Origin of the sequence: Bacillus sp. FSL R5-0443 (genome assembly GCF_038608285.1) — a bacterium.
In the GTDB taxonomy this organism is placed as follows: domain Bacteria; phylum Bacillota; class Bacilli; order Bacillales; family Bacillaceae; genus Bacillus; species Bacillus velezensis.
Window position 1 is genome coordinate 403,186 of sequence record NZ_CP152013.1, and the last position, 196,815, is coordinate 600,000.

Consider the following 196,815-nt stretch of genomic DNA (forward strand, 5'->3'; position numbering starts at 1 on the left):
CAGCGATCGGCACAAAATCTTCAACAAAACAAGTGGTTGAAAATGATTATGTAAAATCGGTGAAAGCCGTGAAAAACAACCATGTTGTCTACCTTGATTCAGCTACATGGTATTTATCAGGAGGCGGCCTGGAATCCATGGCGCAAATGGTGAAAGAAGTAAAAGACGGAATCGAGAAGTAAAAAAAGAACCCGGTCACATACGTGATCGGGTTCTTTTTGGTTTACCGCGTAACGGCCTGCTGCTGCTCGGGCTGACGCGGTTTTTTCTTCAATATAAAAGATAGGAGGAAGCCGGCCAGCGCGATGCAGGCGGCTACGACAAATGCCGCATTCATGCCGTGCAGGGCGGCGTTTGCCGGAGTTGTCGCATTTGCGTGCGCGGCCTGGCTGCTCATCACGGAAACTAGCAGCGCCGTACCGATAGAACCGCCGACTTGGCGGACGGTATTGTTCATGGCTGTGCCGTGCGGAATTAAGTGGCGCGGCAGGGCGTTGATTCCCGCTGTCGTCACCGGCATCATAATCATGGCTGTTCCCAAAAGCCGCGCGGTATAAACGACGACAATCCAAATGAGAGACGTCGAGTCCGTCAGATTCATAAACGGCAGGGACGTGAGCAGGATGATGAAGAATCCGGTCATCGCAAGGCCCTTTCCGCCGATTTTGTCAAACACCCGGCCGATAAACGGAGACATCATCCCCATCACAATCGCGCCCGGCAAAAGCATTAATCCGGTATCAAACGCGGATACGCCCCGGACTTTTTGCGTGTAAAGCGGGAGAATGGTTTCCGTTCCGATCAGCAGCGCGAAAACAAGCGTTCCGAGCAGGGTGGTCAGGCTGAAAATCCCGAAAGAAAACACGCGGAATTCCAGCATCGGTTTTTTGAGCTTCATCTGTCTTGCGATAAAGAAAATCAGCGCGACCGCTCCGACAAGCAGCGAAGTCAGCACTTCAGCACTGGTCCACCCTGATGAACCGGCGCTTGAGAAGCCGTAAAGCAGACCGCCGAATCCGAGGGTCGATAAGACCACGGATAAAATATCAATCTGTGTTTCTCGTAATGTCGTGACGTTTTTCATCAGAATAATCGCTAAAAGCAAATCGATGACTGCGATCGGGAAGATGATATAAAACAAAGACCGCCAAGAGAATGCTTCGACCGCCCATCCGGAAAGCGTCGGGCCGATCGCCGGCGCGAACGAAATAACTAAGCCGACCATACCCATGGCGCGGCCGCGCTTTTCCATCGGGAAAATCGTGAGAAATACCGTCTGCATGAGCGGCAGCATAATTCCGGCACCGGCCGCCTGGATAATCCGGGCCGTCAAGAGCACCGGAAAGTTCGGTGCGAATGCGCCGACAATGGTGCCCGCCGTGAAAATACTCATGGCGGAAATCAAGAGGGTGCGGCTTGTGAATTTCTCTATTAAAAACGCGGTAATCGGAATCAAAATCCCGTTCGTCAGCATAAACGATGTTGTCAGCCATTGCGCTTTGTTGGCGTCTATATTGAAGTCATTCATAATGTGCGGCAGCGCCGTGATAAGCAGTGTCTGGTTCAAAATGGCGACGAACGCTCCCGCCAAAAGAATCCCGACAATGACAGAGCGGTTGTATGGTGCAGTTTTAATACTCTTATTCAAGCTGATTCCTTCTTTCTTTATAGTTTGAGCAATGTTTTAACGGCTGCAAGCGGCTGGTGCAGCGGTCCGGCCTGCTCCAAATAACCGATGAGCGCTTTGATGAGAAAATCCCGCGGCTGTTTGTCCGCTGATTCTTTCTCCAGCATAGCCGCCGCGGAAGCGAGTCCTGCGGCGTCATATTTTTCCTCCGGAAGGGCTGAGACGGCTTCTTTCAGTTCCTTCAGGCTTTCAGCCAGCAATACGGTTTTGTCTTTCGGCTCAAATGAGGAAGCGGAGACGATATAAAGGTCAATCATCTCCTGAGGCAAAGCGGTTTCGGTTGTCCTGTTTTCGACGATGAGATTGAGGTGGCGGATGATAAACTCCGTGAGCGGCTCCAGGGCGAGCGGTTCTTTTTCCAGCTTAATCAGCGTGATGCATTCTCTCAGGAGCCCTTGCAGGACGATCACCAGCTCCCATACATAAGGAATAATGTCTTCGCCGTACGTCTGAATCAGTGAATCGCGATGCCAGCAGATAAAGGTGGAGCGGGCCCTGTGAATATGCCGTTTTACCCGCTCATTAATGGAAGAGGGGCTTCCGTACATCAGCATATTAAAAAACTGCTGATTGCGCCTGAAGCCTTCAAGCTCAGCCATCAGTTTTTTGGCAAACCGTTCCTCAGGGGAGAGGCTTGTTTCTTCATTCAATAATGAAGCGGCGGCTACCATCTGTTTCTGGTTAAAGTCGAGCAGCTCCAACAGCAGGTCTTCCTTTGATTCAAACAGCTTATATAAAGATGCTTTGGAGACTTTGCACTCCTCTGCGATCGCCTGCATCGAAACCGACGAAAAGCTTTTCCCGGAAAAAAGCTTCCTTGCCGCCAGCAGAATATCCGTTTTCTTATCATTCATAAGCCCAGATTCCTTCTTTCGTCACAATAGAAAACCCATCGGTTCACAGAAAACCAATGAGTATATGATGAAAATATTAACAAAAATTTTTACATAGTGTCAACGCTTTTGTTTGAGGAACAGAAAAAACCTGCCGGAGTGTTCCGGCAGGCTGATCCGCTTATTTATCCGTCTTAAACCCTTGTTTTTCAAGCATTTCACGAATGTGAGGATAATAAAGCTGCTTATAGTAGGAGGTGATGCCTTGTGACCAGTTTCTCGTTTCCTGTCCGTCGGTGCGTTTTTTCATGTATTCGGACATCTGCTTGTCATAGGCCTCGATATGTGTTCTTAAATCTTCTTCTTGATACGTTTCATGATGCAGAACGGCTGCTTGCGGCAGACGCGGTTTTTTCGCGGAGCGGTCTGCCGGATGGCCGATGACGAGACCGGAAACCGGGAAAACGTATTTCGGAAGTTTCAGCAATTCAATGAGTTCGTCCGGCTTGCCGCGCACGGCGCCGATCGGCACAGTGCCGAGTCCCATTGATTCAGCTGCAGCCGTTGCCGTACCCAGCGCAATCCCGACATCTACGGCTCCGACTAAGACGGACTCTAAACCGTTCGTGATCTCAAGCGGTGTATCATTATACTCTTCAAGCGCAATTTTGGCGCGGTTAAAATCAGCGCAGAATAAAAGGAAAACCGGCGCTTGGTCAATCCACGGCTGGCCGCCAGCCAATTCGGATATTTTTTTCTTCCGCTCCTTATCTTTCACCGCAATAACGGTAAATTGCTGGCCGTTAATGGAAGTCGGCGCTGCCTGAGCGGCTTGGATGATAAGATCCAGCTGTTCATCCGATACAGGTTCATCTGTGTAGCTGCGGATGGAACGGTGGTCTGTTAATAATTGAAGGACTTCGTTCATGTCATTCATCCTTTCGTTACTCTGACAGTTCTGTGCGGACGACGTCAAGCGGCGCACTCAGCACTTCTTTTGCTTTTGCCACGAATCCTTGGAAATGGTCAGTTGCGTTGTGGAATTTCATCGCTTCTTCATCTTTCCATTGTTCAAGCATGACGAATGTATTTTCCTCACCGACTTTTTCGAAAAGGTCGTATTGCACATTTCCTTCTTCCGCGCGTGAATGCTGAACAAGTGATTGCGCTTCTCCTAAAAATTCCTCGCGTTTATCCGCTTTTACTTTCATGTAAGCCTGTAAGACGATCATGGTTATTCCTCCTGATTGGGTTAATTTGTTATAGTTCGAATATTATCGAACTAACTGTAACATGTTTCGCTGCGAATGGTAAAGGAAAAACCCTCACCGCCTAAATTGTCACCCGCCGATGATCTGTGTTACATTTGACTCATGAACATTCCAAACCATCCTGAAACCGAACGCTTACAGCTGACAAAGGTTCTTCATGCTCTGAGTGATCCGCTCCGCTTAGAGCTGGTCAAACAATTGGCGGAAACAACAGAAAAAACGTGCGGAACCTGCGCTGATGTCCGGGTCGCTAAATCAACGCTGTCCCATCACTTCAAAGTATTGCGGGAAGCGGGGGTCGCCCAAGTACGTATAGACGGGAAGCACCGTTATTATTCCCTGCGCAAAGATGATTTACAAGCGGCGTTTCCCGGCCTGCTGGAGGCGATTTTGCAGACAGAACCGGACCGCTGGTAAATAAGTCCCCGAATTCCGGGGGTTTTTTTATGCGCCGAAAACCGCCCGGTAAAGCCTGTGGACGCCTTCTTGAATATCGCTCTCCTTCAGGCGGGCGAACCCCAGAATGAGCTGCGGTTTGTTTGAATCGCCTCCCGCTTTCAGACGGAACCGGCTCATCGCAAACAGATCGAGCTGTTCTGCATCCGCCCGTGCCAATATCTCTTTTTCTGAACGGGCGCAGTCAAACTCAGTGACAAAATGAAGCCCCGCATTGGCGCCCTTTACACTGATTCTTTCTCCGAATGTTTCTTCCAAAGCCGAAATGAGGCGTTCCCGCATGTTCTTATAATGCTGCTTCATCTTTTTAATATGTTTCTGATATTCACCTGATTCGATAAATTCTTTCAGCGCGAGCTGGGCAAGCGTGCTGCACGTATGCAGGTCATACGTTCTCTCTTTGAACGTCCGCAAAAGCCCGGGCGGCAGAACCATATAGCTGATGCGCAGACCTGGGAAAAGGGATTTTGAAAAGGTCCCCATGTAGATGACATTTTGAAACCGGTCAAGGCTTTGAAGCGCCGGTATCGTATCGGCGTCATATTTAAATTCACTGTCATAATCATCTTCAATGATGAAGCGGCCGTTCTGTTCGGCGGCCCAGTTTAAAAGCTGAATCCGCCGGGAAGCCGGCATGATCACGCCTGAGGGGAATTGATGGGAAGGCGTGGTGATCAATACAGAGGGCCGGCGTTTTTCGATTTCGTTCATGGACATGCCTTTTTCGTCAAGGCTGATCGTCGCCGTCTTTTTCCCGAGGTTTTGCAGCAGCCGGTACATCCTCATATATCCCGGGTTCTCCATGGCGTAGAGCGCGTCTTTTGGCAGCAGTTCCGTCAGCAGCTGCACCAGCAATTGCGTGCCCGCTCCGAGCACGATTTGTTCCGGGCGGCATGTAACGCCCCTTGTCAGGGAAATAAGCCGCGAAATTGTTTCACGGACTTCATATAAACCTTGCGGATGGACGAGTTCTCCGAGTGTATGAAATGAACGGGCGGCTGCTTTCTGCTCACAGCGGAACCAGCTTTTCAGGGGGAAATGCGCCGTATCCACGCTCATATGAGAAAACGAAATCCAGCCGCTTTTATCCGTCTCCCGCTCTTTCAAATTATCAGGCAATGAGAGCGAAGGCGTTTCTTCATGATAAACCGTATCAATTTCCTCCACGAAAAAACCTTTTCTTTCAACCGCATATAAATAACCTTCTGAAAGCAGCTGCTGATAAGCTGAATTCACTGAATTCACGCTGACCTTCAGCGTCTCGGCAAGCTCCCGTTTAGACGGCACCTTTGTATGAGGCATCAGGCTGCGCTTTAAAACGGCCGCTTTTATGTGCTGATAGATCTGCTGATAGATATAATCCGCCGTTTCCGAATGATCAATGGAAATCGTCAGCATCCAGACCATGCCCCTTTCTGATACCATGGATAAATTGATTTTGGTACTTTTCATCATACCAAAAAGAAGTCAGAATGATAAGAAAACAATGCAGGGGGATGGAATCTATGAGTCGAACAGCATCATCGGAAGTGACAACTGCCCAGTGGCAGCAAAAACGGGATCAATTCGTTTCCAAGGGGGTCGGCAACGGAAACCGCAGCATGGCGGTAAAAGGGGAAGGGGCGCTTTTGTACGATTTGGACGGCAGACGATTTATTGATTTTGCCGGAGCGATCGGAACGCTGAATGTCGGCCATTCCCATCCGAAAGTGGTGGAGGCCGTGAAGAAACAGGCGGAGGATCTGATTCACCCGGGATTTAACGTCATGATGTATCCGTCTTATATTGAGCTGGCCGAAAAACTTTGCGCCCTTGCGCCGGGAGATCATGCGAAAAAAGCGATTTTTCTCAATTCGGGGGCGGAAGCGGTGGAAAACGCCGTGAAAATCGCCAGAAAATATACGAAGCGCCAGGCTGTCGTGTCATTTACAAGAGGGTTCCACGGCCGCACGAACATGACGATGAGCATGACGAGCAAGGTGAAGCCTTATAAATTCGGTTTCGGCCCGTTTGCCTCAGAGGTGTATCAGGCGCCGTTTCCTTACTATTATCAAAAGCCGGCCGGCATGAGCGACGAGCAGTATGACGACTTTATCATCAGCGCTTTTGAGGATTTCTTTATCGCCGCAGTTGCACCGGAAACCGTCGCCTGTGTCGTCATGGAGCCGGTTCAGGGAGAAGGCGGCTTCATCATTCCGTCAAAACGTTTCGTCCAGCACGTCGCCGCTTTTTGTCAAAAACACGGCATTGTTTTTGTAGCGGATGAGATTCAGACCGGTTTTGCCAGAACGGGAACGTATTTTGCGATTGAGCATTTCGGAGCCGTTCCGGATTTGATCACCGTATCCAAATCACTTGCGGCCGGATTGCCGCTGAGCGGCGTCATCGGCCGGGCGGAAATGCTTGATGCCGCCGCGCCGGGGGAACTCGGGGGCACATATGCGGGAAGCCCGCTCGGCTGTGCGGCTGCGCTTGCGGTCTTGGATATTATTGAAGAAGAAGGGCTGAATCAGCGTTCCGAGGAGATCGGCCGGATCATCGAGCATCAAGCGCTCGAGTGGAAAAAAGAGCATGCCTGTATCGGAGAAGTGCGCAGACTCGGCGCGATGGCGGCCATCGAAATTGTCAAAGATCCGGACACGCGGGAACCGGACAAAGCAAAAGCCGCGGCGATCGCCAAAACGGCGAACGAGAACGGACTGCTGCTGCTGACGGCCGGCATTAACGGCAACATTATCAGATTCCTGACGCCGCTTGTCGTGACGGATGAGCAGCTCAAAGAAGGCCTTTCCATTATCGAAGCAGCTCTGTGAGTTCAATTATTGGAATGCCGGCGGATGTGTCTGCTATCATGAAAGTGTAAGATACATCAACCAGCATTCAATGGCTTTACTATAGCAGAGAAAGGAATGTTCAATATGCCAGAACAATTAACAGTGTACAACCCGGCAACGGGAGAGGCGATCGAAAGCATCCCCCAGCAGACGGCCGAAGATGTTGAAAAAGCGATTGAACGTTCACATCAAGCGTTTCAATCATGGTCCAAAACATCAGCGGGAGAACGTGCCTCACTTTTGAGAAAATGGTATGAGCTGATTGTTGAAAATAAAGAAGAACTTGCGGAATTAATTACGAAAGAAAACGGCAAACCGTACGAAGAAGCGGTCGGAGAAGTTTTATACGGCGCCGGCTATATTGAATGGTTCGCCGAAGAAGCAAAACGGATTTACGGCAGAACAGTACCTGCGCCGACAACGGGCAAACGGATTGTCGTCACCCGTCAGGCGGTCGGCCCGGTAGCCGCGATCACGCCGTGGAATTTCCCGAATGCGATGATTACAAGAAAAGCCGCGCCCGCTTTGGCGGCAGGCTGTACGTTCATCATCAAACCGGCGGAGGATACGCCGCTTTCCGCTTACGCCCTTGCGCGTCTCGCATATGAAGCGGGAATTCCGAAGGACGTGCTGCAAGTGGTAATCGGTGACGGAGCCGAAATCGGAAACGTCTTCACCAGCAGCCCGAAAATCCGCAAAATTACCTTTACCGGCTCAACGCCTGTCGGCAAAATCCTGATGAAAAACAGCGCCGACACCGTAAAACATATGTCAATGGAGCTTGGCGGACATGCGCCGCTGATCGTGGATGAAGACGCTGATCTTGATCTGGCGGTAGCCCAAACAATGGCCTCTAAATTCAGAAATGCCGGCCAAACCTGCGTCTGTGCGAACCGGCTGATCGTACACGAATCCGTAAAAGACGAGTTTGCGAAAAAACTGAGTGAAGAAGCTGCGAAACTCAAAGTCGGAAACGGTCTTGAAAAAGGCGTAAACGTCGGCCCTGTCATCAACAAAAAAGGCTTCGATAAAATCGTCGGCCAAATTAATGACGCCGTGGAAAAAGGCGCAAAAGTGCTCACGGGCGGAACGTATGACCAAAACGATGAAAAAGGATGCTATTTCGTGACACCGACCGTGCTGTCAAATGTAGATACATCCATGAACATCATGCATGAAGAAACATTCGGCCCGGTTGCGCCGATCGTTACGTTCTCAGATATTGATGAAGCGATCAAGCTTGCGAACGATACGCCGTTCGGGCTTGCGGCTTATTTCTTCACAGAAAACTACCGCCGCGGCATCTATATTTCTGAACAGCTTGAATACGGCATCATCGGCTGGAATGACGGCGGTCCGTCCGCGGTTCAAGCGCCGTTCGGAGGAATGAAAGAAAGCGGCATCGGCCGTGAAGGCGGTACGGAAGGCATTGAACCGTACCTGGAAACCAAATACATGTCTATCGGACTTTAATGAGCCGAAAAGAAAGCCCCGCTTCTAAGCGGGGCTGTTTTTATTGAGCAGTCTGCCGGTGAATATCGCCGGCAGGCTTTTTTGATCTTGCGGGAATAATCGGTTCGATTCCAGACAAAATAACAGCAAATACGATTGAAAGAAGGTCGCCATCATGGATATATTACTGGCTCTTCTCCCGGCTTTATTTTGGGGGAGCATCGTGTTATTTAACGTCAAATTAGGCGGCGGGCCTTACAGCCAGACGCTGGGAACGACAATCGGGGCGCTCATCGTTTCGTTTGTGTTGTATCTGTTTGTCCACCCGGTGCTGTCTGGGCGCATTTTTATTGTCGGCATCATCTCGGGGCTGTTTTGGTCGCTCGGCCAAAGCAATCAGCTTAAAAGCATACAGCTGATGGGCGTTTCAAAAACGATGCCGATATCAACGGGAATGCAGCTCGTCTCGACTTCTTTGTTCGGTGTGATCGTATTCAAAGAATGGTCAACCCCGATCGCGATTACGCTGGGTATTCTCGCCCTTATTTTTATCATCATCGGGATTGTGCTCACATCTTTAGAAGATAAAAAGGGGCGGGCGGACGGAGAACCGGGAAACTTAAAAAAAGGCATTGTCATCCTGCTGATCTCCACGCTCGGTTATTTGGTCTATGTCGTTGTGGCCCGGCTGTTCGGCGTATCCGGATGGTCAGCGCTCCTGCCGCAGGCGATCGGGATGGTCATCGGCGGACTGCTCCTGACGTACAAGCATAAACCGTTTAATAAGTACGCCCTCAAGAACATTCTGCCGGGAATCATCTGGGCGCTCGGGAATATGTTTCTGTTCATCTCACAGCCGCGCGTCGGGGTTGCGACAAGTTTTTCCCTCTCTCAAATGGGGATCGTCATCAGCACGCTCGGCGGAATCTTCATTCTCCGTGAGAGCAAAACGAAGCGTCAGCTGGTCGCCATTGCCATCGGGATTATCCTGATCATTGTGGCCGCGGTATTCTTAGGCGTTGCGAAATCAAATTCATAACAAATGCAGGAGGTTTGAACATGTACACGGATTTAAAAGGAAAAGTCGTTGCCATTACGGGAGCTTCATCAGGATTAGGAAAAGCGATGGCGATCCGCTTCGGACAGGAGCAGGCGAAAGTCGTGGTTAACTACTATAGTAATGAAAAAGACGCCCAAATCGTTAAAGAAGAGATTCAAAAAGCGGGAGGCGAAGCGGTCATCGTTCAAGGAGACGTCACAAAAGAAGAAGATGTCAAAAACATCGTGCAGACCGCGGTGAAGGAATTCGGGACATTGGATGTCATGATCAATAACGCCGGCATGGAAAATCCGGTTCAGTCACATGAAATGCCGCTTAAAGACTGGAACAAAGTCATCAATACCAATCTGACCGGCGCTTTCTTAGGAAGCCGCGAAGCCATTAAATATTACGTAGAGAATGATATTCAAGGAAACGTCATTAACATGTCAAGCGTACATGAAATGATTCCATGGCCTCTGTTTGTTCACTACGCGGCGAGTAAAGGCGGCATCAAATTGATGACGGAAACGCTGGCGCTGGAGTACGCGCCGAAGCGCATCCGTGTCAACAACATCGGGCCGGGAGCCATCAATACGCCGATCAACGCGGAAAAATTTGCGGATCCCGTTCAGAAAAAAGATGTGGAAAGCATGATTCCGATGGGATATATCGGTGAGCCGGAAGAAATCGCGGCTGTCGCCGTCTGGCTTGCTTCAAAGGAATCAAGCTACGTAACCGGCATTACGCTGTTTGCTGACGGGGGAATGACCAAATATCCGTCATTCCAGGCAGGCCGCGGATAAGAAAAAAAGCGATCGCAGGCTCTTTAGAGCCGGATCGCTTTTTGCTTACGCGCGTTTTTTCTTTACAAGCGCCGTGATGGAAAGGATAATCGCCGCAGCTGACAGAACGATGGCTGCAATATCAAGCGCTGATACGCCGGATTTGCTTTCTTCGTTTGACTGTTCAGCTCCGTGCGCATCCGTCACGCTGGCCGATTTCGTGATTTTCGTAATCGAGTGAGGCGTGTCGGCTTTCTCATCACCCGTCCATTCTACAATGCTGCCGTCTTTGTAATATTGGTAAGCGTCCCAAGCGGCATCTCCGCTCTTTTCAGGATTTTTCGCAACGAACGTGAACTGCTGGAATTGGCCGGGCTGGATGCCGCCGTCCTTTGCTTCCCAAGTGACGGAGACCGCTTTGTCATCATGTTTGGATACGGATGTTTTCCAGCCCGGAATCGGCTGATATTGCTGAAATTCAACGCCGGCGGGCATTTTCAGCACGACTTTCGTTGTCGGCTCATTCTTTTCCACAGGCACTTTCATCGTGTACGTTTCCCAAGAACCGGCCGCGGATTCCGCGGGTTTGACTGAGACGTGGGCGCTTGCTGTCGCCGTAAAACCGACGAGTGACAGGGTCACGGCGGATATGAATAATAAAGCCTTTTTTTTCAACATGAGATACACTCCTTAGTTTGTCGTTGAGAATATTTGGTTGATTTCATTAAAATCGTTTGTCAGCCCGTGGACTTTGATCTTCCAGTTTCCCTTTTCGGTGATGGACAGGTTGGCGGCTTCAAATGTGCCTTCCTTCGTCTTCTTCAAATCAAAGGTGCTTTCATGCTGTTTGCCGCTGAAGCCCGTCTGGTAAACAGTGACCGTAAATTGTTGAATGTCTTTTACCAAGCTGCCGTTGTGATCGGTGACAATGACTTGAAATTCATTTTTACCCGGCTGGTTCGGCGTAATGTGCAAGGACAGGGTTTCCCCGTTTCCGATCGTTTCTGAGCCGTTAAAAGGCAATGGCGCAGGCGGCGGCGGGCTGGGCAGGCTTGTGAAGACGGCGGTTGTAAATAACACCGCAATGCCTAGTGCCCATTCGGCCTTTATCGTTGCGCTGATGCTCCTTTTTCTGCTGAACTTCGTTATCCATACGTGAACGGCGCCGAGCACAAGCATGATGACAAACAGTCCGATTTTCAAAAGGAGCGTCTTACCGTAAGCGGTGTGAAAGAGTGAATCAAACGTGCGGATAATGAAAAATCCGTTCAGCACACCTGAAAATAACAGCACACCGACAGAGGCGAACGCCCAAGGAGAAAACCGTCTGACCGTTTCCCAAGCGATGGTTTTATCGGGTTTTCTCCACTCTGATGAAAGAAGCAGCACAAGCGCGGCGATACCGCCCATCCATACAGACGCGGCCGATAAATGGAGAAAGTCCATCGCGATGCCGACCGCTTTTTCGTCGATAACCGCCGCATGCCCGGCGAATGCTTTTGCCAAAAGCGAAGCGAAGAAGAACAACAGCGGCGCCGTCCAGTACGCAAATGACCGGAATGCTTTCTTCTTCAACAGCGGGATCATGGACAGGGCGAGCAGGATAAATAAGCTGATCTGGATCGTCCAGACGTACCCGCCTGCCGTTTTCAGAAGCGTTTCTTTTACATAGTCCGGCTGGAACGCGGCGCTCCAAGCGCCGCCCGCGTTTTCTTTCGTCTGGATCGGGAGCTGGCAGATAAGCGCGAGCCCCGTTACACATAAAGAGATCACGAGCAGCTTTACAGTTCGTTTTGCTTTTGATGAATCTTTATTATTTCTGTACCAAAACAGATGGAAAAAAGCCGTGCCGATAAACAGGGAGAGAGCGGTGTACAAAATACCGCGGTCGATGGCCGCTTCGGGATGAAGCGCCGCTTGCGATGATGTCTGCTCCTGAAGTTCTCCGCCGGCTTTTCCGACACTGAAAGGGATGACGCCGGATACCGGATGTCCGTCGGCCGATACCGCGTTCCATTCCGCTCTGTAAATATCATGCGGCAGATTTTTTTTCAATGCCGCGGTCATGATGCGGGCATCATTTTTTTGAATCACCGTTTTGCCCGCGTCAACCCGTTCGCCGGATGAATTATAGACCTTAATGGAGTGGAAGCCTTCTTCAATCTGTTCATTAAACTCAATTTCAATCTGCTTCGGCGCTTGTTTTAATTCGCTGTTCTCACCCGGATTTGAGTTTGTGATGTAGGCGTGGGCGAAGCTTGTTTTCGGAATCAAAACAAGGAACAGCAAAAAGATGAGCCAGCGTTTGTTCTGTCTCATGGATGATGACACCGCCTTCCGGTTGGTTGTTGTTATGTCTTGCTGCAGGTGCATCCCTTCTGCCTGTCGTGTAAGATGATGTCCGCCGCCTCGTCAAAGGTGCAAATGACCCCGCCGAATCCTTTTTGAAACCGTTCTGCGTAATCAAGCGTTGAGAAGGGAATCGCCTGAGGCCGGCAGCAGTGAAGGTCAATATCGGCATGGACTAAAAAGTATGCGGAAGCGGCCGTCAGCGTCGTCTGGAGAAGAAAATCTTTACAAATGACGTGGGACACTTCTTCCTTTTTATCCTCATACCGCAAAATCGCGCAATGAATGCAGCACATCTGCTCAACGGCTTGTGAAACGGTAATAAGCTGAACAGAATACGAATGCTGAATCGGCCGCAGGCAATAGCCGCATTGATTGGCGCTTCGTTCTGAAGGGGGAGGGAGCGTAATGCCGCCGGGTGTCCGGATAATCCGGTTTGCATCCGCCAGCTGATTGACGTCTCTGTACACGGTCATCTCGGAGACGCCGAATCTCTCGCTTATGTCAGAGATTTTCAGCGCGCCCTCTTCTTTCAGCCATTCAAGCAAGGTTTGCTGTCTGTGAATCGGAAGCAATTCTTCATCCTCCTTTTTATGCGAATGAGTGATGAACCTCCCTCTAAGAGTAGATGTTTTCACAAATGCACACAAGAGCCTGATGATAAAATATGTGAAAAAATGTTGAACAATCACAAATGTAAAAGACGTAGTCAGACTCTGTTATAATAGAAGAGTTGAATGGAGGAATAAACATGAAAGAAACGACCTGCCCGAACTGCGGCAAGCCGATTACAGGCGACATGGTCAGATCATCCATGATCCCGTGCCAGTTTCAGTGCGGGCATTGCCATGTGAAATTGCGTGAATATAAAGTATCAGCTCCGATTATGGCTGCGGCCATTGCGATTACGGTGCTTTTGATTTATCTTGTGCAGATGGCCAGAACCGCCGTCATGCCGATGTTTCCGGCAGCGCGGTATGTGCCGGCCGCCATTTTCGCGCTCGTATGTGCGTATCCGGTGTTTATTGTCAGTGAGCGGCTCATTGCCAAACTCGTCGTCACAAAAGGACACATTATATACAGAAAGCGGTAAGACACCTTTGATGAGGTGTCTTTTTTTGTTAAGGAGTTGTCACAGTCTCTGTGCCAAACTCCTCTTTACTTTTCATTGAATGGGGATTGTAAGCGTTTTATGATGAAGACACAGGGGAGAGAGAAACCCCGTGTCTTATTTATTTTCATCTGAAGGCAAGCAAACAGGGAGGGAATGAACATGCAGCAAGAACAGCAAGCTGGCATGAAAGTGAAGATACAGCGGTTCGGCAGTTATTTAAGCGGTATGATCATGCCGAATATCGGTGCATTTATCGCATGGGGGATTATCACCGCGCTGTTTATACCTAAGGGGTGGTTTCCGAATCCGCAGCTGAATACATTGGTAAGCCCGATGATTACGTATCTTCTGCCGCTTTTAATCGCATATACGGGCGGAAAAATGATTTACGATCACCGCGGGGGAGTCGTCGGAGCGACGGCCGCCATCGGAGTCATTGTCGGAGCGGACATTCCGATGTTCTTAGGGGCAATGATTATGGGGCCTTTGGGCGGTTATCTCATTAAACAATTAGACCGTGTGTTTAAAGATAAAGTCAGACAGGGTTTTGAAATGCTGATCAACAACTTCACGGCGGGAATTATCGGAGCTGTGCTGACGATTATCGCGTTTTATGCGATCGGCCCGGTCGTCCTGTCTCTTAACAAATTGCTGGCGGCGGGTGTGGAAGTCATTGTCCACGCGAATTTGCTGCCGATTGCAAGCGTTTTCGTAGAACCGGCGAAAGTCCTGTTCCTGAATAACGCGATCAACCACGGCATTTTAAGTCCGATCGGAATCGAGCAGGCCGCCAAAGCGGGTAAATCCATTCTGTTCTTAGTGGAAGCGAACCCCGGGCCGGGACTCGGTATTTTACTGGCGTACATGTTCTTTGGGAAAGGCTCTTCAAGATCGACGGCTCCGGGAGCGGCGATCATTCATTTCTTCGGGGGGATTCATGAAATCTATTTCCCTTACATCTTAATGAAACCGATGCTGATCCTCGCGGCGATCGCCGGGGGAGCGAGCGGACTGCTTACATTCTCGATCTTTAACGCGGGTCTTGTCGCGGCATCATCTCCGGGAAGCATCATCGCCATTTTAGCGCTGACGCCGAAAGGAAGCTACCTCGGCGTGCTGGCGGGCGTCATCGTTGCCGCGGCCGTATCGTTTATTGTCTCGGCGCTTATTCTGAAATCGTCTAAAGCGGGCGAAGAAGATTTGACAGCCGCGGCGGAAAAAATGCAGGAAATGAAAGGCAGGAAAAGTGAAGCGGCGGCCGCGTTGGCAGACAAAGAGGAAGAGCCGGAAAACAGCGCCGCTGATATTTCCGCCGACCAAGTCAGCCGCATTATCTTCGCGTGTGACGCGGGTATGGGATCGAGCGCAATGGGCGCCTCCATTTTAAGAAACAAAGTGAAAAAAGCAGACCTGGATATTGATGTGACAAATACGTCGATCAATAATCTGCCGAATGACGCGGATATCGTCATTACGCATAAGGACCTGACTGACCGCGCGAAAGCGAAGCTGCCGCAGGCGGTGCACATTTCGGTTGATAATTTCTTGAACAGCCCGAAATACGATGAACTGATTGAAAAGCTTAAAAACTAATCAAACAGAAAGAGGGATTTTCATCATGGAAGTATTGGCTAAAGCGAACATCAAACTGAACCAGACAGTGAACTCAAAGGAGGATGCCATCCGCCTCGCGGGACAGACATTGATTGATAACGGCTACGTGAAGAACGGCTATGTGGAAAAAATGTTCGAACGTGAAGAAACATCATCCACGTTTATGGGGAATTTCATCGCGATCCCGCACGGCACGGAAGATGCAAAGGATGAGGTGCTTCATTCAGGCATTTCCGTCATCCAGATTCCGGACGGTGTGGAATACGGTGAAGGCAATACGGCAAAGGTCGTTTTCGGTATCGCCGGAAAAAACAATGAACACTTAGACATTCTGTCAAACATCGCCATCATCTGCTCAGAGGAAGAAAACATCGAACGGCTGATCAGTGCAAAGACGGAAGAAGAACTGGCCGCTATTTTCAGCGAGGTGAACTGACATGATTGCCCTTCATTTCGGAGCGGGAAACATCGGGCGGGGCTTTATCGGCGCCCTGCTCCATCATTCCGGCTATGAGGTAGTTTTCGCTGATGTGAATGAAACGATGGTCAGCCTTCTCAATGAAAAGAAGGAATATACCGTGGAGCTTGCCGACGGCGGCCGGCAGACAGAAATCATCGGCCCCGTTTCAGCCATCAACAGCGCGGTGCAAGAACAAGAGCTGTACAGGCTGATCAATGAGGCGGCGATCATTACGACGGCGGTGGGCCCGAACGTTCTCAGACTCATCGCCCCGTCCATCGCGGAAGGGCTGAAGCGCAGAACGTCCTCTGAGCCTCTCAATATCATTGCCTGTGAAAATATGATCGGCGGCAGCAGTTTTCTGAAAAAAGAAGTTTTCAGACATTTGACGGAAGCGGAACGGGAACTCGTGAACCGGACGGTCGGCTTCCCGGATTCTGCGGTGGATCGGATCGTGCCGATTCAGCACCATGAAGATCCGCTGAAAGTATCTGTAGAACCGTTTTTTGAATGGGTCATAGACAGAACCGGCTTTGCCGGCGGCCAGCCGGTACTGGAAGGCGCGTTGTTTACGGATGATCTTACACCTTTCATCGAGAGAAAGCTGTTTACCGTCAATACCGGTCATGCCGTTACGGCGTACGTCGGCTATCAGCGCGGATTAAAAACCGTCAAAGAGGCCATCGGCCATCCGGAAATCCGGCGTGTCGTGTACGATGCACTTTCAGAAACGGGCGAGTACTTGGTGAAAGCGTACGGCTTTAAGCAAGCCGAACACGAGCAGTACATGAAAAAAATCATCGGCCGCTTTGAAAATGAATACATCACGGATGATGTGACAAGAGTCGCCAGATCACCGCTCAGAAAACTCGGAGCGAATGATAGATTAGTAGGGCCGGCCAAAAAAATAAAAGAACCGAACGCGCTGGCAGAAGGCATCGCCGCCGCCTTGCGTTTTGACTATCAGGATGATCCGGAAGCGGTTGAGCTGCAAAAGCTTATCGCGGAAAAAGGCACGAGCCGCGTTCTTCAAGACATTTGCGGTATTCAGCCGCATGAACCGCTGCACGGCATCGTGCTCAAAAAGCTCAATCAATAAAAATGAACCCGCGTCGGGGGACGCGGGTTTTTTCTTGCGTTATAATAAGAGGGAAGGGAGGCTGCGTGATGAATCAGAAGCTATTGCCCCATCGTTTTCCGTTTCTTTTGATTGACGGCACGACGAACAGTGAAGCCGGAAAATGGGCGGCTGCTTACAAAAACATCAGTGAAAATGACTGGTTTATAACTGAATCCCAAAGAGAGGTGCCATTTTCGCTCGTCGTTGAAGCAATGGCCCAAACGGCGGCTTGCGCGGGAATTACCGGCGGTGACAGCCTCGGTCTTTTATCCGCGGTGAAGAAAGCGGAAAGGTTAGGTGCCGCTTTGCCGGGAGACCGTCTGGATCTTTTTTTTGAGGTCACGCGAATCAGACGCGGTTTTGTGTTCGGCCGGGCGAAAGCGTCCGTTGCCGGGAAGCCTGTGGCGGAAGCTGAGCTCAGCATATTTATCCAGCCAACGTAAAAAAAGCCGCCTCCAGCGGCGGCTTTCGGACAAGCCTGTTATTTTGTATCATAATCTCTTTCACTTTGTGAATTGTCCCTTTGGTCATGTTTGTGTTTTTCGTCATTGGCGTTTTCCTTCAGCTCTTCCAGCGGAATCGGATCGGTTAAATCATGATGTTCAGGATTTTCATTCGGTTTGTTCTTTTGTTTTCTTTCTTTCATCCTCCATCACCTCAATATTTCTTTTCCTCAACGTTCTCCCCGCCAAACGCAGGAAGCGGTTTTTTGTTCCTGTGGGTCATATGTATTAAAATAGAGACGACTACATTATAAAAAGTGAGGTACATATATGCCGATACAAAGAGAAGACGCAGATATTAAACTGATCGCGATTGATATGGACGGAACCCTGCTCAATGACGAGCAGCTCATCCCGGAGGAAAACCGGCGAGCGATCAAGGAAGCGGAGGCGAAAGGAATTCACGTCGTCATCAGCACAGGACGCACGCTGATGACCTGCCGCGAACTGGCTGAGTCTCTCGAGCTGTCATCCTTTTTAATCACGGCAAACGGCAGCGAAATCTGGGATTCCGACTTTGAGCTGGTTGAGCGCAAGCTTCTTCATACCGATCATATTCAAAAATTATGGGATCTGAGGAATAAGCACAACACGAATTTCTGGGCCTCTACCGTCGATAGAGTGTGGAGAGGAGAATTCCCGGAAACGATTACGGATCATCAGTGGCTCAAGTTCGGATTCGAAATCGAGGATGACGAAGTGCGGAATGAGGTGCTGAAAGAGCTCAAGGAATACAAGGAGCTCGAGATCACAAACTCCAGTCCGATCAACATCGAAGTCAATGCCCTCGGTATCAACAAAGCGGCTGCGCTGGCGAAGGTATCGGAAAAACTCGGCTTCACGATGGAAAATGTGATGGCCATGGGTGACAGTCTGAATGACATTGCCATGATTGAAAAAGCGGGTGTCGGCGTCGCCATGGGGAATGCGCAGGACATTGTGAAAGAAACAGCTGACTGGGTGACTGATGTCAACACGGAAAACGGGGTCGCCAAAGCGATCCGCCACTGGGTGTTATAATAGAAAAAAGAGAGAGTCTCAGTATGAGGCTCTCTTTTTTTGTTTTGTCAGATTTATGACTAGGTCCATGGTAGGTTTTCTGACAAAAGGATGTTCAAACCTGTCAGAAATAAATATAATGAAGAGAAATCCAACAATTCGGAATAGTCATTCCGAATAGCGGAATGATAATCATATAAAACGTTTACAATACAGGAGGGATCTTATGTTTCAGATTGACATCAATTGTGATTTAGGAGAGAGTTTCGGTGCTTATAAAATCGGGCTGGATGAAGAGATTTTGGATTATGTGACATCTGCAAACATCGCCTGCGGCTTTCATGCGGGTGATCCCAGCGTGATGCGCAAAACGGTTGCGCTTGCGGCGGAAAAAGGCGTGAAAATCGGCGCTCATCCCGGACTGTTCGATCTGCAGGGATTCGGGCGGCGGCAGATCGCGATTACACCCGAGGAAGCGTATGATCTGACGCTGTACCAAATCGGCGCGCTGTCAGGGTTTTTAAAAGCAGAAGGTGTCGAGATGCAGCATGTGAAGCCGCATGGCGCTTTATATAATATGGCCGCCGTCAATCCCGGCCTGTCAGAAGCCATCGCTCAGGCGGTCTGTCATTTTGATCCCGGGCTTATTCTTTTCGGGCTTTCCGGAAGCGAACTGATTAAAGCGGGAGATCGAATCGGACTGAGGACGGCAAGCGAAGTGTTTGCGGACCGCACCTATCAGGAAGACGGCACGCTGACGCCCCGTTCAGAGCCGGATGCGCTGATTCAGGATGACAAAAAAGCGGTCGGCCAAGTGATTCAAATGGTGAAAGACAGCACAGTGACAGCACGCAAGGGACAAGCTGTAAGCCTGAAAGCGGACACGGTCTGCATTCACGGAGACGGAGCCCACGCCCTCACATTCGCAAAAACAATCAAAAAAGAATTAAAAGCGGCAGACATTCAAATCAGCGCGCTTGCAAAAGACTGAGCAGCAGAGGGAGGAAGACAGCATGGAGCAAAAGAAAAAAACAGCCGGAAAGGCTTCCGGAAAATGGTCGCTTCTTTTAGGCGCGACATTTTTGATGGCGACATCATCAATCGGGCCCGGCTTTCTGACGCAAACGGCCACGTTTACCAATACATTGGCGGCAAGCTTCGGCTTTATCATTTTAATTTCTATTATTTTGGACATTTTCGCGCAAACCAATGTATGGCGGATTATCGCGGTTTCCGGAAAACGCGGCCAAGAGATTGCCAATATGGTGCTCCCGGGCGCCGGTTATGCCATTGCTTTTCTGGTCGTGCTCGGCGGACTTGCGTTTAATATCGGAAACATCGGCGGCGCGGGTCTCGGTCTTCAAGTATTATTCGGGATCAAACCGGAGATCGGCGCTTTAATCAGCGCAGCGGTCGCGGTGCTGATTTTTGTCATAAAGGAAGCCGGAAAAGTCATGGACCGTTTTATGCAGATCGCCGGAATCGTCATGATCGTATTGACAGTGTATGTTGCCGTAACGACGGCTCCGCCGGTCGGACACGCCGTTGTGAAAACTTTTATGCCTGATCATATCAGTGTGCTGGCGATCGTGACGCTTGTCGGCGGCACAGTCGGCGGGTACATTACATTTGCCGGCGGCCACCGTTTGCTTGATTCAGGCATCCAAGGGAAGGAAGTCCTCCCTCAGGTTACGAAAAGCTCCATCACAGGCGTTCTGATTACATCGATTATGCGGATTGCCCTGTTTCTCGCCGTGCTCGGCGTCGTCTCAAAGGGCCTGAGCATTGATCCTGATAATCCGGCGGCTTCTGTATTCCGGCTTGCGGCGGGAAATGTAGGCTATAAAATTTTCGGCGTCATCATGTGGTCTGCAGCTATCACGTCTGTCATCGGCGCCGCCTATACATCAGTATCATTTTTCAAATCATTTTCAACAAAAATCGAAAAGCACTCACATGGCGTCATTATCGGTTTTATCATCGTATCCACTCTTATTTTTGTTACGATCGGCCAGCCTGCCAAAATTCTGGTCGCGGTCGGTTCGCTTAACGGCTTAATTCTGCCGCTTGCATTAGCGATGATACTGTTGGGCGCTTATAAGAAAAAAATCGTCGGCGATTACAAGCATCCGATCTGGCTCACGATTGCAGGGGCGATCGTAGTGGTTGTCATGGCGGTTATGGGCATCTATACATTATTCACGCAGATGCCGCAGCTATGGAGCTGATGATATGAAAAACCATATGAGTGACATGAGTCCCGAAGAAGTCAGACAGCTGATCAGGAAGGGGCAGATGACCGGGCCGACGGCGGGGATGGCCGCTTCTTACGCACAAGCCAATCTCGTCGTTTTGCAAAAGGATCTGGCCTTTGATTTTCTCTTATTCTGCCAGCGCAATCAAAAGCCTTGTCCGGTGCTGGATGTGACGGATGCGGGTTCACCCGTTCCGGCAATAGCTGCGCCGGGAGCTGATATCCGGACGGACTTTCCGAAATACAGGATTTATCGGCATGGCGTGCTTACTGAAGAGGTAACGGATATTACGCCGTATTGGAAGGATGATTATGTCGGGTTTTTAATCGGCTGCAGTTTTTCATTCGAGCAAGCCCTTATTAATCAGCACATTCCAATCAGGCACATCGATGAGGGTGTGAATGTCCCCATGTATAAAACAGACATTGACTGTGTTCCCGCCGGCCCGTTTTCTGGAAAGATGGTCGTCAGCATGAGACCGATTCCGGAAAGGCTTGCAGTCCGCGCGGCGCAGGTCACGTCACGTTTTCCCGCCGTGCACGGCGCCCCCGTCCGCATCGGAAATCCGCAAAGCATCGGTATCAGCGATTTGCATCAGCCGGATTTCGGAGATGCCGTAACGGTGCGGGAAGGTGAAGTTCCCGTATTCTGGGCTTGCGGCGTTACGCCCCAGGCGGTGATCATGGAAGCAAAGCCTGACATCGTAATAACACATTCACCGGGGCACATGCTGATCACCGATATACGAAATGAATCGCTTGCTGTCCTGTAAGTGAGAAAGAATACAACGAGGTGATGACAATGATGCAGTATAGCGGAAATACAGCGCTTGATATACAGCCGTACGGTGATTCCGCCGTTATCATCCGCTTTGGCGGGGACATCAGCGAAGAGGTCAACAGCCGGGTGCATGCGGCGGCAGCCTGTATGGAAGAACGGCCGTTTCCGGGCTTCGTTGAATGTATTCCGGCATTCACAAGCTTAACGATCTTTTATGATGTGTATGCCGTCTCAAACATAAAAAAAGGCGTCTCTCCTTTTGCCCTGGTCAAGAAAGAAGTGACAGAACGTCTCAGCCATATAATGACCGGCCGCAAAGAAGAGCGCCGGGTGATGGAAATCCCCGTTTGCTACGGCGGTGATTTCGGTCCCGATTTAGAAGAGGTAGCTGAGATGAACGATCTGACCCCGGAAGACGTCATCCGCATTCATACTGAAGGCGAATATCTCGTTTATATGCTCGGATTTGCGCCGGGATTTCCGTTTTTAGGAGGAATGTCTGAGCGGATCAGAGCGCCGAGAAAGGCGTCGCCAAGGCCGTCCATCCCGGCCGGTTCAGTAGGAATCGCGGGAATGCAGACCGGTGTGTATCCGATATCCACTCCCGGCGGCTGGCAGCTGATCGGCAGCACCCCGCTCCGTCTTTTCAGGCCGGAAGAACATCCGCCGAGTCTTTTGAGAGCGGGCGATACGGTGAAATTCGTCCGGATCACGGCAGAGGAGTACAGCCGCATCAAGGAGGGAGCCGAATGAGTATGAAAGTGGTAAAGCCCGGTCTCTTGACGACGGTTCAGGACAAGGGGCGGACGGGATATCAGAAATACGGTGTGCTGGGAAGCGGCGCAATGGATACGATCTCACTGCGCATCGCCAATCTTCTTGCCGGAAATCAAGAAAAAGAGGCGGGACTGGAAATTACGCTCATGGGGCCCGGGCCTTCCTTTGAATTTTCAGAACCTGCGGTTATTGCCGTCACGGGAGCTGATTTCGCCCTTCATATTAATGGGGAGCCCGCCCCTCTATGGAAACCGGTTTTGATAAAGGAAAACAGCGTCGTCTCATTCGGGCCGTGCAAGATGGGGAGCCGCGCTTATCTCGCCGTCGCGGGGGGATTTGACGTGCCCGCCGTCATGGAAAGCAAAAGCACGTATGTCAGAGCGGGGATCGGCGGTTTTTGCGGAAGAGCGCTGCAAAAAGATGATGAGCTGCCGCTCGGCCGTATGACGCCATGTTCGGAATCAATCGCGTACCGTCTGAGCGATTCTTTCGGACAGCATGGTTTCTCAGCGCCTGATTGGTCTGTCAGCAGCAGAGGATTTCTGCCGCTGAAAAAAAATCCGGTCATACGAGTGCTTGAAGGCGCTCAATTTCACGCTTTTACAGAAGAAGCAAAATTGCGTTTTTATCAAGAGTCATATACGGTCACGCCTCAATCCGACCGAATGGGCTACCGGCTGAAGGGCGCTCCGCTTGAATTGCGGGAGCCGCTGGAGATGGTATCTGAGGCCGTGACGTTCGGAACGGTGCAGGTGCCGCCGGACGGCAATCCGATTATTCTGCTGGCTGACAGACAGACGACGGGGGGCTATCCGCGGATGGCGCATATCATATCCGCTGATCTTCCTCTCGTCGCCCAAACGATGCCGGGGGAACATATCACGTTCCGGGCCGTTTCGCTGGAGGAAGCGGAAATGCTGCTTTTAGAGAAGGAACAGCAGCTGAAGGAGCTGAAAGCAAGGCTCAAAATGGAATGACTGATCTGACAAAGGGGCTAAAGATCATGGAAAACAAAAACAAAACCGTCATCAAATCAATGGAACTGCTTCATTTATTTCTGACTGAACCGAGCCTGAGCTTAAATGAGCTGGTTTCTCTATCGGAAATGCCGAAGACCTCGGTTCACCGGATGGCAAGCTCGCTGGAGGAAACGGGATTTCTCACCCGGGCAGCGGACGGCCGTTATCAGCTTGGTCTGATCTTTTTACAATTCGGCCAGCTCGTCTCTGAACGTCTTGACATCAGGAAAATAGCCAAACCGATTATGGAAGAGCTGTGCGGCGAAGTGGATGAGGCCGTTCAGCTGATCATGAGGGACGGAGATGAAGCCATTTACGTCGAAAAAATTGAAGGCACTCAAACCGTCCGCCTGTATACGGCAATCGGCCGCCGGTCGCCGCTGTACGCGGGAGCGTGCGCCAGAAGCATTCTATCGTTTCTGCCAAAAGAGGAGATTGACACATACATTCAGAAGACAAAGCTTGCCGCAATCGCCTCAGGCACGATGACGGATCGGGCTGAACTGCTCCACTCCATTGAAAGATCCTTACAATCAGGTTATACGATCAGCTATTCGGAATTAGAAGATTACACGGCGGCGATCGGGGCGCCGATTTTCAATCACGAAGGTAAGGTGGCTGCCGGAATCAGCATCGCCGGCTTCGAAGCCCGTTTTTCAGAGGACAGGCTGCCGTATTTAACCGAAAAGGTCAAAACCGCCGCACAGCATATTTCTGAGAAATTGGGTTATTGACCGAGCCAATTTTTCTTCACTCGCGTACATTACAATATCGATAGTAACGAGTGGAGGAAAGTAAATGGGACTTGTTTATACGGCGCTGGGGGATTCTTTGACGACGGGGAGGGGATCCGGGCCGTTTTGCGCCGGTTTTGTCCAGCGGTTCGGGCGTATGATGGCAGAAGATTTACAGACAAGAACCGACGTATCCATCTTTGCCAAATCAGGCCTTGAGACGGGAGAAATTCTCGGGCTTATGTCCTTGCCGTACATTCAGAGGCGGATTCAGGCTGCTGATATGATTACGATTACAGGCTGCGGCAACGATTTGATCGATTCGGTTCAGGCATATCAGCAAACATCGGACGCTTCGGTGTTCACCAGCGTGTCCAGTCACTGCCATGAGAACTTTGAAAAGATGATTGCCAAGATCGCTGCCTTAAAAGGGCCGCACCCGTCTCCTTATGAGATCCGCGTCTTTAATTTATACAATCCTTTCCCGGGCATCTCCATTGCAGAAAAATGGATATCCTCTTATAATGCGCACCTCAGCACACTCGCATCGGCGCCGCACGTCAAAATTGCCGACGTCCACAGCGCTTTCAAAGGAAAAATGAATGAATATCTCTCTCATGACCGCGTACACCCCAACAGCAAGGGGTATGAAGTCATGGCATGCGTCCTGCGGGGGCTCGGATACGGAAGCCTCGCCCGCTCATAACCGCGCGCTCCTTTTCATCGGGAGCGCGCTTTTCGTGCTCCTTAAAACAAACTTAAAATTGTCCGACTTTCGTTCTATCCGCGCAAAAAATACGCTAGAATAATGGGGGATAAAGACAGAAATAGAATTGTGTTCAAAAAATGATAACAGAAAGGATGGATTGCTTTGCTGCGCGCCTTAAAACTGTCACTCGCGATGCTGATTATTATACTTGCGGCCGCCGCATTTACGTATGCGGAACATACCTCTGTCATACAGCCGGTTATGCTCGTGTTTCTCGGTGCGGTCATGTTCATTCAGGGGCTGGAGGAAAAACGGAAAGAAAACGACGGCTCCGGGAAATTCAATATCTATACCGCCGTTTTTGTATGGTCAATCTCCTTAATCGGTTTTACGCTTCACGCGATCTGAGTCTGATAGATCCTGAAAATGCTCCACAACGGGAAATGGTGAATAAAAACGGTGCAGTAAGGCTTTCCATTCCTGATATTCCGGCGATCCGCGAAAGCCTTTTGTATGATCTTCTAATGTCTCCCATTCCACAAGCAGCAAATATTTATGCGTCTTTTCCATACATTTGGACAAGGAATGGGACAGATAACCTTTCATGCCCGCGATAATCGGCTCCGCCCGGCGGAATGCCTCTTCGAATTCCCCCTCAAGACCTTCTTTTACATACAGCATGGCTGCTTCTCTGATCATCTGAAATTCCCCCTTTTTTTAATAGATACATTGTATAAGAATATGGCCCGTGACGGCAGGAAAAACAAAAAAATTTTAAACAATATGAGAAAAAAATCCTTGCCAGCCTGATTTGGTTTAGGAGAAAATAACAGTTGGAAGGCAGGGGAATAGACAGTGAAAAAAGGGTTATACCTATTACTTTTACTCGCAGGAATCATAGGTTTGATCGGCTGCTCGAAAACGGAATCGGCCGAAGACAGAATGAAAGATTTCGTAAAAGACTGGAACGGCGGTCATTACGATAAGATGTACCAAAGCCTCACCCAGGATGAAAAGAAAAAACGATCCAAAAAGGATTTTATAAAGCGATATGAAACCGTTTATGAACAAGCAGGGGTCAAAAATCTGAAAGTCACTGCCGAAAAACAGGACGAAGACGACAAGAAAAAAGATGACCTCCAGCACATCGATTATAAAGTCAGCATGGATACAAAAGCAGGGAAGGTCGCTTTTGAAAACACGGCCGTCCTGAAAAAAGAAAAAACAGACGATGGAGAATCATGGAACATCGACTGGAATCCTTCTTTTATTTTCAAACAGCTTTCCGATGACAAAACCGTGCAGATCGCAAATGAAGAACCGAAGCGCGGACAAATTTACGACAAAGACGGAAAAGGTCTCGCCGTGAATACCGAGGTGCCGGAAATCGGCATTATCCCTGGAAAACTCGGCAAGGATAAAGACAGCGTGATCAAAAAACTGTCTGAAAAACTGGACCTTTCTGAAGACGATATCAAAAGCAAACTGAACCAGGGCTGGGTAAAAGACGACTCCTATGTCCCGCTTCAAAAAATCAGACCGGATGATGAAAGCAAGGTCAAAAGCCTGCTCGCATTAGACGGCGTGACGAAAACGAAAGTCAGCTCCCGCTACTATCCGTACGGCGAAAAAGCGGCCCATCTGACCGGTTATATTAAAACCATCACAGCGGAGCAGCTGAAAAAAGCGAAAGACGGCCAATACAGCGATACTTCCAAAATCGGCATCGCCGGCCTTGAGAATGTATATGAAGACAAGCTGCGCGGCACGACCGGCTGGAAAATTTACGTCCCGCAAACAGGTGAGGTCATTGCTGAAAAGAAAGCCGAAAGCGGGCAGGATATTCATGTAACGATTGACATGAAAACGCAGACGAAGCTGTATGACTCTATGAAAGATGACAGCGGAGCGGCAGTCGCCCTCGAACCGCAAACGGGAGAGACACTCGCGCTCGTCAGCGCACCATCTTATGACCCGAACGGCTTTGTTTTCGGCTGGAGCGGCAAAGAATGGAAAAAGCTGAATGAAGATAAAAACAATCCGTTTTCAGCGAAATTCAACAAACTTTATGCGCCGGGATCAACGATTAAACCGATTGCCGCGGCAGTCGGCCTGACAAATGGCACATTGAAAGCGTCAGAAAAGAAAAAAATCACCGGAAAAGAGTGGCAGAAAGATTCGAGCTGGGGCGGTTACCATGTCACACGCGTATCAGAGCGCCTGAATGAAGTGGATCTCGAAAACGCGCTGATCACATCGGACAACATCTACTTTGCGCAAAATGCCATAGATGCCGGAGCGGACGCGTTTACAAAAGGATTAAAAACATTTGGCTTTGATGAAGAGATTCCGTACCAATTTCCGATTGAAAAGTCTTCAATCGCTAACGGCAAGCTTGATTCCGAGATCCTTCTCGGAGATACGGGCTACGGCCAGGGGCAGATGCTGATGTCTCCGCTGCACTTAGCTGCTGACTATACCGCATTTGTAACAGACGGAAATCTCGTCAAACCGACATTGATCAAAGACGGAGAAAAAACACCGCAAATCTGGCATAAGCAAGTGGTGTCGAAAGCCAATGCCGAAGAAATCACAAAAGGGCTGAGAGGCGTCGTTGAAGATCCGCGCGGCTCTGCATATCAGCCGGCCGTAAGCGGCATTACCGTAGCCGGAAAAACCGGTACAGCCGAGCTGAAAACGTCTAAAGAAGATAAAGACGGCAAAGAAAACGGCTGGTTTGTCGGTTACGATTATAAAAAGAAAGACCTCTTGATCGCGATGATGATTCAAGACGTCAAAAAACGCGGCGGAAGCCATTACGTCGTTGAAAAAGCGAAAAAGCAGTTTCAGAATCATTAAATGACGATTTTTGCGGGCTGAAAGGAAAATCGGCCGCCGAAGCAGAATGAAACAGCATGGGCAATTCCTGAAAACAGAGATACAAGAGGCTCTAAGAAAAAGGGGGATTTCACATGCAGCGCATTCAATTGGCTGAAGACCTGGAATTTTCAAGAGTGATACACGGGCTTTGGCGTCTGAACGAATGGAATGTTTCAGACGGAGAGCTGCTGAATCTGATTGAATGGTGTATCAGCCAAGGCATCACCACCTTCGACCATGCCGATATATATGGCGGTTATACGTGTGAAAAGCTCTTCGGCGGCGCTTTGTCCCTTTCGCCTTCAATAAGGGAGCGAATCGAAATCGTCACAAAATGCGGGATTGTCATTGAATCACCGGAACGGCCCGGAAACAAGTCGCATCATTATAATACGTCGAAGTCTCACATTTTAGCGTCGGCGGAGCAGTCGCTTTTGAATCTGAATACGGATTATCTGGATGTGCTGCTCATTCACAGACCGGACCCGCTTATGGACCCGGAGGCGGTGGCTGAAGCGTTTCATGCGCTGAAAAGCTCGGGAAAGGTCAGATATTTCGGGGTGTCGAACTTTAAAGCGCACCAGTACAGAATGCTCGAATCCTATTTGGATGATCCGCTCATCACAAACCAAATTGAAATCTCGGCGTACGAGCTGGAAAATATTCATGACGGCACGCTGGATTTCTGTCAGGAAAAACGCATTCCGCCGATGGCGTGGTCACCGCTTGCGGGCGGGAGCGTCTTTACCGGACAATCAGATAAGGACGTCCGTATCCGTGCCGCGCTTCGTTCCGTACAGGAAGAAATCGGCGCCGCTTCCATTGACGAAGTCATGTACGCATGGCTGTTCACCCACCCGGCAGACATCATGCCGATTGTCGGCAGCGGAAAAGAGAACCGCATTTCCGCCGCGGTGCGTGCATCCGCGTACAAACTCAGCCATGATCAGTGGTTCCGGATTTATACCGGTGTCCAAGGCTGCGATATTCCATAAACAGAACAAACGCCCGGAAGCTATCTTCCGGGCGTTTGTTTATGTGGTGTGCAATGTCTAAAAACAAGTAAGGTCACTTTGAAGTATAGCCGTGCGGATCAAGAGTAACAAGCGTCATGGCATATTATCTGACACATTTTTCTTTTTCAATACTGTCACACGGCCCAGTGCCAAATTGCCATTTGAAAATGGTTGAATAATCATTGAAAGCGTTTTATATTATAACTTACACCACTTTCCCCGGCAGCACTCCCCATATGCCATACTTCTCACAACTAGAAAATCTGGAGGCGCGTTTCATGTATATGACAGCGAGAGAACAAAAATTAATGAAACATCTATTACTGCAGAACCGGTACGAGACAGTGCATGAACTGGCGGAAGCTTTACAAGTCAGCACAAGAACCGTTCACCGCGAGTTAAAAACAATCAAACCGATGATGGAATCATTCGGTCTGGCACTTGATAAACAGCCCGGCAAAGGACTGAAAGCGGTAGGAAACCCGGAGGACAAACAAAAACTCCTGTCAGACCTGTCCTATGAACAGCATGAATACAGCGCTGAGGAGCGGAAACTTTTAATTCTATGTTCACTATTAGAGTCTCAAGAGCCGATCAAGCTCTACAGTCTGGCGAACGAACTGCAAGTGACAAACGCGACGATCAGCTATGACCTGGATGAGCTGGAGACTTGGATTGCGCCCTTCGGCTTGACGCTGATCCGAAAAAGGGGCTTCGGCATTCAGCTGACGGGGCCGGAAAATGCGAAACGGAAAATCGTCGGCAATCTCATCGTCAACCGCCTTGATATTCAAAGCTTTTTGGAAGCGGTTGAATTGAATATTAAAGGAAAACCGGACGATGCTGAAAAAATGTTCGGCGTCGTAAATAAAGCGGAACTTTTGAAAATGGACCGGCTCTTAATTCAGCTCAAGGAAAAAATCGCGATCGCCTTATCTGACAGCTCATACATGGCGCTTGCGGTTCATTTAACCTTTGCGATGGACCGGATCAGGCTCGGAGAAACCATCACGATGGAGGCTTCGGAACTAAAAGCGCTGCAGCAGACGAAGGAGTACGGCTCTGCGCTGGAAATGGCAAAAGAGCTTGAAAAAGCGTTCGGCGTTTCAATTCCGGAAGCTGAGATCGGATATATCACCATTCATTTGCGGAGCGCCAACCGCAAATACAAAACGGAATTCAAACCGGAAGACATAGAGGTTGAAACGGCCTTGCAAACGAAGCAGCTGATCGGCTTCATTTCTGAAAAAATTAAAATTGATCTGACGGAAAACGGTTCTTTATACGACGGTTTAATCGCCCATCTGGAGCCTGCGATCAACCGGGTAAAAGAAAATATCGACATGTACAACCCGATGACCGAGCAAATTAAACGCGACTACTTTCTGCTGTACATGGCCGTAGAAGAAGGAATGGAAAAATTCTTTCCGGGGCTTCTTTTCTCTGATAATGAGATCGCTTTCATCGTTCTTCACTTCGGCTCCGCTTTGGAAATCAAACGGGAAGAGGCGAAGATCAAAGCGCTGATCGTCTGTTCAAGCGGCATCGGGTCGTCCAAAATGCTCGCATCCAGGCTGAAAAAAGAGCTTTCGGAAATCCGTTCCTTTGATATGTCTTCCCTCATCGAACTGAAGGATCGAGACATCACCGCGTATGACATGATCGTATCCACCGTTCCGATCCCGTATGAAAATATTGATTACGTCATGGTCAGTCCGCTTTTAAACGAAGAAGACGCTGATCAGGTCAAGCAGTACATCAAAAGAAAAATTCCGCTGATTCTTGACAAAAAAAGAAACGGTAAAAGAGAAGAGAAGCAGCCGGAGACGCCTGATATGCTGGAAGCGGCCGGCCGTATGGCGCATTACGCGGCGGTTATCCAAAGCGTGCTGCGGAACTTTTCGATCAAATCCATTGATTCAAACACGGCGTATGAGCTGTTTTTGAACCGTATGTTTGACATGCTGGAGCAAGAAGGATTGGTTCATAATGCCCAAAAAACCGCACAGCGCCTTGCTGAGCGTGAACGACAGGGCGGACTCGGCATTCCGGGAACGGCGATGGCCCTGTACCATCTCAAAAATGAAGAAATTGTCACGCCTTTTTTCAAAATTTATGATTTGACGGCGCCATGCAGTGTCAAAGGCATGGACGGAAATTCCCTGACCGTCGACCGCGCTTTGGTGATGATGGCGCCGGCTGATATGCCCGCTGAAGGGGCGGAAATACTAAGTGCGGTCAGCTCGGCCATCATCGAGTCCGAAGACAGTATAAAAGCCTTCCAGACGGAGGATGAGGCCGATTTATACAAACGTTTAAACAAGCTGTTTTATCATTTCATTCAGGAGAAAGGACAGCGGTAAACAGGAAGCGCACACCTCATGTGGGGTGTGTTTTTTTGTGCATGTATGAGGGTAAGGGGAAGGGAAGAAACTAAAAACACGGGACTATTGTATCATTCACTGATGGAATAGTTCTAAAACAAAATAGTTTTACAAGTTATATTTTTTGGTTTAAAATGGGTTGCGTGAGAAAGAAAATCTGACAGAGTTTTTTTGTGATTTATCATTATGGGAGATGAAAATATGGAGACATTACAGCATCTGATTCTGCATGACATTTCAAATAGCGAAGAGATCGAAGCTGTAAAAAGCGGTGCGCATACCCTGACCTACGCGGAATATCGAAAACGAATCAACCAGCTTGCACAAGCGCTTCTTGATAAAGGAATAAAAAAAGGCGACAGAGTGGCGATGCTTTGCAAAAACGGCCACGCGGCATCCATTGTCATGTTTGCGGCACTCGAAATCGGCGCGGTGGTTGTGCCGGTCAGCTGGCAATTAACACCTTACGAAATGAAAGGCATTTTAGCAGCCTGTGAACCGAAAGCTGTTTTTTACGGCACTGAATTTAAAGAGATCATGGAAGAAGTGCTTCCTGCGCTGGTATCTTCTCTTAAACTGAAGGTCGAGACCGGAACAGCTGCGGAGACAACGCCTCAGTTTGACGCTTTATTGACAGGCTCCGGTGATACACCGGATGTCGAAACGGTGTCTGAAAACGATACGGCATTGCTGATGTTTACCTCAGGTACAACCGGCAATCCGAAACGCTGCATGATCACTCACGGCGGCATATACAACTACGTAAACGCGACATTGGCATACACGGGGAGAATGCAGCATGTCCGCTTCTTAGCATGCCATCCGAATTACCATACGAGCGCGATTATCTGCCAGATGGTCGGCACGATGAGCGGAACGACATTCATTATGACAGACAATCAGGACCCTGTGGAAAACCTGAAGCTCATCGAAAAAGAAAAAATTCAAACCATCATGGCGCTGCCAGTCTATTTCACATACCTGCTGAAAGCATGGGAAACGCACCAGACTGACATGTCTTCTATCGTTTATATGATGACGGGAGGCACAAAGGTGCCAAGCAGCCTGATCCAGCAGTATCTCGACATCGGCATTCCGCTCATGCACGGATACGGAAGCACGGAAGCGTGGGGCATCAGCTCTTGGAATCCGCAAATGGGAATGGATAAAGCCGCTTCCGCGGGTAAACCGATGGAAGAAGTGGATGTCCGCGTTGTAGATCCGGAAACAGGTGAAGTCCTTCCGCAAGGCTCAATCGGAGAAGTCGTTGTGACAAGTCCGTTTTTATTCAAAGGCTACGAAGGTAACGAAGAAGCGACACGAAAAGTGCTGAAAGACGGTTGGTTCCATACCGGCGATTCCGGATATGTGGATGAAGACGGATTTATCTTTATCACCGGACGTTATAAAGATGTCATCATCTACGGCGGCGACAATATTTATCCCGACCAGATTGAAGAGGTCATTCAGCAAGTGCCGGGCATTCTCGAAACGGCGGTTGTCGGTATCCCTGATCCGCTTTACGGTGAAAAGCCGAAAGCGTTCATCGTGACAAACGGCAGAGAAGACCTGACAGAAGAAGAAGTGACCCGATTCCTTCAAGAACGTCTTGCCGCCTTTAAAATTCCGGAAATTGAGTTCGTCAGCGAACTTCCGAAAAACAACCTTGGAAAAGTGAGAAAAGACGTGCTCCGCAAACAAGCGGTACGTTCATAATTGAAAACAAAAACCCGGCTGCCAGCCGGGTTTTTTTCTTGCGTTCCATGTGAAACATTTTTCTCCGAAAACGTTTTGAACTGTCTCAATCATGTTTATCCGGAGGACTGCCGAGGTAGACAAGAAATATGAGATCGAACAAGAAGGAGGAACTTGACATGGAAAACTATCCGAAGGAATTCCCGGCGGAATCACAAAATCGCCAGCCGGGCATTGAAAGCGAAATGAATCCGGCGCCTGTTTATGAATACAAAGAATATAAAGGCGCTGATAAATTAAAAGGGAAAACCGCACTTATCACAGGGGGCGACAGCGGTATCGGACGCGCCGTAGCGGTTGCTTACGCGAAGGAAGGCGCAAATGTCGCGATCGTCTATTTTGATGAACACGGTGATGCGGAAGATACAAAAAAACGAGTGGAAGAAGAAGGCGTAAAATGTCTGTTAATCCCCGGCGATGTCGGTGAGGAAGACTTTTGCAATGAAGCGGTTGAAAAAACGGTTGAAGAATTCGGGCGTCTTGATATTCTCGTGAATAACGCCGCGGAACAGCATCCGAAAGAAAGCATTAAAGACATCACAAGCGAGCAGCTCCACAGAACTTTTAAAACAAACTTTTACTCACAATTTTATTTGACTAAAAAAGCGATTGATTACATGAAGCCGGGCAGCGCGATCATCAATACGACATCCATTAATCCTTACACAGGCAATCCGCAGCTGATTGACTACACGGCTACGAAAGGCGCGATTAACGGTTTTACGAGATCCATGGCGCAAGCGCTCGTCAACGACGGTATCCGTGTCAACGCCGTGGCACCGGGGCCGATCTGGACACCGCTCATTCCGGCGACATTCTCAGAAGAAACAGTCGCTTCCTTCGGTCAGACTACGCCGATGGGCCGGGCAGGCCAGCCTGTTGAACATGTCGGCTGCTATGTGCTCTTGGCCTCAGACGAATCATCTTATATGACCGGGCAGACGCTGCATGTCAACGGCGGCAAATTTGTAACCACATAAGGGGGCTGAAGCATGACGATATCGAAACATGATGTGAATGCATACTATCAAAAAGCGGGAATCGTTCTGACTGATAATGAAGTCGAAGACATTCAAATCATGGATTACGGCTTAGGCAAGCTTGAGGAAACCGGGCTTCAGCTGTTTATTTACGTGAATACCGACCGCTACTGTTCGAAAGAATTGGTGCTCTTCCCGCGCCAGACGTGTCCGGAACACCGCCATCCGCCGGTCGGCGGCGAGAAGGGAAAACAAGAGACATTCCGCTGCCGCTGGGGGAAGGTGTATCTCTATGTGGAAGGCGAAAAGACAGAGAACCCAAGCGTCCTCCCGCCGGAAGATGACAAGGAATACTACACCGTCTGGCATGAGATTGTGCTTGAGCCGGGCGGACAATACACCATTCCGCCGGATACGAAGCATTGGTTTCAAGCGGGAGAAGAAGGGGCGGTCGTCACGGAAATGTCATCGACAAGCACGGATGATCACGACATTTTCACCGACCCGCGCATTTAAGGATGAGGCTGCACGCCTCATCTTTTTTGTATGGAAAAAAATGAATTTACCTGTATAATGGCTAATAAAGGAAAGAAGGTGTGATCGTGTTTTCCTGTCAAATCCGGGAACATCTGACGATCAGATTGCTTGCCAAAGAAGATACGGACGAATTGTATTCTGTTATGAAGCGAAATCAAAACCATCTCAGCGAATGGCTCAGCTGGGCGGAAGACCTGGCTGATATCGATACGTACCGCGATGTGATCATCCCCGAATGGCGCTATAAATACGCGGAAGAAAATGGGTTTGACGCCGGAATTTTTGTGAAGGGCCGGTTTTGCGGCATGATCAGCATCCATAATGTCGATACAGCCAATCAAAAAGCAGAGATCGGCTACTGGCTGGATCGAGAGCATGAAGGATTCGGCATTATCACCGCAAGCTGCCGGGCGGTCATCACCCATGCATTTCAGGATCTCGGCCTGAACCGCATTATGATCAGCGCGGCTGAAAAAAACACGAAAAGCAGGGCAGTGGCGGAACGGCTCGGATTTCAGAAAGAAGGACTGACGAGAGAAGGCATTTTCGTACAGGGCGCCTATCATGACACGGTGAACTACAGCATGCTGAAGCGGGAATGGAGCGAAGATCGGCAGAATAGCACATTTCTTGGTTTAAATGTCTCCCCAATGTGGAAAAGTAACAGTGGAGACGTTAAAAAGGAGTGATTCTTCATGAATCAAAATGAAATCAAAGAAAAAGTGCTTGAAGTACTGGATCATCATAAAGTCGGTTCGCTTGCGACGGTAGAGCAAGGCAAACCGCATTCACGCTACATGACATTTTTCCATGACGGCTTAACGATTTACACGCCGACGAGCAAAGACACTCATAAAGCGGAAGAAATTGAAAACAATCCGAATGTTCATATTCTGTTAGGGTATGACTGTGAAGGATTCGGAGACGCTTATGTGGAAGTGGCCGGAACCGCCAAACTGAACAACTCAGCCGATTTAAAAGAAAAGCTGTGGGATCCGAAACTGGAACGCTGGTTTGACGGAAAAGACGATCCGAACCTGGTGATTCTTGAAATTGAACCGAAGCAGATCAAGCTCATGAACGCGGGTGAAAAAACGCCGGCCGAGCTGGAACTTTAATAAATCATTTGATTATTCAGGGGCAATCTGTTATACTTAATTGCTAAGTGACAACATGCAAATAAAAAAGAAAGTAAACTTCTTTTTTCTGTTTTGATATAGAAGCTTCAGGCTTCAACGGACAGCTTGAAAAAAAGCTGAGCTTATTCTTTTCCTTCTGACATTCGCCCCTAACGAAGAGATGGAAAAAAGACTTTTTGTTTTACAATTCACACCGGCGCGGCTTCGGAGCCGCAGTGACGATTGAGAGGTAGGGCTTTCGTTGTCTTGTGTTCAAGAACTTCCATGGTGTTTACTTTCGAAGAATGATTCTGTCGGAACTGTTAATACGAATCACCCGCGGGCTAAGGCGGGCAACCATATATTATTTATTTGCGTAAGAAAAGAATAAGACAAAACCGCTCCGGACATCCGGGCGGTTTTTTTATGTAACCGGCCGAAACCTCGCCGCAGTCTGCAGAGTCTAATCAGTAGAAAAGATTTGGAGGAATCATACATTGCACGTTATTACTTCACAAGTACTGTTTATCTTCTGTTTTCTGCTGCTGATACATTCGATTGAAACGCTTGCCTATGCAACACGGCTTTCCGGCGCGAGAGTCGGTTTTATCGCGTCCGCGCTGTCATTATTTAATGTCATGGTCATCGTGTCTCGCATGTCAAACATGGTTCAGCAGCCGTTTACCGGACATCTGATTGATGCCGCCGGATCAAACGCCCTGTCTCTTGTGGGCGCCCAGTTTCGATTTTTAATATTCGGCTCCACGGTCGGAACGATGCTCGGCATCTGTCTTTTGCCGACATTCGTCGCGTTATTCTCCAGGGCGATTATACACTTGGCGGACGGAGGAGGCTCCGTCATGCAGGTATTTAAAAAAGGATTTTCACTGAACGGGCTGAAGCATGCGCGTTCTTATATCAGACTGCCGTCAGTCTCCTATTTAAAAGGGCTTCAATTCCGAATGATTCCGAAACGCTTGTTTGTCATTAATATGGTCATTACGTCTATTTACACGATCGGTGTTCTGTCCGCTCTGTACGCCGGCCTTCTGGCGCCTGAGCACAGCACGACCGCCGTGATGGCATCAGGCTTAATCAACGGAGTTGCGACTATGCTGTTGGCTGTGTTTGTTGACCCGAAAGTATCCGTACTGGCAGACGATGTGGCGAAGGGCAAGCGCAGCTACGTCTCCTTAAAATGGACATCATTGACGATGGTGACATCAAGGGTGGCGGGCACGCTTCTCGCCCAGCTCGTATTCATCCCCGGCGCTTATTATATCGCCTGGGTGACGAAATGGATGTAACGCATGAAAAAAGCTCCTCTGCAGAAGAGGAGCTTTTTTATTGATAATGTCTCAGGACGCGATCATAAATAAAATTACCGAACGGAATAAAGGCCGCGATAAAACCGGCGGCTGACCATTTCACATGCCATTTGACAGTAAACGCCGCATACGCCAGCACCGCCAGATAAATGATAAACAAACCGCCGTGAATGGAACCGGCAATGGTGACGGCGAGCGGATGATGAGCCCAATACTTCAGCGGCATCGCGATAAACAGCAGCACCAAAAGCGACATTCCTTCAATAAACCCCATCGTGCGAAGTCTGCCGATCGGCGTGTGTAACATACAGCTCCCTCCTGTCGGACATCTTTTTTCCTCTATACTATAAGCAAAGGGCAGTCCTAATATGACCATTTCGCGTCAGTTCCTAAAAAACCTTTATTAATTCAGCCTGTTGTTCTTGTCATTTTTCGGATTTCTCTTGATAATATAGCCAAAAGGGTAAGGAAGGACTACAGTCATGAAACTAGATAATGTGGATCTGAGCATCATTAAAGAGCTGCAGCGGGACAGCCGCCTGTCCATGCGGGAACTGGGCAGAAAAATCAAATTGTCAGCTCCGTCCGTCACAGAGCGTGTCAGACAGCTTGAATCCTTCGGCGTCATTAAGCGCTATACATTGGACATTGATCAAAAAAAGATCGGGCTTCCTGTTTCCTGCATTGTCGAAGCGACGGTGAAAAACGGAAAATACGATCAATTTAAAACCTACATTCAATCCATTCCCAACATTGAATTTTGTTTTCGGGTCGCCGGGGCGGCGTGTTATATGCTGAAGATGAACGCGGACAGCCTGGAAACGATCGAACACTTCATTAACCGCACCTCTCCGTATGCCCAAACCGTGACCCATGTCATTTTCTCAGAAATTGACACAAAAAACGTCCTCGATTAGAGAGAGCGTGAGGAAGTCTGTTATAATAACAGGATGATTGTGAAAGAAAGAGAAGTGAAAAGCATGTCAAAAACAGTTGTATTAGCTGAAAAACCTTCAGTCGGCCGGGACTTGGCCCGCGTGCTGAAGTGTCATAAAAAAGGAAACGGATATCTTGAAGGCGACCGCTACATCGTCACATGGGCGCTCGGACATCTGGTAACGCTCGCTGACCCTGAAGGATACGGCAAAGAATTTCAATCATGGCGGCTTGAGGATCTGCCGATTATTCCGGAGCCTTTGAAGCTCGTCGTCATTAAAAAAACAGGAAAACAGTTCAATGCGGTCAAAGCTCAGCTTGTCCGGAAAGACGTCACCCAGATCGTAATCGCTACAGACGCAGGACGGGAAGGGGAGCTTGTGGCCCGCTGGATTATCGAAAAGGCAAACGTCCGCAAACCGATTAAGCGGCTGTGGATTTCCTCTGTGACGGATAAGGCGATTAAAGAAGGATTTCAAAAGCTCCGCAGCGGCAAAGAGTACGAAAACCTGTATCATTCCGCCGTTGCCAGAGCGGAAGCGGATTGGATCGTCGGCATCAACGCGACCCGCGCGCTGACCACAAAATTTAACGCGCAGCTGTCATGCGGACGCGTCCAGACTCCGACATTGGCGATGATCGCCAAGCGTGAAGCGGATATTCAGGCGTTCAAACCCGTTCCTTATTACGGTCTCCGCGCGGCGGCTGATCAGATGACGCTGACATGGCAGGATAAAAAAACAAAGCAGACAAGAACATTCGATCAGACGGTGACCGGCCGTTTGGCAAAAGACCTGCAAGGAAAGCCGGCAGTCATTTCAGAATTGAAAAAAACGGCGAAGAAAAGCTTCGCTCCCGGTCTTTACGACTTGACGGAATTGCAGCGGGACGCTCATAAGCGCTTCGGTTTCTCCGCAAAAGAGACGCTGTCCGTGCTTCAAAAGCTGTATGAACAGCATAAGCTTGTCACTTACCCGCGGACGGATTCCAGATTCCTTTCCGCAGATATCGTGCCGACTTTAAAAGACCGTTTAAACGGCATGGAAGTTAAGCCGTACGCGCAGTACGTCAATCAAATACTGAAGCGGGGCGTCAAAGCGCATAAAGGATTCGTCAATGATGCGAAAGTATCGGATCACCATGCCATTATTCCGACAGAGGAGCCGCTGATCCTTTCAAGCCTCAGCGACAAAGAACGAAAGCTTTACGATCTGATCGCCAAACGTTTTCTCGCCGTGTTAATGCCGGCGTTCGAATACGAGGAAACAAAGGTCACAGCCAATATCGGCGGCGAAACATTTACCGCAAAAGGGAAAACGGTTCAATCGCCTGGCTGGAAAGCCGTGTATGATATGTACGAGGATGACGACGATCATGAGGAAGACAAAGACCAGACGCTCCCGGATCTTCAGCAGGGTCAGCGCCTCACTGTCTCATCATTGAAAGAAACGAGCGGACAGACGAAACCGCCGGCGCGCTTTAATGAAGGCACGCTGTTATCCGCGATGGAGAACCCAAGCGCCTTTATGCAGGGAGAAGAGAAGAACCTTGTGAAAACATTGGGTGAAACCGGCGGACTCGGAACAGTGGCCACCCGCGCTGATATCATTGAAAAACTGTTCAACAGTTTCTTGATCGAGAAAAAAGAAAAAGATATTTTCATCACGTCAAAAGGGAAGCAGCTCTTACAGCTCGTCCCGGAAGATTTAAAATCACCGGCCTTAACCGCTGAGTGGGAGCAAAAGCTCTCCGCCATCGCAGCGGGCAAACTGAAATCCGCCGTCTTCATTAAAGACATGAAAACATATGCGGGCAAAACGGTGAAGGAAATAAAAAACAGCAGCCAGACTTTCAGACATGACAACATTTCAGGCACCGCCTGCCCTGATTGCGGCAAAATGATGCTTAAAGTCAACGGCAAACGCGGCACGATGCTCGTATGTCAGGATCGTGAGTGCGGCAGCCGGAAAACGCTGGCAAGAAAAACAAACGCCCGCTGTCCGAACTGTCATAAGAAAATGGAGCTTCGCGGCCAGGGCGAAGGCCAAACCTTCGCATGTGTATGCGGCCACCGGGAGAAACTGTCCGTCTTTGAAAAGCGCAAGGCGAAAGATAAATCCGGACGCGCATCCAAGCGGGACATCAACTCTTATATGAAAAGCCAAAACAAAGAGGAGCCGATGAACAACGCGCTGGCAGAACAGCTGAAAAAACTCGGCCTGGATAAATAGATCAGAGAAAGGCAGCATTTGTAAAGAAATGCTGCCTTTTGTTGTGTTTTTAACTGTAATGGGAATACGATCCAGACGAAGAGGGAAAAGGTGAGCAGACGGCGCTCCCATTTAAAATTTCCCAATGTGAAAAAATGCTAGTATTCTTTTATCGTTTCCTATATAGTAAAAATACTTTGTGAAAAAATAAGATATGGGTCTAAAAAAGGATTTGTAAAATAGGAGGATGGACTGTGAAGCAATTCGTTTTTCGTCTGATGATCCTTTTGATTTCGATCGTTCTGACGGCGGGGTGCGCGGAGGCCGGCACTGAAAAACAGGCGGCGGCCGAACCGTCCGGACCGCTTCAGCCCGCAGAGCATTTTATTTATCATAAATTGATGAACGGGCGGGGGATGATCCGGACGAACATAGCCGGTGAGCCGGAATATTTATCTGAGTCTCTCGGACTATGGATGGCATTTTTGCTGAACAGGAAAGATGAACGGCAGTTTCAAGCGCAATATCAGCTTCTCACCGATTCGTTTCTGACGAAAAACGGGCTCGTGTCGTGGAAGATTGACGGGAATAAAGCGAGCGGCGCCAATGCCTTAATTGACGATTTCAGAATTATGAACTGTCTGAATGAGGCCGGAACCCTATGGGGAAACAGTGAATACGGGAAAACAGCGGTGCAGATCGGGAAGGCGCTGGAAAAATACAATACGAATGACGGGTATTTTACGGATTATTATGATGCCGCTTCAAATGCCGCGTCAAAGACCGTGACGTTGTCCTATGTCGACCCCGGCGCCTTACAGATGCTCAGAGAAAAGGGGATTATCGATGAGAAAACGGAAAACCGGAACCTCGATGTTCTCAATCTTGCGCCCCTGAAAAATGGTTTTCTGCCGAAATCGTTCAATACAGAAACTAAGGAATACAAATATGACAGCGAAGTGAATGTCATCGACCAGCTGTATGCCGCCGTGAATCTGAAGCGGGGAGATGGCAAAGCCGCTGTGCTGTCGAAATGGATGATAAAGGAATTTAAGACGCGCGGACAGCTGTACGGACGATACAGCGCAGACACGAAGGAGCCGGCGGTTCAATACGAATCACCGTCCGTTTACGCCCTGGCCGTTCTTTTTTTAGCAGAACAAAAAGCTGATCCGGCTGTCATCAAGCCGCTTTATGAAAGAATGACTTCATTTGAAACACTGGACACGCTGAAACCTGATTACGGCGGCTATATGAGCGGGGACGATACACATTCTTTCGATAACCTGCTGCCGCTTTTGGCTGAAAGGAAATTGTTTAATGAAAATATCATTCAATGAATCACAAAAACTGTGCAGCTACACAGCAGTTATGCTGGTGCTGCTGTCTTTTTTTATTTACTATGCGTCTCAGCAATCCGCAGGGCTTTTGATAACCTGCATCACATTGCTTGTCACGGGAGCCGGCATATGGTTCGGGGCAATCTACGCGCTCGTCATCACCTTACTCGTCTTATTTGTTCTCGGCAGCCTGCTCCTGTGGTTTCAGACCGGGAGCTTTATGGCGTCTGCCGTTGCCGAAAGTCTGCAGGTGCTGGTCATTTGGGGGATTGCGCTGCTGCTCTTTTCTTACATAGCGGGAAGGATTCACGAGTTGGCGAAGGGGCTTGAGCGCTCAGTGAAACAGCTGCGTGAAGAGATTACGAGCTTTGTCGCCGTCGACAGGGTGACCGGCTTTGACAACCATCTGCGGATGAAGCTGGAGCTTTCTGAGGAGATCAAGCGGGCGGAACGCTACGGCAATTCCTTCGTCTTTTTGCTGCTGCACATGCATTATTTCAAGGAATTCAAATCCCTCTACGGAGAAAAAGAGACCGACCGCCTGCTGGCGTTTATCAGCCGCCAAATCCGGTCAAGCGTTCGGGAAACAGACAAAAAATTCAGGCCGTCCGCCGAACGGTTCGGCATCGTGCTGACCCATACGCCTGAAGAACACATGCCGGCCGTTCTGGCGAAGCTGAAAAAGGAATTGAATACGTACCGGCTGCAAAACGGTAAATACGTCTCCATCACCTTCCGTGTATGTTACTTGGCGTACCGAAAGGATTTACAAACGGCCGAGCAATTTTTAAATGAACTGGAAAACGAGATGATGATGAATGAACTCTAAATGGATACGTCTCTTACTCTCGGCGCTCTTCATGATTTCGTCGGTTTATGTTCCCCATACGGCGGAAGCAAAAGACAAAAAGGACGGCATTCTCATTATTTATACAAGCACGGACGGCAAAGAAACCGCTGAGGTCAAAATGCTTGATCTGACCGCGGGCCATTTCTCATCCGCCGTCACCGTGAAAAGCGACGGAGACATCACAGCCGCGGACCTCAAAAAGAATCGGCGCGTCATCTATTACGGCGTCACGAAAAAAAAGCTCAGCACATCATTTGTGTCTCTGATCAGCAGTATGCCGCAGCAGCTTATCAGCATCGGCTATAACGCTGGGCAGTTCCCCCAATTTGCGGGTTTGTCCCTGACAGAGAAAGAAACGGTATACCGCATTTACGGCAAAGAAGAAAAAACAGACATGCCGCTTGAAAAAGGGATGTCCGTGCTCGGCGTATCGGGAGTAAAAGGAAAGTCCCTTTATACATACCGGTCCGGTGACGGCAGCACCCGCCCTTTTATGTGGAAAACGGCGCGCTCTGACTATTATTTCGGTGTGACGAGCCTGTTAAATGATTCGTTTCTGACGGCGAAAGCGCTGCGCAGCGCTTTCGGAGAATCAGCGGGCGGCACCCTCCTTTATTTACGGCTTGAAGACATCAGTCCGATGTCAGATGAAACATTGCTTTACGAAGCGGGCGCTTACCTGCATAAAAGACACATTCCGTTTATTCTGGCGGTCATTCCGGTCTATCTCAATCCGGAAAACGGAGAAAAAGTATACTTGGCGGACAAGCCGAAAATGGTCAGCGTCCTGAAAAAACTTCAGCAAATGGGCGGCAGCATCATTATTCACGGCTACACGCACGCATACCGATACAGCGAAACGGGAGAAGGCTTTGAATTTTGGGATGCCAAAGCGGATCAGCCGATTACGTCAGAAAATGCGGATGATACTCCGGTCAAGCTTGAAAAGGAACAGGATTTTCCGAATGAAAAAGCGTACCGGGCGTATGTGAAGCCTTTCCGTGAAAAAGAAAACATCTACACGAGAACGAAGCTGGAGCAGGCGATTGACGATTTGACAGAGCTCGGCCTTTACCCGCTGTCATTCGAAGCGCCGCACTATACGATGTCTGAAGAAGGCTACAAAATCGCATCTTCTTATTTCTCCAGCATTTTCGGACAAGTGCAGCTCAGCGGCACGACGTGGAAAACCTCGGGCGCCCCTCCGTTCGTCTCAAAGCCGGCTATGCTGGACGGGATGACGCTGTACCCTGAAACAATCGGTTATGCCGATAACTCAAAGGAAAATCCGCTCGGAGATATGGAGAATCATATTTCGCAGATGATTGATTTCGGCGGCGGAGTGGCGGGCGGTTTCTACCATCCGTATCTCGGCATGAAATACCTCCCCGAGCTCGTCAATCAGATGGAGCGGATTCCCGGCGGCGAGTGGCTCGATCTGAAGAAAACGAAGCAAACGGTAACGTCGGACAGCGTCAGGATCAAAACGGACGGAGACGGAACCATTCATGTGGAAAACAAGATTCATCCGATAACGGCCTTTTTCAATCACCATCAGCAGACGCCTCTGGAAAAAGCGCTTTGGATTCTCTCCGGCGTGGTGTTATTGTTTATCATCATGTTCGCCTGCTACGTTCTTTATTTGCGCGCCACATTAAAAAAACGAATCTTTAAGGAGAGAAGAAGCCTTGAGTAACATTCTGTTTTTTATCTCATTAAGTTTAATATGGGTGATGCTTCTCTATCACATGTTTCTGATGCAGGGCGGATTCAGGCATTATATGACCTACGAACGGAACATTCCGAAATGGCGCGCAAAGATGGGGGAGCTCCCGAAGGTCAGCGTGCTCATTCCCGCGCATAATGAGGAGGTCGTCATCAGGCAGACGCTGAAGGCGATGGTGAACCTGTATTATCCGAAAGACAGGCTTGAGATCATCGTCGTTAATGATAATTCCTCCGACCGGACGGGAGACATCGTCAATGAATTTTCCCGTCAGTATGACTTCATTAAAATGGTCATCACAAAGCCCCCGAACGCCGGAAAAGGAAAATCTTCGGCGCTGAACTCAGGGTTCGCGGAATCGAACGGAGACGTGATCTGCGTGTATGATGCGGACAACACGCCGGAAAAAATGGCGGTGTACTACCTGGTTCTCGGTCTGATGAATGATGAGAAAGCGGGAGCGGTTGTCGGGAAATTCCGTGTCATCAACGCGGCCAAAACGATCCTGACGAAGTTTATCAATATTGAAACCATCTGCTTTCAGTGGATGGCGCAGGGCGGCAGATGGAAATGGTTCAAAATCGCCACCATCCCGGGGACGAACTTCGCGATCAGGCGGAGCATTATCGAACAGCTCGGCGGCTGGGATGATAAGGCGCTGGCGGAGGATACCGAGCTGACCATCCGCGTCTATAATCTCGGCTATCATATCCGCTTTTTCCCGGCGGCTGTGACATGGGAGCAGGAGCCTGAGACATGGAAGGTGTGGTGGCGTCAGCGGACAAGATGGGCGCGCGGCAACCAATACGTTGTTCTCAAGTTTTTATCCCAATTTTTCAAGCTGAAACGCAAGCGGATCATCTTCGATCTGTTTTATTTCTTTTTTACGTATTTTTTGTTTTTCTTCGGTGTGATCATGTCAAACACGATTTTTATCATCAATCTTTTTTACGACCTGCATCTGGCTGTCGGGTTTTTGGCGATGATTTTGTGGATACTGGCCTTTTTCCTGTTTATGACTGAGGTCATGATTACTTTAAGCATTGAAAAAACAGAAATGAACAAACAAAACTTCTTTATCGTATTTCTGATGTACTTTACATACTCCCAGGCTTGGATCGTGCTCGTCATCTGGTCATTATTCACAGAGATCAAGCACCGCTTGTTCAAGCAGGAAGTCAAGTGGTACAAAACGGAGCGATACAATCAAAATAAAAGCGGGTGACCTTTTTGAAAAAAGCAATCATATTGATAACTGGCCTTTTGCTATTGATGTATAACGGGCAGGCGGCCGCGGCCCGGGAACTGAAAACGGACGGTTCCGCCCTCGGAACAAGCGCCGGCGCAAAAGAGCAGCAGGCGCTGACTGGCGATCTGATGACACTGTACGGGGCGAAAGACAGCGCAGAGCTGACCTATCAGATTCCTGCGGGAGCTTCGAATGCCGATCAGTCGCTTCTGATTGATTACGAGGCGTCAAACTTATTAATTGCCCCGTCTTCTTTAACCATCGCCATTGATGATGAACCCGTCAAATCCATAAAGCTTGACGGCAGTTCCAAGCGGAAAACGGTGAAGCTCAATCTCAGCAAAAGCCAATCCGCCCAAGGCTATCACAATGTATCATTACGATTTTACGGCGTATTAAAAGAGGGCGTCTGCGTCAGGCAGGATACGTCAGGCAACTGGATAAAAATTTACCCGGACAGCCGCCTTGTGCTTTCAGAAGCAAGCAAGTCAAAGGGAGCGGATCTCGGCCATTTCCCGTATCCGTTTGCTCAATCAGGCAATACGGGTGAAGAAACATATATTATCCTTCCTGACAAACCGACCTCGGCGGAAGCTGAAGCCGCAGTCAAAACAGAAGCATTTCTGAAAACGGCAGACAGCAGGCTGAAGGTATCCTATGTAAAAGAATCCGACGCCGGCAAAATCAGCAATCCGTCAATTGTCATCGGCGCTGATCAGCATTGGAACGGGAAAATAAAAGAGCTTTTCGAACGCGGGAACATCAAAGCGGAAGACAACAAACTTCTTCTGGCTGAACGGGTTCTGACATCAGGGGACAAACGGCAGCCCGTCCTGTTTGTCACGGCGCAATCAGACAAAACGCTGGCGGATAAAATCCGCGTCATTACAGACAGCGCTTATTCAAGCCAGCTGGGCGGAGATACTTTGACAATCGGCCGCCTTCAGCCTGCTGCGGAAAAGACAGGCAATAAACTGACACTAGAGGACTTCGGCGCGGGAAATGTAACGGTCGGATCAAACAAAACGGCGTCAGAGCACTTCTTTTACCCTGCGGCGGCCGCTGTTGATAAAGACGGTAAGGTCAAGCTTTCACTTACATTAAAAACGTCGGAATCGATCCGGACGAAGGCGGATTCAGCAAATGACGCCGAGAGAGCGGAGCTGAACGTCATGGTCAACGGACAGCCGAATGCGGTGCGTCTTGATGATCTCGGTAATAAAGATAAAGACGGCTTTTACCACGTCTCCATCCCGATTGATCCGAAGCTTTTGCGAAGCAGCAGGTACATTGATCTGCAATTTGTCACATCAGGTTTGAAACATAACAATCCGTGTATCGACCGTGACGAAAACAAATGGGTCTATATTGATAAAAGCAGCACGCTGACGTATCCGGTAAGCGATGCGGCGCAGAAAGCTGATTTCGGGCAATGGCCGCTCCCGTTTGCGGGCGGCGGGAAAGAGAAAACAGTGATCGTCATCCCGGATGGCGTAAACATACAGATATTGAAAGAACTTTCTCTGGTGGCGGATTCATTCGGAAACGGCTTTACCGTAAAGACGGCATCAGACATGAAGGAAGCGGATGCCAAAGGCCGGAATGTTGTGTTTATCGGAGGCCTGCCGCAAATCCCGCTTTTAAAGTCAAACGCCTCTAAGCTTCTCGTGCCGTCAGACCGCAGCGGAGCTTACGATGTTTCTTCGTTTCAGATGCTGAATGAGACAACGAAACAAGTCGCGTTTACCCAGGAATCACCTTGGGACGCCGGCCGGAGCATCGCTGTTTTTGCTCCGTTATCAGGAAGCGGTGCGTCTGTCACAAAAGAGCTGATCAGCTTTTTAGACAGCACAAGCGATGCCGCAACCGTCATTAACGAAACAGCCGGCAGGCAGCTGTTTTCAAATCATCAGCAAATCAAGTCCGATGACAGCAGTCCGGCGGCTGATACGAAGAGCCGGTCCGCAGCACTGAACGTTACGTATATTGCTGTTTTCGCGGCGCTTATGATCATTGCGGCCGGTCTGATCTGGCTGACGGCAAGAAGGAAAAAAAGAAAAACGGATCATGAAAAAAGCGAAGAGTAATGAAGGTAAAAGAGGCCGTTAACAGGCCTCTTTTTTTGTATTTTTATTTCCATTTTTGGCGGTGATTTTTTTATTTTTGAAACAGCATAAAAGCCCCTTTACAACTGAACGGGACGGGAGTATGATCTCTTTTATAATCTATATCGCTTAATCTGTAATCAGAGCGGGGGAACCAATTTGCGGCGCGTGATGCCGCTTGGGGTGAATCCTTTTTCAGGTAGGGCCAACTCTCATCAGCCCGAATCCGACAGCTAACCTCGTAAGCGTTCATGAGAGGAGATGAATGAAACCTGTGCACGATTATGGCGCAGGGGCATCCGTTTGCCTCTGTGTCTTTTTGCTGTGCTGAAATATGGCATGCAATCAGCATTCGGAGACATCATAGCAGTAAGGGTTTGTAAATCAAACGGAAAATGAAAAAAAGGGGAAGACAACAAATGTACCATTCAATCAAAAGATTTTTGATTGGGAAACCGCTGAAATCACAGGCGGCCGGAGAGCAAAAACTCACGAAACTCAAGGCGCTCGCCATGCTTTCTTCAGACGCGCTATCATCAGTTGCTTACGGAACGGAACAGATTCTGATCATTTTGGCTGCGGTAAGCGCGGCCGCGTTTTGGTATTCCATTCCGATCGCAGCGGGTGTTCTCATTTTGCTGCTTGCTTTGATTCTGTCCTACAGACAGATTATTTACGCTTATCCGCAAGGCGGAGGCGCTTATATGGTTTCTAAAGAAAATCTTGGTGAGAAGCCCGGCCTGATTGCGGGCGGCTCATTGCTTGTTGATTATATTCTGACGGTGGCGGTAAGCATTTCTGCCGGAACTGACGCCATTACATCGGCATTTCCGGCTTTGCACCCGCATCATTTGCTCATTGCTGTTTTGCTTGTGATTCTGATTATGATTTTAAATTTGAGAGGACTGTCAGAGTCGGCGTCCATTTTGGCGTATCCCGTCTATCTGTTTGTGGCGGCGCTTGTCCTTTTGATCGTCGTCGGGCTGTTTAAGCTCATGACGGGCCAGGTTCATCCGGCCGAGCATACACCAATCGGCACGCCCGTGGCGGGCATCACGCTGTTTTTGCTGCTGAAGGCCTTTTCTTCAGGGTGTTCGGCGCTGACCGGTGTTGAAGCCATTTCAAACGCGATCCCGGCCTTTAAAAATCCTCCGGCAAAAAACGCGGCCCGCACTTTGGCCATGATGGGGATTCTGCTGGCGATCTTATTTACGGGGATTACGGTGCTGGCGTACGGCTACGGCACGGGTCCGAAGCCTAACGAGACCGTTATTTCACAAATCGCCGCGGAAACCTTCGGACGGCATACGGTGTATTATTTCATTCAAGGCGTTACATCATTGATTCTCGTGCTTGCGGCGAATACGGGCTTTTCTGCATTTCCGCAGCTGGCGTTTAATTTAGCGCGCGATCAGTATATGCCGAGAATGTTTACGGTCCGAGGCGACCGATTAGGCTTTTCAAACGGAATCATCTTTCTCGGTATCGCGTCCATCTTGCTCATTCTTTTATTCGGCGGCCGCACGGAACATTTAATTCCGCTTTATGCCGTCGGCGTGTTCATCCCGTTTACGCTGTCGCAGACGGGAATGTGCATCAAGTGGATCAGGCAGAAGCCGAAGGGCTGGGCGGTAAAAATGCTGATTAACTCATGCGGCGCCGCCATTTCATTTATGGTGCTGTGTATTTTATTCGCGACGAAGTTCAATCTTGTCTGGCCGGTGCTGTTATTCATGCCTGCTGTCGTCATGCTGTTTTTCGTCATTAAAAATCACTACACCGCGGTCAGCGAACAGCTGCGGGTCGTTGATCAGCAGCCTGAGGAAATCAAGGGAACCGTCGTCATCGTGCCTGTCGCCGGTGTCACCACCGTCGTCCAAAAATCGATTCAGTATGCGAAATCATTATCAGATCAGGTCATTGCGGTTCATGTTTCCTTTGACAGAGAAAACGAAAAAAAGGTGGAAAAGCGCTGGGAAGAACTTCATAACGGCGTCCGCCTCGTCACCCTGCATTCCTCATACCGCAGTCTGGTTCATCCGTTTGATAAGTTTTTAGAAACGGTCGAACAGAAAGCGAAAAAAGAACAGTTCTCCGTGATGGTGCTGTTTCCGCAATTTATTACGAAAAAACGCTGGCAGACCATCCTTCACAACCAATCAGCCTTCTTGCTCCGCGTCCGGCTGTTTTGGAAGAAGGACATCATCGTCGCCACCCTGCCGTATCATTTTAAAAAGTAACGGAAAGACCGCAGGCTAAAATGCCGCGGTCTTTTTTGTAAAGGAGGACGACATGGCACAAGGCGCTTTTGTCATCATACAAAATGACGGGCGGGACATATTGCTCGTAAAACGAAAAGACATTCCACTATGGGATTTGCCCGGGGGCAGGATTGAAGAAGGTGAAACACCTGAAGCCGCAGCCGTCAGAGAGGCCTTCGAAGAAACCGGGTATAACGTGACCATCCTGCAAAAATCCGGTGAGTATGAAAGGCCGGCATTTGAAGATACACAGCACGTTTTCATCGGAGCCATTACCGGAGGAACACCGCTGATGAACGGATCGGAAACCGCCGCTTTACGCTGGTTTTCCCCAAACCGGCTGCCGCTGTTCATGGTGCCGAACAGAAAACGGCAAATAAAAGACGGACTCAATGGGGCGGCAAATCGTAAGGCAGTCCTTAAAGACCGAAATCTGTTATCCATCCTTGATCTGCTAAGAAAAAAGCTGAGAGTATAGCCCGTGTTTCAACCCGTATGAAAAAGGGGATGAATACAGGTAAAAGGAGGATGCAGTATGCCAAGTAAAACAGCAGGACACGTAATGACGGAGCTGCTTGAACAATGGGGAGTCGGTCATATATACGGCATTCCCGGAGACAGCATTAATGAATTTATCGAAGAACTGAGACATGAACGAAATAACCTGACATTTATCCAAACCCGGCACGAAGAAGTCGCAGCCCTGGCTGCCGCGGCTGAGGCAAAACTGACCGGGCAGATCGGTGTCTGCCTTTCAATCGCAGGACCGGGGGCCGTTCATCTGCTGAACGGTTTATACGACGCCAAAGCGGACGGCGTTCCGGTGCTGGCGATTGCGGGACAGGTGGCTTCCGATGAAATCGGCCGTGACAGCTTTCAGGAAATCAAATTAGAGCAAATGTTTGAGGACGTGGCGGTGTTCAACCAGCAGGTACATACGGCAGAAGCGCTGCCCGATCTTCTGAATCAGGCGATCCGCACGGCTTACAGCAAAAAAGGCGTTGCCGTTTTAACCGTTTCTGATGATTTATTCGCGCAAAAAATCAAACGGGAGCCGGTTTACACATCGCCGATATACCTCAAAGCTGATATAGAGCCGAAAAAAGAACATCTCGTGACATGCGCGCAATATATTAACAACGCAAAAAAACCGGTCATTCTCGCCGGCCAAGGGTTAAAATCAGCAAAGGAGGAGTTGCTCGCATTCGCCGATAAAGCGGCCGCTCCGATTGTCATTACCCTTCCGGCAAAAGGCGTCGTGCCTGACAGCCATCCCCACTTTCTCGGGAATCTCGGGCAAATCGGCACAAAGCCCGCCTACGAAGCAATGGAGGAATGCGATCTGCTGATCATGCTCGGCACATCGTTCCCATACAGGGATTATCTCCCGGATGATACGCCCGCCATTCAGCTTGATTCGGATCCGGCGAAAATCGGGAAGCGCTATCCCGTCAATGCGGGAATCGTCAGTGATGCGGCTCTGGGGCTGAAAGAGCTGACGGAATACATTGAATATAAAGAAGACAGAAGATTTTTGGACGCCTGCACCGAGCACATGAAGCATTGGTGGAAGGAAATCGAAAAGGATGAAACCGAAGCGACTCATCCGCTCAAGCCGCAGCAGGTCATTGCCCGGCTTCAGGATGCGGCCGCAGAGGACGCCGTCCTGTCAGTGGATGTCGGAACGGTTACGGTGTGGATGGCCCGCCATTTTAAAATGAAGAAGCAGGACTTTATCGTCTCAAGCTGGCTCGCCACGATGGGATGCGGGCTTCCGGGAGCGATTGCCGCAAGCCTTGCCGAACCTGAGCGGCAGTCCATCGCCATTTGCGGAGACGGCGGATTTTCAATGGTGATGCAGGATCTGCCGACAGCTGTTAAATATAAACTGCCGATTACGGTTGTCATATTAAACAACGAAAATTTAGGCATGATTGAATATGAACAGCGGGTCAAAGGCAACATTGACTACGTCACCCAGCTGCAAAATATGGATTACGCCGCCTTTGCAGAAAGCTGCGGGGCAAAAGGCATTAAAGTGACGAAACACGAGGAATTGGCTCCCGCTTTTCATGAAGCGCTCAACTCAAATGAGCCGGTCGTCATCGACGCCGTCATCGGCGACGAGCCGCCGCTTCCAGGAAAAATCACTTACGGCCAAGCGAAGGGCTTCAGCAAATACATGCTGAAAAACTTCTTTGAAAACCAAAAAATCGAAATGCCGTCACTCAAGAAAAGCTTAAAACGGCTGTTTTAAAAAGCCGGCGGTTATAAAAAAATAAACAGGCAGCATGCCTGTTTATTTTTTTATTTGTTGAGCGACTTGGCTTGCATATAGCCGTCCTAAACGAAAACGATGATTGTGAAAATCGGCAGCTGGCGAGCGATGGCTGATCAAAAAACTTATGAAGGACCAGTGCAATTCATCTCAAGAACAGCCAGAGAGCGGTCACAACAGCGATCATAAAATAAATCTCCCTCATTCAGTGTAGTTCCATTTTTGACAAACACACGTGCCGTCCGGTTTGTCTTTGTCCCTTTCGGGGTTTTAAGCGCAATGTTCTTCCCTATATTGTAATAAACAATTTTAAACAAATAATATGCCAGCGAACAGAGTAAAAAGAGCAACATGAACTTGCCAATAAACAATATCATGTTTCATTACTCCCTATTGCAGTTTTTTCGTATGAATATATGACGGAAAAGTCAGGATGTTATATAAAAGGAGAAGTATTTTACAGAGGCTGGTGTTATTCATTAATGAATGGCTCACCATAACATCTCCAGATCCGGAATCATTTCAAAACGAAAGAGAAGCCCGAGGATTATTAAAAAACAATCCCTAATTTGTCCGCTTTTTTTTGAACATTTGATCTAAGATGAACATAAAGAGGGTGAATAAGAAGGACACCGTAATCATATCTATCAGAAATATATTAGATGTTCTTTTTATTAATAGCAGCCATACCACCTGCAAAACTAAAGAAATAGAAAAATAGGATATATATGTCATGATTCTCATATTTGTTACCCCCTTAGCCTAATTTCTCTTTTGTGATCTTATCCAAATTAGTGAAAAGGATATCCAATCCCGAAAATAAGAAAGTGATGAACAATGAAAGAAGAATTTCTCCACCTTGAAATATAGATATGTTCTCAATGATATGATTGGAAACGTATTGGATTGAGAAGTAAACAGCAGCCCATGCAAAAATGAATTCAAGGATATAGGCTGACCAAGCAGGCAATGTCAAAACATGAGTCATTCCTTTTACAATTGCCGTAAGGATTAGCATATAAACTAAAGCTAAGATACTTACGACGACAGAAAATATGTATAAGTCTGAAAGTGAACCATAGATGATATATTCTCCGAAAAAATGATTTACAGTTATAGCTGCAAAATAAATAACTAGGCTGGGTACAGTTATAGCGAAGAACAGGGAGAATCCAATAAGTACGATGAATGCTGCATGAGCTAAGCGGTTTGGCGGTGTATCCACGATCTCTTTTTTTAATAGAATCATAAAAATAAGAGATGAAATCACAAGGCAGCATAAGAAAGTGAGCAGAACAGTAAAAAAGACAGTCATTTTTGACATCTCCAATGAAAAAGTGCTATTAGAGTGAATCTAACAGCACTTTGCATTACTTCATACGTATTTTCCTGATGATCATTTATGAATGATTTTAAAATGCTTTCATTGCTAAAGTTGTTAAATGAGCGAGGTTTTTAGCCTGGCTGTCAGAAAGTCCGGACTTTTTAAGTGAAAGATAAAGATTCTTTTCCACGTCAGTCCAGCTTAAGGCGACATACTCGTTCAGCATTTTCTTTAAAACCGGTTCGATGTGTTCATTGAAAACGGATTCGAGTTCATTTCTTATTTTCTTTCCTGCTAATTTTTCAACAAGATTGAATAATTTTGTTTTATTTTTCAGCACTTCTCTGATTACATCTTTGACTGGTTTTGACACAGATGCATCGCTTTGTGCTTTAAGTCCGTAGGAAAATTGCGTATCAGTCTGATAAAAAAATGATTTGGTCGTTCCAGTGGCATTGGCAGTATTATTATGATTTTCTTTAGCTAAGGATGCGGGGACAAAAGCAGTAGTTACAAGGGCTAAAGATGCGGCAAACAGAATGCCTTTAGCTGCGTGTCTAATGGGAAATCCTCCTTTAGAAATGTAGTGTAGAGAGAAATGAAAGACTATGTATTTAGGCGGGACCGATATGATCCGCTTTGAACATTTTCCCCTCTCAGATACCATTCTATCAATAGGTATTTTTGGGGTAAATAGGATTTTAATACAGTATTTTTCTTATAATTCAAAATCTTCTTTGGTAGGATTCATTTTGGCTGCAGTTTCGATGAGATGGGACATGGGCTGGAGCCTATATAACACATGTACAGGCTGATTGAGGCGGAATCACATTATCGGAGCGGTTTTATAATTTAGGGTTAATGAATAAAAATAAACAGGCGGCATGCCTGTTTATTTTCGTTTGCGTGAAAGAGCGAAGAAAAACGGGAAGGCGGAGCCGGCCAATAACGTACCGAATAAAAACATGCCCCCGATGAACACATGATAGTTCACCCCGCCGATCCAAAGCCCCGTGATTAAGGAAACGATGCTTAATGCGATCATCAAAAAGCCGGGAATCAGACGTCTCTTACCCGTTGTCCGATAAGCAAAAAGAGAACAGAAGATGCCGATGACAATCGGCACAATCCACAGATAAAAAAGGATAAATACTGACATAAGCAAAACTCCGATTTTTCTTCTATCATACCAAAAACGCCCGGAAAAAGATACGAACGGCACCCGGCGTCAAAAGAAAAACCGGCCGCAATGGCCGGTTTTTTCTAACGGAATGAATCGTAGATCACAAACAGATTAAGCGCGATCACCAAAACTGCAATCAGCCAGGCGAGAGCCGTCACCCATTTTCGGTTCGTCAGGGCGCCCATCAGGCGTTTGTTGCTTGTAAACATAATCAGCGGCACGAGCGCAAAGGAGATGCCGAATGAAAGAACGACCTGGCTCCATACGAGCGCTTCTGTGGCGTTGACCCCCGAGATAATGATGATCATCGGCGGAATGATGGTAATGAAACGCCGCAAATAAAGCGGGATACGGTAACGGATGAAGCCCTGCATGATAATATCGCCTGACAATGTGCCGACAGAAGAGCTTGAAAGCCCTGCGGCCAGCAGCCCGATCCCGAAGAGAATGGCTGAAGCCGGTCCGATATAGTGGCCGAATTGCTGATAAGCCACGTCTAAATCTTCTACATACAGCCCGTTCTTGAAGAAAAGCGCGGCAGCGACGATGAGCATGCTTGCGTTAATCGCCCCGGCGATCACCATCGCGATGAGAATGTCAATCGTCTCGAATCTAAAAATCTTTTTCCGCTCACTATCCGTTTTTCCGACGACACGGCGCTGTGTCAGTGCGGAATGTAAGTAAATGGCATGCGGCATCACGGTTGCGCCGAGTATCCCGGTTGCCAGAAGCACACTGTCCATTCCGTCAATTTTCGGGATAAACAGCCCTTCGAGAACGGAGGCGGCGTCAGGTTTGGCAAAGAAGGTTTGCAGAGCGAAGGCGATCACCACGACGAACAGAAGTCCGGCAATACCCGCTTCCAGCGCCCGGTAACCCCGGCGCTGCAGCTCTAAAATCGCGAATGATCCGATCGCCGCGATAATGGCCGCTTCAACCATCGGTATGCCGAACAGCAGGTTGAGTCCGAGCGCCGCCCCGATAAATTCTGCCAGATCAGTTGCCATAATCACCAGTTCACCCTGTATCCACAGCCCGGCTGATACCCATTTCGGATACCGGTCTCTGGCGATTTCCGGAAGGTTTTTACCCGTGGCAATGCCGAGCTTCGCGGAAAGAACTTGAATTAAAAAAGCCATCAAGTTTGAAAAGAGGATGACCCACAGCAGCATATACCCATACTTCGAACCAGCTGAGATATTCGTAGCGAAGTTTCCCGGATCAATGTAGGCAATCGCCGCGATAAAGGCGGGGCCTAAAAAAGGCAGAAGCCGCTTGAATCCCTTGCTTTTGCCGTCAAGTGCATCCTGCACGGCTTTTGCTTGCAATGATTGTGCTGAGATGTCTTTGCTCATTATGTCTCACCTAAATTCCAATAGATTTTTAGCTAAATAACAAAAAGTTTCCTAGATGCAAATTATTTTATCTACATCATAAATCCGCTATTATAAGATGTCAAGTTCTTTATGTTCAATAAACCGGCACATTGATGCCCTGTTTTATCTATGATATGTATCCCGCCGAAGAAAGGTCCGAAAATGAAAACGACATCGTTCCGGGAAAGAAGCGATGCCGTTCGCAAAGCGTGTTTCCGCGTCGGATCATGCGCGGATGCGTGGAGCGTTCTTTTAAAAAGGTGAAAAGAGGACACTTGCCTATATAACTTCACAACTTTCTGTCCGCCCAACTGATTTGAGAAAAAGACGCTGTATTTCCTCCGTTTTCCCGGGTAAATAGAATAATAATGTTTCTTTCCATTGGAAGGTAAAACCTTTCTGTACCATTCAAATGACCTCCGGAAAAACTCCGGCCGCTCTGAATAAACGTTTGAATCAACGATATATCAGTGATTCCAGTCCAATAAACCGCTGTTATCTATCAAAAATGAATCGGCATGGTCACTTGCGAAGAAAAGAAGTTGGAGCATTAGACTTATTTCAGTCTCCCGGGCGAAAAAGTATAATAACGTCAGGAAAGCTTTCCGGCCATATGATAAAAGAGGGGGAATTTTCTTGGTACGTCGTTTGTCGATCATTTCTTTAGCCATGATTTTTGCTGTTTCTTTATTCGCTTTTGGCGGCTCTGCATCAGCAGCAGCTTTCAAACCTAAAGCTGAACCGGACGTTTCCATTTTAGCCAGCGGGGGCACAGTCGGTATTTACGGTGCTAATATGCGCTCATGCTCTAAGGTCAGCTGTTCAACGATCACAACATTCTCAAGCGGTAAAAAAATTACAGGTTCTTGGGTAACCGGAGAATATGTTCAAGGCCACTACACCAATTCTAATAAATGGCTGAAAGTCACGTATGCAGGAGCGACAGGCTACGTTTCAGTCACCACGCTATCTTATTATTACGGTTTATAATCAGAAAAACCTCGTTCTCTTGAGAGCGGGGTTTTTCCTTTATTCCGATTCAATTTCCGCGTTTCGTTTCATCATCGTGTTTCATCAGCTGATCGATTTCTTCCTTAGAAGCGTTTTTTTTCCACTCTTTCGCCTGACTTGTTGCAATGGGAATGGCCCGTCCTTCTTCATAACCCTCATCTACCATCGCATTCGCGATTTCGATCGCTTTTTTCTTCACAGGTTCCTCGAGATTCTTCAATGATTGCGGATAATCCTTCATAGACCAAGGCATGTCTATCACTCCTTTATGAAAAGTGTTTCCCGCCTGAAGAAAAAGAAAACCGCCTCATCAAAAAGAATGACAGCTATTTTTACGAGAGACCAGCAATTTCTGAATAAAATATAAAGGATAAAGAAGCAAGTACAGATTGAATGCCCACCACATAAGATCAAAATCACCGATAAATACCCAAAAGGCTATCGCTTGCAGGCCTGAACAAAAGGTCAGCACAAGTGATATTAATGCGAAAGAGCGCCATAACGCATGTTTCCGTTTATAAAGAAACAAGCTGTACAGCCCGGTTATCGAAATGAAAATATCTAAGGGAAAGAATGACCAGTTCCAGGCCATGATCATGGCGTTATCATAATCTTTAAACACCATGTTTTTTGGAATCCACTCAAAAAAAGTAACAATCCAATAAACGATAAATCCAATATCTGTAATGAGGAAGAGAACCTTTAACCCTTTCATTATCTGTTTCTGTCCGTATGAACGCTGATGCCGTTTGATGACGTTTCACTTTCAGAAATAAAGTTTAAGGAAACGACACCGATGATGATCAGAAGAACAGAGACGGCTTTTATGACAGAGAACTGTTCATGAAAGAAAAAAATTCCGATCACGGAAATCAGCACGATCCCCATCCCCGACCAGACCGCATACGCGATGGAGACACTTATATATTTCAAAGTCAAAGTAAGAAAACAAAGGCTGCCGATATAAAACAATAACAATAAAATACTTGGGACAAGTTTTGTAAATCCATTTGATAATTTCATGCTGACCGTACCCAATACTTCAAAAATGATCGCTAAACTTAAATAAATCCATTGCATTCAACATTCTCCTTCAATCGTATTATTCAAAATTATACAATATACAGAATTTGAAGAAAATTAAACAATGGGATGTTTTCCGGATAAAAAATCCGTCGGTGTGTAAAAAGAAAACGCCATAAAGGTATACTATGAACAAAGAAATCAGAAAGGACGTGCAGGACGGGTGACAGAAGAGCGGACAGACCTGGAAAGACAATTGAGAGACATTCAAAAATGGGAAAAGGCGCAGCAGAGGGTGATGTTCTGGCAAACATTCACCCGCTTGCCGTTTCAGCTTTTGGACAAGCTGACACCGCAATTTATTCAGAGGAAAATCGGACTCATTCTCGATGAAACGGGAACGTTTATTCAGTCAGGCGGACAGTACCTGACATCAGAAAAGCGCATCATGAAAAAGTTTCAAAAACGGCTGCCGCACGGTACATGTCAAACGCTTCACGACATCCGCAATGCGCCGCTTGCCGTCATGGACGAAATCGCAGAAGCCATAGCGCGTACAAGCGTAAAGGCCGCGACGGTGCAGGGAGCCGCAACGGGAGTCGGCGGCGTATTCACGCTGGCGGCAGACATTCCGGCGATGCTCGGCCTGTCCTTAAAGACGCTGCAGGATATCGCGGTTGCTTACGGCTTTGATCCGAAAGACAAAAAAGAACGCGTGTTTATCGTCAAATTGCTCCAGCTTGCATCCAGTGACGTCATCGGAAAAAAAGCGATCCTGCAAGATTTACGGCAATATGATCAAAACGACCGCGCCTATCAGCGCGTCGCCTCGCAAATCCAAGGCTGGCGGGAAGTCGTTTACAGCTATCGCGATACGTTCGCAGCGAAAAAACTGCTGCAAATGGTTCCGGCCGCAGGTATCATCTTCGGCGCGTCCGCCAACCGTTCAGCTTTAGAAAGCATCGCGGAAACAGGCATCATGCTTTATAAAAAACGCCGGATTCTAAAACGCATGAAGGATACAGAATGATAAAAAACCGCCCGAAAACACATTCAATGTGTTTTCTTTGTTTAGCAGTTCTGAAATCGGGAAACCAACAACCAACACCAATTAAAGGAGGAATTCAAAAATGGCACAAGATAATAACAAAATGAGCAGAGAAGAAGCAGGTCAAAAAGGCGGAGAAGCGACAAGCAATAACCATGACAAAGAATTCTATCAGGAAATTGGTCAAAAAGGCGGAGAAGCCACAAGCAAAAATCACGACAAAGAATTCTATCAGGAAATCGGTGAAAAAGGCGGAGAAGCCACTAGCAAAAATCACGACAAAGAATTCTATCAGGAAATCGGTGAAAAAGGCGGAGAAGCCACTAGCAATAACCATGACAAGGAATTCTATCAAGAAATCGGCCAAAAAGGCGGAGAAGCCACAAGTAAAAATCATGACAAAGATTTTTATAAGGAAATCGGCCAAAAAGGCGGAAACAGACGAAGCAGCTAATAAAAGCATAAAAGGCAGACAACCTGCAGATCAAAAGCGATCCGGCGCATCAGCTGGATCGCTTTTTATTTTGGAAAAATCTTGATCTGATCCGCCGTTGCGATACAATAAATGAAAAAGGGGTTTTTCACTCGTGTCTGACATGCTGAATTTGCTCGCTATCGCCAATAAAGTCAAAGAAAAACACGACAATTTTTCAATCGCGGAGATCAATGACCACTGTGTGCGCCTCGCAGTGTTTACGGGAGAATATGACTGGCACCATCACCCTGACTCAGATGAATGGTTCATCGTTCTGGAAGGTGAGCTGCTGATCGATTTTAAGGACAAAGAAACCGCAGTGCTCAAAGCAAATGACAGCCTGCTCATCCCGAAAGGCACGATTCACCGCACCCGCTCTTACGTCAGAACCGTGAATCTCTGTGTTGAGCATACGCGTGCGAAAACAGTCATCACAGAGGAACGTCATGCTGATCAAAAAAATTGTATGTGAAACAGACGCTGCAAACGCTGAAGCATTTGCGCAAGCACAGTCAAGGTGGGGAGCATTATCATGTGTAAATGGCTTCGTCAAACAGGCCGGCGGCTGGCGGAAAAACGCAGACGGCCTGTTCATCGCAGAGATCATCAGCGTTTGGGAGAACAGACAGGCCTATGATGATTTTATGGAGAGCGAACATGACCGCCTATACGAAGAAAACGAGCAGAAGGCTGCGATTCTTTCAATAGAAGTGATGCTGTATGAAGAGGATGAACCTGTCATTCACGAGCTGTTACATCATCCGGACATCCGATATGAACCGGACTGGACGGTTCTGAAGGCATAATGAAAGCCCAAAACAGTTTGTTTTGGGCTTGTGTCTTTACTCGCGTCCGGGAAGCGTGTTGTGGACATACGGCGGGACGGGATCCAGCTTAGCTATTTCGCCGTGCGCTTTCGGTTCCTTTTCGTATTCAAATGGTTCTCCGTCCGGCGCTGTTTCCTTCAGCCAATTTTGTTCAGCGCTTTCTCCGCCATCTGAGAAATGAATAAGCTTATGGGAGAATGACTGTTTTTCCAGCGCCTTCGGGAATGTGGAAGGAACGATCGGGCCTTCCTGTGCTTCTAATTCTTTAATGGCCGCAAGCCATTGGTTTTGATGCATGGTATCGCGGGCCAATAAAAAGCTGAGCATATCTTTCACGCCTTTATCATCGGTCATTTCATACAGGCGTGCGACTTGAAGCCTTCCTTGTGATTCGGCGTTCAGATTGGCGCGGAAGTCTGCCAGAAGGTTTCCGCTTGCGACGATATAGCCTGCGCTCCACGGAACGCCCGTGCTGCTCTCCGGCATTGCGCCGAGTCCTGAGACGATCGCATGATGCGGATTCATCCCACCTAAAATGGACCCGATGACCGGGTCATCAGCCGCTTTTTCCTGCTCTGCCAGCGGGGCGTCTTCTAACAATCTCGCAATCATCGTCGCGATCATTTCGACATGGCCGATTTCTTCCGTCGCGGTATCCATCAGAAGATCCTTATATTTTTCATTGCCCCGTGTATTCCATCCTTGGAACAAATATTGCATGGCGACGGATATTTCCCCGTATTGTCCCCCTAAAATTTCCTGCATCTTTTTGGCGAACAGCGGGTCAGGACGATCCGGTTTAGCCGGATGCTGCAGTTTTTTCGTATGTGTAAACATGTCTCCATCTCCTTTTTTTGCTCTGTCCCTATTTACTTCCCCGGCGGGAAAAGGGATGAAACGGAGATGGGCGTATTGGTCCTGCTAAGGCTCGCGGCGCAAGGATAACAAATCCTGCACAAGCCCGCGGCCGATCACCTGTTCATATTGTCCGTAAATCGGGTCGAGGCGTTTCATCCATGTGTTCTTTTCCGCTTTGCTCAGCACATGAATATGAATGGATGAATTCTTCTTTATCTCTTCAAGCTGGTCTTTATTCATTTTCTCAGCGGAGGCTTCGTTCCATTCCGTCGTTTCTCTCATCGCCTCCGTTAAGATGGCTCTCGTTTTTTCTGTCTGCGAATTCCAGAAATGCTCGTCGGTCATCACGGCATAACCGAGGTACCCGTGATTGCTGATTGTCAAATAATATTGAACATTATAAAATTTTTTAGAATAGATATTTGAAATCGTATTTTCTTCTCCGTCTACGAGATTGCTTTCCAAGAGCTGAAACGTGGAATTAAAGGAATCCTGCCGCGGGTGCGCGCCGAGCAGGCGGTACTGGTCTTCGATCACGCTGCTCGGCATGATCCTGAGCGCCTGTCCTTTCAAATCGTCCGGTGTGAAGATCGGCCCTTTATTTGACGTAAGCTGCTTAAACCCGTTCGTCCAGTACGCCAGTCCTTTCAAATGATGCTTTTCTAATGAAGCGAACAGGCGTGTGCCGATTTTGCCGTTGAGGCCTTCTTGCACGGCTTTATAGTTTGTAAACGCGTACGGCAGATCCAAAACACCCCATTCGGGAGACAGTGATCCGAGCTTTGAGGTGGAGGGAGCGATGAATTGCACGTCCCCGTTTTGGAGGGCGTTTATTTCTTCATTATCTGAATAGAGGCTCCCGTTTGGAAACACCTCTACTTTAATGGTGCCGCCGGACTTTTGATAGACCAGGTCGGCAAACTTATTCGCCGCCCGCCCTTTTGGCGTGTTCTCAGCAACGACATGGCTGAATTTGAAAACGATTTGATCTTTCAGGCCTTCCTGTTCGTCATCATAATACGGTTCTTCCGTTGAGAAACGATCATGAAAGCCGATGAATAAAGCGGTTCCGATACCGAGTACCATCAGGCTGAGACAAGTCAGCAAGCTTTTCATCGAAAACCCCCTCCGCCATTTTCTATAACAAGCATAATCGGGCGGGCCGTTTTCGTAAAGAGACGGAAAGGAAGAGGCCAATGACGAAAAAAAAGCTCACCATCCGCTGGAAAATCACCATACTTTCGTATATCGTCGTGCTTTTTACCTTTTTGATCGTCGGCATCGTGCTGATCGGCAATATTCAGCATACAGAGGAGCGCGAGCTGAAAAAACGGCTGATGAATACCGCGCGGACGGTATCTGAGATGACCGATGTCAAACGCGCCCTCGAGCAGAAAAAACAAAGGGAAGACGTGCGCCATGCGGTCGAAGAAATAAGGATCATCAATGAAGCGGACTACATCGTCGTCATGGATATGGATCATATCCGCTATTCACATCCCGTCAGCACAATGATCGGAAAGCGTTCAAGGGGTGAGGACGAAGCCGCGGCGTTCGCCGAGCACATTTATTTTTCCGAAGCAAAGGGAGAGATCGGCACCGCCGTCCGCGCTTTTTATCCCATCAAAGACCGGGATTTGAATCAGATCGGCGTCGTTCTGGCCGGTAAAACGCTGCCCGGATTCGGTGAAATTCTTCTTCAGCTGAAACATGAAATACTGTTTATCGTTCTGCTGGCGCTCGGGTTCGGACTGGCCGGCTCCTTTTTGCTGGCCCGCCACATCAAAAAACAAATGTTTTGGCTGGAGCCCCATGAGATCGTGAGAATGTATGAGGAACGGACCGCTACGTTTCATTCAATGAATGAGGGCGTCATCGCGATTGATAATCAGCATCACATCACCATTTTTAATGAAAAAGCGAAGCAGATATTCAATGTCAGACAAGAGACCGATGGCAGGCTGATTTGGGACGTGTTAAAAGATTCGCGCCTCCCTGAGATCGTCGAGCGGAACCGAGCCGTATATAATGAAGAAATCCAAGTCAGCGGAAAGGTGATCATGAGCAGCAGAATTCCGATCGTCATGAAAAAGAAGGTCATCGGAGCCGTCGCCATTTTTCAGGACAGGACGGAAGCGGCGAAAATGGCGGAAGAACTGACAGGTGTGAAAAATTTTGTCGATGCGCTCAGAGTTCAAAATCATGAACATATGAACAAGCTTCACACCATCGCGGGACTGATTCAGCTCGGAAAATCAGAAAAAGCGCTCCAGCTTGCTTTTAAGGAATCATCAGAACAAGAAAGCGTTACCGATTTTCTTCATCAGGCCATTCAGAATGACGCTGCGGCGGGACTGCTGTTAAGCAAAATCAAAAGAGGAAAAGAGCTTGGCATTTCTGTGAAAATTGATGAAAACAGCAGTTTCTCGGCATTTCCGGAGCATGTCGACCAGCATGACATTGTCGTCCTGCTCGGCAATTTAATTGAAAATGCGTTCGGCGCATTCGAAACAGCGGACACGGAGGACAAACATATTGACATCAGTATCGAGCAAAATGATGAAGTGCTTGCTATATTAATAGAAGACAACGGAAGCGGGATTTCCGATCAGCACATCCCGCGCCTTTATGACAAAGGGTTTACCGTCAATAAAACGGGAGGAACGGGATATGGCTTGTACCTCGTCAAACAAATCGTCGACAAAGGGATGGGCGTTATTGAAGTCGACACACGGCAGGGACAGGGAACGGCATTTTCTATTTTATTTCCGATGAAGGGGGAGGAATCATTCGATGGACATCAAGGTGCTGCTTATTGAAGATGATCCGATGGTGCAGGAGGTGAATAAAGAATTTATCACCGGTGTTTCGGGGTTCAGCGTCATCGCCACAGCCGCTGACGGAGACGAGGGAATCAGGCTTATTAAAGATCTGCGGCCCGGGCTCGTGGTATTAGACGTATACATGCCGAAAAAAGACGGAATTAAAACGCTCCAGGAAATCAGAAAACAAAAGCTCGAAGTGGACGTCATCATCGTCTCGGCCGCAAAAGACAAAGAAACAATCCAGCTTATGCTGCAAAACGGTGCGGCCGACTATATTTTGAAGCCGTTTAAGCTGGAGCGGATGAGACAGGCGCTCGAAAACTATAAACAATATAAACGGAAAATTGAAGAGCATGACACCATGTCGCAAGAGCAGCTTGACATGCTGCTTAAAATTCCGCAAAATCCGTCCCGGGATCTGCCGAAGGGGTTAAATCATTTTACGATGAATGAAATTTTGACCTATATGAAACAGCAGACGGAGCCGCTTTCAGCTGAAGAAGCCGCCAAAGCGCTCGGAATCGCCAGGGTGACAGCGCGGCGTTATCTTGATTTTCTTGAAAAAGACGGCCAGATTAAGCTCGACATTCAATACGGGGGAGTGGGCCGGCCGGTTAACCGCTACAAATTCGTCCGCTAGCCGAGACCAAAAAGACCAAAATGTCCGTTATGATCATAAGCTTCCCCTCTTTGTTTGAAAACGCTATCATTTTTGTATAGACGCAGCGAGAGGCAAGGGGGAGTAGGGATGAAAATTTTCAAAAATCTTACGGTGCAGGTCATCACGGCGGTTATCATCGGCGTCATTGTCGGACTCGTATGGCCTGAGGCCGGGAAGCAGATGAAGCCGCTCGGCGATACATTTATCAATGCGGTAAAAATGATTATCGCACCGATCATATTCCTGACGATCGTGCTTGGCATCGCCAAGATGGGAGACATGAAAAAAGTCGGCAAAGTCGGGGGAAAAGCATTTATTTATTTTGAAGTCGTGACCACCATCGCCCTTATTATCGGACTTCTGGTCGTCAATATCATGAAACCCGGTGAGGGGCTTGATTACAGCAAGCTTGAAAAAGGGGATGTCTCTCAGTACACGCAAAACGGGGGACAGGGGATTGACTGGATTGAATTTATCACTCACATCGTTCCGTCAAATATGGTTGACGCTTTCGCAAAAGGCGACATTCTTCAGGTCTTATTCTTTTCTGTTTTATTCGGTGTCGGCCTGGCGGCGCTCGGTGAAAGAGGCAAAAGCATTATTGATTTCTTTGATAAACTGTCGCATGTTTTTTTCAAAATCATCGGCTACATCATGCGCGCGGCGCCGATCGGCGCATTCGGAGCCATGGCCTATACGATCGGGCACTTCGGCCTTGATTCCATCAAGCCGCTGGCGAGTCTGATGCTGTCTGTATACGTTACGATGTTCCTGTTTGTATTTGTCGCTTTGAATATCATTTGCAAACTATTCGGTTTCAGCTTGTGGAACTATCTCCGTTTTATTAAAGATGAACTGCTCATCGTTCTCGGCACAAGCTCTTCTGAGTCCGTCCTTCCGCGGATGATGGATAAAATGGAGCGCTACGGCTGTTCCAAATCGGTTGTCGGCCTTGTCATTCCGACGGGATATTCTTTTAACCTGGACGGCACCTCAATTTATCTGTCCATGGCGACGGTTTTTCTGGCGCAGGTGTTCGGCGTTGACCTTACCATCGGCCAGCAGGTTACGATCATTCTCGTGCTGATGCTGACATCAAAAGGCGCGGCGGGCGTAACCGGAAGCGGATTTATCGTGCTCGCCTCCACTTTATCGGCGCTCCAGGTTATTCCGCTGGAGGGGCTGGCGCTGCTCCTCGGCGTCGACCGCTTTATGAGTGAAGGAAGGGCGATCGTCAACCTGATCGGAAACGGAATCGCCACCATCATCGTAGCCAAGAGCGAAAATGAGTTTGACGAAGCGAAAAGCACACAGGCCGTTAAAGAAATGAAAACGGCGGTATAAAAGGAAAGGGACGGCATGCATCGGGCATGCCGTTCTTTTTTTCGGCCGCCATGAGTAAAAAAGATAAATTTGTTTAAATTTATTAGGAGGTGGACAAAGACCTTAGCGTCATTTTGTTATATAATTTACAATTAGAGAGTGAAAGATGAAATCTAAGGGCTTTTTGTCCTAGCAGGAGTGTATAAATGGCGGCTATTTTTAAATTTTTTCAGCATCCGGGTGTCAGACGTTTTTCCGTTTTTCTTGTTTTGACTGGGGTGTTAGTTGTATTCCGAAGTATGATTAATTTGATTTTGCTTACGTTTATTTTTACTTTTCTGATGGATCGGCTGGAGACTGTCATCCGGCACGTGTTGAACCATTTTTTCCGGATCAGCCAGAGGGTGGTCATCACCGTTTTATATATTGCGCTGGCTGTCGGGGCGACTGTCGGAGGCTTTGTCTTTTACCCGATTGTTGCCAAGCAGATTGAACAGCTGATTAAGCAGATCAAGCACATCGCGTATCATCCCGATGTCATTCCGTTTTATGATGAGATATCGAGCGTGTTCGGCGATATCAATATCGGTTCCTATGTAAAAGAAGGTTTTAATGTACTGTATACATACTTGGCCGATATCAGCACTTTCGGTTTGCAGGTCGTGATGTCACTGATTCTCAGCATGTTTTTCCTGTTCGAGAAAAAGCGGCTCACGGAGTTTATGAAAAAATTTCAGCACAGCAAGCTGTCTGTTTTTTACTACGAACTTGCTTATTTCGGCAGCAAGTTTGCGAGAACATTCGGCAAAGTGCTTGAAGCCCAATTTATTATCGCGCTGGTGAACTGTATCCTCACCTTGATCGCATTGGCGATTCTGCATTTTCCGCAGCTGTTCGGCCTGTCAATCATGGTCTTTTTCCTCGGGCTCATTCCCGTGGCGGGTGTGGTGATTTCGCTCATTCCGCTCAGCATCATCGCATATACGACGGGCGGCGCAGCGTATGTCATCTACATCGTGCTGGTCATTTTCGTCATCCATGCGATTGAGACGTACTTCCTTAATCCGAAACTGATGTCAGCGAAAACGGAACTGCCGATCTTTTTTACCTTTACAGTTCTGATTTTCTCGGAACATTTCTTCGGCATTTGGGGCTTGATTATCGGGATTCCGATTTTTGTGTTCCTGCTTGATATTCTGGATGTCGTCAATAATGAAGAGAAGGAAAAAAACGGACCGGTCCCGGATAAGACATAACGTCGGCTCCGGCTCTTCACGAATATATGACTAATGTTATAATGCAGACAGTGCCTTTGTACGGGCACTGTTTATTTTTTGTGAAAAAGGAGGAAGGCTGTATGACTGAGCCGATTTTACATATTGAAGGCCTTGACAAAACAATAGGCAAAAAGCACATTTTAAAAAACATCAGCATGGATGTCAGGCAGGGCGAGATCATCGGTTTGCTCGGTCCGAACGGGTCGGGAAAAACCACACTTATCCGAATCATCGTCGGTCTTTTAAAGAAAAACAGCGGCACGATTACAATTAACGGCTTTCAGCACGATGCTGATTTCGAAAAAGCGCTTGAATCCGTCGGAGCGATCGTGGAAAATCCTGAATTCTACCCGTACCTGACGGGGTGGGAAAATCTGAAGCACTTTGCCAACATGCACAAAAACATCAAAGAGGACAGGCTTCAGGAAGTCATCGAACGGGTCGGGCTCACCAATGCCGTTCATGACAAAGTTAAAACGTATTCCCTTGGTATGCGTCAGCGTCTCGGGATTGCGCAGGCCATTCTTCACCGTCCGAATCTGCTCATTTTAGATGAACCGACAAACGGGCTTGATCCCGGCGGAATGAAGGATTTCCGCGATCACTTAAAGGAACTCGCGGAGCTTGAAGGGACGAGCATCCTTTTTGCGACGCATTTATTGCGTGAAGTGGAGGACCTTTGCGACCGTGTTATCATCATTCAAAAAGGTGAGATCAAAACAGAGGTTGTTCTGCGCGGCGCTGAGGAAAAAGAAGAAAAAGCCGTCCTCGACATTCAGCCGGCTGACGAAGCATTCGAATGGCTGTCCCAACAGCAATTTGCTCCGGAGAAAAACGGCGGGGGCATTACCGTCACCGTAGCGAAGAAGGACATCCCGGCATTAAACCGTGCGCTCGTCGGACAAGACTTTCTCGTGTATTCCATCATGCCGTATGCGGAATCGCTGGAGGATGAATTCATGAAAGTGACGACGGCGCTTCAAGAGGAGGGGGAGACGAATGTTTAAATTGACAGCGAATGAGCATATGAAACTCTTTAACCGAAAAGTCTCATTAGTGGCGCTGATTCTGATGGCCGTTCTCCAATTTATTATGGCGCTTGTCATTAAACGGCTTGTCATCAGTTCCGGAACGGATGAGAATTTCATCGGCTATATGGCGTACGCGCCCGGGCTGAATATTCTGCTTGAGGCATTAACGATCGTGATCGCGGCAACGATCATTTCCGCTGAATTTGATAAGAAAACGATCAAATTTTTATTAATCCGCCCGGTAAAGCGGGAGCGGATTTTTGTATCTAAACTCATTACCGTATTTTTGGTCAGCTTGTACCTGTATGCGGCGTACTATATTCTGTCTCTGCTGTTCGGCATGGCTTTCTTCGGCGTGTCGGTGACATCTGAATCAGGGACGCTTCTTATGAACACCCTGAAAGTAATCGGCACGAACTGGGTCGAGGCGTTTGCGATGGCATGCTTTGGCTTGTTGTGTTCTTCTGTATTCCGAAACAGCGCAACGGCCGTCATTTTGTCATTTATCGTGCTGTATGGCGCAAAATCACTCGTGACGATTATGTCGCTCTTCCAAAACAAATGGGGAAGTTTTCTGCTGTTCGCAAATACTGACCTGACGCAATATATGAGCGGGGCGAAACCGCTGTTTGCGGGAATGACGCCGTTATTTTCCGCAGGCATTATCATTATCCATATCGTATTCTTCTTAGCCGTCGCTTGGTGGAGCTTTTGCAAACGCGATGTTCGGGTATAAAGTAAAGGAATGACATTTTTGTGAAAAAGATCACGATAAATCAATAATTTATGCTATTTTGATTTATAATAAAGGTAATGACGGAGGTGCTCACTTGAGAAATTTTATTACCGCATTACCGATTGTGTTATTGCTTGGTTTTTCCTTTGTGTCATTCATGTTCCAATTCGAACATCTTGTTTATTTCAGGCTTGCGCTGGGTTTGTTTTCTACAGTGGGGCTGTTTCTCTTATATAAAATGAAGTCGGGATTCAGTTATTTCATCATCTACCTGTATGCAAGCTGGATCGTGCTTGCGGCAGTTACCGCGTTTGAAGAGCCGATTTTTTCAAGCTTTTTCTTTGGCGGGCTTGTGATGACGATGGGTTATCTCACATATATGCTGATTTATCTCGGGCTTAAGCAGGACCGCGGCCCGGAAGCAGTCTGAACGCGCTATTCCATGGAATAGCGTGTTTTTTTTGTACAGCCTCACAGTTGCGAAACGAGACTTGAATCTCTATAATACTTATTAACTTTATCGGAATTATAATGGGGGGATTCCAGTGTCTTTATGGATACAGAATGAACGGCAGAGGGAATGGATGGAAAAAATCGGCCTGCTTGCAGACGAATTTCAAAAAACAGCCGCGCTTGATGATGAGGCGGGCCGTTTTCCTGCGGAGAAAATTCAAAGACTGCGCGACGCGGGATATACGGCGTTAACGGTACCTGAGGTATTCGGCGGTGCAGGCATTTCCGTTTATGATATGGTGCTGTTTCAGGAACGGCTGGCGCGGGGAGACGCGGCCGTTGCTCTCGGAATCGGCTGGCATTTATCCGTCATGGGTGAGCTCGGAGAAGGAAACAGCTGGGATGAAGATGTCTTTTCATTTATCACAGAAGAGGTGAAAAATGGAGCTGTCCTGAACAGGGCAGCGACGGAACGGCAGACCGGCAGTCCGACGAGGGGAGGAAGACCCGGCACCTCCGCTGTCAAAAAAGACGGAAAATGGGTGCTGAACGGCCGAAAAACCTTTACAACCCTTTCACTGACTTTGGATTATATGCTTGTGACGGCATGGATTGAAGAAAAACAAACGACCGGTGTTTTTCTCATTCATAAAGATCAGTCAGGCGTTTCAGTCGAAGAAACATGGGATATGATTGCCATGAAGGCGACCGGAAGCCATGATCTCCTTTTAGATCATGTCACGGTCAGTGACGAGCGGCTTGTGGAGCTTATCAGCGGGCCGAGAGCGGCGAAAGTGAATGGCTGGCTGCTTCACATTCCCGCTGCTTATCTGGGCATCGCTCAAGCGGCAAGGGACTATGCCGTCCGGTTTGCATCCGAATATTCGCCGAACAGCCTGAACGGACCGATTAAAGACGTGCCGGCCGTTCAGCAGCGTGTCGGGGAAATGGAGCTTGAATTGTTAAAAGCGAGACAGTTTCTCTTCACGGCGGCGCAAATGTATGATGACCCGAAACGCCGCCCTTTCATCAAAAGCGAGCTCGGCATCGCAAAACATATTGTGACAAATGCCGTCCTTTCTGTTGTTGATAAAGCAATGAGAATCACCGGCGCAAAAAGCCTGGAGCGAAATAATCCGCTTCAGCGGTATTATCGGGATGCCCGGGCCGGCCTTCACAATCCGCCGATGGACGATGCGGTCATCGGCAAATTAGCGGCGGAAGCCTTTGAGCAATAAAAAAAGAGCCTGAAAAAGGCTCTTTTTATGTATGGCTGTTGTGCCGGAGCAGTTTTTGATGCTTGCGGTCAATTCTGTCATAGATCACATTCATCAGCTTTTGATTATTCATAATGGCCGCCTTGTTTTCTTTTATCAGCTGTTCGTATGTTTTTATTTTACGTTTCGCCATGAGCCCGCACCTTCCTTACATATTTGTATTCGCTTTCTAATTCTCCGAGCGATAATTCATATAAATGCCGTTCCGACTTTTTGTATATTCCGTTATTGATCAGCAAATGGATCAGATGTTTTTTTCGTCCTTCAACTGATGATCTGAGCTGAGGAGAAGACCTCATGATTACCCTCCTAATCAAATGATATTGAGAATCATTATCAGTTAATGAAAGTATACAATGGGCATATTCATATGTAAAGGAAAAATACCGCCAATTTTTCGACAAAAAGTTTCCCGGGGAATCATGCTGTCGAATATTGCATTCGCTCAGATCAAAGCTGCTATTTTTCCGCTTTTCCATCCATACTATGAATGAGAATGGAGGACTCCTTACATGAATGATCAAACGGCAAACTTAAAACGGGGCGAGAAAGGCGCGATTCTTAATATCGGCGCGTACCTCATCCTTGCCGCCGTCAAACTGGTGATCGGTCTTATTTATCATTCCGAAGCGCTCAGAGCGGACGGGTTAAATAATGCCACGGATATTGTCGCATCACTGGCTGTGCTGATCGGGCTCCGGATTTCCCAGCGCCCCGCGGACAGTGATCATGCCTACGGACATTATCGGGCTGAAACAATTTCTTCATTAATTGCGTCTTTTATTATGATGGCGGTTGGTTTTGAAGTGCTGATCGGAGGGGCAAAGGCGATTGTCAGCGGAACGGAGGCCGAGCCGAGCTTCATTGCGGCATGGACGGCGCTCGGAAGCGCGATTGTAATGTACGGCATGTATGTATATAACAGCCGTCTTGCAGATCGGGTTAAAAGTGCTGCGCTTCATGCGGCGGCGAAAGACAGCCGTTCTGACGCCTATGTCAGTATTGGGGCGTTTATAGGCGTCTTAACGGCCCGGCTTCATCTGCCGTGGATTGATCCGGTCATTGCTTTTCTGATCGGAATCATCATCTGTAAGACGGCATGGGACATCTTCAAAGATGCTTCCCACTCATTGACGGACGGGTTTGATCTGAAAGATTTGGAGCCGTATAAACACACGGTGAAAGAAATAAAAGAGGTCAGCAGGCTGAAGGATGTGAAAGCAAGGTATTTAGGGAGCACGGTTCATGTGGAAATGGTCATTACGGTAGATCCGGGGCTGTCTGTGAAAGAAGGCCATGAAGTAGCCGATGAAGTCGAGTATACAATAAAACATGAACATGATGTGACTCATGTCCATGTTCATGTAGAGCCTGAAGTCATAAACAAAGATCGTGAAACGAATTAAATATGCTGTGATAAAAACTCTGTGACTTCTTCGGGCGTTTTCGCGTTTGCGCTGTGAAGATGCGCTTTCTTTTCACCGTTTTTAAAGATCAGAAGGCTCGGTATGCCCATTACCTGATATTTGTCGGCAAGCTCAGGGAGCTCGTCTCTGTTCAGTTCATACCAATCATTTTGATTATATTCTTCCAAAATATCGCCGATGAACATATTCATGCGCGTGCAGTCAGGGCACCAGTCAGCGAAAAATTTCACGATGATTTCCTTGTCGGATTGAATAAGTTCATTAAATTGTTCTGTTGTACTGATTTTTTTCATATGACACATCTCCTTTTCCATGCCATTTTAATATAAAATAAAAAGGAATTACATACAAATGCTTTCATATTCAGAATGCCCAAAAATAATTAGATCATTTTCTGAGGAAAGTGATAAGATAGTAAAGATGAATTGTTGTGGGGGGAATATCCATTGAAAACAAGTCTAGGATTGGTGTACGGCGGAAAGTCAGCCGAACACAATGTATCGCTGCAGACAGCATTAGCTGTAACAAAAGCGCTTAATACTGAGAAGTTTGATATACATCCGATTTACATCACTGAAAAAGGAGAATGGCAAAGAGGCCCGCTGCTGACTGAGCCGGTTTCCAACGTGAAAATGCTTCAGCTGGAACAAAACGGTGAAAGTTTCGCTCTATCAGCATTGAACCGGGAAATGTTTCCTGAAGCGTCGCCTGACGAAAAGGCGCCGATCGATGTCGTATTTCCGCTTCTCCACGGACCGAACGGTGAAGACGGCACCATTCAGGGTCTGCTGGAATTGCTGAACGTTCCTTATGTCGGCAACGGGGTGCTTGCATCATCAGCCGGCATGGATAAAGTCATCATGAAGCATTTGTTCGCTCAAGCGGGGCTTCCGCAGGCGAAGTACGCCGCTTTCTTAAAAAAGGACTGGAAACAGACGCCGGACAGCTGCTTACAGCAGGTTGAAGAGGAGCTGGGATATCCGTGCTTCGTCAAACCGGCGAACCTCGGATCAAGCGTCGGAATCAGCAAATGCCGAAACCGTGAAGAGCTTGAAAAAGCCTTCGAACTGGCTTTTGAGTATGACCGGAAAATTGTGGTGGAAGAAGGAATCGCCGGCAGAGAAATCGAAATCGGCGTACTCGGAAATGACGAACCGAAATGCTCCGCCGTCGGTGAAATCGCGCCGAAAACCGACTTTTACGATTACAAAGCGAAATATGAAGACGGCGACACGGATTTAATGATTCCCGCGCAAGTGACGGATGAACAATATGCGGAAATCAGCGAAATGGCGATTAAAGCCTTCAAAGCGATTGACGGATCAGGCCTTGTCCGCGCCGATTTCTTCCTGACCAATGACGGTCAAGTGCTCATTAACGAAGTGAACACAATGCCGGGCTTTACGCCATTCAGCATGTTCCCGCTGCTTTGGAAAGAAGCAGGTGTAGATTACAGTGATCTGATCGAACAGCTGGTTGAGCTGGCAAAAGAACGCCATGCCGAAAAACAGCTGATTAAACATACATTTTAATGAAGACGGACACTGCCTGAAGGGGCAGTGTCTTTTCCCGTAACAGACAACATTTTCAGAAAGCGAGGTGCCACCTTTGATAAAGCGAACTGTAAAACGAATCGCAGACATGGTCAAAGGCACACTGACAAATCCCGAATTTGAACAAACAATGATTGAGGGCGCCGCAACCGATACGCGGACTTTGGAAAAAAATCAGCTGTTCATTCCTTTAAAAGGCGAGCATTTTAACGGCCACACCTTTGTGCCGCAAGCATTCGAAAAAGGCGTTTCCGCGGTGTTGTGGGACCGCTCTGAACCGAATCCGCCGGAAGGGCGTGCTGTCATCCTGGTCGATGACACGCTGAAGGCGCTGCAAACATTGGCAAAAGCTTATTTGAAAGAGCTCGGCACAAGGGTTATCGGGGTGACCGGGAGCAACGGAAAAACGACAACGAAAGACATGCTTCACGCCGTTCTCGGCACGCAGTACCGCGTTCACAAAACCGCCGGCAATTTCAACAATCATATCGGCCTGCCGCTGACTGTGCTTGCCATGCCTGAAGATACAGAAATCGCCGTTTTAGAAATGGGAATGAGCGCGAGGGGCGAAATTGATTTTCTGAGCCGTCTTGCTGAACCGGAAGCGGCCGTCATTACCAATATCGGCGAATCCCATATGCAGGATTTAGGCTCAAGAGAAGGAATTGCGGAGGCGAAACTTGAAATTATAAACGGACTTCGGGAAGACGGCGTTCTGTTTTATTTCGGGGATGAGCCGCTGCTTCGCGAAAAGACGTACACTTGCCGGACAACGACATACGGCGCAGGCGCGGACAATGATCTCCGCCTGAAAGAAATAAAACACGCGGAAGAAGGCACGTACTTCAATATCGACGGGATCGACCGTTCTTTCTTTATTCCGGTTCTCGGCAGACATAATGTGATGAATGCCATGGCTGCATACGCCGCCGGCATCTATTTCGGCATTACGCCGGAAAATGCCGCTCTGGGACTGAGCCGCCTGAAGGTGACGGGGATGAGATTGGAACTGGTCAAAACGGACAACGGCATCTCGATCGTAAACGACGCATATAATGCGAGCCCGACGTCAATGAAAGCGGCGGTCGAATTAATCGAAACGATGAAAGGCTATCGGAAGAAAATGCTCGTGCTCGGTGATATGCTTGAACTTGGTGATGAAGAAAAAGCATTCCACGAAGAATGCGGAGCTGCGGTCAATCCGGCGGAAATCGACCATGTATTTACTTACGGCACACTCGGCGCATTCATCGCTGACGGAGCGCGCCGGCATTTTGAAGAAGGGCGCGTCAGCCATTATCTTGACAAAAAAGAACTGCTTCACGCCATACAGGAAATGGCCGCTTCCGGCGATCTCCTTCTGTTTAAAGCATCGAGAGGTATGAAGCTCGAAGAAATCGTTAAAGATTTATTAGAGAAGAACTGAAAAAATACTGATCAGCATTATAAAAATATACAAAAATGAAGAAACTAATTCAGGGTGAAATAATTCTGTCCGTATGAAAAAGAAAGACCGCCGGCTGGGAAATCCCGTCCGGCGCGGGGTCCGGCCTCGTTCGCGGGAAGAATCCGGTCAGGCCGCTTCCGGCCGCCTGACCATCTCGCCTTATTGAAAAACACATAGTGTAATGGTAAGATTAAACGTAAAGTAATTCGGGCTTTGTATACGTATGATCCTGTCCTTTGGATGAAAGGGCGGTTTTTAGTGGTAAATCACGACATTACTGAAACAGCAATCAGAAGGAGTTTGAATAATTTGACTATAACGTTTCAAGATTTCCAATTAAGTTCTGATCTCATGAAATCAATCAATCGTATGGGATTTGAAGAAGCAACACCGATCCAGGCACAAACGATTCCGCTCGGACTTTTAAATAAAGATGTCATCGGACAAGCGCAAACAGGTACAGGTAAAACAGCTGCGTTCGGTATACCCCTTGTTGAAAAAATGAACCCCGAGTCTCCTAATATTCAAGCAATCGTAATCGCGCCAACCCGTGAATTAGCCATTCAAGTATCTGAAGAGTTATATAAAATCGGACAAGATAAGCGTGCGAAAGTACTGCCTATTTACGGCGGCCAGGATATCGGACGTCAGATCCGCGCATTGAAGAAAAACCCGCATATCATCGTAGGTACGCCGGGGCGTCTTCTTGACCATATCAACCGCCGCACGATCCGTTTAAACAACGTGAATACGGTTGTCATGGATGAGGCTGATGAAATGCTGAATATGGGATTCATTGATGACATTGAATCCATTCTCTCAAACGTGCCGAGCGACCACCAAACGCTCTTATTCTCAGCAACAATGCCTGCGCCGATCAAACGGATCGCAGAGCGTTTCATGACTGAGCCGGAACACGTAAAAGTAAAAGCGAAAGAAATGACTGTGTCCAACATTCAGCAGTTCTACTTGGAAGTGCAGGAGCGCAAAAAATTCGATACGCTGACTCGTCTTCTTGACATTCAGTCTCCGGAACTTGCGATCGTATTCGGACGTACGAAACGCCGTGTCGATGAGCTTGCTGAAGCCCTGAACCTTCGCGGATATGCGGCTGAAGGAATTCACGGCGACTTAACGCAGGCGAAACGTATGGTTGCGCTTCGTAAATTTAAAGAAGGTGCGATCGAAGTGCTTGTAGCGACTGACGTTGCCGCCCGCGGACTTGATATCTCAGGCGTTACCCACGTTTACAACTTTGACGTGCCTCAAGATCCTGAAAGCTACGTTCACCGTATCGGAAGAACGGGCCGTGCAGGAAAAACGGGTATGGCGATGACGTTTATCACACCGCGTGAGAAAAGCATGCTTCGCGCGATTGAACAAACGACAAAACGCAAAATGGACCGTATGAAAGAGCCGACGCTTGACGAAGCATTAGAAGGACAGCAGCAGGTGACGGTTGACCGTCTGCGCACGGCGATCAGCGAAAACAACCTGAACTTCTACATGACGGCAGCTGCGGAATTGTTAGAAGATCATGATGCAGTGACAGTTGTGGCTGCAGCCATTAAAATGGCGACAAAAGAGCCGGACAGCACGCCTGTACGCCTCACTGATGAAGCGCCGATGGTCAGCAAACGCTATAAAAACCAGCGTACTTCTAAGCGCAGAGACGGCCAAGGCGGCGGCTACCGCGGCGGCAAAGGGAAAACCAACAACCGTTCTTCCTACGATAAAAAACGCTCAAGCGACCGCCGTTCTTCAGGTGACAGACGCCAGAAAAAATCATACTAAAACACAGGAAGCGGACCCTTTTACGGGGTCCGCTTTTTTTTTGATATGCCGGAAAGTGAATCTTTTTTGCAAATCAGCCGTATTTGTATGTATGATAAAAAATGGGAGGTAGGTATGTTGAGAGCACAGCCAAAAAATCGAATCAGTCCAAGCGGCTTAAAAGTCTGGCGTCTTCAGGAAATCATCCTGTCCGCCTTCTGTTTTCTGGCCGTTATAGCAGCAGCTGTTTTAAGCCATTTCTTCCATTGGCCGTATTGGATCACCGGAGTCCTCGGCATCATTTGGATATTCGGTTCAGTGATATCCGTCTATGCCATACCGAAAATCAGGCACAGGATCTGGCGCTATGAAGTCCATGAAAATGAAATTGATATTCAATCCGGCATTTTTATTGTCAAACGGGTCATTGTGCCGATGGTGAGGGTGCAGCACGTAGATACTTCACAAGGCCCGCTCCTCAGAAGGTACCGTCTGGCCTCAGTCAAAATCTCCACGGCGGCAACCGTTCATTCCATTCCAGCGCTTGATATGGAGGAAGCTGACCGGCTGAGGGATTCCATTTCCCGTCTGGCAAGGGTGACGGAAGATGATGTCTGAGCCGAAACGTCTGCACCCGGCGGCCGTGATTTTGAACTTATTCCATATTATTATCGAAACCATTAAAAACATTATTCTGCCATTTTTTCTCGTCTATATTGTAAACTCCAACCACTTCATCCGCTTTTACGGAGGCATTGCGCTCGCCGTCCTGCTTATCTGGCTGATTACGGCTAGTGTGATCGAGTGGAGAAAATTCACATACCGGATTGAGGACGGAGAATTCAGAATTGAAGAAGGCTTGTTTTTTACGAAAAAGAGATACATCTCCATTGACCGGATTCAATCAATGAATACGAGTGCCGGCATCATTCAGCAGCTTTTTAAGCTTGTTAAGCTTCAAATCGAAACGGCCGGCGACGGGAAAAGCGCCGAGGCCGTCTTATCCGCCATTACTGTGGAAGAGGCGGAACGGATCAGAGCGGCTGTTTTTCAGCAAAAAGCGGAGCAAGAAGAACGAGGGGAGACCGCAGCGGAGCAGGAGCCGATGCGCGGGGAAGATGTGCAATCCGTTTACCGATTGTCTGTAGGTGAGCTGCTTATGGCCGCCTCAACATCCGGGGGAATCGGTGTCATCATCTCAGCGGTATTCGCCCTCTTTTCTCAGATTGATGAAGTACTTCCGATGGACTGGCTCTATGACAGGTTTTCTTTTCTCAAGCATGCGAGCATCGGTATATACGCCGTGATCATTTTCATAGGATTGTTCATCGCCTGGCTGTTAAGCATCGCCGGTATGATGATCAAGCATGCCAACTTTAAAATAGAAAAAAAGGAACACGAATTGGTCATTACCAGAGGAATTATTGAAAAACATCAAGTGACAATCCCGCTCCGTAAAATCCAAGCCATTAAAATGAAAGAAAATGTGATCAGGCAATTATTCGGATACGCGACAGTGGCGATTGTCAGCGCCGGCAGTGCGGGGAATGAGAAAGAAGGAGCACAGACGATTCTGTTTCCGATCATCCGCAAATCAAAGCTCGGAGTGATGCTGAACGGTTTCACACCGGATTACGTGCTGGAAGAAAACCGAAATCATTTGCCGAAAAGGGCGCTGCGCCGGTATTTATTCCGATCCATAATCTTCTCGGTTTTCGTGATCATCCCGCTTTGTATTCTGTTTAAGCCGTGGGGATATGCATCGCTCCTTGTGCTTCCCGTCGAACTGGTGCTTGGATATGCCTCGTTTAGGACAGCGTCATGGTGCATAAACGGCGGCAGGCTTCAGATTACCACGAGGCTGGTCGGGAAGACGACCACGATTATGCTGAGAAGAAGAATGCAGATGTTTGAAGTCAGCCGCTCCTTTCTGCAAAAAAGAAGGCGGCTCGCATCTGTGGCTACCGCAGTGAAATCAGCTCACCACATGGAGCATGTCATGCTGAAGGATGTCAGCGAGGAAGATGCCGAACGCATCGGGCGCTGGTATTCATATGAAAAAGCGGACGGTTAATACCGCCGCTTTTTTTGCTGCACGCATAAAAAGGAAAGCAAAAATCCGCCTGCCAGTCCGAACAAATGCGCCATAATGTTAATATTAGAGTTGATAAACGTCGACAGCACCGCGATGATAAGCAGGGTCATAATCATTTTCGACTGATCCCGGCCGATCAGCTCCTTGCGGAAAACAGTCAGAAACACATACACGCCGAAAAGTCCGAAAATCGCGCCGGATGCACCGACATGCACATAATCAAGCGGTTCGGCAAGATATGTGCCAATATTGCCGATAATGCCCGATGCGATGTACACAATCAGAAAACGGACTTTTCCGAGCATCTGCTCCAGCGGGGGCGCGAATAAAAAGAGAGACATGGAGTTAAACAAAAGGTGAGTGAAATTCGCGTGTAAAAACATCGGTGTCACCAGCCGCCACCATTCTCCCGAGGAAACGCCGTAATTATAGCCGGTCACAGCATCTGACCACATCATGACGGAATGAAGCGGCATACTGAAAAACAGCCACAAGAACGCCTGCAGCGCCAAGATACAGCTGACGGCCGGATAACGTCTGATAAAAGTCTGGAAATTTTCCGTTCGTATAAACATCGCAAGCCCCTTTGCATCTGATTTGTTACATATATAGTAACACGTTTATGACATAAACCGTTTTTTAGTACGGACTTTTAGGAGGAATTCACATGATTTTCGGAATCGGAATCGACATCGTTGAACTGCACAGAATTGAAAACATGCTCAGCCGGCAGGCGAGGTTTCCGCAAAGAATATTGACGGAGGCTGAATACGCCCGTTTTACATTGCTGTCGGACAAAAGGAAAATTGAATTTCTCGCGGGAAGATTTGCGGCAAAAGAAGCCTTTTCGAAAGCATACGGCACAGGTATCGGCAAAGAGCTCAGCTTTCAGGATATTGAAACCGGAAACGACAAAGCGGGAAAGCCTGTGCTGGCCTGCGCCAAGCTTGACTGCGCGGCGGTTCACGTCTCCATTACCCATACAAAAGAATACGCCGCGGCACAGGTCGTGATTGAAAGGTTGTCACGCTAGTCTGCATATTAGCCGGAACCCCTTCATATATTTGATAGTGCATTAAGGGAGACAAGTTGTTTGAGGCTTTTATGGTACGCGTCCGTCCGTTCAGGGCGTACCGTTAAAGTCAAACAAGCGATTTCTTCCCTTTACATCAATTGAGAAGAAGGGGTTGAAAAAAGGTGAGAAAAAGCTTTGTTTTGCTTTTAACGGGACTGCTTGCCGTCCTTATTCTTTCGGCCTGCGGCCAAAAATCACAGGAAGATATCGTGAACGGTTTAGATAAGAAGGCGAAAGAATACACCTCGTACAAAGCGAAAGCCAAAATGACCATTGAAACGGGGAGTGATCCGCAAGTATACAATGTGGAAATCTGGCATAAAAAGCCTTCCCTGTACCGGGTCTTTTTGGAAAATCCGAAAAAAGACCAAAACCAAGTCATTTTACGGAACGCCAACGGAGTCTTTGTCCTCACGCCGTCGTTAAATAAGAGCTTCAGATTCCAAAGCGACTGGCCGAATAACAGCAGCCAAGTATATTTGTTTGAGTCACTTGTAAAGGACGTGCAGCATGACAAAGACGCCGTCTATTCCGCCAAAGATAAAAAGTACACGTTTGAAACAAAAACAAACTATCAGCACAACAAAATGCTGCCGACTCAGGAAATCACTTTCAACAAAAAGGACATGAGCCCGTCGCTCGTCAAAGTCATGGATACAGACCGGAAAGTGATGGTAAAAGTCGAATTCAAAAGCTTTGAATTCAACAAGCCGTTTGATAAAGACTCTTTTGACGAGAAGAAAAATATGACGCTTTCCCAGATGGACGTCGCCACAAGCGCCAAGCCGTCTGATTCATTTGCGGTCAAAACACCGCTTCAAGTGCCGGCCGGCGTCAAAAAGCTTGAAGAGAAAGATATTTCAACGGCGGACGGCAAACGGATCGTCATGACTTACGGCGGAGAAAAATCATTCACCCTTATTCAAGAAAAAGCCCATATCGCAAAAGCCGCCTCTGCCGTCACGCTGAAAGGCGAACCGGTTAATCTCGGCTTCACGGTTGCGGCATTATCTGATACGTCTTTAACGTGGACATATGACGGAGTGGATTATCTTCTGTCATCACAGGATCTGACAAAAGATGAAATGGTGGCCGCCGCCAAAAGCATGCAGGGACAGTCGTCAAAATAACGTCAAAAAAGAGGCCGCTGCTGTCGGTCTCTTTTTTGATTCCATTTCACTTTGCAGAATAATTTTAGTATGATAATAACAATATGAATTGAAAATAATGCTAGGAAGTGTATCGAATGAACACAGCATCCTTTTACAGAGAAACGTGGGCGGAAATCAACCTGTCCGCGATTAAAGAAAATGTCACGCATATGAAAAAACACATCGGGCAAAACGTCCATCTCATGGCGGTTGTAAAGGCGAACGCTTACGGCCACGGAGATTTGGAAGTTGGGAAAGCCGCGCTTGAAGCGGGTGCCTCTTGTCTTGCCGTAGCCATACTGGATGAAGCAATTTCATTGAGAAAACGGGGCATTACAGCGCCGATTCTCGTGCTTGGCGCCGTGCCGCCCGAATATGTACAAGCAGCTGCCGAGTATGACGTAACACTCACGGGGTATTCTGTTGAATGGCTTCAGGAAGCTGCGCGCCACCTCGGAAGTGCGACAGTGCCGTTTCATCTGAAAGTCGACACCGGCATGAACAGACTCGGAGTCAAAACGGAGGAAGAAATCCAAAGCGTGTTAAAAATCCTCAGCCAAAATCCCGGTTTAGTCTGTAAAGGCGTATTCACCCACTTTGCTACCGCGGATGAGAAAAACAGAGATTATTTCCTCTTCCAGTTTGACCGCTTTAAAACATTGATCGCTCCGCTTCCTTTAAAAGAATTGATGGTGCACTGCGCGAACAGCGCTGCCGGACTTCGTCTTAAAAAAGGCTTCTTTAACGCGGTTCGTTTCGGCATCAGTATGTACGGGCTTCGTCCTTCTGCTGACATCCAAAGCGAAATTCCGTTTCAATTAAAGCCGGCTTTTGCGCTGCACTCTGTTTTATCCCATGTGAAAAAGATCCGCAAAGGGGAAAGCGTCAGCTACGGCGCAACATATACGGCAGAGAAGGATCAATGGATCGGAACGGTTCCCATCGGCTATGCGGACGGGTGGCTCCGCAAGCTGAGCGGCACGTCTGTGCTGATCGGCGGCAAACGGATGAACATCGCGGGAAGAATCTGCATGGATCAATTGATGGTCGAATTAGATCAATCTTATCCGCCGGGCACCAAAGTCACCCTGATCGGCAGCCAGAAGGGAGAAACGATCACGATGGATGAAATCGCAGGGCGGCTTGAGACGATTAATTACGAGGTCCCTTGTACCATTAGTTCCCGCGTTCCCCGTATGTTTTTGGAAAATGAGAGTATAATGGAAGTAAGAAATCCTTTACTGCAAGATAATACAAACAAGTAGCCGTCATCCGGAAAAAGAGAATTTATAAAACAGCTTTGCTTGACGTTTGAATAATGGTATCATTATGTCTGGATGGATGTATTGGTCGTATCCGTAAGTTTGGTGGAGGTGTATGTTTTTTGTCTGAATCCAGCGCAAGAACCGAAATGAAAATCAGCTTGCCTGAAAACTTAGTAGCTGAATTGGATGGTGTAGCGATGCGGGAGAAACGAAGCAGAAACGAACTGATATCACAAGCAGTGAGAGCGTATGTCAGCGAACGGACAACTCGCCATAACCGTGATTTGATGAGACGCGGGTATATGGAAATGGCGAAAATCAACTTGAATATCTCTTCTGAGGCTCACTATGCTGAGTGCGAAGCAGAAACGACCGTTGAGCGCTTAGTCAGCGGAGGATAATCATTTTGATTGTAAAGCGCGGCGATGTTTATTTTGCTGATTTATCTCCTGTTGTTGGCTCAGAGCAAGGCGGCGTACGCCCGGTTTTAGTGATCCAAAATGATATCGGAAATCGCTTTAGCCCGACTGCTATTGTTGCAGCCATAACAGCCCAAATACAGAAAGCGAAATTACCAACCCACGTCGAAATTGATGCAAAACGCTACGGTTTTGAAAGAGATTCCGTTATTTTGCTGGAGCAAATTCGGACGATTGACAAGCAAAGATTAACGGATAAAATAACTCATCTGGATGATGAAATGATGGATAAGGTTGATGAAGCCCTGCAAATCAGTTTGGCACTCATTGATTTTTAGTCATATTTTGGTTGCTCATATAGAGCAACTTTTTTTGTTTTCGAAAAACATAAGCGCTATAATAAAGAGATAATCAAACAAAATTTGTTGTTTTGTGTCGGGAGGTCAGTGAAACCCATGTCGAATCAGAAAGTGTATCAGTTCATCATTGATCAGCATGATGAACTGCTTGATACTTGGACAGCCAAACTAAAAGAAGTAGGCAATCAGGAAGACTATCAGCTTACGAATCACATATGTGAAAATATTTGTAAAGACTATATAGACATTCTTTTATTATCGACTAAAAATGACGAGGCCACGGAAGAGCAGATCAGTGAACTCGCACTGCGCGCCGTTCAGCTCGGCCTGTCACTGAAACTTCTTTCAGCCACCCTGTCAGAGTTTTGGAAACTGCTTTACGAAACGATGGTCGACCTTAATATGGCCGATCAGGACAGAGCAGATTTGATTTTGGAAATAGACAGCTTTTTCAATCCGATCAACACGGAAATCTTAAATCAGTATTCTATCTCCTGGGAAAAAACGGTTACTTTGCAAAAAATCGCGCTTCAGGAATTGTCGGCTCCGCTGATCCCGGTATTTGAGCATGTAACGGTCATGCCGCTTGTCGGGACGATTGATACGGAGCGTGCAAAGCACATTATGGAAAATCTGTTAAACGGAGTCGTAAAGCACCGTTCACAGGTTGTATTAATTGATATCACGGGCGTGCCGGTCGTTGATACGATGGTGGCGCACCATATTATCCAGGCATCGGAAGCGGTGCGGCTTGTCGGCGCGAAATGCCTGCTCGTCGGAATCCGTCCGGAAATCGCGCAGACGATCGTTAATCTGGGAATTGATTTGTCGCAGGTTATTACGAAGAATACCCTTCAAAAAGGAATTCAAACAGCGCTTGAAATGACAAATCGAAAAATCGTTTCATTGGGGGAATAACATTGTGAGACATCCAAAAATCCCGATCCTGAAACTGTATAACTGCTTATTGGTATCCATCCAATGGGAGCTTGACGACCAGACAGCTTTGCATTTTCAAGAAGATCTGCTGAACAAAATCTATGAAACCGGCGCAAACGGGGTCGTCATTGACCTGACATCCGTTGACATGATCGATTCATTTATCGCGAAAGTGCTCGGCGATGTCATCACCATGTCTAAATTGATGGGCGCAAAGGTCGTATTGACGGGAATTCAGCCGGCTGTGGCGGTCACATTGATTGAACTCGGAATCTCACTTGAGGAAATTGAAACGGCGCTCGATTTAGAGCAAGGGCTTGAGACATTGAAGCGGGAATTGGGGGAATAGCGATGAACGACCAATCCTGTGTGAAAATCATGACAGAATGGGATATCGTAGCCGCAAGACAGCTTGGCCGCAACGTTGCGAAGGAATTAGGCTTCGGCACGGTGGACCAGGCCAGAATCACGACGGCTATCTCAGAATTGGCCAGAAACATTTACTTATATGCAGGCAAGGGCCAGGTCAGCATAGAACAAGTAAACGACAGAGGGAAAAAAGGCCTTAAAATTATAGCAGAAGACAAAGGACCCGGAATCCCCGACATCCGTAAAGTGATGGAAGACGGCTTTTCAACGTCAGGCGGACTGGGAGCGGGACTTCCGGGCGTCAAAAGGCTGATGGACGAATTCAGCCTGCAATCTGTTGCAGAGGAAGGAACAGAGATTCAAGCCGTGAAATGGCTTCGGTAGGAGGTTAGAACGTGGATTTCAGGGAGGTTATAGAGCAGCGGTATCATCAGCTGCTTAGCCGATATATAGCCGAATTAACAGAAACATCTTTATATCAAGCCCAAAAATTCAGCCGAAAAACGATTGAACATCAGGTTCCTCCGGAGGAGATTATCAGTATCCACCGAAAAGTAGTAAAGGAACTGTATCCGGATCTGCCGGAAGATGTTTTTCATTCGCTGGATTTTTTAATAGAAGTCATGATTGGCTACGGGATGGCTTATCAGGAACATCAAAGTCTGAGAGATATCCAGCAGGAGCTTCGTTCGGAAATTGAAATTGCCGCAAATGTTCAGCAGACGCTGCTTGGCACAAAAATTCCTGAAGAAGAAGATCTGGATATCGGGGCGATCAGCGTCCCCGCCAAACAGATGAGCGGGGACTATTATCACTTTGTCAAAGACAAGGAATCGATTAACATCGCGATAGCCGATGTCATCGGAAAAGGAATACCCGCCGCATTGTGCATGTCGATGATCAAGTATGCCATGGACTCTCTTCCGGAGATCGGCATTCACCCCTCCCAAGTGCTGAAAAATCTTAACCGCGTTGTAGAACAGAACGTGGACTCAAGCATGTTTATCACCATGTTTTACGCAAACTACAATACGAAAAATCACCAATTTACATATGCCTCTGCGGGGCATGAACCGGGCTTCTACTACTCTGAAAAAGAAAAAAAGTTTTATGATCTGGAGGCAAAAGGATTGGTGCTGGGAATTTCTCAGGATTTTGATTACAGCCAATATGAACAGCACATGGACGAAGGAGACATGATCGTTCTTTTTTCTGACGGCGTCACCGAATGCCGTACCGAAAACGGTTTCTTAGAACGCAGCGACATTCAGCGCATGCTGGAAGAACATATGGACTGCCCCGCGCAGGATATGGTCAAAAATATTTACGACAGCCTGCTGAGACTCCAGGACTTTCAGCTTCATGACGATTTTACGTTAATTGTTTTGAAAAGAAAGGTTTAAAAAAACAGCAGCACGGGTAAAAAGCCATTAGCACGAGTAAGGATAACTTTCAGAGGTGATACGATGAATTTAACGGTAGATATGAAGGAGAATCTTTCAGATATACAAATCAATATCGCTGGAGAAATCGATGTATACTCAGCTCCGGCGGTTCGTGAAAAGCTGATGCCCCTGGCAAACGAGGGGAAGGACATGAGAATCTGCTTAAAAGATGTAAATTATATGGACAGTACGGGTTTAGGCGTTTTTGTAGGCGTGTTTAAAACGGTGAGCAAGGAAGGCGGCTCTCTCAAGCTTGAGAATCTTTCCGACCGGCTCGTCCGTCTGTTTGAAATTACGGGGCTTAAGGACATCATCGACATTTCGGCAAAGTCAGAAGGTGGCGTGCAATGAGTACATCAGTTGATTATATAGAGATGAAAATTCCGGCTGAACCGGAATATGTAGGAATCGTCAGGCTTACGTTATCAGGGGTCGCAAGCAGAATGGGCTATACTTATGATGACATTGAAGATTTAAAAATCGCTGTCAGCGAAGCTTGTACAAACGCTGTCCAGCATGCATACAACGATGAAAATAAGGGAGAAGTATCCGTGCGGTTCGGTGTGTTTGAGGATCGGCTGGAGGTCATTGTCGCCGATCAGGGAGACAGCTTTGATTTTGATCAGAAGCAGCAGGATCTCGGGCCGTACACACCTTCGCACACAGTCGATCAATTGTCAGAAGGAGGGCTCGGTCTGTATTTAATGGAAACGCTCATGGATGAAGTCAAAGTTCAAAGCAACTCTGGCGTAACCGTGGCGATGACAAAGTATTTAAATGGGGAGCGAGTTGATCATGGCACAACCATCAAAAACTACGAAACTAACTAAAGATGAAGTTGATCGGCTCATACGCGACTTTCAAACACATGATAATAAAGAAGCCCAGGAAACACTCGTCGAGGTGTATACCAATCTCGTCGAAATGCTGGCAAAGAAATATTCAAAAGGAAAAAGCTTTCATGAAGACCTCCGCCAGGTCGGAATGATCGGACTTCTCGGAGCCATTAAACGGTATGATCCCGAGGTCGGCAAATCCTTTGAAGCATTTGCGATTCCGACCATCATCGGCGAGATCAAACGCTTCCTCAGAGATAAAACATGGAGCGTACACGTCCCGAGACGGATTAAAGAACTCGGGCCGCGCATTAAAATGGCGGTGGATCAGCTGACGACAGAGACGCAGCGGTCGCCGAAAGTCGAAGAAATCGCAGCCTTTCTCGATGTGTCAGAAGAGGAAGTGCTTGAAACGATGGAGATGGGAAAAAGCTATCAGGCGCTGTCTGTCGATCACAGCATCGAAGCGGATGCGGACGGAAGCACCGTCACGATTTTAGATATCGTCGGTTCGCAGGAGGAAGGATACGAACGCGTCAACCAGCAGATGATGATCAAAAGCGTGCTTCATGTGCTGTCCGACCGCGAAAAACAGATTATCGATCTAACATTTGTGCAAAATAAAAGCCAAAAAGAAACAGGGGACATTCTCGGAATATCTCAAATGCACGTCTCGCGCCTGCAGCGGAAAGCGGTGAAAAAACTGAGAGAGGCCTTGATTGGAGATCCCTCCATGGAGCTAATGTAATGATTCAGGTTGAAGAAAATGAACATGTTCAAACTCTTGTATACCAATTGAATAAAGAAGGCAAGTCCATATGCGGCGACAGCTTTTTTATGAAGGCGAATGAAGAAGAATTCGTTTGCGCGGTAGCGGACGGTCTCGGCAGCGGCTCTCTTGCCAACGAATCCTCGTCAGCCATTAAAGACATCGTGGAAACGTATGCGGATGAGGATGTGGAAAGCATCATTGAGCGCTGCAATCAAGCGATGAAAAACAAAAGAGGGGCGACTGCCTCCATCTTAAAAATCAATTTCATCAAAAGGGAATTGACATACTGCTCGATCGGCAATGTCCGTTTCTTCCTGCACTCCCCATCAGGCGAAGTCTTTTATCCGCTGCCGATTTCGGGTTACCTCTCAGGCAAACCGCAAAGATACAAAACGTATACGTCATCATACGAAAAAGGGGCGAGGTTCATCATCTACACGGATGGGCTTGAGGTCCCGCATATCCGCACCTGCTTAAAGCAGGGACACTCAATAGAAGATATATCAAAATCACTTCATCCGTACACAACATCCAGACGTGATGATTTGACCTATATTCTAGGGCAGCTTTTATCGTAAGGCTGCTTTTTTTATGTTCCGCCGTTTTTTGATACACTAGAGAAAGAATGAAGAGATGGAGGCTTTTGTGATATGGAAACGTTAGCCCTTTTGAAAAAACAAATTGCTGAAGAAACAGCGTTATCCCAAAAACATGTCGAAAGTGTCATCCGCCTGCTGGAAGACGGCAATACCGTCCCGTTTATTGCGCGGTACCGAAAAGAGCAGACCGGCTCAATGGACGAGGTGCAGATTCAGGCAATCTCCGAGCGGTGGCAATACATACAAAACCTGACGCAGCGGAAAGAAGAAGTCATCAGATTGATCGCCGAGCAGGACAAGCTGACGGAAGGGCTGAAGCAAAAAATCGAACAAGCGGTCAAGCTTCAGGAAGTCGAGGATTTATACCGTCCCTTCAAACAAAAACGGAAAACAAAAGCCACCGTCGCCAAAAGCAAAGGCCTTGAACCGCTTGCGGACTATATTCTTTCTCTCCCGAAAGAAAACCGCCTTCACGACATCGCTGATCAATATATCAGTGCAGAAAAAGAAGTCGCTTCAAGAGAGGAAGCCATTGAAGGTGCGAAGCACATCATAGCCGAACAAATCTCGGATGATCCTCATTTCAGAAAGTGGATTCGCCAGGAAACGTATAAAAAAGGAATTCTCACTTCCGCAACAGGCAAGTCAGCCGCAGATGACGAGAAAAACGTCTATGAAATGTACTACGAGTACGAAGAGCCGATCCAAAAGGTCGTTCCTCACAGAGTGCTTGCGATGAACCGCGGTGAAAAAGAAGGCATTTTAAAGATTGCGATCGAACCGCCCGCCGATCAGGTAAAAGCTTATTTAGAAAAGCAAATTATCAAACACCGTGAAACGCCTGTGATAGAAACGCTGAAAGAAGCCATTGAGGACAGTTACAAACGTCTGATCCAGCCGGCTATTGAGCGCGATATCCGCAAAGAGCTGTCAGAAAAAGCAGACGCGCAGGCGATTCATATTTTCGCTGAAAACCTGCGTAAGCTCCTGTTGCAGCCGCCGATGAAGGGGAAAGTTGTGCTCGGCGTCGATCCGGCCTTCCGTACGGGGTGCAAACTGGCAGTTGTTGATGAGACGGGAAAAGTGCTGAAAATCGACGTCATTTACCCGCACGCTCCCGTAAAAAAGACAGCGGAAGCCCGGAAAAAAATCAAAGAATTGCTGGATCGGTACGAAGTCGAGGTTGTGGGGATCGGAAACGGCACGGCATCACGGGAGACAGAGCAATTCGTCGTTGATGTGCTGAAAGAAACAGAGCGTGACATTTATTATGTCATCGTCAATGAGGCCGGAGCAAGCGTGTATTCCGCGTCAGAAATCGCCCGTGAAGAATTTCCGGATTTTCAGGTCGAAGAGCGCAGCGCCGTCTCCATCGCGCGGAGGTTGCAGGACCCGCTGGCCGAGCTTGTAAAAATTGATCCTAAATCCGTCGGCGTCGGGCAATACCAGCACGATGTCAGCCAAAAGCAATTAAACGAATCTCTCCGTTTTGTCGTAGAGACCGTCGTCAACCAAGTCGGGGTGAATGTCAATACAGCATCAGCCGCGCTGCTTCAATATGTAGCCGGGTTATCCAAAACCGTTGCCGGCAATATCGTTAAAAAAAGGGAAGAGCTCGGAAAATTTACAAATCGCAAAGAACTGAAAGAAATCCCGCGTCTCGGCGCAAAAACATATGAACAATGCATCGGCTTTTTGAGAGTACCCGGAGGACGAGAGCCGCTCGACCGCACCGGGATACACCCGGAAAGCTATAAAGAGACAAAGGCGCTGCTCAAAAAACTGCAGCTCACTGCGGATCAGATCGGAAGCGCGGACGTAAAAGAGAAAATAAGCGCATTGCCGCTGTCTGAAACGGCTGAAGAGCTCGGTATAGGGGAAATTACGCTTGCGGATATTTGCGGGCAGCTGACAAGGCCGGAGCGCGATCCTCGTGACGAAGTGCCGAAGCCTTTGCTGAAAAAAGACGTTCTGCAGCTTGAGGATTTAAAGGAAGGAATGGAATTGCAGGGCACTGTCCGCAACGTTGTAGACTTCGGCGCTTTCGTCGATATCGGCGTCAAGCAGGACGGGCTTGTGCACATTTCAAAACTGAGCAATCAATTCGTCAAACATCCTCTCGACGTCGTATCGGTCGGAGACATCGTCACCGTATGGGTCGAAGGGGTGGACGTGCAAAAAGGCAGAGTGTCGCTGTCTATGGTAAAATAAAAGCACTGCTTACGAGCAGTGTTTTTTTCTGTAGAAATACCAGCACTGATTCAGCAGTTTGATTTGGTAATTGTCCTTTTCTAAAAACGCTTTTTGCATTTGTTTCATCAGCCAATTCGGCATGGCTCATTCCTCCTCAGCTTTTAGTTAGAGGTCGGTTTTAACTCATTGTATGCGAACGGTGAATTGTCCCGTTCAATGTTTTTAAAGCGGGGTGCACTTATGGATAACGAACAACTTCAAAAGCTGACGGAAGACATCTCTGAACAAGATTTCGGAAAGCCGTTCCGTCACAGAGCCTTCTTCAATGACCGGCTGAAAACGACAGGCGGCCGGTACATGCTGTCTTCTCATAACATTGAATTAAACCGAAAATATCTGCTCGAACACGGACGGAGCGAGCTGGTAGGCATCATCAAACACGAGCTGTGCCATTACCATCTTCACCTTGAAGGAAAAGGGTACAAGCACAGAGACAAAGACTTCAGAGAACTGCTTCAGAAAGTCGGAGCGCCGAGATTCTGCAAGCCGCTCCAAACCAAAAAGACACAAAAGAAAACATATATGTATAGATGCGCGGCTTGCGGCCAACAGTATATAAAGAAGCGGGCAATGAATCCGGAAAGATATGCCTGCGGAAAGTGCAGAGGAAAAATCAAAAGAATTTTTTAAAAAGGCTTGACTCATTTTAATGTTCTATGTTAAATTATAAAAGTCGTTGAGAGACAACGACACTTTCTCAAAAAAATAAATGTTGCTTCTTGACACAATATGTCGCATCATTTATAATGAAGAAAGTCTGATTATTCCACAGTAGCTCAGTGGTAGAGCTATCGGCTGTTAACCGATCGGTCGCAGGTTCGAATCCTGCCTGTGGAGCCATATGGAGAAGTACTCAAGTGGCTGAAGAGGCGCCCCTGCTAAGGGTGTAGGTCGCGTAAGCGGCGCGAGGGTTCAAATCCCTCCTTCTCCGCCAGATAAGTTCTCAACCAGACGGCCCGTTGGTCAAGCGGTTAAGACACCGCCCTTTCACGGCGGTAACACGGGTTCGAATCCCGTACGGGTCACCATTTACCTTCGTTGGGCTATAGCCAAGCGGTAAGGCAACGGACTTTGACTCCGTCATGCGTTGGTTCGAATCCAGCTAGCCCAGCCATTTTATTTAAAATTTTTGAATCACTTTTAGAGCGAGCCATTAGCTCAGTTGGTAGAGCATCTGACTTTTAATCAGAGGGTCGAAGGTTCGAGTCCTTCATGGCTCACCACTTGTCACGCGGGTGTGGCGGAATTGGCAGACGCGCTAGACTTAGGATCTAGTGTCTTACGACGTGGGGGTTCGAGTCCCTTCACCCGCACTTTCTTTTCAAAGTGCTGATCATCATCACTAGCTTATATGCTTAGTGGAAAGACAGCTTCATAGCACGCGGTCGTGGCGGAATGGCAGACGCGCTAGGTTGAGGGCCTAGTGGGTGAATAACCCGTGGAGGTTCAAGTCCTCTCGGCCGCATCAATGATACCAAGGATAATAGAGATCCTTGGTATTTTTTTGTTTGTAGAAAATTTGTCTGTTACTTCCCACTTACTTATAGTAAGTCATCTAGTTTGATGCCCTTCGTTTTGTTTATTTTACTTATCTTGGTGAGTGGTCAAGGTTTCTTTAATCCCATTTACTGTCCAGAAAATATGAAAAAACATCAAAAAAGGTGTAAATAATGATAATGAGCGCTGTATAGCCCTTAAATATAGGACATGATAATATTTCATAAGATTGAGGGAAAAGAACAGGAAAAGCAGGAGCAGGGAGAAAAGTAATTACTAATGGGTTTGATTTGCATCATATAGGATTTAATACAAAAACCTTTTATTTCTAGAAAAAGAGAAGATGAAAAGCCTGGAGTGAATTTATCTCCAAAGTATAGAAAGTAAGGAATCTTTTAAAAAACTAAAAAATGATGAAATTACGGAAAGGTAATGAGTGATTACCTTTCCATAATTCGTTAATTATTTCTTTGAGCAATTTTATATTCCATCTTAACAGTACCACCTTGAGCCGTTGGTGAAGCTGTAAATGTGTAATTGTATGTCCAACCAAACCAACCATTTTTAACCTCGGCAGAAATGTTGCCTTGCTTGCCTGGTGCGATGGTTCTTGAAACTTTTCCATCAATTGATATTTTTATGTCATTACTTCCGTTGTTTGAAATCCAGAAGTTTACTTGTGCTCCGTCATTCTCATCTAATTCGAACTCCCGACTCCAGCTTGATTGATCAACAGAGCCCTCTGAAACCTCCCTGTCTAGAGCTTTGAATACTCCACTTGTAACTGCATAATTTTTCGACGATACACTTGTAGTCGACTCCGCAAAAGCAGGCATAGTATAAGTCCCAACAATTACACCAGCTATCAGAGTCGATGATACTCCTTTGAAAATGGACTTAAGATTCACGATCAAGCACTCCTTTTAATTTCATTTATTACACATACATATTCTGTATGCACAATACAAATAGTACCATGTAAAATAATTACAGTAAACGTTCTTTTGGATAATAATGTTTGTAACTCAACTTTTGTACCCCAAACACCCCAAATCAGACAAGTAAGCCTTGATATAGTTAGGTAAGCGGAAATTGGGTTCTTTTATTGAGGTACTGCTACTAGCAAAGATTTTCCGATACCCGCAAAACCAAAAAACACCATCCTTTCTCTAAAGTAACGAAAAGGGTAGTGTTTTTTGTGCTATTCAAGATTAATACGTATTCTTTTTTACTCAAAATCGGACAAGTCAAGATACTACCAAAAGAAAAAACTATCGCACCTATTGGGCGAGATCAGTGGTTTCTTAGATCTTAGCTGGAATTACAAATTTAAAGCTAATATTTTCAGTGATTTTTTTAAAAAAAGTAATGCCTAATTTTTGCCCAAAATTCATAAAAAAAGAAGAAAACAAGTGGAAATGTAGATAAAGAATGCTTTATTTATAAGGTTTATGTAATACCTGATACGTTTTCACTATGTTGATGGCCCAGCGGGTGAGTAACCCGTGGAGGTTCAAGTCCTCTCGTCTGTAAAATAAGAAGATTGTTATTCTTTTTTATAAGGAACCATATAAATCGACAATTGATGTAGTCTCGAATATGAGTATAACATTTGCGCTTTCTTATGCAAGAGAAGCACCAATAGGTACGGCATTGTTTTTACAAATTCAAACGTCGAGATGGAAAACGAAAAAACATAATATGACTTGTAATTTAAAGGCATCTTGAAGCACAAAAAAGCTCTGACTAATTAATGTAGTCAGAGCTTTTTTTTATGAAGTATTCCCGAGTATCTGTCCTTGTTTTTTTAGGCAATACTACGTCCAATTCTTTATTTAACCATGCGAGCGTTTTATTACGAAGATAATTACGCATCTGTTCTTCTGCTTCAAGCATTACCAAGTTAATTGTACAAGAAGAATTGCTGGATTCACAAGAGTTGCATTTGTCTCGATAAAGCAGACCATTGCTTACAATATTTTTACATTGAAAAATGGGTTTTGGTCCTTCAACAGCCTCTATTATATCCCAAAAGGAAATATCTTCTGGGGATTTTGCTAACCTATATCCTCCCTTTACACCAGGGACAGAATTTACAATACCAGCTTTAGATAATTTACCAAAAACTTTTGAAAGAAATGTTTCTGAAAGTCCTTGGAACTCTGCAAGGTCCCGAATCCCGACACTTTCCTTGGAGGGAACATCTATTAAATAAACCAGACAATGTAAAGCATATTCAACCCCAACACTGTACTGCATATAAACTCACCTGCTTTTGATTTTAAGGGTTATCACATTGTATCTTAGGAGTATTTTTGATGATAGTCAATCTTAAAACCCTTCTTTAGATATTATTTGTTCCGTTTGACAAAATAAAATACAAGGTTTATATTAGTGACTGATTTAATCGTCGATCAACCTAGTCTTTAATGTGAAGTGAAGTAAAAGGAGAGTTTCAAATGAGCAAAACACTTATCATTAACGCACATCCAAAAGTAGATGATACATCATCATACAGTTTACGGGTAATGAACCACTTTTTAGAGGCTTACAAAGAATTAATTCCAGAGAGTGAAGAGCTTGAGCAAATTAACTTATATAGTGATGAAGTGCCTATGATTGATAAAACAGTTTTAAGTGCATGGGATAAGGCAGGAAAAGGCGAAGAACTGACAAGTGATGAACAAAAAGTAACAGAACGCATGACAGAAGTATTGAAACAATTCAAAAGTGCAAAAACGTATGTCATCGTTTTGCCTTTGCATAATTTCAATATTCCATCAAAATTAAAAGACTATATGGACAATATTATGATCGCACGTGAAACATTTAAATATACTGACACTGGGTCAGTAGGTCTGCTTAAAGATGGACGAAGAATGCTTGTCATACAAGCCAGCGGATCAATTTATACAAATGATGACTGGTATGAAGAAGTTGAATACTCAAATAAATATTTGAAATCAATGTTCAATTTCCTCGGTATTGAGGATTATCAAATTATCCGAGTGCAAGGAACAGCTTTACTGAGTCCGGAGGATGTTTTACAAAAAGCAAATAAAGAAGTTGAAGAAGCTGCTTCAAGATTAGCAGGTAAATAAGAAATAGTATGAAGATCATTGTTGCTGGGGGGACTGGAGTAATTGGTCGAGCCCTCCTTCCTAAATTAATACAAAACGGCCATCAAGTATTTGCATTGACCCGAGGTAATCGGTCGAACACGTTCCTCAAAAGATTCAGTTTTAGTAAACAATGAAGTAATCTTTACACGTTAGAACATTTTCTAGCGTGTTTTGTTTTTCTTTATTTATGGATCACGTGTCAAGACACAAAAGCCTTACAATAACCGCAATAAAGACGAAAAGAATAATTTCTTCAATAGACTATTCGTACCTTTTTGCATTGGAGGAATTTGCTTGCACCGAATTATCTTGGATGAAAATAGGAAAATTCCGTACGACCTAATCACTCAAAAATTGAATGATTGGTATACTCTTATTAAAAATGATCGAGTTGAGCAGGCTGAGCATATAAGAAAAGAAGTAGAAAAAGAATTAGTGAATATGGAAGAAAATCAAGATGCTTTGTTATACTATCAATTGCTTGAATTCCGACACGAGATAATGTTGAGTTATATGGAATCAAAAAGGATTGATGATTTAGATAGTGCATATGAGACAATAAAAGAAATGGAAGAGCAGGGGCAATTAACGGGAATGCTTGAGTATTACTATTTCTTTTTTACAGGTATGTACGAATTCAGACGTAAAGAATTAACAACGGCAATAAGTGCTTATAGGATTGCTGAAACAAAACTTTCTGAAGTGGAAGATGAAATAGAAAAAGCTGAGTTTTTTTCAAAGTTTCGTACGTTTATTATTATATGAAACAGACTTATTTTTCGATGAATTATGCTAATCGTGCTTTAAAAATATTTCAGAAGTTCGATGAATACGCTGTTCAAACATTGCGCTGTCAGTTTATAGTAGCAGGGAATTTGATAGATTCTTTGGAATTTGAAAGAGCGTTGCAACAATTTTTGAATGCATTGGAAATTGCAGAGTACACTAAAATTCCTCATCTGATTGGTATGTCTCATATGAATATTGGGATTTGTTATGAAGAGTTAAAGGATTATAATAATGCTGCTATCCATTTAGGATGGTCGATAAATATTTTTGAAAAATCTGAACATAGTTTTTTGACAAAAGCTTTATTTGCTATGGCTCACGTTTATGCTAAAAAACATAATTTTGACATAGCTTATAATTATTTCATTAAAGGACGAAACGAAGCTGAGAATAAGAATGATAAAGAATACATCGAAAAATTTAAAATTTTAGAAGGACTTTATTTTTCAAATGGTGAATATGAATTAATTAATGAAGCATTTTCTTATCTTGCTGACAGAAAAATGTTTGCTGACATGGAGAATTTTGCAACTGAAATAGGCGATTATTTTTACGGAGAAGGGGAATTAGAGCTTTCAAACAGATTTTATCGTATGAGTATTGAAGCAAGACGTAAAATAAAAAGAGGGGAGATTATTAATGAAGATCAGCCGAATTCTATTGGGAGTAATGGTGTTGAGTAGCATTTTAACATTTGCTTACTTTGCAGATGGAGAGAGTGTTCCGAATAATGATTTTAAAATTGCCGCTGACCGAGTCGGTGCATAACAAATTTTTAGAAAACTTAATTAATTTTGAAAGAGTAGCTTCTTTTAAGCTACTCTATTGTTATTTTTTATTTCGCAATTTTGTTTTTAAATAATTAGTAATTGCTTGATTTGCTATAAAAGATATTAACCTGAAATTAGGGAGTAGTATACTCTCTGGTAACTCTATTTCAATCTCTCCTAGATTTTGCTTTTTATATACTTGCTCTTCTTGAAAAAATTTTTCAATTCCATCCGGGCCCCGATAAGGTGGGTTTTCTCCTCGATGAGTAAAATTCGATCTATATGTATATAAATCCTTCAATATTTTTTTGATTTCATCATGAGTTAAATCTTCAGGATACTTTTCAAACCAAAGCTTTGTCATTTCTCGTCTTTTATCCCCAAAACGTTCTTCTAAGAACTCTTCAAAGTCCTCATCGGGATGTTTTAAATTATTCCATTCTTTTGGGGGGCAATATTCTAGTATAAATTCAATAAAACGTTTGCCGATCAACTTGTCTTTCTTTTTCATTGCCATAAATTCATTAAATAGTTCAGCAAAATCACCTCCATTTTTTTCACTGATTTCTCTCCATTTTTCTTCATTAGGATGTGTATTAGAAATAACTTTGTTTTTTTTAATAGCTAAACTAGATACTGTCTCTATTGAGGAAACTAATAGATAATATGCTAAACCAAAATCATCTCTCTTGTTCATATGTGCCAGATGAACGAGTCTTATTGATTGCATAGCGAGGGTATATTGTTTGTATGAGAGGCCAAACAGAATATCAATCATTTCCCTTAAACGCCCATATATGTTACTTAACTCCGCGTTAGATATACGAACATTAGAGGAACCAGCCCCAGCGGTTTTTACTGGAAAATGAATAGCGATATCTTTCAGAGTGGATTTATCTATTTGTTCGGTAGTAGATGTTCTGGGCTTAAGCTCTCTAGGTGCTTTCACTGGTCTACCAGATACAAAAGAAAAAACAGCAGCTAGTGCTATTGGAAATAAATCGGGATGGTATCTCCCTTTAAACCACTTTGGTAACTTTACAGGTGAAACGAATGCAGACCGATTCCAAGAAACTGGAATCTTCATGGAAGGCTCAATACTGAAGTGACGAAAATTTAAAGTTTCATTTAGGTGAAAATCTAATAATAAATATCCGATATATTCTTGCTCTTCTTTTATATCAATTTCTTTGGGTCGAAATGTTGAAATGCATTCATTAAATAGAATTTGATCGCCAATCACTGCCCTTGGTTTCACATCCATATTAATACCTCCTTATCAATTTCGGATTTATATTGGTGTTAAATTTTTACTTGTAATTAATTATATATGAAAAGCATCTTTATAGTAACCTTAAATTTTCTTGGTTTTTTGGGAAATCCATTATATCTATATAATGGTGGCGAATAACTCATAATTTTTCAGTGAGTAGAATTTACACCTAAAAATAGTGCACCTTTTGTGTCCAGAGTTATAATAAATCTATGAAAATCGATGTACACCATTAACTCAATGCTATAAATAAAGGTTTTTTGAATAAAGATATGATTTTACAGGTTGAGAAGCCGACTTAGAAACTTTCGTCAGTCAGCATTTATATAAGAAGAAAGAAATTAAAGTTCTAATCAATGTACATCAAAAAGTTAGAGCGTTTGATGTTTTGCCTCACCATTTTTTAACCATAATTCATATAAACGTATATAAATGAAGGAAAATGAAAATAGGAAATGTAATGAAAACAAGCTTTCATAATCAGTGATAAGGATTTACTATGTTGAGGGCCCAGCGGGTGAATAACCCGTGAGGTTCAAGTCCTCTCGGCCGCATCAATGATACCAAGGGTAATAAAGAGATCCTTGGTATTTTTTGTGCTTATTTTTAAATGATCTACTGCCCACAATCTGCCCACTTACCTGGAGTAAGTCATTTACATTAGACGCCGCACAAATATTTTCATTATTTATACATAGTTACTAATGCCTCAAACTCCAATTTGCAAAAGCAGAGAAAGTATTGCTAAGCATGGAGGAAAACAAAGATGCCTTGTTATATGATCAGCTATTAGAATTTAGACACAAGATAATAGGATAGGGGCATAAGGGTACTGAAAAGGCTTAATCTTTTTTAAAAGGTTAAGCCTTTTTTTGGCTATAAATGTAATCGGTGTCCAATTAGTTGCCCTGAATTCATGAAAAAGGATAAAATAGGTGTAAATAAGTTGTTATTTTAAAATTAGAATCAATTCTTTATCACAAAAGCAAAGCAATAATAACTAATCGGCGAAGAAAGGATAACGGTCAAATGAAAACATTGGTTATCGTTATACACCCTAATTTGGAAACGTCTGTTGTCAACAAAACCTGGATGAACCGTTTAAAGCAAGAGAATGACATTACGGTTCATGACCTGTACGGTGAATACCCTAATTTTATCATTGATGTAGAAAAAGAGCAGCAGCTCCTGTTAGATCATGAGCGTATCGTTTTTCAGTTCCCAATGTATTGGTACAGCAGTCCCGCGTTACTCAAACAATGGGAAGATGATGTGTTAACACATGGCTGGGCTTATGGAACTGGGGGAACTAAATTGCATGGAAAAGAACTGCTCTTAGCGATCTCCTTAGGCGCACAGGAATCTGATTATCAAGCAGGCGGAGAATATAATATCACGATCAGCGAGCTTATCAGACCGTTTCAAGTCACTGCTAACTATATAGGAATGCGTTTTCTTCCTGCCTTTACACAATATGGGACACTTCACCTTTCAAAAGAAGATGTTAAGAACAGTGCGGAGAAATTGGTTGACTATCTTAAAGCTGGGCATTGATCCGGTATTCGCGAGGGAAGCTGAAACAAATGATGTGTTGTGAAAATAAGGGTTTGCGATAGATGTTAATCAAACTTTATTTCAAAGTTACATCGACTGAATGCAGGGGGGCATAGAGCGAGGCCTTAATTATAAAAAAAGAGACCAAGCTATTCACCTGGTCTCTCACTATTTCAACTTTTTACTGTTAATTAACGCCAAGCTGACGGAGAATATCATGCACATCCACATGAGATCTATGTTCAACAATTTTACCGTCAACAATACGCAACAACATCATAAGAGAGAATTTAACGCTTTTTCCTAAATTCAATTGTCGGTGATTGGCCTGTTTAAATGCATCCATTATTTCATACCCGGTGCTACTTATTTCTGTTGTAGTCTGTATCCTGATTAATAGGTAAAGAAAGTCGAAAAGGTATACGAAATTCTTCATACAAATTAAAGTTTTGAATGAAAGAGCAGGATTACTCCTGCTCTTTTTCTTTCTGATTGGGCTGGATTAAACGCAGACGGTTATTCCTTGGGAAAAACAAAAAAATTTCTTCTATCCATTGACTAGCTGGGCTTTAGCCGGGTTTCTATCACCCTGTTGAGCTTGTCAGATTTTAAAAAGATATGGTACGTTTATAGTGTTTTGTTTCACCTGATTGTGGGGTAATAAAGATAGAATCAGTAAATAAAGACGTAATGGAAGAACTAAAATAAAGGTTTAGGATACTTTGAAGAAATAAAAGTTTTTGTTCAATTGTGATAATATTCACAATAGAGCTTTATTAAGGGGAATCATTTCTCCAAATAGTCTGCAGAAAATACCAACCACAGCCCAAGGATATATCACTAACCGCTTTGGCTGGTATTATCTGTTGGATGTTTCTCTTTTTGTTGCTTTTTGTATTATTTTTAGTCCAATCGGCAAAAATAAGTTAAGGAAACCAGCGAAAAAACTGAATTTCATCCTTCTTTCCTGGTTTACAATGTTATTTGGCGCTGATATGGATATTAGTCTAGTCTTTTAAGGTACAGTTGAACCAATTATCCACTATGCCGTTAGCTCTCCATCAGGTGAAACAGAAACCCCCAGACTTTTAGAGAAGCATTACGCTATACATTCTGGGACTGCATGCTTGGACCGTTTATGCGCTTGTATAATGTGGATTTGATAATTAAGGAGTCGATATTATTAAATGAAGTTTAACAAGAAAAAAATTAACGTTGTAGACATTCAAAAAGCGAAGAAAAGCGTGTTTGCTACAGGAATAGGAAACGCGATGGAATGGTTTGATTTTGCTTTATATTCTTATTTGGCAGTTATTATTAGTAAAAACTTTTTCAGTCCGGTTCAAAACGATGAATTAAAGTTAATATTTACTTTTGCTACATTTGCAATTGCCTTCTTACTCAGACCGGTAGGCGGAATTATTTTTGGTAAAATGGGTGATAAATTTGGTCGGAAAATAGTATTAACAATTACTATTTTAATGATGGCTTTATCTACTTTAATAATTGGTGTGCTTCCTACCTATGAACAGATTGGTGTATGGGCCCCTATATTATTACTATTAGCTCGTATTCTGCAAGGTTTTTCTGTGGGTGGAGAGTACGCTGGTGCAATGGTATATATCGCAGAATCTTCTCCAGATAATAAGCGTATAAGGTTAGGCAGCGGTTTAGAAATCGGCACATTATCTGGTTATATAGTAGCTTCTGTTTTAGTTACAGTACTTTTCTGGACTTTATCTGATGTTCAAATGAATAGTTGGGGATGGAGAATTCCTTTCTTCTTAAGTATTCCAATAGGATTATTTGGTTTATATTTGAGAAGTCATTTAGATGAATCACCAATTTTTGAAAATGACATCTCTGAAAGCCAAGAACAACAACCAGGTTTATTAGAAGTCATTAAAACATATAAAAAAGATATCTTTTTATGTATCGTATTTGTGGCATTTTTCAATATAACCAATTACCTATTGTTAGGTTATATGCCTTCTTATTTAGATGAGAACCTTGGTATAAGTGATAATATAAGTACACCGGTTACAGCAATTGTATTGATTATTATGGTACCGTTTGCTTTAACTTTTGGTAAATTGGGAGATAAATTAGGAAATAAAAAAGTTATAACAATTGGATTAGTATTAGGAATTGTATTTTCGATTATCTCTTTTCAATTTCTTAATATGGGGAATATAACATTCTTATTTATAGGACTTTTAATGTTAGGTATTGTATTATCTGTATACGAAGGTACTATGCCAGGATCTTTACCTACGTTGTTCCATACTGACATTAGATATCGTACGTTATCCTGGACATTCAACTTATCAGTTTCTATTTTTGGTGGAACAACACCTTTAGTTGCTTCTTGGTTAACCCATGTGACAAGAAACAATTTGGCGCCGGGTTTCTATTTATTAGCAGTTAGTTTAATTGGCTTAATTGTTGTGTTAACCTTATTTAAAGATACTTCAGGTAAATCTTTAAAAGGTTCTTACCCAACAGTTGCTTCTAAAGCTGAGTTTCAAGAAGCTGTTGAAAATCCAAAAGATTCACTGTGGTGGAAAATGGAACAAACAGAAAAGGAATGAAAAAAACATCCATTTAATTGACCGGCTACTCGACATACAGACTCAGAATAAGCTGGGATTATCCGAGCAGCAATGACTGCAGCTCTTTTATATTCTGGAGGGCTTACTGCTTTGCAAAAGCAGCGTTGCTATTCTCGATCGTCATTATTTTATTGGTTGTGTCCTAATAATAAAACGTTGACGCAAGAACGAAGAGAAATTAAAAGGTCCGAGCAATACAGCAAAATAAGAAGCAAGAAGCTTTGTTATGCCAGTTCTTCTCCCGAAGGAGAGCTGGCTTTTTATTTTCTATATGGGGTCCAAAGCAGAAAACGAGAACTTGTACGCTAATCACAGTATTTGGTTCTTCTTGTTTTATGGGAGAAGGAAAAAATATCTGTTAAAGGTTTAGGCGAAGAATTATATCTAGACTCCGGAACATTAACTCCAGTTTTAAAACGACTTGAGGAGCGAGGTCTTATTATAAGAGAGCGTTCAAAAGAGGATGAACGAAGTGTAATTATTACGTTAACAACTGAAGGGAATGAGTTTAAAGAAAAAGTCACATTGATTCCTAATGCAGTATTTGATAAAACCGGTTGTAATGAAGAAGAAATTAAAAGTTATAACAAGGAAATTCGTAATTTACTTAACATGCTGACAACTGAGCAATAGTTTTATGAATATAGATGGTGGGCCCAGCGGGTGAATAACCCGTGGAGGTTCAAGTCCTCTCGGCCGCATCAATGATACCAAGGGTTTTGACACCCTTGGTATTTTTTGTTTATAAAAATTCATCTGTTACTGTCCACTTACTTATAGTAGGTCGTATGATTTGTCAGTCACCTTCATCCTTCTGCTGACTGCGTGCGGCGGCAGTAAATATGATAATGATTAATGAAGTGATGAAGCAGGAGAAGAAAGTCAGAAAAGAAATGCGAGCAGATTCAGATGAGCACAAAAGAGATAACGCCATAATTCGTGTATATGATGACGGGAAATATATTCAACTTGCGTTTTATCAGCCAGAAGAAAGTTCTCGTAGGCTGACTGCTTATTCTTATTATGAGAAGCTTGGAGATTCTTATGAGGAAATGGCACATATGCCGGGTGATGGTGATGGCGACCGCCTTGGTCTTTATAAGAAAACACCTGATTATAAAGAGGTTAAAGGCAAGGAAACAAAAACAATGTGCTTGTTCATTCCTGATAGGGGAACAATTGTTTTACCGTTAAGTTGTTGTGTGAGAGCCAGTATGTTAAAATGCTACGTAGATTTAATAATAAAGTTTAGATTCAAGGAGATTTATTTATGAAGTTAGATGAATTTACCATCGGGCAGGTTTTTCAAACTAAATCTTTTGAATTAACAAAAGAGAATATAATGAATTTTGCAGAAGTGTATGACCCACAGTACATGCATTTAAATGAAGAAAAAGCAAAAATGGGCAGGTTTAATGGAATTATTGCTTCTGGAATACAAACGTTATCTATTACTTTTAAGCTTTGGATTGAAGAAGGGTGTCATGAAGACGATATTATTGCTGGGACAGGAATGAATAATATAAAATTCCTAGCACCCGTTTACCCTAATGATAAACTGAAAACTATTGTTAAGGTTATTGATAAAAAACCAAATAAAAGCCAGACGGGGATACTTACTGTATTGTTATCTACCTATAATCAGAAAGAGGAAAAAGTGTTTGAAGGTGAGTTATCAGTATTAATTAAACGCTAAATGACCTTTGCGGCATATCATCGTCACCTTTCATTTTTTATAGGTGTCTGGATGAAATGAGCAATCATCTTAATTAATTGAGTGGACTTTGAGTCTGCTCTTTTTTTATTTGTTCAACCTATGATCGAGAAACAAAGGACTCACAATAACGAAAAAATCATCTCGTAAATACGAATTTAAAAATTGCTGCCTTGAGGTTTTTTGCATATTCCTCTGTATCATTGCGCCGGGTGAATATCTATAATGAGCGTTCTATCCTTCGATGTTATGTTTCCTTTTTACTTTTTGGTTTTGTCAGTTCAAAGCTGTACTTTACCATGTCATGGATTTGATGCTCTGGGAGTCCCTCATCTAAGGTAAGCGTATTCCAATGCTCCTTGTTCATATGGTATCCGGGCTTGATTTCTTCAAAAAGACCACGTAGAAAATCAGCCCTTTCAGGTTCGCATTTAAGGTTGACACATAAGTGTTCGTCGCGAGTGAAGATAAGTGCAAATATTTTCTTATTCCCTTTGTGCCGAATTGCAGTCCAACCATCTCCAAAAGGATGGTCTTCATAAGAGTTTGGAAAGGTTAGGCAGTAATCTTTTATTTCATCATAATTCATTATCAATTCACTCCATACCCCATTATTTTTATATACAGAACATATTCGTTCAAACTAAGATTTGCGGTTTCTTTTATACCAATCCGAGATTTCCTCAAGTCTTTGTTTGAACTTAGCTTCTGAACCTTGAGTTGTTGGATAGTAATATTCACGCCCTATTAAAGAATCTGGCATCGTGTGCATTGTCGTTAATTTTTTCTCTTTATCATGAGCATATTTATATCCCTTACCGTAATCTAAATCTAAAATCAATATCAATTCGGGGCTGGATTCAATATGACCCAGTCCATTTTTGTTTTATTGATTTTTCTTATCCCCAGTCTGATAAAATATTTTCTGTGAAATCATTTAACAATTATTGGTCAATTTTTCTTTTTCAATAATATCCTTTACCACATCCTCAATTGTGATATGCCCAAGAGCTTTTTCCAAGGCAGATTGGGCGATTTCAAATATTGGACCAATTGTACTTTGAATGTTCCGGCCTACAGGACATTGAGGATTGGGATTTTCATGTATACTAAACAATTCTTTATCTTGAACAACATTAACTGCTCTATAAACATCAAGTAAGGTGATTTCAGTTAAATCCTTCGCTAATTCAGCTCCTGCAATACCTGGCCGAACATTTACTAAACCTGCTTTTTTCAGCATCCCCATAATTTTTCTTATGAAGGCGGGATTTGTATTTACACTTCCAGCTAAAAATTCAGAAGTGCTAATTCCGTCTTCATTTATTTCAATAAGAGCCAATATATGAATTCCTACAGCAAAACGGCTGCTAATAGACATGATTTCTTCACCATCCTCATTACTTTACACTCTTTATAGTACACTTGTAACTGAATGTATTACAAGTTCTTTTACTCTAATATGCTCAATTAACAAGATGATAAAAGTATTGACAAATAGAAAAGGTGTAACTAAAATTATTACATGTAATCAATATGGTTACATTTAAAATATTGAATGATTAGGAGGACTTTAAATTGAAAATTGGAATCATTGGTGCAACCGGAAAAGCTGGAAGTCTTATCTTGAAAGAAGCGGTAAGCAGGGGACATGAAGTAACTGCAATTGTAAGAGATGCTGCAAAACTTAAAGAGGAAAAGATTGCAGTCATTGAAAAAAATATAATTGATCTTACATCGGATGATCTAAAAAAGTTAGATGTAATAGTTAATGCCTTCGGTGCTCCATTAGGAGAAGAACAGGCACATGTAGATGCTGGCCGGGCATTAATTAGGGCATTAAAAGGAACGGGTACAAGAGCTGTAATTGTAGGTGGAGCAGGGAGTCTTTATGTAGACGAAAATAAAACTGTCAGTGTAATGGATACACCTGATTTCCCGGAGATTTTTATTCCGACAGCTAAAGGGCAAGGTCGTAACTTGCAAGAACTAAAGGAAACTTCTGATATTAACTGGACATTTATCAGTCCTTCAGCGGTATTTGACCCAGACGGGAAAAGAACTGGGTTTTATCAGTCAGGAAAAGATCATCTTCTTGTGAATTCGAAAGGCGAAAGTTATATCAGCTATGCAGACTATGCAATTGCAGTATTGGATGAAATCGAAAATCCAAAACATATAAATGAACGCTTTACAGTTGTTGGAGAAGCTGAATAAGTGATTGAGTAGAAACAAAGGGGTACCATTAGTGTCATCGCTAATGGTATTTTCCTTCTAAGAATGTACGGAGACATTGAAAACTTTGCAAACAGAGCAGCTGATTATTTTTATGAAAAAGGGGATTTATCACGTTCCAATGAGTATTATCGACTGAGTATTAAAGCGGGACGGAAAATAAAAAAGGGGAGATAATTAATGAAGATTAGCCGGACTTTGTTTGCAGTGATATTATTGGGTAGTATCGTAGGAGTGATTTTAACAAATGATGTTCCTGTTATCAAAGCTCCTTTCCATGTTGCTGATGATAGAGTAGGTGCGTAACAGGTGATTATAATAGAGCGATATTTTCATTTTATGGGGACACGGAAATTTTAGTGTATATCGAGCTAATGATGAGGCTGTGCAACACTCATATTAATTAGCACCGAACATGTGCTTATATGCTGAATTTAGGAGTAAATTAGAGGTACTTAAATAGCAAACCTTCATTGGTAGTGGTGGTATTGAGGAGGCCTTCACTCATTTACATGAGCATAAGCAAATCAATTGAGATAAATATCGCATAAGATAAAGTTGTTGTTAAGCGAACATAGAAAAAGAGCATATATTAAAAATTTGCTCTTTTTCATGTCTAACTTAATTTTTAAGATTCCAATCATTATAAGCGTGACTTAATGTACTAGAAAGTATGTTTTCAATTCTACCGAACCATATAATTAAATCATCAATTGAAAAAGATTTATCATATTCATCAAGGACTTCTTTGACAAAATGAAATAAGGGGTTTTTTTCGCCTAAGAACTTAAGACATTCAATGTAGGTGCTTTGCCTTATTGTTAACGCATTTGAATGTAGTTCATTTAAGTCGGTTTCATTTTTTAGTTGTTTATTATTTACGCACTCTAAAATATCTCTAAGTTTACCATTCTTATAACAAAAATGGTAATCAGAAGGAACTTTAGGTAAAAGGATAGGTTCTTGTGGACCATAATAATAAACGGGATAATCACATTGTTGTTCTTTTTGAATAACTTTAGCTATATCAATAATTGTAGTTGCATCTCTTAGATCCCTAACTAAGTTTAAAGGCGCTTGACACCATAGCCAATCAGCTTTTGGGATTGAAAGTTTTCTAAACTGAACTTCCATATTTCTATCCCAGTCTCTATAGTATGAATCGTGATAATGTGTACCGTGCTGCCACTCTCCATTGTAATTGAAATAATGTACAGTTATTGCCCAAGAGTCATGTGTTTGATATGTTATGTCTTTCAATAATAAAAATCCCCTTGGGAGTAACCAAATTATTCTCTCGCTATTACTTTTATCAAAGACAATATCATAATCATCATTTCTCTCGTTACTACTTTTGAAGTCTGGCTTACTTCCTCTTTTTGGGGGAGTTAGCCTTGGCTCATCCCAAATAAGATGTATTAAATCTTCATACTGTTTTTCAAAATCTCCTTTTTCTAAAATCGGTAAAACCAATCTTGACTTTATAAAATCAGGTAAGAGCAACTGGTTATCGACTGATGATTCCATTGCAATAGGAATGAATTTATCTTGTTTAGTGTCTTCGTAAATCTCGGGTGTAAGTATAATGGTTTCTGACCCTACTCCTCCAACTCTATTATTTGCTTTTTCACAGTAAGTTTTATCGCAAATTACTATTACCTTGTCAGCTTGTCTTATACTCTCTTCCATAAATTTATATCTATCATGTCCAATTTTTAAGTGCCACCTGTCTAAAATGACTTCAACTCCAGATTTAGCCTCTAATCTATTAGCTAAATCAAGTACCCATTGTTTATGAGCCTCAGAAGACCAACTGTAAGATATAAAAACCTTTGGTACCTTGACATCTTTCTCCATATAAACCTCCTAATAGGAACTTTTTATCTAAATATACCATATTTATTCTTTTCACGGTGCTAAGGATCTGATTTCTTTAAGGGCATTATGTTTAGAAGGATGTTTTTGAACTTTAAATAAGCTTCAGGTTGCTTTTCAATAGCATCTTTTTTTATGTATGTCACTCTCATGGCATGCCTAGGCAGTATAACCCTTTTTAGAAGTAAAGAAGTTAAGGTATTTTTTGCTCACCAATTATTAACCGCAATCTTACAACCTGTTATCCCTTTTCAATATCGGTAATGTACCGAAACGATATATCATTTATGGAAAGCGAATTTGAGAAAATGCAGAATATTAAAGATTAGGCTGACGAAATTTTCGTCAGCCTTTTTAATAAGAAGAAAGAAATTAAAACTCTAATCAATACACATGAAAAAGTTATAGTGATTGTTATTTTGGCTCACCATTTTTTAACCATAATTCATATAAACGTATATAATGATGACAAATGAAAATAGGAAATGTAATGAAAATAAGCTTTCATAATCAGTGATACGGATTTACAATGTTGAGGGCCTAGTGGGTGAATAACCCGTGGAGGTTCAAGTCCTCTCGGCCGCATACCAATAATACCAAGGGTTTGACCACCTTTGGTATTATTTTTTTGTGCGGAAAATACAGCTATGGGAGAAGACTTGCTTACCAAAACTTTCTAGGTTGAGGGCTTAGTGAGGTTAAACCCGTGGAGGTTCGACTCCTCTCAACCGCATATATGAAGTAATCCAAAAGACCAAACTCACAAGAGTATTGGTCTTTTTTATTAATTGAAATTACAGATTTTCCACTATACCTTTTTTCGGTTATTCATACTATTCTTGGTACTGGTGAAAAGACGATCTATATTATAGCGGCTAAAGTACTGAATGCATCAGCAAATTGAGTTGATCTCAATCCATCTAAAGCCCCGCCTAATAACGCCGCAAATGGAGCAACGCCTTTTACAAGAAATGAGCGTCCATTTTATCCTGAAATGATGGTTTATTTTTTATCAAGTAAATTTATGATACGTTTTCCTCGTCCACCTCCAGCTTCTAAGGAATGATGAGCTTTGGCAACATCAGATAAAAAATAAATGCTATCAATAACTGGTCTGACCTTGTTGGAATCTACATAAGATGCTAATTCTTTTAGAAGTTCATTTTTGGGATTTGCGCTGAATGTGCGAACTCTACGAGAACCGAAAGTAGTTGAAGCTAATATATATATGAAGGACGAAAAACTAGGAAATCCAATAGTAACCATTCTACCGTTCTTTGCAAGCAAGCGCCTATAATGTTTGAGGTCAGTTCCCACTGTGTCCATGACTACATCAAACTTTTTAAGATCAGTAGGAGATGTTTTTTTATAATCAAATACTTCGTCTGCACCTAGCTCTTGAAGAAAAGTAAGATGTTTTTCGTTTGCAAGAGCAGTTACATGAGCACCCAACATTTTGCCAATTTGAATCGCAATGCTTCCGACTCCTCCACTTGCACCACGTACAAGTAACTTTTCGCCTTTTCTAAGTTTCGTTTTATATTTTAAGGCAATAATTGCAGTAACACCTACACCAGGCAATGCCGCGGCTTGTAAGAGATCAACCTTTGTAGGAATTTTAGATATTTTCTCAGGTGATATAGCTACATATTCAGCGGCACTACCAATTTGGCTCCTTAAATTCATTGGAAGAACTCCCCACACTCTATCACCTAATTGATAATTTTTTACGTTCGATCCTACCTCAACAACCTCACCAGAAAAGTCTGCCCCTGTTCCTTTTGGGAATTGATTACCCGTTAATAGTTTCAGCTTGCCTGATCGAAATAGCGTATCCATAGAGTTTACACTCGACCCATGTACACGAATGAGTACTTCTCCAGTTTCTATAACAGGTTTTGATATAGAATCTTCAAAAAGAACATTCGGTGATCCATATTTAGTATATTGTGCAGCACGCATCTTTTCACTTTTCATTTACTCACTCCATCTCCTTGAAAAAGTATAAACTTGAAGGGTTTTATGATCAATTTAGCTCTCTAATACATGGGTGACAGGGTTTACATATTTGATTATAATAAATGGAAAAGATTTAACAAGTACTCAATATAAACTGACTAAGTAAGGAAAAACTGACTAAGGAGTGGATAAAATATGACTGAAAGTGAGCTAAATAAAGCGATAGCTCCAGCAAGTTATGCATTAAATATATTAGCGGGAAAATGGAATTTAAAAATCTTAGCTGTACTATGTAGTTACAATGATATTCGATATAATGAGTTAAAGCGTAAAGTGTATGGAATTACAGGAACAATGCTCAATCAATCATTAAAGGACCTGATTGAATACGGAATTGTTCAACGAGTTCAGTATAATGAAGTTCCATCAAGAGTAGAATATTCATTGACTAGGGCAGGACTAGAGCTGAACCCTATATTTGAACAACTTCTTTTATGGGGCGAAAACCAATTAGAAAAATCAAAGTCATAATAAAATGAATATACAAAGAAAACGATGATCACGAGTAGAATAACAAAATAAAAATTAATTGTAAATAAATGTTTTTTTATTTGTAGAAGAGATTGGCGAATTCATTTCAATTATAAACTGATAGAAGTATGAACAAGGTGATTCAAAAACGAACGTTTTGACAATATTAATATGATTGTTCGATATTATAATAATGATTATTCTTTGGAGGGTTTCCGAGTGGTGAAGTATTAGGGAATTTTAAGTCTTCAAGATGGCTGATAAAGTAATAAAAACGAGTAAATGTGTGCAATGGATATAAGTAAATGAAGGATATAACATGGATGCACCCAATTGAGGGCCCAGCGGGTGAATAACCCGTGGGTTCAAGTCCTCTCGGCCGCATCTCAATGATACAAAGGGTTTTGACACCTTTGGTATTTTTTTGTTGTAAGTGCATGTGGCATTAAAAAAGTGCTGACCTCTGCACAAAATCTTTGCGCGAGTCTGCACTTTTATTATGCAAAATACACTGCCCATTATCATCGATTATGGGAGTTTATTTAATCCGTTCTTAGCCGAGCTGATACCTGACTTTTAGAAGTTTTTTTTAAGTGGGTAAAACCAACAAATTTTTTGCCTTCTTCATCCCATAGGCGGAACTTTAACGACTTAATACTTGTTGCCAGTGTGATGGTCGGAACGTTTTGCAATGGTTCAGTGTTGTTATGCACGATTTCAAGCTTATAGTTTGGGACTCTTGGGCTTAAATGATGAACATGATGGAAACCGATATTGCCTGTTAACCATTGCATGACTTTTGGAAGCTTATAAAAAGAGCTTCCTTCAACGGCTGCTTTTACATATTCCCAATGCTCATCTTCTTCGAAATATGAATCCTCAAACGTATGCTGAATATAAAACATCCAAATTCCGAGGGATCCCGATATCATAAAAATTGGCGTCTGGACCAGCAGAAAGGTTTGCCAGCCGATAGCCCAACATAAAAGTGCTGCCAAAGCGACGATCCCCAGGTTCGTTACATATGTATTCATCCGTTCTTTGCGTTTTGCCCCTTTACGATTAAAACGATTGGTAATCCCGAAGACGTAAATCGGTCCGATAATAAACATAACAAACGGATTTCTGTACAAACGGTACATTGTTTTTGTCTTAGTTGAGGCTTCTTTATATTCCTCAACAGTCAGTACCCAAATATCGCCCGTACCGCGTTTGTCCAGGTTGCTGCTTGTCGCATGATGGACAGAATGATCGTGTGCCCAATGATCAAACGGATGCAGAGTCAGAATTCCTGTAATTGTTCCAAGGATTCGATTCGCCTTTCGGTTCTTAAAAAAGGAATAGTGGCAGCAATCATGAAAGATGATGAAGGTTCTTACTAAAAAACCTGCTGCAACGACAGAAATGGCTAATGTAAGGAAATAAGAAATGGACAAGCTCTTATATGCCAAATACCATAGCAGGAACAATGGCACCAATGTGTTAATGATTTGACATATACTTTTTTGTAAATCGGACTTTTCATAGGGTGTAACCAGTTTTCTCAAAGTCCTTAGGTTTTGTTCATTCATTTTTTAAAAATTTCCCCTTCCCTGATGTTCTTCTATGTATCGAAAACGTTTGTCTTTGAAGTCACACCGTCATACACCATAGATGATAAGTATCTTTCCCATTCGTTTGTGAAATTATTGGAAATGAGATACTTTTTTCCAGGTCGATTAAATCTTTATTAGCAGAACCAGCCGGAATTCAAAAGGTGTATGAAGATTATACCCAGCTCTTTATCGGGCCAAACTCTCTCCATGCTCCCCAATGTGAATCGGTTTATTTAGACCGTAAACTTTGATTGTTTGAGGAACAAACATGACAAGTTAATACCGTTAAAATAGAGGTATACCTGAGTGATCGTTTGGAAACATCTGCAGAAACAAAGCTGTACCAGTGAACAGCCAAGAATATCTTGTACTTGAACAAGAAACAGCTGAGCCTTTTAAAGAAATCTTTAACAATCAATATGAAGTACTGGGTTTGAAGACACTCGTGATTCATTTTCACGGTGTTTTCAAACCATAGCTATTAATAGGCATCTTATTTTGCACTGGTATCGACAGGTTTAACAAATAAAACATGAATGAACACATTATTAATTTGCAGTTATTTCCGTTTCGTGCTATGATAAAGGAGAATTATTTTTGTTCGTGTAAAGGATAGTATGAATATCGACTTTTCGTCTTGATGATACTTTGGGCAAGGATAGTAATACAATGTGTAACACACTAGGAGGCAACAAAAATGGAACAAGGTACAGTTAAATGGTTTAATGCAGAAAAAGGTTTTGGATTTATCGAACGTGAAAATGGAGACGATGTATTCGTACACTTTTCTGCAATCCAAAGTGACGGATTCAAATCTTTAGACGAAGGTCAAAAAGTAACGTTTGACGTTGAGCAAGGTGCTCGTGGAGCTCAAGCTGCTAACGTTCAAAAAACTGCTTAATCTTCAATCGTTTATACAAACAGGCTCTTTATATAGGGCCTGTTTTTTTATGTTCTCTGTATCATACTGAATAAAAAAACCCTACTCAACGTTCGAGTAGGGACAGTTGCTACAAGGTAAGAAAAAGGTTTAAAACCTCAAAGGATTGTTTACAGTATAACATACCGGATTGACGATATGTGGAATATATATAAATGATTTGTTTTTATGTTCTCAAGATAACTGTATGTTATTCTTTGTTACAATTCGCATATCTCTTTTACGAAAAGAAGATAACCAACTGCTATTCACTGTGGAAGCAGATGTAAGAAATTCTTAAAGATAAAGAGGGGAGTGGTTGTTTTTTCTTCTGGAAATAATCACTTAGACCTAAAACAATGAAAGCCCTGCCTCTCTTCCATCCTTACGGCTCCTTGTCCGTGCCAGTGTGAATCAGGATTACAAAAATCAAGTGACTATTTCATCGAGTTTTTTGATAAAACATCAAATGTTCGTTGAAGAAATTTTTAATAATAAAAACAGATTAGATTGTAGGAATAATAAAAGAGGTTAATGTTCTAAAAGTAAGTTGAAGAAGTTAAGCGTCTTCGAAATATTTTAATCGTAATATTCCGAAAACTCGTGGGTGCTTTTTGGAATGCAAAACATTATTTAAAATTAACCTTAGCAGAAACTTTTCATTTGTTTTTCAGTGATTCCTTTAATGACTTCCAGTTCACTAATCAAAAATTCATATGCATGATCCAACATTTTTTTTTCGCTTGAATTAAGTGCTTTTTCTTTCTTCATTCGCATTAAATCACGTACAACTTCAGCGCCTTCTTGTATTTCACCCGTTTTTATTTTGTTCGTGTTTACTATATACCTTTGCTTCCACGGCAGTAACTTATCTGATTCTCCATGCTGAAAAATGTGTATAATGTGTTTTAATGCACGTATATCAGTAACTGGCCGTATATTTGAACTCAATATTTTACGCGTTGGAATCATAACTGTCATATTACTGATTGACATTCTTATGACATAATACTGTTGTTTTTCCTCTAAGAATTGTTTTTCTTCTATGGCTTCAATTGTACCTGCTCCGTGCATTGGATAAACAATGTTATCGCCAATTTGAAACATATAATCCACCTCCATATATGGGAACTTAACTTAAGGTTATCATATATGGAGTGAGATATCAAATTTTTAATGATAACATGGTCATTTATTTGTGTCAATAATTTTTTTTTAAAAAAACAACATCAAAACAAGAGGGAACCTGTGGGATTCCCAAAAAAGGAAAGATCAATTGGTCCGTGTATATCTTGGAATCTCGACTAATTAACAGAGATCAGTTTTTCGTTGAAAATGAGTTATTAAATCTCCTTTAGGAGTTCATGACTTGACATCAATGACAGCAATTGAATCCTAGGTTTGTTTACTTTTTTACTTTTTCGATGTCTTCTTCTCCTCAAGGATACCAATCATACAATTAAGAGCATGTTAAGTAAATATGGAGACTTCTTGTGATTAATCTTTTGGGTTTAACGTAAAACAGGTGGGTACTAATATTAACTCTTTATAATCATTCTCATGCCGTCTTGAAAATTGACAGTATACCTGTAAGGGTATAATATTGATTCACAAACATTATCTAGTTAATAATGTAGTGTGATAAAGCATAGTATGAAGTGATAGTTGATAACATGCAAATATATAAATTTCAAAGAAGGAGTTCAACGCATGGAATATGATCAAAAGATTAAAAATCGCTTACGCCGGATAGAAGGACAGATAAAAGGTGTATTGACCATGATGGAACAAGGAAAAGATTGCAGAGAGGTTGTGACCCAACTAGCTGCTTCACGTAATGCGATCGATCGAGCAATGGGTTTGATTGTGAGCACAAACCTTGAACATTGTGTTCGTGAAAGTTTAGAAAAGGGAGAAGACACACAACACTTAGTAAAAGAAGCGGTCGACTTATTGGTAAAGAGCCGATAAAAAAATTCATCAACCTATCATCTTTAAGGTTGACGGATTTTTATATTTATTATAATATACCCCTACCGGTATTTTGGATTGAATAATAGGAGATCTTTCGAAAAAAATTTTAATTCTAATATACCCCCAGGGGTAATAGTGGTTAGTCAGGAGAATAAACATGACAAAACAAACAAAACGCACAACAATTGTTTTATTTAGCGGCGAATATGACAAAGCAATGGCAGCCTATATTATTGCAAATGGTGCAGCTGCCTACGATCATGAAGTGACGATCTTCCATACGTTTTGGGGATTAAACGCTTTACGTAAAGAAGAGCTGATTCCAGTGAAAAAAGAATTTCTTGAAAAAATGTTTGGAAAGATGATGCCTCGCGGTGCTGATAAGATGGGTTTATCTAAAATGAACTTTGCAGGTATGGGCCCTAAAATGATTAAAAATGTGATGAAAAAGCATAATGCACTTACGTTGCCTCAGTTGATTGAGATGGCTCAAGAACAAGGTGTAAAGCTCGTAGCTTGTACGATGACAATGGATCTTCTTGGTTTACAGGAAAAAGAACTATTAGATGATATCGACTATGCTGGTGTAGCTGCTTATTTGGCAGATGCTGAAGAAGGCAATGTCAACTTATTTATCTAATGTTATCCATTGCAAATTGAATAAGTGAAGGGGGTTATAACACTATGAATAGCGGAGTAATGTTCAATACTTTACTCATTTTATTTTTACTTTGGATCGTATTTCGACGTTTTTTCCCATTGCATGGTGTTAAACAAATAACAACTGCTGATTTAAAGTCAGAGCTGAAAAATAAAGACAAACAGTTTATAGATGTACGAACACCTTATGAGTTCCGCACAAGGCATATTAAAGGGTTCAAAAATATTCCTTTGTCTATCTTGCCTCGTCAAACTCATCAGCTTTCGAAAGACAAAGACGTCTTTGTGATCTGCCAAAGCGGAATGAGAAGTGTAAAGGCAAGTAAAATATTGAAGAAACAAGGGTTTAAAAATATCACAAATATAAAAGGTGGTATGAATACATGGTATTAACATCCAGAGAGTAACTTTTTGCATATTTATATACCCCCACCCCTATATAAGAAAAGGAGGAAAAAATCGTGAAAGCAAATATTGTATTAGACGCTAAAGGCTTGTCATGCCCAATGCCTATCGTAAAAACAAAGAAGAAAATAAAAGAATTAAAAGCTGGTGACATATTAGAAATTCAAGCAACAGATAAAGGATCGGCGGCAGATCTGCAAGCATGGGCAAAAAGCTCAGGCCATGAATATCTAGGTACTGAAACAGAGGGAGAAGTCCTTTGTCACTTTCTTCGAAAAGGAGGAGAGCATTCATCAGAAAATGCATCTTCAATTCCTGAGATTTCATTAGAAGCTTTCACACAGAAAGTGGATCGTGATGAGTCTCTTCACATTTTAGATGTACGAGAGATAGAGGAGTATGAAGAAGCCCATATCCCCGGAGCGGTGCATATCCCTCTTGGCGAAGTGGAAAAGCGCTCTAACGAATTAAACAAAAATGATGAAATTTATATTATTTGCCATTCAGGAAGAAGAAGTGAAATGGCAGCTCACACCATGAAAAAACAAGGTTTTAAAAAGGTTATTAATGTTATTCCCGGTATGCGGGATTGGACAGGTAAAACAGAAAAAGGAGGTATGTAAACATGACCGTGCAAGCACTTACCGCAAAAGAAGTCACACAAAAAATCTTTCACAAAGAATCTTTATTTATTTTGGATGTACGTAATGAAAATGATTTTAGCGATTGGAAGATTGAAGGACATTATTTTGACCATTTAAATGTACCGTATTTCGATCTTTTAGATGGCGTAGAAGATATCTTGGAGAAAATTCCTTCTGATAAAGAAGTGCTGGTCGTTTGTGCAAAAGAAGGTTCATCTGTCATGGTATCCGAAATGCTTTCTGAAGCAGGTCATTCTGTATCCTATCTTAAGGGCGGAATGAAAGCATGGAGCGAACATTTAGAGCCGGTAAAAGTCGGGGATTTAAAAGATGGCGGTGAGATGTATCAGTTTGTTCGTATCGGTAAAGGCTGCCTGTCATACATGGTCATCTCCAATGGTGAAGCAGCGATTATTGATGCGACACGTATGGCAGATATTTTTATAGACTTTGCGAAAGAGAAGGGCGCGGAGATTACTCACGTATTTGATACACATCTTCACGCAGACCATATTTCAGGCGGCAGAGTCATAGCTGAAAAAACAAAAGCAACCTACTGGTTACCACCGAAGGATGCAGAAGAAGCGGTATTTGATTATCAGCCGCTGGAAGAAGGCAACGATATTGTCATTGGAAACACAAAGATTGGCATTCAACCGATTTATTCACCGGGGCACACGATTGGTTCCACTTCTTTCATTGTCGATGATCAGTATCTTCTTTCAGGTGATATCTTGTTTATTGATTCAATTGGCAGGCCAGACTTAGCCGGTATGGCAGAAGATTGGGCAGGAGATTTAAGAACAACGCTTTATAGCCGTTACAACGCGTTATCACAGGATTTAATTGTATTACCGGCACACTTTATGATCATTGACGAGCTAAATGAGAATGGAAGTGTTGGTAAAAAACTACGCACATTATTTAGCGAGAACCATGGTTTGAACATTGCGGATGAAACACAATTTAGACACTTAGTAACAGATCATTTGCCTCCGCAGCCAAATGCATACCAAGAGATTCGAGAAACAAACATGGGGAAAATCAGCCCGGATGAAGAAAAACAGCGTGAAATGGAGATTGGTCCAAACCGCTGTGCAATACGGTAACACAAGTTTCTATTAAAAAGAGGAGAGACGAACATGAAATCAGATAAAGTATTAGACGCAAAAGGCCTGGCATGCCCAATGCCAATCGTCAGAACAAAGAAAGCGATGAATGAACTGGAATCAGGTCAAATATTAGAAGTGCATGCAACAGATAAGGGAGCTAAAAGTGATCTTGCAGCTTGGTCTAAATCAGGCGGGCATGACCTTTTAGAGCAAACTGATGAAGGCGATGTATTGAAATTCTGGATTAAAAAAGGCTAATGAATGTGAAAGGGTATCGAATACAAAGATGCCCTTTTTCTTTGAAAGGAGGAACCAAAATGGATATTGCCTTTATCACAACTCTTTTCATTATAGGGTTTATTGGTGCCTTTATTTCCGGAATGATAGGTATTGGCGGAACAGTTATTAATTATCCAATGTTATTATACATTCCTTCTTTAGTGGGAGTGATGTCATTAACTGCCCATGAAGTTTCAGGGATAGGGGCTATTCAAGTTTTCTTTGCGACACTTGGCGGTGTTTGGGCTTATCGTAAAAGTGGTTTTTTAAATAAAGCATTAATTATGTACATGGGAAGCAGCATCCTTTTAGGGAGTGTATTGGGGAGTTACTTTTCTCATTATATATCTGAAAAAGGAATTAACTTTATATACGGAATTCTGGCTATACTAGCAGTTATTTTAATGTTTAAACCTAAAAAAGGACAAGAACATAGCGAAGACGAAGAAGTGATATTTAATAAATGGTTGGCTTCGTCCCTAGCGTTTATCATTGGTGGCGTATCAGGTATTTTAGGAGCTGGCGGCGCCTTTATCCTAGTCCCCATTATGTTATCGATTTTAAATATCCCTGTTAGAATCACAGTCGCTTCATCTCTTGCGATTACATTTCTTTCATCTATTGGCGCAACAGTTGGAAAAGTAATCACGGGCCAGGTTCTTTTTGCACCGGCTCTGGTTCTTATGATTGCTAGTTTAATTGCTTCTCCTATTGGCGCATCTGTTGGGCAAAAAGTAAATACAAAATTCCTGCAATGGATTTTAGCGTTATTAATAAGTGCGACAGCTATTAAAATTTGGTTAGAGCTCCTTTGATATGAGTCAGCGGGTAAAATGAAAGATTAAAAGATTCATCACTCCTTGGTTTCTTATTCATGTTATAACACTTGCTCACGTTCAATAAATGTTTCAAGTGCTTGATGAAATTCTTTTTGATAATGGCGACTTGGGCAAGTCTTGACTATGGTACCGTGAAAAACATTTGACTTTGTTGCGTCCAGTGTTTTATATAGGACAGCGTTATGGGACATAAACCTGTACGTTTTAAAACGAAGATGGTGATTTTAACAAACATGGCACCCAAGACATGTCATGTAACTTTCTGGTGATGAAAAAAACGACTCCATTTTTAATCCACAATATGAATAAATCTTTGTAAAATAACATGATCAATATAAACAAACACTAATATATAAAGGTTTTGTAATAGAAAGCACAGTTTCACTTTATTGAGGGCCCAGCGGGTGAATAACCCATGGAGGTTCAAGTCCTCTCGGCCGCATCACAATGATACCAAGGGTTCTGACACTTTTGGTATTTTTTGTTTTCAGCTGCCCCGTTACTTAAAGCAAGTCGTCTGGTTTGCCAGCTATCTTTTAAAGTCCTTTTTTCGATTAATGAAATGATAAAATAGGAGAAGACAGCCAAAAAGAAATGAGAGCAGATTCAGATGCGTAACACAAGAATAACTCATCGTGATCGTATTCGTACACATTTTTACAGAGGAGGACAATTATGATTGGAATACTGGCAGGAATGGGGCCAAAATCTACTGGGCCATTTGTAGATAAGGTAGTAGACGAGTGCCAAAAAATATATGGAGCAATACATGACATGGATTTCCCTCATATGATGATTTATTCTTGTCCGACTCCTTTCTATATGAATAAACCTCTCAATCATACGGACATGGAAAAGGCAATTATTGAGGGGGCTGTAAAGCTTGAAAAAACGGGTGTTGATTTTATTGCAATCCCATGTAATACCGCACATATCTATTTTAATCAAATAAAAAAATCGCTTTCAGTCCCTTTACTAAACATGATTGATGAAACCATAAAAAAAATACCTAAAGGCTCCAAAAAAGCAGCTCTTTTAGCCACTGTTCCTACGGTTCAATCTGGAATATTTCAAGAAGCGTTAAACAGAGAAGGTTATGATTTTTTACATCAAGATAGTTGGCAAATCTATGTCGATCACATAATAGAAAAGATTAAACAAGGTAAAATCAATGAGGCTCGTACATTATATGATGAATTACACCGTGAATTAGCAGAAAAGGTTGATACGGTTATCATTGCATGTACGGATTTAAATATGGTCACGGATCAAAAAAGCAGCGAACTTACCTTTGTTGATTCATCAGCCTGTCTTGCTCAAGCCATTGTAAATAAGTATGTATTATTAACAAAATAAGCCGTCTGATTTATCAGCAAATTCAGGGCGCTTTTTTTCCGTTAAAGCGCCCGGCTTCGGCAAATACATGATCCTCGATTACTTCTTTGAATGTAACTTCCCCGCGTTATTGTTCTTTTAACATTGAATACTTTCGATACGCTTTATAGAAACTGCAGCCAAATAGAACAGCCATAAGGGCGGGAAGCGACCTCAAAAGGGCAAATGGAGTTTCAAATAAAAATGCTTTCCAAAACATTGCGCTTTCCATACTCCACAGACCTTCAGTTAAATACAAACCTGAATCCTTGTAAATCAAATAAGAATAAAACAAGCACAGTAAACCAAAACAAGATGAAAAACTCATTAGTCTTTTATAATAATTACTCTTTGATTGGCGATCCGAGAAGATTTCATTTTGATCATCATCTTCTTTTTGCCAATATCGAGTTCCGCTAAGCCATGGGCTGTTTATATAACTCCAGCCGAAGTCTTCATAGATCTCTTTGTAGTCTTTGAACTTTTTCTTTGATAAATAATCTTGATAATCCAGTCGCATCACATATTTTTTGTCGGTTTTTTCGAAAGTGTATATTCCTAATCCGCTGATATTTGTACAGCGATAGCCTTTTTGTAGGTGCTCGTTCAGCCATTGCTCCTCTTTTTCAATATCAAAAAACATCTTAAATGTCTTCATTCGATTCACTTCCTTCGTGCAGGGATAAAATATGAAGTAATCTGTTTTGTTCCATTTTCAAAATGGCGCTTCCTTCCGCAGTTATCATATAAACTTTTCTCCGGCCCGATTCTCCGACAGGTTCAATCCAGCCATGCTTATTCAAGTTTTCAATCGCGCCGTATAATGTGCCGGCTGCTAAAATAACAGTTCCGTTACTCATCTTTTCGATCTTCTGCATGGCGGCATAGCCATGAAGCGGCTCCCGCAGAGCTAATAAAATATAATGCATGGTTTCAGACAGCGGTAATAATTTATGTTTCATATCCTCATCCTCTATTCAGTCTGACTATATAGTTAAACTTAATACAGTTCAACTGAATAGTCAATGGTCTTTTCAAAATTTGTCAAAGGAACTTGAAAATCAAATCTAAAAAGTCGCTTTTCTTACGTAATGGGAAGCGACTACTGAGTAGTCCTATTCAATTAAATGGCCCGATTGTTGGATGTAATGCTTAACTTCAGTGCTTGAAATGCCGGGTGGTAATAAGCTAAGCTTTCACTTTATCGAATGCCCAGCGTATAAACACCCCGTAAAGGTCCAAACCCTCTCGGCTGCATTAAAAATACCAAGGGTGTTGAGTCCCTTGGTATTTTTTGTTCATTGAATTATTATAAACTTCTAACTTAGTTAATGGCTGTCGTTCCAATTTTTCTCTATAAATGTATTCACAGGCTGTAAGTTGGTTTTGTTCGCAATTTCAATGACAGCGGGAACCACGGAAGGGTCTGTTTTGGAGAAGTTAGGAATCCGCGGATCTAACCGGAAAAAGCGATCTCCCAGCAGATTCGCGCTGACCATAGATTCATAGTAGCCATTTCCGCCGGAGATCATCTGAAGAAATGGCAGTAATGGTTCATTAGGCGACCTGTCCAAAAGGACTCCCCAATTTGGAGGAAGGTTCTTCAGATTTTCGGGACGTATGTTATCCGCACTCACCATTCCCCATCCCCTCGTATCTCTTCTTAACCGAGTCGGGGCTTCACCTGTACCGATGGATAGTGCCGCAATTTGATCCAGTGGCACGTTGGCTTTACCAACCGCAAACGCGATACTGGCCGTACTGGGGTTCGTTGCCACTACATATCCGTCCACGTAGTTTTGATAGGCTCGCTGCGTCGCGGGAGCACCGCTGCTCCGCAGTATGACATCACTCACTTTCTCATTTAAATAGGGAGAGCCGGGAAAGTTGTGAAATAATACGGGCGTCCAACGATCCAGTGCTGGGGAGTATAATTTGAATGAAGGGACAACAATTCGTTTTCTTACATCTTTAAGACGAAGGCCTGGCGGGAAAAAGTTTCGTACCGCTTTAATAAAACCGGAATATGGTAATTGTTGATTGAAAACAGGTCCGCCCGGCCGCGAAGTGCTGAATGCGGGCAGGATTTCATCCTCAAAATACTGAAGTGTTTCCTTCGGAGATCTTCCGCTTGCTAATGCAAGGGCAGTAAATGAACCGATTGAATTTCCCGCAAATACATGGGTTCGGCTTATTAATGCTGGATTTTCTTCAGTCAGTCTGTTCAATAGCTGTAAACTTAAAGCACCTAAGGTACCGCCCCCGTCAAAGGTCATGATCCGATACTTTGCCAAAGCTGATTTCTCCTTTCTGATGAAAACTATCATTCAGTATATGTTCAACCAGAGTCTATTGTATGGATGAATGAATATCTCATACCATAAAAATTGCTCAATTTATCAATCTAACGGGGTGGGAAAGAAAATATTTTTAAGTTTAAGAGGCGGATCATGAAGGTATTCCATGGGAAGAAGGAGAATAGGTTATAAAAATAAAAGGGGGAAAAATATTTGAATACGATTGACCTTATCGTTTTACATTTTGAAGAGGTGAGACGGCGAAGCATCAAGTTATGGACAGCTATACCTGAGGAAAAAATGGACTGGCGCCCGGATTCCGAAGCCATGTCGTGTAAAGAAATGATAAGACACATATTAGAAGCGGAATTTCTTTATCATCAAATTTTAATGAAAAATATGAGTGAGTTTTCAGAGGAAACTATTAATCCTTATGAATCAAAAATGTTTACCACTGTAAGCGAAGAATTAGAATTTGCAAAACCGTATCGGGCCGAGTTTTTGACATTCATCAAATCGTTAAACGAAACAGATTTAACAAATATAAAGATTGACAGGTCTGATGTTGGATATATTCGCGAACTAGGAGACATGTTATTAAGAATCGCTTACCATGAGTCCGTACATACCGGTCAGCTTTTAGATTATCTCAGAACTGCTAAGGTTGACAGGCCTTTAATTTGGGACTAGTTAAATGATAGAGTTTTACAAGGAAAGCGGAAAGAATGGAATATAGACCGATTAATTTTCAAGAGAAATTAGCTGCGTTCCAAGATCAATGGTCTCCAAAAGTAATCGCTGAAATGAATGACTATCAATTTAAACTTGTTAAGGTACAAGGGGATTTTGTTTGGCATAAGCATGACGAAACAGATGAAGTCTTCATTGTCATTGAGGGTAATTTAATCATTGAATTTCGTGATGGAGAAGTAACATTAAATGAAGGTGAAATGTTTGTCATTCCGAAAAATGTTGAACATAAACCTTATGCAGAATCAGAGTGTAACATTTTGCTTGTAGAACCTAAAGGTGTTGTGAATACCGGGCAGAAAATAACTGATCAAACAGCTGAAAATGATGTCTGGGTCTAGCCTGTAACAAAAAAACGATCAAAAAATCCGAAAGATCGAATGACGATTAGAGAAAATGATCAGGAAAACCAATTAAGAATGATTTTTGGTTAATTGTTGAAAAATTTTGTTAATATTATAATACATTGTTTGGAAATGTAATCATTTTATAAGGAGTTTTCTAATTGCGTTGGAGTAAATGGTTCAATATTATTTGCATAGCAGCATTGGGATCAGTATATGGCTATAAATTGTTTACTAACCAAGAAGTCAGTACGACTCGTGTAATCATAGCTGCTGCAATTATCTTGTGGAACATTGTCGGACTTTTTAGCAAAGAACCAGTAAAACAAACACAGCAAGCAAACTAAAAGTCAAAAACACAAAAAGTTGGTACAGAAGGATGCTGCAGCGCGCAGCATCCTTTTTATCATTTTCACAAAAAAACCAAGGGTTTAACCCCTTGGTTTTTTCGCAGTCTCCCTTTTTACGCTGCTTATCATAAACATTTAAGTTTCATCAAGCATCCAGAATCTGTTGTATCGATAAATGAAAATTATCCTAAAATGTGCCGGTTCATCAAAATACCAGTCCAAGCTGCAGTTATTTCTTTACATAGTATGTAAAGATTAAAAAATGAGAGAAGGAGTGGCGTAATGTATTATAACGAAGGTGAAGATCAACAGTACGTTCAGAAGAAAAAGCCATACAACGAAGCCTGTGACCTAGGCCATGATTTTGATATGGCGGACGACGCAGCAAGAGCGGAAGCAGCAAGAGAAGCAGAAGCGAGAGCCAGAGCGGAAGAGGCAATAGCAAGAGCGGAAGAAGCAAGAGCCAGAGCAGCAGAAGCGGCAAAATTAGCAGCAGAAGCAAAGGTAAAAGCGGCAAAATTAGCAGCAAAAGCGAAATGTAAAAAACGTCATAAGAAAGAGAAAAAACAGGATTGCAAACGTAAGCACAAGAAGAAAAAATAAGAGCTTTTCATCATGTAAAAGATAAGATTCAATGTGTATTGATGTTAACCGTACAGGGGTGCAAAAACGATAAAGAATAAGATTCTTTGTCGGGGGATCAAGCAGAAAGATTGCTCAGCCGGTGTCTCAGCAGAACCACGCATGGCAGGGCAAACATAATTTTCTATGGACTTCCATAGTTTGGTCGGGATATCACGCCAATAAATGTAAGTGCCTATCATGATAAAAAAGGCAGGAGAGACAAGAGTTTCGGCAGCTTGCCGCTCTTGTCTTTTTTTTGTTTTTATATCATCTTCGCGTATATGTATCTATTTTTAAGTTTGCAGAACATCTGTCTAAGAATTTGTCCAATTCCTACATATACTGGTATCGGAATCAAATGCTTATTGGGAGTGAAATAGATGGGATCAGCACAGTTAACAGGACGCGTCATCTTCAAAGGGGACCCCGGCTATACACAGGCGGTTAAGAATTGGAACCCTTATGTTGATGTCTGTCCGCTTGTCTTTGTTTTTGCACAAAATTCATACGATGTAAGTAATGCTATTAAATGGGCTCGTGAGAAGAATGTGCCTATGCGTGTCAGAAGCGGCCGCCATGCTCTGGATAAAAATCTTTCCACGGTAAGTGATGGGATTGTTATTGATGTGAGTGACATGAATAAAGTTTTCTTAGATGAAAAAAACGCGGTAGCAACCGTTCAAACCGGCATTCACGTCGGCCCGCTTGTAAAAGGTTTAGCTCGGGAAGGTTTTATGGCCCCGTTCGGAGACAGTCCAACCGTCGGAATCGGAGGAATCACAATGGGAGGCGGATTTGGAGTGCTTTCCCGATCGATCGGCCTGATAAGCGATAACCTTCTCGCACTGAAAATGGTAGATGCCAAAGGCAGGATTATTCAAGCAAATCAATCCCGCAATGAAGATTTACTGTGGGCTTCCAGAGGCGGCGGGGGAGGCAATTTCGGATATAATACCCAATATACATTCAAAGTTCACCGTGCCCCTAAAACCGCAACCGTCTTTAATATCATTTGGCCGTGGGAACAGTTAGAAACGGTATTTAAAGCGTGGCAAAAATGGGCGCCGTTTACAGACGAACGATTAGGATGCTATCTTGAGATTTACAGCAAAGTAAATGGCTTGTGCCATGTGGAAGGATTGTTCCTCGGTTCAAAACCAGAGCTGGTTCAATTATTAAAACCTTTATTAAATGCCGGAACACCGGCACAAACAGTAATCAAAACACTATACTACCCGGATTGTATAGATTTCTTAGATCCTGACGAACCGATTCCCGGCCGATCGGATCAGAGTGTTAAATTCTCTTCGGCGTGGGCGCTCAATCTTTGGCCGGAAGAACCTATTGCAGTAATGAGACAATTTTTAGAAAAAGCGACCGGGACAGAAACCAATTTCTTTTTTATCAATTGGGGCGGCGCGATAAGCAGAGTTCCAAGCAGTGAAACAGCCTTCTATTGGCGCCGACCATTGTTTTATACGGAATGGACGGCCAGTTGGAAAAATAAATCACAAGAAGCTTCGAATCTTGCATCAGTTGAAAGAGTGCGTCAGCTGATGAAACCATATGTAACAGGTTCATATGTGAATGTTCCGGATCAAAATATCGAGAACTTCGGAAAAGCATATTATGGCTCAAACTTTGCAAGGCTTCAAAGAATAAAGGCGAAATACGATCCCGAAAATGTATTCCGTTTTCCGCAAAGCATCCCGCCATCGTATAAATAGTTTGATCGTTTTTGGAAACAAATAAAAAACACACCAGAACATTCAGGTGTGTTTTTATTGTTGCTAAATGTGGTTATTCACTTATATCCCAGTGCGGATTCCAAACGATTTCCCATAAGTGTCCATCGGGGTCTTGGAAGTGACCGGAGTATCCGCCCCAAAAAGTATCATGAGCGGGATCAGTTATCGTTGCTCCTGCCTGTTTTGCCTGTTCCATGACTTTATCGACTTCAGCTTTACTGGCCAACATTATGTCCTAATGTAAATTCTGCAGGGCTTGGCGCAGTTAACGTAACGTTTGTTTCATGTGCGATGTCTTTGCGGTTCCAAATGGCAAGTTTCAGTCCTGTTTGTAAGTCAAAAAAGGCAACTGCACCATGTTCAAATTCTGTACCGGCTATTCCCTCTGTAGGCAGACCCAAGCCATCTCGATAGAAGTGAAGCGATTTTTCTAAATTGTCTGCGCCTAAAGTAATTACTGTAATCCGCGGCTTCATAGCAATCATTGATCAAGAGCAATATAAAGTATTGGACATTTTCATTGAAAAGATTTTGACATTTCAGTAAAGAACCTATATATTCATATATGAGCACATAATCATATAATGTTATTTTTTTGTCCATGTTAGAATGCTTCATAACAGAAAAGAAATAATAAATGCAGTGTATGAGATAAGGAGGAGATTTTTATGGGTCACAATCACAATCACGCTGGCGGATCCAATAAGAAGGTTTTATTGATCTCTTTTATCATGATTACAGGTTATATGATAATAGAAGCGATAGGCGGATTTTTAACCAATAGTTTAGCGCTTTTGTCTGATGCAGGCCATATGCTGAGTGACTCGATCTCATTAATGGTTGCTCTGATTGCTTTTAAATTGGCCGAAAAAAAGGCAAGTCATCATAAGACATTCGGCTACAAACGATTTGAGATTCTCGCAGCTGTGATAAACGGTGTTGCATTAATATTGATTTCTCTTTACATCATTTATGAAGCAATCAAACGTTTCTCTCATCCGCCGGAGGTAGCAACAACCGGCATGCTGACGATTAGTATTATCGGGTTAGCGGTGAATATATTGGTCGCTTGGATTATGCTGAACGGCGGAGATACAAAGAATAACCTGAACATAAGAGGGGCTTACTTACATGTGATAAGTGACATGCTCGGATCTGTAGGTGCCATACTGGCTGCGATCCTTATCATCTTCTTCGGGTGGAGCTGGGCAGATCCAGTGGCCAGTGTCATTGTGGCTATTCTTGTTCTGAGAAGCGGTTACCATGTGACGAAAGACTCCATTCACGTATTAATGGAAGGAACTCCGGAAAATATCGATGTCACTGACATCATTCATACAATTGAAGAGACAGAAGGAATTCAAAGCATTCATGATTTGCACGTATGGTCTATCACAAGCGGATTGAATGCTCTTTCCTGCCACGCTGTTGTTAACGATCAACTGACCATTTCAGAAAGCGAAAGTATTTTACGCAAAATTGAACATGAACTTGGAGATAAAGGCATTACACATGTAACCATTCAAATGGAAACAGCAGCGCATAATCACGACAATACGATTCTTTGTCAGGCCCAAACTGAGATTCCGCGTGACCATCATCATCATTAAAGAAGGAAATAGGGGTTCACTTTGTCTTCTGACAATTAAGCTAAAACCGCGGGGGGATTCATATGTACGACACGATAGTAATCGGAGCCGGTCAGGCAGGAATCTCAGTAGGATATTATCTAAAGAAGTCGAAACAAAAGTTTATCATTTTGGATAAAAGTCATGAAGTAGGAGAAAGCTGGAAAAACCGGTATGACTCATTGGTTTTATTTACTTCTCGAATGTACAGCTCTTTGCCTGGAATGCAGCTTGAAGGAGACAAGCATGGACTCCCTTCAAAAAATGAAATTGCTGCTTATCTGAAAAAATATGTTGAAAGATTTGAAATCCCGATCCAATTACGGACAGAAGTAATAAGTGTCCAAAAATTAAAGAACTATTTCTTAATAAAAACAAACCGGGAAGAATATCAAACGAAGAATCTTGTGATGGCCGCAGGTCCTTTTCATACCCCTAACATTCCATCAATATCAAGGGATGTAGCCGATCATATTCATCAATTACATTCTTCACAATATAAACATTCAAAACAACTGGCGCCTGGGAATGTACTGGTAGTCGGCGGCGGGAATAGCGGGGCTCAGATAGCTGTTGAATTATCCAAAGAAAGAGTTACATATTTGGCTTGCAGTAATAAACCGGTTTATTTCCCTTTATGGATTGGAAAAAGAAGCATCTTTTGGTGGTTTGATAAATTAGGAGTTTTACATGCAAGTCATACATCAATATTAGGCAAGTTCATTCAGAAGAAAGGCGACCCCATATTTGGGTATGAATTAAAACATGCAATAAGACAGAAGAAGATCATCTTAAAACAAAGAGTCATAGCCGGAAAGCAAAATGAAATGATTTTTAAAGATTCATCTTCATTAGAAGTAAACAATATCATTTGGGCAACTGGTTTTAAGAATCCGCTTTGTTGGATGAAAATAGAAGGTGTTTTGGATAAGGAAGGCCGAATTATACATCACCGGGGTGTTTCAGCTGTGGAAGGATTGTATTTTATTGGTTTGCCTTGGCAGCATAGGCGAGGTTCAGCGCTGCTTCAAGGTGTAGGAAATGATGCTGAATACATTGTAAAACAAATGAACGGTGGATAGACAGAGGAGAGCAGTAACTTACGTGTTTACTGCTCTTTTTTGTGTTGAATAAGTACGGTTATGTGACTGTGTAAAGCCGAAAAAATCTTTTGGCTTAATTAATAAGAAGATCCCTGACTCATTGATTGTGCAACATTCTGACGTACTTCCCGAGCTAACTGCGCGGCACGTAAGGAAGCCTGCCAAATAGCCGGACTCACTGCAGATTGACTGATGGATAATGCCTGTTGTGTGGCTGGAACCATTGGTCTTAGGAGATTTTCCGCCTCGTCTACAGATGACGCGTATTGGTGACCGGCTGCTCTTCTCAGGTCTGCTATCGCTGCGGGGAAGTTTGACCATAGACGAAGTATTGAATTCATGCAGCCAACCATAAGAGGAAAATGAGGAGCCCGGCCTTGTCCGGAGGCGAGAAGCTCTGCTGCGCCTAAAGCGGAATAAACGTGATAGCTCAACGGAGTAAGATATTTCGCGTGTACAATATGAAGTTCTCGTAATCCCCAAGTGTCTGGAAGAAATCTGAATTCTGAACTCATACCGCATCCCAGAGCGAGTGCTCTGCTGACAGCCTGCAAGTGTTTCACTACCGCAGCCATTGATTGTTGAAAGGAGGATGAGTGTATTGGAATTTGTTGAATCGCAGATAAATGGCTTCGCATTTTAAGGTTTGCCTGACTTAAATCAGGCTGCTGTCTGTAATCATATACATAATACGGATAATAATAATACATATCTAAACTCCCTTTATGAATGACTTTTAGGAGCAGGATATGCACCCAGATTGTTTTTGATAAGGGCATGTGCCTAAATTATCCATCAGTGCAACGATTTTAGTCCGCGCATATTCAGTTGGTATTTTTTATGCAAACGGATTTAGTGGCCAAAACGTTTCTGCTAACTTAAGTCTTTTAGGCTGAACAAGGGAATTTCTTAGTGTGGCACACTCTCATTACCAAAAGCATAGGATAATATCACAAAAATTTAAAATTGCGGGGATGAAAAATGTATTATATACCTTTTTCGCATCAATGTTATTATTGTGTGAATGTACCGATGTATAGCGATGGAAGATCTGTTTATTGGACTGTTCCAAATAACTATGATCCTTCATACGAAGATAGAAACCTTCTCTTGAAAGATTATGGACCAAAACCATTCGTTGTGAATATCAATAAAGCCGCAAAACAAAACAATACATTCCGTACGGCTCTATGGACGGGAAAACATTTTCAAATTACTTTAATGAGTATCGGCATTGGAGAAGATATCGGTTTGGAAATCCACCCCCACGTAGATCAATTCTTACGGATTGAGCAAGGCCGGGGGATCGTTAAAATGGGTAAGAGCAAGGAACATTTAACTTTCCAAAGAAATGTCTATGATGACTTTGCCATTGTTGTCCCTGCCGGCACTTGGCACAATGTTGTGAATACGGGTAATACGCCGTTAAAACTGTATTCAATTTATGCTCCTCCTAACCATCCGTTTGGTACGGTTCATGTGACAAAGGCCGATGCAGCGGCTGCGGAAGATTAGTATAGGATTCCAGAGGACTTTACTGCTGCAAAGACTATAGGAAAAAATCGTATTTGGACAGCATCATTAAATAAAGCGATTGAATGGCTGAAACACAAAATATTAACGTTTCAGCTTGTCATAGTGCAGTTGATGCGATGCTTTATTCCACAACTTTTCAACAGCAAATGTGGTTTTTTGTCTGTACATTTTAATTGATTGGCAGTCAGTGAAAATAGGCAATCCGCAGGGAATTTGTAATAAATTTATCCTTGCTCCTCCTAATAAGCGGCTTTAACTGCCAAGTTTCTGTTTCTCTTCAAACCATTTGCGAAGCTGATGAATATGAGCTTGATGATATCTATTATGGTCTGCCATATGCCATATTCCCCATTGAATGGTTGCTTGTTTTTCTGCTTCATAATCTACTGTATGATTCAGCTGATCGTCAGTTAACTCATAACAAACAGACTTAAACATGCTGAATACTTCTTCATAATCAGTGAGAATTTGTTCTAATGAAACACCGGAAATGAAAGGGAGCTTATTGTTCTGATCTAACATTGGTCCATACTTCTCTTCAAGCTGCTTTGGTATCGGTTCACCCTTTATTCTGAATATCCAGTTGAGATCAACATATGCTAAGTGTCTTATTAGCTGAGCTGTACTATTGTATGTTTGATTTGGTCCTTTATAATCAATCTCCTGCTGTGACATGTCTGACACAATGGATATTAAGCGGCTGTAATTTTCATTAACGGCAGAATACAGCATCACCTCATTAGCACAATTTTTATATTCAGTTTGTCTTATTACTCATATTTGTCAAGCCATCCAGGGAATGAATCGCTAGAGGATGAAGCAATGAAGCAGGCTCTCTTTGCCTGCTTTTTTTGTGTGTCGGCCTATACATCTGACATGTTTGTTTATCCGAAACTGTACCTTTTTAAATGTCAGACAGTGTTATATGATACTCTGCAGATATTCAAGAATATGTACTTGGAGGACATTCTCATGCGAAATTTTAATGTTGCTATCCCTACGCCTTTTCATGAAGATGAAAGTTTATATTTAGAAGGATTTGATGCTATTGTCGAACATTTGAAAAACAGCGGTATCCATTCGTTACTCATATGCGGCACGACTGGTGAACAGCATTCACTCAGCATAGATGAGCGTCTTCAGATCATTGAGTATGTTCATCAGCGAAAATTTGAAGATGTTGAACTGATGTTCGGTGTTTCAGCCGTAAGAACCAGTGATGCCGTCAAACTGATGAAACACATCGAGAAAACCAATATTGATTCTGTACTGATTGGTTTTCCTCCTTATATAAGACCGACACAGCAGCAAGCCGTTTATTACGTTGACGAACTTCTCAGTCATACCTCTAAAGAGGCTGTGCTTTATAATAACCCCGGCCGGACCGGTTTTAATCTGAGTGAGAAAGCGCTTAAAGACTTAATAAGCCGGCATCCCGGGATAAGGGGGCTGAAAGAAGGAGGAGATGTTCTGCGTCATAAACAAACAGAGTTCCCTGATCACTTTATTTTGTTTGCGGCAGGAGACGTTGAATTTCCGAAGATGCTGAGTAACGGGTGTAACGGCCTGTCAAGCATGGCTGGAAATGTCTATCCTGAAGAAATCAGAGAAAGCTTCAGCAGCTTATCAGAAAATAAACCGATTAATCTGGACCGAATAAACGATCTGATTGCTGAAGTGACAAATCATCATACTGTCATGAATATAAAAAATCACTATAAGAAGATTGGGATTCAAGCAGGCAGCTGCCGGTCACCCATTATATAAGAAATGTTCCGTCGCGGATAAGTGAAAAATGTGATCAGCGCGCTTTCTGTACTTGGATTAGGCTTAATAAGCAAGTTATATAATACTGTCATTAGCGGGGGCGTAAGCATTTGTTTAGCTTTACATAAGGGAAACCTTATGATATGGTGATTATTGCTAATATTGACAAGAAAGAGGTGAAAGCAATGATAACGATTTATGGAATTTTGTATGGTAAAAATGCAAAAATTGGAAACATCTTGGCGGACAAAGGGAGCAGTCTGTCCTTTTTTAAGCCAAATCACCATACAAAAACAGTTATCGGTGCTTTTTCTCTATGTCAAATAAACGATAATCCAATGACATAATGTCCTTGTTTATTTGTGCATGATGTTATTTAAGCGTAGCACCGATAATTGTGTCGGTGTTTTTTTGTGCCTGATTTTAAAAAAAGGTTAGATGATCACTCCCTTCTATTTACTCAAACAAACAAGAGTATTATGGAAGGATGAGAAAACATGCAACAAAAAAACAAGTATATAAGAATCCAAGAGTTCCTGAAGCAAAATAAATTTCCTGATTTTAGAATGAATCAAATCAAAAATGCTGTATTCCAAGGGAGAATAAATCATTTCAATGAAATAACGGTTCTTCCTAAATCCTTGAGAAAATTGTTAATAGAGGAGTTCGGAGAGTCAATTTTAAATATTGCTCCTTTAAAAGTGCAGCATTCTGAGCAAGTTACAAAAGTCTTATTTGAAATTTCTGGAGACGAAAAAATAGAGACGGTTAATATGAAATATAAAGCCGGTTGGGAGTCATTTTGTATATCCTCGCAGTGCGGCTGTCATTTCGGCTGTACATTTTGTGCAACAGGAGATATTGGTTTAAAACGCAATTTAACGTCAGATGAAATGACTGACCAAATTTTGTACTTTCACTTAAAAGGACATTCAATTGACAGTATTTCTTTTATGGGAATGGGAGAAGCATTAGCGAATGTACAAGTTTTTGATGCTTTACATGTGCTTACAAATCCGGAGTTGTTTGCTTTAAGCCCTCGCAGGTTATCTATTTCGACCATAGGTATTATTCCGGGCATTAAAAAAATCACTCAGGATTATCCGCAGGTCAACCTGACGTTTTCATTACATTCTCCTTTTAATGAACAGCGAAGCAAGTTAATGCCGATTAATGAACGCTACCCGTTATTGGAGGTAATGGACACATTAGATGAGCATATACGTGTGACCTCAAGAAAAGTTTATATTGCTTATATTATGCTGCCGGGAGTTAATGATTCTATTGATCATGCGAATGAAGTAGTAAATCTTTTAAGAAGCAGATATAAGAGAGGGAACTTGTTCCATGTAAACATCATTAGATATAACCCGACTGTTAGTTCACCTATGAGATTTGAAGAAGTAAATGAGAAACAAGTTGTAAACTTCTATAAAAAATTAAAGTCAGCAGGAATTAACGTGACCGTCAGAAGTCAATTTGGCATTGATATAGATGCTGCTTGCGGACAATTATATGGAAATTATCAAAAAAATAAGAACCAATAAATCAGGTGCAGAACTCGGTTTGACTTCATATTATTTCATTTGATAACATAAAATGGTTATTGTGATTGAAAAAAAGATACCCGTTTTTATAAAAAAAGGAGTCATAACGTTGCTGAAAAGGTTTTTTCTTGTTTTTCTTACGCTGATAATGTCTATATTTGCTGTATTCGCGGCTGCTGAAGAGTCTCCCGGCGATCGTGTCATTTCTTTTGACGAGCCTATGATTTTATTGATCTCACTCGGAATCATCTTATGTTTGTTCATTCCTCCATTCGTCATGTCCTTTTTTGGCAGTTTGGTTGTGAGAATCATATCCGGAGTCTATCAATGTTTTATCGTTCTCACGTTTGCGGGGCTCATTCCGATTGGATTTCTGATCCCCAATGGCTTTTTAACAATTCTTGCTGCCGTACTGGGGACTTTGGTCAGTTCAGCGAGTGTTGCCGTGACCTTATTCGTTGGCAGGACAGAGAACACAAATAAGCTTTCGTAAGCGGTTTTGACAACAATAACACGCGTCCTGAAAACACCAAGTGTACAGACCCTTGGTGTTTTTTAATTCCGGCAGAAAAGAAGGTATAATGGGCGGAGAAGAGGTGTCAGCCAATGAAAATAACCAGAGAGACAATAGAAAAACAGCAAATTTGGATATATGGTGTGACTCTTGTAATCGGCGGAATAGCGGGGATCGCCGGGAAAGATTCAGGACTTCGCTGGGGATGGACGATATCACCGCTTATCGCTGTTCTCATGTATGCCATGTTTGCCCAAATCCCATTCTTGAAGCTGAAGGAAGCCATGTCAAACCTCAAGTTTATGGCGGCTTTATTGATCGGTAATTTCTTAGCTGTACCTGTCGTTGTATGGGTGTTAACCGCCATTTTTCCTCAATCTCCTCCTATATTATTAGGGGTTTGTTTGGTATTGCTTACACCTTGTATTGATTACGTCATCGTCTTTACTCAGCTCGGCAAAGGAAATGAGAGATTAATACTGGCTTCCACGCCGGTTTTGTTCGCCGTTCAGATGGTATTGCTTCCGTTATACTTGTGGCTGTTTATCGGGAAAGAAGTGATAGGGGCTGTTCATGCGGGGCCGTTTCTGGAAGCATTCTTATGTTTAATAGCGGGACCGCTGCTGGCGGCAGTGATGACACAATTGTGGGCTGATAAGAAGCCGGCTGGAGAAAAGATGTTAGAGTGGACGGCCTGGCTGCCTGTTCCTTTGATGGCTCTGGTCTTACTGGCGGTCGTCGCCACACAAATCGGCAAGGTCATCAGTGATGCTGGCATCATTATACGTGTGATTCCGATCTATCTGTTATTCCTGCTCATTATGCCGTTTGTCTCCCGGTTTATCGCATATGCGTTCCGTCTGGATACAGGTGAAGGAAGAGCATTGATCTTCAGCACGGGCACAAGAAATTCTCTCGCAGTCCTTCCGTTAGCGCTGGCTCTGCCGGATGCTTGGGCTTCATTAGCCGCCGCTGTTATCGTCACACAGACGATTGTTGAATTGATAGGCGAATTGGTTTATATAAAAGCGGTGCCCGGATGGCTGCTGAAATAAAAAATAATTTGAACTGAAAAAAACATACCAACAAATATTGGTATGTTTTTTTATGTCGATTATAAAGTTGAAATATCAATGACGAAACGGTAGCGGACATCGCTTTGGAGAACCCGTTCGTACGCTTCGTCAACTTGATTGGCCGGTATCACTTCAATTTTAGGAGCAATGCCGTGCTCGGCGGCGAAATCAAGCATCTCCTGAGTCTGCGGAATACCGCCGACGAGTGAACCCGCAATGCTGCGGCGGCCCGTGATTAAGGAGAACACACTGTATGAGTCCGGCTTAGCGGGCGCTCCCACATTTACCAATGTACCGTCAATGCGAAGCAGGGATAAGTAGGCATCTACGTCAAGGTTCGCGGATACTGTATTTAAAATAAGATCAAATCGTCCGGCCAGCTCAGTAAATGTATTTGGATCGCTTGTTGCAAAGTAATGATCGGCTCCAAATTCAAGCGCTTCGTCTTTTTTGTTCATTGAGCGGCTGAGGACGGTGACCTCTGCGCCTAAAGCGTGCGCGAATTGAACGGCTAAATGTCCGAGCCCGCCCATTCCGACAATCGCCACTTTTTTGCCGGGGCCGGCATTCCAGTGTTTCAGCGGAGAATAGGTGGTAATGCCCGCGCACAATAGCGGGCTGGCAGCATCCAAATCCAGCTGATCCGGAATCCGGACAACGAATCTGTCAGTGACAACTATTTTCTGGCTGTAGCCGCCGTACGTAGGGTTTCCGTCGTAGTCCAGGTTATTATAAGTCTGAACAACGCCTTTTGTGCAATATTGTTCGTCTCCGTTCAGACAGTATTCACATTCCCCGCAGGAGTCTACAAAACAGCCGACACCCACACGGTCGCCGACGGCAAATGTGGTGACTTCTTCACCCACGGCTTCCACAACTCCGGCAATTTCGTGTCCGGGAACCATCGGAAAGATTCCGCCGCCCCATTCATCGAATGCACTGTGGATGTCTGAGTGACAAATCCCGCTGTACTTAATATCAATCAGGATATCGTGCGGCCGTAATGCTCTTCTCTCAATCGTTGTCCGCTCAAATTTAGCTTTTGCATGCGGAGCGCTTAATACACGAGTCGGATGATTATTGCACATGGTTATCTTCCTTTCCAAGATAAAGTGATGAATCCTCTGTTCGGTTTTACTTTAAATGTTAAAGCGGACTTTAAGTCAAGGAGTTTGGTTTATTTTTTTATGAAATGATATTCTATAATGGCACGCTTATGAAAGGTATGAAGGACGGGTGGTAAAAATATGAAGATTGCGCAGGCTGCAAAGCAGGTTGAGTTATCAGCCGCAACGCTTAGGTATTATGAAAGTATAGGACTGATTCCTCCGGTAAAACGCGATGAAAGCGGCATCCGCGATTATGACGAAGATGATGTGAATTGGATTGAATTTATTAAATGCATGAGAAGTGCCGGGCTGTCGATTGAGGCGCTGATTGAATATACCGCTTTATTTATTGAAGGAGCCGATCATACGATCGAACCCCGAAAAAACATCCTTATAAATGAAAGGAAAAGGCTGACGGAGAAACAGAGGGAAATTGATGAAACCATAAAACGATTAAACAGGAAGATTGAGGATTATGAAGATATCCTTGAAAATGAAGCGAAACTTAAAAACAGATTGAAAGCTGAATGTATTTCTGAATGAAGAGAAGGTGTCCCGGACGCGGGGCCGCATGAAATGTACCAAGGGAAACGAGCCTTGGTTTTTTTATTTTCTAAAGAGTGGAAACAAAACAGCTTTTTCTATCTTATCAATCATTACTTATCCTTTTTTCAGCTTGACTTTTTTACTGCAGACTTTTAAAGTGTGAAATGTTGCTTAGACTGTGATTAGCGACTTTAATGCTGAAAAGAGGTGGTTTACCCAGATGAACAATAAAAAGAACCCTTGGGCGTTATTGCCTTTAGTCTTATTCGTAGGGCTTTTTGTCGGCTCTGGTCTGGTGACCGGAGATTTTTATAAATTGCCGATCTTGATTGCCGCGATCATTGCGTCAGCTTTTGCGCTGTTATTTAACCGGAAGAAATCGCTCAATCAAAAAATAGAATGGTTCGCTTCCGGTGCGGGACATCCTGATATTATCATTATGGTTATGATTTTTATATTGGCAGGTGCCTTTGCTTCGGCGGCTGAAGCGATGGGAGCGGTGCATTCAACTGTCAATCTTGCTTTGAGCGTTATTCCGCAGCAGTTTTTGCTGCCGGGACTGTTTATCATTGCTTGTTTTATTTCTATATCGATGGGAACATCAATGGGCACGATTGCGGCGGTTGCGCCGATCAGCGCGGGTCTGAGCGGAGAGCTTGGCATCTCCGGGGCGATTACGATGGCGGCTGTGGTCGGCGGAGCTATGTTCGGAGATAATCTTTCTTTTATTTCTGATACGACCATCGCGTCAGTCCGGACGCAAAAAACACAAATGATGGATAAATTCAAAACGAACTTTCTGATTGTTTTGCCTGCTGCCATTGTGACTGTTATTATCTTATTTTTTATTCCGGCAGGCCACGCCGGCCATACGGGTGCTGAATCTTACAGCTGGATTAAGGTGCTTCCTTATGTCGCCGTGTTGGTTTTTGCGTTAATCGGTATTAATGTGATGGCTGTCATATTCGGCGGATTGGTTTTGACGGGGATCATCGGATTAGCGGGCGGCAGCCTGACGCTTGACTCTTATTTTAAGGCGATTACGGATGGAATTGCCGGAATGAGCGATCTGATCATCCTGTCCATGCTGATCGGCGGGATGGTCGGCGTGATGAAACAAAACGGCGGGATCGACTTTTTACTGGAGTTCATCACGAAACGAATCCGTTCGAAAAAAGGCGCCGAAGCCGGCATTGCCGGACTGGTCAGCGTGACGAATCTGGCTGCGGCCAATAATACGATCTCGATTATCGCAGCCGGGCCGATTGCAAAGAATATCGCTGATAAATTCAACATCGACAACAGAAAATCGGCAAGTATTCTGGATATCTTTTCGTGCATGATTCAAGGATTGATTCCTTACGGCGCGCAGCTGTTATCAGCCGGGAAATTCGGGAATATTTCACCAGTCAGCATCCTGCCATACTCTTTCTATCCCGTTTTAATCGGAATCTGCGGCATCGCCGCCATCATATTTGGACTGCCGAAATTCACAAGAAATACGAAATAAAAAAAGGCGCCGTTCGGCGCCTTTTTTCTTTCATGACAGCCAAGCATTTCTCAAAAGCTGTACGCCATGTGTGATCTGATCCGTATCGAGATGGGCGAAACCCAGCTTTATGATCGGCGGTTCGGGTTTTTCGGCAACGAAATAAACGGTGGTAGGATATACCTTCACTCCGTACTGAAAAGCGCGTTCGATTAATGTTTCTTCTGTATAGTTCAGGTGAACTCTCACCAATATATACAATCCCGACTGCTCGCCGATGATCGTCACATGATCGCCGAACTGCTGCTTTACATGTGAAATCAAGTGCTGCATTTTTCGCCTGTAAACAATGCGCATGCGCTTAATATGGCGGGTCCATTCACCGGCCTTCATCAATTCAGCCATGGTCAGCTGGTTAAGCGAAGAAGCGGTGCTTTCGAAATGAATAAACCGTTCTTTATACCGGTGCAAAAGGCGCTGCGGCAAAACCATATAGCTTATGCGGATGCCCGGAAGAAAGGATTTTGAGAAATTCCCTAAATAAATCACCCGGTCTGATTGAATGGAAGCAAGAGCGGGAAACGGCTGCTGTGTATAACGGAATTCACTGTCATAATCATCCTCAAGAATATAACCCTCTCTATGATTCACCCAATTGATCAGAGTTTGGCGCTGCTGAATGGACATGCTTACGCCGTAAGGGCTGTGATGGGATGGGGTCACATAGATTAATTTTTCTTTCATTGCATGTAATTGAGAAAAATCAGCTCCGTTTTCATAGACAGGCATCGTTTCCAGAGATAGCCCGTGAAATTGAAAAGCCGCTCTGGCACCGTCAAATCCCGGGTCTTCAACGATCATTCCCGAAAAATCCTCTTTCAGAATCCGGCTGAGATATATCAGCATCTGCTGCGTGCTGCTGCCGATGATAATGGAATCCGCATCTGTTTTCACTCCGCGGGATTCTAAGAGATAAGCGGCAATTTGTTCACGCAGGTCTCTCTCGCCGAACGGTTCACCGTACAGGAAGCTTTTCTCTGATGTCAAAACTTGATTGTATAATTTTCTCCATGTTTTCAGAGGAAAATGCTTTTGATCGACGGCTCCGGCGCGAAAATCAATCAGGACCGGCTGAGTTGATTCGGTTTTTTCAGCGTAAACAACATCGTTTTCTTTTTGAAATATAGAAGGTTCTACTTCATTTGCAAAATAACCTTTGCGTGTTTCTCCGCGAATGTATCCCTCCGCTAAAAGAAGATCATAAGCCATCAGCGTTGTATTACGGCTTACCCGCAGGGAATCTGCCAGCTCCCGAATCGAAGGCAGCCGCTCATCTGCCTGAATATTTCCCTGCTCAATCAATGTTTTAAATTGCTCGTAAATTTGTTTGTATTTCGGGGTGTCGCTTTCGAAAGCGAAAATCATATTTTTCATCAGATGTTCTCCTCTGACATGTGTATTTATTCCTAACTGTACCTTTTTAAATGTCAGGTGATATCTTATTATAGCGGAAAGCGCTTTATCAATCCATGTTCGAGAGGAGAGTTTTGTATGTATATTCCGGCTCCATTTCAGCTGAGTGAAGCTGAAGCGTGCGATGTCATCAAAGAGTATGGTTTCGCAGCATTGTTTTCAACGGCGGGAGGCATGCCGTATGCAACCCACCTGCCATTGATGATGAGTAAGAATAACGAATGCTTATACGGTCATTTTGCATTGCCGAACCCCCAATGGAAAGAGATTGATGGCCAAAACGTGTTAGCCGTTTTTCAAGGGCCGCATTGTTATATCTCGCCTAAATGGTATGAGACGAATCAGGCTGTTCCCACATGGAATTATGTGGCGGTTCATGTTTACGGAGAGGCGGAGCTTTTGGATGAGGAAGAAACCGTGCAGTCGATGAGTGATCTCGTATTGAAATACGAAAGCCCCGACAGCCCGTACAAATTAGAGGATGTCGATGCGAAATTGCTGGCAGGCATGAACAAAGGGGTAAAAGGCTTTAAAATCAATATCAGCAAAATAGAGGGGAAAGCAAAGCTGAGTCAAAATCATTCAGCTGCAAGACAAGGGCTGGTCGTACAACAGCTCAAACAGATTCCTCATACAAACGAACAGCTCATTTCCGGCTTGATGGAAGAAAACATCAAACAGATCACTGCGAACAACTGACAAGCATGTTAAAAACATACCGGCAGCATGCGGTATGTTTTTTCAGGTTATGAAGCTTTTCTCAGGATGAATAACGACTCAAACAGCACATAAACTAACGGCGCCATTAAAATGGAGAAAGAATGAAAAATAGCATACGGTATGAGTAAGTAAACGATAAGTTTCAATAGAATGGTAGACGGTTTATTGAATGTCCAGCGGTTCTTCAAGATATCAGTCATACAAGCTAAAACAAGGCCGACCGTCAAATATCCGGCTGCTATGTAAAGATAAATAAAAAGGTAAAACGGGTAAGAAGACAACGGCGGTGTGTCTTCCTGTGTCATTTTTAAATTCATGTAAAAGACCAATAAAAAGCAAACGGACGAAACGAGAGTTAACAAAAGGTGTTTATATAAATACTTCTTCATGTGTTTCACCTGCCTATGGCGCAATTATTTCTTAACATATTATGACATGGTTTTACCGCTGCTGAAAGAATCGGCAGCTGAAAAAGACGGCAAATCCCGCCGTCTTTTTTTATATCTTAAGATTTCTTAAGAACTTTCACCGCTTTTTCTTCAGGTTTTGAATGTAGAGTGTGTTTTATAAATTCAAAACAAATGGAGAGATTAAAGATGAAACGTCTGTTATTTTTATTTCAATATATTATGAATCCCAGATCTGTCGGCGCCGTTCTGCCCAGCTCGCGTTTTCTTGCTGAGAAGATGATGGGAAAAATTGATTTTCATAAAGCTGAATACATTGTTGAATACGGGCCGGGTACGGGAGTATTTACAAAAAAGCTGCTTGAAAAACGGCAGCCTGGGACGATGATCTTATTGATAGAACAAAATGAGGAATTTTATGCTTTGCTGCAAGAAAAATATAAAGAGGAACAGAACCTATTTATTGTACATGGATCGGCTGAACATATTGAGAGTCATATGAAGGAGCATGGAATCCCTTATGCCGACTATGTCGTCTCAGGACTTCCTTTTGCAAGCCTTCCGAAAAAAGTGTCTGCTGATATTTTGACGAATACGGCTAAAATCTTAAAAGATAACGGAGAATTCATTACATTCCAATATACTCAATATAAAAAGGCATTGATTGAGCAATTCTTTCCGAAAACAGAAGTAAGGAGAGAATTCAGGAATATTCCGCCAACTTATGTTTTCAGCTGTTCATTGCCGCAAAAAACGAGGGAGGATTCATATGGGGACAAGCATTCTTATCGTGGATGATGACAAAGATATCCGAAACCTGATCTCTGTCTATTTAGAAAATGAAGGAATAGACACACAGAAGGCGGAAGATGCTGCTGAAGCATTGAAATTATTGGAGCAAAAGGAGTTTGACCTGATTATTTTGGATATTATGATGCCCAATATGGATGGGATTGAGGCATGCATGAAGATCAGAGAAGAACGCAATCTGCCCATCATCATGCTTTCCGCCAAATCGGAGGATATGGATAAAATTCAAGGACTGGCCTCCGGCGCAGATGATTATTTAACGAAACCGTTTAACCCATTGGAATTGATCGCCAGAGTGAAATCGCAGCTGAGAAGGTATAAAAAATACAATACAGATACAATTAGCACGAAGAACGTCATTGAAATCGGTGATTTGACCGTGAATACAGATACAAGGCAAGTGTGGGTGCGGGGGAAAGAAGTCAGGCTGACTCCGAAAGAGTTTGATATTCTGGAGCTGCTTTCGAGAAACAAAGGAATTGTCATGAGTGTTGAAAAAATATATGAGGCGGTATGGAAGGAAGACTTTTTTAAGTCGGACAATACGGTGATGGTCCACATCACAAAGATCAGAGACAAGATAGAAGAGGATTCTAAACATCCGATTTATATCAAAACGGTATGGGGAACAGGATACAAAATATGAAGAAGTTTGGAAATAAGCTGATTGTCAGGCTTCTGATCGCGATCGCAATTAGTTATCTTGTTGCATTTGGTGTGTTGATTCTTGTTATTTTATCTATCTCATATCTGTACAAAATAAATTATTTAACAGATGTGAGCCAGGGAAACGCTAATTTTAGGATACTGATTCAATTTACTGCAGCTATTTTGACCTTTATTGCGGTTTTTTTGTTATTGGTGCGGAAAAAAATATTATATTTGAAACACATTACGGAGAGTGTTCACCATATTGCCAATGGAAATTTAGGCTTGACCATCAGGACTGAAAGCAGGGATGAATTGACACAGCTTGCACAACATATCAATTATATGTCCGAAGAATTAGAGAGTAAATTTGAACATGAAAGACAATTAGAACGAGCGAAAAGTGAGCTGATCTCAAGTGTATCCCACGATTTAAGGACCCCGTTAACATCAATTATCGGATATTTGGATCTGCTTAAAAAAGAACAATACAACAGTAAAGCCCAATTTCAGGAGTACCTTGAAACGATTTATTCAAAATCGCAAAGGCTGAAATATTTAATAGATGAACTGTTTGAATATACACATTTATCGAGTCCGGACGTTACTTTGAACCGCAGCAAAACAGACTTGTCTGCCCTATTGGAACAAATCACCGGAGAGTACATTCCCATTTTTGAAAAGGAACAATTAACTGTCCGAAAATCAATTACGGAAGAACATGTTCCCGTCTGTATTGATATAGAAAAGATGGTTCGCGTTTATGATAATCTTTTTATGAATGCGCTGAAGTACAGCATCAAACCATCTGAATTGTTCATAAACCTAGAAATAAAAGATGAAAAAGCAATTTTGCAAGTGTCAAACAAGGCCGAAAATCTCCCTGCTGACGATATCAATCAATTGTTTGAACGGTTTTTCAGAGGGGATAAGGCTAGGACGGGTCATCAAGGTACCGGGCTCGGACTTGCCATTTCAAAGAGAATTGTTGAGCTTCACAGCGGCCGTATTCATGCGGATTACAGCGGCGGATGGCTTCGTTTTTCTGTTGAACACCCGATTGACTAGAGCTTGCGGGACAAACGTTCCGTAAGCTTTTTTCTTAGAATAACTTAAGAATACTTAAGAATTTTACCGGCTGTTTCTTCATTTTTTTTTCTTATGATGTGATAGAAAGCGAGGAGAGCGGAGAAATTGAAAAATAAAATGATTTTATTATGTATATGGTTTTTAGGCGTTTATTGTTTGAAGGAACTGGACGTGCTGTCATTTGATATGAATGATGTAACGGACTTTATATCAGGGCATGTGCAATACGCGATGCTGCTGTTTTTGGCTTTGTGGGTCGTCAGGCTTCTCTTTTTTATTCCCGGCATGACGCTGATGTTTTTGGGCGGAATCTGCTTTGATCCGATGGTCAGCATTTTATTATCAATGGCCGGCCTGTTTATAAGCGAAACGTTGGTTTATCTTTTTTCAAAGAAATTCGCCAGCGAAAAAACGACTCAATTGCTGGAAGATAAATATCCTGACTTGAAAGTGTTATTGGAGGCGTACAATTATAAGTTTTTGGCATTGGGGATGATTTGTCCGGCAGCTCCTACGGATGTGATTTGTTTTTTATCCGCTGCAGTCGGGTTAAAGTATTCTGCCTACATGTTAACTGTATTGATTTCAAATATTCCTATGGTGCTATTGTCCAGCTTTGTCGTTATCAATTTCAGTGAGTCAATGACAGGTATTGTGTTAGTAATCGTTTCGTTTCTATTGATTACGATCTTAACGGTGAGAATGTGGAACCGCATGAAGCAAAATTACTCATGAAACAGGGGTTTTTTGTTCCGAAGGATGTAAAGAAGAATACATCAAAAAAAGCTGTCAGCTTGGTCCTGACGGCTTATTTTTGGTGAATGGCTTATTTCTCCGTGGTGAAATAAAGCAATGCGATGACCGGAAAAGCAATTCCAATCCATAATGTGATACTCCACCCGCCTGAGGCGTATGCCCATCCTCCGATTGATGATCCTATAGCACCGCCCAGAAAGAAGATGGCCATAAATAATCCGTTTAATCGGCTGCGAAATTCAGGTGCCAACGAAAAAATGGCACGCTGACTGAGTACGAGATTGGCAGATACACCCATATCCAACAGGATAGCTGCGGCCACCAGAACTGCTATGCCGACGTGAGAGCTGCTTTGAATCATGAGCGGGAGTAATAAAGAAACGATGACAACACCGAGAGCGATTCCGGTGGCAAGCCGGGTCAAGCCGCGATCAGCCAGACGGCCGCCTATCGGTGCAGCCGCTGCACCTGCAATGCCTGCTAATGCATACAGCGCGATTGCCTTTTGAGAAAAATGAAAAGCAGGACCGGACAATAATAAAGGTACAGTCGTCCAGAACAAGCTGAAAGCTCCAAATACAAACGCATGATAAATGGCACGGCGGCGTAAGACCGGAGTCGTGCGCAGCAGCTTCCACATTGAACCGAGTAAGACGGTGTAGCTTGTGTTTGCTGTTGGTTTTCTGGCAGGAAGCACTTTTGATAAGACGATTGCCAGGACAACACTTAACGCGGCGGATAAAGCAAATATGGCATTCCACCCCCATATATCAGCGACCAGACTGGATATCGGACGGGAAAGCATAATACCGAGCAGCAGGCCGCTCATCACATTGCCGACAACCCGGCCGCGTGCGGCGTCCGGTGCAAGGTATGATGCGAACGGAACTAGCACTTGGGCTGCAATTGATCCCAGTCCGATGAAAAACGCAGCGGCTAAAAACAGTGTTCCATGCTTCGCAAATGCTGTCAGTGTCAAAGCGGCTGCGCTTAGAAGGAGCGATACAACGACAAGTTTTTTGTTTTCGATAATGTCTCCCAAAGGGACGAGAAACAGTAAGCCGGCAACGTATCCGATTTGAGTCAGTGTGACAATCAATCCTGCGCTGCTTGGAGAAAGCCCGATTGCCGCACTAATGAATCCTGCCAAGGGCTGTGCATAATAAAGATTAGCGACAATGATACCGCATGCCGTTGCGAGAAGAAGGGTTAAACCAGGTGAAATTCCTTGATCTGCTGTTTGTTTGTTTTCTTTAGCCATATGAATGAACTCCTTTTTAAGTGGTTTTTATGATGCTTTGATAAATGATTTGCTGATTCATCTCCTTACGCAGAGGCTTTGAGAGTCTATGTTTCATCAAGACTTCCCTTAAGTTATTTTATAAACTAAACGTTTAGTTTTATTATAAGCAAATAATATACTAAACGTTCAGTTTTGTAAATGGGTTTCTGTTTTCTTTTTTTATACAGGTTAAGTATACTGAACGTATCGTTTATAATTCGGGAAGGAATGATTCATGTGCAGAGTAAACGAGGACGGCCGCGCGATGAAGGAACACATAAGGCGATTCTTTCTGCAGCGTATGACCTATTGTTGGAAAATGGCTTTGACGCGGTGACAGTCGATAAAATTGCTGAGCGTGCCAAAGTAAGTAAGGCAACGATTTATAAATGGTGGTCAAACAAGGCTGCCGTTATCATGGACAGCTTTCTTTCGACCGCTACGGACAGGCTGCCTGTGCCCGATACAGGATCAACAGTGCAAGATATATTGACCCACGCCACGAATTTAGCAAGATTTTTGACGAGCCGGGAAGGAACCGTTATTAAGGAATTAATCGGTGCGGGGCAGCTGGATGCAAAATTGGCGGAAGAATATCGCACTCGATTTTTCCAGCCCCGCCGCCTCCAAGCGAAAGGCCTTCTGGAAAAGGGAATTCAAAAAGGTGAATTAAGAGAGAATCTTGATATTGACGTAAGCATCGATCTCATTTACGGACCGATTTTCTATCGTCTGCTTATTACAGGTGATGAGGTGAATGATTCCTATGTGCATGATCTGGTGATGAGTGCGTTTAAGGGAGTTCAGCCTGCCTGAAAAATAGCCGGATCATGTGAAAGAGATACAGACTTCTGCTGCCTACGGGCGGAATATAATGAAAAGGCCGAACAAGTTCATTGTTCGGCCTTTTCTGATTGATTTGCGAACTGCCGGGCGGCCGCCACGCAAGCGATAACGCCGGCATTCACCGCCGCAAGTTCCCATCCTGCTTTTTCATGGAGAATCATGGCGGCCAGTAACAGTCCGAAGAAAGGCTGCAGAAGCTGCAGCTGTCCGACCGCGGCGATGCCTCCCTGGGCGAGTCCGCGATACCAGAATACGAAGCCGATCAGCATGCTGAATATTGAGACATATGCAAGACTGAGCAGTGCGGGCGCGCCGATGTTTGACCATGAGTCCGGCATGAAGCAGAAAGACAGGATGAACATAAGGGGAAGCGATAAAACGAGTGCCCAAGAGATCACCTGCCAGTTGCCAAGCCGCCGGGAGAGGCGGGCGCCTTCGGCATAACCGAGACCGCACACGATAATCGAAGCGATCATGTACGTATCACCGAGCGGAGAGGATTCTCCTCCTTGCAGCAGAGCATATCCGGCTACGAGGATGCTGCCGGCAGCCGACAAAATCCAAAAGACCGGCCTGGGCCGTTCGCCTCCTCGCAGTACGCCGAAGATCGCCGTCGCAAGCGGGAGAAGCCCGATGTAGACAATGGCATGAGCGGATGTGACATGCTGAAGCGCTAAGGCTGTAAGCAGCGGGAAACCGATCACGACGCCGAGCGCTACTGTTATTAGTGAAATGATGTCGCTTTTGGCAGGGCGTTTCTCCTGAAAAATGAGGAGCAGAGCGCCTGCCAATATACCGGCTATCGCGGCGCGGCATACGGTGAGAAATACCGGGTCAAAGTCCGCTACAGCCAAGCGGGTCGCGGGAAGCGAGCCGCTGAAAATGAGCACGCCGATAAATCCGTTAATCCAGCCGTTTGCGGCTTTCTTCATTCCAATCACTCCAATATATATTTCTAAACCCATTTTCAAAGTTTATAATGACTATAAACTGAAATTGGCCTTATACAAATGGCCAGTTTTTATAAAAAGAAGAATGCCAGTTTGGAGGGAGTAAAAATGGATATCACGCCATTTTTAAATAGAGATCTGGATATTCCGCTTTATCAGCAGCTTTATCGGCATTTTAAGGAAAATATGCATCAGGGCCGTCTTCCTAAAGGACTGAAGCTTCCTTCAAAAAGGCTTTTGTCAAGTCAGCTTTCCGTCAGTCAGACGACTGTGGAGCGTGCCTATGAACAGCTTGCCGCCGAAGGCTATATTGTCAGCAAGCCGAGAAGCGGATGGTTTGCCGATTATGACTCGGACGCCGTCTATGTGAAAAAGCCGGGCGCTTCACCTGTTCAAACAAAGGCGAAGGAAGACCGCCAATGGATTGATTTTCACTACGGCACTGTGGATGCCGCTCATTTTCCTTTTTCGGCATGGCGCAAAAGCATGGTTGCAAGCTTAGATCAATACGGGCATGAGCTGTATCGGCCCGGGGATGATTTGGGCGAGCTTGAACTGAGAACGCTCATTTCGGAGTACTTATATCAGTCGCGCGGGGTGAATTGCCGTCCTGAACAAGTGATAGTCGGCGCCGGGAACCCTGCTCTTTTGCAAATGCTGTGCAAAATATTTGAAGCAAATCTATCCATCGGATATGAAGATCCGGGTTATCCGAGAGCGAGGGAGATTTTTAAAGCCAATCACATGAAGATCATTCCGATACCCGTCGATGATGAAGGAGTCTGTATCCGGAAGCTGAATGAAGAGCGGCCGCGTCTTGTATATGTCACGCCTTCTCATCAATTTACGTTAGGAACGATTATGCCGGTAAACAGAAGGATTCAGCTGCTGAAATGGGCGGAGGAACATCAATCGTTCATTATAGAAGATGATTATGACGGTGAATTCCGATACACCGGCCAGCCGATCCCATCATTGCAGGGGCTTGATCAGCATCACCGTGTCATTTATATGGGAACGTTTTCCCAATCTCTGCTTCCTTCGCTGCGCATCAGCTATATGATTCTTCCTTTGCCGCTTATTGAAAAAGGCAGGGAAATCGCTTCTTTATATAAACAGACCGTCTCCTGCCACAGTCAGCTGACGCTGGCTCAATTTATCAAAAGCGGAGAGTGGCAGAAACATATTAACAGAATGAGAAAGCTGTACCGGAAAAAAAGAGCGGTATTATTAGAGGCCGTGCGGCGCGAGCTGGGACAATACGTCAGGATTCGCGGAGAAAATTCCGGGCTGCGGATTTTACTTGACGTTCATCTGCCTTTCAGTGAAAAAGAGCTGATTGAAAAGGCGGAGGAACAAGGCGTCAAAATCTATCCCGTGTCTCTTACCTATCAAAAACAGGTCCCTGAAAAAACAGTTTCCCTCGGTTTCGCGGGGGTTTCTGAAACCGATATACAAGAAGGCATAAAAAAACTGAGAGCCGCCTGGGCGCTGTAAAAGGCAGCTCACAGTTTGAAATACTGAAGCTTGAGTCAGGGGTGATGTCTCAGCAGCAAAACGATTTATAGGACGGGCAGGCGGAGCGCCGTATCAATATTTTGTAAATTAAACCGGACTTGTTCATCTGTGTTCCACGGATGATACCAGCCTTTTTCCATCATATAGCGTGAGATTTGCTCATGCATGTCGATGGCTTCTTCTAAGTGACGGGTGAGGATCGCTTTCACTTCAGGCGTTCCGGCTTCCGTCGCCGCCATCGCATAGTTTCTGACACCGCTTTTTGCCGAATTCAATAAATCCATAGCGACAATTTGGTCTGTCAGTGCATTCATTCCCGTCAAGTATTCAATAATCGGATTCATTCGTCATTCATCTCCTCATTCATGCTGTGCATCAGATAAAATTGAGGCAAATTCCTGCAATTGCCTTGTTGATGTATCCGCATCCTGCTGCATGATTTCTTTCAGCTGCGGATCGGATACGAGCGCTTTCATGGTTTTAGATTTCGTCAGACAAAGTGACTTAAAAGAAGCCATCTCCTGAATTTCGAGTAATTCATGTAAGGCGCGGGCCATTTCTGTAGCCTCCGTTCTTTAAGGTTTGAGTACAACTTTTATGCAATCATCTGTTTTCGTGTCAAACATCTCATAGCCTTGCTTCGCTTCACTAAGCGGAATGACATGGCTTACAACATCGCCCGGATCAATTTTGCCGGTTGACACCAATTCAAACATATGCGGCATATAGTGGATGACGGGAGCTTGTCCTGATCGGATATTGACGTTTCGCTGCATGATATCGCCAAGGGGAAACCCGTTGTATCTGCCGCCGTACACGCCCGTAATCTGGATCGTTCCGCCTTTTCGCACCGCTTGGGATGCGATGACCAATGCGCTCATCGCCCCGCCCTGAAGTTTTAATCCGCTGGCGAGGAACTCAAGGTCTGTCATTTTCCCGTCCATGCCGACGGCGTCAATGACAACGTCGGCGCCGCCTTTGGTGATTTCCTTCAGGTAGCTGCCCGTATTTTCGTGGTCTTCGAAGTTCACGATTTCCACTTTATTCGTCCGTTTCGCATGCTGGAGACGGTAGTTGACATAGTCTACGGCTATTACGCGTTTCGCTCCCTTTAACCAGCAGAATTTTTGAGCGAAAAGGCCCACGGGCCCGCAGCCGAGAACGATAACTGTATCGCCTTCTTTTACGCCGGCATTGTCAACGCTCCAAAAGCCGGTTGTCATCGCATCGGAAATAACACTCAGTTTCTCATCCGGTTCTTCGCATGTTTCGGGAACTTTAAAATGAGTAAAGTTCGCAAATGGAACGCGCAAATACTCCGCCTGGCCTCCCGGATAGCCGCCGGCATTTCCTGAATAGCCGAAATAAGCGCCTATATCGCCGTTCTCATTTGATTGATCACATTGGCTTTCCAGGTGATTTTTACAATAAACGCATTCTCCGCAGGCGATATTAAAAGGAATAATGACGCGGTCGCCTTTTTTGACTTTCGTCACGCCGGGACCGGTTTCTTCCACGATGCCCATCGGTTCATGCCCGATGATGTAGTCTTCCTGCAAGTTCGGGATGAGTCCGTGGATTAAATGTAAATCTGATCCGCAAATTGCCGTACTTGTGACTTTTATAATCATGTCATCGTGGTTTTCAATCTTCGGATCAGGCACGTCTTTCACAACGACGTTTTTCACTCCTTGATACGTTACGGCCTTCATGCTGTAATACCTCCAGTGTTAGTGTTCATCAGGTGTGCGGTCAAACAACCCTTTTCTGTTCGTTTCAACGGGAAACAGATTCATATTTCCGACCATGAGGGTATTTTTCGCAGAGAGCTGATCCAATTTATACTGTTCGCTCAGATCATGCGGGTGAAACCACTTTTTGCTGACCATCAAGTCTGTTATCTCCTGATGCATCGTGATTCCCTGCATGAGCTGTTTGCGAAGCAAAGCTCTTACATCAGGTGAAGCGGTTTCTGTTAAAGCAACGGCGGTATTTCTGACGCCTTCTTTGGCGCGTATGAGAAAATCCATTGCGAATGTCATATCCGCAAGTTCAGGGACATGTAATGAATTGATCGGATCTAAATGGTCATGATTCAATGATGCTTACCTTCCTTTCAATTGATGATCGAAGTCGGCCGGTTTTGAGGAACGGGAGCCTGAAACGTTGCCCGTTCATAAACCGCCTGCAGATCAGCCAGGTCTTGAGAGGCTTGCTGAACGTCTTTTTCCATTAACGTTTTCAGATCCTGATCAAACACAAGCCCTTGCATGAGCTTGGATTTCGCTACACAAAGCGTCTTGAAGTTAATGATTTCATGTAAGTCAAGCGACTCGTGAGCCGCTAATTCACGCTTTTCCATAATCGTCTGAAACCTCCCTTTGTAGAAATACGTAGTTAATTTCCCCTGAGAAAAGCGGTCTAGTCTTACAAATTTTGTTTATCAGATAAAGCGGAGAGTCAAAAAAGAGGAAGCACAATCGCTTCCTCTTGTTCACATGGAATGGCTGTTGGTGTCATGAACATTTTTCTGATGCGCGGGCGGTTTTGCCGCGCGGGAGACGAGACCGCTGAGCAAAATGCCGATCAGTACGATGATCAGTGCTTTAACAAGGCCGAATTCTTCACCGAGCAGTCCGAGAACGGGAGGGCCGACTAAGAAGGCGCAGTAGCCGACGAAGGAGATTGCTCCGACCCGCTTAACTGCTCCTTTTGGGTCATCGCCGGCTGCGGAAAGGCTGACCGGGAAGCCGAGGGAGGCGCCGATTCCCCAAAGAAAGACGCCGATTACGGCTGCTGTGAGGTTTCCGCTGAAAATCACAAGGGAAAGTCCGATGACACTGATGGCGGTGCAGAGACGAAGAACGGGCACGCGTCCGTACCGGTCCAAAAATGCCCCGCCAAAGATGCGGGCGATCAGCATAGCGGTGAGGAAGACGCCGTAAACCGCCGTGCCTTGCGCGTGCGTCACGTGAAAACCATCCGTCATGGTGAGCGGAAGCCAGTCATTGGCCGACCCTTCTGCGAAAGCCATTCCGAGCACGATGAGCCCGATCAGCAGCGTGCGCGGCTCTGTCCAGACGTTTACCGGCTTTTCGCTTGAAACTTCCTGCCACCTTGAGACGGCATCTTCTTTCCCGGTGTCCTCGGGCAGAAACCGGAAGAAAGTAAAAATCAGGATAAACTCAATTCCGGCAATGAGCAGCAGGTGAACGAGAACGGGAACCTTGAATAAAATAGCGAGAGAGGCGAGTCCCGCGCCTAGCAATGTGCCGGCGCTGAATGATGCGTGCAATGCGGGCATCATGGTTTTCCCGGCGGCGCGTTCAAGGGCGGAACCATCTACATTAAGGGCCACTTCCGCAAGTCCGTAGCCGAGCCCGAAGATGATCAGTCCGGCAAATACGATGCTTTTGAAAGCGGCAAAAACACCTGCGCTGATGACGAATATCCCGATAATGACAATCAGAACGCTGATCAAAGCAACGAATCTGGTGCCTTTCCGCGAGATGATCCGGCTGGCGCTTAACAGGCCGATCAATGAGCCGCATGCAAGCCCGAAAATAATCAACCCCATCATTGACGTCGAGGCTTTCAGCGTTTCTCTGACTTCAGGCGTGCGGGAAATCCAGGATGAGAAAGCAAGTCCGGGCAGCGAAAAAATAATAAAAAGGGAAAGTTTCCATTTTTGAATGCCCTGTTTACTCATGAAATCAGTTCCCTCTCTGCCAAATGAAGCGGAAAACGCAGAGATTTTAAGGTGATGGCAATCAATCCTTTTTGATAATAGGGCTGGATGTCATCTATGAGAATCAGCTCGGGCATGTGTTCTTTCGGGACAAAAGCGGAGCATGCTTCATAAACCTGTTCCATATCCAATTCTTTTGATAATTCTCCGATAAACGCAATGGCCTGCGGATTGATGATTGAAATCATGGCGCTTGTCATCTTAACAGCCAGTTCCGGAAAAGAATCCGGTGAATAGAGCTTTTCAAGCTGCTGCTTGCGTGTCGATTCAAATGGAATATAAGAAATTTCTCCGGCGAATTGTGTATTGCCTTTGACTAAGCGCCCGTCTATAACAAAGCGCGCTCCCGGAGGATTGTCTTTGACAAATGCGGCCATGGCGATGGTTTTCGGGACGGTATATTGCTGATCGCGATAAAATCCGTACAAAGCGTAATGCATCTCGTTTTCTACATTGACTTTGACAGAATGTCTGGCTTCAAGTCTTTCCTGCATCGGGATATCACACAGCTCTTCAGTGTCACAAATGCCGATGACGCCGTGGCTGACCACACCCTGAACCCCTATGCCGATCGCCTTTATATTGGGAAACCGCCTTATCCATTCGTCAGTAAGCCGTTCGATGAGGTCATAATTGATGACATCATAAAAGCGGCTGTCTTTTTCAACATAGTCACCGTGCCAATCTGCCAGCGCGACGTCAATCGAATGGACGCCGCCTTCTGTTTTAACGGATATGCCGAGTACCAAATGACTGTCCGCATTTAACGTAAACTGCCTTGCTTTTCTTCCGCCTGTTGAGGCGCTCGGTTCCATTTCCATGACTTCGCCGCGTTCTTTTAATTCATGTAAAATGTTTCCGCACGTGGCGGCGCTGAGCCCTGTTTGTTGAGAGAGAAAGGAAATGGTGGCCGCATCCGTTTTCAGCAGCGCTTCAATGATGGTTTCTTCATTCGTTTTTTTTACAATGGATGTATTATTAATGGTATTCGCCATGATTCCGCACTCCTTTATTAATCACTTTTTAAAAGACTTATTAAAAGTAGTTTAAAATATACTTCCCGAATCAGTCAATACGGTTTAAAATTGTTTTCAAACGGAGAATAAATAGAATATCCTTGCTGAGAATGGAGGCTCGACACATGAGTTCTGATAACAAAATCTATTATGAACGCGGAACGGAAGAGCTGAGGAAGAAAAACATCCGGGCGCATAGGCTTGTCCGGGAATTAAACGACGCCGATTCGGAAGCGTTTGAAACAAAAGAAGCGATCATCAGAGAACTGTTCGGGACGGCGGGAGAGAAACCGAGCATTGAGCATAACTTTCATTGTGATATCGGAACCAATATTCATGTCGGCGATCATTTTTATGCCGGCTATAATTGCACCATTTTAGACATGGCTGACGTGCGGATAGGCGATAACTGTATGATAGGGCCGAATGTCGGGATCTATACAGCCGGGCATTCTCTGCAGCCGGAAGGAAGAAATAAAAGCGGTTACGGCATTCCGATTACGATCGGCAGCAATGTATGGATCGGAGGAAGCTGTGTCATTTTAGCAGGCGTCACCATCGGCGAAAACTCCGTCATTGCGGCCGGTACAGTCGTTACGAAAGACGTCCCGCCAAATTCCGTCATGGCCGGAAACCCGGGAAAGGTCATAAAAAAGATATGAACAAAAGCAGCTTGCGAACAAACCCGCAGGCTGTTTTTTCTTTCGCCCGTCATGCAGGAAAGAAGGGGAAGGTGAGAAGCAGGCACTTATGGTATGATGACAAATAGAATAAAACCTCGTGAGGCCGGTCAGCTAAAAGGAAGTGGACAGAGATTGTTTGGTACAAAACATCAAGAAGACTATGTCTCCCGTGACAGACGTTCATTGCATATGCTTGCGCTTCGGGTGCCCGGTCTGGCGTTTATTTTAATGGTATATGCCGCATCAGTCTCTTTGCAGTACATTTATGAAAGCTGGACGGTTTTTTTGCTGCTGTTATTCACAATATTGATCGTCATTTTTACCGTGCTGCACTGGCATTCCCATCGCTGGGTGAAGAAAAAAACGTTTCTTTATTTCATCATACAGGGATTTATCATATATACATCGGCTAACTTGATGACCGGCGGCTATATCGCGGCGGTCATCGGTCTCTATGCCTTTTTAATCGGGCAGATTATCGGAATGGCGGATAAGGGAAAAACGCTGCTCATACTCTATCTGTTCATTTTAATGTCCATAACAGCTTTGCACCAGGAGCATCCGCATCATCTGCTGCGTTTCATCGTTATCGCCGCTCCCATCATGATCGTGATTATCACGTATGCGGCCACATTTTTCGCGCAAGTTGATGAAAAAATAAAAACACAGCTGACGCTTGAAAAATTAGAGCTCGCTCACCGGCAAGTGAAACAGCTGACGCTCCAGAACGAAAGGCAGCGGATGGCGAGAGACTTGCACGATACGCTTGCTCAAGGATTGGTCAGCTTGCATATGCAGCTTGAAGCGGTGCATGTTCATCTTTCAAAGGGTAACACTGACAGAGCGAAAGACATCATCAGCCAGTCAATGGACAGAGTGAAAGGCACATTGGCTGATGCGCGCTCGGCCATTGACAACCTTCGCAGCACATCAGAAAAGATCGGGTTCTTAAAAGAAAGCATCACTGAACAAATCAACCATTTTACAGAAGCCTCCGGGCTGTCTTGTTTTTTAGATTACAGCGTGCATCATGTGCTTGACGTTCATATGGCGGAGAATTGCCATTACATGATCGGAGAAGGCCTGACAAACGCCGCCAAGCATGCAGAAGCAAAGAATGTCTGGGTATCCGTTCAGGAAGAAGAGGGACAGATCCGCATAACCGTCAAAGATGACGGGAAAGGCTTTGATGCCAGAACAGAAATGAGAAAAAGCGGACATTACGGGCTGCTTGGGATACAAGAACGCGTCAATATGATGAACGGCACTTTCCGTATAACAAGCGCCAAATCAGCGGGAACTCAGATCGAGATCATCATACCAATTCAAGGAGAGGCGGAACATGTATAAAGTGTTAATAGCAGATGACCATCTTGTCGTCAGAGAAGGTCTGAAGCTTTTGATAGAAACAAATGACCATTACACCATAACGGGAGAGGCGGAAAACGGGAAAACCGCCGTCCGCCTCGCAGAGGAACTAAAGCCCGATGTCATTCTCATGGATCTGTACATGCCGGAAATGAGCGGGCTGGAAGCCATTAAACAGATAAAAGAGCATTCTGATGTGCCGATCATTATTTTGACGACCTATAATGAAGATCATCTGATGATAGAAGGCATTGAATCAGGCGCGAACGGTTATCTGCTGAAAGACACAAGCTCAGAAACCTTATTTCATACGATGGATGCGGCGGTCAGGGGAGAAGTGCTTCTGCAGCCGGACATCTTGCGGCGTTTCCGGGAAATGAAAATGGAACGGGCAAATGCCAATGAAACACAGCTGACGGACAAGGAAATCATAGTTCTAGAAGCCGTTGCGCAAGGACATAAAAGCAAAGCGATCGCCTTCGATTTAGGAATCTCAGAGCGGACGGTAAAAGCGAGATTAACATCGATTTATAACAAATTAGGCGCTGATTCGCGGACGGAAGCCGTCACCATTGCCATGCAAAAAGGCATTCTGAAACTGAATATATAATGAAAAACTGCCCAAACGTACATGCCCCTATGTACGTTTTTTTTATGTGAATGTGAACTACAATTAGGCAGAAAGTAATGATTGGAGAGGAGTATTCGATGTCTGGTTTTTTATATAAATTAGGGGGATGGTCTGCCCGCAACCGATTTAAAATGATCAGTGCGTGGCTCGTGATACTGATCGCTTCGATTGTGATCGCCATCTCGTTAAAACCTGCTTTTTCTGAGGATATGTCAATTCCCGACACACCTTCTGAAAAGGCGATGGATATCATTCAAAAAGAATTTTCAAAGGGTCCCGATAAAGGAAGCATACGGGTTATTTTCGGAGCTGAAGACGGGAAGAAATTGACGTCAAAACCGGAAAAACAAGCGGTTGAAGAGACATTAAAGAAGATCAAAACCGATCATTCAGTCGCTTCAATTGCAAGTCCTTTTGAGACAGGAACCATTTCTAAAGACGGCTCAGTGGCATATGCCGATATTACGTACAAAAAAGCGGCGGATGACATTACGGATGCGTCTGTTTCACATATGAAACACAGTCTGTCCGCCGCCGGAGACAAGGGTCTGCAGACGGAGCTCAGCGGCGATGTGCCGGGGGCCGGTGTTGAAATCGGCGGTGTATCTGAAATTGTCGGCGTTGTGCTGGCATTCGTCGTACTGGCTATTACGTTTGGTTCATTAGTCATCGCGGGGCTGCCGATTGTCACCGCCCTGATCGGATTAGGTGTAAGCGTCGCGCTGACGTTAATCGGGACACAGTTCTTTACGATAGCCTCGGTCAGTCTCTCATTATCCGGAATGATCGGCCTGGCCGTCGGGATTGATTATGCGCTGTTTATCTTTACGAAGCATCGTCAGTTTTTGGGCGAAGGTGTACAAAAAAATGAATCGATCGCGAAAGCCGCGGGAACGGCAGGCAGCGCCGTCGTTTTTGCGGGACTGACCGTGATCGTCGCGCTTTGCGGATTGACTGTTGTCGGCATTCCGTTCATGTCTGCCATGGGATTGACTGCGGCACTCAGTGTGCTGATGGCTGTATTGGCATCAGTAACGCTGGTGCCTGCGGTGTTATCGGTCGCAGGAAAACGGATGATTCCGAAATCAAAAAGGAAAAAAGAAAAGAAAAGCGCCGAAACGAATGCCTGGGGGCGCTTCGTTACAAAGAAGCCTATTCTGTTAAGCATTTTCAGCATCATTCTTTTATCCGTCATCAGTCTGCCGGCCATGCATTTAGAGCTGGGGCTGCCTGATGCGGGAATGAAAGCGAAAGACAGCCCGGATCGCCGCGCCTATGATCTGTTGTCTAAAGGATTCGGAGAAGGCTTTAACGGCAAGCTGACAATTGTTGCCGATGCAAAAGGGGTCAAGGGGAACAAAAGTGAAGCATTTCAAGACGCCGTGAAAGAACTAAAGGACTTGCACAATGTGGCGAGCGTCACACCTGCCATGCCGAATCAAAAAGGGAACTATGCCATCATTACGGCAGTGCCTGAAACCGGGCCGAATGATAAGGCAACGAAAGAGTTAGTGCAGGATATACGGAAACGATCAGACAAAAACGGCATCCGCCTGCTCGTCACCGGGTCAACCGCGGTGAACATTGATATTTCAGACCGGTTAAATGATGCGATTCCGGAATTCGCCATTCTCATTGTCGGGTTTGCGTTTGTATTGCTGACCGTTGTTTTCCGCTCGCTTCTCGTGCCCCTTGCCGCCGTCGTCGGCTTTTTGCTGACGATGACCGCTACACTCGGCTTATCGGTATTCGTCCTGCAGGATGGGAATTTCACCGGCTTGCTCAGCATTCCGGAAAAAGGCCCGATTCTCGCCTTCCTGCCTATTTTGGCGATCGGTATTCTTTTCGGGCTGGCGATGGATTATCAAGTATTCCTTGTCAGCAGAATGAGAGAAGAATATGTCAAAACAAAAAATCCGGTACAAGCCATTCATGCCGGATTGAAACATAGCGGACCTGTCGTAACAGCGGCGGGACTGATCATGATTTTCGTCTTTGCGGGATTCATCTTTGCGGGAGAAGCTACGATCAAATCCATGGGCTTGGCAATGACTTTCGGTGTACTTTTTGATGCGTTCATTGTAAGAATGACCATTATTCCGAGTGTCATGAAGCTGATGGGACATGCGGCCTGGTACTTGCCGAAGTGGCTGGATAAAATCATTCCGAACGTGGATATCGAAGGCCATAAGCTGACACAAGGCAAAACACCGGAGAAACCGGAAGAATAAAATGAAAAAGCAGATCGTTATGATCTGCTTTTTTTATGTGCTGACCGCATCCATGAAATGAGAAAAAAGCTTTTTCATGTCTTCATGTTTTTTTGTCAGCATTTCGGGATGCCATTGCACGCCGACGACAAATAATTCACCCGTCCGTTCAATCGCTTCAATGGCCCCGTCTTTCGCATAAGCCGAGGCTTTAAACGAAGGCGCCGTCTCTTTTATGATCTGGTGATGGAATGAATTCACCCGCGCTGAATCGCCAAACAAGGAATGAAGACGTGTCCCTTTTTCAAAAGAAACATGATGGGTTTTTAACGGCGGATCTTTTTCTTGATCATGCTTAATGTCAGCAAACGAAGCGTGTGTCAGGTCTTGATATAAAGTTCCCCCGTAAGTGACGTTTAACATATGCATCCCCCGGCAGATTGCAAGAATCGGCTTTTCTAAAGCAACCGCCGTGAGAATCAGCTCCTTCTCGTAGGCGTCCCGATCAGGAAAGGTCTTTCTTAAAGCCTGTAAAGGTTCTTCGCCGTAAAACAGCGGGTCTATATCCTGGCCGCCGGACAGAATGATCCCGTCAACATGAGAGACCTGTTCCTTTAAAAGCGCCGTCTCTTGAATCACCGGCAATATAAACGGCACACCGCCGGCCTCAGAAACAGACTGAATATAATCATTATTGACATATGCCCGATTATAACCCGGGAAAGGGCCGGATTGATCAGCCATAATGTTTCCCGTAATTCCAATGCGTTTGGCCATTCTTCGCCCCCCTGAACCATGCTCATAATTAATCTGAACGTAGGTTGTACAAATCAGTTTGAAATTATTCTTCTTAATTACGGAATCATTGTTTTAGAAAAAAGATTGACCGTACTGATGTAAGGGTTTCAGTTAGGATGAGTCTTCATTTGATTTTTGTTTATAAAAAACACACCGGTCCCGTTGAAGGGACGAGTGTGTGATGTACCGTGGTTCCACCCAAGTTCCTGATAAACGCTATTTATCGGCTCGATGCTGTAACGCAGCATGACGGTATCGGATACTTGATTTCACCGATACGGCTCAATGGCGGTAAGCTGCTTTACCTCGTTAAAAAGGTCTCAGCTGTTCTTCCCTCTCTTGAAATGTCCTTATCAGCGACTGTTGATTTCGATATATTTCCACACGCCGCAATCAGTGATTTGCATTTTTTTCTGTCGCGGCATTGCCGTTATGGGCCGCCAGAAACAGCCATACAAGCAATGCGGCGAGGCTGTACGCCGCTCCCATCATCAAAAACGTAAAGCCGGCACCGGCGTACCAAGTGGCGGACAGATGAATGATCACACCGGAAACCGCTACGCCGACCAAGGCTCCAATTTGCCTGTTGGCATTTAAAGCCGCACCGGCGATATTCGCATGCTGTTGTCCGGCAGCCTGCATGATCACAGTTGTCATGGCAGGAACTGTAATGCCGGTGCCAAGGTTCATAACAGACATCAAAACCGCCAGCTGCCAATAAGGAAAATCAGGAGAAACAAGCACAAACAACAGCAATGCAATGATACAGCTGGCCGCCATTGACATAAACATAAGCTGTCCGGCTTCAAACCGATTCGCCAGACGGGCAAACAGAATATTGCCCATCACGAAGACCGCCATCATCGGCAGCAGCTCAACACCGGCCATAAAGGAGCTTGCGCCTCTTGCTTCCTGCAAAAAAAGGCTTAGCATAAACATGCCGCCGAAAAGAGCAAAATTCAGCAAAAACCCAACGAATTGAGCAGCTGAGAATCGGCCGTTTTGATATAAGGACGCCGGCAGAATCGACGTTTCCGCAGAGATTTCCCGCAGCAAAAACAGCACAAATGCCAAAAGCGCCGCCGCGAATGCACCAAGAATTATGGGTGAGCGCCAGCCCGCTGAAGGCCCCTGTATCAAGGCAAACGAAAGAAAGCCGAGAGCAGCCATTCCAAGCAGATTCCCTGTAATGTTCATGCGGCTGCTTTTTCGCGGCACGTGGCCGAGTACTCGGTAAGCAGAAATGAGCGCAGCAACCCCTAACGGCACATTGATCAGAAAAATACTCTGCCAGCCTGCCGCCTGTACCAGCACGCCACCAATAAAGGGCCCAAGGCCAGAAGCAGCGGAAACAAGAGCGGCCCACAGTCCAAACATTCGCGCCCGCACCCGCTCATCCGGGTAAGAGGCCGCCAAAAGACTGAGTGAGCTCGGCATAAACAAAGCCGCGCCAATCCCTTGCATGAGACGTCCGGCAATCAGCATCTGGCCATTAATAGATACGGCGCATAGGCAAGAGGCCATGACAAAAACGGCCAAGCCCAGTATGTATATCGCCTTCGAGCCAAAACGGTCTGCCAAGGCTCCGCCCGCCAGCAGAAGTGACGCAAACGTAAGGATGTACCCGTCCACAACCCACGTCACACCTGAAAGTGACATTGAAAGGGTGTTTTTCATATCAGCCATCGCCACATTCACGACGGTTACATCAAGAGTTGCCATGAGGAAACCAAGTGCGAGCACGATCAGCACGGATAGGCCTGTTGATGATTTTGATTTTTGTAAAGACCCGCTGTTTGTCATTACAAATGCCCTTTCACTTGCTTGTTTACCCAATCATCTATTTTTTCAAGATCATACAATTCCCCGACTCTGTTCATGACATGCTGCAAGGATTCTTCTCTCATGAGATTGGCCCATTTATCCTCGATTTCCCCCATGACTGTCTCCAGCACACAGTTGCTTTCATCCTCGAATACGGATTGCAGCAGGCCCTTCCCCTGATACATCGAACCTCTGCCTTCGACCGCCTGATAAACATCATAGAGCGTAATGTCCGTCAAAGGCTTCGTCAGGGTAAAACCGCCCTTGGTCCCCGGTATGGATTCTGCCAAATCGGCCTGTACCAATGTTCTCATCAGCTTCTTCAAATAAGACGGAGACACGCGTAAACGCTGGCTGATTGCTTCTGACGTTAAAGAAGACTGTACGGGCAGCCGTGACAATAACAGCAGCACAGAAACCGCCTGCTCCATCCCTGATTTCATTTTCATCCTATTCACTCCCGATTTATTATGGATAACTATTATCCACAATAGATCCCTTAGCAGCTTTTGTCAATAAAAAAAGCAAAAGAAACGGATCATTTCTTTTGCTTGGTACGGTTAACAAATCTGCTTGTGTTGAAGCGCTTCGTCACCATAAGTCATCTATTGAAACAATAAATCTTGGGAACAAAAACTCAAAAAACCCGTGACAATCACGGGTTTTTACATTTATTTCAATTTCTTGATTTCTTCCGTCAGCTCTTTGAATTTTTGATCAAGCTCACGATATTGTTTATCAGCCGGCGTCATGAAGCTGAGTTTTCCGAGGACTTCCTGCCGTTCGGTCTCAAGCTTCAATCGCAGTTCTTCAGCATCGTCCCTGACGGAGGGAGATTCTTTCCATTGTTTTCGGACGCTGCCGTTTGAGATATCAAGCCGGATGTCCGTCGTCTTTTCGACAAAGTAACGATCATGTGAAACGATGATGAGCGTTCCGTCGTATCGGGCCAAAGTGTCTTCAAGCTGCTCGCGTGACGGCAGATCAAGGTGGTTTGTCGGCTCATCCAGAATCAGCACATCTTTCTCCTCCAGAATAAACGCCATCAGTTTGCATTTGACCCGCTCTCCCATGCTCATCTTGCCGATGGGTTCCGTCCATTGCGCTGCGGTAAATCCTAAATGCTTCATGAGAGATTGAACATTTCCTCTTTCCTCGAACGTTTCTTTGTAAAAAAGCTGTTCGGGGGTTTTATCAAGCGGGAGGTCGAATACTTCCTGCGTTAAATATCCGAAGTTTGCAGACTGAGAAATCCATATGCTGCCCTGCGCTTTTTCCTGCCCGAGGATGACCTTCAATAATGTTGTTTTCCCGCTGCCGTTCGGGCCTGTAATCGCGATCTTTTCACCGTGCATCACAGTAAAATTCACGTTTTTAAAAAGCATTCGGCCGTCATATGACTTTGCGGCATCCCTTACTTCTAAAAAACGCTTTCCCGCTTTTTTGCGGTGTTCAATGGAAAAACGGACTTCATACTCCGCTTCAACCGGTTCTGCTTTCGCTTTTTCAAGCTCTTTTTCAAGGCGCTTCTGCTTTGATTTAATCTGGGCGTCCGTGCGTTTTGCTTTTACGCGATGGTATTCTTTAAATCCTTCTATTTTCGTTGATTGGGCGTGGGCTTTTTTTGACCAGGCGCTCAGCTCGTTCATTTGAGCTTCAATCCGTCTGATCATATGCTGCTGATTCTCATATTCCCGCTGCTGTGTCAGCCTTCTCTGTTTGCGGACCTCCATATAGCTTGAATAATTCCCTTTATGCTCAATGAGTTTCTTTCCTTCGATGGCCCAGATTTTTGTCGCCGCTGCATCTATAAAAGCACGATCATGCGAAACAAAAATAATGGTGCCTTTGTAATTCTTGATCTGATTTAGCAGTATTTCTAAACTGTGCTGATCGAGGTGGTTCGTCGGCTCATCTAATAACAAAAGGCTGCTTGAGGAGGAGAAACCTTTAGCAAGACGGGCTTTCAGTTTTTCTCCGCCGCTCAATTGTGAAAAGGCGCGTGCGGGCACGTTCCACTTTTCTAACAAGGCTGCCTCCGCAGGTTCCGGATGGCCGGAATCATAAGCTTCCGTTTCTTGTTCAACCATATATACGTTCACATCTTGCACCATCTGGATCTGTCCTTGTGACGGCGCTTTTTGATTGCAGATCAATTGCAGCAATAAAGATTTGCCGGCGCCGTTTTTACCGATAACGCCGATGATGTCACCTTGCTGAACGCTCGCGCTAATCTGTTCAAAAAGGGGAACGCTGTTGATTTCATAACTGATGCCGCTTAACTTTAACATTTCTTTCATATGTCAATCCCTCGCTTTTAAGGGAGGACCAAAAAAATCCTCCCAATTGATTTGGAAGGATTAGCCGTACCTGTGCATGATCAAATAAGCTATTTTTACATAGCTTTCGTATCGTATAGAAAATGGGCAGACTAATCCTATTTTTTCTGATTTGAAATATTTGATTTCAAACGGTCAAAATAAGATTAGTTAATCATTGTCCACCCATCATCCCTTCGTATTTGTTACGAACAGTGTAGCACACACTTATCTGTAAAAGCAAAGGGTATAAGCCTTTTTATTCCAGGTTGGAGGCTTCCCATTCTTCTTCTAAAACGGCATAATAATATTCGTCCCACCATTCATTATCATGGGGAATGCATTTTTTAAAAAAGCCTTCCCGTCTCATCCCGATCTTTTCCATCACCCGGTGCGAAGCCGTGTTTTCCGGCTGACATGTCGCAATGATCCGGTGTAATTTCATCTTGTTAAACCCGAATGCCAGCACGGCGCGCGCCGCCTCTGAAGCATATCCTTTGCCCTGGTATTCCGGGTGAAACACCCAGCCGATTTCATACGTATGATCGCCAAAATACTGAAAAAAAGCAATGTGGCCAATGACCGTTTTCTCATCCTTCAATAAAATGGGAAACTTACCGGCATGTTCACCGCTGTTTTCAGTAACGAATTTTCTGGCATCTTCTTCGGTAAAGACACCCTCTGGTATATATTTCATGACATTCGGATTTGAGGTGTACGCATAGACATCCTGCCAATCTTCCGGTTCAAATGTCCGAATTATGAGCCTGTCAGTTTTGATATTCATTTTTTATGTTCCTCCATCAAAAAGATTTCATCTACTACTTCGATTGAAAAATGTAAAAACCTTTGAGCGGGGAAGAGCCGAATAAAAAAAGCCTGCAGCTATACACTGCAGGCGGTTATTTTTCATTTGCGGCGGCGGGCAGGTTTGTAAACCCGAATTGCCCTCCGACAGCTTCTTTTACTTCATGAATAACGATAAATGATTTCGGATCAATTTTTTGAACATGTTTTTTGATTTTCAGCAATTCGTTCTTTTTAATGACAACATAGATAATGCGCTTGTCTTTGCTGCCGTAATACCCGTATCCGTAAAAAATCGTCGCCGCGTTGCCGTACTCGGAGGTGATGGCTTTGGCGATTTCTTCGTATTGGTCAGACATAATGGTGAGAGCTTTTTTATTATGGAAACCCTCAATGACAATATCGACGATTTTGGCGCACAGATATACGAATATAAACGTATACAGCATATGATTGATGCCGATCGCTAAAACGGATGCGAAAATGATGACACAATCCATATAAAACATGCTTTTGGAGATGTTATAGCCCTTTGTGTAATTTAATAAATACGCCAAAAGCGTGGTCCCGCCGGTAGATCCGTCAGCAATAAAGATCAATGCCAGCCCCGCTCCCATCAGCAGAGCGCCGAATACAATCCCGAGCACCATATCGTGCACGCCGAATGGAATAAAGCTGACGATACTGAGAAAAACAGAAGTCATTCCCGTACCGAGTATCGTGTATAAAATCGTTTTTTTCGTTAAAAATTTATAAGCCAGCCCGATAAAAATCAAATTTACAACCAGAGTCGTAATACTTGCAGGTATATGGAAAAGATAATATAACACGAGAGCGATTCCCACGGTGCTGCCGTCCCCTAAATGATTCGGGATGACGAAAAATTCCACGGACGCCGCAATAAGAAAGGCTCCGGCCATAATCATCAGTATATCCTTGCAAATGTTCTTCATGTGCAAACCTCCTCCGCAGTCAAAAATATATAAAAAACAAAAACGCCTCAAAAATTATCCAGCAGAACTAAATAATTTTTAAGACGAATCATTCACAATCTCGTTTGTTCATTCAGTAAAGAATGATCAGCTTCAATATCGAAGATTATATAGACACCTTCACATCTTGTCAATGCCGTGAAAATTGATTTTTCTGCAGTGTATATGAGGTTTAAATCAAGTTAAAACGAGGAATTATATCAGAAGAGTTTTCATTTCTGCTCTATCAATAAGAGAAATGTAATGAGAGACAACGAAGAAGGGATGATGACATTGGAACGAATTTTTATCAGTCCGGCCAAATACGTGCAGGGAAAAAACGCCATTGAAACGATCGGCGGACATCTGGAGGGCGTTGGTGAAAAAGCCGTCGTCATCGCGGACAAAACCGTATGGGATATCGCGGGCCACAAGGTGACGGCTGAATTAAAGAAAAGCAATATTTCTTCTGAAGAGGCGGTTTTCAACGGCGAAGCCTCCCAGGAAGAAATGAAAAGAATTGCCGGCATCGCAGAAAAAGCAGGCGCGACTATTGTCATCGGAGTCGGCGGCGGTAAAACGCTTGATACGGCCAAAGCCGTATCAGATGAAATAAACGGCTATACCGTTATCGTGCCGACGGCCGCTTCAACGGATGCTCCGACAAGCGGGCTGTCTGTCGTGTATTCTGAACAAGGCGCGTTCGAAAACTATCGTTTCTATCATAAGAATCCTGACCTGGTTCTGGTCGATACGAAAATCGTCGCGGAAGCTCCGCCGCGCTTTTTAGCATCAGGGATTGCCGATGCGATGGCGACGTGGATAGAGGCGCGCAGTGTCATCGCCAATGGCGGTAAAACGATGGCAGGCGGAATTCCGACAATCGCCGGAGAGGCTATCGCGGAAAAATGTGAAGCGGTATTATTCAAATACGGCCGTCTCGCTTATGAGTCTGTGAAAGCGAAAGCCGTTACGCCCGCATTGGAAGCGGTGGTTGAAGCCAATACACTTCTGAGCGGACTGGGATTTGAAAGCGGCGGCTTAGCTGCGGCGCATGCCATTCATAACGGATTTACCGCGCTTGAAGGTGAAATCCATCACTTGACCCACGGTGAAAAAGTGGCATTCGGCACGCTCGTTCAATTGGCGCTGGAAAAACGTTCGCTTGAGGAAATTGAGCGGTATATCGCGTTTTATATCAGCTTGGGGCTGCCTGTCACACTTGAAGACATCAAATTGAAAGACGCATCTAAAGAGGACATTATGAAAGTGGCAGAAGCCGCGACGATTGAAGAAGAAACAATTCATGCCGCTTTTGACGTGACGGCTGACGACGTGGCGGATGCCATTATAGCGGCTGATCAATACGCAAAAGCATTTAAAGAAAAACACGCGTAAAACCTTTTATCGCGTGACCCGGACCCAAGGGCTGTTACAGCCCTTGGTTTTTTTATGCCCTTTGAAAACTTTTAAAAATAAAGAAAAAATTATGATACAATATACAAATGTTTTGAGAGATTGACAAAGGAAAGGTGGGAACGATATGCTGCATAATCCGACCGGTAAGGAGCGGCTTGCGCTGGCTTTTCTTCTCGGAATGCTTGCGATACTGGGGCCGCTCAATATAGATATGTATCTGCCGAGTTTCCCTGAAATCGCTGAAGATTTAAGCGCCCGCGCATCGCTTGTCCAGCTCAGTTTAACCGCATGTCTGATCGGACTGACAATCGGACAGGTTGTTGTCGGCCCGTTAAGTGACGCGAAGGGAAGAAGAAAACCGTTATTACTATGTATTTTTTTATTTGCGTTGTTTTCTCTGTTTTGCGCGCTTGCACCGAACATTGTGACACTAGTGATTGCCCGTTTTCTTCAAGGATTCACCGCTTCGGCAGGACTCGTTTTATCCCGTGCAATCGTCAGAGATGTGTTTACGGGAAGAGAGCTTTCTAAATTTTTCTCGCTGCTGATGGTCATTACCGCCGTCGCGCCGATGGTGGCGCCGATGACGGGAGGCGCGATTTTACTGCTTCCGTTTGCATCATGGCATACGATTTTTCTCTTTTTAACCTTTATCGGGTTTTTGCTTGTTCTCATCATTGCGCTCAAGCTGACAGAAACCCTGCCGCCGGAAAAGCGGACTCCGAGCTCCATCGGAAATTCCGTGCGGACAATGGGAAGCCTGCTGAAGGATCGGTCATTTATCGGTTATGCGCTGACGGTCGGTTTTATTCACGGCGGGAGCTTTGCGTATGTCTCCGGAACGCCTTTCGTGTATCAGGACATTTACGGAGTATCGCCTCAGGTATTCAGTGTTTTATTCGGCATAAACGGTCTGGCGATCATTACCGGAAGCTTTATCATCGGGCGTTTCGGCGGGATCATTCACGAAAAAAGCCTGCTGAGAATCGGCGTGATTACAGCGATGACGGCGACTGCCGTTCTGCTCGTCATGACGATCATTCACGGGCCGCTGGCGGCGCTGGTGATTTCAATTTTTATTTATATGATTACGATCGGCATGACGCTGACAAGCACCTTTACATTGGCGATGGAAAAGCAGGGACACCGCGCGGGAAGCGCAAGCGCACTGCTCGGCATGCTTCCGCTTCTTCTCGGTTCCATCGTGTCGCCGCTTGTGGGGATGAATGAAGCGACGGCCGTGCCGATGGGGGCAATTATGTTCACGACATCCGTTATCGGTTCCATCGCTTTTTTCGCCTTAACAACAAAACCGGAGAAAGCAAAAAAGGAGTGAAATGATTCACTCCTTTTTTTGATGCCCGTTATTCATATTTCTTCAGCACGATCGCCGAATTATGCCCGCCAAAGCCGAATGAGTTGGAAAGGCCGATCGTTAACGATTGATGGCGGGGTCCTTCTGACACATAGTCCAAATCACATGCCGAATCAGGGTGCTGCAGATTGATCGTCGGCGGAATGATGCCGTGTCGCAGGCTCTCTGTCAAAGCGATGGCTTCAACGCCGCCTGCCGCGCCAAGCATGTGGCCGAGCATTGATTTGTTGGCCGTGACCGGAATGTCATAGGCAAGCTCCCCGAATAATGTCTTGATGGCCAACGTTTCAGAAAGATCTCCGGCTTTTGTGCTTGTCGCATGGGCGCTTACGACATCAATGTCTTCCGCTGAAACGTTCGCCTTTTTCAAAGCGTTTTTCATCGCCAGGTATGCGCCCGTTCCTTCCGGATGGGAGGCCACCATATGATAGGCGTCAGAGCTCGCACCGTAGCCGAGCACCTCACAAAGGATCGGGGCATTTCTGCCGATTGCGCTATCCAATGATTCCAATACTAAGATGCCCGCGCCTTCACTCATGACAAATCCATCGCGATCCGCGTCAAACGGCCGGCTTGCCGCGGCGGGGTCTTCGTTTCTCGCTGACAGCGCGTGGGCATTGCCGAAGCTGGCTAATGACAAATTCGTAATCGCCGCTTCCGCTCCCCCGGCAAACATGATATCTGCGTCATCATTCCGGATGGCGTTGAATGCTTCCCCGATCGACGTATTGCCGATGGAACACGCGGTGACGGGAGAAAGTGAGGGGCCGAGCGCGCCTAATCTGATACTGATTTGAGCGGCGGCCGCATTTGAGATCATCATGGGGACAAGGCTTGGGCTCACTTTTCGCGCTCCCCGTTCATTTAAAGTATGAACATTATCAATCAAAGTCGTGATGCCGCCGATTCCCGAGCCGACGTACACGCCGAGGCGTTCACGGTCAATCTGATCGAGCTGAATCCCGGAGCTTTCAAGCGCCTGTTCCGCTGCCGCTAAAGCAAACTGGCTGAAACGGTCAAGCCGTCTCGCTTCTTTTCTGCCCCATCTTTCTTCTGCGTCAAAATCACGGACGGTACCGGCTATTTTTGTCTTTGAGCCGGAGACATCAAACGAATCGATGAAAGAGATTCCCGATTTTCCTTCCGTCAGGTGTTTCCAAAATGTATGCACATCATTGCCGAGAGGTGAAATCACTCCCATTCCGGTGATCACAACTCTTTTCATGGTCATTCCTCCTTCGGTATGTATTTATTGTAACTCGCAATTATCCTATTACAAGTTGTTGATTATCCTAGTATAATAAATACCAGGGTAAGAGAGGAGAGATTCGGTATGATACCAGAAGGAAGATTGCAGGCGCTCTCAGAGTTTTTAAAAACGCAGCGGGCCAAAATTTCTCCGCAGATGGCCGGGCTGCCGATGGGCACACGGAGAAGAACGCCCGGACTCCGAAGAGAAGAGGTCGCGCAATTAGCCGGCGTAAGCACCACGTGGTATACGTGGCTGGAGCAGGGCAGAGACATTAAAGTGTCCGCAGCCGTATTGGACGCCGTTTCCGATGCGCTGCAGCTGAACAAAGATGAGAGAAATTATTTATACGCGCTTGCCATTGAGGAGGGCGTGAAGCAGCCGTTTGCTGCGGAGGAAGAAGCGGTTATCAGCCCGTCCCTTTCAAAAATCCTGCAGGAGCTCCGTTATTGTCCCACCATTATCTCGGACAGGCGGTGTCATATCGTAGGGTGGAACCAGGCTGCGGCGCACGTGTTTTTAGATTTTGAACAAATTCCTCCTGAAAAGCGGAATCTCATAGAGCTATTGTTTTCCAGAAAAGAATTAAGAAGTTTAGCCGTGAACTGGGAGCACTTTGTGAAAGGATTCATCGCCATTTTCAGAACGTATTACGGCCAGTATGTAGCTGATACGTGGTATTCTCAGTTTATAGAAGAAATGGAGAAAACGTATTCGGAATTTCATACGCTGTGGAATGAGAGCGAAGTCAGCTCGGCACCCGAAGTATTAATTGAGTTCCGCCACGCGAAGGCGGGAAAAATGGTCTTTAACCTGACTTCATTTCAGGTTCAGGGCAACAGTGATCTGCGTTGCAGTGTGTATACGCCGGTAGATCATACCGAAACGGAAGCAAAGCTGAAAAAGCTCTTCGAAAACAGATGAAGAACAGAACAAAACGGGAGGCGGCCGCCTCCCGTTTCAGTTTAAAATAAAAGCATGAGACCGGCGATGGCCGGTGTTAAAAAGATGGCTGATTTCAGAATGACTTTCGGCACGAGGTTGGTGAATTTCGCTCCGACATATGCGCCGCACATCGTTCCGATCAGCACTTTGACCAACAGCATATAATCGACAAATCCTTCCGTCACATAACCGAGTCCTCCGCCGACCGCAAGCGGGATAATGACAAGCATGGTGGTGCCGACCGACTGGCGGATGGATAAGCGCAAAAGAATCATTAAGCCGATTTGGATGAAAGGGGCAGAGCCGATCCCGAACGTTCCGGACAAGATTCCTGCGATGACACCGAGTACAACGGCTTTCACCCATATGTTCAGATTGCTTTGCTGTCCGGAATCTTCTTGTGTTTCTTTTACAATAAATAACCGGACTAAAATAAGCAGAGCAGATAAAAACAGCATGCCCGCCGTCAAGTAATGCAGCAAATCTGCGGGGATAAGGGAAGTAAGCCTTGCCCCGAAAAACGAACCGAATGCCGCAAAAACGCCGACGATGAGGCCGATTTTCATCTGAATATTGCCTTCACGGTAGTGGCTGAATGCCCCCGATAAACTTGTGAAAGCCATTCCGGCAAGGGAGGTGCCTAAAGCCGTATGAATCGGTACGTGAAACAGTATAGTTAAAAGTGCAATGACAAAACCGGCTCCCCCGGCGCCGATAAACCCGAGAATAATCCCGAGAAGAAACATAACGAGTATAATAAGCACAATCTTCTCCTCCATTTAGATGCCTGATCACCATGTTCCGCTCCGCTGTATCAGGTTTTAATAATCGACCGTAGTCCGTCGACCGTCGTCTAATATCTTTATGTTACCTCAAATTTAAGGTATTGGCAAGAAGCCGAATTGCTTTTATACAGAGGGTTTACAGCTCTTTCACCATCACTTTTTCACCATTGAAGTCCAGCTCTCCATTGAATAAGAAGCCGAATTTTTGATAAAGCCGCAATGCGTGGACGTTATCTTCAAACAGGCTTAAATAAATCCGTCTGCAATCATATATTTGAGTGAGATGACGGATTAGGGCATCAAGCAACAGCTTGCCCAATCCCCGTCCCTGATAGCGTTCATCAATAAAAAAACGGTCAAGCCACACTCTGCCGTTTTCATTTTCCTCATCATATTCCGGAAACCATCCGTACATGGCAAAGCCGACCAATTCCCCGTTAACATAAAGACCGGCCGGCTGATAATGCCGGCAATCCTCAGCATCTTGTAAGCACTCTTCCGCGGTTTCAATAAATGAAGTCTGGCTTTCACTTACATGAAGCGCCAGTATATCGGCACGGTTTTCTTCCGTGACTGTTCTGATTTCAATCGTCATACTTGATACTCCTCTTCCGCTTTTTTTGAGACGGTAAAGCTTTCATTGCGTAAGCCATTTGTGAATCAGCCTTCTCTCGGATACAATGATCATCATAAAGGATATGGTTACCGTATAGTCAAGGAGGCATTATGAGCGAAGACGTCAGAAAATACTTCACAACGGGTGAATTTGCAAAACTGTGCCACGTAAAAAAACAAACCCTGTTCCATTATGACGAGATCGGCCTGCTTTCTCCGGAAATCAAAAAAGCGAACGGATACAGATACTATTCCTATCATCAATTCGAACTGTTTCAGGTCATCGGTCTGTTTAAGGAAGTCGGCGTTCCCTTGAAGCAGATCAAACCGCTCTTAACAGACAAAACCCCTGAGGGTATCATCACGCTTTTAAAAGAGAAATCTTCAGAAATCGAAAGCAAAATCAAAAAGCTGGAGCACCTGCAAAGGATGATTCGGACAAAGGTGAAGCTGACCGAACAAGCCTTGGAGACAGACTTTTCCTCCGTCTCATTGCAGCGATTAGATGAAGAGACACTTATGATAGGACGGCCCGTACTCCATTTGCCAGAACGGCAATATACTGCCGCCATTTCAGAATTGATCCGCTATATGCGGGTACATGAGCTCGATCAGGGGCATCCGGTCGGCGGACTGTTTGCGCGGGAGCAGATTCTGAAAAAAGAATTCTACAACTACACCCATTTTTATATGAAGACAGAAGAAGGCATAGAGAATAGAGACCTCCATATCAAGCCGAAAGGGCTTTATGCCGTCGGGTACCAAATAGGGGATGAAGCGGAAGCGGCTTACCGCAGCATCATGCAGTTTATTGAAGAGTATGGGCTGGAAATGGGCGATTATGCATATGAAGAATATATGCTTGATGAGGTTGTGGCGGACGGGTTTGACAATCAGATCACAAGAATCCAGCTGCAAGTCCGCAATCCATAAAGCCGATGCCGCCGTTCATTTACGTCTTTTAACAAACCTTGTATAATGAGAAAAATCAGTTTGCAATTGAGGTGAAAAACGATATGTTTCTAGCGCCCTTATTTGAACATGATGTACCGGCAGCACTTCTCCGCCCTTAATGGAGGAAAGTGACTGCGCTTCTCTCCGTTAGGGCATATGACGTGACCTAATATGATAACGGAGGGTGCATCAAATTGAAAAATACATTGTTCGGTTCGATTTATTTGGCATTGGCCGCCAGTATCTGGGGCGGTATGTATGTCGTTGTAAAAGTTGTGGTAGCGGTCATTCCGCCGCTTGAACTGGTATGGCTGAGATATGCGGTGGCGCTTCTTTCGCTTTTGATTCTCAGTTTATTTACACGCCAATCCTGGAAAGTTCATAAACGTGATTTATTACTGATCGCTGCGATCGGATTGATCGGCAACACGGTTTCGATCGTCACGCAGGAAATCGGCACGAAATTATCAACCGCGCAGATGGGTGCGATTATTACGGCATCCACTCCCGCATTTATGGTTGTATTTGCCCGGCTGATGTTGAAAGAACGGTTAACGCTGAAAAAAGGAATATCGACAGGGCTGGCGACGATCGGAGTATTGCTCATTGTGGGGAACGGAGATCTCAATATGTCGAGCCAGCTCGGCGGTCTATCGCTTCTGGCTGCGGCGCTGACATGGGCTTTGATGTCCGTGCTGATGAAACGGGTTCCGGGCCATTACTCACCGCTTGTCGTCACAACGTATTCCATTTGCGTCGCATTTGTCATCCTGACCCCGTTTACAGCGGGCCCGCTTCGGGAGATTCCTTTGTCTCAGCTTGCCCGGCCTGAGATATGGGGCGGACTTTTATATCTGGGTGTGATCTCAACCGCCTGCGCGTTCATGCTTTGGAATCGCGGATTGCAATTACTGAATGCGGCAAGCGGCGGTCTGTTTTTCTTCTTTCAGCCGCTTTCCGGGACATTGCTCGGCTGGCTGCTGCTGGGAGAGACGATCGGAGGAACCTTCTGGATCGGAGCGGCTCTTATTGTTTCAGGCGTCGTTCTCGTCATGAAAGAAAAATAGAAAATGAAAAAAAGCCATTCAGCAAATGAATGGCTTTTTTCTGATTTTCCGGCAGGATTCGCTCCGTCATACACAGAAAACAAGGAGCAGAAACGGATCATGGGCACCGGTACTCTCAAGGTGCAATATCCTGACTCTTGGGGTTTCGTCAATTAACATAACGGGCGGTGAAAAAATGGAGCCAAAATGGCTAGATTGGGCAAAACAGCTTCAATCCGCGGCGCAAGCGGGGCTGGCTTATTCCAAAGACATATATGATATTGAGAGATTTGAAGAAATAAGAAAAATAAGCGTGGATATCATGGCGCATCATACCGGCACCGACAAAAGGGTCATCAAAGACGTATTCGCCGGTGACACGGGCTATCCCACTCCGAAAGTTGATATCAGAGCGGCAGTTTTTAAAGATCAGAGCATATTAATGGTAAGAGAGAAAAGCGACGGCAGATGGGCGCTGCCGGGCGGATGGGCTGATATCGGGATTTCTCCGGGCGAGACCGCTGTCAAAGAAGTAAAAGAGGAGTCAGGAATCGACGTAAAGCCCGTTAAACTGTTAGCTGTAATGGATAAGAAATGCCATTCCCATCCGCCGTCCGCCGCCCACGTTTACAAAGTGTTTATCAAATGCGAGATCATCGGCGGCCGGATCAGGGAGGGAACAGAAACAAGCGCCGCCGGCTTTTTTGCGGAAACGGAACTGCCGCCGCTATCTGAAGCCCGCAATACAAAAAGTCAGATTGAAAAGATGTTTGCATATCTCAAACATCCGGACGAACCCGTTTATTTTGATTAAGGCAGCAATCAGAAAGAAAAGGGGGCCCGAGTATAATGGAGGATTCAATTAAACAGCAGGCGCAGCGGCAATTTGCCAAAAACGCCGCGAAATATGTGACTAGTCCAGGACACGCCGCAGGAGAGGATTTGGCGTATCTCGTTTCAGCTTCCGGTGCCGAAAAGCATATGGACGTGCTGGATATCGCGACGGGAGGCGGACATACGGCTAACGCTCTCGCTCCTCTCGTACGCTCTGTTATCGCCTATGACCTCACGGAAGAAATGTTAGCAGCCGCTGAAGCATTTATAACCGGAAACGGATGGACGAACGTGTCATTCGAAAAAGGCGATGCTGAAAAGATGCCGTTTTCCGATGCTGCTTTCGATATCGTCACATGCAGAATCGCGGCGCATCATTTTCCCGATGTCAGAGCCTTTGTTCATGAAGCGTTTCGGGTTGTCAAACCGGGCGGCAGACTGCTTCTCATTGACAATACCGCACCTGAAAAGGATGAATATGACCATTTTTATAATGACATTGAGAAGAGACGGGATCAGAGCCACTTTCGGGCGTGGAAAAAAACAGAATGGCTCCGTTTTCTGGAGACAGCCGGCTTCCGGATTGAATCCGCTGTCTGCTTTTTGAAACCATTTCAATTTACCGTCTGGTGTGAACGGGCAGGCCTGACTGAAGAGAAAGCCGCATTACTGGAAAAGCAGATGCTGGATGCTCCTCGTGATATACAGCGGTTTTTTTCTGTAGAAAAGGATCAATCAGGCCGTATTGCGGGCTTCACAGGTGAATCGGCCTGTTTCTGCGCGATCCGTCCCGTCTGAGACGAAAAAAACCGCTGTGCAGTTTTCCTGCCCGCGGTTTTTTTCGTATTATCTGTTCTTGATTTGAGAAATAATAGCGGAAGTGACATCTTCCGTTGTATGTTTTCCGCCGACATCAGGAGTCAGAATGCCGCTGTTTGTGACCGTTTCAATAGATTGTAAGAGGAGATGGCCCAGTTCCTCTTCTCGGAATGAATCGAGCATTAATTTCGCCGTCCATATTTGGCCTATAGGATTGGCAATTCCTTTTCCGACAATATCCGGGGCGGAGCCGTGAACAGGCTCAAACATGGAAGGATATTTGCCGTTTACATTGATGTTGGCTGCGGGAGCGATTCCGATGCTTCCCATAATCGCCGCGCCGATATCTGTCAGCACATCTCCGAACAGATTTGAAGCGACAATGACATCGAAGCGTTCCGGCTGCGTGACAAAGAAGGCCGCCAGTGCATCGATGTGCTGGGAATCCGTCTCAATCCCGGCGTACTCACGGCTGACCTCTTTAAAGATGTCATCCCAGAACGGCATCGAGTGAACAATACCGTTTGATTTCGTCGCGCTTGTGACGTGTTTCCGCCGACTTGCCGCCAGTTCGAAAGCATACCGCATCACTCTTTCCGTACCCCGGCGGGAAAAGACCGCGTTTTGTATGGCGATTTCGTCCTCACCCTGATAGATTCTGCCGCCGACAGAGCTGTACTCGCCCTCACTGTTTTCGCGGACGACTATCAGATCAAAATCTTTCGGGTTAACGAGGGGGGAAGTGATTCCCGGCAGGAGCTTCGCCGGCCGCACATTAATCACCTGTTCAAATTCCCGGCGTATCTTGATGAGCAGCCCCCACAGCGAAACATGATCGGGGACGAGTTTTTGATTCCCCGCCGCTCCCAAAAACAAAGCATCAAAGTGCTGTAACCTTTCTAATCCATCATCCGGCATCATCGTCCCGTGCTCCAAATAATACTCGCAGCTCCACGGAAAAGAAGTGAAATCAAAGGCAATGCCTCCATGTAATTCGGCGATCGCGTTCAACACCCGCTCCGCTTGAGGGACTGTTTCTTTCCCCACACCGTCCCCCGGTATGCTGGCAATCTTGTATGTTTTCATGTTTCCGTCACCTCTGAATGAATTGTTTTCGGTTTACGGCAGACTGTCGACCGTCGTTCATCATAATTCCATATTACGCCACATCCGATATGCTGACAAGCTCGGGAATGTTGCTTCCATAGATAAACTGTTATATGATCTTGGTAACAATAAGGCCTAAATTGTATGAAGAGGTAGGAAAGATGGATAATTTTAAATTAGATAAGCCAATCCCGTATTATCTGCAATTTTATTCCCAATTGAAAAAAATGATATTTGACGGGATTTTTAAACCGGGTGAACGGCTGAATGAGACTCAGCTGGCCAAGGATTTCGGAGTCAGCCGGTCGCCGGTCAGAGAAGCCATGCGGCTCCTTGAAAAGGACGGGCTTCTGACGGCAGACGATCGAAACGGCTTTGTCATTTATTCTTTGTCCGTTAAGGATGTTGAAGAGATTTATAAAATCAGAATGTCACTTGAATCACTGGCGGTCGAACTGGTTATTGATGAAGCGGCTGAGAGTGAAATTGACCTCATTGAAAAACAGCTGCGGGAGACGGAAGAAGCCATCAATAAAGGCGTCAAAGAGACTGAGATTATTTCCTTAAACGAGTCGTTTCATCGGCTCCTTGTGGATTTCAGCCGCAACAGCCGGCTGGCCATGCTGCTTGAGCATGTCAATGTGCTGATTCATTTTTGCAGAGTTCTTAATTTTAAAGGCGATGAACGTGCGGAGGTTATTCTGCATGAGCACCGGAAAGTCTTTGAAGAAATAAAAAAGGGCGACAAAACAAAAGCCGTGCAATATATGACGGAGCATCTCAAGCATGATGAAGAACATCTGAAAGGCGTGCTGAGAGCGGAAGAAACAGACGAATCATCACGATAGACAAGGCGAAATGCCTTGTCTTTTTTTTGCCGATGTCATCGAACCGTCATAAAGACCTGACGGATGTTCCTTGCATGATTTTTTCCGCGTCATTTATGATGGATATGGAAGAGACGCAAAAAAGGCAAAGGAGATTGAAAAATGGCGAAACATATTCTGATGATCAATTTTCCCGCAGAAGGACACGTAAACCCGACATTGGGTATGACAAAGGCCTTCAGCGAACGGGGCGATCACGTTCATTATATCTCAACGGAAAAATACAAAAGCAGACTGGAAGGAGTAGGGGCGAAAGTTCATCTTCACAGCGATCTGCTCAGAATGACACCCATTGATCCCGGCAGTCCGTCCGGCATACTTGCATTTTTAAAGGTTCATATCAAAACGTCACTGGAGATTTTACATATTGTGCAGCGGCTGGCAGAGGACATTCAATTCGACGCCGTCTATTATGATAAATTCGGTGCGGGAGAGCTGGTGCGGGACTATCTCAACATTCCCGGCATCTCTTCTTCAGCATCCTTCCTGTTCAATGAAGACCGTCTGAAAATACTGCCGCTCCACCCGGAATCGGGCGTGCCGTTTCAGCCGGACAGGGAATGTGAAGAGCTGTTGGCCGAGATGAAAGACAAATACGGTGTCGCCCCTGACAGCATGGTTCAATTTATGAACAACACAGGTGAATTGAACGTCGTCTATACAAGCAGATATTTTCAGCCCGAAAGTGAGACATTCGGAGATGAGTATTTATTTATCGGTCCGAGTTTTCCGAAGAGAAAAGGGCGCGTCGACTTCCCGATTGACGCATTAAAGAATGAAAAAGTCATTTATATCTCAATGGGAACGGTGCTCGGGGACACGGAAGCGTTTTTCAATCTGTGCATAGAAGCGTTCTCAGATTTTGAAGGAAAAGTAGTCATTGCCGCCGGGGAAAAAGCCGATCTGTCGAAAATCAAACAGGCGCCGGAAAACTTTATCATCGCCCCGTACGTGCCGCAGCTTGAAGTGCTGGAGCAGGCCGACGCGTTTGTCACGCATGGCGGAATGAACAGTGTAAATGAAGGCATTCATTATCAAGTGCCGCTGGTCGTCATCCCGCACGATAAAGACCAGCCGATGGTTGCGCGCCGCCTGACTGAATTGGATGCAGGCTATACCGTGCAAAAAGATGAAGTGAGCGCTGAAAAGGTAAAGCTTGCCGCGGAAGAAGTGCTGCATAACGGAAAATACAAACAAGGCATTCAAGCCATTAATGAAAGCTTTAAAGAATGTACGGACATGAAGGATGTTCTCGCCCGGATCGACCGGTTTATTGAACAAAAACATGCTCAATAATACATGGAAAAAGCCTGTTTCCTCTGTCAAAGGGAAACAGGCTTTTTATAATGGCTTTTAGATGATGTGATGTTCTGCATTTGCAAGTTTCACAAGAGTCAGAAGAGATTCTGCCTCACGTGCGTCGAGTGTTTTTGCCAGACGGTCTTTTTCAAAGATCTGCTGGCCGAAGACATTCACTGACGCCTGGTCAACCGCTGTGTGCCAGTTCTTTTGTGAATGATTCTCAGAAAAAGAGAAAACGAACACGGTGAAGACCGCTATAAGCATCGCCATGACCCAAAATTTTTGCCGATTTCCTGCTGCTGACATAGGCCGCCTCCTAAACATTTTACTGGTATTAGATCATATATGAGCTGTTTTTAACAGAGTAAAGAAGTCATTATTTCATGTAGTCCAAATGAAACGGAGCACAGCCGAAAGCCCGCCGGTCAGGCCGATGAGCCAATTCATATTTTGTTCATATTTTATTAAAAGTTTATCCAAGTCTGTCCTTTACAGTAGATATAACCACAAAATGCTGCTGAAAGGAGCCTTTAAAAAATGCATATTCATATGATCAACAAAAACCAGTTTGAGAGTGACTTGGAGGCGGCCGGCTTCAGCCGTCAGGCAGATGATATTATCGGCAAAATGAAAGAGTACGTAACGGAATACGCGGCTTCATCTGAACGGTTCCTGATTGAAATTCAAACCGTCATGAACGAATACAAAGCCGTCGTCTGCGCGATGTTTTCGACCATGGAAATTGCCGGTGCAAATAAAGACGAGAAGCATGTTGAATTCGAAGCCTGCACAGTATTGTGTGAATAAAAGACATTCATCAAACCTCCGCGGCTGCCTGAACGGCAGTATACTGACTGGTGTTCCGGAAAGGGAAAATATTGAAACTTCTAAAGCGGCCGTTCGTATAAAAGGGTAAATCAGCTTGTATATGGAGGTTCGTGAAATGAACGAAAAGAAAAAACAAGCGTTTGAACAGCTTTTCAGCACTTTAGACGAAAGACATGAAATAAACGGCGCTGTATTGGCAGCGGAAAACGGCCGCATCTTATACCAGGGTTCATTCGGCGCTGCAGAACTGAAAACAAAGAGGATGCTGAATGACCAATCGGTCTTTGAATTGGCCTCAGTATCGAAGCCGTTTACAGCTTTGGGCGTTATCATTTTAGAGCAGCAAGGGAAGCTGCGTTATGACGATATGATAGAGCGGTGGCTTCCTGATTTTCCTTATCCGGGCATTACCATTCGGCATTTACTCCATCATACGTCAGGATTGCCGGACTATATGGAGTTGTTCTTAACACATTGGGACCGGGACAGAATTGCCGTTAATCAAGATGTGATCAATATGCTCAAGCAGCATAAGCCGGATGCTTATTTCCCGCCGGGCAAGGAGTGGCTTTACAGTAATACGGGGTATGTGGTGTTAGCGGTTATTATAGAAATTGTAACAGGCATGAGTTTTGCTGAATTTATGAAACAAGCCGTATTTCATCCGCTTCGTATGCACGATACGCGGATTTATAACAGAAGGCTGAGTAAAGAAAACATTCCGAACTATGCATATGGCTATGTGTATGATGTTCATTCCGGAGAATATGTGCTGCCGGATGAACTTGAGGAAACTGATTATGTCGTCTTTCTTGACGGAATTCAAGGTGACGGAACCGTTAACTCCGCTATTAGAGATTTATATCTGTTTGATCAAGCTCTTTATACGGAAGAAATCATCGGCAAAGAGTCTAAAGATCAAGCGTTTACACCGGGCTATTGGAATGAAGAAGAGCAATTCGGATACGGATTTGGCTGGATGATTCAAAACAGCCCCCAAAAAGGGAAGGTTATCAGTCACGACGGAGGCTGGCCGGGCTATTCAACTCTGATGATCCGATATATTGACCAGAATAAAACATTGATTTATCTCAGCAATATGGAACAATCGTATCAATTTGAACAAGCTGTAATTGCCGCGGCTGTAAACATCTTATTTGATCAGCCATACGTGATTCCGAAACGTCCGGCAGATCAGAAAAAAGCAGATATCGATCCTGCGATTTACAGCAGATTTACCGGCAATTACTCATTTCAGGATGACACACATGCATCGGTGGCGGTAAAAGAAAACCGATTGTATCTTACAATAGACGGGCAGACTCCATTCGAATTATTCCCAATGACGGAAACCCGTTATTTTGTCAGGGCGCTGCCGCTTGAAATTGAATTTGCAGGTGATAAAGCACAAACAGCCCCGCATTTCGTTTTATATCAGGACGGCACAGAAGAAACGGCTGTGCGGATAGACTGAGTGACATGCAAAACAAAACCGCCGTCCTGCGAAGACGGCGGTAATAGAAAAGTCAAACCCCTTTGATGACGCGAAATTTTCTTTTCGGCTCTGACATAAATATAGAAGAAAAAATCATAGCTCCGAGCATTGTGATGTATTCCATATAAAGCGAAACCTCTGCCAAAACCAACCCCGCAATCATTAAAACAGCGCCCAATACCACCGCAAAAACCTTCGTTTTCATGATGAGTTCCCCCTATTATCTGATAAATGAATTATACTGCATCTCCATTAATGTGTACATTTTGTGAACAATTTCACCTGATGAAAGGCAATAAAGAGAGATTTGAAGAATTAGGAGAAATGACAGGCCATCTTTTTGTTTTACTGAAGAAACGAAAGGGAAAGTGAAAAATCAAAAAGGCAAAGGAGTTCTTGAAATGAAAGCGAGACTATTTTTATTCAGCATGTTTCTCCTGATCCCCGTTCTGGCGCTTGCCGGATGCAACAGCCAATCTTCAGGAGGAAGCGAAAAAGCGAAAGACAAAGAAACGCACTCTCACGAAGACATGAATCACTCAGGTTCATCCGAGGTGCCGAAAGGTTTAAAGAAGGCAGAAAATCCGACTTATAAGGTCGGCAGTGACGTCATGATTTTAGCTTCTCATATGAAAGGCATGAAAAATGCACAAGGAACCGTAAAAGGTGCTTATGATACAACGGTTTACAGTGTGTCTTACACTCCGGAAACGGGAGGAAAGCGCGTCGAAGATCATAAATGGGTCATTCAGGAAGAGCTGAAGGGCGCCGGGGATAAAACGTTAAAACCGGGTGACAAGGCCGTGATCGAGGCATCCCATATGAAAGGCATGAAGGGCGCCGAAGCCGTTATTGATTCAGCCAAAAAGACAACCGTTTATATGGTCGACTATACACCGACTGACGGCGGCCAAAAAGTAACCAATCATAAATGGGTGACAGAAGACGAGCTTGCTGCCGCAAAATAAAAAGACCGCAAAAGCCGAAGGAACTCCTTTGGCTTTTTTGCGGTCTCACATTTATGCGGATTTTCTTTTCAAAGCGGGTCTCGTTAAAGAGAATACAGCTAACGCGACAGCGATAATGACAATCAAACCGCCGCACCAGGCTGTTGCTGTGACAGAACCGGTTTGTCCGATCACGCCGCCGCCGATGGCTGACCCGAGCGCGATGCCGATCTGCAAAGCGGACGTGTTGAAGCTTTGCTGAATATCGGAAGACTCAGGCGCAATTTTGATTAAATAGCTTTGCTGCGCCGGCGCAAGGCTCCAGCTGAGCAATCCCCAGATCACCATCGCAGGCAGGAAAATGATTAAAGAAACCGTTGTCAGCGGAAGAATAAACAGAATCAGAGCGAAAGAAACGGTCACAAGCATGATGCTTTTAAATGCTCCTAAACGGTCATACAGCCACCCTCCGAACGGGCCGCCGCATACCGCTGACAGACCGAACAAAAAGTAGCATACACTGACCCAAACGGAACTCAAATGAAGCGTTCTTTCCAAAAAAGGCGCAAAGTAGGCATAGAGTGTGTAATGCCCCGCCAATGTAAACAAGGTGACAAGATGTGCGCTGGCAATTTTGGCGGTCCCGATCGTCTTGATCTGCTCACGAAACGGAATCATTTTTTCAGCAGGTATTTTTTCAAAAAAGACGCTGATAATCAGCATGGAAACGAGAGATAATACGCCGATTCCCAAGAACAGAACGCGCCATCCGAAGGCATTGCTGATGATAATGCCGACAGGCACGCCTAAAGCGATTGCGGAGCTGAACCCCATGAAAATGATGCCGATCGCCCGCGCTCTGTATTCAGGCGCCACGATTTTAGGAGCAATCGTTAAAGAAAGGACGACAATCAGCCCTGTGCTCATGGAAGCGAGAACCCGTGACACCATAAGTACGGCGAAATTGGGACTGAAATAAGCCACCAGATTACTTAGGAAGAAAATAAACAGTGCGATTAAATAAAGCCGCTTTCGTTCAGCCTTTGCCGTCACCGCCAAAAGCAGCGGGCCGGATACCGCGTAACCGAGCGCAAACACGCTGATCAGCTGCCCCGCGCTGACGATAGATATATCTAAGTCGGAAGCGATTTGCGGAAGAATACCGCCCACAATTAATTCAACCAATCCGACTGCGATGGTAGATGCTGCAAGCAGAAATACTTTGAAATTCATGTACAGATACTCCTTTTTTTATTTTTTAGAAAATAAAAAATCCTGATTACAAAAAGTGTACGGGACAATTTTTGTAATCAGGATTTTACGGTTCCTGGTAGACACCCTCAAACCATATCATTGAGGTTATACAATGTATGCAATATTCGGTTGTGTCCGTTTCTGCAAAAATTCTACCATAATAGTGAGGGAGATTCCATAGAAAATTCGAGGAAATCCTTTCAATTTCAATATCGGCGGCTGTAACGTCATTGATGAAGCAGGGAAAAAAATTTATGATAACCGTAAGGAGTCTATACAGATCAAACATTATACAGCCGGAGGAAACCGATGAATAAGTACGAAAAAATCGCCAACGAAATGAGAAAGAGGATTAAAAGCAGTGTATATGACATAGATCAGCCGATCCCGGATGAAAAGACGCTCGCTGCGGAGTTCGGGTGCAGCCGGATGACGATGAAGCGGGCGCTTGATACACTTGCGGCTGAAGGAATGCTTTTCAGAAAAAGAGGGCACGGCACGTTTATCATTCAATCAGCCATGCAGGATGAGCACGTTCACGTAGTCAGCAACGAAATTCTCGGCCTGAGCAATTTGTTAAAAGGAAAAAATATCAAGAGCAAGGTCATCCGGTTTGAAGTGCAGTTTCCGTCTCAAGATGTCGCCGCACATTTGGCCATCGATGAAAAGACTCCCGTCTATTATGTAGTAAGGCTCAGAATTGTTGAAGGCGAACCGTACGTTCTTGAAAAAACGTACATGCCGGCGAGCCTTATACCCGGCATTAATGACGAGGTGCTCAACCATTCCATCTACGATCATATTACGCGGGAACTCCAGCTCAAAATCGCAGGCTCACACAGAAAAATCAGAGCGTGCAAGTCGGATGATATGGATCAGCAATATCTCGGCTGCCGGCCGGATGACCCGATACTTGAAGTCGAGCATGTAGGCTTTTTGGACAACGGCACTCCCTTTGAATATTCATTTTCCCGCCACCGTCATGACAAGTTTGTCGTGACCTCAGTCAATATAAAACGTTCATAAAAGCGCCGAAGAGTGAGAGAAAAACTCACTCTTTTTTTGTTGCCGCTGATTTACATCTTCGCTTTTTTTATGTTATATTACCCAATGATAGAATCATCCTACAAATTTCAGAGGTGTTTTGATGGAGATATCCAAAACAAGCAGACTGTCGCTCGTAGAACAAGTGGTGACGCAAATTGAATCGTTAATTCAATCGGATAAATGGCCGGTCGGGACGCGCATTCCCCCTGAGCTGGATTTAATGAAGCAATTTGATGTGAGCCGAAACACATTGCGTGAGGCCATTCGGGCGCTCGTACATGCCGGCCTGCTTCAGACAAGGCAGGGGAGCGGTACGTATGTCAGCTCATCCAGTGTTCTCGGCGCGGCATTTTACCGCCATATTAAAAAATCAAATTTGCTTGAAACATTAGAAGTCAGATACGCACTCGAAAGAGAAGCTGCGCGATTGGCGGCGGAAAGGCGTAATGACGAAGACCTGAAAGCACTGAAGGTGTGCTTGGATGAATGTGAAGCGGCCTTGCAAAATGAAGATCGAAAACGGTATGCCGAGGCTGACATTAAACTGCACAAAACCATTGTACAGGCGGCCCATAACAACATGCTCTCTGATCTTTACGAGCATATGACGGAGGCGCTTTGTGCGTCAGTCCATAACCTGTTGGAAATCACCCCTGCTATACGGATCCACACCCAGCTTGCCGCCGCGATTATCGGACAGAAACCGGATCAGGCCATGGAGGCCGTCAACCAATACATCACAGTATTTAAAGATACAATACACATGGAGGATGAACATGAAAATTAAAGACGAACATCAAATTCTGCAAGCAAGTCAGCGTAAAAAACTGATATTGCTGGTCATCGGAGTCATATTGATAGGGGCCAACCTCAGAGCGCCTCTGACATCGGTCGGGCCGCTCGTTTCCTCAATTCGGGACAGCCTCGGCATGACCAATGCGGCTGCCGGCACCATTACGACAGTGCCGCTTTTGGCCTTTGCATGTCTGTCGCCGTTTGTTCCTTTATTGTCCCGGCGCTTCGGGACCGAGATTGTGTTACTGTCATCATTAATTGTCCTGACAGCCGGAACTCTGCTGCGCTCCATCGCCGGAATCGGCACTCTCTTTTTCGGAACGATCCTGTTGGGATTGTCGATCGCCGTATGCAACGTCCTGCTGCCGAGTCTCATTAAACATAAGTTTCCCGGAAATTTAGGCATCATGACCGGCGTCTACTCGGTTTCTATGAATCTGTGCGGCGCGATTGCATCCGGCATCAGCGTGCCGATCGCCTCTTCAGCGGGGTTAGGCTGGAAAGGCGCGCTCGGCTGCTGGGCTATCCTTTCTTTCATTGCGTTTGTCATGTGGATTCCGCAAATGCGAGGACGCGAACTGCCCGTCCGCACGACTGGGACAAACGGAGAGAAGAAAAGCAGTCTGCTGCGGTCTCCGCTTGCTTGGAAGGTGACGATGTTCATGGGGCTGCAATCCCTTATTTTTTACACCGTCATCGCTTGGCTGCCGGAAATTCTTCAGCAGAATGGACTCAGCTCAAGTAAGGCGGGATGGATGCTTTCATTAATGCAATTCTCAGTCCTGCCGATTACTTTTATCGTGCCGATCGCTGCCGCTAAAATGAAAAATCAGCGCGCACTCGCCGGACTGACGGCTTTATTTTTCCTTATCGGCATTGCCGGCGTTCTTTTCGGAAGCCCGGCTCTCACTCCGCTATGGGTCATTTTAATCGGAATTGCGGGAGGCTGTGCGTTCAGCTTGGCGATGATGTTCTTCAGCCTGCGGACCCGGCATGTTCATGAAGCCGCGGCGCTTTCCGGCATGGCCCAGTCATTCGGATACCTACTTGCCGCGTTCGGGCCGCTCGTATTCGGTTTGCTGCATGACATCACGCACGGCTGGACGGTTCCGTTATTCATGCTGATCGCAGTCTCCGTTCTGATCTTCATTTTCGGAGTCGGAGCGGGAAAAGCGGAACAGATCAAAACAGCATAAAAAAACAAAGGGCCCGCTTAGGGTCCTTTGTTTTTTATTTAAAAAGCTGTCTCAGGCCGTCACGTTGTCAGTTTTAAGCCGATGACACCAATGAGGATAAGCCCTAGAGACACCAATTGTGACAGATTGAATTTTTCTTTAAACCAAAGTATGCCCACGGCCGAAACGCCGATGCTTCCCATGCCGGTCCAAGCCGCATACGCGACACCTGTGGGAAGAACCTGCATCGCTCCGGAAAGGCAAAAGAATGAAAGCATAAAGCCTGTTACCATGACAATCAGCGGCCACTTTTTTTTAAAACCGTCAATATGTTTCATGGCAACGGCCGCTACAACTTCCTCCGCTCCGGCAATAAATAACAGCAGCCATGCCATTAATGTTCACCCCTTGTTTCAGTTTCTTTCGTATATACCTTCATTCCTAAAATGCCGGACAACAGCAAAGCCAAAAAGAATATTTGCCCGATTGAAAACGATTCGCCTAAAATGACGCCCGTTACATATGTGCCGACGGTGCCTATTCCGACAAAAACGGTATATGCGGCAGCCATCGGAATTTTTTTATAAGAGCGGATCAGCATCAGAAAGCTGACGGCAATCAGAAGGAAAATACCAATCCAATCAAAGAGCGAATCCGCATGCTTCAGGGCGGACGCCCAAACTACTTCTAACAGTCCGGCTATCAATACAAGCAGCCAATACATGATACAGTCACCTCAGTTATGAATGAATGTCAGTCATTTTTACGGCGGTCAAAAATGATCGGTCTCTGCCAATCATTTCTGCAAGCTTCTTTTGAGAAAGCTGAATATTTCTTTTTTATATACTTCGAGATCGACATCCTGTTCACAGCCGATATAAAACCGTTCAGCCGCGTTCTCGACAACGTTGATAATCGTTCTGGCTGTCCATCTGACATGAATGCCGCTGTGGACCTCACCCTGTTCAATGGCCGTATTGATCACGCCTTCCAGCCAGGAATAATAAGGCTGATAAATGGCTTCCCATTTCTCCATTGAATGATCGATGGCAAGACCGGAATAACAGAGAACGATAATATCTTTATGAAGCCGGGTGATGTGAAATGTCTCATCTACCAAAATGTCCAGCAACGTCCAAAAATCTTCAGAACCGTCCGTTTTCCCTTTTATTCTGTCCAGCGTAGTGTCGAGCAGGTTTTCTGCAATCGCGGATATCAGTGCGTTTTTAGAAGAAAAATATAAGTAAAACGTACCTTGGGCCGTTCCGGCTTTTTTGACGATTTCTGAAATGGATGCTTTGTCTAATCCTTTTTCAGAAATGACTTCAATCGCGGCTTGCAGGATCTTTTCGTATTTTCCCGAGCTTTGTTTTGCCAATAGAGGGGTTCCTCCTTTTATGAATGACTGTCATTCATTTTATCGCATGTTCGCTTTTTTGTCATCCCTTAAAATAAAAATACCGGAAAGAAGACCATACTTCTTTCCGGCATTCGTCATTTATCACTGTCGATCATAGCCTTCGGCAGTCCCGTATATTTTGCCCAGTAATAAATACCGAGCGAACCGATGGCGATCAGAATCAGGTCAAGCGGATTGCTGATAATGCCCAATCCGTGGCCGAACGAGCCGAGATAGGAGAAAATCAGCATCATGACATAAAAGCCGACGATCCACCATGCTGATTTCAGCTGCTGCCGTATGCTGACATCATCTTTGGGAGCATATTTACTGAAACAGAGATAGATCAGAAACATGACAATTTGAGAACCGAGAAGCCAGGATACGGTGCGCCATCCGGACCAATATACAATATAAGAGGTAAAAATAAACGACAGCGGCCCGATGATGCTCATCCCTTTTAAATAAAACGGTCTGTTAATATTCTTCGCGTTGACTCTCAGCGCCGCAGAAGAAATCGGCGCAATCGCATAAGACAGAATCAATGCGACGGAGCATACGTTGACAAGAGCGTTCCAAGAAGGGAACGGAAGCGTCCAAAAAACAGCCAGACCGAACGAAAGCCAAAGGGAGGCACGCGGTGTCCCGGTTTCTTTATTGACTTTAGAAAAAATGCTGAATAATGTTCCGTTTCTGGCCCAGGCATAGACGAGACGTGAAGTCGTATTCATAAAGATATTTCCGTTACCGCCCGGTGATAAAATCGCATCTAAAATGACCAATGTCGCCAGCCACCCCAAACCGAGCAAAACGGCGATATCTTTGAACGGAAGGGAGAATTCAGTCCCGATAGCCGGCCATCCGTGCTTCAGGGTATCCGCCGGGATCGCCCCGATAAAAGTGAGCTGCAGCACGGTGTAAATAATAGTAGAAACGATAATACAGACAATCAATGCGATCGGAATGTTCCGCTTCGGATTCTGCACTTCACTCGCGACAGCCACAATCGGATGCAGCCCAAGGTATGCAAACATGACGCCGCCTGTGGAAATCGCGGCCTGAATTCCGGTGAAGCCAAAAGGCGCGAATCCGTGAACGGTCATATTGCCCGGGTGAAAATGAAAAATCAGTACCACAATTACCGTAATCGGTACGACATATTTAAAAATCGAAATAATGAAGTTTGCTTTCGCAAAGGTTTTGACACTCCAGTAATTGAGGAGGAAGAACAGGCAGAGCAGCGCAAATTGCAATATCCACCCGGCAATTGTCGGAGAATCGGAGCCTTTTACGGTCAAACCGGGAAACCAATACGCCACGTATTGGCGGACTGCCGTGACTTCTATAGAAATAAGACTCGTGTATGCCACAATGGTGACAAAGGAAATTAAATATCCGACGAGGTGTCCGTGTGAATATACGGGATACCGGATAATTCCCCCGGTCCGCGGCAGCGCGGCGCCCAGTTCCGCATAAACCAAGCCGATCAATAAGATGATTCCCCCGCCGATCAGCCAGGAAAAAACGCCTGATGGGCCCGCTTTAGAGGCGACGTTGCTGACGGCAAACAGCCATGCCGAACCGAATATGGCTCCCATGCCGATTAAAATAAGATCAAAAAGTGACATAGTTTTCTGGAAGTTTCCTTGCTTAGACATTCGCTGCCTCCTTAGAAAAGACATTGTTCTCTTTACATAATTCCCATTATCATTCAAACATACCCAGCCGGCCGGCTGGAAAATTAGGACAACTTTCGAAACGAAGTATGTACAGCAATGTGCTCACATTATAATAACGGCCGTATGGCAAGATCTCCCGGCTTATATTCCCCGTTTTAAACACATTCAAACCTCATATTCAGAAAAACAAAAAACGCCCGAAACAGGCGTTTTTTTGTTACAAGTTCATATCTTTCAGTCCGGGGCTGTGCTCATTCGGAAGCTCAGGAAGTTCTGGCACGGGGAAACCTTTAGGAGGCTCGGACACACTTAATTCGCCGCCGTTTCGGCTCGGCGTCGTTCCCTGCAGAATTTCTCCGATCCGTGTCGGATCCAGTCTGAAATTAAATTGGGTATTATGATAACCCATCTCAACGAATTTCCGGCATTCCGGGTATTTTTCAATATCATAATTCGGCACGGGAAATAATTTGCCCCATTCGACACCCAGTGTTTCCAACGCTTTTGTAAATGCATTTTGATGGGCGTTGTCACGGACGATCAGAAAACCGAGTGTTTCTCTGAACGTCTGATTTGAACTCATTTCATAAATGCGCGTCTTTTGCAGCACGCCGGTTGATTCCAGCACGACATTGTCCAATAAATCGGAAATCAGGTTCCCGTGGTTGTATACCCAAGACCCGTTCCATGGATTGCCGCCGGCGTCTACAGGAAGAGAACTTTGCGCTCCGATGATAAAATGGTGCGGATTGGCGTGTTTAACTGCTTCGTCAAGCGGCGCCTGATCTGCTGCCTGATTTCCGGGGCCCTCAGCGCCGCTTTCGTCGAGCAGCGCATTAATCGTATGCTGGACAAGCTCAACGTGTGCGATCTCTTCTAAAAATACACCGCGAAGCAGGTCACGGAACTGTTTTTCTTTTCCTCTGAAATTAGAGCTTTGGAAAAAGTATTGCATCATCGTCCGCATTTCTCCGTAGTGCCCGCCTAAAATTTCCTGAAGCACCTTGGCCGCGGCCGGGTCCGGCTTGTCCGGTTTAATGATATTGATCAGCTCTTCTTTGTAATAATACATAAACAGCGCCCCCTGAAAGAAGTTTTCGGTTCTTCTGTTAGTGTCTTTGCAAAGTCAGTTTTTATGTATCGGCATCAAAAAAAGGACGGAAAGCTTGTCCGTCCTTCTGTATTAAGCCTCAACAGCCCCGCGAAGTTTCGTGTTGACAAGCCCGTTCCATCCTTGATCCATCGTACTGTGAATCTCGGAGCTTTTCCGATTGACTTTATTGATGACGGCTTCCGGCTCTTTCCATCCGCCGTGAATGAGAGTGAATTCCGTATCTCCGCTTTCCGTTTCCTTTAAGACAAAAGAAACGATCCAGCCTTCCGTATCCCACGAAAAAGAAAGGCGGTACGGCGCTTCAATATCCAGCAGCTTGCACGGAGACGGACCGAACGGAGATTCCAGCTGAAACTCACTGTCTTCTTGAGGTGTGAAATCATTCGGCATAAACCAGAGAGACAGGCCGTCCGCAGTGGAGACCGTATCCCAGACAACTTGTATCGGCGCCTTGAAAACGGCGGTATGAATAATGTCCGGTAATGGCTGATTGCTGCTGTTGTTGTTTTTGTTATCTTTGTTTTGTTTATCAGACATGATGCGTAACCACTCTTTCGCTGTTTTTACTTTTGATCATACTACACGGGGCAGGACATTTGAAATCAAATCAAACTTATTCTATGCTTTTCCAAAGCCATTCAATTCATTTTAAGGAGACGTAGTGATGACAGATCAATTTAAAGCGTTAGTAGTCGATCAACGTGAAGACCGGTTTTCAGTCAGCGTACGGGAGCTGGCGGTTCAGGACCTTCCCGAGGGTGAAGTGCTGATTAAGGTTTGCTACTCAGGGGTGAATTATAAAGACAGCTTGGCTGCCATTCCTGACGGCAAGATTGTAACGTCGTATCCTTTCGTGCCGGGAATTGATTTAGCGGGAATCGTCGTTTCCTCAGATGACGCCCGTTTCAAAGAGGGGGACAAAGTCATTGCGACAAGCTACGGCATAGGTGTTTCCCGCTTTGGCGGTTATAGCGGGATGGCCCGCATTCCGGCTGATTGGATCGTGCCGCTGCCTGAAGGTCTGACACTTAAAGAAGCCATGACGATCGGAACCGCCGGCTTCACTGCCGCATTGTCCGTCCAGCGTCTTGAAGAAAACCATGCCGCTCCTGAAAAAGGGAAGGTGCTGGTGAGGGGAGCGACAGGCGGCGTCGGAAGCTTTGCCGTCTCCATTCTTTCAACCTTAGGTTACGAGGTCGAGGCCAGTACGGGAAAAGAAGACGAAAGCGGCTATTTGAAGAGCCTCGGAGCAAAGACGGTCATTCACCGTGACGAAGTGTATAACGGCACGTTAAAACCAATGCAAAAACAAAAATGGGCAGCGGCCGTCGATCCGGTCGGAGGTGAGCCGCTTGCTTCAGTTCTCAGCCAGATTCAGTACGGCGGATCAGTTGCTGTGAGCGGACTGACAGCGGGAACGAAACTCCCGGCTACAGTCTTTCCGTTTATATTGCGCGGCGTCAGTCTCTTGGGAATCGATTCCGTATTCTGTCCGATGGAGACAAGAAAGAAAACATGGCAGCGTTTAGCTGATGACTTCAAGCCTGCAGATCTGGAGGCCTTTATTCAAAAGGAAATTACACTTGAAGAGCTGCCGGATACGCTTCCTGCTCTTTTAAAAGGAGAAGCGAGAGGAAGAACGATCGTTACAATAAACGAAGAATAAATCAAAAACCCCCAACTGCTGATTGGGGGTTTTCAATATATAATCAATTTTTTATCTAAAAGAGATTAACTATTGATCATATAGTGAAAATGAGTTGATTAAAAACATAAATTGATTACATATAGGTGATATAAAGGTAAGTTATAAAATTATATGAAATATTTATTGACTGAAAGCGCTTTTAAAATTATGATAATAACATAAGTGCCAATAATATCATTATAACTTCACTACAAAGTAACTATAAAATAACAATTTGACGAGAGGGGAGAGCGGATAATCACTATAAATGATAACGCTTTCATGTTATTTTCTTCTTATATAACTGTTTTGGACGGTCAGAACTTGTATGCAGACGTTATGGGTGCAAATATTGATAACTGAATATTCCGATATTATCTCTGTGTAAAAACTAGGAGGATTTGAAGATGAATAAAAATAGCAGCCAGCATTCATTTTTGAGAACCATCATTTTAGTATCGACGTTCGGGGGTCTACTTTTCGGCTATGATACAGGTGTAATTAATGGGGCGCTGCCGTTTATGGCGGAAGCTGACCAGCTTAATCTTACCGCTTTGACTGAAGGGATGGTGGCGAGCTCCCTGCTCTTGGGGGCTGCGATCGGAGCAGTTTTCGGAGGGAGATTGTCGGACTATAACGGCAGACGTAAAAATATCCTTATCCTTGCCGTTTTGTTCTTTGCAGCAACGCTTGGATGTACACTGGCGCCTAGCGTATCGGTTATGATCATCTCCCGTTTTCTGCTGGGACTTGCCGTCGGGGGAGCATCCGTAACCGTTCCGGCATATTTGGCTGAAATGTCGCCGGCGGAAAGCCGAGGGAGAATGGTTACCCAAAATGAATTGATGATTGTAACAGGCCAGCTGCTTGCCTTCACGTGTAATGCTATCATCGGCAATGTGCTTGGTGATATCTCTCACGCCTGGCGCTATATGCTCGTTATCGCGGCCCTTCCGGCGGTATTCTTGTTTTTCGGTATGCTGAAAGTTCCTGAAAGTCCGCGCTGGCTGGTTTCTAAAGGAAGAAAAGAAGATGCTCTGCACGTTCTCCGGCGAATAAGGAGTGAAGAGAAAGCGAAGTCTGAGCTCGCTGAAATTGAATCTGCCTTTCATAAGGAAGCTGAGATGGAGCAGGCCGCCTTTAAGGATCTTGCCGTTCCGTGGGTGCGCCGCATTGTGTTTATCGGGATCGGAATTGCGGTAGTGCAGCAGCTCACCGGCGTGAATTCAATTATGTATTATGGAACTCAAATTTTAAAAGATGCTGGTTTCGAGACAAAAGCCGCATTAATCGGCAATATCGCTAACGGTGTGATTTCGGTGCTCGCGACTTTTGTAGGAATATGGCTTCTCGGCAAAGTCGGCCGACGCCCGATGCTGATGACGGGGCTGATCGGAACGACTGCGGTGCTGCTTTTGATCGGAGTTCTGTCTGTCGTGCTGAAAGGATCGCCCGCTCTTCCTTATGTGGTTCTTTCATTAACAGTCACTTTCCTTGCGTTTCAGCAGGGGGCTGTCTCTCCGGTGACCTGGCTGATGCTGTCGGAGATATTCCCGCTTCGATTGCGGGGACTTGGTATGGGGGTCACTGTCTTCTGCCTCTGGATCGTGAACTTCCTTGTTGGTTTCACTTTTCCGGTCCTGCTCGCAAACATCGGATTGTCTGCAACCTTCTTCATTTTTGTCCTGTTAGGGATAGCGTCCGTTATATTTGTGAAAAGGTTCCTTCCGGAAACGAAAGGTCTGTCGCTCGAACAGCTTGAACAAAACTTCCGTGCTTATGAAAAAACAGATCGTAATAGCGCAGAAGCCAAGGTGAGCGGGTAATCTGGATAGATGCGGGGTTCCTAGGAATCCTGCTTTTTTATTTATTATATAGAAGGGAATAATAAGTGAGAAAAAAGTTTCGTAAAAGTGTTGACCTAATTTAAAGTGCATGGTATATTATTAAACGTCGCTGATGAACAAAGCGATAACGACAAATGAGAAAATGATCTTTTAAAAAAAGACTTTACAAATTCTCAAAAGCGTGTATAATAAATGAGGTCGAGAAAAAGATTTTAAAAGAAATAAAAAAACACTTGACATCATAACTGATTGGTAGTATGATAGTTAAGTCGCCTGATAAGCGCCCGTAGCTCAATTGGATAGAGCGTTTGACTACGGATCAAAAGGTTAGGGGTTCGACTCCTCTCGGGCGCGCCAATTCAAACGCGGGTGTAGTTTAGTGGTAAAACCTCAGCCTTCCAAGCTGATGTCGTGAGTTCGATTCTCATCACCCGCTCCATTATAATGATCTTTGAAAACTAAACAAGACAAAACGTACCTGTTAATTCAAAGTTTTAAATAAATCGCACAGTGATGTGCGTAGTCAGTCAAACTACTTTATCGGAGAGTTTGATCCTGGCTCAGGACGAACGCTGGCGGCGTGCCTAATACATGCAAGTCGAGCGGACAGATGGGAGCTTGCTCCCTGATGTTAGCGGCGGACGGGTGAGTAACACGTGGGTAACCTGCCTGTAAGACTGGGATAACTCCGGGAAACCGGGGCTAATACCGGATGGTTGTCTGAACCGCATGGTTCAGACATAAAAGGTGGCTTCGGCTACCACTTACAGATGGACCCGCGGCGCATTAGCTAGTTGGTGAGGTAACGGCTCACCAAGGCGACGATGCGTAGCCGACCTGAGAGGGTGATCGGCCACACTGGGACTGAGACACGGCCCAGACTCCTACGGGAGGCAGCAGTAGGGAATCTTCCGCAATGGACGAAAGTCTGACGGAGCAACGCCGCGTGAGTGATGAAGGTTTTCGGATCGTAAAGCTCTGTTGTTAGGGAAGAACAAGTGCCGTTCAAATAGGGCGGCACCTTGACGGTACCTAACCAGAAAGCCACGGCTAACTACGTGCCAGCAGCCGCGGTAATACGTAGGTGGCAAGCGTTGTCCGGAATTATTGGGCGTAAAGGGCTCGCAGGCGGTTTCTTAAGTCTGATGTGAAAGCCCCCGGCTCAACCGGGGAGGGTCATTGGAAACTGGGGAACTTGAGTGCAGAAGAGGAGAGTGGAATTCCACGTGTAGCGGTGAAATGCGTAGAGATGTGGAGGAACACCAGTGGCGAAGGCGACTCTCTGGTCTGTAACTGACGCTGAGGAGCGAAAGCGTGGGGAGCGAACAGGATTAGATACCCTGGTAGTCCACGCCGTAAACGATGAGTGCTAAGTGTTAGGGGGTTTCCGCCCCTTAGTGCTGCAGCTAACGCATTAAGCACTCCGCCTGGGGAGTACGGTCGCAAGACTGAAACTCAAAGGAATTGACGGGGGCCCGCACAAGCGGTGGAGCATGTGGTTTAATTCGAAGCAACGCGAAGAACCTTACCAGGTCTTGACATCCTCTGACAATCCTAGAGATAGGACGTCCCCTTCGGGGGCAGAGTGACAGGTGGTGCATGGTTGTCGTCAGCTCGTGTCGTGAGATGTTGGGTTAAGTCCCGCAACGAGCGCAACCCTTGATCTTAGTTGCCAGCATTCAGTTGGGCACTCTAAGGTGACTGCCGGTGACAAACCGGAGGAAGGTGGGGATGACGTCAAATCATCATGCCCCTTATGACCTGGGCTACACACGTGCTACAATGGACAGAACAAAGGGCAGCGAAACCGCGAGGTTAAGCCAATCCCACAAATCTGTTCTCAGTTCGGATCGCAGTCTGCAACTCGACTGCGTGAAGCTGGAATCGCTAGTAATCGCGGATCAGCATGCCGCGGTGAATACGTTCCCGGGCCTTGTACACACCGCCCGTCACACCACGAGAGTTTGTAACACCCGAAGTCGGTGAGGTAACCTTTTAGGAGCCAGCCGCCGAAGGTGGGACAGATGATTGGGGTGAAGTCGTAACAAGGTAGCCGTATCGGAAGGTGCGGCTGGATCACCTCCTTTCTAAGGATTTTAACGGAATATAAGACCTTGGGTCTTATAAACAGAACGTTCCCTGTCTTGTTTAGTTTTGAAGGATCATTCGATTCTTCGAGATGTTGTTCTTTGAAAACTAGATAACAGAAGTAATTCACATTCAATTAGTAATGCAAGATATCACGTAGTGATTCTTTTTAACGGTTAAGTTAGAAAGGGCGCACGGTGGATGCCTTGGCACTAGGAGCCGATGAAGGACGGGACGAACACCGATATGCTTCGGGGAGCTGTAAGCAAGCTTTGATCCGGAGATTTCCGAATGGGGAAACCCACCACTCGTAATGGAGTGGTATCCATATCTGAATACATAGGATATGAGAAGGCAGACCCGGGGAACTGAAACATCTAAGTACCCGGAGGAAGAGAAAGCAAATGCGATTCCCTGAGTAGCGGCGAGCGAAACGGGACCAGCCCAAACCAAGAGGCTTGCCTCTTGGGGTTGTAGGACACTCTGTACGGAGTTACAAAGGAACGAGGTAGATGAAGAGGTCTGGAAAGGCCCGCCATAGGAGGTAACAGCCCTGTAGTCAAAACTTCGTTCTCTCCTGAGTGGATCCTGAGTACGGCGGAACACGTGAAATTCCGTCGGAATCCGGGAGGACCATCTCCCAAGGCTAAATACTCCCTAGTGACCGATAGTGAACCAGTACCGTGAGGGAAAGGTGAAAAGCACCCCGGAAGGGGAGTGAAAGAGATCCTGAAACCGTGTGCCTACAAGTAGTCAGAGCCCGTTAACGGGTGATGGCGTGCCTTTTGTAGAATGAACCGGCGAGTTACGATCCCGTGCAAGGTTAAGCAGAAGATGCGGAGCCGCAGCGAAAGCGAGTCTG

At 45.1% G+C, this 196,815-nt stretch carries 205 protein-coding genes, 9 tRNA genes, 2 rRNA genes, 7 pseudogenes and 2 riboswitches (2 of these 225 cut by a window edge); of the genes and pseudogenes, 148 read left to right on the forward strand and 75 right to left on the reverse strand.

The features are described 5' to 3' along the window. Window positions 1–182: the final stretch of a siderophore ABC transporter substrate-binding protein gene (locus NYE28_RS02045; protein ID WP_095352402.1), read on the forward strand. 763 nt of this gene lie to the left of the window's left edge; only the last 182 of its 945 coding nucleotides appear in the window; its start codon lies beyond the left edge, outside the window; it ends in the stop codon at window positions 180–182. A gap of 41 nt (window positions 183–223) precedes the next feature. On the opposite strand, the gene NYE28_RS02050 is transcribed toward NYE28_RS02045, so the two are convergent. The 4 genes from NYE28_RS02050 to NYE28_RS02065 form a co-directional block, all read right to left on the reverse strand. Continuing rightward, window positions 224–1,648, reverse strand: a complete 1,425-nt coding sequence (locus NYE28_RS02050) for an MDR family MFS transporter (RefSeq protein WP_025284231.1) — start codon at window positions 1,646–1,648, stop codon at window positions 224–226. A 17-nt stretch (window positions 1,649–1,665) separates the two neighbouring features. After that, window positions 1,666–2,541: a TetR/AcrR family transcriptional regulator gene (locus NYE28_RS02055; protein WP_160222848.1), complete on the reverse strand. Its 876-nt coding sequence runs from the start codon at window positions 2,539–2,541 to the stop codon at window positions 1,666–1,668. Window positions 2,542–2,701: 160 nt separating this feature from the next. Next, a complete protein-coding gene (gene nfsA, locus NYE28_RS02060; protein ID WP_025284232.1) occupies window positions 2,702–3,448 on the reverse strand; it encodes an oxygen-insensitive NADPH nitroreductase in 747 nt (248 codons plus the stop codon). 16 nt (window positions 3,449–3,464) lie between these two features. Then, on the reverse strand, window positions 3,465–3,752 hold the full coding sequence (locus NYE28_RS02065; RefSeq protein WP_003156323.1) for a putative quinol monooxygenase: 288 nt from the start codon (window positions 3,750–3,752) through the stop codon (window positions 3,465–3,467). A 141-nt stretch (window positions 3,753–3,893) separates the two neighbouring features. Between NYE28_RS02065 and NYE28_RS02070 the strand changes: the two genes are divergently transcribed. Continuing rightward, a complete protein-coding gene (locus NYE28_RS02070; protein WP_032866940.1) occupies window positions 3,894–4,208 on the forward strand; it encodes a helix-turn-helix transcriptional regulator in 315 nt (104 codons plus the stop codon). Window positions 4,209–4,235: 27 nt separating this feature from the next. Here the strand turns inward: NYE28_RS02070 and NYE28_RS02075 are convergent, their stop codons facing one another. After that, complete coding sequence (locus tag NYE28_RS02075) at window positions 4,236–5,645, reverse strand: PLP-dependent aminotransferase family protein (RefSeq protein ID WP_043021405.1); 1,410 nt, start codon at window positions 5,643–5,645, stop codon at window positions 4,236–4,238. Between the two features lie 107 nt (window positions 5,646–5,752). Between NYE28_RS02075 and gabT the strand changes: the two genes are divergently transcribed. From gabT to gdh, 4 genes are all read left to right on the forward strand, one after another. Further along, window positions 5,753–7,060, forward strand: coding sequence for a 4-aminobutyrate--2-oxoglutarate transaminase (gene gabT / locus NYE28_RS02080; protein WP_023356706.1), 1,308 nt, complete (start codon window positions 5,753–5,755; stop codon window positions 7,058–7,060). 105 nt (window positions 7,061–7,165) lie between these two features. Next, window positions 7,166–8,554 carry a succinate-semialdehyde dehydrogenase gene (gene gabD, locus NYE28_RS02085; protein ID WP_007410282.1) on the forward strand — a complete coding sequence of 463 codons (1,389 nt, stop codon included), beginning with the start codon at window positions 7,166–7,168 and terminating at the stop codon, window positions 8,552–8,554. Window positions 8,555–8,708: 154 nt separating this feature from the next. Next, window positions 8,709–9,572 (forward strand): RhaT/GlcU family sugar-proton symporter, encoded by an 864-nt coding sequence (locus NYE28_RS02090; RefSeq protein WP_003156317.1) that lies wholly within the window; start codon window positions 8,709–8,711, stop codon window positions 9,570–9,572. Between the two features lie 20 nt (window positions 9,573–9,592). Next, window positions 9,593–10,378: a glucose 1-dehydrogenase gene (gdh, locus tag NYE28_RS02095; RefSeq protein ID WP_076425704.1), complete on the forward strand. Its 786-nt coding sequence runs from the start codon at window positions 9,593–9,595 to the stop codon at window positions 10,376–10,378. A gap of 45 nt (window positions 10,379–10,423) precedes the next feature. Here gdh and NYE28_RS02100 read toward each other — a convergent pair whose 3' ends face one another. The 3 genes from NYE28_RS02100 to NYE28_RS02110 are packed head-to-tail and all read right to left on the reverse strand — an operon-like array spanning window position 10,424 to window position 13,281. Continuing rightward, the gene (locus NYE28_RS02100) at window positions 10,424–11,035 is read right to left on the reverse strand and encodes a DUF1775 domain-containing protein (protein ID WP_043021406.1); all 612 of its coding nucleotides are present in this window, start codon (window positions 11,033–11,035) and stop codon (window positions 10,424–10,426) included. A gap of 12 nt (window positions 11,036–11,047) precedes the next feature. Next, on the reverse strand, window positions 11,048–12,676 hold the full coding sequence (locus tag NYE28_RS02105; protein WP_132106875.1) for a copper resistance CopC/CopD family protein: 1,629 nt from the start codon (window positions 12,674–12,676) through the stop codon (window positions 11,048–11,050). Window positions 12,677–12,708: 32 nt separating this feature from the next. Beyond that, entirely contained in the window at window positions 12,709–13,281 is a 573-nt protein-coding gene (locus NYE28_RS02110) for a DeoR family transcriptional regulator (protein WP_025284238.1), read from the reverse strand. A gap of 176 nt (window positions 13,282–13,457) precedes the next feature. On the opposite strand from NYE28_RS02110, the gene NYE28_RS02115 reads away from it, so the two are divergent. The 5 genes from NYE28_RS02115 (at window position 13,458) to NYE28_RS02135 (ending at window position 17,457) form a co-directional block, all read left to right on the forward strand. Further along, the gene (locus NYE28_RS02115) at window positions 13,458–13,799 is read left to right on the forward strand and encodes a hypothetical protein (RefSeq protein WP_003156306.1); all 342 of its coding nucleotides are present in this window, start codon (window positions 13,458–13,460) and stop codon (window positions 13,797–13,799) included. 174 nt (window positions 13,800–13,973) lie between these two features. Next, window positions 13,974–15,413 carry a PTS mannitol transporter subunit IICB gene (locus NYE28_RS02120; protein WP_007609434.1) on the forward strand — a complete coding sequence of 480 codons (1,440 nt, stop codon included), beginning with the start codon at window positions 13,974–13,976 and terminating at the stop codon, window positions 15,411–15,413. 25 nt (window positions 15,414–15,438) lie between these two features. Continuing rightward, on the forward strand, window positions 15,439–15,870 hold the full coding sequence (locus tag NYE28_RS02125) for a PTS sugar transporter subunit IIA (RefSeq protein WP_012116817.1): 432 nt from the start codon (window positions 15,439–15,441) through the stop codon (window positions 15,868–15,870). 1 nt (window position 15,871) lies between these two features. After that, a complete protein-coding gene (locus NYE28_RS02130; protein ID WP_342490272.1) occupies window positions 15,872–16,993 on the forward strand; it encodes a mannitol-1-phosphate 5-dehydrogenase in 1,122 nt (373 codons plus the stop codon). A 68-nt stretch (window positions 16,994–17,061) separates the two neighbouring features. Beyond that, window positions 17,062–17,457: a 3-hydroxyacyl-ACP dehydratase FabZ family protein gene (locus tag NYE28_RS02135; protein ID WP_098080993.1), complete on the forward strand. Its 396-nt coding sequence runs from the start codon at window positions 17,062–17,064 to the stop codon at window positions 17,455–17,457. 38 nt (window positions 17,458–17,495) lie between these two features. Here the strand turns inward: NYE28_RS02135 and NYE28_RS02140 are convergent, their stop codons facing one another. Next, a complete protein-coding gene (locus tag NYE28_RS02140) occupies window positions 17,496–17,660 on the reverse strand; it encodes a hypothetical protein (protein WP_003156294.1) in 165 nt (54 codons plus the stop codon). 127 nt (window positions 17,661–17,787) lie between these two features. Between NYE28_RS02140 and NYE28_RS02145 the strand changes: the two genes are divergently transcribed. From NYE28_RS02145 to NYE28_RS02185, 9 genes are all read left to right on the forward strand, one after another. After that, window positions 17,788–18,537: a Cof-type HAD-IIB family hydrolase gene (locus tag NYE28_RS02145; RefSeq protein WP_007410293.1), complete on the forward strand. Its 750-nt coding sequence runs from the start codon at window positions 17,788–17,790 to the stop codon at window positions 18,535–18,537. A 205-nt stretch (window positions 18,538–18,742) separates the two neighbouring features. Next, on the forward strand, window positions 18,743–19,507 hold the full coding sequence (locus tag NYE28_RS02150; RefSeq protein WP_284646912.1) for a 5-oxoprolinase subunit PxpA: 765 nt from the start codon (window positions 18,743–18,745) through the stop codon (window positions 19,505–19,507). A gap of 22 nt (window positions 19,508–19,529) precedes the next feature. Beyond that, entirely contained in the window at window positions 19,530–20,744 is a 1,215-nt protein-coding gene (locus tag NYE28_RS02155) for an NRAMP family divalent metal transporter (protein WP_007410295.1), read from the forward strand. 4 nt (window positions 20,745–20,748) lie between these two features. Continuing rightward, a complete protein-coding gene (locus NYE28_RS02160; RefSeq protein WP_007410296.1) occupies window positions 20,749–21,543 on the forward strand; it encodes a putative hydro-lyase in 795 nt (264 codons plus the stop codon). Window positions 21,544–21,572: 29 nt separating this feature from the next. After that, a complete protein-coding gene (pxpB, locus tag NYE28_RS02165) occupies window positions 21,573–22,304 on the forward strand; it encodes a 5-oxoprolinase subunit PxpB (protein WP_052827054.1) in 732 nt (243 codons plus the stop codon). A 2-nt stretch (window positions 22,305–22,306) separates the two neighbouring features. Then, on the forward strand, window positions 22,307–23,305 hold the full coding sequence (locus NYE28_RS02170; protein WP_150941560.1) for a biotin-dependent carboxyltransferase family protein: 999 nt from the start codon (window positions 22,307–22,309) through the stop codon (window positions 23,303–23,305). Between the two features lie 26 nt (window positions 23,306–23,331). Further along, window positions 23,332–24,081 carry an IclR family transcriptional regulator gene (locus NYE28_RS02175; RefSeq protein WP_076425692.1) on the forward strand — a complete coding sequence of 250 codons (750 nt, stop codon included), beginning with the start codon at window positions 23,332–23,334 and terminating at the stop codon, window positions 24,079–24,081. A gap of 64 nt (window positions 24,082–24,145) precedes the next feature. Next, a complete protein-coding gene (locus NYE28_RS02180; RefSeq protein ID WP_337681229.1) occupies window positions 24,146–24,787 on the forward strand; it encodes a GDSL-type esterase/lipase family protein in 642 nt (213 codons plus the stop codon). A 165-nt stretch (window positions 24,788–24,952) separates the two neighbouring features. Next, window positions 24,953–25,198 (forward strand): YczI family protein, encoded by a 246-nt coding sequence (locus NYE28_RS02185; protein ID WP_003156283.1) that lies wholly within the window; start codon window positions 24,953–24,955, stop codon window positions 25,196–25,198. On the opposite strand, the gene NYE28_RS02190 is transcribed toward NYE28_RS02185, so the two are convergent. Next, window positions 25,169–25,489: an antibiotic biosynthesis monooxygenase gene (locus tag NYE28_RS02190; RefSeq protein ID WP_003156282.1), complete on the reverse strand. Its 321-nt coding sequence runs from the start codon at window positions 25,487–25,489 to the stop codon at window positions 25,169–25,171. The genes NYE28_RS02185 and NYE28_RS02190 overlap by 30 nt on opposite strands. A gap of 156 nt (window positions 25,490–25,645) precedes the next feature. On the opposite strand from NYE28_RS02190, the gene NYE28_RS02195 reads away from it, so the two are divergent. The 9 genes from NYE28_RS02195 (at window position 25,646) to NYE28_RS02235 (ending at window position 36,767) form a co-directional block, all read left to right on the forward strand. Next, window positions 25,646–27,649 (forward strand): penicillin-binding transpeptidase domain-containing protein, encoded by a 2,004-nt coding sequence (locus NYE28_RS02195; RefSeq protein WP_160222850.1) that lies wholly within the window; start codon window positions 25,646–25,648, stop codon window positions 27,647–27,649. 113 nt (window positions 27,650–27,762) lie between these two features. Next, the gene (locus NYE28_RS02200) at window positions 27,763–28,665 is read left to right on the forward strand and encodes an aldo/keto reductase family oxidoreductase (protein WP_014416927.1); all 903 of its coding nucleotides are present in this window, start codon (window positions 27,763–27,765) and stop codon (window positions 28,663–28,665) included. Between the two features lie 299 nt (window positions 28,666–28,964). Next, window positions 28,965–31,049 (forward strand): transcription antiterminator, encoded by a 2,085-nt coding sequence (locus tag NYE28_RS02205; protein ID WP_160222851.1) that lies wholly within the window; start codon window positions 28,965–28,967, stop codon window positions 31,047–31,049. Between the two features lie 222 nt (window positions 31,050–31,271). Further along, the gene (locus NYE28_RS02210; RefSeq protein WP_025284249.1) at window positions 31,272–32,786 is read left to right on the forward strand and encodes a class I adenylate-forming enzyme family protein; all 1,515 of its coding nucleotides are present in this window, start codon (window positions 31,272–31,274) and stop codon (window positions 32,784–32,786) included. Window positions 32,787–32,944: 158 nt separating this feature from the next. Further along, window positions 32,945–33,805: an SDR family oxidoreductase gene (locus NYE28_RS02215; RefSeq protein WP_007410307.1), complete on the forward strand. Its 861-nt coding sequence runs from the start codon at window positions 32,945–32,947 to the stop codon at window positions 33,803–33,805. A 12-nt stretch (window positions 33,806–33,817) separates the two neighbouring features. Further along, window positions 33,818–34,321, forward strand: a complete 504-nt coding sequence (locus tag NYE28_RS02220; RefSeq protein ID WP_025284250.1) for a D-lyxose/D-mannose family sugar isomerase — start codon at window positions 33,818–33,820, stop codon at window positions 34,319–34,321. An 86-nt stretch (window positions 34,322–34,407) separates the two neighbouring features. Next, the gene (locus NYE28_RS02225) at window positions 34,408–35,031 is read left to right on the forward strand and encodes a GNAT family protein (RefSeq protein WP_094031510.1); all 624 of its coding nucleotides are present in this window, start codon (window positions 34,408–34,410) and stop codon (window positions 35,029–35,031) included. 6 nt (window positions 35,032–35,037) lie between these two features. Next, on the forward strand, window positions 35,038–35,460 hold the full coding sequence (locus NYE28_RS02230; RefSeq protein WP_003156270.1) for a pyridoxamine 5'-phosphate oxidase family protein: 423 nt from the start codon (window positions 35,038–35,040) through the stop codon (window positions 35,458–35,460). Between the two features lie 497 nt (window positions 35,461–35,957). Beyond that, window positions 35,958–36,767: a lipid II flippase Amj family protein gene (locus NYE28_RS02235; protein WP_012116831.1), complete on the forward strand. Its 810-nt coding sequence runs from the start codon at window positions 35,958–35,960 to the stop codon at window positions 36,765–36,767. Between the two features lie 37 nt (window positions 36,768–36,804). On the opposite strand, the gene NYE28_RS02240 is transcribed toward NYE28_RS02235, so the two are convergent. Further along, the gene (locus tag NYE28_RS02240) at window positions 36,805–37,095 is read right to left on the reverse strand and encodes a DUF3817 domain-containing protein (protein ID WP_076425682.1); all 291 of its coding nucleotides are present in this window, start codon (window positions 37,093–37,095) and stop codon (window positions 36,805–36,807) included. A 175-nt stretch (window positions 37,096–37,270) separates the two neighbouring features. On the opposite strand from NYE28_RS02240, the gene NYE28_RS02245 reads away from it, so the two are divergent. The 10 genes from NYE28_RS02245 to NYE28_RS02290 all read left to right on the forward strand — a co-directional run bounded on the left by NYE28_RS02245 (window position 37,271) and on the right by NYE28_RS02290 (window position 51,722). Continuing rightward, entirely contained in the window at window positions 37,271–37,705 is a 435-nt protein-coding gene (locus tag NYE28_RS02245; RefSeq protein ID WP_007410180.1) for an Lrp/AsnC family transcriptional regulator, read from the forward strand. A gap of 63 nt (window positions 37,706–37,768) precedes the next feature. Then, window positions 37,769–39,955 carry a DNA topoisomerase III gene (locus tag NYE28_RS02250; protein WP_025284251.1) on the forward strand — a complete coding sequence of 729 codons (2,187 nt, stop codon included), beginning with the start codon at window positions 37,769–37,771 and terminating at the stop codon, window positions 39,953–39,955. Window positions 39,956–40,188: 233 nt separating this feature from the next. Next, on the forward strand, window positions 40,189–41,274 hold the full coding sequence (locus NYE28_RS02255) for a lipoprotein YdaJ (RefSeq protein ID WP_069007217.1): 1,086 nt from the start codon (window positions 40,189–40,191) through the stop codon (window positions 41,272–41,274). Further along, complete coding sequence (locus tag NYE28_RS02260) at window positions 41,255–42,103, forward strand: diguanylate cyclase (RefSeq protein WP_342490273.1); 849 nt, start codon at window positions 41,255–41,257, stop codon at window positions 42,101–42,103. Before NYE28_RS02255 ends, NYE28_RS02260 begins: the two co-directional genes overlap by 20 nt. Further along, entirely contained in the window at window positions 42,093–43,820 is a 1,728-nt protein-coding gene (locus NYE28_RS02265; RefSeq protein WP_160222853.1) for a DUF2334 domain-containing protein, read from the forward strand. Before NYE28_RS02260 ends, NYE28_RS02265 begins: the two co-directional genes overlap by 11 nt. Then, window positions 43,813–45,075 (forward strand): glycosyltransferase, encoded by a 1,263-nt coding sequence (locus tag NYE28_RS02270; RefSeq protein WP_015239174.1) that lies wholly within the window; start codon window positions 43,813–43,815, stop codon window positions 45,073–45,075. Before NYE28_RS02265 ends, NYE28_RS02270 begins: the two co-directional genes overlap by 8 nt. 5 nt (window positions 45,076–45,080) lie before the next feature. Then, window positions 45,081–47,186: a cellulose biosynthesis cyclic di-GMP-binding regulatory protein BcsB gene (locus tag NYE28_RS02275; RefSeq protein ID WP_342490274.1), complete on the forward strand. Its 2,106-nt coding sequence runs from the start codon at window positions 45,081–45,083 to the stop codon at window positions 47,184–47,186. Window positions 47,187–47,320: 134 nt separating this feature from the next. After that, a riboswitch (cyclic di-AMP (ydaO/yuaA leader) is annotated at window positions 47,321–47,467 on the forward strand. A gap of 156 nt (window positions 47,468–47,623) precedes the next feature. After that, window positions 47,624–49,444 (forward strand): APC family permease, encoded by a 1,821-nt coding sequence (locus tag NYE28_RS02280; RefSeq protein WP_012116837.1) that lies wholly within the window; start codon window positions 47,624–47,626, stop codon window positions 49,442–49,444. 52 nt (window positions 49,445–49,496) lie between these two features. Beyond that, window positions 49,497–49,943, forward strand: a complete 447-nt coding sequence (locus NYE28_RS02285; protein ID WP_150940997.1) for an NUDIX hydrolase — start codon at window positions 49,497–49,499, stop codon at window positions 49,941–49,943. 57 nt (window positions 49,944–50,000) lie between these two features. Further along, window positions 50,001–51,722 carry a pyruvate oxidase gene (locus NYE28_RS02290; RefSeq protein ID WP_014416943.1) on the forward strand — a complete coding sequence of 574 codons (1,722 nt, stop codon included), beginning with the start codon at window positions 50,001–50,003 and terminating at the stop codon, window positions 51,720–51,722. 166 nt (window positions 51,723–51,888) lie between these two features. Here NYE28_RS02290 and NYE28_RS02295 read toward each other — a convergent pair. The 6 genes and pseudogenes from NYE28_RS02295 to NYE28_RS02320 all read right to left on the reverse strand — a co-directional run bounded on the left by NYE28_RS02295 (window position 51,889) and on the right by NYE28_RS02320 (window position 55,608). Further along, a pseudogene (locus NYE28_RS02295) lies at window positions 51,889–52,120 on the reverse strand (hypothetical protein). 187 nt (window positions 52,121–52,307) lie between these two features. Next, on the reverse strand, window positions 52,308–52,487 hold the full coding sequence (locus tag NYE28_RS02300; RefSeq protein WP_007410196.1) for a hypothetical protein: 180 nt from the start codon (window positions 52,485–52,487) through the stop codon (window positions 52,308–52,310). A 13-nt stretch (window positions 52,488–52,500) separates the two neighbouring features. After that, entirely contained in the window at window positions 52,501–53,058 is a 558-nt protein-coding gene (locus NYE28_RS02305; RefSeq protein WP_015239177.1) for a hypothetical protein, read from the reverse strand. A gap of 97 nt (window positions 53,059–53,155) precedes the next feature. Then, window positions 53,156–53,734 carry a hypothetical protein gene (locus NYE28_RS02310; protein WP_169510081.1) on the reverse strand — a complete coding sequence of 193 codons (579 nt, stop codon included), beginning with the start codon at window positions 53,732–53,734 and terminating at the stop codon, window positions 53,156–53,158. A gap of 225 nt (window positions 53,735–53,959) precedes the next feature. Then, window positions 53,960–54,226, reverse strand: coding sequence for a hypothetical protein (locus NYE28_RS02315; RefSeq protein WP_032870316.1), 267 nt, complete (start codon window positions 54,224–54,226; stop codon window positions 53,960–53,962). Between the two features lie 104 nt (window positions 54,227–54,330). After that, a complete protein-coding gene (locus NYE28_RS02320; RefSeq protein WP_094032124.1) occupies window positions 54,331–55,608 on the reverse strand; it encodes an Nramp family divalent metal transporter in 1,278 nt (425 codons plus the stop codon). A 654-nt stretch (window positions 55,609–56,262) separates the two neighbouring features. Between NYE28_RS02320 and NYE28_RS02325 the strand changes: the two genes are divergently transcribed. Beyond that, on the forward strand, window positions 56,263–56,616 hold the full coding sequence (locus NYE28_RS02325; protein ID WP_007410203.1) for a hypothetical protein: 354 nt from the start codon (window positions 56,263–56,265) through the stop codon (window positions 56,614–56,616). 58 nt (window positions 56,617–56,674) lie between these two features. Here the strand turns inward: NYE28_RS02325 and NYE28_RS02330 are convergent. From NYE28_RS02330 to NYE28_RS02340, 3 genes and pseudogenes are all read right to left on the reverse strand, one after another. Next, a pseudogene (locus NYE28_RS02330) lies at window positions 56,675–56,890 on the reverse strand (DUF2188 domain-containing protein); the annotation flags it as partial. Window positions 56,891–56,947: 57 nt separating this feature from the next. Next, window positions 56,948–57,355 carry a DUF5360 family protein gene (locus NYE28_RS02335; protein ID WP_007410205.1) on the reverse strand — a complete coding sequence of 136 codons (408 nt, stop codon included), beginning with the start codon at window positions 57,353–57,355 and terminating at the stop codon, window positions 56,948–56,950. Next, window positions 57,352–57,717, reverse strand: a complete 366-nt coding sequence (locus NYE28_RS02340; RefSeq protein ID WP_007410206.1) for a multidrug efflux SMR transporter — start codon at window positions 57,715–57,717, stop codon at window positions 57,352–57,354. The genes NYE28_RS02335 and NYE28_RS02340 overlap by 4 nt, the downstream gene beginning before the upstream one ends. A 166-nt stretch (window positions 57,718–57,883) precedes the next feature. On the opposite strand from NYE28_RS02340, the gene NYE28_RS02345 reads away from it, so the two are divergent. From NYE28_RS02345 to NYE28_RS02360, 4 genes are all read left to right on the forward strand, one after another. After that, the gene (locus tag NYE28_RS02345) at window positions 57,884–58,690 is read left to right on the forward strand and encodes an EcsC family protein (RefSeq protein WP_012116852.1); all 807 of its coding nucleotides are present in this window, start codon (window positions 57,884–57,886) and stop codon (window positions 58,688–58,690) included. Window positions 58,691–58,790: 100 nt separating this feature from the next. Beyond that, window positions 58,791–59,162: a glucose starvation-inducible protein GsiB gene (gene gsiB, locus NYE28_RS02350; RefSeq protein ID WP_015416859.1), complete on the forward strand. Its 372-nt coding sequence runs from the start codon at window positions 58,791–58,793 to the stop codon at window positions 59,160–59,162. A 133-nt stretch (window positions 59,163–59,295) separates the two neighbouring features. After that, window positions 59,296–59,655, forward strand: coding sequence for a cupin domain-containing protein (locus NYE28_RS02355; RefSeq protein WP_007410209.1), 360 nt, complete (start codon window positions 59,296–59,298; stop codon window positions 59,653–59,655). After that, window positions 59,630–59,989: a DUF4937 domain-containing protein gene (locus NYE28_RS02360; protein WP_160222855.1), complete on the forward strand. Its 360-nt coding sequence runs from the start codon at window positions 59,630–59,632 to the stop codon at window positions 59,987–59,989. The genes NYE28_RS02355 and NYE28_RS02360 overlap by 26 nt, the downstream gene beginning before the upstream one ends. 36 nt (window positions 59,990–60,025) lie before the next feature. On the opposite strand, the gene NYE28_RS02365 is transcribed toward NYE28_RS02360, so the two are convergent. Then, window positions 60,026–60,847: a manganese catalase family protein gene (locus NYE28_RS02365; RefSeq protein ID WP_032870326.1), complete on the reverse strand. Its 822-nt coding sequence runs from the start codon at window positions 60,845–60,847 to the stop codon at window positions 60,026–60,028. 84 nt (window positions 60,848–60,931) lie between these two features. After that, a complete protein-coding gene (locus NYE28_RS02370; RefSeq protein WP_342490275.1) occupies window positions 60,932–61,984 on the reverse strand; it encodes a TRAP transporter substrate-binding protein in 1,053 nt (350 codons plus the stop codon). A gap of 80 nt (window positions 61,985–62,064) precedes the next feature. Between NYE28_RS02370 and NYE28_RS02375 the strand changes: the two genes are divergently transcribed. The 8 genes from NYE28_RS02375 (at window position 62,065) to NYE28_RS02410 (ending at window position 70,412) form a co-directional block, all read left to right on the forward strand. Then, complete coding sequence (locus NYE28_RS02375; RefSeq protein ID WP_014416956.1) at window positions 62,065–63,687, forward strand: sensor histidine kinase; 1,623 nt, start codon at window positions 62,065–62,067, stop codon at window positions 63,685–63,687. Further along, on the forward strand, window positions 63,662–64,333 hold the full coding sequence (locus NYE28_RS02380; protein WP_003156219.1) for a response regulator: 672 nt from the start codon (window positions 63,662–63,664) through the stop codon (window positions 64,331–64,333). Before NYE28_RS02375 ends, NYE28_RS02380 begins: the two co-directional genes overlap by 26 nt. A 108-nt stretch (window positions 64,334–64,441) precedes the next feature. Continuing rightward, window positions 64,442–65,698 carry a C4-dicarboxylate transporter DctP gene (dctP, locus tag NYE28_RS02385; protein WP_012116859.1) on the forward strand — a complete coding sequence of 419 codons (1,257 nt, stop codon included), beginning with the start codon at window positions 64,442–64,444 and terminating at the stop codon, window positions 65,696–65,698. 185 nt (window positions 65,699–65,883) lie between these two features. Beyond that, window positions 65,884–66,933 (forward strand): AI-2E family transporter, encoded by a 1,050-nt coding sequence (locus NYE28_RS02390; RefSeq protein WP_007410215.1) that lies wholly within the window; start codon window positions 65,884–65,886, stop codon window positions 66,931–66,933. Between the two features lie 101 nt (window positions 66,934–67,034). Continuing rightward, window positions 67,035–67,961: an ABC transporter ATP-binding protein gene (locus NYE28_RS02395; protein WP_012116860.1), complete on the forward strand. Its 927-nt coding sequence runs from the start codon at window positions 67,035–67,037 to the stop codon at window positions 67,959–67,961. Next, window positions 67,954–68,721 (forward strand): ABC transporter permease, encoded by a 768-nt coding sequence (locus NYE28_RS02400; protein WP_007410217.1) that lies wholly within the window; start codon window positions 67,954–67,956, stop codon window positions 68,719–68,721. Before NYE28_RS02395 ends, NYE28_RS02400 begins: the two co-directional genes overlap by 8 nt. A 94-nt stretch (window positions 68,722–68,815) precedes the next feature. Beyond that, on the forward strand, window positions 68,816–69,151 hold the full coding sequence (locus tag NYE28_RS02405) for a hypothetical protein (protein WP_342490276.1): 336 nt from the start codon (window positions 68,816–68,818) through the stop codon (window positions 69,149–69,151). Window positions 69,152–69,266: 115 nt separating this feature from the next. Then, the gene (locus NYE28_RS02410; RefSeq protein ID WP_094031517.1) at window positions 69,267–70,412 is read left to right on the forward strand and encodes an acyl-CoA dehydrogenase family protein; all 1,146 of its coding nucleotides are present in this window, start codon (window positions 69,267–69,269) and stop codon (window positions 70,410–70,412) included. A 25-nt stretch (window positions 70,413–70,437) separates the two neighbouring features. On the opposite strand, the gene fbpB is transcribed toward NYE28_RS02410, so the two are convergent. Together fbpB and NYE28_RS02420 are read right to left on the reverse strand one after the other, a co-directional pair. After that, window positions 70,438–70,584, reverse strand: coding sequence for a Fur-regulated basic protein FbpB (gene fbpB, locus NYE28_RS02415; protein WP_003156206.1), 147 nt, complete (start codon window positions 70,582–70,584; stop codon window positions 70,438–70,440). Next, entirely contained in the window at window positions 70,571–70,750 is a 180-nt protein-coding gene (locus NYE28_RS02420; RefSeq protein ID WP_003156203.1) for a Fur-regulated basic protein FbpA, read from the reverse strand. Before NYE28_RS02420 ends, fbpB begins: the two co-directional genes overlap by 14 nt. Before the next feature lie 213 nt (window positions 70,751–70,963). Between NYE28_RS02420 and NYE28_RS02425 the strand changes: the two genes are divergently transcribed. After that, complete coding sequence (locus NYE28_RS02425) at window positions 70,964–71,857, forward strand: cation diffusion facilitator family transporter (RefSeq protein ID WP_100001218.1); 894 nt, start codon at window positions 70,964–70,966, stop codon at window positions 71,855–71,857. On the opposite strand, the gene NYE28_RS02430 is transcribed toward NYE28_RS02425, so the two are convergent. Then, on the reverse strand, window positions 71,854–72,171 hold the full coding sequence (locus NYE28_RS02430; protein WP_003156200.1) for a thioredoxin family protein: 318 nt from the start codon (window positions 72,169–72,171) through the stop codon (window positions 71,854–71,856). The two genes, NYE28_RS02425 and NYE28_RS02430, sit on opposite strands and share 4 nt — an antisense overlap. 153 nt (window positions 72,172–72,324) lie before the next feature. On the opposite strand from NYE28_RS02430, the gene NYE28_RS02435 reads away from it, so the two are divergent. From NYE28_RS02435 to NYE28_RS02455, 5 genes are all read left to right on the forward strand, one after another. Next, window positions 72,325–73,410 carry a D-alanine--D-alanine ligase gene (locus NYE28_RS02435; protein WP_003156199.1) on the forward strand — a complete coding sequence of 362 codons (1,086 nt, stop codon included), beginning with the start codon at window positions 72,325–72,327 and terminating at the stop codon, window positions 73,408–73,410. A 76-nt stretch (window positions 73,411–73,486) separates the two neighbouring features. After that, a complete protein-coding gene (murF, locus tag NYE28_RS02440) occupies window positions 73,487–74,857 on the forward strand; it encodes a UDP-N-acetylmuramoyl-tripeptide--D-alanyl-D-alanine ligase (protein WP_342490277.1) in 1,371 nt (456 codons plus the stop codon). Between the two features lie 330 nt (window positions 74,858–75,187). Beyond that, entirely contained in the window at window positions 75,188–76,672 is a 1,485-nt protein-coding gene (cshA, locus tag NYE28_RS02445; RefSeq protein WP_015239193.1) for an ATP-dependent RNA helicase CshA, read from the forward strand. 117 nt (window positions 76,673–76,789) lie between these two features. Beyond that, the gene (locus tag NYE28_RS02450; RefSeq protein WP_337681240.1) at window positions 76,790–77,269 is read left to right on the forward strand and encodes a PH domain-containing protein; all 480 of its coding nucleotides are present in this window, start codon (window positions 76,790–76,792) and stop codon (window positions 77,267–77,269) included. Continuing rightward, on the forward strand, window positions 77,259–78,725 hold the full coding sequence (locus tag NYE28_RS02455) for a PH domain-containing protein (protein WP_337681241.1): 1,467 nt from the start codon (window positions 77,259–77,261) through the stop codon (window positions 78,723–78,725). The genes NYE28_RS02450 and NYE28_RS02455 overlap by 11 nt, the downstream gene beginning before the upstream one ends. Here the strand turns inward: NYE28_RS02455 and NYE28_RS02460 are convergent. Continuing rightward, complete coding sequence (locus NYE28_RS02460) at window positions 78,722–79,321, reverse strand: rhomboid family intramembrane serine protease (RefSeq protein ID WP_003156193.1); 600 nt, start codon at window positions 79,319–79,321, stop codon at window positions 78,722–78,724. The genes NYE28_RS02455 and NYE28_RS02460 overlap by 4 nt on opposite strands. Before the next feature lie 92 nt (window positions 79,322–79,413). Here NYE28_RS02460 and acpS point away from each other — a divergent pair, with 92 nt between their 5' ends. From acpS to NYE28_RS02530, 14 genes are all read left to right on the forward strand, one after another. After that, on the forward strand, window positions 79,414–79,779 hold the full coding sequence (acpS, locus tag NYE28_RS02465; RefSeq protein ID WP_053104569.1) for a holo-ACP synthase: 366 nt from the start codon (window positions 79,414–79,416) through the stop codon (window positions 79,777–79,779). A gap of 164 nt (window positions 79,780–79,943) precedes the next feature. Next, window positions 79,944–80,951, forward strand: a complete 1,008-nt coding sequence (locus NYE28_RS02470; protein WP_077392009.1) for an outer membrane lipoprotein carrier protein LolA — start codon at window positions 79,944–79,946, stop codon at window positions 80,949–80,951. 116 nt (window positions 80,952–81,067) lie between these two features. Next, on the forward strand, window positions 81,068–82,237 hold the full coding sequence (gene alr / locus NYE28_RS02475) for an alanine racemase (RefSeq protein ID WP_025284272.1): 1,170 nt from the start codon (window positions 81,068–81,070) through the stop codon (window positions 82,235–82,237). A 119-nt stretch (window positions 82,238–82,356) separates the two neighbouring features. Then, window positions 82,357–82,638 (forward strand): type II toxin-antitoxin system antitoxin EndoAI, encoded by a 282-nt coding sequence (endB, locus tag NYE28_RS02480; protein ID WP_003156188.1) that lies wholly within the window; start codon window positions 82,357–82,359, stop codon window positions 82,636–82,638. A gap of 5 nt (window positions 82,639–82,643) precedes the next feature. Further along, window positions 82,644–82,994 carry a type II toxin-antitoxin system endoribonuclease NdoA gene (ndoA, locus tag NYE28_RS02485; RefSeq protein WP_003156187.1) on the forward strand — a complete coding sequence of 117 codons (351 nt, stop codon included), beginning with the start codon at window positions 82,644–82,646 and terminating at the stop codon, window positions 82,992–82,994. A gap of 117 nt (window positions 82,995–83,111) precedes the next feature. Continuing rightward, window positions 83,112–83,933, forward strand: a complete 822-nt coding sequence (locus NYE28_RS02490) for an STAS domain-containing protein (protein ID WP_003156182.1) — start codon at window positions 83,112–83,114, stop codon at window positions 83,931–83,933. A 4-nt stretch (window positions 83,934–83,937) separates the two neighbouring features. Then, window positions 83,938–84,303 carry an RsbT antagonist protein RsbS gene (gene rsbS / locus NYE28_RS02495; protein WP_003156180.1) on the forward strand — a complete coding sequence of 122 codons (366 nt, stop codon included), beginning with the start codon at window positions 83,938–83,940 and terminating at the stop codon, window positions 84,301–84,303. A gap of 2 nt (window positions 84,304–84,305) precedes the next feature. Beyond that, window positions 84,306–84,707 carry an anti-sigma regulatory factor gene (locus NYE28_RS02500; protein WP_003156178.1) on the forward strand — a complete coding sequence of 134 codons (402 nt, stop codon included), beginning with the start codon at window positions 84,306–84,308 and terminating at the stop codon, window positions 84,705–84,707. Window positions 84,708–84,718: 11 nt separating this feature from the next. Continuing rightward, on the forward strand, window positions 84,719–85,726 hold the full coding sequence (locus NYE28_RS02505) for a PP2C family protein-serine/threonine phosphatase (RefSeq protein WP_342490278.1): 1,008 nt from the start codon (window positions 84,719–84,721) through the stop codon (window positions 85,724–85,726). A 63-nt stretch (window positions 85,727–85,789) separates the two neighbouring features. Then, window positions 85,790–86,119, forward strand: coding sequence for an anti-sigma factor antagonist (locus NYE28_RS02510; protein ID WP_033575044.1), 330 nt, complete (start codon window positions 85,790–85,792; stop codon window positions 86,117–86,119). Beyond that, entirely contained in the window at window positions 86,116–86,598 is a 483-nt protein-coding gene (gene rsbW, locus NYE28_RS02515) for an anti-sigma B factor RsbW (RefSeq protein WP_007609591.1), read from the forward strand. The genes NYE28_RS02510 and rsbW overlap by 4 nt, the downstream gene beginning before the upstream one ends. After that, a complete protein-coding gene (gene sigB, locus NYE28_RS02520; RefSeq protein WP_003156171.1) occupies window positions 86,564–87,352 on the forward strand; it encodes an RNA polymerase sigma factor SigB in 789 nt (262 codons plus the stop codon). The genes rsbW and sigB overlap by 35 nt, the downstream gene beginning before the upstream one ends. Beyond that, window positions 87,352–87,954: a PP2C family serine/threonine-protein phosphatase gene (locus NYE28_RS02525; protein ID WP_332274561.1), complete on the forward strand. Its 603-nt coding sequence runs from the start codon at window positions 87,352–87,354 to the stop codon at window positions 87,952–87,954. Before sigB ends, NYE28_RS02525 begins: the two co-directional genes overlap by 1 nt. 72 nt (window positions 87,955–88,026) lie before the next feature. Beyond that, window positions 88,027–90,186 carry a Tex family protein gene (locus tag NYE28_RS02530; RefSeq protein WP_342490279.1) on the forward strand — a complete coding sequence of 720 codons (2,160 nt, stop codon included), beginning with the start codon at window positions 88,027–88,029 and terminating at the stop codon, window positions 90,184–90,186. Window positions 90,187–90,195: 9 nt separating this feature from the next. Here the strand turns inward: NYE28_RS02530 and cmpA are convergent, their stop codons facing one another. Next, window positions 90,196–90,309, reverse strand: coding sequence for a cortex morphogenetic protein CmpA (gene cmpA, locus NYE28_RS02535; protein WP_003156164.1), 114 nt, complete (start codon window positions 90,307–90,309; stop codon window positions 90,196–90,198). Between the two features lie 99 nt (window positions 90,310–90,408). Here cmpA and NYE28_RS02540 point away from each other — a divergent pair, with 99 nt between their 5' ends. The 8 genes from NYE28_RS02540 (at window position 90,409) to NYE28_RS02575 (ending at window position 91,693) form a co-directional block, all read left to right on the forward strand. Next, window positions 90,409–90,858, forward strand: coding sequence for a SprT family protein (locus tag NYE28_RS02540; RefSeq protein ID WP_061861178.1), 450 nt, complete (start codon window positions 90,409–90,411; stop codon window positions 90,856–90,858). Between the two features lie 135 nt (window positions 90,859–90,993). Next, window positions 90,994–91,068, forward strand: a tRNA-Asn gene (locus tag NYE28_RS02545). Window positions 91,069–91,071: 3 nt separating this feature from the next. Beyond that, window positions 91,072–91,162: transfer RNA gene (locus tag NYE28_RS02550), tRNA-Ser, on the forward strand. A gap of 19 nt (window positions 91,163–91,181) precedes the next feature. Further along, window positions 91,182–91,256 (forward strand) — tRNA-Glu (locus tag NYE28_RS02555). Window positions 91,257–91,267: 11 nt separating this feature from the next. Beyond that, window positions 91,268–91,342, forward strand: a tRNA-Gln gene (locus NYE28_RS02560). 33 nt (window positions 91,343–91,375) lie between these two features. Further along, window positions 91,376–91,451: transfer RNA gene (locus NYE28_RS02565), tRNA-Lys, on the forward strand. A gap of 8 nt (window positions 91,452–91,459) precedes the next feature. Then, window positions 91,460–91,541 (forward strand) — tRNA-Leu (locus NYE28_RS02570). Window positions 91,542–91,609: 68 nt separating this feature from the next. Next, window positions 91,610–91,693, forward strand: a tRNA-Leu gene (locus tag NYE28_RS02575). 490 nt (window positions 91,694–92,183) lie between these two features. Here NYE28_RS02575 and NYE28_RS02580 read toward each other — a convergent pair. Further along, window positions 92,184–92,633, reverse strand: coding sequence for a hypothetical protein (locus tag NYE28_RS02580; RefSeq protein ID WP_198698396.1), 450 nt, complete (start codon window positions 92,631–92,633; stop codon window positions 92,184–92,186). 838 nt (window positions 92,634–93,471) lie between these two features. Then, on the reverse strand, window positions 93,472–93,984 hold the full coding sequence (locus NYE28_RS02585; protein WP_342490280.1) for an Rrf2 family transcriptional regulator: 513 nt from the start codon (window positions 93,982–93,984) through the stop codon (window positions 93,472–93,474). Between the two features lie 200 nt (window positions 93,985–94,184). Between NYE28_RS02585 and NYE28_RS02590 the strand changes: the two genes are divergently transcribed. The 3 genes and pseudogenes from NYE28_RS02590 (at window position 94,185) to NYE28_RS02600 (ending at window position 96,319) form a co-directional block, all read left to right on the forward strand. After that, a complete protein-coding gene (locus NYE28_RS02590) occupies window positions 94,185–94,826 on the forward strand; it encodes an NAD(P)H-dependent oxidoreductase (RefSeq protein ID WP_038460596.1) in 642 nt (213 codons plus the stop codon). An 8-nt stretch (window positions 94,827–94,834) separates the two neighbouring features. After that, window positions 94,835–94,981: an NAD-dependent epimerase/dehydratase family protein gene (locus tag NYE28_RS02595; RefSeq protein WP_337681244.1), complete on the forward strand. Its 147-nt coding sequence runs from the start codon at window positions 94,835–94,837 to the stop codon at window positions 94,979–94,981. A 160-nt stretch (window positions 94,982–95,141) separates the two neighbouring features. After that, window positions 95,142–96,319, forward strand: a pseudogene (locus NYE28_RS02600) (tetratricopeptide repeat protein). Window positions 96,320–96,464: 145 nt separating this feature from the next. Here the strand turns inward: NYE28_RS02600 and NYE28_RS02605 are convergent. Continuing rightward, the gene (locus NYE28_RS02605) at window positions 96,465–97,670 is read right to left on the reverse strand and encodes a hypothetical protein (protein WP_337681245.1); all 1,206 of its coding nucleotides are present in this window, start codon (window positions 97,668–97,670) and stop codon (window positions 96,465–96,467) included. Between the two features lie 1,038 nt (window positions 97,671–98,708). Between NYE28_RS02605 and NYE28_RS02610 the strand changes: the two genes are divergently transcribed. After that, window positions 98,709–99,233 (forward strand): NAD(P)H-dependent oxidoreductase, encoded by a 525-nt coding sequence (locus NYE28_RS02610; RefSeq protein ID WP_332274568.1) that lies wholly within the window; start codon window positions 98,709–98,711, stop codon window positions 99,231–99,233. A 187-nt stretch (window positions 99,234–99,420) separates the two neighbouring features. On the opposite strand, the gene NYE28_RS02615 is transcribed toward NYE28_RS02610, so the two are convergent. Continuing rightward, entirely contained in the window at window positions 99,421–99,579 is a 159-nt protein-coding gene (locus tag NYE28_RS02615) for an ester cyclase (protein WP_332274569.1), read from the reverse strand. A gap of 394 nt (window positions 99,580–99,973) precedes the next feature. Here NYE28_RS02615 and NYE28_RS02620 point away from each other — a divergent pair. From NYE28_RS02620 to NYE28_RS02640, 5 genes and pseudogenes are all read left to right on the forward strand, one after another. Further along, window positions 99,974–100,382 (forward strand): annotated as a pseudogene (locus tag NYE28_RS02620) (BCCT family transporter); the annotation flags it as partial. Between the two features lie 38 nt (window positions 100,383–100,420). Beyond that, the gene (locus tag NYE28_RS02625; protein ID WP_007409580.1) at window positions 100,421–101,824 is read left to right on the forward strand and encodes an MFS transporter; all 1,404 of its coding nucleotides are present in this window, start codon (window positions 100,421–100,423) and stop codon (window positions 101,822–101,824) included. Between the two features lie 333 nt (window positions 101,825–102,157). After that, window positions 102,158–102,478, forward strand: a pseudogene (locus NYE28_RS02630) (MarR family transcriptional regulator); the annotation flags it as partial. Window positions 102,479–102,687: 209 nt separating this feature from the next. Continuing rightward, the gene (locus NYE28_RS02635) at window positions 102,688–103,119 is read left to right on the forward strand and encodes a cystatin-like fold lipoprotein (RefSeq protein WP_015239217.1); all 432 of its coding nucleotides are present in this window, start codon (window positions 102,688–102,690) and stop codon (window positions 103,117–103,119) included. After that, window positions 103,116–103,541, forward strand: a complete 426-nt coding sequence (locus tag NYE28_RS02640) for a MaoC family dehydratase (RefSeq protein ID WP_337681246.1) — start codon at window positions 103,116–103,118, stop codon at window positions 103,539–103,541. The genes NYE28_RS02635 and NYE28_RS02640 overlap by 4 nt, the downstream gene beginning before the upstream one ends. A gap of 265 nt (window positions 103,542–103,806) precedes the next feature. Here NYE28_RS02640 and NYE28_RS02645 read toward each other — a convergent pair whose 3' ends face one another. The 3 genes from NYE28_RS02645 to NYE28_RS02655 all read right to left on the reverse strand — a co-directional run bounded on the left by NYE28_RS02645 (window position 103,807) and on the right by NYE28_RS02655 (window position 104,940). After that, window positions 103,807–104,148 (reverse strand): MmcQ/YjbR family DNA-binding protein, encoded by a 342-nt coding sequence (locus NYE28_RS02645; RefSeq protein WP_015239219.1) that lies wholly within the window; start codon window positions 104,146–104,148, stop codon window positions 103,807–103,809. Window positions 104,149–104,202: 54 nt separating this feature from the next. Then, window positions 104,203–104,406 (reverse strand): hypothetical protein, encoded by a 204-nt coding sequence (locus NYE28_RS02650; protein WP_306167742.1) that lies wholly within the window; start codon window positions 104,404–104,406, stop codon window positions 104,203–104,205. Window positions 104,407–104,496: 90 nt separating this feature from the next. Beyond that, window positions 104,497–104,940, reverse strand: coding sequence for an Rrf2 family transcriptional regulator (locus NYE28_RS02655; RefSeq protein ID WP_015239220.1), 444 nt, complete (start codon window positions 104,938–104,940; stop codon window positions 104,497–104,499). Window positions 104,941–105,137: 197 nt separating this feature from the next. Here NYE28_RS02655 and NYE28_RS02660 point away from each other — a divergent pair, with 197 nt between their 5' ends. Together NYE28_RS02660 and NYE28_RS02665 are read left to right on the forward strand one after the other, a co-directional pair. Beyond that, window positions 105,138–105,776, forward strand: coding sequence for an NAD(P)-dependent oxidoreductase (locus NYE28_RS02660; protein ID WP_136396142.1), 639 nt, complete (start codon window positions 105,138–105,140; stop codon window positions 105,774–105,776). 198 nt (window positions 105,777–105,974) lie between these two features. Continuing rightward, window positions 105,975–106,100: a hypothetical protein gene (locus tag NYE28_RS02665; RefSeq protein WP_256994856.1), complete on the forward strand. Its 126-nt coding sequence runs from the start codon at window positions 105,975–105,977 to the stop codon at window positions 106,098–106,100. Window positions 106,101–106,415: 315 nt separating this feature from the next. Here the strand turns inward: NYE28_RS02665 and NYE28_RS02670 are convergent, their stop codons facing one another. Beyond that, window positions 106,416–107,651, reverse strand: coding sequence for a toll/interleukin-1 receptor domain-containing protein (locus tag NYE28_RS02670; protein ID WP_342490281.1), 1,236 nt, complete (start codon window positions 107,649–107,651; stop codon window positions 106,416–106,418). Window positions 107,652–108,671: 1,020 nt separating this feature from the next. Then, window positions 108,672–109,646 carry an NAD(P)-dependent alcohol dehydrogenase gene (locus tag NYE28_RS02675; RefSeq protein ID WP_012116887.1) on the reverse strand — a complete coding sequence of 325 codons (975 nt, stop codon included), beginning with the start codon at window positions 109,644–109,646 and terminating at the stop codon, window positions 108,672–108,674. Window positions 109,647–109,823: 177 nt separating this feature from the next. Here NYE28_RS02675 and NYE28_RS02680 point away from each other — a divergent pair, with 177 nt between their 5' ends. Continuing rightward, entirely contained in the window at window positions 109,824–110,159 is a 336-nt protein-coding gene (locus NYE28_RS02680; RefSeq protein ID WP_012116888.1) for a helix-turn-helix domain-containing protein, read from the forward strand. A gap of 542 nt (window positions 110,160–110,701) precedes the next feature. Here the strand turns inward: NYE28_RS02680 and NYE28_RS02685 are convergent. Further along, window positions 110,702–111,730 (reverse strand): fatty acid desaturase, encoded by a 1,029-nt coding sequence (locus tag NYE28_RS02685; RefSeq protein WP_337681248.1) that lies wholly within the window; start codon window positions 111,728–111,730, stop codon window positions 110,702–110,704. A gap of 721 nt (window positions 111,731–112,451) precedes the next feature. Between NYE28_RS02685 and cspC the strand changes: the two genes are divergently transcribed. Continuing rightward, the gene (cspC, locus tag NYE28_RS02690) at window positions 112,452–112,655 is read left to right on the forward strand and encodes a cold shock protein CspC (RefSeq protein ID WP_003156143.1); all 204 of its coding nucleotides are present in this window, start codon (window positions 112,452–112,454) and stop codon (window positions 112,653–112,655) included. Between the two features lie 663 nt (window positions 112,656–113,318). Here the strand turns inward: cspC and NYE28_RS02695 are convergent. After that, complete coding sequence (locus tag NYE28_RS02695) at window positions 113,319–113,780, reverse strand: CarD family transcriptional regulator (protein WP_059368304.1); 462 nt, start codon at window positions 113,778–113,780, stop codon at window positions 113,319–113,321. Between the two features lie 603 nt (window positions 113,781–114,383). Between NYE28_RS02695 and NYE28_RS02700 the strand changes: the two genes are divergently transcribed. From NYE28_RS02700 to NYE28_RS02735, 8 genes and pseudogenes are all read left to right on the forward strand, one after another. Continuing rightward, on the forward strand, window positions 114,384–114,644 hold the full coding sequence (locus tag NYE28_RS02700) for a metal-sensitive transcriptional regulator (protein WP_003156141.1): 261 nt from the start codon (window positions 114,384–114,386) through the stop codon (window positions 114,642–114,644). Between the two features lie 160 nt (window positions 114,645–114,804). Continuing rightward, entirely contained in the window at window positions 114,805–115,287 is a 483-nt protein-coding gene (locus NYE28_RS02705; protein ID WP_012116892.1) for a DsrE/DsrF/DrsH-like family protein, read from the forward strand. Window positions 115,288–115,331: 44 nt separating this feature from the next. Next, window positions 115,332–115,700, forward strand: coding sequence for a rhodanese-like domain-containing protein (locus tag NYE28_RS02710; protein WP_025284291.1), 369 nt, complete (start codon window positions 115,332–115,334; stop codon window positions 115,698–115,700). 65 nt (window positions 115,701–115,765) lie between these two features. Beyond that, window positions 115,766–116,335 (forward strand): sulfurtransferase TusA family protein, encoded by a 570-nt coding sequence (locus NYE28_RS02715; RefSeq protein ID WP_025284292.1) that lies wholly within the window; start codon window positions 115,766–115,768, stop codon window positions 116,333–116,335. Continuing rightward, window positions 116,301–117,465 (forward strand): annotated as a pseudogene (locus NYE28_RS02720) (MBL fold metallo-hydrolase). The gene NYE28_RS02715 and the pseudogene NYE28_RS02720 overlap by 35 nt, the downstream one beginning before the upstream one ends. Before the next feature lie 33 nt (window positions 117,466–117,498). Further along, window positions 117,499–117,726: a sulfurtransferase TusA family protein gene (locus NYE28_RS02725; RefSeq protein WP_012116896.1), complete on the forward strand. Its 228-nt coding sequence runs from the start codon at window positions 117,499–117,501 to the stop codon at window positions 117,724–117,726. Between the two features lie 59 nt (window positions 117,727–117,785). After that, complete coding sequence (locus tag NYE28_RS02730; protein ID WP_337681250.1) at window positions 117,786–118,562, forward strand: sulfite exporter TauE/SafE family protein; 777 nt, start codon at window positions 117,786–117,788, stop codon at window positions 118,560–118,562. A gap of 699 nt (window positions 118,563–119,261) precedes the next feature. Next, window positions 119,262–119,942 carry an amino acid racemase gene (locus tag NYE28_RS02735; protein ID WP_094031530.1) on the forward strand — a complete coding sequence of 227 codons (681 nt, stop codon included), beginning with the start codon at window positions 119,262–119,264 and terminating at the stop codon, window positions 119,940–119,942. A 106-nt stretch (window positions 119,943–120,048) separates the two neighbouring features. On the opposite strand, the gene NYE28_RS02740 is transcribed toward NYE28_RS02735, so the two are convergent. The 3 genes from NYE28_RS02740 to cotR all read right to left on the reverse strand — a co-directional run bounded on the left by NYE28_RS02740 (window position 120,049) and on the right by cotR (window position 122,254). Continuing rightward, on the reverse strand, window positions 120,049–120,618 hold the full coding sequence (locus tag NYE28_RS02740) for a DUF2812 domain-containing protein (RefSeq protein WP_025284296.1): 570 nt from the start codon (window positions 120,616–120,618) through the stop codon (window positions 120,049–120,051). Then, window positions 120,605–120,922 (reverse strand): helix-turn-helix transcriptional regulator, encoded by a 318-nt coding sequence (locus tag NYE28_RS02745; RefSeq protein WP_015239232.1) that lies wholly within the window; start codon window positions 120,920–120,922, stop codon window positions 120,605–120,607. Before NYE28_RS02745 ends, NYE28_RS02740 begins: the two co-directional genes overlap by 14 nt. 366 nt (window positions 120,923–121,288) lie before the next feature. After that, the gene (gene cotR / locus NYE28_RS02750) at window positions 121,289–122,254 is read right to left on the reverse strand and encodes a sporulation hydrolase CotR (RefSeq protein ID WP_326365180.1); all 966 of its coding nucleotides are present in this window, start codon (window positions 122,252–122,254) and stop codon (window positions 121,289–121,291) included. Window positions 122,255–122,470: 216 nt separating this feature from the next. On the opposite strand from cotR, the gene NYE28_RS02755 reads away from it, so the two are divergent. The 5 genes from NYE28_RS02755 (at window position 122,471) to NYE28_RS02775 (ending at window position 126,052) form a co-directional block, all read left to right on the forward strand. After that, window positions 122,471–122,947 carry a DinB family protein gene (locus NYE28_RS02755; protein ID WP_025284300.1) on the forward strand — a complete coding sequence of 159 codons (477 nt, stop codon included), beginning with the start codon at window positions 122,471–122,473 and terminating at the stop codon, window positions 122,945–122,947. Window positions 122,948–122,982: 35 nt separating this feature from the next. Further along, the gene (locus tag NYE28_RS02760) at window positions 122,983–123,348 is read left to right on the forward strand and encodes a cupin domain-containing protein (RefSeq protein WP_052827092.1); all 366 of its coding nucleotides are present in this window, start codon (window positions 122,983–122,985) and stop codon (window positions 123,346–123,348) included. A 164-nt stretch (window positions 123,349–123,512) separates the two neighbouring features. Next, complete coding sequence (locus NYE28_RS02765; RefSeq protein ID WP_015239236.1) at window positions 123,513–123,698, forward strand: hypothetical protein; 186 nt, start codon at window positions 123,513–123,515, stop codon at window positions 123,696–123,698. Between the two features lie 285 nt (window positions 123,699–123,983). Beyond that, window positions 123,984–124,304, forward strand: coding sequence for a hypothetical protein (locus NYE28_RS02770; protein ID WP_015239237.1), 321 nt, complete (start codon window positions 123,984–123,986; stop codon window positions 124,302–124,304). 401 nt (window positions 124,305–124,705) lie between these two features. Further along, window positions 124,706–126,052, forward strand: a complete 1,347-nt coding sequence (locus NYE28_RS02775; RefSeq protein ID WP_032873047.1) for an FAD-binding oxidoreductase — start codon at window positions 124,706–124,708, stop codon at window positions 126,050–126,052. Between the two features lie 73 nt (window positions 126,053–126,125). On the opposite strand, the pseudogene NYE28_RS02780 reads toward NYE28_RS02775, so the two are convergent. Continuing rightward, a pseudogene (locus NYE28_RS02780) lies at window positions 126,126–126,549 on the reverse strand (VOC family protein). A gap of 192 nt (window positions 126,550–126,741) precedes the next feature. On the opposite strand from NYE28_RS02780, the gene NYE28_RS02785 reads away from it, so the two are divergent. After that, on the forward strand, window positions 126,742–127,683 hold the full coding sequence (locus tag NYE28_RS02785; protein WP_342490282.1) for a cation diffusion facilitator family transporter: 942 nt from the start codon (window positions 126,742–126,744) through the stop codon (window positions 127,681–127,683). 62 nt (window positions 127,684–127,745) lie between these two features. Next, entirely contained in the window at window positions 127,746–128,783 is a 1,038-nt protein-coding gene (locus tag NYE28_RS02790) for an NAD(P)/FAD-dependent oxidoreductase (RefSeq protein ID WP_012116910.1), read from the forward strand. Between the two features lie 98 nt (window positions 128,784–128,881). Here the strand turns inward: NYE28_RS02790 and NYE28_RS02795 are convergent, their stop codons facing one another. After that, a complete protein-coding gene (locus tag NYE28_RS02795) occupies window positions 128,882–129,514 on the reverse strand; it encodes a hypothetical protein (RefSeq protein WP_025284305.1) in 633 nt (210 codons plus the stop codon). A 271-nt stretch (window positions 129,515–129,785) separates the two neighbouring features. Here NYE28_RS02795 and NYE28_RS02800 point away from each other — a divergent pair, with 271 nt between their 5' ends. Then, window positions 129,786–130,319, forward strand: a complete 534-nt coding sequence (locus tag NYE28_RS02800) for a cupin domain-containing protein (protein ID WP_043021449.1) — start codon at window positions 129,786–129,788, stop codon at window positions 130,317–130,319. Window positions 130,320–130,592: 273 nt separating this feature from the next. Here NYE28_RS02800 and NYE28_RS02805 read toward each other — a convergent pair whose 3' ends face one another. Continuing rightward, entirely contained in the window at window positions 130,593–131,072 is a 480-nt protein-coding gene (locus NYE28_RS02805; protein WP_015239244.1) for a DinB family protein, read from the reverse strand. Window positions 131,073–131,312: 240 nt separating this feature from the next. Between NYE28_RS02805 and NYE28_RS02810 the strand changes: the two genes are divergently transcribed. The 5 genes from NYE28_RS02810 to NYE28_RS02830 all read left to right on the forward strand — a co-directional run bounded on the left by NYE28_RS02810 (window position 131,313) and on the right by NYE28_RS02830 (window position 135,223). Beyond that, complete coding sequence (locus NYE28_RS02810) at window positions 131,313–132,107, forward strand: dihydrodipicolinate synthase family protein (protein WP_041482043.1); 795 nt, start codon at window positions 131,313–131,315, stop codon at window positions 132,105–132,107. Window positions 132,108–132,250: 143 nt separating this feature from the next. Beyond that, the gene (locus NYE28_RS02815; RefSeq protein WP_007409550.1) at window positions 132,251–132,454 is read left to right on the forward strand and encodes a hypothetical protein; all 204 of its coding nucleotides are present in this window, start codon (window positions 132,251–132,253) and stop codon (window positions 132,452–132,454) included. 150 nt (window positions 132,455–132,604) lie between these two features. After that, window positions 132,605–133,654, forward strand: a complete 1,050-nt coding sequence (locus NYE28_RS02820) for a Cfr family 23S rRNA (adenine(2503)-C(8))-methyltransferase (protein ID WP_015239246.1) — start codon at window positions 132,605–132,607, stop codon at window positions 133,652–133,654. Between the two features lie 109 nt (window positions 133,655–133,763). Next, entirely contained in the window at window positions 133,764–134,147 is a 384-nt protein-coding gene (locus NYE28_RS02825) for a hypothetical protein (RefSeq protein WP_015239247.1), read from the forward strand. Between the two features lie 113 nt (window positions 134,148–134,260). Beyond that, complete coding sequence (locus NYE28_RS02830) at window positions 134,261–135,223, forward strand: bile acid:sodium symporter (RefSeq protein ID WP_342490283.1); 963 nt, start codon at window positions 134,261–134,263, stop codon at window positions 135,221–135,223. Between the two features lie 59 nt (window positions 135,224–135,282). Here NYE28_RS02830 and NYE28_RS02835 read toward each other — a convergent pair whose 3' ends face one another. Then, window positions 135,283–136,332 (reverse strand): NAD(P)-dependent alcohol dehydrogenase, encoded by a 1,050-nt coding sequence (locus NYE28_RS02835; RefSeq protein WP_326146553.1) that lies wholly within the window; start codon window positions 136,330–136,332, stop codon window positions 135,283–135,285. 159 nt (window positions 136,333–136,491) lie between these two features. Here NYE28_RS02835 and NYE28_RS02840 point away from each other — a divergent pair, with 159 nt between their 5' ends. Then, a complete protein-coding gene (locus NYE28_RS02840) occupies window positions 136,492–136,896 on the forward strand; it encodes a MerR family transcriptional regulator (protein WP_043021453.1) in 405 nt (134 codons plus the stop codon). 223 nt (window positions 136,897–137,119) lie between these two features. Further along, window positions 137,120–138,409, forward strand: coding sequence for a Na+/H+ antiporter NhaC family protein (locus NYE28_RS02845; RefSeq protein WP_007409336.1), 1,290 nt, complete (start codon window positions 137,120–137,122; stop codon window positions 138,407–138,409). 30 nt (window positions 138,410–138,439) lie between these two features. Here the strand turns inward: NYE28_RS02845 and NYE28_RS02850 are convergent, their stop codons facing one another. After that, a complete protein-coding gene (locus NYE28_RS02850) occupies window positions 138,440–139,822 on the reverse strand; it encodes a PLP-dependent aminotransferase family protein (RefSeq protein ID WP_342490284.1) in 1,383 nt (460 codons plus the stop codon). 117 nt (window positions 139,823–139,939) lie between these two features. On the opposite strand from NYE28_RS02850, the gene NYE28_RS02855 reads away from it, so the two are divergent. Continuing rightward, a complete protein-coding gene (locus NYE28_RS02855) occupies window positions 139,940–140,560 on the forward strand; it encodes an FMN-binding negative transcriptional regulator (protein ID WP_095352367.1) in 621 nt (206 codons plus the stop codon). Window positions 140,561–140,607: 47 nt separating this feature from the next. Here the strand turns inward: NYE28_RS02855 and NYE28_RS02860 are convergent, their stop codons facing one another. Further along, a complete protein-coding gene (locus NYE28_RS02860; protein WP_095352366.1) occupies window positions 140,608–140,970 on the reverse strand; it encodes a hypothetical protein in 363 nt (120 codons plus the stop codon). 207 nt (window positions 140,971–141,177) lie between these two features. Here NYE28_RS02860 and NYE28_RS02865 point away from each other — a divergent pair, with 207 nt between their 5' ends. The 4 genes from NYE28_RS02865 to NYE28_RS02880 all read left to right on the forward strand — a co-directional run bounded on the left by NYE28_RS02865 (window position 141,178) and on the right by NYE28_RS02880 (window position 144,270). Further along, on the forward strand, window positions 141,178–141,786 hold the full coding sequence (locus NYE28_RS02865) for an rRNA adenine N-6-methyltransferase family protein (protein WP_095352365.1): 609 nt from the start codon (window positions 141,178–141,180) through the stop codon (window positions 141,784–141,786). Beyond that, complete coding sequence (locus NYE28_RS02870; protein ID WP_342490285.1) at window positions 141,758–142,444, forward strand: response regulator transcription factor; 687 nt, start codon at window positions 141,758–141,760, stop codon at window positions 142,442–142,444. The genes NYE28_RS02865 and NYE28_RS02870 overlap by 29 nt, the downstream gene beginning before the upstream one ends. Beyond that, on the forward strand, window positions 142,441–143,514 hold the full coding sequence (locus NYE28_RS02875; RefSeq protein WP_025284318.1) for a HAMP domain-containing sensor histidine kinase: 1,074 nt from the start codon (window positions 142,441–142,443) through the stop codon (window positions 143,512–143,514). Before NYE28_RS02870 ends, NYE28_RS02875 begins: the two co-directional genes overlap by 4 nt. Before the next feature lie 126 nt (window positions 143,515–143,640). Continuing rightward, entirely contained in the window at window positions 143,641–144,270 is a 630-nt protein-coding gene (locus NYE28_RS02880) for a VTT domain-containing protein (protein ID WP_342490286.1), read from the forward strand. A gap of 91 nt (window positions 144,271–144,361) precedes the next feature. On the opposite strand, the gene NYE28_RS02885 is transcribed toward NYE28_RS02880, so the two are convergent. Next, window positions 144,362–145,552, reverse strand: coding sequence for an MFS transporter (locus tag NYE28_RS02885; protein ID WP_025284320.1), 1,191 nt, complete (start codon window positions 145,550–145,552; stop codon window positions 144,362–144,364). Between the two features lie 258 nt (window positions 145,553–145,810). Here NYE28_RS02885 and NYE28_RS02890 point away from each other — a divergent pair, with 258 nt between their 5' ends. Further along, window positions 145,811–146,389 carry a TetR/AcrR family transcriptional regulator gene (locus NYE28_RS02890; RefSeq protein WP_021495037.1) on the forward strand — a complete coding sequence of 193 codons (579 nt, stop codon included), beginning with the start codon at window positions 145,811–145,813 and terminating at the stop codon, window positions 146,387–146,389. A 77-nt stretch (window positions 146,390–146,466) separates the two neighbouring features. On the opposite strand, the gene NYE28_RS02895 is transcribed toward NYE28_RS02890, so the two are convergent. Beyond that, window positions 146,467–147,351, reverse strand: a complete 885-nt coding sequence (locus tag NYE28_RS02895) for a DMT family transporter (protein ID WP_095352361.1) — start codon at window positions 147,349–147,351, stop codon at window positions 146,467–146,469. Window positions 147,352–147,477: 126 nt separating this feature from the next. Here NYE28_RS02895 and NYE28_RS02900 point away from each other — a divergent pair, with 126 nt between their 5' ends. Continuing rightward, the gene (locus tag NYE28_RS02900) at window positions 147,478–148,866 is read left to right on the forward strand and encodes a PLP-dependent aminotransferase family protein (RefSeq protein WP_257726886.1); all 1,389 of its coding nucleotides are present in this window, start codon (window positions 147,478–147,480) and stop codon (window positions 148,864–148,866) included. 65 nt (window positions 148,867–148,931) lie between these two features. Here the strand turns inward: NYE28_RS02900 and NYE28_RS02905 are convergent, their stop codons facing one another. The 7 genes from NYE28_RS02905 to NYE28_RS02935 form a co-directional block, all read right to left on the reverse strand. Continuing rightward, a complete protein-coding gene (locus tag NYE28_RS02905) occupies window positions 148,932–149,231 on the reverse strand; it encodes a spore coat protein (RefSeq protein WP_032866803.1) in 300 nt (99 codons plus the stop codon). Window positions 149,232–149,246: 15 nt separating this feature from the next. Next, window positions 149,247–149,444 (reverse strand): hypothetical protein, encoded by a 198-nt coding sequence (locus NYE28_RS02910; protein ID WP_025284324.1) that lies wholly within the window; start codon window positions 149,442–149,444, stop codon window positions 149,247–149,249. Between the two features lie 18 nt (window positions 149,445–149,462). Beyond that, on the reverse strand, window positions 149,463–150,599 hold the full coding sequence (locus NYE28_RS02915) for a zinc-dependent alcohol dehydrogenase (protein ID WP_342490287.1): 1,137 nt from the start codon (window positions 150,597–150,599) through the stop codon (window positions 149,463–149,465). Window positions 150,600–150,617: 18 nt separating this feature from the next. Beyond that, window positions 150,618–150,986, reverse strand: coding sequence for a spore coat protein (locus NYE28_RS02920; RefSeq protein WP_094031541.1), 369 nt, complete (start codon window positions 150,984–150,986; stop codon window positions 150,618–150,620). Window positions 150,987–151,003: 17 nt separating this feature from the next. Then, window positions 151,004–151,249, reverse strand: coding sequence for a hypothetical protein (locus NYE28_RS02925; RefSeq protein ID WP_007409324.1), 246 nt, complete (start codon window positions 151,247–151,249; stop codon window positions 151,004–151,006). Window positions 151,250–151,381: 132 nt separating this feature from the next. Beyond that, window positions 151,382–152,596, reverse strand: a complete 1,215-nt coding sequence (locus NYE28_RS02930) for an MFS transporter (protein ID WP_342490288.1) — start codon at window positions 152,594–152,596, stop codon at window positions 151,382–151,384. Continuing rightward, complete coding sequence (locus NYE28_RS02935) at window positions 152,593–153,630, reverse strand: ROK family protein (RefSeq protein WP_342490289.1); 1,038 nt, start codon at window positions 153,628–153,630, stop codon at window positions 152,593–152,595. The genes NYE28_RS02930 and NYE28_RS02935 overlap by 4 nt, the downstream gene beginning before the upstream one ends. A 146-nt stretch (window positions 153,631–153,776) precedes the next feature. Here NYE28_RS02935 and NYE28_RS02940 point away from each other — a divergent pair, with 146 nt between their 5' ends. From NYE28_RS02940 to NYE28_RS02955, 4 genes are all read left to right on the forward strand, one after another. Next, window positions 153,777–154,313, forward strand: a complete 537-nt coding sequence (locus tag NYE28_RS02940) for a sugar O-acetyltransferase (protein ID WP_060563176.1) — start codon at window positions 153,777–153,779, stop codon at window positions 154,311–154,313. Window positions 154,314–154,523: 210 nt separating this feature from the next. Further along, a complete protein-coding gene (locus tag NYE28_RS02945; RefSeq protein ID WP_332286579.1) occupies window positions 154,524–155,684 on the forward strand; it encodes a sensor histidine kinase in 1,161 nt (386 codons plus the stop codon). Beyond that, complete coding sequence (locus NYE28_RS02950; protein ID WP_012116939.1) at window positions 155,677–156,312, forward strand: response regulator transcription factor; 636 nt, start codon at window positions 155,677–155,679, stop codon at window positions 156,310–156,312. The genes NYE28_RS02945 and NYE28_RS02950 overlap by 8 nt, the downstream gene beginning before the upstream one ends. A gap of 98 nt (window positions 156,313–156,410) precedes the next feature. Further along, the gene (locus NYE28_RS02955) at window positions 156,411–158,564 is read left to right on the forward strand and encodes an MMPL family transporter (protein ID WP_342490290.1); all 2,154 of its coding nucleotides are present in this window, start codon (window positions 156,411–156,413) and stop codon (window positions 158,562–158,564) included. Window positions 158,565–158,597: 33 nt separating this feature from the next. Here NYE28_RS02955 and NYE28_RS02960 read toward each other — a convergent pair whose 3' ends face one another. From NYE28_RS02960 to NYE28_RS02985, 6 genes are all read right to left on the reverse strand, one after another. Continuing rightward, window positions 158,598–159,320, reverse strand: a complete 723-nt coding sequence (locus tag NYE28_RS02960; RefSeq protein ID WP_052827111.1) for a gamma-glutamyl-gamma-aminobutyrate hydrolase family protein — start codon at window positions 159,318–159,320, stop codon at window positions 158,598–158,600. Between the two features lie 414 nt (window positions 159,321–159,734). Next, the gene (locus NYE28_RS02965; protein WP_337681262.1) at window positions 159,735–161,144 is read right to left on the reverse strand and encodes an MFS transporter; all 1,410 of its coding nucleotides are present in this window, start codon (window positions 161,142–161,144) and stop codon (window positions 159,735–159,737) included. Then, a complete protein-coding gene (locus NYE28_RS02970; RefSeq protein WP_032870431.1) occupies window positions 161,144–161,614 on the reverse strand; it encodes an Rrf2 family transcriptional regulator in 471 nt (156 codons plus the stop codon). The genes NYE28_RS02965 and NYE28_RS02970 overlap by 1 nt, the downstream gene beginning before the upstream one ends. 222 nt (window positions 161,615–161,836) lie before the next feature. Beyond that, window positions 161,837–163,465: an ABC-F type ribosomal protection protein gene (gene abc-f / locus NYE28_RS02975; protein WP_337681263.1), complete on the reverse strand. Its 1,629-nt coding sequence runs from the start codon at window positions 163,463–163,465 to the stop codon at window positions 161,837–161,839. Window positions 163,466–163,742: 277 nt separating this feature from the next. Next, complete coding sequence (locus NYE28_RS02980) at window positions 163,743–164,270, reverse strand: GNAT family protein (protein WP_327942418.1); 528 nt, start codon at window positions 164,268–164,270, stop codon at window positions 163,743–163,745. 115 nt (window positions 164,271–164,385) lie between these two features. Continuing rightward, window positions 164,386–165,243, reverse strand: a complete 858-nt coding sequence (locus NYE28_RS02985; protein ID WP_052827114.1) for a YitT family protein — start codon at window positions 165,241–165,243, stop codon at window positions 164,386–164,388. Window positions 165,244–165,525: 282 nt separating this feature from the next. On the opposite strand from NYE28_RS02985, the gene NYE28_RS02990 reads away from it, so the two are divergent. After that, a complete protein-coding gene (locus NYE28_RS02990) occupies window positions 165,526–166,659 on the forward strand; it encodes a glycerol dehydrogenase (protein ID WP_014304447.1) in 1,134 nt (377 codons plus the stop codon). Between the two features lie 145 nt (window positions 166,660–166,804). Further along, window positions 166,805–168,016 (forward strand): Bcr/CflA family efflux MFS transporter, encoded by a 1,212-nt coding sequence (locus NYE28_RS02995; RefSeq protein ID WP_085341776.1) that lies wholly within the window; start codon window positions 166,805–166,807, stop codon window positions 168,014–168,016. A gap of 28 nt (window positions 168,017–168,044) precedes the next feature. Here the strand turns inward: NYE28_RS02995 and fabF are convergent, their stop codons facing one another. Next, window positions 168,045–169,280, reverse strand: a complete 1,236-nt coding sequence (gene fabF, locus NYE28_RS03000; protein WP_085341777.1) for a beta-ketoacyl-ACP synthase II — start codon at window positions 169,278–169,280, stop codon at window positions 168,045–168,047. A gap of 108 nt (window positions 169,281–169,388) precedes the next feature. On the opposite strand from fabF, the gene NYE28_RS03005 reads away from it, so the two are divergent. Further along, the gene (locus NYE28_RS03005; RefSeq protein ID WP_007409314.1) at window positions 169,389–170,228 is read left to right on the forward strand and encodes a helix-turn-helix transcriptional regulator; all 840 of its coding nucleotides are present in this window, start codon (window positions 169,389–169,391) and stop codon (window positions 170,226–170,228) included. 41 nt (window positions 170,229–170,269) lie between these two features. Here the strand turns inward: NYE28_RS03005 and NYE28_RS03010 are convergent, their stop codons facing one another. Next, a complete protein-coding gene (locus NYE28_RS03010; protein ID WP_015416927.1) occupies window positions 170,270–171,013 on the reverse strand; it encodes a sulfite exporter TauE/SafE family protein in 744 nt (247 codons plus the stop codon). Between the two features lie 157 nt (window positions 171,014–171,170). Beyond that, entirely contained in the window at window positions 171,171–171,629 is a 459-nt protein-coding gene (locus NYE28_RS03015) for a GNAT family N-acetyltransferase (RefSeq protein WP_025284334.1), read from the reverse strand. A 131-nt stretch (window positions 171,630–171,760) separates the two neighbouring features. Here NYE28_RS03015 and NYE28_RS03020 point away from each other — a divergent pair, with 131 nt between their 5' ends. The 4 genes from NYE28_RS03020 to NYE28_RS03035 all read left to right on the forward strand — a co-directional run bounded on the left by NYE28_RS03020 (window position 171,761) and on the right by NYE28_RS03035 (window position 175,281). Next, window positions 171,761–172,582 (forward strand): MerR family transcriptional regulator, encoded by an 822-nt coding sequence (locus NYE28_RS03020; protein ID WP_032866761.1) that lies wholly within the window; start codon window positions 171,761–171,763, stop codon window positions 172,580–172,582. 215 nt (window positions 172,583–172,797) lie between these two features. Further along, entirely contained in the window at window positions 172,798–173,670 is an 873-nt protein-coding gene (locus NYE28_RS03025) for a DMT family transporter (protein ID WP_015239274.1), read from the forward strand. A gap of 175 nt (window positions 173,671–173,845) precedes the next feature. Next, window positions 173,846–174,463 (forward strand): NUDIX hydrolase, encoded by a 618-nt coding sequence (locus tag NYE28_RS03030; RefSeq protein ID WP_059368361.1) that lies wholly within the window; start codon window positions 173,846–173,848, stop codon window positions 174,461–174,463. Window positions 174,464–174,498: 35 nt separating this feature from the next. After that, on the forward strand, window positions 174,499–175,281 hold the full coding sequence (locus NYE28_RS03035; RefSeq protein ID WP_076425597.1) for a class I SAM-dependent methyltransferase: 783 nt from the start codon (window positions 174,499–174,501) through the stop codon (window positions 175,279–175,281). A 48-nt stretch (window positions 175,282–175,329) separates the two neighbouring features. Here the strand turns inward: NYE28_RS03035 and NYE28_RS03040 are convergent, their stop codons facing one another. After that, window positions 175,330–176,388, reverse strand: a complete 1,059-nt coding sequence (locus NYE28_RS03040) for a tartrate dehydrogenase (protein WP_160222887.1) — start codon at window positions 176,386–176,388, stop codon at window positions 175,330–175,332. Window positions 176,389–176,570: 182 nt separating this feature from the next. On the opposite strand from NYE28_RS03040, the gene NYE28_RS03045 reads away from it, so the two are divergent. Together NYE28_RS03045 and NYE28_RS03050 are read left to right on the forward strand one after the other, a co-directional pair. Further along, a complete protein-coding gene (locus NYE28_RS03045; RefSeq protein ID WP_020955411.1) occupies window positions 176,571–177,257 on the forward strand; it encodes an FCD domain-containing protein in 687 nt (228 codons plus the stop codon). Between the two features lie 141 nt (window positions 177,258–177,398). Further along, window positions 177,399–178,592, forward strand: coding sequence for a macrolide family glycosyltransferase (locus NYE28_RS03050; RefSeq protein WP_337681266.1), 1,194 nt, complete (start codon window positions 177,399–177,401; stop codon window positions 178,590–178,592). A 57-nt stretch (window positions 178,593–178,649) separates the two neighbouring features. Here NYE28_RS03050 and NYE28_RS03055 read toward each other — a convergent pair whose 3' ends face one another. Beyond that, window positions 178,650–178,904: a hypothetical protein gene (locus NYE28_RS03055; RefSeq protein ID WP_007409304.1), complete on the reverse strand. Its 255-nt coding sequence runs from the start codon at window positions 178,902–178,904 to the stop codon at window positions 178,650–178,652. A 231-nt stretch (window positions 178,905–179,135) separates the two neighbouring features. On the opposite strand from NYE28_RS03055, the gene NYE28_RS03060 reads away from it, so the two are divergent. Beyond that, complete coding sequence (locus NYE28_RS03060; RefSeq protein ID WP_007409303.1) at window positions 179,136–179,405, forward strand: hypothetical protein; 270 nt, start codon at window positions 179,136–179,138, stop codon at window positions 179,403–179,405. 136 nt (window positions 179,406–179,541) lie between these two features. Next, the gene (locus NYE28_RS03065) at window positions 179,542–180,900 is read left to right on the forward strand and encodes a serine hydrolase (protein WP_043021475.1); all 1,359 of its coding nucleotides are present in this window, start codon (window positions 179,542–179,544) and stop codon (window positions 180,898–180,900) included. A gap of 52 nt (window positions 180,901–180,952) precedes the next feature. Here NYE28_RS03065 and NYE28_RS03070 read toward each other — a convergent pair whose 3' ends face one another. Then, window positions 180,953–181,126: a hypothetical protein gene (locus NYE28_RS03070; RefSeq protein ID WP_007409301.1), complete on the reverse strand. Its 174-nt coding sequence runs from the start codon at window positions 181,124–181,126 to the stop codon at window positions 180,953–180,955. Window positions 181,127–181,322: 196 nt separating this feature from the next. Between NYE28_RS03070 and NYE28_RS03075 the strand changes: the two genes are divergently transcribed. Beyond that, window positions 181,323–181,889, forward strand: a complete 567-nt coding sequence (locus NYE28_RS03075) for a YdhK family protein (protein WP_007409300.1) — start codon at window positions 181,323–181,325, stop codon at window positions 181,887–181,889. 51 nt (window positions 181,890–181,940) lie between these two features. Here NYE28_RS03075 and NYE28_RS03080 read toward each other — a convergent pair whose 3' ends face one another. Beyond that, on the reverse strand, window positions 181,941–183,101 hold the full coding sequence (locus tag NYE28_RS03080; RefSeq protein WP_007409299.1) for an MFS transporter: 1,161 nt from the start codon (window positions 183,099–183,101) through the stop codon (window positions 181,941–181,943). Between the two features lie 54 nt (window positions 183,102–183,155). Further along, window positions 183,156–183,255, reverse strand: a riboswitch (purine riboswitch). A 176-nt stretch (window positions 183,256–183,431) separates the two neighbouring features. Here NYE28_RS03080 and NYE28_RS03085 point away from each other — a divergent pair. The 3 genes from NYE28_RS03085 (at window position 183,432) to NYE28_RS03095 (ending at window position 186,160) form a co-directional block, all read left to right on the forward strand. Then, complete coding sequence (locus NYE28_RS03085; RefSeq protein ID WP_007409298.1) at window positions 183,432–184,148, forward strand: GntR family transcriptional regulator; 717 nt, start codon at window positions 183,432–183,434, stop codon at window positions 184,146–184,148. Window positions 184,149–184,269: 121 nt separating this feature from the next. After that, entirely contained in the window at window positions 184,270–184,956 is a 687-nt protein-coding gene (locus NYE28_RS03090) for a FadR/GntR family transcriptional regulator (RefSeq protein ID WP_031378597.1), read from the forward strand. Beyond that, window positions 184,946–186,160 (forward strand): MFS transporter, encoded by a 1,215-nt coding sequence (locus tag NYE28_RS03095; RefSeq protein WP_012116961.1) that lies wholly within the window; start codon window positions 184,946–184,948, stop codon window positions 186,158–186,160. The genes NYE28_RS03090 and NYE28_RS03095 overlap by 11 nt, the downstream gene beginning before the upstream one ends. A gap of 59 nt (window positions 186,161–186,219) precedes the next feature. On the opposite strand, the gene NYE28_RS03100 is transcribed toward NYE28_RS03095, so the two are convergent. The 6 genes from NYE28_RS03100 to NYE28_RS03125 all read right to left on the reverse strand — a co-directional run bounded on the left by NYE28_RS03100 (window position 186,220) and on the right by NYE28_RS03125 (window position 190,868). Further along, the gene (locus NYE28_RS03100) at window positions 186,220–186,534 is read right to left on the reverse strand and encodes a multidrug efflux SMR transporter (RefSeq protein ID WP_007409295.1); all 315 of its coding nucleotides are present in this window, start codon (window positions 186,532–186,534) and stop codon (window positions 186,220–186,222) included. Then, window positions 186,534–186,863 (reverse strand): multidrug efflux SMR transporter, encoded by a 330-nt coding sequence (locus tag NYE28_RS03105; protein ID WP_160222890.1) that lies wholly within the window; start codon window positions 186,861–186,863, stop codon window positions 186,534–186,536. The genes NYE28_RS03100 and NYE28_RS03105 overlap by 1 nt, the downstream gene beginning before the upstream one ends. Before the next feature lie 72 nt (window positions 186,864–186,935). After that, on the reverse strand, window positions 186,936–187,517 hold the full coding sequence (locus NYE28_RS03110; protein WP_007409294.1) for a TetR family transcriptional regulator: 582 nt from the start codon (window positions 187,515–187,517) through the stop codon (window positions 186,936–186,938). 116 nt (window positions 187,518–187,633) lie between these two features. Further along, window positions 187,634–189,196 carry an APC family permease gene (locus NYE28_RS03115; RefSeq protein WP_007409293.1) on the reverse strand — a complete coding sequence of 521 codons (1,563 nt, stop codon included), beginning with the start codon at window positions 189,194–189,196 and terminating at the stop codon, window positions 187,634–187,636. 238 nt (window positions 189,197–189,434) lie between these two features. Continuing rightward, window positions 189,435–190,289 carry a manganese catalase family protein gene (locus NYE28_RS03120; protein WP_007409292.1) on the reverse strand — a complete coding sequence of 285 codons (855 nt, stop codon included), beginning with the start codon at window positions 190,287–190,289 and terminating at the stop codon, window positions 189,435–189,437. A 111-nt stretch (window positions 190,290–190,400) separates the two neighbouring features. Continuing rightward, entirely contained in the window at window positions 190,401–190,868 is a 468-nt protein-coding gene (locus NYE28_RS03125; RefSeq protein ID WP_020955414.1) for an SRPBCC domain-containing protein, read from the reverse strand. A gap of 127 nt (window positions 190,869–190,995) precedes the next feature. On the opposite strand from NYE28_RS03125, the gene NYE28_RS03130 reads away from it, so the two are divergent. From NYE28_RS03130 to NYE28_RS03155, 6 genes are all read left to right on the forward strand, one after another. Continuing rightward, window positions 190,996–191,997 (forward strand): acryloyl-CoA reductase, encoded by a 1,002-nt coding sequence (locus NYE28_RS03130; protein WP_160222891.1) that lies wholly within the window; start codon window positions 190,996–190,998, stop codon window positions 191,995–191,997. A 428-nt stretch (window positions 191,998–192,425) separates the two neighbouring features. Continuing rightward, the gene (locus NYE28_RS03135) at window positions 192,426–193,844 is read left to right on the forward strand and encodes a sugar porter family MFS transporter (RefSeq protein WP_160222892.1); all 1,419 of its coding nucleotides are present in this window, start codon (window positions 192,426–192,428) and stop codon (window positions 193,842–193,844) included. 301 nt (window positions 193,845–194,145) lie between these two features. Then, window positions 194,146–194,222 (forward strand) — tRNA-Arg (locus tag NYE28_RS03140). A gap of 8 nt (window positions 194,223–194,230) precedes the next feature. After that, window positions 194,231–194,304 (forward strand) — tRNA-Gly (locus NYE28_RS03145). Window positions 194,305–194,402: 98 nt separating this feature from the next. Next, window positions 194,403–195,952: ribosomal RNA gene (locus NYE28_RS03150) — 16S ribosomal RNA — on the forward strand. 175 nt (window positions 195,953–196,127) lie between these two features. After that, window positions 196,128–196,815, forward strand: a 23S ribosomal RNA gene (locus tag NYE28_RS03155) (it continues 2,242 nt past the right edge of the window). The 16S and 23S rRNA genes sit together here with 2 tRNA genes alongside, the layout of an rRNA operon.

Coding starts and splice junctions, on each gene's coding strand:
- NYE28_RS02055 (WP_160222848.1), bottom strand. CDS start 2,541: ATGAATGATAAGAAAACGGATATTCTGCTGGCGGCAAGGAAGCTTTTT.
- nfsA (WP_025284232.1), bottom strand. CDS start 3,448: ATGAACGAAGTCCTTCAATTATTAACAGACCACCGTTCCATCCGCAGC.
- NYE28_RS02065 (WP_003156323.1), bottom strand. CDS start 3,752: ATGATCGTCTTACAGGCTTACATGAAAGTAAAAGCGGATAAACGCGAG.
- NYE28_RS02070 (WP_032866940.1), top strand. CDS start 3,894: ATGAACATTCCAAACCATCCTGAAACCGAACGCTTACAGCTGACAAAG.
- NYE28_RS02075 (WP_043021405.1), bottom strand. CDS start 5,645: ATGCTGACGATTTCCATTGATCATTCGGAAACGGCGGATTATATCTAT.
- gabT (WP_023356706.1), top strand. CDS start 5,753: ATGAGTCGAACAGCATCATCGGAAGTGACAACTGCCCAGTGGCAGCAA.
- gabD (WP_007410282.1), top strand. CDS start 7,166: ATGCCAGAACAATTAACAGTGTACAACCCGGCAACGGGAGAGGCGATC.
- NYE28_RS02090 (WP_003156317.1), top strand. CDS start 8,709: ATGGATATATTACTGGCTCTTCTCCCGGCTTTATTTTGGGGGAGCATC.
- gdh (WP_076425704.1), top strand. CDS start 9,593: ATGTACACGGATTTAAAAGGAAAAGTCGTTGCCATTACGGGAGCTTCA.
- NYE28_RS02100 (WP_043021406.1), bottom strand. CDS start 11,035: ATGTTGAAAAAAAAGGCTTTATTATTCATATCCGCCGTGACCCTGTCA.
- NYE28_RS02105 (WP_132106875.1), bottom strand. CDS start 12,676: ATGAGACAGAACAAACGCTGGCTCATCTTTTTGCTGTTCCTTGTTTTG.
- NYE28_RS02115 (WP_003156306.1), top strand. CDS start 13,458: ATGAAAGAAACGACCTGCCCGAACTGCGGCAAGCCGATTACAGGCGAC.
- NYE28_RS02120 (WP_007609434.1), top strand. CDS start 13,974: ATGAACATGCAGCAAGAACAGCAAGCTGGCATGAAAGTGAAGATACAG.
- NYE28_RS02125 (WP_012116817.1), top strand. CDS start 15,439: ATGGAAGTATTGGCTAAAGCGAACATCAAACTGAACCAGACAGTGAAC.
- NYE28_RS02130 (WP_342490272.1), top strand. CDS start 15,872: ATGATTGCCCTTCATTTCGGAGCGGGAAACATCGGGCGGGGCTTTATC.
- NYE28_RS02135 (WP_098080993.1), top strand. CDS start 17,062: ATGAATCAGAAGCTATTGCCCCATCGTTTTCCGTTTCTTTTGATTGAC.
- NYE28_RS02140 (WP_003156294.1), bottom strand. CDS start 17,660: ATGAAAGAAAGAAAACAAAAGAACAAACCGAATGAAAATCCTGAACAT.
- NYE28_RS02145 (WP_007410293.1), top strand. CDS start 17,788: ATGCCGATACAAAGAGAAGACGCAGATATTAAACTGATCGCGATTGAT.
- NYE28_RS02150 (WP_284646912.1), top strand. CDS start 18,743: ATGTTTCAGATTGACATCAATTGTGATTTAGGAGAGAGTTTCGGTGCT.
- NYE28_RS02155 (WP_007410295.1), top strand. CDS start 19,530: ATGGAGCAAAAGAAAAAAACAGCCGGAAAGGCTTCCGGAAAATGGTCG.
- NYE28_RS02160 (WP_007410296.1), top strand. CDS start 20,749: ATGAAAAACCATATGAGTGACATGAGTCCCGAAGAAGTCAGACAGCTG.
- pxpB (WP_052827054.1), top strand. CDS start 21,573: ATGATGCAGTATAGCGGAAATACAGCGCTTGATATACAGCCGTACGGT.
- NYE28_RS02170 (WP_150941560.1), top strand. CDS start 22,307: ATGAAAGTGGTAAAGCCCGGTCTCTTGACGACGGTTCAGGACAAGGGG.
- NYE28_RS02175 (WP_076425692.1), top strand. CDS start 23,332: ATGGAAAACAAAAACAAAACCGTCATCAAATCAATGGAACTGCTTCAT.
- NYE28_RS02180 (WP_337681229.1), top strand. CDS start 24,146: ATGGGACTTGTTTATACGGCGCTGGGGGATTCTTTGACGACGGGGAGG.
- NYE28_RS02190 (WP_003156282.1), bottom strand. CDS start 25,489: ATGATCAGAGAAGCAGCCATGCTGTATGTAAAAGAAGGTCTTGAGGGG.
- NYE28_RS02200 (WP_014416927.1), top strand. CDS start 27,763: ATGCAGCGCATTCAATTGGCTGAAGACCTGGAATTTTCAAGAGTGATA.
- NYE28_RS02205 (WP_160222851.1), top strand. CDS start 28,965: ATGTATATGACAGCGAGAGAACAAAAATTAATGAAACATCTATTACTG.
- NYE28_RS02210 (WP_025284249.1), top strand. CDS start 31,272: ATGGAGACATTACAGCATCTGATTCTGCATGACATTTCAAATAGCGAA.
- NYE28_RS02215 (WP_007410307.1), top strand. CDS start 32,945: ATGGAAAACTATCCGAAGGAATTCCCGGCGGAATCACAAAATCGCCAG.
- NYE28_RS02220 (WP_025284250.1), top strand. CDS start 33,818: ATGACGATATCGAAACATGATGTGAATGCATACTATCAAAAAGCGGGA.
- NYE28_RS02230 (WP_003156270.1), top strand. CDS start 35,038: ATGAATCAAAATGAAATCAAAGAAAAAGTGCTTGAAGTACTGGATCAT.
- NYE28_RS02240 (WP_076425682.1), bottom strand. CDS start 37,095: ATGTTACACACGCCGATCGGCAGACTTCGCACGATGGGGTTTATTGAA.
- NYE28_RS02245 (WP_007410180.1), top strand. CDS start 37,271: ATGAAACTAGATAATGTGGATCTGAGCATCATTAAAGAGCTGCAGCGG.
- NYE28_RS02250 (WP_025284251.1), top strand. CDS start 37,769: ATGTCAAAAACAGTTGTATTAGCTGAAAAACCTTCAGTCGGCCGGGAC.
- NYE28_RS02260 (WP_342490273.1), top strand. CDS start 41,255: ATGAAAATATCATTCAATGAATCACAAAAACTGTGCAGCTACACAGCA.
- NYE28_RS02265 (WP_160222853.1), top strand. CDS start 42,093: ATGAACTCTAAATGGATACGTCTCTTACTCTCGGCGCTCTTCATGATT.
- NYE28_RS02280 (WP_012116837.1), top strand. CDS start 47,624: ATGTACCATTCAATCAAAAGATTTTTGATTGGGAAACCGCTGAAATCA.
- NYE28_RS02285 (WP_150940997.1), top strand. CDS start 49,497: ATGGCACAAGGCGCTTTTGTCATCATACAAAATGACGGGCGGGACATA.
- NYE28_RS02290 (WP_014416943.1), top strand. CDS start 50,001: ATGCCAAGTAAAACAGCAGGACACGTAATGACGGAGCTGCTTGAACAA.
- NYE28_RS02300 (WP_007410196.1), bottom strand. CDS start 52,487: ATGAGAATCATGACATATATATCCTATTTTTCTATTTCTTTAGTTTTG.
- NYE28_RS02305 (WP_015239177.1), bottom strand. CDS start 53,058: ATGACTGTCTTTTTTACTGTTCTGCTCACTTTCTTATGCTGCCTTGTG.
- NYE28_RS02310 (WP_169510081.1), bottom strand. CDS start 53,734: ATGGTATCTGAGAGGGGAAAATGTTCAAAGCGGATCATATCGGTCCCG.
- NYE28_RS02315 (WP_032870316.1), bottom strand. CDS start 54,226: ATGTCAGTATTTATCCTTTTTTATCTGTGGATTGTGCCGATTGTCATC.
- NYE28_RS02340 (WP_007410206.1), bottom strand. CDS start 57,717: ATGCAATGGATTTATTTAAGTTTAGCGATCATTTTTGAAGTATTGGGT.
- gsiB (WP_015416859.1), top strand. CDS start 58,791: ATGGCACAAGATAATAACAAAATGAGCAGAGAAGAAGCAGGTCAAAAA.
- NYE28_RS02360 (WP_160222855.1), top strand. CDS start 59,630: ATGCTGATCAAAAAAATTGTATGTGAAACAGACGCTGCAAACGCTGAA.
- NYE28_RS02365 (WP_032870326.1), bottom strand. CDS start 60,847: ATGTTTACACATACGAAAAAACTGCAGCATCCGGCTAAACCGGATCGT.
- NYE28_RS02370 (WP_342490275.1), bottom strand. CDS start 61,984: ATGAAAAGCTTGCTGACTTGTCTCAGCCTGATGGTACTCGGTATCGGA.
- NYE28_RS02375 (WP_014416956.1), top strand. CDS start 62,065: ATGACGAAAAAAAAGCTCACCATCCGCTGGAAAATCACCATACTTTCG.
- NYE28_RS02380 (WP_003156219.1), top strand. CDS start 63,662: ATGGACATCAAGGTGCTGCTTATTGAAGATGATCCGATGGTGCAGGAG.
- dctP (WP_012116859.1), top strand. CDS start 64,442: ATGAAAATTTTCAAAAATCTTACGGTGCAGGTCATCACGGCGGTTATC.
- NYE28_RS02390 (WP_007410215.1), top strand. CDS start 65,884: ATGGCGGCTATTTTTAAATTTTTTCAGCATCCGGGTGTCAGACGTTTT.
- NYE28_RS02395 (WP_012116860.1), top strand. CDS start 67,035: ATGACTGAGCCGATTTTACATATTGAAGGCCTTGACAAAACAATAGGC.
- NYE28_RS02400 (WP_007410217.1), top strand. CDS start 67,954: ATGTTTAAATTGACAGCGAATGAGCATATGAAACTCTTTAACCGAAAA.
- fbpB (WP_003156206.1), bottom strand. CDS start 70,584: ATGGCGAAACGTAAAATAAAAACATACGAACAGCTGATAAAAGAAAAC.
- NYE28_RS02420 (WP_003156203.1), bottom strand. CDS start 70,750: ATGAGGTCTTCTCCTCAGCTCAGATCATCAGTTGAAGGACGAAAAAAA.
- NYE28_RS02425 (WP_100001218.1), top strand. CDS start 70,964: ATGAATGATCAAACGGCAAACTTAAAACGGGGCGAGAAAGGCGCGATT.
- NYE28_RS02430 (WP_003156200.1), bottom strand. CDS start 72,171: ATGAAAAAAATCAGTACAACAGAACAATTTAATGAACTTATTCAATCC.
- NYE28_RS02455 (WP_337681241.1), top strand. CDS start 77,259: ATGATGTCTGAGCCGAAACGTCTGCACCCGGCGGCCGTGATTTTGAAC.
- NYE28_RS02460 (WP_003156193.1), bottom strand. CDS start 79,321: ATGTTTATACGAACGGAAAATTTCCAGACTTTTATCAGACGTTATCCG.
- acpS (WP_053104569.1), top strand. CDS start 79,414: ATGATTTTCGGAATCGGAATCGACATCGTTGAACTGCACAGAATTGAA.
- alr (WP_025284272.1), top strand. CDS start 81,068: ATGAACACAGCATCCTTTTACAGAGAAACGTGGGCGGAAATCAACCTG.
- NYE28_RS02490 (WP_003156182.1), top strand. CDS start 83,112: ATGTCGAATCAGAAAGTGTATCAGTTCATCATTGATCAGCATGATGAA.
- NYE28_RS02500 (WP_003156178.1), top strand. CDS start 84,306: ATGAACGACCAATCCTGTGTGAAAATCATGACAGAATGGGATATCGTA.
- NYE28_RS02510 (WP_033575044.1), top strand. CDS start 85,790: ATGAATTTAACGGTAGATATGAAGGAGAATCTTTCAGATATACAAATC.
- rsbW (WP_007609591.1), top strand. CDS start 86,116: ATGAGTACATCAGTTGATTATATAGAGATGAAAATTCCGGCTGAACCG.
- sigB (WP_003156171.1), top strand. CDS start 86,564: ATGGCACAACCATCAAAAACTACGAAACTAACTAAAGATGAAGTTGAT.
- NYE28_RS02525 (WP_332274561.1), top strand. CDS start 87,352: ATGATTCAGGTTGAAGAAAATGAACATGTTCAAACTCTTGTATACCAA.
- NYE28_RS02530 (WP_342490279.1), top strand. CDS start 88,027: ATGGAAACGTTAGCCCTTTTGAAAAAACAAATTGCTGAAGAAACAGCG.
- cmpA (WP_003156164.1), bottom strand. CDS start 90,309: ATGCCGAATTGGCTGATGAAACAAATGCAAAAAGCGTTTTTAGAAAAG.
- NYE28_RS02540 (WP_061861178.1), top strand. CDS start 90,409: ATGGATAACGAACAACTTCAAAAGCTGACGGAAGACATCTCTGAACAA.
- NYE28_RS02585 (WP_342490280.1), bottom strand. CDS start 93,984: ATGCAGTACAGTGTTGGGGTTGAATATGCTTTACATTGTCTGGTTTAT.
- NYE28_RS02590 (WP_038460596.1), top strand. CDS start 94,185: ATGAGCAAAACACTTATCATTAACGCACATCCAAAAGTAGATGATACA.
- NYE28_RS02595 (WP_337681244.1), top strand. CDS start 94,835: ATGAAGATCATTGTTGCTGGGGGGACTGGAGTAATTGGTCGAGCCCTC.
- NYE28_RS02605 (WP_337681245.1), bottom strand. CDS start 97,670: ATGGATGTGAAACCAAGGGCAGTGATTGGCGATCAAATTCTATTTAAT.
- NYE28_RS02610 (WP_332274568.1), top strand. CDS start 98,709: ATGAAAACATTGGTTATCGTTATACACCCTAATTTGGAAACGTCTGTT.
- NYE28_RS02615 (WP_332274569.1), bottom strand. CDS start 99,579: ATGGATGCATTTAAACAGGCCAATCACCGACAATTGAATTTAGGAAAA.
- NYE28_RS02625 (WP_007409580.1), top strand. CDS start 100,421: ATGAAGTTTAACAAGAAAAAAATTAACGTTGTAGACATTCAAAAAGCG.
- NYE28_RS02635 (WP_015239217.1), top strand. CDS start 102,688: ATGATAATGATTAATGAAGTGATGAAGCAGGAGAAGAAAGTCAGAAAA.
- NYE28_RS02640 (WP_337681246.1), top strand. CDS start 103,116: ATGAAGTTAGATGAATTTACCATCGGGCAGGTTTTTCAAACTAAATCT.
- NYE28_RS02645 (WP_015239219.1), bottom strand. CDS start 104,148: ATGAATTATGATGAAATAAAAGATTACTGCCTAACCTTTCCAAACTCT.
- NYE28_RS02655 (WP_015239220.1), bottom strand. CDS start 104,940: ATGTCTATTAGCAGCCGTTTTGCTGTAGGAATTCATATATTGGCTCTT.
- NYE28_RS02665 (WP_256994856.1), top strand. CDS start 105,975: ATGAAGATTAGCCGGACTTTGTTTGCAGTGATATTATTGGGTAGTATC.
- NYE28_RS02670 (WP_342490281.1), bottom strand. CDS start 107,651: ATGGAGAAAGATGTCAAGGTACCAAAGGTTTTTATATCTTACAGTTGG.
- NYE28_RS02675 (WP_012116887.1), bottom strand. CDS start 109,646: ATGAAAAGTGAAAAGATGCGTGCTGCACAATATACTAAATATGGATCA.
- NYE28_RS02680 (WP_012116888.1), top strand. CDS start 109,824: ATGACTGAAAGTGAGCTAAATAAAGCGATAGCTCCAGCAAGTTATGCA.
- NYE28_RS02685 (WP_337681248.1), bottom strand. CDS start 111,730: ATGAATGAACAAAACCTAAGGACTTTGAGAAAACTGGTTACACCCTAT.
- cspC (WP_003156143.1), top strand. CDS start 112,452: ATGGAACAAGGTACAGTTAAATGGTTTAATGCAGAAAAAGGTTTTGGA.
- NYE28_RS02695 (WP_059368304.1), bottom strand. CDS start 113,780: ATGTTTCAAATTGGCGATAACATTGTTTATCCAATGCACGGAGCAGGT.
- NYE28_RS02700 (WP_003156141.1), top strand. CDS start 114,384: ATGGAATATGATCAAAAGATTAAAAATCGCTTACGCCGGATAGAAGGA.
- NYE28_RS02705 (WP_012116892.1), top strand. CDS start 114,805: ATGACAAAACAAACAAAACGCACAACAATTGTTTTATTTAGCGGCGAA.
- NYE28_RS02710 (WP_025284291.1), top strand. CDS start 115,332: ATGAATAGCGGAGTAATGTTCAATACTTTACTCATTTTATTTTTACTT.
- NYE28_RS02725 (WP_012116896.1), top strand. CDS start 117,499: ATGAAATCAGATAAAGTATTAGACGCAAAAGGCCTGGCATGCCCAATG.
- NYE28_RS02730 (WP_337681250.1), top strand. CDS start 117,786: ATGGATATTGCCTTTATCACAACTCTTTTCATTATAGGGTTTATTGGT.
- NYE28_RS02735 (WP_094031530.1), top strand. CDS start 119,262: ATGATTGGAATACTGGCAGGAATGGGGCCAAAATCTACTGGGCCATTT.
- NYE28_RS02740 (WP_025284296.1), bottom strand. CDS start 120,618: ATGAAGACATTTAAGATGTTTTTTGATATTGAAAAAGAGGAGCAATGG.
- NYE28_RS02745 (WP_015239232.1), bottom strand. CDS start 120,922: ATGAAACATAAATTATTACCGCTGTCTGAAACCATGCATTATATTTTA.
- NYE28_RS02760 (WP_052827092.1), top strand. CDS start 122,983: ATGGAATATAGACCGATTAATTTTCAAGAGAAATTAGCTGCGTTCCAA.
- NYE28_RS02770 (WP_015239237.1), top strand. CDS start 123,984: ATGTATTATAACGAAGGTGAAGATCAACAGTACGTTCAGAAGAAAAAG.
- NYE28_RS02775 (WP_032873047.1), top strand. CDS start 124,706: ATGGGATCAGCACAGTTAACAGGACGCGTCATCTTCAAAGGGGACCCC.
- NYE28_RS02785 (WP_342490282.1), top strand. CDS start 126,742: ATGGGTCACAATCACAATCACGCTGGCGGATCCAATAAGAAGGTTTTA.
- NYE28_RS02790 (WP_012116910.1), top strand. CDS start 127,746: ATGTACGACACGATAGTAATCGGAGCCGGTCAGGCAGGAATCTCAGTA.
- NYE28_RS02795 (WP_025284305.1), bottom strand. CDS start 129,514: ATGTATTATTATTATCCGTATTATGTATATGATTACAGACAGCAGCCT.
- NYE28_RS02800 (WP_043021449.1), top strand. CDS start 129,786: ATGTATTATATACCTTTTTCGCATCAATGTTATTATTGTGTGAATGTA.
- NYE28_RS02805 (WP_015239244.1), bottom strand. CDS start 131,072: ATGCTGTATTCTGCCGTTAATGAAAATTACAGCCGCTTAATATCCATT.
- NYE28_RS02810 (WP_041482043.1), top strand. CDS start 131,313: ATGCGAAATTTTAATGTTGCTATCCCTACGCCTTTTCATGAAGATGAA.
- NYE28_RS02815 (WP_007409550.1), top strand. CDS start 132,251: ATGGTGATTATTGCTAATATTGACAAGAAAGAGGTGAAAGCAATGATA.
- NYE28_RS02820 (WP_015239246.1), top strand. CDS start 132,605: ATGCAACAAAAAAACAAGTATATAAGAATCCAAGAGTTCCTGAAGCAA.
- NYE28_RS02830 (WP_342490283.1), top strand. CDS start 134,261: ATGAAAATAACCAGAGAGACAATAGAAAAACAGCAAATTTGGATATAT.
- NYE28_RS02835 (WP_326146553.1), bottom strand. CDS start 136,332: ATGTGCAATAATCATCCGACTCGTGTATTAAGCGCTCCGCATGCAAAA.
- NYE28_RS02840 (WP_043021453.1), top strand. CDS start 136,492: ATGAAGATTGCGCAGGCTGCAAAGCAGGTTGAGTTATCAGCCGCAACG.
- NYE28_RS02845 (WP_007409336.1), top strand. CDS start 137,120: ATGAACAATAAAAAGAACCCTTGGGCGTTATTGCCTTTAGTCTTATTC.
- NYE28_RS02850 (WP_342490284.1), bottom strand. CDS start 139,822: ATGAAAAATATGATTTTCGCTTTCGAAAGCGACACCCCGAAATACAAA.
- NYE28_RS02855 (WP_095352367.1), top strand. CDS start 139,940: ATGTATATTCCGGCTCCATTTCAGCTGAGTGAAGCTGAAGCGTGCGAT.
- NYE28_RS02860 (WP_095352366.1), bottom strand. CDS start 140,970: ATGAAGAAGTATTTATATAAACACCTTTTGTTAACTCTCGTTTCGTCC.
- NYE28_RS02865 (WP_095352365.1), top strand. CDS start 141,178: ATGAAACGTCTGTTATTTTTATTTCAATATATTATGAATCCCAGATCT.
- NYE28_RS02870 (WP_342490285.1), top strand. CDS start 141,758: ATGGGGACAAGCATTCTTATCGTGGATGATGACAAAGATATCCGAAAC.
- NYE28_RS02875 (WP_025284318.1), top strand. CDS start 142,441: ATGAAGAAGTTTGGAAATAAGCTGATTGTCAGGCTTCTGATCGCGATC.
- NYE28_RS02885 (WP_025284320.1), bottom strand. CDS start 145,552: ATGGCTAAAGAAAACAAACAAACAGCAGATCAAGGAATTTCACCTGGT.
- NYE28_RS02895 (WP_095352361.1), bottom strand. CDS start 147,351: ATGAAGAAAGCCGCAAACGGCTGGATTAACGGATTTATCGGCGTGCTC.
- NYE28_RS02900 (WP_257726886.1), top strand. CDS start 147,478: ATGGATATCACGCCATTTTTAAATAGAGATCTGGATATTCCGCTTTAT.
- NYE28_RS02905 (WP_032866803.1), bottom strand. CDS start 149,231: ATGAATCCGATTATTGAATACTTGACGGGAATGAATGCACTGACAGAC.
- NYE28_RS02910 (WP_025284324.1), bottom strand. CDS start 149,444: ATGGCCCGCGCCTTACATGAATTACTCGAAATTCAGGAGATGGCTTCT.
- NYE28_RS02915 (WP_342490287.1), bottom strand. CDS start 150,599: ATGAAGGCCGTAACGTATCAAGGAGTGAAAAACGTCGTTGTGAAAGAC.
- NYE28_RS02925 (WP_007409324.1), bottom strand. CDS start 151,249: ATGGAAAAGCGTGAATTAGCGGCTCACGAGTCGCTTGACTTACATGAA.
- NYE28_RS02930 (WP_342490288.1), bottom strand. CDS start 152,596: ATGAGTAAACAGGGCATTCAAAAATGGAAACTTTCCCTTTTTATTATT.
- NYE28_RS02935 (WP_342490289.1), bottom strand. CDS start 153,630: ATGGCGAATACCATTAATAATACATCCATTGTAAAAAAAACGAATGAA.
- NYE28_RS02940 (WP_060563176.1), top strand. CDS start 153,777: ATGAGTTCTGATAACAAAATCTATTATGAACGCGGAACGGAAGAGCTG.
- NYE28_RS02945 (WP_332286579.1), top strand. CDS start 154,524: ATGCTTGCGCTTCGGGTGCCCGGTCTGGCGTTTATTTTAATGGTATAT.
- NYE28_RS02950 (WP_012116939.1), top strand. CDS start 155,677: ATGTATAAAGTGTTAATAGCAGATGACCATCTTGTCGTCAGAGAAGGT.
- NYE28_RS02955 (WP_342490290.1), top strand. CDS start 156,411: ATGTCTGGTTTTTTATATAAATTAGGGGGATGGTCTGCCCGCAACCGA.
- NYE28_RS02960 (WP_052827111.1), bottom strand. CDS start 159,320: ATGGCCAAACGCATTGGAATTACGGGAAACATTATGGCTGATCAATCC.
- NYE28_RS02965 (WP_337681262.1), bottom strand. CDS start 161,144: ATGACAAACAGCGGGTCTTTACAAAAATCAAAATCATCAACAGGCCTA.
- NYE28_RS02970 (WP_032870431.1), bottom strand. CDS start 161,614: ATGAAAATGAAATCAGGGATGGAGCAGGCGGTTTCTGTGCTGCTGTTA.
- abc-f (WP_337681263.1), bottom strand. CDS start 163,465: ATGAAAGAAATGTTAAAGTTAAGCGGCATCAGTTATGAAATCAACAGC.
- NYE28_RS02980 (WP_327942418.1), bottom strand. CDS start 164,270: ATGAATATCAAAACTGACAGGCTCATAATTCGGACATTTGAACCGGAA.
- NYE28_RS02985 (WP_052827114.1), bottom strand. CDS start 165,243: ATGAAGAACATTTGCAAGGATATACTGATGATTATGGCCGGAGCCTTT.
- NYE28_RS02990 (WP_014304447.1), top strand. CDS start 165,526: ATGAGAGACAACGAAGAAGGGATGATGACATTGGAACGAATTTTTATC.
- NYE28_RS02995 (WP_085341776.1), top strand. CDS start 166,805: ATGCTGCATAATCCGACCGGTAAGGAGCGGCTTGCGCTGGCTTTTCTT.
- fabF (WP_085341777.1), bottom strand. CDS start 169,280: ATGAAAAGAGTTGTGATCACCGGAATGGGAGTGATTTCACCTCTCGGC.
- NYE28_RS03005 (WP_007409314.1), top strand. CDS start 169,389: ATGATACCAGAAGGAAGATTGCAGGCGCTCTCAGAGTTTTTAAAAACG.
- NYE28_RS03015 (WP_025284334.1), bottom strand. CDS start 171,629: ATGACGATTGAAATCAGAACAGTCACGGAAGAAAACCGTGCCGATATA.
- NYE28_RS03020 (WP_032866761.1), top strand. CDS start 171,761: ATGAGCGAAGACGTCAGAAAATACTTCACAACGGGTGAATTTGCAAAA.
- NYE28_RS03030 (WP_059368361.1), top strand. CDS start 173,846: ATGGAGCCAAAATGGCTAGATTGGGCAAAACAGCTTCAATCCGCGGCG.
- NYE28_RS03035 (WP_076425597.1), top strand. CDS start 174,499: ATGGAGGATTCAATTAAACAGCAGGCGCAGCGGCAATTTGCCAAAAAC.
- NYE28_RS03040 (WP_160222887.1), bottom strand. CDS start 176,388: ATGAAAACATACAAGATTGCCAGCATACCGGGGGACGGTGTGGGGAAA.
- NYE28_RS03045 (WP_020955411.1), top strand. CDS start 176,571: ATGGATAATTTTAAATTAGATAAGCCAATCCCGTATTATCTGCAATTT.
- NYE28_RS03050 (WP_337681266.1), top strand. CDS start 177,399: ATGGCGAAACATATTCTGATGATCAATTTTCCCGCAGAAGGACACGTA.
- NYE28_RS03055 (WP_007409304.1), bottom strand. CDS start 178,904: ATGTCAGCAGCAGGAAATCGGCAAAAATTTTGGGTCATGGCGATGCTT.
- NYE28_RS03060 (WP_007409303.1), top strand. CDS start 179,136: ATGCATATTCATATGATCAACAAAAACCAGTTTGAGAGTGACTTGGAG.
- NYE28_RS03065 (WP_043021475.1), top strand. CDS start 179,542: ATGAACGAAAAGAAAAAACAAGCGTTTGAACAGCTTTTCAGCACTTTA.
- NYE28_RS03070 (WP_007409301.1), bottom strand. CDS start 181,126: ATGAAAACGAAGGTTTTTGCGGTGGTATTGGGCGCTGTTTTAATGATT.
- NYE28_RS03075 (WP_007409300.1), top strand. CDS start 181,323: ATGAAAGCGAGACTATTTTTATTCAGCATGTTTCTCCTGATCCCCGTT.
- NYE28_RS03080 (WP_007409299.1), bottom strand. CDS start 183,101: ATGAATTTCAAAGTATTTCTGCTTGCAGCATCTACCATCGCAGTCGGA.
- NYE28_RS03085 (WP_007409298.1), top strand. CDS start 183,432: ATGAATAAGTACGAAAAAATCGCCAACGAAATGAGAAAGAGGATTAAA.
- NYE28_RS03090 (WP_031378597.1), top strand. CDS start 184,270: ATGGAGATATCCAAAACAAGCAGACTGTCGCTCGTAGAACAAGTGGTG.
- NYE28_RS03095 (WP_012116961.1), top strand. CDS start 184,946: ATGAAAATTAAAGACGAACATCAAATTCTGCAAGCAAGTCAGCGTAAA.
- NYE28_RS03100 (WP_007409295.1), bottom strand. CDS start 186,534: ATGGCATGGCTGCTGTTATTTATTGCCGGAGCGGAGGAAGTTGTAGCG.
- NYE28_RS03105 (WP_160222890.1), bottom strand. CDS start 186,863: ATGTATTGGCTGCTTGTATTGATAGCCGGACTGTTAGAAGTAGTTTGG.
- NYE28_RS03115 (WP_007409293.1), bottom strand. CDS start 189,196: ATGTCTAAGCAAGGAAACTTCCAGAAAACTATGTCACTTTTTGATCTT.
- NYE28_RS03120 (WP_007409292.1), bottom strand. CDS start 190,289: ATGTATTATTACAAAGAAGAGCTGATCAATATCATTAAACCGGACAAG.
- NYE28_RS03125 (WP_020955414.1), bottom strand. CDS start 190,868: ATGTCTGATAAACAAAACAAAGATAACAAAAACAACAACAGCAGCAAT.
- NYE28_RS03130 (WP_160222891.1), top strand. CDS start 190,996: ATGACAGATCAATTTAAAGCGTTAGTAGTCGATCAACGTGAAGACCGG.
- NYE28_RS03135 (WP_160222892.1), top strand. CDS start 192,426: ATGAATAAAAATAGCAGCCAGCATTCATTTTTGAGAACCATCATTTTA.